Origin of the sequence: Ideonella paludis (assembly GCF_018069865.1) — a bacterium.
Lineage (GTDB): Bacteria > Pseudomonadota > Gammaproteobacteria > Burkholderiales > Burkholderiaceae_C > Ideonella > Ideonella paludis.
Window position 1 is genome coordinate 53102 of sequence record NZ_JAGQDG010000006.1, and the last position, 230686, is coordinate 283787.

173 protein-coding genes, 3 tRNA genes, 1 pseudogene and 1 riboswitch (2 of these 178 cut by a window edge) are annotated in these 230686 nt (G+C 63.5%); of the genes and pseudogenes, 93 read left to right on the plus strand and 84 right to left on the minus strand.

The features are described from left to right. From nuoH to rpsO, 14 genes are all read right to left on the minus strand, one after another. Positions 1–883: the 5' portion of an NADH-quinone oxidoreductase subunit NuoH gene (gene nuoH, locus KAK11_RS15620; RefSeq protein WP_210810158.1), read on the minus strand. It extends 185 nt beyond the left edge of the window; only the first 883 of its 1068 coding nucleotides appear in the window; its start codon is at positions 881–883; its stop codon lies beyond the left edge, outside the window. Between the two features lie 20 nt (positions 884–903). Beyond that, on the minus strand, positions 904–3222 hold the full coding sequence (nuoG, locus tag KAK11_RS15625; protein WP_210810159.1) for an NADH-quinone oxidoreductase subunit NuoG: 2319 nt from the start codon (positions 3220–3222) through the stop codon (positions 904–906). An 18-nt stretch (positions 3223–3240) separates the two neighbouring features. Further along, a complete protein-coding gene (gene nuoF / locus KAK11_RS15630; RefSeq protein WP_210810160.1) occupies positions 3241–4587 on the minus strand; it encodes an NADH-quinone oxidoreductase subunit NuoF in 1347 nt (448 codons plus the stop codon). A gap of 2 nt (positions 4588–4589) precedes the next feature. Continuing rightward, positions 4590–5114, minus strand: coding sequence for an NADH-quinone oxidoreductase subunit NuoE family protein (locus KAK11_RS15635; RefSeq protein WP_210810161.1), 525 nt, complete (start codon positions 5112–5114; stop codon positions 4590–4592). After that, positions 5111–6364 carry an NADH-quinone oxidoreductase subunit D gene (locus tag KAK11_RS15640; RefSeq protein WP_210810162.1) on the minus strand — a complete coding sequence of 418 codons (1254 nt, stop codon included), beginning with the start codon at positions 6362–6364 and terminating at the stop codon, positions 5111–5113. Before KAK11_RS15640 ends, KAK11_RS15635 begins: the two co-directional genes overlap by 4 nt. Before the next feature lie 12 nt (positions 6365–6376). Then, positions 6377–6976 (minus strand): NADH-quinone oxidoreductase subunit C, encoded by a 600-nt coding sequence (locus tag KAK11_RS15645; RefSeq protein WP_210810163.1) that lies wholly within the window; start codon positions 6974–6976, stop codon positions 6377–6379. A 12-nt stretch (positions 6977–6988) separates the two neighbouring features. Continuing rightward, entirely contained in the window at positions 6989–7465 is a 477-nt protein-coding gene (locus KAK11_RS15650) for a NuoB/complex I 20 kDa subunit family protein (RefSeq protein ID WP_210810164.1), read from the minus strand. An 88-nt stretch (positions 7466–7553) separates the two neighbouring features. Continuing rightward, on the minus strand, positions 7554–7913 hold the full coding sequence (locus KAK11_RS15655; protein WP_210810165.1) for an NADH-quinone oxidoreductase subunit A: 360 nt from the start codon (positions 7911–7913) through the stop codon (positions 7554–7556). 160 nt (positions 7914–8073) lie between these two features. Continuing rightward, positions 8074–8158: transfer RNA gene (locus tag KAK11_RS15660), tRNA-Leu, on the minus strand. 141 nt (positions 8159–8299) lie between these two features. Then, entirely contained in the window at positions 8300–8683 is a 384-nt protein-coding gene (gene secG, locus KAK11_RS15665) for a preprotein translocase subunit SecG (RefSeq protein WP_210810166.1), read from the minus strand. A gap of 30 nt (positions 8684–8713) precedes the next feature. After that, complete coding sequence (gene tpiA / locus KAK11_RS15670) at positions 8714–9454, minus strand: triose-phosphate isomerase (protein ID WP_210810167.1); 741 nt, start codon at positions 9452–9454, stop codon at positions 8714–8716. Positions 9455–9480: 26 nt separating this feature from the next. Continuing rightward, positions 9481–10467: an NAD(P)H-quinone oxidoreductase gene (locus tag KAK11_RS15675; RefSeq protein ID WP_210810168.1), complete on the minus strand. Its 987-nt coding sequence runs from the start codon at positions 10465–10467 to the stop codon at positions 9481–9483. Between the two features lie 17 nt (positions 10468–10484). After that, positions 10485–12761, minus strand: a complete 2277-nt coding sequence (pnp, locus tag KAK11_RS15680; protein WP_210810169.1) for a polyribonucleotide nucleotidyltransferase — start codon at positions 12759–12761, stop codon at positions 10485–10487. A 219-nt stretch (positions 12762–12980) separates the two neighbouring features. Further along, positions 12981–13244, minus strand: coding sequence for a 30S ribosomal protein S15 (gene rpsO / locus KAK11_RS15685; protein ID WP_375140695.1), 264 nt, complete (start codon positions 13242–13244; stop codon positions 12981–12983). A gap of 368 nt (positions 13245–13612) precedes the next feature. On the opposite strand from rpsO, the gene KAK11_RS15690 reads away from it, so the two are divergent. After that, complete coding sequence (locus KAK11_RS15690; RefSeq protein ID WP_210810171.1) at positions 13613–14512, plus strand: zinc metalloprotease; 900 nt, start codon at positions 13613–13615, stop codon at positions 14510–14512. Between the two features lie 60 nt (positions 14513–14572). Here the strand turns inward: KAK11_RS15690 and KAK11_RS15695 are convergent, their stop codons facing one another. After that, positions 14573–15862, minus strand: a complete 1290-nt coding sequence (locus KAK11_RS15695; protein WP_210810172.1) for a branched-chain amino acid ABC transporter substrate-binding protein — start codon at positions 15860–15862, stop codon at positions 14573–14575. A 105-nt stretch (positions 15863–15967) separates the two neighbouring features. Beyond that, positions 15968–17014, minus strand: a complete 1047-nt coding sequence (gene tsaD, locus KAK11_RS15700) for a tRNA (adenosine(37)-N6)-threonylcarbamoyltransferase complex transferase subunit TsaD (RefSeq protein WP_210810173.1) — start codon at positions 17012–17014, stop codon at positions 15968–15970. A 175-nt stretch (positions 17015–17189) separates the two neighbouring features. On the opposite strand from tsaD, the gene KAK11_RS15705 reads away from it, so the two are divergent. After that, positions 17190–17465: a hypothetical protein gene (locus KAK11_RS15705; RefSeq protein ID WP_210810174.1), complete on the plus strand. Its 276-nt coding sequence runs from the start codon at positions 17190–17192 to the stop codon at positions 17463–17465. A 19-nt stretch (positions 17466–17484) separates the two neighbouring features. On the opposite strand, the gene fdx is transcribed toward KAK11_RS15705, so the two are convergent. The 8 genes from fdx to uvrB all read right to left on the minus strand — a co-directional run bounded on the left by fdx (position 17485) and on the right by uvrB (position 25182). Further along, a complete protein-coding gene (gene fdx / locus KAK11_RS15710; protein ID WP_210810175.1) occupies positions 17485–17823 on the minus strand; it encodes an ISC system 2Fe-2S type ferredoxin in 339 nt (112 codons plus the stop codon). 13 nt (positions 17824–17836) lie between these two features. Next, complete coding sequence (gene hscA, locus KAK11_RS15715; RefSeq protein WP_210810176.1) at positions 17837–19705, minus strand: Fe-S protein assembly chaperone HscA; 1869 nt, start codon at positions 19703–19705, stop codon at positions 17837–17839. 6 nt (positions 19706–19711) lie between these two features. Next, the gene (hscB, locus tag KAK11_RS15720) at positions 19712–20230 is read right to left on the minus strand and encodes a Fe-S protein assembly co-chaperone HscB (protein ID WP_210810177.1); all 519 of its coding nucleotides are present in this window, start codon (positions 20228–20230) and stop codon (positions 19712–19714) included. 58 nt (positions 20231–20288) lie between these two features. Then, positions 20289–20612, minus strand: a complete 324-nt coding sequence (gene iscA / locus KAK11_RS15725) for an iron-sulfur cluster assembly protein IscA (RefSeq protein ID WP_210810178.1) — start codon at positions 20610–20612, stop codon at positions 20289–20291. A 5-nt stretch (positions 20613–20617) separates the two neighbouring features. After that, entirely contained in the window at positions 20618–21013 is a 396-nt protein-coding gene (iscU, locus tag KAK11_RS15730) for a Fe-S cluster assembly scaffold IscU (RefSeq protein ID WP_210810179.1), read from the minus strand. A 15-nt stretch (positions 21014–21028) separates the two neighbouring features. Then, a complete protein-coding gene (locus KAK11_RS15735; protein WP_210810180.1) occupies positions 21029–22249 on the minus strand; it encodes an IscS subfamily cysteine desulfurase in 1221 nt (406 codons plus the stop codon). A 52-nt stretch (positions 22250–22301) separates the two neighbouring features. Continuing rightward, the gene (gene iscR / locus KAK11_RS15740; protein ID WP_210810181.1) at positions 22302–22835 is read right to left on the minus strand and encodes a Fe-S cluster assembly transcriptional regulator IscR; all 534 of its coding nucleotides are present in this window, start codon (positions 22833–22835) and stop codon (positions 22302–22304) included. 220 nt (positions 22836–23055) lie between these two features. Continuing rightward, a complete protein-coding gene (gene uvrB, locus KAK11_RS15745; protein WP_210810182.1) occupies positions 23056–25182 on the minus strand; it encodes an excinuclease ABC subunit UvrB in 2127 nt (708 codons plus the stop codon). A gap of 135 nt (positions 25183–25317) precedes the next feature. On the opposite strand from uvrB, the gene KAK11_RS15750 reads away from it, so the two are divergent. From KAK11_RS15750 to KAK11_RS15785, 8 genes are all read left to right on the plus strand, one after another. Then, positions 25318–26514 (plus strand): amino acid aminotransferase, encoded by a 1197-nt coding sequence (locus KAK11_RS15750; RefSeq protein ID WP_210810183.1) that lies wholly within the window; start codon positions 25318–25320, stop codon positions 26512–26514. A 266-nt stretch (positions 26515–26780) separates the two neighbouring features. Next, positions 26781–28292 carry a polyhydroxyalkanoate depolymerase gene (locus KAK11_RS15755; protein ID WP_210810184.1) on the plus strand — a complete coding sequence of 504 codons (1512 nt, stop codon included), beginning with the start codon at positions 26781–26783 and terminating at the stop codon, positions 28290–28292. Positions 28293–28349: 57 nt separating this feature from the next. After that, a complete protein-coding gene (gene rsxB / locus KAK11_RS15760; protein ID WP_210810185.1) occupies positions 28350–29051 on the plus strand; it encodes an electron transport complex subunit RsxB in 702 nt (233 codons plus the stop codon). Beyond that, complete coding sequence (gene nth, locus KAK11_RS15765; RefSeq protein ID WP_210810186.1) at positions 29048–29686, plus strand: endonuclease III; 639 nt, start codon at positions 29048–29050, stop codon at positions 29684–29686. Before rsxB ends, nth begins: the two co-directional genes overlap by 4 nt. Positions 29687–29763: 77 nt before the next feature. Continuing rightward, a complete protein-coding gene (locus KAK11_RS15770; protein ID WP_210810187.1) occupies positions 29764–30246 on the plus strand; it encodes a hypothetical protein in 483 nt (160 codons plus the stop codon). Further along, on the plus strand, positions 30218–30616 hold the full coding sequence (locus KAK11_RS15775; protein ID WP_210810188.1) for a hypothetical protein: 399 nt from the start codon (positions 30218–30220) through the stop codon (positions 30614–30616). The genes KAK11_RS15770 and KAK11_RS15775 overlap by 29 nt, the downstream gene beginning before the upstream one ends. A gap of 76 nt (positions 30617–30692) precedes the next feature. Next, positions 30693–31700, plus strand: coding sequence for a D-2-hydroxyacid dehydrogenase family protein (locus tag KAK11_RS15780; protein WP_210810189.1), 1008 nt, complete (start codon positions 30693–30695; stop codon positions 31698–31700). After that, positions 31700–32893, plus strand: coding sequence for an MFS transporter (locus KAK11_RS15785; RefSeq protein WP_210810190.1), 1194 nt, complete (start codon positions 31700–31702; stop codon positions 32891–32893). The genes KAK11_RS15780 and KAK11_RS15785 overlap by 1 nt, the downstream gene beginning before the upstream one ends. Positions 32894–32896: 3 nt before the next feature. On the opposite strand, the gene KAK11_RS15790 is transcribed toward KAK11_RS15785, so the two are convergent. The 4 genes from KAK11_RS15790 to KAK11_RS15805 are packed head-to-tail and all read right to left on the minus strand — an operon-like array spanning position 32897 to position 35478. Continuing rightward, positions 32897–33238 (minus strand): hypothetical protein, encoded by a 342-nt coding sequence (locus tag KAK11_RS15790; RefSeq protein ID WP_210810459.1) that lies wholly within the window; start codon positions 33236–33238, stop codon positions 32897–32899. A gap of 2 nt (positions 33239–33240) precedes the next feature. Beyond that, positions 33241–33882: a uracil phosphoribosyltransferase gene (upp, locus tag KAK11_RS15795; protein WP_210810192.1), complete on the minus strand. Its 642-nt coding sequence runs from the start codon at positions 33880–33882 to the stop codon at positions 33241–33243. A 39-nt stretch (positions 33883–33921) separates the two neighbouring features. Then, the gene (gene rlmB / locus KAK11_RS15800; protein WP_210810193.1) at positions 33922–34668 is read right to left on the minus strand and encodes a 23S rRNA (guanosine(2251)-2'-O)-methyltransferase RlmB; all 747 of its coding nucleotides are present in this window, start codon (positions 34666–34668) and stop codon (positions 33922–33924) included. A 51-nt stretch (positions 34669–34719) separates the two neighbouring features. Further along, a complete protein-coding gene (locus tag KAK11_RS15805) occupies positions 34720–35478 on the minus strand; it encodes a heparan-alpha-glucosaminide N-acetyltransferase (protein WP_375140692.1) in 759 nt (252 codons plus the stop codon). Positions 35479–35541: 63 nt separating this feature from the next. Between KAK11_RS15805 and KAK11_RS15810 the strand changes: the two genes are divergently transcribed. The 5 genes from KAK11_RS15810 (at position 35542) to KAK11_RS15830 (ending at position 40536) form a co-directional block, all read left to right on the plus strand. Next, a complete protein-coding gene (locus tag KAK11_RS15810) occupies positions 35542–36030 on the plus strand; it encodes a thioesterase family protein (protein ID WP_210810195.1) in 489 nt (162 codons plus the stop codon). 152 nt (positions 36031–36182) lie between these two features. After that, entirely contained in the window at positions 36183–36983 is an 801-nt protein-coding gene (locus KAK11_RS15815; RefSeq protein ID WP_210810196.1) for a hypothetical protein, read from the plus strand. A gap of 14 nt (positions 36984–36997) precedes the next feature. After that, positions 36998–37801 carry a hypothetical protein gene (locus tag KAK11_RS15820; RefSeq protein WP_210810198.1) on the plus strand — a complete coding sequence of 268 codons (804 nt, stop codon included), beginning with the start codon at positions 36998–37000 and terminating at the stop codon, positions 37799–37801. 102 nt (positions 37802–37903) lie between these two features. Next, positions 37904–38518 (plus strand): bifunctional phosphoserine phosphatase/homoserine phosphotransferase ThrH, encoded by a 615-nt coding sequence (gene thrH, locus KAK11_RS15825; RefSeq protein WP_210810199.1) that lies wholly within the window; start codon positions 37904–37906, stop codon positions 38516–38518. A 35-nt stretch (positions 38519–38553) separates the two neighbouring features. Next, positions 38554–40536 (plus strand): peptidase U32 family protein, encoded by a 1983-nt coding sequence (locus KAK11_RS15830; protein ID WP_210810200.1) that lies wholly within the window; start codon positions 38554–38556, stop codon positions 40534–40536. Between the two features lie 43 nt (positions 40537–40579). On the opposite strand, the gene KAK11_RS15835 is transcribed toward KAK11_RS15830, so the two are convergent. The 3 genes from KAK11_RS15835 to KAK11_RS15845 form a co-directional block, all read right to left on the minus strand. After that, positions 40580–41854, minus strand: coding sequence for a hypothetical protein (locus tag KAK11_RS15835; protein ID WP_210810201.1), 1275 nt, complete (start codon positions 41852–41854; stop codon positions 40580–40582). Between the two features lie 169 nt (positions 41855–42023). After that, positions 42024–44405: a peptidoglycan-binding domain-containing protein gene (locus KAK11_RS15840; RefSeq protein ID WP_210810202.1), complete on the minus strand. Its 2382-nt coding sequence runs from the start codon at positions 44403–44405 to the stop codon at positions 42024–42026. A gap of 235 nt (positions 44406–44640) precedes the next feature. Continuing rightward, positions 44641–44853, minus strand: a complete 213-nt coding sequence (locus tag KAK11_RS15845; protein ID WP_210810203.1) for a SlyX family protein — start codon at positions 44851–44853, stop codon at positions 44641–44643. A 134-nt stretch (positions 44854–44987) separates the two neighbouring features. On the opposite strand from KAK11_RS15845, the gene KAK11_RS15850 reads away from it, so the two are divergent. Then, entirely contained in the window at positions 44988–47012 is a 2025-nt protein-coding gene (locus KAK11_RS15850; protein WP_210810205.1) for an NADPH-dependent 2,4-dienoyl-CoA reductase, read from the plus strand. A 70-nt stretch (positions 47013–47082) separates the two neighbouring features. Continuing rightward, a complete protein-coding gene (locus KAK11_RS15855) occupies positions 47083–47580 on the plus strand; it encodes a nucleoside 2-deoxyribosyltransferase (protein WP_210810206.1) in 498 nt (165 codons plus the stop codon). 37 nt (positions 47581–47617) lie between these two features. Here the strand turns inward: KAK11_RS15855 and purL are convergent, their stop codons facing one another. After that, positions 47618–51634, minus strand: coding sequence for a phosphoribosylformylglycinamidine synthase (gene purL / locus KAK11_RS15860; RefSeq protein WP_210810207.1), 4017 nt, complete (start codon positions 51632–51634; stop codon positions 47618–47620). A 128-nt stretch (positions 51635–51762) separates the two neighbouring features. Between purL and map the strand changes: the two genes are divergently transcribed. From map to KAK11_RS15885, 5 genes are all read left to right on the plus strand, one after another. Further along, entirely contained in the window at positions 51763–52566 is an 804-nt protein-coding gene (map, locus tag KAK11_RS15865) for a type I methionyl aminopeptidase (RefSeq protein WP_210810208.1), read from the plus strand. A gap of 2 nt (positions 52567–52568) precedes the next feature. Next, the gene (locus tag KAK11_RS15870; RefSeq protein WP_210810209.1) at positions 52569–55175 is read left to right on the plus strand and encodes a [protein-PII] uridylyltransferase; all 2607 of its coding nucleotides are present in this window, start codon (positions 52569–52571) and stop codon (positions 55173–55175) included. Positions 55176–55250: 75 nt separating this feature from the next. Then, on the plus strand, positions 55251–56105 hold the full coding sequence (locus KAK11_RS15875; protein WP_246499043.1) for a DUF2189 domain-containing protein: 855 nt from the start codon (positions 55251–55253) through the stop codon (positions 56103–56105). Beyond that, a complete protein-coding gene (locus KAK11_RS15880) occupies positions 56105–56323 on the plus strand; it encodes a DUF2788 domain-containing protein (RefSeq protein WP_210810210.1) in 219 nt (72 codons plus the stop codon). The genes KAK11_RS15875 and KAK11_RS15880 overlap by 1 nt, the downstream gene beginning before the upstream one ends. Next, positions 56320–56970, plus strand: a complete 651-nt coding sequence (locus tag KAK11_RS15885) for a YitT family protein (RefSeq protein WP_210810211.1) — start codon at positions 56320–56322, stop codon at positions 56968–56970. Before KAK11_RS15880 ends, KAK11_RS15885 begins: the two co-directional genes overlap by 4 nt. Before the next feature lie 125 nt (positions 56971–57095). On the opposite strand, the gene phbB is transcribed toward KAK11_RS15885, so the two are convergent. From phbB to phaC, 3 genes are all read right to left on the minus strand, one after another. After that, entirely contained in the window at positions 57096–57833 is a 738-nt protein-coding gene (gene phbB, locus KAK11_RS15890) for an acetoacetyl-CoA reductase (protein ID WP_210810212.1), read from the minus strand. A 90-nt stretch (positions 57834–57923) separates the two neighbouring features. Then, the gene (locus tag KAK11_RS15895; protein WP_210810214.1) at positions 57924–59102 is read right to left on the minus strand and encodes an acetyl-CoA C-acetyltransferase; all 1179 of its coding nucleotides are present in this window, start codon (positions 59100–59102) and stop codon (positions 57924–57926) included. A gap of 103 nt (positions 59103–59205) precedes the next feature. Beyond that, on the minus strand, positions 59206–60915 hold the full coding sequence (gene phaC, locus KAK11_RS15900) for a class I poly(R)-hydroxyalkanoic acid synthase (RefSeq protein WP_210810215.1): 1710 nt from the start codon (positions 60913–60915) through the stop codon (positions 59206–59208). A 206-nt stretch (positions 60916–61121) separates the two neighbouring features. Here phaC and KAK11_RS15905 point away from each other — a divergent pair, with 206 nt between their 5' ends. Continuing rightward, a complete protein-coding gene (locus KAK11_RS15905) occupies positions 61122–61418 on the plus strand; it encodes a hypothetical protein (RefSeq protein ID WP_210810216.1) in 297 nt (98 codons plus the stop codon). Here KAK11_RS15905 and pgeF read toward each other — a convergent pair. Both pgeF and maiA read right to left on the minus strand, forming a co-directional pair. Next, positions 61350–62147, minus strand: coding sequence for a peptidoglycan editing factor PgeF (pgeF, locus tag KAK11_RS15910; RefSeq protein WP_375140693.1), 798 nt, complete (start codon positions 62145–62147; stop codon positions 61350–61352). The two genes, KAK11_RS15905 and pgeF, sit on opposite strands and share 69 nt — an antisense overlap. Further along, positions 62137–62769, minus strand: a complete 633-nt coding sequence (gene maiA, locus KAK11_RS15915) for a maleylacetoacetate isomerase (RefSeq protein ID WP_210810217.1) — start codon at positions 62767–62769, stop codon at positions 62137–62139. The genes pgeF and maiA overlap by 11 nt, the downstream gene beginning before the upstream one ends. Positions 62770–62909: 140 nt before the next feature. Here maiA and KAK11_RS15920 point away from each other — a divergent pair, with 140 nt between their 5' ends. The 5 genes from KAK11_RS15920 to KAK11_RS21875 all read left to right on the plus strand — a co-directional run bounded on the left by KAK11_RS15920 (position 62910) and on the right by KAK11_RS21875 (position 79101). Next, complete coding sequence (locus tag KAK11_RS15920) at positions 62910–63455, plus strand: NUDIX hydrolase (RefSeq protein ID WP_210810218.1); 546 nt, start codon at positions 62910–62912, stop codon at positions 63453–63455. Positions 63456–63670: 215 nt separating this feature from the next. Beyond that, the gene (locus KAK11_RS15925) at positions 63671–65797 is read left to right on the plus strand and encodes a type I secretion system permease/ATPase (protein WP_210810463.1); all 2127 of its coding nucleotides are present in this window, start codon (positions 63671–63673) and stop codon (positions 65795–65797) included. Positions 65798–66018: 221 nt separating this feature from the next. Beyond that, positions 66019–67326 carry an HlyD family type I secretion periplasmic adaptor subunit gene (locus KAK11_RS15930; RefSeq protein WP_210810464.1) on the plus strand — a complete coding sequence of 436 codons (1308 nt, stop codon included), beginning with the start codon at positions 66019–66021 and terminating at the stop codon, positions 67324–67326. Positions 67327–67574: 248 nt separating this feature from the next. Beyond that, positions 67575–70793 (plus strand): cadherin-like domain-containing protein, encoded by a 3219-nt coding sequence (locus tag KAK11_RS15935; protein WP_210810219.1) that lies wholly within the window; start codon positions 67575–67577, stop codon positions 70791–70793. Then, the gene (locus KAK11_RS21875; RefSeq protein ID WP_310737821.1) at positions 70729–79101 is read left to right on the plus strand and encodes a cadherin-like domain-containing protein; all 8373 of its coding nucleotides are present in this window, start codon (positions 70729–70731) and stop codon (positions 79099–79101) included. Before KAK11_RS15935 ends, KAK11_RS21875 begins: the two co-directional genes overlap by 65 nt. A 76-nt stretch (positions 79102–79177) precedes the next feature. Here KAK11_RS21875 and KAK11_RS15970 read toward each other — a convergent pair whose 3' ends face one another. From KAK11_RS15970 to KAK11_RS15980, 3 genes are all read right to left on the minus strand, one after another. Then, entirely contained in the window at positions 79178–79978 is an 801-nt protein-coding gene (locus KAK11_RS15970) for an O-fucosyltransferase family protein (protein ID WP_210810220.1), read from the minus strand. A 182-nt stretch (positions 79979–80160) separates the two neighbouring features. Then, positions 80161–82080 (minus strand): EAL domain-containing protein, encoded by a 1920-nt coding sequence (locus KAK11_RS15975; protein WP_210810222.1) that lies wholly within the window; start codon positions 82078–82080, stop codon positions 80161–80163. 49 nt (positions 82081–82129) lie between these two features. After that, complete coding sequence (locus KAK11_RS15980; RefSeq protein ID WP_246499047.1) at positions 82130–82837, minus strand: transglutaminase-like cysteine peptidase; 708 nt, start codon at positions 82835–82837, stop codon at positions 82130–82132. 265 nt (positions 82838–83102) lie between these two features. On the opposite strand from KAK11_RS15980, the gene KAK11_RS15985 reads away from it, so the two are divergent. From KAK11_RS15985 to KAK11_RS16015, 7 genes are all read left to right on the plus strand, one after another. After that, positions 83103–84884: a TolC family outer membrane protein gene (locus KAK11_RS15985; protein WP_246499049.1), complete on the plus strand. Its 1782-nt coding sequence runs from the start codon at positions 83103–83105 to the stop codon at positions 84882–84884. Between the two features lie 206 nt (positions 84885–85090). Further along, on the plus strand, positions 85091–86179 hold the full coding sequence (locus KAK11_RS15990; protein ID WP_246499051.1) for a nuclear transport factor 2 family protein: 1089 nt from the start codon (positions 85091–85093) through the stop codon (positions 86177–86179). A gap of 51 nt (positions 86180–86230) precedes the next feature. Continuing rightward, positions 86231–87553 carry a L,D-transpeptidase family protein gene (locus KAK11_RS15995; protein ID WP_210810224.1) on the plus strand — a complete coding sequence of 441 codons (1323 nt, stop codon included), beginning with the start codon at positions 86231–86233 and terminating at the stop codon, positions 87551–87553. A gap of 76 nt (positions 87554–87629) precedes the next feature. Beyond that, positions 87630–88673, plus strand: a complete 1044-nt coding sequence (locus KAK11_RS16000; RefSeq protein ID WP_210810225.1) for a pirin family protein — start codon at positions 87630–87632, stop codon at positions 88671–88673. 283 nt (positions 88674–88956) lie between these two features. Next, positions 88957–89907, plus strand: coding sequence for a TerC family protein (locus KAK11_RS16005; RefSeq protein WP_210810226.1), 951 nt, complete (start codon positions 88957–88959; stop codon positions 89905–89907). Between the two features lie 46 nt (positions 89908–89953). Next, positions 89954–90376, plus strand: a complete 423-nt coding sequence (locus KAK11_RS16010; RefSeq protein WP_210810228.1) for a universal stress protein — start codon at positions 89954–89956, stop codon at positions 90374–90376. A gap of 250 nt (positions 90377–90626) precedes the next feature. Beyond that, positions 90627–91112: a C1 family peptidase gene (locus tag KAK11_RS16015; RefSeq protein WP_210810229.1), complete on the plus strand. Its 486-nt coding sequence runs from the start codon at positions 90627–90629 to the stop codon at positions 91110–91112. Positions 91113–91148: 36 nt separating this feature from the next. Here KAK11_RS16015 and KAK11_RS16020 read toward each other — a convergent pair whose 3' ends face one another. Next, positions 91149–91814: a formylglycine-generating enzyme family protein gene (locus tag KAK11_RS16020; RefSeq protein WP_310737819.1), complete on the minus strand. Its 666-nt coding sequence runs from the start codon at positions 91812–91814 to the stop codon at positions 91149–91151. 229 nt (positions 91815–92043) lie between these two features. On the opposite strand from KAK11_RS16020, the gene KAK11_RS16025 reads away from it, so the two are divergent. Beyond that, the gene (locus KAK11_RS16025) at positions 92044–93102 is read left to right on the plus strand and encodes a histone deacetylase family protein (protein ID WP_210810231.1); all 1059 of its coding nucleotides are present in this window, start codon (positions 92044–92046) and stop codon (positions 93100–93102) included. A gap of 86 nt (positions 93103–93188) precedes the next feature. Here the strand turns inward: KAK11_RS16025 and lpdA are convergent, their stop codons facing one another. The 3 genes from lpdA to aceE are packed head-to-tail and all read right to left on the minus strand — an operon-like array spanning position 93189 to position 99416. Next, positions 93189–95009 (minus strand): dihydrolipoyl dehydrogenase, encoded by a 1821-nt coding sequence (lpdA, locus tag KAK11_RS16030; protein ID WP_210810232.1) that lies wholly within the window; start codon positions 95007–95009, stop codon positions 93189–93191. Between the two features lie 10 nt (positions 95010–95019). Continuing rightward, the gene (aceF, locus tag KAK11_RS16035) at positions 95020–96687 is read right to left on the minus strand and encodes a dihydrolipoyllysine-residue acetyltransferase (RefSeq protein WP_210810234.1); all 1668 of its coding nucleotides are present in this window, start codon (positions 96685–96687) and stop codon (positions 95020–95022) included. Positions 96688–96707: 20 nt separating this feature from the next. Continuing rightward, on the minus strand, positions 96708–99416 hold the full coding sequence (gene aceE, locus KAK11_RS16040; RefSeq protein ID WP_210810235.1) for a pyruvate dehydrogenase (acetyl-transferring), homodimeric type: 2709 nt from the start codon (positions 99414–99416) through the stop codon (positions 96708–96710). Between the two features lie 164 nt (positions 99417–99580). Here aceE and KAK11_RS16045 point away from each other — a divergent pair, with 164 nt between their 5' ends. The 5 genes from KAK11_RS16045 to KAK11_RS16065 all read left to right on the plus strand — a co-directional run bounded on the left by KAK11_RS16045 (position 99581) and on the right by KAK11_RS16065 (position 106401). Continuing rightward, positions 99581–102148 (plus strand): PAS domain-containing sensor histidine kinase, encoded by a 2568-nt coding sequence (locus KAK11_RS16045; RefSeq protein ID WP_210810236.1) that lies wholly within the window; start codon positions 99581–99583, stop codon positions 102146–102148. Next, a complete protein-coding gene (locus tag KAK11_RS16050; RefSeq protein ID WP_210810237.1) occupies positions 102145–102777 on the plus strand; it encodes a response regulator transcription factor in 633 nt (210 codons plus the stop codon). Before KAK11_RS16045 ends, KAK11_RS16050 begins: the two co-directional genes overlap by 4 nt. Positions 102778–102863: 86 nt before the next feature. Then, entirely contained in the window at positions 102864–103718 is an 855-nt protein-coding gene (gene folD, locus KAK11_RS16055) for a bifunctional methylenetetrahydrofolate dehydrogenase/methenyltetrahydrofolate cyclohydrolase FolD (RefSeq protein ID WP_210810238.1), read from the plus strand. Between the two features lie 23 nt (positions 103719–103741). Further along, a complete protein-coding gene (locus KAK11_RS16060) occupies positions 103742–105766 on the plus strand; it encodes a M3 family metallopeptidase (protein ID WP_210810240.1) in 2025 nt (674 codons plus the stop codon). 29 nt (positions 105767–105795) lie between these two features. Then, the gene (locus tag KAK11_RS16065) at positions 105796–106401 is read left to right on the plus strand and encodes a glutaredoxin domain-containing protein (protein ID WP_210810241.1); all 606 of its coding nucleotides are present in this window, start codon (positions 105796–105798) and stop codon (positions 106399–106401) included. Between the two features lie 13 nt (positions 106402–106414). Here the strand turns inward: KAK11_RS16065 and KAK11_RS16070 are convergent, their stop codons facing one another. The 3 genes from KAK11_RS16070 to KAK11_RS16080 form a co-directional block, all read right to left on the minus strand. Further along, positions 106415–107572, minus strand: coding sequence for an MFS transporter (locus KAK11_RS16070; RefSeq protein WP_210810242.1), 1158 nt, complete (start codon positions 107570–107572; stop codon positions 106415–106417). A 26-nt stretch (positions 107573–107598) separates the two neighbouring features. Continuing rightward, positions 107599–108921 carry a DNA recombination protein RmuC gene (locus KAK11_RS16075; protein ID WP_375140694.1) on the minus strand — a complete coding sequence of 441 codons (1323 nt, stop codon included), beginning with the start codon at positions 108919–108921 and terminating at the stop codon, positions 107599–107601. A gap of 95 nt (positions 108922–109016) precedes the next feature. Further along, entirely contained in the window at positions 109017–110021 is a 1005-nt protein-coding gene (locus KAK11_RS16080; RefSeq protein ID WP_210810244.1) for a 2-hydroxyacid dehydrogenase, read from the minus strand. Positions 110022–110221: 200 nt separating this feature from the next. Here KAK11_RS16080 and KAK11_RS16085 point away from each other — a divergent pair, with 200 nt between their 5' ends. Genes KAK11_RS16085 through KAK11_RS16110 form a run of 6 tightly spaced genes read left to right on the plus strand, consistent with a single transcriptional unit; the run spans position 110222 to position 116209 of the window. After that, the gene (locus KAK11_RS16085) at positions 110222–113023 is read left to right on the plus strand and encodes a monovalent cation/H+ antiporter subunit A (protein WP_246499082.1); all 2802 of its coding nucleotides are present in this window, start codon (positions 110222–110224) and stop codon (positions 113021–113023) included. Between the two features lie 2 nt (positions 113024–113025). Then, on the plus strand, positions 113026–113394 hold the full coding sequence (locus KAK11_RS16090) for a Na+/H+ antiporter subunit C (RefSeq protein ID WP_210810469.1): 369 nt from the start codon (positions 113026–113028) through the stop codon (positions 113392–113394). Further along, entirely contained in the window at positions 113391–115022 is a 1632-nt protein-coding gene (locus KAK11_RS16095) for a monovalent cation/H+ antiporter subunit D (protein WP_210810246.1), read from the plus strand. The genes KAK11_RS16090 and KAK11_RS16095 overlap by 4 nt, the downstream gene beginning before the upstream one ends. After that, on the plus strand, positions 115019–115570 hold the full coding sequence (locus tag KAK11_RS16100) for a Na+/H+ antiporter subunit E (protein WP_210810247.1): 552 nt from the start codon (positions 115019–115021) through the stop codon (positions 115568–115570). The genes KAK11_RS16095 and KAK11_RS16100 overlap by 4 nt, the downstream gene beginning before the upstream one ends. Further along, entirely contained in the window at positions 115567–115842 is a 276-nt protein-coding gene (locus KAK11_RS16105) for a K+/H+ antiporter subunit F (protein ID WP_210810249.1), read from the plus strand. Before KAK11_RS16100 ends, KAK11_RS16105 begins: the two co-directional genes overlap by 4 nt. A 19-nt stretch (positions 115843–115861) precedes the next feature. Further along, positions 115862–116209: a Na+/H+ antiporter subunit G gene (locus tag KAK11_RS16110; RefSeq protein ID WP_210810250.1), complete on the plus strand. Its 348-nt coding sequence runs from the start codon at positions 115862–115864 to the stop codon at positions 116207–116209. A gap of 50 nt (positions 116210–116259) precedes the next feature. Here KAK11_RS16110 and KAK11_RS16115 read toward each other — a convergent pair whose 3' ends face one another. From KAK11_RS16115 to KAK11_RS16125, 3 genes are all read right to left on the minus strand, one after another. Beyond that, positions 116260–116982: a nitroreductase gene (locus tag KAK11_RS16115; RefSeq protein WP_210810251.1), complete on the minus strand. Its 723-nt coding sequence runs from the start codon at positions 116980–116982 to the stop codon at positions 116260–116262. Positions 116983–117012: 30 nt separating this feature from the next. Beyond that, entirely contained in the window at positions 117013–117462 is a 450-nt protein-coding gene (locus KAK11_RS16120) for an acyl-CoA thioesterase (RefSeq protein ID WP_246499084.1), read from the minus strand. Positions 117463–117543: 81 nt separating this feature from the next. After that, positions 117544–118473 (minus strand): histone deacetylase family protein, encoded by a 930-nt coding sequence (locus KAK11_RS16125; protein ID WP_210810253.1) that lies wholly within the window; start codon positions 118471–118473, stop codon positions 117544–117546. Positions 118474–118697: 224 nt separating this feature from the next. On the opposite strand from KAK11_RS16125, the gene KAK11_RS16130 reads away from it, so the two are divergent. Continuing rightward, positions 118698–119249 carry a phasin family protein gene (locus tag KAK11_RS16130; protein ID WP_210810255.1) on the plus strand — a complete coding sequence of 184 codons (552 nt, stop codon included), beginning with the start codon at positions 118698–118700 and terminating at the stop codon, positions 119247–119249. A 100-nt stretch (positions 119250–119349) separates the two neighbouring features. Here the strand turns inward: KAK11_RS16130 and KAK11_RS16135 are convergent, their stop codons facing one another. After that, complete coding sequence (locus KAK11_RS16135; RefSeq protein ID WP_210810256.1) at positions 119350–120279, minus strand: patatin-like phospholipase family protein; 930 nt, start codon at positions 120277–120279, stop codon at positions 119350–119352. Between the two features lie 141 nt (positions 120280–120420). Between KAK11_RS16135 and KAK11_RS16140 the strand changes: the two genes are divergently transcribed. The 8 genes from KAK11_RS16140 to KAK11_RS16175 all read left to right on the plus strand — a co-directional run bounded on the left by KAK11_RS16140 (position 120421) and on the right by KAK11_RS16175 (position 127333). After that, positions 120421–122145, plus strand: a complete 1725-nt coding sequence (locus KAK11_RS16140) for a nitrite/sulfite reductase (protein WP_210810257.1) — start codon at positions 120421–120423, stop codon at positions 122143–122145. Between the two features lie 14 nt (positions 122146–122159). Then, positions 122160–122648 (plus strand): DUF934 domain-containing protein, encoded by a 489-nt coding sequence (locus KAK11_RS16145; protein WP_210810258.1) that lies wholly within the window; start codon positions 122160–122162, stop codon positions 122646–122648. Then, on the plus strand, positions 122645–123433 hold the full coding sequence (locus KAK11_RS16150) for a phosphoadenylyl-sulfate reductase (RefSeq protein ID WP_210810259.1): 789 nt from the start codon (positions 122645–122647) through the stop codon (positions 123431–123433). The genes KAK11_RS16145 and KAK11_RS16150 overlap by 4 nt, the downstream gene beginning before the upstream one ends. Further along, on the plus strand, positions 123430–124230 hold the full coding sequence (cobA, locus tag KAK11_RS16155) for a uroporphyrinogen-III C-methyltransferase (protein WP_210810261.1): 801 nt from the start codon (positions 123430–123432) through the stop codon (positions 124228–124230). Before KAK11_RS16150 ends, cobA begins: the two co-directional genes overlap by 4 nt. A 105-nt stretch (positions 124231–124335) precedes the next feature. Continuing rightward, positions 124336–124659, plus strand: coding sequence for a ferredoxin FdxA (gene fdxA, locus KAK11_RS16160; protein WP_210810262.1), 324 nt, complete (start codon positions 124336–124338; stop codon positions 124657–124659). Between the two features lie 96 nt (positions 124660–124755). Beyond that, a riboswitch (TPP riboswitch) is annotated at positions 124756–124864 on the plus strand. Positions 124865–124936: 72 nt separating this feature from the next. Then, positions 124937–127099: a TonB-dependent siderophore receptor gene (locus tag KAK11_RS16165; RefSeq protein WP_210810263.1), complete on the plus strand. Its 2163-nt coding sequence runs from the start codon at positions 124937–124939 to the stop codon at positions 127097–127099. Between the two features lie 50 nt (positions 127100–127149). Next, positions 127150–127225: transfer RNA gene (locus tag KAK11_RS16170), tRNA-Asn, on the plus strand. Between the two features lie 32 nt (positions 127226–127257). Continuing rightward, positions 127258–127333 (plus strand) — tRNA-Asn (locus tag KAK11_RS16175). A gap of 57 nt (positions 127334–127390) precedes the next feature. Here the strand turns inward: KAK11_RS16175 and KAK11_RS16180 are convergent. Next, a complete protein-coding gene (locus tag KAK11_RS16180; RefSeq protein WP_210810265.1) occupies positions 127391–129592 on the minus strand; it encodes a PAS domain-containing sensor histidine kinase in 2202 nt (733 codons plus the stop codon). Between the two features lie 283 nt (positions 129593–129875). Between KAK11_RS16180 and KAK11_RS22230 the strand changes: the two genes are divergently transcribed. Together KAK11_RS22230 and KAK11_RS16190 are read left to right on the plus strand one after the other, a co-directional pair. Continuing rightward, complete coding sequence (locus KAK11_RS22230) at positions 129876–131855, plus strand: GGDEF domain-containing protein (RefSeq protein WP_210810266.1); 1980 nt, start codon at positions 129876–129878, stop codon at positions 131853–131855. Further along, positions 131852–133990, plus strand: coding sequence for a tetratricopeptide repeat-containing diguanylate cyclase (locus KAK11_RS16190; protein ID WP_210810267.1), 2139 nt, complete (start codon positions 131852–131854; stop codon positions 133988–133990). The genes KAK11_RS22230 and KAK11_RS16190 overlap by 4 nt, the downstream gene beginning before the upstream one ends. A 173-nt stretch (positions 133991–134163) precedes the next feature. On the opposite strand, the gene KAK11_RS16200 is transcribed toward KAK11_RS16190, so the two are convergent. Then, positions 134164–135414: a patatin-like phospholipase family protein gene (locus KAK11_RS16200; protein ID WP_210810269.1), complete on the minus strand. Its 1251-nt coding sequence runs from the start codon at positions 135412–135414 to the stop codon at positions 134164–134166. A 98-nt stretch (positions 135415–135512) separates the two neighbouring features. Here KAK11_RS16200 and recC point away from each other — a divergent pair, with 98 nt between their 5' ends. The 5 genes from recC (at position 135513) to KAK11_RS16225 (ending at position 147633) form a co-directional block, all read left to right on the plus strand. Then, the gene (recC, locus tag KAK11_RS16205; RefSeq protein ID WP_210810270.1) at positions 135513–139025 is read left to right on the plus strand and encodes an exodeoxyribonuclease V subunit gamma; all 3513 of its coding nucleotides are present in this window, start codon (positions 135513–135515) and stop codon (positions 139023–139025) included. Beyond that, positions 139022–142732, plus strand: a complete 3711-nt coding sequence (gene recB, locus KAK11_RS16210; RefSeq protein WP_210810271.1) for an exodeoxyribonuclease V subunit beta — start codon at positions 139022–139024, stop codon at positions 142730–142732. Before recC ends, recB begins: the two co-directional genes overlap by 4 nt. After that, a complete protein-coding gene (recD, locus tag KAK11_RS16215; protein WP_210810273.1) occupies positions 142726–144780 on the plus strand; it encodes an exodeoxyribonuclease V subunit alpha in 2055 nt (684 codons plus the stop codon). The genes recB and recD overlap by 7 nt, the downstream gene beginning before the upstream one ends. 104 nt (positions 144781–144884) lie before the next feature. Further along, positions 144885–145373 (plus strand): VOC family protein, encoded by a 489-nt coding sequence (locus KAK11_RS16220; RefSeq protein WP_210810274.1) that lies wholly within the window; start codon positions 144885–144887, stop codon positions 145371–145373. A gap of 328 nt (positions 145374–145701) precedes the next feature. Beyond that, positions 145702–147633 carry an ATP-binding response regulator gene (locus tag KAK11_RS16225; protein WP_210810275.1) on the plus strand — a complete coding sequence of 644 codons (1932 nt, stop codon included), beginning with the start codon at positions 145702–145704 and terminating at the stop codon, positions 147631–147633. A gap of 24 nt (positions 147634–147657) precedes the next feature. On the opposite strand, the gene KAK11_RS22235 is transcribed toward KAK11_RS16225, so the two are convergent. Beyond that, entirely contained in the window at positions 147658–149202 is a 1545-nt protein-coding gene (locus KAK11_RS22235) for a methyl-accepting chemotaxis protein (protein WP_210810276.1), read from the minus strand. A 151-nt stretch (positions 149203–149353) separates the two neighbouring features. Continuing rightward, positions 149354–150379, minus strand: a complete 1026-nt coding sequence (locus KAK11_RS16235) for an RNA methyltransferase (RefSeq protein ID WP_210810278.1) — start codon at positions 150377–150379, stop codon at positions 149354–149356. A gap of 303 nt (positions 150380–150682) precedes the next feature. Here KAK11_RS16235 and KAK11_RS16240 point away from each other — a divergent pair, with 303 nt between their 5' ends. The 5 genes from KAK11_RS16240 (at position 150683) to KAK11_RS16260 (ending at position 165935) form a co-directional block, all read left to right on the plus strand. Beyond that, positions 150683–158248, plus strand: a complete 7566-nt coding sequence (locus KAK11_RS16240; RefSeq protein WP_210810279.1) for a two-partner secretion domain-containing protein — start codon at positions 150683–150685, stop codon at positions 158246–158248. A gap of 148 nt (positions 158249–158396) precedes the next feature. Then, positions 158397–159941, plus strand: coding sequence for a ShlB/FhaC/HecB family hemolysin secretion/activation protein (locus KAK11_RS16245; protein ID WP_210810280.1), 1545 nt, complete (start codon positions 158397–158399; stop codon positions 159939–159941). 178 nt (positions 159942–160119) lie between these two features. Continuing rightward, on the plus strand, positions 160120–162003 hold the full coding sequence (locus KAK11_RS16250) for an O-linked N-acetylglucosamine transferase, SPINDLY family protein (protein WP_210810281.1): 1884 nt from the start codon (positions 160120–160122) through the stop codon (positions 162001–162003). 15 nt (positions 162004–162018) lie between these two features. Further along, positions 162019–164553, plus strand: a complete 2535-nt coding sequence (locus KAK11_RS16255) for a type I secretion system permease/ATPase (protein WP_210810283.1) — start codon at positions 162019–162021, stop codon at positions 164551–164553. Next, complete coding sequence (locus KAK11_RS16260) at positions 164550–165935, plus strand: HlyD family type I secretion periplasmic adaptor subunit (RefSeq protein WP_210810284.1); 1386 nt, start codon at positions 164550–164552, stop codon at positions 165933–165935. Before KAK11_RS16255 ends, KAK11_RS16260 begins: the two co-directional genes overlap by 4 nt. A gap of 53 nt (positions 165936–165988) precedes the next feature. On the opposite strand, the gene KAK11_RS16265 is transcribed toward KAK11_RS16260, so the two are convergent. Continuing rightward, a complete protein-coding gene (locus KAK11_RS16265; RefSeq protein ID WP_210810285.1) occupies positions 165989–166558 on the minus strand; it encodes a transporter in 570 nt (189 codons plus the stop codon). 268 nt (positions 166559–166826) lie between these two features. Here KAK11_RS16265 and KAK11_RS16270 point away from each other — a divergent pair, with 268 nt between their 5' ends. After that, the gene (locus KAK11_RS16270; protein WP_210810286.1) at positions 166827–168215 is read left to right on the plus strand and encodes a TolC family protein; all 1389 of its coding nucleotides are present in this window, start codon (positions 166827–166829) and stop codon (positions 168213–168215) included. 32 nt (positions 168216–168247) lie between these two features. On the opposite strand, the gene KAK11_RS16275 is transcribed toward KAK11_RS16270, so the two are convergent. Then, the gene (locus tag KAK11_RS16275; RefSeq protein ID WP_210810288.1) at positions 168248–169294 is read right to left on the minus strand and encodes a Bug family tripartite tricarboxylate transporter substrate binding protein; all 1047 of its coding nucleotides are present in this window, start codon (positions 169292–169294) and stop codon (positions 168248–168250) included. Between the two features lie 321 nt (positions 169295–169615). Between KAK11_RS16275 and KAK11_RS16280 the strand changes: the two genes are divergently transcribed. Together KAK11_RS16280 and KAK11_RS16285 are read left to right on the plus strand one after the other, a co-directional pair. Next, on the plus strand, positions 169616–171379 hold the full coding sequence (locus tag KAK11_RS16280) for a CocE/NonD family hydrolase (RefSeq protein ID WP_210810289.1): 1764 nt from the start codon (positions 169616–169618) through the stop codon (positions 171377–171379). Between the two features lie 66 nt (positions 171380–171445). After that, entirely contained in the window at positions 171446–172441 is a 996-nt protein-coding gene (locus KAK11_RS16285) for a GGDEF domain-containing protein (protein WP_210810290.1), read from the plus strand. A gap of 30 nt (positions 172442–172471) precedes the next feature. Here the strand turns inward: KAK11_RS16285 and KAK11_RS16290 are convergent, their stop codons facing one another. Together KAK11_RS16290 and KAK11_RS16295 are read right to left on the minus strand one after the other, a co-directional pair. Continuing rightward, entirely contained in the window at positions 172472–173956 is a 1485-nt protein-coding gene (locus tag KAK11_RS16290) for a hypothetical protein (RefSeq protein ID WP_210810291.1), read from the minus strand. Positions 173957–173969: 13 nt separating this feature from the next. Next, the gene (locus KAK11_RS16295; protein ID WP_210810292.1) at positions 173970–174971 is read right to left on the minus strand and encodes a hypothetical protein; all 1002 of its coding nucleotides are present in this window, start codon (positions 174969–174971) and stop codon (positions 173970–173972) included. 671 nt (positions 174972–175642) lie between these two features. Between KAK11_RS16295 and KAK11_RS16300 the strand changes: the two genes are divergently transcribed. From KAK11_RS16300 to KAK11_RS16335, 8 genes are all read left to right on the plus strand, one after another. Further along, entirely contained in the window at positions 175643–175993 is a 351-nt protein-coding gene (locus KAK11_RS16300; protein ID WP_210810293.1) for a hypothetical protein, read from the plus strand. A 94-nt stretch (positions 175994–176087) separates the two neighbouring features. Further along, the gene (locus KAK11_RS16305; RefSeq protein WP_210810294.1) at positions 176088–177665 is read left to right on the plus strand and encodes an OLD family protein; all 1578 of its coding nucleotides are present in this window, start codon (positions 176088–176090) and stop codon (positions 177663–177665) included. A gap of 764 nt (positions 177666–178429) precedes the next feature. Next, entirely contained in the window at positions 178430–179272 is an 843-nt protein-coding gene (locus tag KAK11_RS16310; RefSeq protein ID WP_210810295.1) for a hypothetical protein, read from the plus strand. Beyond that, positions 179259–180053: an FRG domain-containing protein gene (locus tag KAK11_RS16315; RefSeq protein WP_210810296.1), complete on the plus strand. Its 795-nt coding sequence runs from the start codon at positions 179259–179261 to the stop codon at positions 180051–180053. The genes KAK11_RS16310 and KAK11_RS16315 overlap by 14 nt, the downstream gene beginning before the upstream one ends. 186 nt (positions 180054–180239) lie before the next feature. After that, positions 180240–180725, plus strand: coding sequence for a DUF3592 domain-containing protein (locus tag KAK11_RS16320; protein ID WP_210810297.1), 486 nt, complete (start codon positions 180240–180242; stop codon positions 180723–180725). Between the two features lie 16 nt (positions 180726–180741). Beyond that, positions 180742–181122, plus strand: a complete 381-nt coding sequence (locus KAK11_RS16325) for a hypothetical protein (protein WP_210810298.1) — start codon at positions 180742–180744, stop codon at positions 181120–181122. A gap of 9 nt (positions 181123–181131) precedes the next feature. After that, entirely contained in the window at positions 181132–181626 is a 495-nt protein-coding gene (locus tag KAK11_RS16330) for a GNAT family N-acetyltransferase (protein ID WP_210810299.1), read from the plus strand. A 38-nt stretch (positions 181627–181664) separates the two neighbouring features. Beyond that, entirely contained in the window at positions 181665–182102 is a 438-nt protein-coding gene (locus KAK11_RS16335) for a hypothetical protein (RefSeq protein WP_210810300.1), read from the plus strand. Between the two features lie 5 nt (positions 182103–182107). On the opposite strand, the gene KAK11_RS16340 is transcribed toward KAK11_RS16335, so the two are convergent. From KAK11_RS16340 to KAK11_RS16360, 5 genes are all read right to left on the minus strand, one after another. Continuing rightward, positions 182108–182566 (minus strand): GNAT family N-acetyltransferase, encoded by a 459-nt coding sequence (locus KAK11_RS16340; protein WP_210810301.1) that lies wholly within the window; start codon positions 182564–182566, stop codon positions 182108–182110. 127 nt (positions 182567–182693) lie between these two features. Further along, positions 182694–190634, minus strand: coding sequence for a beta strand repeat-containing protein (locus KAK11_RS16345; RefSeq protein ID WP_210810302.1), 7941 nt, complete (start codon positions 190632–190634; stop codon positions 182694–182696). Positions 190635–190927: 293 nt separating this feature from the next. Beyond that, the gene (locus KAK11_RS16350) at positions 190928–201961 is read right to left on the minus strand and encodes a beta strand repeat-containing protein (protein ID WP_210810303.1); all 11034 of its coding nucleotides are present in this window, start codon (positions 201959–201961) and stop codon (positions 190928–190930) included. Positions 201962–202169: 208 nt separating this feature from the next. Further along, on the minus strand, positions 202170–202901 hold the full coding sequence (locus KAK11_RS16355; RefSeq protein ID WP_210810304.1) for a DUF599 domain-containing protein: 732 nt from the start codon (positions 202899–202901) through the stop codon (positions 202170–202172). Between the two features lie 40 nt (positions 202902–202941). Further along, positions 202942–203643, minus strand: a complete 702-nt coding sequence (locus tag KAK11_RS16360) for a pirin family protein (RefSeq protein WP_210810305.1) — start codon at positions 203641–203643, stop codon at positions 202942–202944. Positions 203644–203738: 95 nt separating this feature from the next. On the opposite strand from KAK11_RS16360, the gene KAK11_RS16365 reads away from it, so the two are divergent. The 5 genes and pseudogenes from KAK11_RS16365 to KAK11_RS21910 all read left to right on the plus strand — a co-directional run bounded on the left by KAK11_RS16365 (position 203739) and on the right by KAK11_RS21910 (position 207808). Next, complete coding sequence (locus KAK11_RS16365; protein ID WP_210810306.1) at positions 203739–204770, plus strand: LysR family transcriptional regulator; 1032 nt, start codon at positions 203739–203741, stop codon at positions 204768–204770. Beyond that, positions 204770–205672, plus strand: a complete 903-nt coding sequence (gluQRS, locus tag KAK11_RS16370; RefSeq protein ID WP_210810470.1) for a tRNA glutamyl-Q(34) synthetase GluQRS — start codon at positions 204770–204772, stop codon at positions 205670–205672. The genes KAK11_RS16365 and gluQRS overlap by 1 nt, the downstream gene beginning before the upstream one ends. 57 nt (positions 205673–205729) lie before the next feature. Next, a complete protein-coding gene (locus KAK11_RS16375) occupies positions 205730–207034 on the plus strand; it encodes a mechanosensitive ion channel family protein (RefSeq protein ID WP_210810307.1) in 1305 nt (434 codons plus the stop codon). Positions 207035–207103: 69 nt separating this feature from the next. Next, positions 207104–207451: pseudogene (locus KAK11_RS21905) on the plus strand (FKBP-type peptidyl-prolyl cis-trans isomerase); the annotation flags it as partial. Continuing rightward, a complete protein-coding gene (locus KAK11_RS21910) occupies positions 207446–207808 on the plus strand; it encodes an FKBP-type peptidyl-prolyl cis-trans isomerase (protein WP_375140696.1) in 363 nt (120 codons plus the stop codon). The pseudogene KAK11_RS21905 and the gene KAK11_RS21910, both read left to right, overlap by 6 nt. Here the strand turns inward: KAK11_RS21910 and KAK11_RS16385 are convergent. Genes KAK11_RS16385 through orn form a run of 3 tightly spaced genes read right to left on the minus strand, consistent with a single transcriptional unit; the run spans position 207805 to position 209320 of the window. Beyond that, a complete protein-coding gene (locus KAK11_RS16385; protein WP_246499053.1) occupies positions 207805–208347 on the minus strand; it encodes a hypothetical protein in 543 nt (180 codons plus the stop codon). The genes KAK11_RS21910 and KAK11_RS16385 overlap by 4 nt on opposite strands. Before the next feature lie 16 nt (positions 208348–208363). Next, positions 208364–208702 carry a zinc ribbon domain-containing protein YjdM gene (locus tag KAK11_RS16390; protein ID WP_210810309.1) on the minus strand — a complete coding sequence of 113 codons (339 nt, stop codon included), beginning with the start codon at positions 208700–208702 and terminating at the stop codon, positions 208364–208366. Between the two features lie 51 nt (positions 208703–208753). Further along, positions 208754–209320, minus strand: coding sequence for an oligoribonuclease (orn, locus tag KAK11_RS16395; protein WP_210810472.1), 567 nt, complete (start codon positions 209318–209320; stop codon positions 208754–208756). 56 nt (positions 209321–209376) lie between these two features. Between orn and KAK11_RS16400 the strand changes: the two genes are divergently transcribed. Then, positions 209377–210678 carry a M48 family metallopeptidase gene (locus KAK11_RS16400; RefSeq protein ID WP_210810310.1) on the plus strand — a complete coding sequence of 434 codons (1302 nt, stop codon included), beginning with the start codon at positions 209377–209379 and terminating at the stop codon, positions 210676–210678. After that, positions 210675–211619, plus strand: a complete 945-nt coding sequence (gene rsgA, locus KAK11_RS16405) for a ribosome small subunit-dependent GTPase A (RefSeq protein ID WP_210810311.1) — start codon at positions 210675–210677, stop codon at positions 211617–211619. The genes KAK11_RS16400 and rsgA overlap by 4 nt, the downstream gene beginning before the upstream one ends. A 2-nt stretch (positions 211620–211621) precedes the next feature. Here the strand turns inward: rsgA and KAK11_RS16410 are convergent, their stop codons facing one another. From KAK11_RS16410 to rpsP, 6 genes are all read right to left on the minus strand, one after another. Continuing rightward, entirely contained in the window at positions 211622–212614 is a 993-nt protein-coding gene (locus tag KAK11_RS16410) for a CobD/CbiB family protein (protein ID WP_210810312.1), read from the minus strand. Between the two features lie 84 nt (positions 212615–212698). Beyond that, positions 212699–213424, minus strand: a complete 726-nt coding sequence (locus KAK11_RS16415; RefSeq protein ID WP_210810313.1) for a CoA pyrophosphatase — start codon at positions 213422–213424, stop codon at positions 212699–212701. Between the two features lie 109 nt (positions 213425–213533). Beyond that, positions 213534–213887: a 50S ribosomal protein L19 gene (gene rplS / locus KAK11_RS16420; RefSeq protein WP_157267671.1), complete on the minus strand. Its 354-nt coding sequence runs from the start codon at positions 213885–213887 to the stop codon at positions 213534–213536. Between the two features lie 98 nt (positions 213888–213985). Then, a complete protein-coding gene (gene trmD / locus KAK11_RS16425) occupies positions 213986–214750 on the minus strand; it encodes a tRNA (guanosine(37)-N1)-methyltransferase TrmD (RefSeq protein ID WP_210810314.1) in 765 nt (254 codons plus the stop codon). A 41-nt stretch (positions 214751–214791) separates the two neighbouring features. Continuing rightward, positions 214792–215394: a ribosome maturation factor RimM gene (gene rimM / locus KAK11_RS16430; protein WP_210810315.1), complete on the minus strand. Its 603-nt coding sequence runs from the start codon at positions 215392–215394 to the stop codon at positions 214792–214794. A 49-nt stretch (positions 215395–215443) separates the two neighbouring features. Beyond that, positions 215444–215698, minus strand: coding sequence for a 30S ribosomal protein S16 (gene rpsP / locus KAK11_RS16435; RefSeq protein ID WP_210810316.1), 255 nt, complete (start codon positions 215696–215698; stop codon positions 215444–215446). A gap of 216 nt (positions 215699–215914) precedes the next feature. Here rpsP and KAK11_RS16440 point away from each other — a divergent pair, with 216 nt between their 5' ends. Together KAK11_RS16440 and KAK11_RS16445 are read left to right on the plus strand one after the other, a co-directional pair. Continuing rightward, entirely contained in the window at positions 215915–216457 is a 543-nt protein-coding gene (locus KAK11_RS16440; protein WP_210810318.1) for a GNAT family N-acetyltransferase, read from the plus strand. Next, positions 216454–216912: an NINE protein gene (locus KAK11_RS16445; RefSeq protein ID WP_210810319.1), complete on the plus strand. Its 459-nt coding sequence runs from the start codon at positions 216454–216456 to the stop codon at positions 216910–216912. The genes KAK11_RS16440 and KAK11_RS16445 overlap by 4 nt, the downstream gene beginning before the upstream one ends. Before the next feature lie 100 nt (positions 216913–217012). Here the strand turns inward: KAK11_RS16445 and KAK11_RS16450 are convergent, their stop codons facing one another. The 10 genes from KAK11_RS16450 to murJ form a co-directional block, all read right to left on the minus strand. Further along, positions 217013–218023 carry an inorganic phosphate transporter gene (locus KAK11_RS16450; protein ID WP_210810320.1) on the minus strand — a complete coding sequence of 337 codons (1011 nt, stop codon included), beginning with the start codon at positions 218021–218023 and terminating at the stop codon, positions 217013–217015. Positions 218024–218055: 32 nt separating this feature from the next. Beyond that, positions 218056–218703: a DUF47 domain-containing protein gene (locus KAK11_RS16455; protein ID WP_210810321.1), complete on the minus strand. Its 648-nt coding sequence runs from the start codon at positions 218701–218703 to the stop codon at positions 218056–218058. 171 nt (positions 218704–218874) lie between these two features. Beyond that, positions 218875–219240, minus strand: coding sequence for a DMT family protein (locus KAK11_RS16460; protein WP_210810323.1), 366 nt, complete (start codon positions 219238–219240; stop codon positions 218875–218877). Positions 219241–219253: 13 nt separating this feature from the next. Beyond that, the gene (gene folK, locus KAK11_RS16465; protein ID WP_210810324.1) at positions 219254–219754 is read right to left on the minus strand and encodes a 2-amino-4-hydroxy-6-hydroxymethyldihydropteridine diphosphokinase; all 501 of its coding nucleotides are present in this window, start codon (positions 219752–219754) and stop codon (positions 219254–219256) included. Then, positions 219735–221390 carry a polynucleotide adenylyltransferase PcnB gene (gene pcnB, locus KAK11_RS16470; protein ID WP_210810325.1) on the minus strand — a complete coding sequence of 552 codons (1656 nt, stop codon included), beginning with the start codon at positions 221388–221390 and terminating at the stop codon, positions 219735–219737. The genes folK and pcnB overlap by 20 nt, the downstream gene beginning before the upstream one ends. Next, positions 221387–222064, minus strand: coding sequence for a histidinol-phosphatase (locus tag KAK11_RS16475; protein ID WP_210810326.1), 678 nt, complete (start codon positions 222062–222064; stop codon positions 221387–221389). The genes pcnB and KAK11_RS16475 overlap by 4 nt, the downstream gene beginning before the upstream one ends. Before the next feature lie 2 nt (positions 222065–222066). Continuing rightward, the gene (locus KAK11_RS16480; RefSeq protein ID WP_210810328.1) at positions 222067–222738 is read right to left on the minus strand and encodes an HdaA/DnaA family protein; all 672 of its coding nucleotides are present in this window, start codon (positions 222736–222738) and stop codon (positions 222067–222069) included. Next, positions 222735–223796: an AI-2E family transporter gene (locus KAK11_RS16485; RefSeq protein WP_210810329.1), complete on the minus strand. Its 1062-nt coding sequence runs from the start codon at positions 223794–223796 to the stop codon at positions 222735–222737. The genes KAK11_RS16480 and KAK11_RS16485 overlap by 4 nt, the downstream gene beginning before the upstream one ends. 86 nt (positions 223797–223882) lie before the next feature. Beyond that, a complete protein-coding gene (locus tag KAK11_RS16490) occupies positions 223883–224752 on the minus strand; it encodes a SirB1 family protein (RefSeq protein WP_210810330.1) in 870 nt (289 codons plus the stop codon). A gap of 32 nt (positions 224753–224784) precedes the next feature. Then, a complete protein-coding gene (murJ, locus tag KAK11_RS16495; protein ID WP_210810331.1) occupies positions 224785–226341 on the minus strand; it encodes a murein biosynthesis integral membrane protein MurJ in 1557 nt (518 codons plus the stop codon). Positions 226342–226586: 245 nt separating this feature from the next. Here murJ and rpsT point away from each other — a divergent pair, with 245 nt between their 5' ends. Further along, positions 226587–226883 (plus strand): 30S ribosomal protein S20, encoded by a 297-nt coding sequence (rpsT, locus tag KAK11_RS16500; RefSeq protein WP_210810333.1) that lies wholly within the window; start codon positions 226587–226589, stop codon positions 226881–226883. Positions 226884–226980: 97 nt separating this feature from the next. Here rpsT and KAK11_RS21915 read toward each other — a convergent pair whose 3' ends face one another. Next, the gene (locus KAK11_RS21915; RefSeq protein ID WP_310737820.1) at positions 226981–227298 is read right to left on the minus strand and encodes a DUF3579 domain-containing protein; all 318 of its coding nucleotides are present in this window, start codon (positions 227296–227298) and stop codon (positions 226981–226983) included. Positions 227299–227603: 305 nt separating this feature from the next. On the opposite strand from KAK11_RS21915, the gene KAK11_RS16510 reads away from it, so the two are divergent. The 4 genes from KAK11_RS16510 to KAK11_RS16525 form a co-directional block, all read left to right on the plus strand. Further along, positions 227604–228797, plus strand: a complete 1194-nt coding sequence (locus KAK11_RS16510; protein WP_246499057.1) for an aspartate aminotransferase family protein — start codon at positions 227604–227606, stop codon at positions 228795–228797. Between the two features lie 6 nt (positions 228798–228803). Further along, positions 228804–229766, plus strand: coding sequence for an ornithine carbamoyltransferase (gene argF / locus KAK11_RS16515; protein ID WP_210810334.1), 963 nt, complete (start codon positions 228804–228806; stop codon positions 229764–229766). Positions 229767–229857: 91 nt separating this feature from the next. Then, positions 229858–230601, plus strand: coding sequence for a metallophosphoesterase family protein (locus KAK11_RS16520; protein ID WP_210810336.1), 744 nt, complete (start codon positions 229858–229860; stop codon positions 230599–230601). Next, a protein-coding gene (locus KAK11_RS16525; RefSeq protein WP_210810337.1) for a bifunctional serine/threonine-protein kinase/universal stress protein crosses the window boundary here: on the plus strand, positions 230591–230686 show its beginning. Its footprint extends 1419 nt past the window's final position; only the first 96 of its 1515 coding nucleotides appear in the window; its start codon is at positions 230591–230593; its stop codon lies off the right edge, out of view. Before KAK11_RS16520 ends, KAK11_RS16525 begins: the two co-directional genes overlap by 11 nt.

Sequence of the window (230686 nt, forward strand, 5' to 3'; positions counted from 1 at the left end):
AGCCAGGGATCCAATTGAAGACCGCCGAATCGATAGGAGGCAACCAGCCGCCCAAGAAGAACAACACGGTCAGCATGGACACCAAAATCATGTTGGCGTATTCGGCCAAGAAGAACATGGCAAAGGACATGCCCGAATACTCAATCATGTGGCCGGCCACAATTTCAGACTCACCTTCCACCACGTCAAAGGGGTGACGGTTGGTTTCAGCCAAGCCAGAGATGAAGTAGACGACAAAGATAGGCAACAGAGGCAGCCAGTTCCAGGACAGGAAGTTCAAGCCCATGTCAGCAAACTGGCCCTTGTCCTGCTGCATCACTACATCGATGAGGTTCAGACTGCCCGAAACCATCAGCACGATGACCAGGGCGAAACCCATGGCGATCTCATAGGAGACCATTTGGGCAGAGGCCCGAAGTGCACCCAAGAACGCGTACTTGGAGTTCGAGGCCCAACCGGCAATGATCACACCATAAACCTCCAAGGAGGTGATGGCCATCAGGAACAGCAAGCCCGCATTGACGTTAGCCAGGACCACATCCGGCCCGAAGGGGATGACCGCCCATGCCGCGAGTGCCGGCATGATGGTCATGATGGGGCCGAGGAAGAACAGGCCCTTGTTGGCCGCCGTCGGGCGAATGATTTCCTTGAAGATCAGCTTGACCGCGTCGGCGATCGGCGTCAACAGACCTTTGGGACCGACTCGGTTAGGACCGGGGCGGACCTGCGACCAGGCAATCGCCTTACGCTCCCAGAGCGTCAGATAAGCCACGCAGCCCATCAAGGGCGCGACCACGGCAACGATCTTGATCAGCGACCACACGACGGCCCACAGTGTGGGCCCCATGGTCGAGAGACCGAGTTGATAGAGTTGTTCGATCATGTGTGTTCCCGTCTCGTCTCTCAGGCCGCAGCGACCTTGCTCACCGAGATCTCACCAAACATCGCGCCCAGGGCCGCGGTGTCGGGGTGGCCTGCAGGTACTCGAATGGTGTTGGCCGCCAAGCTGCTGTCCAACACGGCGGGCAAGACCACACTGGCCGAGCCCTGGCTGACGAGCACTCGGGCGCCTTCGGTCAAACCCAAGGCCGCCCAGACAGCCTGCGGCAAACTGGCCTTGGGAGCGCGTGCATCCGCCGTGCGCTGCAGGGCGTCAGCGCGGCGCACCAGCGCATCCGTGCTGTAAATGGGCACGTCAGCCACACGCTGCAGTGCGCCGGCGGCCACAGGCACGCCACCGGCCTTGATCTCGTTGCTCAGTTTTCCGGGCAGGCTGTTGACGTCGCCGAGAGCCTCCGCGCGGACTTCTTCCACCGACTCTTGCTCAAAGCCTTGCAGGCCGAGCAAGTTGCCCAGCACCCGCAAGACCTTCCAGGCGGGACGGGAATCGCCCAGCGCCTTCACGACGCCGTGGAAACTCTGCAAACGGCCTTCGGCATTCACATAGCTGCCTGCAGTCTCGGTGAACGGTGCAATGGGCAGCAAGACGTCGGCGTTGTCGACAGCAGCATCACGGAAGGAGGTCAAAGCAACCACCAAGCCAGTGCCCTTGAGCGCCGCTGTGGCTGCAGCAGCATTGCCTGCGTCCAGAGCCGGCTCAACATTCAGCAAGAGCAAAGCCTTCATGGGTTGGCTCAGCATTTGGCCCGCGTTCAGGCCGGCCTCACGGGGCTGAGCGCCCACCAATTGCGCGCCCACAGCGTTCGCAGCGGCGCCGAAAACACCAACCTTGGCACCCGTCTGCTGGCCAATCCAGTTGGCCAGTGCCAGCAAGGCCGAGGCTTGGGGGTGCTGCTGGGCTGCGTTGCCCAGGAGGATGGCCGACTGTTGGCCCGACATCAAAGCGTCTGCGACAGCCTGCGCGGCCGCGTCAGCCTGCCCGGACACCGGAGAGGCCGCACCCTTGGCTGAAGCCACAGCCGCGGCCACGTTCGCCAAGGTTTGCAGCCATTCGCTGGGCGCGGCGGTCAGGCGACCTGCCAAGCTCATGGCCCAATCGTCATGCACGGCGTTCAAGCTGAACACTTGCGCGCCACGGCGAGTGGCCTGGCGCAGACGCTGTGCGAACAGCGGGTGGTCTTTGCGCAGGAAGGAGCCCACGACCAAGGCACGGTCCAAGGTAGACAGCTCGGCAATAGGCATGCCCAGCCACTGAGCGCCCTGTCCCAACGTGAAGTCGGCATGACGCAGACGGTGGTCGATGTTGTCGCTGCCCAAACCGCGGACCAGCTTCGCAAGCAGGTGGAGCTCTTCCACGGTGCTGTGCGCGGTGCCCAATGCGCCGATACCTTGCGCACCGAACTCACCCTTGACGCGCTTCAGGCCATCGGCGACATAGCCCAGCGCCGTGTTCCAGTCGACGGTGATCCACTCGCCGCCTTGCTTGATCATGGGGGCAGTCAGACGCTGAGCGCTGTTGAGCGCTTCGTAGCTGAAACGGTCACGGTCAGCAATCCAGCATTCATTGACCGCTTCGTTTTCCAGCGGCACCACGCGCATGACCTGATGGTTCTTGACCTGAACAATCAGGTTGGCCCCTGTGGAGTCATGAGGGCTGACGCTCTTGCGACGCGACAGCTCCCAAGTGCGCGCGTTGTAGCGGAAGGGCTTGCTGGTCAGCGCCCCGACCGGGCACAGATCGATCATGTTGCCCGACAGCTCAGAGTCAATGGTCTGGCCGACGAAGGTGGTGATCTCGGAGTGCTCGCCGCGATGCTGCATGCCGAGCTCCATCACGCCAGCCATTTCTTGGCCGAAGCGGACGCAGCGGGTGCAGTGGATACAGCGGCTCATCTCTTCCATGCTGATGAGCGGACCCACGTTCTTGTGGAACACCACGCGCTTCTCTTCTTCGTAGCGTGAGGCTGTGCCGCCGTAGCCCACGGCCAAGTCTTGCAACTGGCACTCGCCGCCTTGGTCGCAGATCGGGCAATCCAGGGGGTGGTTGATCAGCAGAAATTCCATGACCGACTTCTGGGCCTTGAGGGCCTTGTCGGACTTGGTGCGCACGATCATGCCTTGTGTCACGGGCGTGGCACAGGCCGGCATGGGCTTGGGGGCCTTTTCCACATCGACCAAGCACATGCGACAGTTGGCGGCGATGGAAAGCTTTTTGTGATAGCAGAAGTGAGGGATATAGGTGCCTGCGGCATCTGCAGCATGCATCACCATGCTGCCCACAGGGACCGAGACCTTCTTGCCGTCGAGTTCGATTTCAACCATGTTCTTCGTGTCCGCGTTTTAGACGTAGGCAGGGACCACGCAGGTCTTGTGCTCGACGTGATGGACAAATTCGTCGCGGAAGTGCTTGAGCATGCCGCGCACTGGCATGGCCGCCGCATCACCCAGGGCGCAGATGGTGCGGCCCATGATGTTCTCGGCGACGTTGTCCAGCAAGGCCAAATCTTCCATGCGGCCTTCACCGTGTTCGATGCGGCTGACCAGGCGGTGCAGCCAGCCTGTGCCCTCGCGGCACGGTGTGCATTGACCGCAGGATTCGTGGGCATAGAAGTAAGACAAACGCAGCAGGCTCTTGACCATGCAACGCGTCTCATCCATGACGATGACTGCGCCTGAACCCAGCATGGAGCCGGCCTTGGCGATGGAGTCATAGTCCATGGTGCAGTCCATCATCACGGACGCAGGCAACACCGGTGCCGACGAGCCCCCAGGAATGACGGCCTTCAGCTTCTTGCCGCCTTTGACACCACCGGCCAACTCCAACAGTTTGGAGAACGGCGTGCCCATCGGAATCTCGTAGTTGCCGGGACGTTCCACGTCGCCCACCATCGAGAAAATCTTGGTGCCGCCGTTGTTAGGCTTGCCGCACTCCAGATAGGCTTGGCCGCCGTTGCGGATGATCCAAGGCACGGCTGCAAAGGTTTCGGTGTTATTGATGGTCGTCGGCCGGCCATACAAACCAAAGCTCGCAGGGAACGGCGGCTTGAAGCGAGGTTGCCCCTTCTTGCCTTCCAGCGACTCCAGCAAGGCCGTTTCTTCACCGCAGATGTAAGCGCCAAAACCATGATGAGCATGGAGTTGGAAGCTGAAGCTGCTGCCCAGGATGTTGTTGCCCAACAAGCCTGCGGCGCGGGCTTCTTCCAAGGCTGCTTCAAAGCGCTCGTAAGTGCCGAAGATCTCGCCGTGGATGTAGTTGTAGCCCACTGTGATGCCCATCGCGAAAGCCGCAATGGCCATGCCTTCGATCACGCTGTGCGGGTTGTACTGAAGGATGTCGCGGTCTTTGCAGGTGCCCGGCTCGCCTTCGTCCGAATTACAGACGAGGTATTTCTGCCCTGGGAAGGCGCGGGGCATGAAGCTCCACTTCAGGCCTGTCGGGAAACCAGCGCCGCCGCGGCCACGCAAGCCCGAGGCCTTCACTTCCGCAATCACCTGGTCTTGCGTCATCGGCTCAGTGCCATCGACGCCCAAGATTTTGCGCAGCGCTTGGTAGCCACCACGCGCTTGGTAATCCGCCAGATGCCAATTGCTGCCGTTCAGGTCTGCGTAGATCTGGGCACCGATGTGACGACCATGGAAACAAGTGTGATCGCCGGTACTCTGGAAACGTGAGAGATCGAGGGTCATGCTCAGACCGCCTTTCCAGATTCAGAGGCCTTGATCAAGTCGACCATTTCGTCGAGCTTGTCGTTGCTCATGTAGCTCAGCATTTGGCGGTCATTGACCAGCATCACGGGTGCATCGGCACAAGCGCCTAAACATTCGCACTTGGCCACGGTAAACAGGCCGTCGGCGGTGGTGCCACCGTCCTCGACACCGAGCTTCTTGCAGAGATGCTCCAGCGCCTGTTGGCCGTTGCGCAGCTGGCAAGGCAGGTTTGTGCACACGTTCAACTTGTACTTACCCACCGGGTGCTGGTTGTACATGTTGTAGAAGGTGGTGACTTCGTGCACGGCCATCGCTGGCATACCCAAGTACTCAGCGATTTGAGCTTCGGCGTCCGTCGACACCCAACCCTGTTCCTGCTGAACAATGGACAAGCAGGCCATCACAGCGGATTGCGCCTGCTCTTTCGGGTACTTGGCAACCTCTTTGGCAAATCGGGCCAAGGTCGCGTCACTCAGCTTCACAGCGGTGGTTTGAGCTGCAGTCATCGATCAATCTCACCAAACACAATGTCCATGGTCCCGATGACTGCCACGGCGTCGGCAATCATGTGGCCACGGGCCATTTCATCCAGAGCGGCCAAATGGGCGAAGCCTGGGGCGCGGATCTTCAAGCGATAAGGCTTGTTGGCGCCATCGCTCATCAGGTAGATACCAAACTCACCTTTGGGGTGCTCGACGGCGGCATACGCCTCGCCTTCGGGCACGTGGAAGCCTTCGGAAAAGAGCTTGAAGTGATGGATCAGCTCTTCCATCGAGGTCTTCATCTGCACGCGCGACGGCGGAGCGACCTTGTGGTTGTCGGTGATCACGGGGCCGGGGTTCTTGCGCAACCAATCCACGCATTGCTTGATGATGCGGTTGGACTGGCGCATCTCTTCCACGCGAACCAAGTAGCGGTCATAGGTATCGCCACCCACGCCTACCGGCACGTCGAAGTCCATCTTCGCGTACACATCGTAAGGCTGGGTCTTGCGCAGATCCCATTCCACCCCAGAGCCGCGCAACATCGCACCGGTGAAGCCGAGGTTCAGTGCACGCTCAGGCGACACCACGCCAATGCCGACCGTACGCTGCTTCCAGATGCGGTTGTCGGTCAGCAGGGTTTCGTATTCATCGACCAGCTTGGGGAAGCGATTGGTGAAGTCTTCGATGAAGTCCAACAACGAGCCTTGGCGGTTCTCGTTGAGCTGCTTGATCGCGCGCTCATTCTTGATGCGGCTGACCTTGTACTGCGGCATGCTGTCCGGCAGGTCGCGATAGACACCACCTGGGCGGAAGTAGGCCGCATGCATCCGCGCACCCGACACCGCTTCGTACATATCAAAGAGGTCTTCGCGCTCGCGGAAGCAATAGATACAGATATTCATCGCGCCGCAGTCCAGGCCATGACAGCCCAGCCACAGCAAGTGATTCAGCAGACGCGTGATTTCCGAGAACATCACGCGGATGTACTGCGCACGCTCCGGGACTTCGATGCCCAACAGCTTTTCGATGGCCAAGCAATAGGCATGCTCGTTGCACATCATCGAGACGTAATCCAGACGGTCCATGTAGGGCAAGGACTGGATGTAGGTCTTCTGCTCGGCGAGTTTTTCGGTGGCGCGATGCAGCAAGCCGATGTGCGGGTCGGCGCGTTGGATCACTTCACCGTCCAACTCCAGCACCAAACGCAGCACACCGTGGGCTGCCGGGTGCTGAGGACCGAAGTTCAGCGTGTAGTTCTTAATTTCTGCCATGGCTGATAACCTTTAGTGCAGGCCGCCGTAGTTGTCTTCACGGATGACACGCGGGGTGATCTCGCGCGGCTCAATGGACACAGGCTGATAGACCACGCGGCGCTGTTCCGCGTCGTAGCGCATTTCGACATGGCCCGACACCGGGAAGTCCTTGCGCATGGGGTGACCGATAAAGCCATAGTCCGTCAAGATGCGGCGCAAGTCCTGATGGCCTTCAAAAATGATGCCGTAGAAGTCAAAGGCTTCGCGCTCGAACCAGTTGGCGGAATTCCAAATCGGCGTCACGGCAGGCACCACAGGCAGGTCGTCGTTTGGTGCGAACACCTTGAGACGAACGCGCCAGTTCAAGCTCACTGATAGCAAGTGGGAGACCACGCAAAAACGCAGGCCGTCCCACGGTTGATCTTTGTAGCTGGACATGTCCAAGCCGCACAAATCAATCAGTTGTTCAAACTTCAGCTTTGGGTGATCGCGCAGCGTGGTGGCCACATCGATCAGATCAGCAGCCGCCACCGTGATGGTGATCTCGCCGCGCTCGCGCTTGAAATCTCGAATGCGTTCCCCCAGAACCTCGTGCAAGGCCGCCTGGAGTTGGTCAAGTCGTTGGGTCATGAATCTGTTGCCTCAGCGAGCGATGGTGTTTTCGCGCCGGATCTTGGCTTGCAGCTGCAAGATGCCGTAGAGCAAGGCCTCCGCCGTCGGGGGGCAGCCAGGCACATACACGTCCACAGGGACGATGCGATCACAGCCACGAACCACAGAGTAGCTGTAGTGGTAGTAGCCACCACCGTTGGCGCACGACCCCATGGACATCACCCAGCGAGGCTCCGCCATCTGGTCATACACCTTCCGCAGCGCGGGGGCCATCTTGTTGCACAAGGTGCCCGCCACGATCATCAAGTCAGATTGACGAGGGCTGGGGCGAAACAACATGCCAAAGCGGTCAATGTCATATCGCGCCGCGCCGGCATGGATCATCTCCACCGCGCAGCAGGCCAAACCAAAGGTCATAGGCCACAGAGAGCCCGTCTTTGACCAATTGATGAGGGTGTCGACCGAAGTCGTGACAAAACCCTCTTTCAGAACGCCTTCAATACCCATTGCGTATGCCTTCTTTCCTGATGCGCCCAATTCAGCGCGGGACTCGAAAAGCTGATGCCAGGTGACATCCACTCAGACTTTGGAGCCATCACTCCCAGTCCAGTGCGCCCTTCTTCCACTCGTAGGCAAAGCCCACCACCAGAATGGCCAAGAAAACCATCATCGCCCAGAAACCTGACGCCCCGATGTCTTTGAGCGAAACCGCCCAAGGAAACAGGAAAGCAATTTCCAAGTCGAAGAGGATGAACAGAATGGCGACGAGGTAGTAGCGCACATCGAATTTCATGCGCGCGTCTTCAAAGGCCTCGAAGCCGCATTCGTAGGGGGAGTTTTTGGCAGCATCAGGGCGATTGGGCCCCATCAAGAAACCCAAGACCTGAGGCACGACGCCGACACCGACACCGACCAAAATGAAGAGGATCACGGGGAGATAGGCTTGCAGATCCATGGTCAGTGTTCCAGCGATGATCAAAACTCATCCGGCCATAAAAAAAGCGCGCCATTCATAGCCCACTGCTGTGAACCACTGACTTAGCGCGCCCCCTTCGCATCCCTCATGTCTCAGGGCGCTCAGCAAGATGCCGGATAAAGATCTTGCTGATATTGACTGGTGCCGACGGCGAGACTCGAACTCGCACAGCTTTCGCCACTACCCCCTCAAGATAGCGTGTCTACCAATTTCACCACGTCGGCTAAACAGGCCTTGCGCAAACCCAATGGGCTATGGCTCGGTCCGTTAAGCTACTCTCGCTTGCTTGAGGATTTGCTTGCTGAGTAGCCTCAAATTCTAGCCTGAAAAATCACCTTTTCCAGGGTTTCTGTGTAGGAATGTCATCAGCGCGCTGCGCTTGCCGCCGAGGCGCCAGACTCCAAGGCCGGAGCGGGTGCTGCCGAAGGGATCTGCGGCACTGCAGACGCTGCTGGAGCGGCAGGGATGGCACGCTCCAAAACGCTGCCACTGTCAGCCGGGCTGGTGTTGGCTTTGTTGGACAACAGCGCCAAGCCCAATGTGGAGGCGAAAAAGATGGCGGCGCACACGGCTGTGAAGCGCGACAAGAAGTTGGCGCTGCCTGTCGCGCCAAAAAGACTGCCCGAGGCACCGCTGCCGAAGGACGCGCCCATGTCCGCACCCTTGCCGTGCTGAACCAACACCAAACCAATCATGGCAATGGCGGCCAACATCTGGACCACCACCAAGAGACTTGACCAAACTTGCATAGCTTAAAACTCCACTAAATCAGTATTCGCTTATTTGGCGGCGCGGCAGATCGCCACAAAGTCAGCCGCCTTCAAAGCCGCTCCGCCAATCAGGCCGCCATCAATGTCTTTTTGCCCAAACAAGCTGGCTGCGTTATCTGGCTTCACACTGCCGCCGTACAACAGCACCATGGACTCCGCCTTCGGCGTCGCCGCTTGCAATTGAGCCCGCAACAAGGCGTGCACCGCTTGCGCCTGCTCGGGCGTGGCGGTGCGGCCCGTGCCGATGGCCCAAACAGGCTCATACGCCACGATCATTTCGCCCACACAATGGCCCAAGGTGTGAATCACGGCGGACAGTTGCCGCTTCACCACCGCATCGGTCTCACCGGCCTCCCGCTGAGCCAGGGTTTCACCCACGCAGACGATGGGCGTGACACCCCGCGCGAGCGCTGCCTTGGCTTTGTCGGCCACCAACTGATCGCTCTCCGCGTGATAACCGCGGCGCTCCGAATGGCCGACGATCACATAGCGGCAGCCAAACTCGGCCAACATGCCCACCGACACTTCGCCGGTGTAGGCCCCTTGCTCGTGCGCGGAACAATCCTGCGCCCCCCAGCGGAGGTCGCTGGTGGCCAAAGACACAGCCGTGTCCGCCAAATAGGGGTATGGGACGCATACCGCCACATCGCAATCGAAGGGTCGCGCCTGGGTGATGCCTGCCAACAACTCCGCATTCGCTGCGCGGCTGCCATGCATCTTCCAGTTCCCGACCACGAGTTTGCGTCGCATGTTTTCTTCCTCAAATCTCTGTTGTTTCACCACTGCAAAACGATCTTGCCGACGTGCTGGCTGGCTTCCATCAAGGCATGAGCATCGCAGGCCTGCGCCGCCGGAAAAGTCCGCTCAATCACGGGCTTGATGCGCCCGGCCTCGATCAGAGGCCACACCTTTTCACGCAGGGCTGCCGCAATGGACGCTTTGAAACTGACGGGCCGAGGCCGCAGCGTTGAGCCCGTGATCGTCAGACGCCGACGCAGAACTTCACCGGCGTTGAATTCTGAGCGCACGCCACCTTGAACCGCGATGATCACGAGGCGGCCATCGTCGGCCAGGCACGACACTTCGCGCCCGACATAGTCGCCCGCCACCATGTCCAGGATCACATCCGCACCGCGGCCGTCGGTCAACCGCATAACCTCTGCCGCAAAATCGGCCGTCCGGTAATTGATGGCAGCATCGGCCCCCAGCGCCACGCAGGCTTGGCATTTGTCATCCGAGCCTGCTGTCACCAGGACACGAGCGCCCCAGGCCTTGGCCAACTGAATGGCCGTCACACCGATGCCACTGGCGCCACCTTGCACCAACAAGGTTTCACCGGCCTGCAACCCACCTCTGACGAAGACGTTGGACCAGACCGTGAAGAAGGTCTCCGGCAGCGAGGCCGCCTCAACATCCGACAGGCCTCGGGGCACAGGCAGACATTGCGCAATCGGTGCCACGCACAGTTCAGCATAGCCACCGCCCGCCACCAAGGCACAAACGCGGTCCCCCACCGCCAAGCCGGCGGCGGCCATGGCCTCGGCATCGCCCGAGACCACGACGCCCGCGATCTCCAGACCCGGCAAGTCAGACGCACCGGCGGGTGGCGGATACGCGCCCTTGCGCTGCAGCACATCCGGCCGATTGACACCGGAGGCGCAGACGCGCACCAAGACTTCTCCCGCAGCCGCAACAGGATCAGGGCGCCGGCATTCCACCAGAACCTCAGGTCCACCCGGCTGAGAGATAGCAATGGCGCGCATCGGCGGTGACTCCTGGTTTACTGCTGCTGTTGCTGTTGCTGCTCGCCTTGGTCGCCAGCGGTGTCAGCATCCCGAGGAGCTTGCTCGGCACGCTCGCGACGAGGACGATCACCACGGTCGCCGCCACGGCCACCGCGATCACCGCGGTCGCCATAGTCGCGACGTGGACGCTCGCTGCGGGTCTCTTCTTCCATGCCTTCAGGACGATCCAGCAAGGCTTTCAGAGACAGCTTGATACGACCCTTCTCGTCGGTCTCCAACACCTTGACCTTGACGATCTGTCCTTCGGTCAGGAAGTCGGTGACCTTCTCAACGCGCTGGTGGGCGATCTGGCTGATGTGCAGCAGGCCGTCCTTGCCGGGCAGGATGTTGACCAAGGCACCGAAGTCCAAAATCTTGGTGACCGGGCCTTCATAGACCTTGCCGATTTCCGCTTCTGCGGTGATCTCTTCAATGCGCTTTTTGGCGTAAGCCGCCTTTTCGCCATCGGTCGAAGCGATGGTGATGGTGCCGTCTTCCTCGATGTTGATCTGCGTACCGGTTTCTTCGGTCAGCGCACGGATGGTGGCGCCACCCTTACCGATCACGTCACGGATCTTCTCCGGGTTGATCTTCATGGTGTAGAGGCGCGGGGCGAACTGCGAGACTTCCGTCTTGGATTCACCCATGGCTTCGACCATCTTGCCCAAGATGTGCATGCGGGCTTCCTTGGCCTGAGCCAGTGCCACCTGCATGATTTCCTTGGTGATGCCTTGGATCTTGATGTCCATCTGCAGTGCCGTGATACCCGACGTGGTACCGGCCACCTTGAAGTCCATGTCGCCCAAGTGATCTTCGTCGCCCAGGATGTCGGTCAGCACCGCAAAGCGATTGCCATCCTTGATCAAGCCCATGGCGATACCCGCAACGTGCGCCTTCAGGGGCACGCCAGCGTCCATCAAGGCCAGGCAGCCACCGCAGACCGAAGCCATCGAGGACGAGCCGTTCGATTCGGTGATCTCGGAGACCACTCGCATCGAGTAGGGGAAGTCTTCCTTGTTCGGCAACACGGCGACCAAAGCGCGCTTGGCCAAACGGCCGTGACCGATTTCGCGGCGCTTGGGCGAGCCCACGCGGCCGGTTTCACCGGTGGCGAACGGAGGCATGTTGTAGTGCAACATGAAGGCCTCGCTGAACTCACCCGCCAGCGCGTCAATCTTCTGCGCATCACGGTCGGTGCCCAGGGTGGCAGCGACCAAGGCCTGAGTTTCACCGCGGGTGAACAAGGCCGAGCCGTGCACACGTGGCAGCACGCTGTTGCGGATCTCGATGGCACGCACGGTGCGGGTGTCTCGGCCGTCGATGCGGGGCTCACCAGCCAGGATTTGGCTGCGCACGATGCGGGCTTCGATTTCAAACAGCAAACCGTCGACTTCCACGCCATCGAACGAGGCGCCTTCAGCCGTCAAAGCAGCTTTGACGCTGGCGTAGGCCTCGCGGCAAGCTTGCGTGCGAGCTTGCTTGGAGCGAATTTGGTAAGCCGCGCGCAGAGCGGGCTCCGCCAACGCCGTGACCTTGGCGATGAAAGGCTCGTCCTTGGCCGGCGCTTGCCAGTTCCAGGCCGGCTTGCCTGCGTCACGGACCAGCTCATGAATGGCGTTGATGGCGATCTTGCCTTGATCGTGGCCAAAGACCACTGCACCCAACATGACTTCTTCGGACAGTTGGTTGGCTTCAGACTCCACCATCAGCACAGCGGCTTCCGTACCCGCCACGACCAAGTCCATCTGAGAGTCGGCCAACTGGGTCTTGCCCGGGTTCAGCACATACTCGCCGTTGATATAGGCCACGCGGGCTGCGCCAATCGGACCATTGAAGGGGATGCCCGACACCGACAAAGCGGCGCTGGTGGCGATCATGGCGGCGATATCGGCCTGAACTTCAGGGTTCAAACTCAGCACATGCACCACGACCTGCACCTCGTTGAAGAAGCCTTCGGGGAACAGCGGGCGGATGGGACGGTCGATCAAACGGCTGGTCAGGGTTTCCAGCTCGCTGGGGCGGCCTTCGCGCTTGAAGAAGCTGCCCGGGATCTTGCCGGCGGCATAGGTCTTCTCGATGTAGTCGACCGTCAGCGGGAAGAAGTCTTGGCCAGCCTTGGCGTCAGACTTCGCGACCACGGTCGCCAGGACCACAGTGTCTTCGATATTGACCAGCACGGCGCCGGTGGATTGGCGAGCGATTTCGCCCGTTTCCATGGTGACCTGATGGGGGCCCCATTGGAAGGTCTTGGTGACTTTGTTGAACATGCTCATAGATCACTTTCGGTGAAGAAGACGCGCGGTGTCGGCGGCGTCAAAACCGGGATCAGACAGCTGCGGGCGGGATGCCATTCCAGAGGCACATCGTGTGCGATACACCTTTGGAATGACACAGCAATGCCCCGTGGCAATCTGCTCCAAAACGACAAAAGAAAAGACAAAGAGCCTGTACTGGCGAATCCTCCAGACAGGCTCTTTTCCATGTGCGCAGAATTACTTGCGCAGACCCAGCTTTTGAATCAAAGCGGTGTAGCGGTCAGCATCCTTGCCCTTGAGGTAGGACAGCAGGCGCTTGCGCTGGTTAACCATCTTCAGCAGACCGCGACGACCGTGGTGGTCCTTGAGGTGCAGCTTGAAGTGGGGGGTCAGCTCGTTGATGCGAGCGGTCAGCAAAGCCACTTGGACTTCGGGAGAACCCGTGTCAGCAGCGCCGCGGGCGTGGGCCTGAACAATCTCGGCCTTCTTGGTAGCAGCCATGGTCATGGCGATTTCCTTTATAAATGGTCCCCGCCGCCATGTACTTAAAGCGTTGTACTGCGCTGCGGTTTCCTGTTTCGACTTGCGATCACGGGTGAAACCGACCCATGTCGTGCTTGGTTTGCCCCCTTCAAGTCGCCTTGATTTGGACAAAACCACTGGATTCTAACCCAAAGCACCCCTGCACTCCAAAGCACGATCAAGAGGGCATCCACACCCCTAAGCTGCAGACCCCTAGGGTGTGGGTGGTCGGGTAGTTTCCCGCCCCCCCGTCGGGGGAGAGGCGCACTAAAGTCGGCGCTGCCAAATTACGTCGACCTCCTGAAAAGGGGGCGGCCCAGATAAACCTCACATTTTGAGTTCAACCCATGAAACAGTTTTCTAGCAAGCTCTGCACCGTGATGGTGGCCGTCGCCGGCCTCGCCTCTGCTTCAACGGTATTTGCGGCCAAGGACGATATCCTGAGCCACCGCTGCCACACAGTCGCCCCCGAGCCGGCCGAGCGTGCTGCCATTGACGAGCGCCTCAGCGCCTTCCGCAATATGCGCATGGCGCGCGGGGTTGAAGTTCAGCGCGCCGTCGGCAGCGTCACCATCCCGGTGTGGTTTCATGTCATCCGCAAGGGCACCGGCATCGCCAACGGTGATATCCCGCAGTCGCAGATTGACGACCAGATCGCTGTTTTGAACGCCGCCTATTCCAGCACCCCGTTCGTTTTCCAGCTGGTGGGGGTTGATCGGACTACTAACTCGACCTGGTTCAAGATGACGCCCGGCACCAAAGCAGAGAAGGCTGCGAAGACCGCCCTGCGCAAAGGCGGCCCCGAAACCCTGAATCTCTACTCGGCCAATCCTGGTCTCGGCCTGTTGGGTTGGGCCACCTTCCCGAGCAGTTATGCGGGCGCACCGACCCAGGACGGTGTGGTGGTCAAATTCTCCAGCGTCCCTGGCGGCACCGCCGCGCCCTACAACGAAGGCGACACAGGCACCCATGAAGTGGGCCACTGGCTGGGCCTCTATCACACCTTCCAAGGTGGCTGCGCGAATCCCGGTGACTCCGTGACGGACACCGCTGCAGAAAAATCTGCGGCCTATGGTTGCCCAGTCGGCCGTGACACCTGCACCGGCGCGGGTCTGGACCCCATCACCAACTTCATGGACTACACCGACGACAGCTGCATGAACCAGTTCACCGCCGGCCAAGTCACCCGCATGGACCAGATGCATCAGCAGTACCGCACACCGGCACTGCGCCTGAGCAGCCGCTGATCCCTGTCAGGCCTTGGGCCTGAGCCAGCCGCCCCACATCAGTCGGGCGGCTTTTTTCCGTCAGGCTGCGGGCCGCACCATACGGCAAGTGCTGGGCATGCTCAGCTCAGCAGGCTCGAAACGGCGCACGCTGCGGAACCCAAAGCCGGACCCCTCGACATCAAAGGCCACGCCGTCTTTGCCCGCCTTGTCCATCACGCTGACATAAAGCGGTTGCTGCAACTGGTGGTCTTGCATGCGCATCACGCCGGAGTGAATGCCCCCTAAGGCGCGGCCATCGTAGCTCATGCCCTCCAAGGCTCTTGCGACGGCCCCGGCCTCCGTGCTGCGGGCCTTCTCCATGGCTGCGACCACCATCTCCACGGCAGATTGCATGCGCGCATGCAAGTAGTCGTCCTTGGGGTCAGGGAAGCGCTGGCGGAACTGCTTGACGAAGTGATCCGACGCCTTGCCACCCGCATTGGGGTGCCACTCTGCCACCGCCATGACTGAGCCCACACCAGCTTCGCCGATAGCTGCCGGCACACCCAACGCGTTGCCGTAAAAGGTGTAGAACTTCACCGGCAAGCCCAGGTCTCGAACGGCCTTGACCAGCAAGGTCAAATCATTGCCCCAGTTGCCGGTGACCACGGCTTGCGCGCCACTGGCGCGAATTTTGTTGGCATAAGGCAAGAAGTCCTTGACGCGCCCCATCGGGTGCAGCTCTTCGCCGACGATCTCGATATCTGGGCGTTTCGCTGCCAACATGGCCCGCGCCTGCTTCACCACATGCTGACCGAAACTGTAGTCTTGGCCGATCAGATAGACCTTCTGCGTGCGGGTGTCGCTCTTCATCACCTCGGTCAGTGCCGCCAAGCGCATGTCGGCATGGGCATCAAAGCGGAAGTGCCAAAAGCTGCAGCGCTCATTGGTGAGCGCAGGCTCCACCGCGGAGTAGTTCAGGAACAAAGCTCTCCGGCTGGGCTCGCGCTCGTTGTGCTTGTTCAAGGCGTCAATCAGGGCCCCCGCAATCGCCGAACTATTGCCCTGCAGGATGACCGAGATGCGCTGGTCTGTGGCGCCTTTGAGCTGCGCCAAGGCCTCGTCGGTGTTGCCTTTGCTGTCAAACCGAACCAAGTTCAGGGGCCTGTTGCCACCCGGCAGGCGCACGCCACCCCGAGCATTGACGCGCTCGGTCGCCCACAGCAAGTTGCGCCAAACGGCTTCACCCGCGTTGGCGAACGGGCCAGAGAGCCCTTCGATCAATGCAAGGCGGATTGGCTCAGCATTGGCGGAGGCCCAGCCCGGCAGGGCTAAACCTGCGGCGGCCGCAGCCAAACAAGAACGTCGAGAAAATGCAGTGCGGTTCATGTCAAAAGTACCCTCAAAACAAAATGCCGCTGACTCCTCAGCGGCACTCTTGCTGTTCATTTTAAGAGTGAGTCACCGGGACCAGCACGCATCCCCCCACAATGCTCAGGTCTCGGCTCTGAGGGCCTCACTCAGCGGCCAGCGCGGCTTGACATCAAAGCCGTAGTCAGGCTGAGGGGCCGCAAGGCCTGCGTCCAGCCGCATGGCGGCGGCCATCGCAATCATGGCGCCGTTGTCCGTGCAAAGCGCGAGTTCTGGGTAATGCACCTGCCAAGCCCGTTTCTGGGCCGCTGCATTGAGCTGACGACGCAGCTCTGAATTGGCGCCCACGCCACCTGCCACCACCAGGCGGGTCAGGCCAGCGGCCTTCACCGCCCGAACGGCTTTGGTCACCAAGACCTCCACAATGGCGGCTTGAGTGCTGGCGGCCAAGTCCGCGCGCTGCTGCAGCGTGGGGTCATCGCCCAGGCGCTTGAGCGCCGTCATGACCGCTGTCTTCAATCCGGCGAACGAAAAATCCGCATTGCGCTGATGCAGCAGCGGCCTGGGCAGCTCAAACGCCGCCGGGTCGCCTTGAGTCGCCAAGCGCGCCAAGGCCGGCCCGCCAGGGTAGCCCAAGCCGAGCAGTTTGGCCGACTTGTCAAAAGCCTCGCCGGCCGCATCGTCGATGGTTTCGCCCAAGAGACTGTACTGCCCTACCCCGTCGACCCGCATCAGTTGCGTGTGGCCACCGGACACCAGCAAGGCCACAAAGGGAAAGCGGGGGGGATCAGCCGATAAAAACGGCGACAGCAAATGCCCTTCTAAGTGGTGAATACCGATGGTGGGCTTATCCAAGGCTGCCGCGATGGCACACGCAGCCCCAGCCCCCACCAGCAAAGCGCCCGCCAAGCCAGGCCCACGAGTGAACGCCACAACATCCACGTCGGACAGGGTGAACTGCGCCTGCGACAGCGCTTGCCGGGCCAGAGGAATGACCCGCCGAATATGGTCGCGCGAGGCCAACTCAGGCACTACGCCACCATAGGCTTCGTGCATCTTGACTTGGCTGTACAAGGCGTCGCCCAACAGACGCGGCAAGCCATCAGACTGCCGAGCCACCACAGCCACCCCCGTCTCATCACAAGAGGACTCAATGCCCAAAACAATCATGCAGCCTCCCTGTGGCAGTTGGGGCTGCCGCAGCGCCCCCACTTTGGAACAAATGGTCACGATCAAGCAGGTCTTCCCCAAGCGCGATGGAGCCGTTCAGAGGATATGCTCTGCAGGATGAGGTCAGCAACAGAACCTCACGCAGTCACAGAAATACATAGGGATCGTTGGGACCATGAATGAGTTTAAGTTGACCGCCTGGCCAGACCTGCCAGCGGCATTCCGTCAGATTGGCTACCGGCGCATGCTGAGCGACCTCTCGCAGCGTCACATCACGGAGGCCGAGCTCGTGCGTGGCAGCGGCCTGTCGCGCCACGAAGTGCGCTCACTGCTGCATTTTCTCAAAGAGAAGCACCTGCTCGACACCCGGCCCTGCCACCGCACAGAAACCCGCTGGCCGCGCCCAACGCTGGCACGCCTGCGCCAATGGTGGCGGGTGGTGCGCGCCTGACATCCCGCCAGGCCTGCGCTCAGTGGCGCTCTCGGGCGTGGTTGATCGTGTATTTGGGAATCTCGATCAACACATCCGCGTCACTCAAGATGGCCTGACAGGCCAAACGAGAGCTGGGGGTCAGGCCCCAAGCCTTGTCCAACAGGTCTTCTTCGATTTCGTCGATCTCGCCCAGCGAGCTCAGGCCTTGCTTGACCACCACATGGCAGGTCGTGCAGGCGCAACTCATCTCGCAAGCGTGTTCCAGCGCAATGCCGTTCTCGACCAAGGCCTCGCAAATCGAGGTTCCAGCGGGTGCTTCAATTTCGTCGCCCTGGGGGCACAACTCAGCGTGCGGCAATATCTTGATCACTGGCATGGGGTCAACCTTTTCAGAGCGCGTCCAGGCGGCGCCCAGTCAGCGCTGCTTGGATGCCACGGTTCATGCGGGCAGCGGCAAAGGCTTCCGTGCCTTGCGCCAAAGCTTCCACCGCATCGTTAATCTTTTGGGCGCCGTCTAGGCCGCGGGCTTCGGCCGCAGTGCGGCTCAAGGCCTGCAGCAGCGCCTCGATGGACTGGCGTTCTTGCTCGTCCAGCAAGTCACCATCTGCAGCCAGCGCTGCGCGGGTGGCCAAGCTCATGCGCTCCGCCTCCACAGCCGCCTCTCGCAGCCCACGCGCCTGCATGTCTTCTTCAGCGCTGCTGAAGCCGTCTTTCAACATGCGGGCAATGTCATCATCCGCCAAGCCATAGCTCGGCTTCACTTGCACGGCAGCCTCCACGCCTGACGTCAACTCCTTGGCATTGACGCTCAGCAGGCCGTCGGCATCGACTTGGAAGGTCACCCGGATGCGAGCCGCCCCAGCCACCATGGGCGGGATACCGCGCAGCTCAAAGCGCGCCAATGAACGGCAATCGCTGATCAGCTCGCGCTCACCCTGCACCACGTGCACGGCCATCGCCGTTTGGCCGTCTTTGAAGGTCGTAAAGTCTTGGGCCTTCGCGACCGGGATGGTGGTGTTGCGCTCAATCACGCGCTCCACCAAGCCGCCCATGGTCTCCAAGCCCAAAGACAGCGGGATCACATCCAAGAGCAGCAGTTCCCCATTGGTCGCATTGCCCGCCAAGGCATTTGCCTGAATGGCGGCACCAATCGCCACCACCTCATCCGGATTCACATTGGTCAGCGGGGGGCGACCGAAAAACTGGCCCACCGCCGCTTGCACGGCAGACAGCCGAGTCGAGCCGCCGACCATGACGACACCTTGAACCTCGTCGCGCTGCACCTTGGCATCACGCAGCACTTTGCGGACCGCCGACAGCGTGCGATCCACCAAAGGTTTGGTCAGGCCGTCAAAAACCTCTTGGCTCAGGGGCAAAGAGACGGCGCCCGAAGACAGCGTCGCGGTCAATGTGACTGGGTGGCCGAGGCTCAGGGCTTCTTTGGCGGCCCTGGCGGCCACCAGCAATGAGCGCTGATCCTGCGGTGATTGAATGCTCAGGCCGGCGCTGGCCACCGCCCAGTCGGCCAAGGCATGGTCAAAATCATCACCACCCAGCGACGCATCGCCGCCGGTGGCCACCACCTCAAAAACACCTTTGGAGAGGCGCAGCAAAGAGATGTCGAACGTGCCGCCGCCCAGGTCATAGACGGCGTAGAGGCCTTCGCTGCCATTGTCTAGGCCATACGCCACCGCTGCGGCTGTAGGCTCGTTGATCAGGCGAAGCACATTCAACCCGGCCAGTTGCGCGGCATCTTTGGTGGCTTGGCGCTGCGCATCGTCGAAATAGGCTGGCACGGTGATCACCGCGCCATAGAGGTCGTCGTTAAAGGTGTCTTCAGCGCGAAAGCGCAGGGTGGCCAGGATCTCGGCGGACACTTCCACCGGCGTCTTCAAGCCCTGGCGAGTTTGCAGCGCCAACATGCCGGGTTGGTCCACAAAGGCATAGGGCAATTTGTCGCGATGCGCCACATCAGCCACCCGACGGCCCATGAAGCGCTTCACCGAGACGATGGTGTTCTCAGGGTCCTCGGCTTGCGCCGCAGCAGCCTGCCAGCCAATCTGGCGGCCCTGCCCTTCCAGGTAGCGCACAACCGACGGCAGCATCAAGCGCCCTTCCCCATCGGGCAAGCATTCCGCCACACCGTGGCGCAGCGAGGCCACCAAGGAGTTGGTAGTGCCCAAGTCAATGCCCACCGCAATCCGGCGCTGGTGAGGGTCCGGCGCTTGGCCTGGTTCAGAAATCTGCAACAAAGCCATAGGGCATCAAACTTCAAAGGCTTCCAGCCGACGGCCAAGGTCAGCACGGAAGCGGTTCACAAACATCAGGGCGCGCACCTGCTGGGCGGCGGCGGGGGCATCGCCTTCTTCATCCAAGAGCCGGGCCAGATCCGCCAACACCGCGCGCTCAGCCTGGCTCACGGTGTCATCCAGGGCCTCGACTTCGGCTTGGGTGCGGGCCTCCTCCAGCGCCTCACGCCAAGCCATCTGCTGCATCAAGAAGGCACCTGGCATGGCCGTGTTGCTCTCGGCATTCACGGGAGCCCCTCGCAACTCGCAGAGATACTGGGCTCGGCTCTGAGGGTCACGCAGGCGCTGGTAGGCTTCGTTGACACGCACGGCCCATTGCATGGCCACGCGCTGTGCGGCTGCGCCTTGGCTGGCAAACCGGTCTGGATGCACCTGCCCCTGCAGTGCACGCCACTGTTGGTCGAGCAGCGCCCTATCAAGCGCAAACTGCTGGGGCAGGCCCAGCAGTGTGAAGTCGTCGTCTTGGAGGTTCATACCCATCAGGGCCGGGCCAGCCCGCACCTCGCAGGGTGCGGTGGCTCATGCCACAGGCTCATACCCGGAATGATTCGCCGCAACCGCAACGATCTTTCTCACGCGGGTTGTGAAACTTGAAGCCTTCATTCAGGCCTTCACGCACGAAGTCCAGCTCGGTGCCGTCCAAGTAAGGCAGGCTCTTGGGGTCAATCAACACCTTGACACCGTGTCCTTCGAACACCACGTCATCGGGCGTGACATCGTCGGCGTACTCCAGCTTGTAGGCCAAGCCGGAGCAGCCTGTGGTCTTCACACCCAGGCGCACGCCCACGCCCTTGCCACGTCGGGCCAAATAGCGCGTCACATGCCGTGCCGCTGCTTCAGTCAGGGTGACAGCCATGACGATCAGCTCGCTTGCGTGTTGTGGCGCGACTTGTAGTCATCCACAGCCGCCTTGATGGCGTCTTCGGCCAAGATCGAGCAGTGAATCTTGACCGGCGGCAGGGCCAGCTCTTCGGCGATCTGCGTGTTCTTGATCTCAAGCGCTTGATCCAAGGACTTGCCCTTGACCCATTCGGTCACCAAGGAGCTCGATGCAATGGCCGAGCCGCAACCATAGGTCTTGAAGCGTGCGTCTTCGATCAAGCCGGTCGCCGGGTTGACCTTGATCTGCAGCTTCATCACGTCGCCACAGGCTGGTGCACCGACCATGCCAGTGCCTACGTCGTCGTCACCTTTTTCGAAAGCGCCCACATTGCGGGGGTTCTCGTAGTGATCAATCACCTTGTCGCTGTATGCCATGTGTGTTCTCCAGATTCAATGTGCGGCCCATTGGATGGTCGAGAGATCGATGCCATCCTTGTACATATCCCACAGCGGAGACAGCTCACGCAGCTTGGCCACCCGCTCCTTGAGCGTGGCAATGGCGTAGTCAATCTCCTCTTCCGTCGTGAAGCGGCCAATCGTCATGCGCAGCGAGGAGTGCGCGAGTTCATCGCTGCGGCCCAAAGCGCGCAACACGTAGCTGGGCTCCAGGCTGGCGGACGTACAGGCCGAGCCTGAGGACACCGCCAAACCCTTCACGCCCATGATGAGCGACTCGCCTTCCACATAGTTGAACGAGATATTCAGGTTGTGGGGCACCCGACGGGTCAAGTCACCATTGATGAAGGTCTGCTCGATCTCCGACAAGCCCTTGACCAAGCGCTCGTGCAAGGCTTTGATGCGGACATGCTCGGTGGCCATCTCTTCCTTGGCGATGCGGAAAGCCTCGCCCATGCCAATGCACTGGTGAGTGGGCAAGGTGCCCGAACGCAGGCCGCGCTCATGGCCTCCGCCGTGCATCTGCGCCTCCAGGCGCACTCGCGGCTTGCGGCGTACATACAGTGCGCCAATGCCCTTGGGGCCATAGGTCTTGTGCGAGGCCAAGCTCATCAGGTCGATGGGCAAGTTCTTCATGTCGATCTCGACCTTACCCGTCGCCTGTGCGGCATCGACGTGAAAGATCACCCCACGCTCACGGCAGAGTTGCCCCAGCGCGACCACGTCTTGGATGACGCCGATCTCGTTGTTGACAAACATGACCGACGCCAAGATGGTGTCCGGGCGAATGGCCGCCTTGAAGGCGTCGAAGTCCAGCAAACCATCCGCCTGAACATCAAGGTAGGTGACCTCAAAGCCCTGACGCTCCAGCTCACGCATGGTGTCAAGTACGGCTTTGTGCTCGGTCTTCACCGTGATCAGATGCTTGCCCTTGCTGGCATAGAAATTCGCCGCGCCCTTGATGGCCAAGTTGTTGGACTCGGTCGCACCGGAGGTCCACACAATCTCGCGAGGGTCAGCGCCGATCAGGTCCGCGACCTGTTGGCGCGCCTTCTCAACCGCCTCTTCGGCCTCCCAGCCCCACGCGTGGCTGCGGGATGCAGGGTTGCCAAAGTGCTCTCGCAACCACGGCACCATCACGTCAACAACGCGAGGGTCCACCGGCGTGGTGGCACCGTAATCCATGTAGATGGGGAAATGCGGGGTCATGTCCATAGCAAAGCTCGCCACAGCGGGCACGCAAAGAGCCGCGCCGGGCAAAAGGGAGTTACTTAGAAAATGCGTTGCCCAAGGCAAACACAGAATTCGGGGCCGTGATCTTGATGGGCTTGACCACCGGCGCTGAGGAAATGGCACGCTTCAGCGGTGTCTCCTCAATCGACACACCCTTGGCGAGTTGGTCATCCACCAGCTTTCGCAGGGTGATGGAATCCAGGTACTCGATCATCTTGGCGTTCAAGTTGGCCCACAACTCATGGGTCATGCAGCGGCCTGCGTCATCGCCCATGCAGTTTTCCTTGCCACCGCAGCCGGTGGCATCAATGGGCTCGTCCACGGCCACGATGATGTCGGCCACACTGATCTCATCCGCCTTGCGGCCCAGTGAGTAGCCGCCGCCTGGGCCCCGCGTGCTTTCCACCAGTTCATGGCGGCGTAGCTTGCCGAACAATTGTTCGAGGTAAGACAGCGAGATTTGCTGGCGCTGGCTGATGGCCGCCAGAGCCACAGGCCCATTGTTGGAGCGCAAAGCCAGATCAATCATGGCCGTGACCGCAAAGCGGCCTTTGGTCGTCAAACGCATGAAACTCTCCTGTCTAGGGTCAGCACGATGCTGGCCGATGCCGAACTGGCACCTGACGCCAGATCCACGGTGGTGGGCTTCATCACACCGATGCGTCGGCGGGTAGGCCGACATCACCCGGAAAAACCCTTGGGTGATTCCGACTGATTTGCTCGATTATAGGGGAAGCCGAGTCTTTTAGTCGTGTATCCGGCAGAAAAGTTCCCTGCGTTTTGCAGGGTCAACGCGCTGCGTGCCTTTTGTGCACCTCGGACAAGGGGATGACCTGGGCGTCGTGGCCACCACCCGCCCCAAAAGCCTGCTCGCGCAACTGCGCCAATTGGTCGCGAATCCGCGCCGCCTTTTCAAACTCCAAGGCACGCGCGCACTCCAGCATTTGCTTTTCCAGCGTTTTGATGCGTTTGCTGAGGTCTTTTTCGCTCAAGATCTCGATGTCTGCCGCCTGCTGGGCCAAACGCAAGTCGTCTTGGCCGGACTTCTCAGCCACCACGCCGTCAATCAACTCAATCACGCGTTTACGAATGCCCTGCGGCACGATGCCCAATGCCTCGTTATGAGCGATCTGCTTGGCCCGGCGCCGTTCCGTCTCTGAAATGGCCTTTCGCATGGACTCGGTGATGCGGTCCGCATACAGAATGGCGCGTCCATTCACATTGCGCGCTGCACGCCCGATGGTCTGAATCAGGCTGCGCTCCGCGCGCAAGAAGCCTTCTTTGTCGGCGTCCAAGATGGCGACCAGGGCCACCTCCGGGATGTCCAAGCCTTCACGCAGCAGGTTGATGCCCACCAGCACATCGAAATGCCCGAGGCGCAGGTCACGGATGATCTCCACCCGCTCCACCGTATCGATGTCTGAGTGGAGATAGCGCACCTTGACGCCGTTCTCGGTGAGGTAGTCCGTCAACTGCTCGGCCATGCGCTTGGTCAGGGTGGTGATCAACACACGCTCGCCGGCCTCCACCCCCTGGCGGATCTCCTGCAGCACATCGTCCACCTGGTGGGTGGCCGGCCTCACTTCCACAATAGGGTCCAGCAAGCCTGTGGGTCGCACCACCTGCTCGACGACCTGACCCGCGTGGGTCTTCTCGTAATCGGCAGGTGTGGCCGAGACGAAGATGCATTGGCGCATGCGGCGCTCAAACTCTTCGAACTTCAGCGGTCGGTTGTCCATGGCACTGGGCAGACGAAAGCCGTAGTCCACCAAGGTCGATTTGCGCGCGCGGTCGCCGTTATACATGCCACCAAACTGGCCGATGGTCACATGGCTTTCGTCAATGAACATCAGCGCATCGGCCGGCATGTAGTCCACCATGGTCGGCGGCGGGTCGCCCGGCGTGGCGCCCGAAAGATGCCGGGTGTAGTTCTCAATGCCCTTGCAGTGCCCCACTTCTTGCAGCATTTCAATGTCGAAACGGGTGCGCTGCTCAATGCGCTGAGCCTCGACCAACTTACCCTCTTTCACATAGAAGTCCACCCGCTCACGCAACTCCGCCTTGATACCCTCCAGAGCGGCCAATACTCGCTCCCGAGGGGTGACGTAATGGCTGGCCGGGTAGATGGTGAAGCGGGGTACTTTTTGCCGAACTTGGCCGGTGAGTGGGTCGAGCAAGGAGAGTGATTCGACATCGTCATCGAACAGCTCAATGCGCACCGCCAACTCGGAATGCTCCGCCGGGAACACGTCGATGGTGTCACCACGCACCCGGAAGCTGCCCCGGGAGAAGTCGATGTCGTTGCGGCTGTATTGCATGCGTGTGAGTTGCGCAATCACATCGCGCTGGCCGATCTTGTCCCCCACCCGCAAGATGAAGCGCATCTGCGTGTAGTCCTCGGGCTTGCCAATGCCATAGATGGCGCTGACGGAGGCCACCACAATCGTGTCGCGCCGCTCCAGAACGCTCTTGGTGGCAGAGAGCCGCATCTGCTCGATGTGCTCGTTGATGGCCGAGTCTTTCTCGATGAACAGATCCCGCTGCGGCACATAGGCTTCGGGCTGGTAGTAGTCGTAATAACTGACGAAATACTCCACCGCGTTTTTGGGGAAAAACTCGCGGAATTCGGCATACAACTGCGCAGCCAAAGTTTTGTTATGCGCAAAGATGATGGCGGGCCGACCCATGCGAGCGATCACATTGGCCATGGTGAAGGTCTTGCCCGAGCCCGTGACGCCCAGCAAGGTTTGAAAGGCCAACCCGTCGTTCAAGCCTTCGACCAGGCCGGCAATCGCTGCGGGCTGATCGCCTGCGGGTTGATAAGCGCAAAACAGCTGAAACGGTGAATCGGGAAAGCTCACGAACTCGCCCGCGGGATATTCCACATCGGGCACAGCAGCCACAGCATCTGACATCGGGTATTCCCTGAAACTTTGCGTAAAATCGCGCGGCTTGACCCGGCTGGGCCCAAGCGAACCTGACAGCGTAGCGCATCTCCGAGCTGCCTGCGCGCTACTTTCTGCATCTCCCCTGATACACAGGACCCACCCATGTCGCTCTTCGCCGCCGTCGAAATGGCCCCTCGTGACCCGATCCTCGGGCTCAACGAACAATTCAATGCCGACACCAACCCTGCCAAAGTCAACTTGGGCGTGGGTGTGTACACCGACGAAAACGGCAAGCTGCCCTTGCTGGCCTGCGTCAAGGCCGCCGAACAGCAATTGATCGAAGCGGCCCGCGCTCGGGGCTACCTGCCCATCGACGGCATTGCGGCCTACGACAAGGCCGTGCAAGGCCTGGTCTTTGGCGAGAACAGCCCGCTGCTGGCCGCCGGCCGCGTGGCCACCGTTCAAGCCCTGGGCGGCACCGGTGGCCTGAAGGTTGGCGCCGACTTCTTGAAAAAGGTCAACCCCAGCGCCAAGGTGTTGATCAGTGACCCCTCTTGGGAGAACCACCGCGCTTTGTTCACCAATGCGGGTTTCACTGTCGAGACCTACCCCTACTACGACGCCGACAAGCGCGGCGTGAACTTCGAGGCCATGTTGGCCTGCTTGAACAGTGCCGCCGCAGGCACCGTGGTGGTGTTGCACGCTTGCTGCCATAACCCGACGGGCTATGACATCAGCGCCGCCCAGTGGGAGCAAGTGATTGCGGCCGTCAAGGCCCGCAACTTGGTGGCCTTCCTCGACATGGCTTACCAGGGCTTTGGCGATGGCATCGCCGAAGACGGCGCCGTGATCGCCCAGTTCGTGGCCGCAGGCATTGACTTCTTTGTCTCAACCTCGTTCTCCAAGAGCTTCTCGCTCTACGGCGAGCGCGTGGGGGCGTTGAGCGTGGTGTGCTCCTCCAAAGAGGAAACGGCGCGTGTGCTGAGCCAGTTGAAGATCGCCATCCGCACCAACTACTCCAACCCACCCACCCACGGCGCGCAAGTCGTGGCCACGGTGTTGACCACGCCCGCCCTGCGCGCCCAGTGGGAGCAAGAGCTGGCCGGCATGCGCAACCGCATCAAGGCCATGCGCGGCGCTTTGGTGGAGCAGCTCAAAGCGGCCGGCGTGACGGCCGACATGAGCTTCATCACCACCCAGCGCGGCATGTTCAGCTATTCGGGCCTGAACAAGGCCCAAATGGAGCGTCTGCGCAACGAGTTTGGCGTCTATGGCGTCGACTCGGGCCGCATCTGCGTCGCGGCTTTGAATGAAAAGAACATTCGCTACGTGACAGAATCCATCGCCAAGGTGCTTTAAGGGCGCCTAGGCACCGCTCTCTAAGAAAGGCCCTCATCAGGGCCTTTTTTCTTGTCTGACAGTCACTTACCCCTCATTTCAGCCTTTAGGCGGCATGCCGATTACGCATGATGCTGTGGAATGCACTGATGTAGAACTACCATGTTGCAGTGCACAATTCAATGCATAGCCCGTGCAGCGCTGTCTTGTCAGGCTGGCATCAGCCACCCCTTGGCATCATTGCTGTCTGGACTTGATCGTCATCAAGCCAATTTAGGAGCCCCTTCATGCTGTATCAGCTCTATGAGACGCAACGTGCTCTGATGGCACCGTTCTCTGAATTCGCCAGCGCCTCGGCGAAGCTTTACAGCCACCCGCTGTCACCCTTCACCCACACTCCCATGGCGCAGCGCGTCTCGGCGGGTCTGGATCTGATGCACCGCTTGGCCAAGGACTACGAGAAGCCCGAGTTCGGCATCAAGACCGTGAAGGTCAACGGCACCGAGGTGGCCGTTCAAGAACAGGTCGCCATTCACAAGCCCTTTTGCCGCCTGATCCGCTTCAAGCGGTTCACGGACGAGACAGCCGCCCTGGCCACCATGAAGAACCAGCCCAAGGTGCTGTTGGTCGCGCCCTTGTCGGGCCACCACTCCACCTTGTTGCGCGACACCGTGCGCAGCCTGCTGCAGGACCACAAGGTCTACATCACCGACTGGACCGACGCCCGCATGGTGCCCACCGAAGTCGGCCCCTTCCACCTTAACGACTACGTGCGCTATGTGCAGGAATTCATCCGCCACATTGGCCCCGAAGTCAATGTGATCTCGGTGTGCCAGCCTACGGTGCCCGTGCTGGCGGCCATCTCGCTGCTGGCCACGCATGGTGAGTTCACACCCCGCACCATGACCATGATGGGCGGCCCCATTGATGCGCGCAAGTCGCCGACGGCCGTGAACAACTTGGCCATGAACAAGAGCCACAGCTGGTTCGAGAACAACGTCATCTACCGCGTGCCGCCGAACTTCCCCGGCGCCGGTCGTGCCGTTTACCCAGGCTTCTTGCAGCACACCGGCTTCGTGGCCATGAACCCCGACCGCCACCTCAGCTCGCACTACGACTACTTCCTGGACCTGATCCGCGGCGACGACGACAGCGCGGAATCCCACCGCGAGTTCTACGACGAGTACAACGCGGTGCTGGACATGCCCGCCGAGTACTACCTGGAGACCATCAAGGCCGTCTTCCAGGACTTCGCCTTGGTCAATGGGACCTGGGAAGTGGACGGCACCTTCGTGCGCCCGCAAGACATCAAGACCACCGCCCTGCTGACCGTCGAGGGTGAGTTGGACGACATCTCGGGCGCTGGCCAAACCAAGGCGGCGCACGACCTGTGCACGGGCATCCCCTCCGAGCGCCAATTCCACTACGACGTGGCCGGCGCTGGGCACTACGGCATCTTCTCGGGCCGTCGTTGGCGCGAAAAGGTCTATCCGGAAGTGCGCGCCTTTATCGCCGCCAATCACCCCAAGGCTGTTGAACCAACGCCCGCGCCCGCCCCTGCCGCGGAGCCCGTGGCACACATTCCTGCCGTGGCGGCTCCCGCGCCCACGCCTGCAACGAGCGCTGCGCCTAAGGCGCCGGCTGCTGCCCGCAAGCCTGCAGCCAAGGCAGCCACCCCGGCTGCTAAGCCCAAGCAAAAGCCCGCGGTGAAGGCGGCTGCACCGGCCCCGCAGCCGGAGCCCGTCGTCAAGGCGGCAGCACCAGCCCGCAAGGCCGCGCCGCGCAAAACGCGCGGCTGACCCTGGATACGTGAGGGTTCCCCTGCCGAGGCCGACTCGGCAGGGATAATCGGGCGGGTGAACCCCGCCCTTTCTTTTTCTGTCGAGGCATTGGCCCAAGCGCTGGATGCCGCCCTCCCCCAAACCCAGTGCACCCGCTGTGGCTACCCGGACTGCCACAGCTATGCCCTTGCCATGGCGCAGGGCGAGGCCCCCATCAACCAGTGCCCGCCCGGCGGTGCTGAAGGCATCATTCGCCTGGCAGCACTGTGCCGCCAGCCCGTGCAAGCGCTGAACCCCGCGCATGGGCTGGAGAAGCCGCGCGCTGTGGCCATCATCGACGAGAGCTGGTGCATCGGCTGCACGCTGTGCATCAAGGCCTGCCCGGTGGATTGCATCGTCGGCGCCTCCAAACGCATGCACACCGTGGTGGAAAAGGATTGCACGGGGTGCGAGCTGTGTGTGCCCGCCTGCCCGGTGGACTGCATCACCATGCAGCCTGTGACGGGCGAGGCCACCGGCTGGGCGGCGTGGAGCCCAGAGCAGGCCGAGCAGGCCCGCCAGCGCTATGCCTTCCACCAAATGCGGGTAGAGCGAGAGAAGCGCGAGAACGACGAGCGCCTGGCAGCCAAGGCTGCCCACAAGCTCTCGGACCTGGAGAACCAAACCCTGCACACCGACCCGGCGGTGATCGAGCGCAAGCGAGCCGTCATTGAAGCCGCTTTGGCCCGAGCCCGCGCCCAGCGTGCTCCGACTGAGAGTGAGAAAGGCGACTCGTGAACACCCAGCAGATCGAGACCTTTTTTGCCACGCTGCAGGCCGCCAACCCACACCCAGAGACCGAACTCCAGTTCACCAATGTCTTTGAGTTGCTGGCTGCCGTGCTGCTCTCAGCGCAGGCCACAGACGTCAGCGTCAACAAGGCCACGCGCAGCTTGTTTGCCAAGGCACCCACGCCTCAAAAAATGTGGGCGCTGGGCGTGGCGGAGGTCGAGCAGCACATCAAAACCATCGGGCTGTTTCGCACCAAGGCCAAAAATCTGGTCGAAACCAGCCGGATCTTGGTGACCGACCATGGTGGCAAAGTGCCCCACAGCCGCGAAGCCTTGGAGGCCTTGCCCGGCGTGGGCCGCAAGACGGCCAATGTGGTGCTGAACGTCGCCTTCGGCGAGCCGACCATGGCGGTAGACACCCACATTTTCCGGGTGGGCAACCGCACCGGCCTGGCGCCTGGGCGCAACCCGCGTGAGGTCGAAGACGCCCTGCTGGCACGCATCCCTGCGGCCTATAGAGTGGATGCACACCATTGGCTGATCCTGCATGGCCGCTACATCTGCCAGGCTCGCAGCCCACGCTGTGCGGCCTGCCAGGTATCGAGCTGCTGCGATTTCGAGCCCAAGACGACGGCTCGCTAAAAGCCCAAGGGAAACTGGCGGTTCAGGTGTGCGCTTTTCACGGCTTTCGGAAATAAAGGGGCGCCAACAATGAACCCATGTTCAGCACACCGCCTCCACGCCGACACGCCAAGCCCGCCCGCTGGTGGTCCGCATGGTGGCGCAAGCGCCATCCCCGCGACGCTCGCCCCTCGCGCCTAGAGGTCAAGCCGCCCGCACTTTGGGGCCAAGCCGAGCCCGTCTGGCTGGCCCTGTGGCACTGGCTGCGCGAAGACCCTGCCACCGAGCCCATGGAAGTGCCTCGGCTGGAGTTGGCGCGCCAAGACTTTTGCGCCGCGCTGAACGACTTTCGCAGCGAGGACGCTGAGGATTTGCTTTACCGCGCCAAACATGCGCGCTCCTTGCGCGAACTCTGGCACCTGCGCGCAGAGCTCTACCACCTCATCGCCTGCCGCTTCAACCAACACGAGGCGGATCGGCGCATGGCCACCGTCAATCAACACTTTCCCGTCGGCACGCCCGGCGGCAGACCCCTCACCACACGAGACGCCCATGGACACGACCACCTCGCGGAACGCTAAGCCCACCCTCACTTGGGGCCTGCCTCAAGACCGAGCGGCGCAGTTGGCAGCGCGCCAGGCCTTTGTGGCGATGAAGCGCCTGTTCATGGACGCCGTCGCGCCGCTGGGCGACGGCAAGGGCGACTGGCTGCGCCGGCAGGTGCGCCTGGCCAATGAACCCATCGACTTGTGGCTGCTGCGCGGTCCGGTGATTGCCGCGCTGCGCGTCGATGAGCATGGATCCAGAGAGCTTCGCGCCCAGCTCTACCATGGTCTGGACAACGTCTTCCCTGAAGCCTTTGGTCTGGATGGCCCGATGACCCTCCCGCCACAGATGGACTCAACGGCAGCGTGGCAGCCGCCACAAGCCGATCTGCGCGTTGCCGCCTAAGGCTGGCCCTCAAGCGGCTGTCAAGTCGCATTCTTCCTGTCGGATGAAGCTGTGACACAGTGCACAATTGCGCCCTGTGAACATCATCATCCTCGACGACTATCAGGACGCCGTTCGCAAGCTGCCTTGCGCGGCGCGGCTCAATGACCTCAATGCCAAGGTGTTCACCAACACCGTGAAGGGCTTGGGCCAGTTGTCGGTCAGGCTCAAAGACGCTGAGATCCTGGTCACCATCCGCGAACGCACGGCCTTCAATCGCCAGCTCCTCGAAAAGCTCCCTCGGCTCAAGCTGATCTCCCAAACGGGACGCATTGGCAACCACATCGATATCGAGGCCTGTACCCGTCTGGGCATCGCGGTAGCTGAAGGCGGCGGCTCCCCTTATGCGCCGGCCGAGCTGACCTGGGCTTTGATCATGGCGTCCATGCGGCGCCTGCCGCAATACATCGGCAATCTCAAGCACGGTGCATGGCAGCAAGCCGGGCTGAAGGCGGCTTCCATGCCGCCCAACTTTGGCATCGGCATGCAGCTGCGTGGCAAGACCCTGGGCGTCTGGGGCTACGGCAAGATTGGCAGCATCGTGGCGGGCTACGGCAAGGCCTTTGGCATGGACGTCAAGGTCTGGGCCAGCGCCGACAGCCGCCAGCGTGCGCGCCAAGATGGCTATGCCGTCTTCGAGTCTCGCGATGAGCTGTTTGAATGCAGCGATGTACTCACGGTTCACCTGCGCTTGGCCGACAAGACCCGCCATCTCGTCACCCTGCAAGACCTGGGCAAGATGAAGCCCACCTCCTTGTTCGTCAACACCTCGCGGGCCGAGCTGGTCGAGGAAACCGCGCTGGTGGCGGCGCTCAACCGCGGCCGGCCTGGCATGGCCGCTGTCGACGTTTTCGAGAGCGAGCCCATTCTCCAAGGCCACCCGCTGCTGCGCCTTGAGAACGCGGTGTGCACACCGCACATCGGCTACGTCGAGCAGGCCGGCTACGAGCAGTACTTCAGCACCGCCTTTGACAACGTGCTGAATTTCATCGCCGGCACCCCCACCAACATCGTCAACCCGGACGTCCTGAAGGTCCACCGCTGATGGCGCAAGGCTCGCCCCAAGCGGTGAGCCCGTCCGCGCGCTGGGCGCTGCTGTTTGGCAACTTTGCTATCGGCTGTGGCGTGATGGTGGTGGGCGGCTCGCTGAACGACCTGACGCGCTCCCTGCAAGTCAGCGTGGCGGTGGCGGGTCAGCTGATCACGGTGGCCGCCGTGATGATGTGCTTGGGCGCGCCCTTGCTGGCGGCCGCCCTCACCCGCTGGGACCGCCGCAAGCTGCTGGCGCTTGCACTGGCCTGGTATGCCGCAGGGCATGCCCTGTGCGCCCTGATGCCGGACTATGCCGCGCTGATGCCTTTGCGTGCGCTCACAGTGCTGTCAGCGGCCGTGTTCACTCCGCAAGCGGGTGCGGCCATGGGCTGGCTGGCGCCCCCTGAGCAGCGCGGCCGTGCGATCACCTTCGTGTTCTTGGGTTGGTCCGTGGCCTCGGTGGTCGGCATGCCCTTGCACTCCTACATCGGCGAGACCTGGGGCTGGCGCTCGGCCTTCGGCTTGGTGGCCGTGTTGGCGGCGGTGGGCGCGGCCTGGGTGTGGCAGGCCTTGCCAGAGGGCATCCGGCCGCCGCCCATGAATCGGCAGGCTTGGCGCGAGGTGTTTTCCCACCCCAGGCTGATGCGCATCGTGGCCGTCACCGCGCTGGCCGGCGCGGGGCAGTTCACCCTCTTTGCCTACATCGCGCCTTATCTGCGCCAGGGGCTGAAGGCGCAGGCGCCAGAGATCAGCTTGGTCTTTGCCTGCTTTGGCACGCTGGGCCTGATCGGAAACCTCTGGCTCAGCCAACGCGTGGACAAGCTGGGCGCGGCCAGAGCGGTGGGCTGGCTGCTGGCGCTGCAATGCCTCTCCATGGCGCTGTGGCCGCTGGGCGGGTCGGTGGTGGTGCTCTTGGTGGTGGTCGTCCCCTGGGCGCTGTCGGGCTTTGCCTGCACCTCGGCCCAGCAAGCCCGCTTGGCCACGGCGGCACCGGCGCTGGCCCCCGCACTGCTGGCCATGAACACCTCAGCCATCTACCTGGGTCAGGCCCTTGGCGCAGCGGGCGGTGGGCTGATGATGACTGCCAATATGGCCGCTGGCCGCGACACCTTCATGGGCCTGAGCGTGCTCGCCTTGGGCTGGACCTTGCTCGCCCTGTGGCTCAGCCACCGCGTTCGCCAAGAGGGCTTGCGCGCCAAGGGCTGAGGTTCAGTTCGGGTTCTCGAAGAACACGTAGTGGGTGTACTCGCCAATCTCAAAGTACACCCGCTTCTCACCGGCATCGGCTTGGCCGTTCAGGTTTTGGTCCAGCACACCGTAGCCATAGCGATAGGCGCGAGGCAGGTTGTCGCTGGTGCCCAGTGCCGTCGAGAGCTTGTCAATCTTCAAAAAACGCTTCACCACCTTGTCACCTGCGTAGACCTCCAACACGCCGTTGGTGCCAGTCCAGTTTTGGATGTCACGCTTGATTTGGTTTTGCTGCTCTTGGGTGCAAGCTGTCAACAAACCTAGCCCCAGCACTGCGGCGCACACTGCGCCTGCCTTAATCATGCTCACAGAGACCCTTCGTCCTTGGTGCCAAAAATCTTGTCGCCGGCATCACCCAGGCCCGGGATGATGTAGCCCAACTCATTGAGATGGCTGTCGATGGCCGCCGTCCAGCAGCGCACATCCGGGTGCGCTGCCTGCAAGGCCGCCACCCCTTCAGGCGCGGCCACCAAGACCAGCGCCCGCACATCTTTGCAGCCGCGGCGCTTCAGCAAGTCGATGGTGGCAATCATCGAGCCGGCCGTCGCCAACATGGGGTCGATGATGAGGGCGGTGCGCTCCTCCAAGTGGCCCACGAAGCGTTCAAAGTAATGCTCGGGCTGCAGCGTTTCATGGTTGCGTGACAGGCCCACCACACTCACCTTGGCGTTGGGGATCATGTCCAGCACGCCATCCAGCATGCCCAAGCCCGCGCGCAAGATCGGCACGACGGTGACCTTGCGGCCGGCAATCTGCTCCACCTCGGCCGGGCCACTCCAGCAGTTGATGGTGACCGAAGCGAGGGGAAAGTCGGCCGTGGCCTCATAGGCCAACAGACGGGCCAACTCGCCGGTCAACTCGCGAAACTTCTTGGTGGAGATCTCCGCTTCGCGCAACAAGCCCACTTTGTGGCGCACGAGCGGATGGTGAACGGCAATCACTGGCATGGTGGTCTCTTCAAAGTCAAATCAGATCAGGCTGAACGCTCAGCCCTTGCGCTGGCGACGCGCTTCATACAAGCAGATGGCGGCCGCCACCGACACATTCAGGCTCTCTACCGCCCCGGCCATCGGAATAGAGATCAACTGGTCGCAGGTCTTGCGGGTGAGCTGGCGCATGCCGGGGCCTTCCGCCCCCAGCACAATGGCCACCGGCCCGGTGAAGTCCACATCCCAAAGCGTGTGCTGGGCATCATCACTGGTGCCGATGATGCGAATCCCGCGCTCCTTCATTTCATTGAGGCTGCGGGCCAGGTTGGTCACCATCAGGTAGGGCACCGTCTCTGCCGCGCCCGAGGCCACTTTGGCCACTGTCGCGTTCAGGCCCACGGCGTGGTCTTTGGGGGCGATCACCGCATGTGCGCCCGCGCCATCGGCCACGCGCAGGCAGGCGCCCAGGTTGTGTGGGTCTGTCACGCCGTCCAAGGCCAGCACCAGTGGTGGGTCTTGCTGCAAGGCTTCGACGTCCTCCAGCACCTCATCCAAAGAGTGCCGCTGCGCCAAGGGCTTGACCCTAGCCACCACACCCTGATGGCGCGGGCTGCCTGCCAGCTTGCTCAGGCGGCTGTCGTCGCTGTCAATCGCCTTGGCGCCAGCCTCTTCGCAACGCTCCAAAAAGCCCCGCATCCGGGCATCGCGACGTTCGCCGTCGTAATGGACTTCGATGATGGACTCCGGTGCCGTCTTCAGGCGCACGGTGACGGCGTGAAAGCCGAACAAAACTTTGTTGGACATAGAGCACATCGCGCCTGGGCGCGTCAAAAGCATTGGAAAAGTGCAGCGAGCCTAACAGCAAGCCACGGCCAGGGCGATCAAACCGATGAAGATCGGTTGGTGCAGCATGTAAAAACTCAAGGACCAGCGGCCCAGCACGGCCAAAGGATGCGCCCAGCGCGGGATCGGCCCCGCCCAGGCCTGGGGTTGCTGCCGCTGAAGAAAGAGGCCCAGGGCCAAGCCCATAAGCATCACGCCCAACCAAGGGAACACCGGCACATAGTCTTGCGTAACCGGCAATCGGGTCACCAGGCCGGTCCAATTGCCCCAGCGGCCATTCAAGGCCTCCAGAGCCACCCATTGGGGCAAGGCCAGCGCCAACACGCCCAGCCCCAGCAAACCCAACGGCCCCAGCGTGCGCAGCAGGGGCCAGCACACACGCAGCAGCAAGATCATCACCGCCAAGCCGTGCAGCACGCCAAAGTGAATCCAACTCAGAGGAAACATCCAGGCCGACCCTGCCGACACCAGCAGCGCACACCCCGCCACCTGGCCCCAACGCCGCCAAAACCGCGCCCAAGACTGCCCCGCCTGCAAGGCCACGGCCTGGCCCATGCCTGCGCACAGCAAGAACATCGAGACGATGGCGGTGCGCTGCCAGGTCCAAAATGGGTCGCTCAGAAACTGCTGCGGCGGGTTAAGCAAGCCCTTTTGGTTCAGGTCAAAGCAGAAGTGAAATACGGCCATCCAGATCACGGCCGCGCCACGAAGGGCGTCCAGCCGGTCAAAACGCTGCGCGGAAGCCAGCGGAGAAGCGAATGGTTCAGTCAAAGACATGGCCTGGAAGATACCGCATGAATGATCACGGATCTGCAGTGCGGCTATGCTCTGAGCATGACTGCCAGCCCTCCCCCCCGCCGCACCGCCCTTGAGCAAGATCGCTTAGACAGTGCGCTGAAAGACTTGTTCGAGCAGCGCATCACCTTCAATCAGACCTTGGGCCTCACGGTGGAGAGCCTGGCTGCCACCGGGCCCACCGCCCGCATCACCATGCGGCCGGAGTTGGTCGGGCACTTCCTTTATGGGCGCTTGCATGGCGGTGTGATCTCCGCCACCTTGGACGCCATGGGCGGCTTGGCCCTGATGGTGGCGATTGGCGAGAAACACCCCGACGAAAACGCCGAGCAAATCATGCATCGCTTTGCCCGCATGGGCACGATCGATCTGCGGGTGGATTTTTTGCGACAAGGCATCGGCCAGCATTTCATCGCTTCGGCTGAAGTCACCCGGCTCGGCGGCCGGGTTGGCTCCACCCAAATGCGCTTGGTCAATGATGCCGGCCTGCTGATCGCCACCGGCGCCGCCGCCTACATGGTGAGCTGACGGCGACCTGTCGACTTCCTCCTTAGTTCTTGCGATGCGGCTGGCGTGGGCAAGGCCCACCATCGCGGCTGCATGCTCGGGCATGGCTTCAGCAGCGGTCGGGTCTGTATGAGGTTGGGCATGCGCCCCCACCCCCGACGACTGGAGGAAGTATGAAGTCTTTGTTTCTGACCAGCGTGGCCACGGCCGCGATGCTCTGCAGCAGCCCCACCTGGGCGCTGGAGAGCTTTGCCTCATATGACAAGTTCAATGCAGCGCCCATTGACGCGAGCAAGTGGGCCAGCTTTGAGCGCATCCGAAAAATCAAGAGTGGCACGCTCAATCACGTTCAGCGAGACTGGGGCACCACCCAAAGCGATGCAGGCACGCAGGGCGTGAGTTTCGGCACCAGTCTCACCGACCCAAGCCGAGTCACCCAACTCAAGGCGACGGTCAAAGTGGCCAGCATCGAAGCCTCAGGCTGCTCTGCCAACCCGAGCGCCAGCGCTGCACGGGCCCGCTTGATAGGCACCTTCTTCAACACAGGCGCTCCGGTTTCAGGAAGCATGCAAGGGGATGTGCTGGCCCAAGTCTGGGTGGGACGCTTCAGCAACAGTGTCGACGCGCCCGGCACCTTGCAGGTCGGTGGTGGCGTGTTTGTCTGCCAGAACAGTGACTGCAGCCTCACCACGACCATCGGCACCTTCAGCAATCTGGGCACCGCTACATTGGGTCAGAACGTGACCCTCCAGTTGGAATGGGACAAGGCGGCCAAAACCTTCACGGCGGTGCGTGACGGCACGGTCAACAGCAGCGTCAGCTACACCGTCAGCGACAGCATTGCTCCGGGCAACCACTTCAAGCAGGTGGCCACTCGGACAGACACTGCCGCATGCCTCAGTGGGCCCCGGACCACCGCAGCCATCGATGCGACCTTTGACAACGTCGCCGTCAACAAATCTGCCAAGCCTTGAGCCAGGAGTTCGCCATGCGCTTTTTCACCCTTTCTACGCTCATGCTGGCCGCATTGGCCAGCACCCCCAGCATCGCTGCTGAAACTTACGTCACTTATGACGCCTTTAACGCAGCCAGTGGCACCCTCAGCCCCAGCCTGTGGAACCAAATCGAGTTGGGCCGCGAGGTCAAAACCGGCTTTGCCTCCATGCGCCAGCGCAACCTCGGCCAGCAGATCAGCAACAGCGGCACCCTGAACCTCAGCCACAGCCTGCCCTTTGACGAGCCTTGGCGCATCACCCAAATGCGCGCCGAGATCACCGTCACCAGTGCCAGCACCGTGGCCTGCGCCGCCAATACCAGCCCCACTGAAACCAATGCCCGGCTGACGGGCGCCTTCTTCAACAACGGCGTGCCCACACCGGGCAATGCCACTGGCGACGTGGGCGCGCAGATCCGGCTGGTCTTGCGCAGCAACTCCACCGCGCCTGCAGGCACCTTGCAGGTGGAAGGTTTAGCCTACCGCTGCACCAACCCTGACTGCAGCAGCACGGTGCTGGTGGGCGCTGTCCAGAACTTAGGCACGGTGGCCGTGGGCAGCATGGTTCGCGCGCAAGTCGAGTGGGACCAGCCCAACAAGCGCTTCTTGCTGACGCGCGACAGCAACCCGGCTGTGTCCATTGGCTACACCGACAGCGACACCTCCGGCCCCGGCAACCCCAACAAGCTGCTGGGCATTCGCCAACAGTTGGCCAATTGCTTCAGCGGCCCTCGCACCGAAGCCGATTTGGAAGCACGGTTCGACAATGTGGCGGTGAACGCTTCAGGCACGCCATAAGGCACCTGACAGGTCTGACAGCGTCAGCAAAAAGCGGCCGTGTATGGGCTACCATCGCGGCCGTCTTTTCACTCCTCAAGCGCTGCTACCAGCGCCATTGCCATGCAAGTCGTTTGCCTCGATCTCGAAGGTGTGTTGGTCCCAGAGATCTGGATTGAGTTCTCCAAGCGAACCGGCATTGCCGAGTTCTCTCGCACCACCCGGGACGAACCGGACTACGACAAACTGATGCGCTTCCGGATCGACCTGCTGGCCCAGCACGGCCTGAAGCTGGCCGACATCCAGGCCGTCATCGCAGGCATGGCGCCTCTTGAAGGCGCGCGCGAATTCTTGGACAGCCTGCGCTTGAGCTACCAAGTCATCATCTTGTCGGACACCTTTTATGAGTTTGCCGACCCGCTGATGGCCCAACTGGGCCGCCCCACCCTCTTCTGCCACAAGCTGCTGGTCGATGACGAAGGTTTTGTGCGTGACTATCGCCTGCGCCAGCCCGACCAAAAACGCAAGGCCGTGGAGGCGCTCAAGGGCCTGAACTTCCAGGTTATTGCTGCGGGCGACTCTTACAACGACACCGGCATGTTGAGCGCTGCCCACGCTGGCTTCTTCATCCATCCGCCAGCCTCCATCACCCAGCAGTTCCCCCAGTTCGCAGTGCATCACAGCCTGGTGGACTTGCGCGCCTCGATCGACGTGGCCGCCGCACGCTTGCTGGCCTGAACGCTCTGCTTCAGGGCCGCTACCATAGCGGCCCTATGGCCTCATCTCACACGCCTCGCACCCGGCAGCTGGAGCTGCTCTCCCCCGCCCGTGATGCCGACCTCGGCATCGAAGCCATCAACCATGGCGCTGATGCCGTCTACATCGGTGGGCCGGGCTTTGGCGCCCGTGCCTCAGCGGGCAACAGCGTTCAGGACATTGAGCGCCTGACGCGCCATGCCCACCGCTTTGGCGCCAAGATTTTTGTCACGCTCAACACCATCTTGCGTGACGACGAACTGGAAGGCGCGCGGCAAATGGCCTGGGATGTCTACCATGCCGGTGCCGATGCGCTGATCGTCCAGGACATGGGCCTGACCCTGCTGGACCTGCCGCCGCTGCAGCTCCATGCCAGCACCCAGTGCGACATCCGCACGGTCGAGAAGGCTCGCTTTCTGGCCAACGCTGGCTTCTCGCAGATTGTGCTAGCCCGTGAGCTGGACTTGGCCCAGATCCAGGCCGTGGCCCAGGCCTTGCCCGACACCGTCATTGAGTTCTTCATTCATGGTGCGCTGTGCGTGGCCTACAGCGGCCAGTGCTATGTCAGCCATGCGCAGACGGGCCGCAGCGCCAACCGCGGCGATTGCTCACAGGCCTGCCGCCTGCCCTGGACGGTGACTGACACCCAAGGCCGTATCGTGGCTCACGACAAGCATGTGCTGTCCATGAAGGACAACGACCAAAGTGCCAACATCCCGGCCTTGGTCGATGCCGGTGTGCGCAGCTTCAAGATCGAGGGCCGCTACAAGGACATGGGCTATGTGAAGAACATCACCGCCCATTACCGCCAACTGCTCGACGAGGCATTGGCGCAGCGCCCGGACCTGGCCCCAGCCAGCAGCGGCCAGACCCGCTTTGACTTTGCCCCCGACCCGCAGCGCAACTTCAATCGGGGGGCGACCGACTATTTCGTCAATGGGCGCCAAGACGACATCGGCGCCTTCGACAGCCCCAAGCACGCCGGTATGCCGCTGGGCTGGGTCAGCCATGTGGCGGCCGATCACATCGAGGTGCAACTCGACGAGGGCGTGGGCCCCGTCAACAACGGCGACTCCATCACCTGGTTCGATCTACAGCAAGAACTTCAAGGCATTCAGGTCAACACGGCTGAAGCCTTGGACGCTGGGCAGACCCGCTTCAAGCTGGCGCTCAAAGACCTGCCCAAAGCCTGTAAAGACCTGCGCCGCCAGACCGTGCTGCACCGCAACCGCGACATGGCCTGGGACCGCGTGCTGCGCAAAAAGAGCGCAGAGCGCCGCATCCGCGTGGACCTGCATCTGGCCGACACCCCCGAAGGCTTTGTGCTCAGCGCGACCGACGCCGACGGCCACTATGCGCAAGCCACACTCGCCACCGAGCACCTACCGGCGCAAGACGCCGAGCGCAACAGCGCGCACCTGCACAGCCACCTGGCCAAGCTGGGAGCCACGATCTTTGAGGCCGGTGAGATCAGCCTGCACATGAGCCAGCCCTGGTTCCTGCCGCCCAGCCAACTCAACACCCTGCGCCGTGAGGCCATCGCCGCGCTGGAAGCCGAGCGAGAGGCCTGCCGCGAGCGCCTGCCCAAGCAGGCCCCCGTCGAGCCCCCGGCCGTCTACCCCGAAGACACCTTGAGCTACTTGGCCAATGTGTTCAATCACAAAGCCCACGAGTTCTACGTGCGCCACGGCGTGAAGGTGGTGGGCTCAGCCTATGAAAGCCATGAAGAGCTGGGCGACGCCAGCCTGATGATCACCAAGCACTGCGTGCGCTTCTCACTGAGCCTGTGCCCTAAGCAAGCCAAAGGCGTGACCGGCGTGCAAGGCACCGTCCGCGCTGAGCCCTTGACCATCCAACACGGCGACGACCTCTTGACCCTGCGCTTCGACTGCAAACCCTGCGAGATGCATGTGGTGGGCCGCATCAAGAAAAACGTGCTGCAGCAGGCCAAGGCGGAGGCGAAGGTGAGCCCGGTGAAGTTCTACCGAGCGCGGCCATAAGCCGCGCTCCCTGCCACATTGATAGCAGGGTTTCCTCAGCGCCTTAGCGGACTTGCCCCCCGACTGCGTCGCGAGCCAATGCTTTCAAGCGGAGACCTTCAGGGGCCATGGCAGGCTCCTTCTCCTTGGATTGACGCATGAGACTTGTGGCACCTGCTTGCGTCGGTTTGACCGCAGGTCCTGTGTCGATGTAGTGCATCAAGCGTCGAGGCATGGAGAGCAGAATGTGGCCATCAATCTTGGAGGTGATTCGATACTCCTCCATGACCCACTGCGCAGTGCCCACCCGACGCACAGGCTCCCAAGGGCGAGCTCTCGACATGCTGGCCGTTTCTAGGCTGTGGTTGATGTTCAGCCCCGAGAATTGCCAGGTCCAGCCTGCTTGTCGAGTCCAGCCGAAATCGGGACCACCGTAGCTGTACACATCACCGCTGAAGTCGGTGTACATGTTGCGAAAGTATTCCGTGGGAATCAAGCCATGTGCCCAAGAACGCGAGGCAGCCGCCACATCGCCAAAACCGCGACTCGGCCGGTAGGGGCTGACCCACCACGCTGAGGCCCAGGTGAACTGGCTGCCATTGAAATCTCCCATCAGCCACACCTCGGCTCCAGTAGCCTTGTCACGACTGAGGCGGGTGTAGCGGCGTTCACCACCGGGAAGGCTCAAAGCCCACCATCCCTCCGCATTGACGGCCGCTGGCACGGAACGCCCGGACTTCTCGAAGCGCAGCACGCCGCTCGACTGCCACGTGACAACATCAGCGGCCATGGTGCCGGGGAAAAACTCTTGCGGTGTGTATGGGTCTTCGTGCACGCCCGCCCACTTTGTGCCGGGCACGACGTCCGCCATGCTGGGCCGCTCGCTGAGGGCGAGATGGCTGAGCGTCACGCCTGCATCGCTTGGACTACCGAAGGGTGTGACCTGTCCGACATTGCAACCCGCGATCTCCACATCCACACCTGATTGGACCACCGCGGTCTGCCCCTTCTTGGCCGAGCCACTCAAGCGCTTCAGGGTGAGGGTCTGAATGTCTCGGCGCCACGCCTGCTGAACTTGGCAATCCGTCCAATCGCCAAAGACCTCGTAGCTCAAGGGCGTCGTCAAGTTGATGGTTCTTTGGGTGCCACTGTCGGTGTACCGCCCCGATCTTGCTCCCAGGCTCGTGGCCACCTGGGCCGCCTTGGTCTTGGCATTGGTATCCACCAAATACGCTGTACCGACGTTGAAGTAGGCGGTTTGGACCGCATGCGCTTCGAAGGCTGCACTGCTGCCCACGACAAACAGAGTAAACCCCAACGCTCGTATCGCTGTCTTCATGCGACTCTCCTCTTTTTGGAAGCGAAAAGTATGCCCCACGGGTGTGCGGTGGAAACATCGCCCCCCTAAAGGAAAACCCCCTGGGCCGTGGGGCCTCAGGGGGTCGGACAGGTGAATCCACAGCCCCGTCGCCGAGGCCACGGTGCTGCAGATCAAGGCGACATGAGGCTTAGTTCGGCGACACTCCCAGCGACTTCACCGTCTCCAGGTTCAAGAAGCCATCGACCGGCAAGCCTTTGGATTGCTGATACTGGTTGACCGCACGCATGGTTTGCGCACGCAGCACACCGTTGAGGGGCCCGGGCTCAAAGCCGGCAGCCTTCAAGGCGCGTTGGATTTCGGTGATCTTGGTCGGTGTGGCATTGGTCTCGCACAGCACGGCGCGTTGCTCGGTCTTACCTTCGGCCACTTTGACCTGGTAGGTCAGTGTTTCGTACTGGGCTGGGACCTCCACTTCGCGCAATGAGGCGGGCTGGTCAATCACCTGACGGGTGATGGTCTTGGTGATGGCCGGGATGACTTCCTCGCGGAAGCTGGCCGGGGTGTCGATGACACGGCGCTTGACCGTCTCGTAGACCGCAGGCACCGGGATCTTGCGGGTGCTGGCCGGGGTGTCCACGACACGGCGCTCCACCGTCTTGTAGACGGCCGGGATCTTGATCTCACGGGTGCTCGGCGCCTGGTCCACCACTTCGCGCTCCACGGTCTTGTAGACCGCCGGAATCACGATCTCTTCAGTGCGCGCTGGCGTGGCTACCACGCGGGTCTTCACCACCTTGGTGGTGCCGGGCACTTCGATGGTGCGCACACTGGCGGGCTGGTCCACCACCTGGCGGCTCACCGTTTTGTACTCGGCAGGGATCTTGATCTCGCGCACATAGCCTTCGGTGCCCGACTCGGCTCCTGCGCTCTTGGCGCCTGCGCCCATCAGTGCACCGGCGCGCAGCACGCGGTCGCCATTGGGCGCAGCCACGATGTCGCCCTTGTCGTCAAACTTGTAGCCTGCGGCCTTGAGCTTTTCGATATCAATGACTTGACGCGTGATGGTTTGGTAGGTGGCCGGGATCTCCTGCTCGCTGGCCGCTGCTTCTTGATTCATCACCTGGCGGGTCACCGTGCCGTACTCGGCGGGGATGATCTCCTCGCGCACCGTGGCAGGCGTGCGCAGCACTTGGCGGCTGATGGTTTGGTACTGCTCAGGCACTTCCACCAAGCACATCACGTCGTCGTCCAGGCGGGTGTTGTCGGCCGTAGCACCTTGCAGGTCCACGCTGGCCCCATCGACCTTGCCGTCTTTGCCGACGACAAAGCCGCGCAGCGGACGCACATCGATCGCCTTGCCAATCCAGGCGCGGCCGCGCTTCCATTCCTTGGAGGCATCCGCCACCTTGATGCGTTCGGTCACCGTGTCGTAGACCGCAGGGACCTGGATCAGGCGCTTGGACTCGGCCTTGACCACCACTTGCTCGGTGACCGTCTTGACGCTGGAGCGCGAGGCCTGCAGCTTGGCGCTGGCTTCAGAACGCAGCACTTCTTCCTTGATGGTCTTGAGCGGCAAGGCAATCGGCTCGTAACGCAGAGATTCAGCCTTGGCCAAGACTTGCTCGCTCACGGTCTTGTAGGTGGCTGGCACGGTTTCCACACGGGTGGTGGCGGGACGGTCCACCACGGTGTCTTCTTTGTCCGCGTAGGTAGCCGGAATGACCTTCAGCTCCTTGCGCTCGGGGCTGACCATGACTTGCTCGCTCACCCGCTTGAAGGTGCCCGGAATGACTTCGATGCGCTTGCCTTCAGGCTTGACCAAGACCTGCTCGGTCACGGTCTTGTAGGTCGGCGGCACGGGCTCTTCGCGGAAGCTCTCCGGACGCACCAACACTTGTTCGGTGACGGTCTTGTAGGTGGCGGGAATCGGAATCTGCTTGGTGATGGCCGGGCTGATCACCACTTCTTCGCTGACGGTCTTGAAGGTTGCGGCCACCGGCTCAAAGCGCTTGGTGGCAGGCACCTTCAGCACTTGCTCCGTCTTGTTCTCAAACTTGGCGGGCGTCAGCACATTGGCATAGCACTCGCTACTGGCGGCCGCCACCTGGCTGCCAACGGGACGCGGCAGGTCACCCTTGAAGTTGTTGTCGCACTGCTGCATGGTGGCGCGCACCGGTGTGCCCGCAGCGTCGAAGTAGACATTGACGGACATGTTCGGCCCGTAAGGCACGTACTTGCCAATCAACGCACGGCCCACGCCATCGCGGTTGTCGCGGCGGCCTACGCCCAGGTCGCAAGCACCCTTTTCATAGCCGGCCAACTGGCCCAGCTTCATCACCTTGACGTCGACTTCGCCGGCGCGCTTGAGCGGTGGTTGGTGGGTGAAGGGCTCATAGAACTTGGCGTTACCGGCGGCCACCGCGGCGTCGCATTCTGCGGCGGTGTCGTAGCCCACATTGCCGTGGTTGTCTGTCACCATGCCCGCTTGGGCGCTGGCGGCCAGCACCATTGAGGCGCTCCAAACAAGCTGCGCAGCAGCAACAGCAGACGATTTACGCGTGATCTTCATGGCCTTGGGCCTCCTCGTATGGGTGAGGCACGCCGCCAGCCACAACCCCTTTGCGGCTCGCTTCTCCTGACGTGCGGCGCCATATTAGGGAGCGCCTCTGCGCTGTGCCGCTCAGCCAGAAAACCAGCTCAGAACCAAAGGCAAAGGTGTGAACAAATACCCTTTGATGTTTCTGGAGGAAACCAAGCTTGTCGAAGAATCACGGTGCGCCGCGAGAGGCCCTGAAGCTCGTATTTCAGTAATGCGGTGGCAGCTCGTCTCTCAAGCTGCGAAAGCCGGGGCCACCCTCTGGCGCCTGCTCACGCAAACGCCTCACCTCTTTGAGCAGCAACTCAATATGGTCTTGTTGCTGGGTGACCATGGCGTTGAGCGTGTCCACCAGGTCTTCGGTGAAGCTGAGCTTGATCTCCAAATCCGTCAGGCGGCTTTCAATGTCTTGAGGCGTCATGCCTGCATGTTCCCACACCCGCCACCGGAGCCTCCAAAACAAAGGGTTTACCCGAGACCCAGATGGAGACATGCCCCCAGACCGAGCCCCGCGCGCGCCCCCACAATCGGCGCATCTTTTGTCAGCCTGCCGTCATGACCGCCTACCCTCACCTGCTTGCTCCTCTGGACCTGGGCCACACCACGCTGAAGAACCGGGTGCTGATGGGCTCCATGCACACCGGCCTGGAAGAAGGCCGTGACCTGCGCCGCTTGGCCGCCTACTTTGCCGAGCGCGCCCAGGGCGAGGTGGGCCTGATCGTGACCGGCGGCTTTGCGCCCAACATCGAAGGCTGGGCCAAGCCCTTTGCGGGCACCTTGGCCACCCATGGTGCGGCCAAGCGCCACCGGCTGGTGACCGACACCGTGCATGCCGAGGGCGGCAAGGTGGCACTGCAAATCTTGCACACCGGCCGCTATGCCTATCACCCGCTGGCGGTGGCGCCCTCGCGTATCAAGTCCCCGATCTCGCCCTTTACCCCCCGTGCGCTGAGCAGCCGGGGGGTGGAGCGGCAGATCCGCGCCTTTGTGCGCTGTGCCAGCCTGGCCCGCGAGGCGGGCTATGACGGCATCGAGATCATGGGCTCCGAGGGCTACTTCATCAACCAGTTCTTGGCGGCGCACACCAACCAGCGCGACGACGAATGGGGCGGCGACTACAGCCACCGCATGCGCTTGCCGCTGGAGATCATGCAGCGCACGCGCGAGGCCGTGGGCCAAGACTTCATCATCATCTACCGCCTCTCCATGATCGACCTGGTGCCCGGCGGCTCCACCTGGGACGAAGTGGTGCAACTCGCCAAAGGCATTGAGGCGGCGGGGGCCAGCATCATCAACACCGGCATTGGCTGGCACGAGGCGCGCATTCCCACCATCGCCACCAGCGTGCCTAGGGCCGCCTTTGCGTGGCTGACCAAGAAGATGAAGAGCGAGGTGCGCATTCCCCTGGTCACCAGCAACCGCATCAACACGCCCGAGGTGGCCGAGCAAGTGCTGGCCGATGGCGCCGCTGATCTGGTCTCCATGGCCCGCCCCCTGCTCGCCGATGCGCACTTTGTGCGCAAGGCGCGCTTGGGCCAGCCCGAGCGCATCAACACCTGCATTGCCTGCAATCAGGCTTGCCTGGACCATGTGTTTGTCAACAAAACCAGCTCCTGCCTGGTGAACCCTCGGGCCTGCCACGAAACTGAAATCCGCATCCACGCAAGCCCCAGCCGCCGCAAGCTGGCCGTGGTGGGCGCCGGGCCCGCAGGTTTGGCGGCGGCCACCACCTTGGCCGAGCGCGGCCATGAGGTTCACCTGTTTGACGCCAGCTCGCAGATCGGTGGCCAGCTCAACCTGGCCAAGCAGGTGCCGGGTAAAGAAGAGTTCCACGAGACGCTGCGCTACTGGACGCACCGCGTGGCCGACACCGGCGTGCACCTGCACCTGAACCAGCGCGTCAGCGCCACCGACCTGGCCGGTTTTGCCGATGTGGTGCTGGCCAGCGGTGTGACGCCGCGCAACCCGCGCATCCCGGGCCAAGACCACCCCAAAGTCTTGAGCTATTTGCAGGTCTTGCAAGGTGCGCCCGTGGGCGCGCGGGTGGCCATCGTCGGTGCGGGCGGCATTGGCTTTGACGTGGCCGAGTACCTGGCCCACAGCGGCACCTCCACCGCGCTGGACTTGCCCGCGTGGTTGGCCGAATGGGGCGTGGGTGACCCGGCTCAGCACCGTGGCGGCCTGGTGACGGAGATGCCTGCCACGCACGCCCCTGCGCGCCAGATCACCTTGCTGCAGCGCAAAGCCAGCAAGCCCGGAGGTGGACTGGGCAAGACCACCGGCTGGATCCACCGCACCACGCTCAAGCGCCTGGGCGTTCGCATGCTGGGCGGCGTGAACTACGAAGAGATCAGCGACCAAGGCCTGCGCATCAGCGAAGGCGAGCAACGCGAGAACCCGCGCTGGCTGGAGGTGGACCACATCGTGCTGTGCTCCGGCCAAGAACCGCTGCGCGAGCTGCAAGCCCCGCTGGAAGCCGGTGGCGTGCGGGTGCACATCATTGGCGGTGCCAAAGAGGCGGGCGAGCTCGATGCCAAGCGGGCGATTGACCAAGGCGTGCGGCTGGGGGCCACGCTGTAAGCCTTGGCGCCGCTGGCCTGCCAGCAGTTATGCTTGCAGCGTTGGCGTTGTGACAGCTGCGGGAGGCGCGATGGGCTTGAAGATCTACTTGGCAGGTTTCGACGTGTTTCGCCTCGACGCCAAGGCGCACGGAGAGCGTCTGAAAGCCCTGTGCGAGAGCCACGGCCACCAGGGTCTCTATCCGCTGGACAATGACTGCCCCGCCGGCCTCTCAGGCCCAGAGGCCGCGCAGTGGATCTATCGTGCCAACGTCGATTTGATCCGCCAAGCCGATGTGCTGGTGGCTAACCTGAACAACTTTCGAGGCCTGGAGCCAGACTCGGGCACGGCGTTCGAGGTGGGTTATGCGGTGGCCTTGGGCAAGCCCGTGTGGGGCTACTTGGAGGACCACCGCCCCTTGCATCAGCAGGTGCTGTGCACCGAGGCGGCCAAGGGGCACTACGTCGATGCGAAGCAACTCACCGTCGAGAACTTCGGCCTACCGCGCAATCTGATGTTGGCCTGTGCGGTGCAAGGCCTTCACCACAGCTTAGAGCAGTGCTTGGCCAGCATCACGCCAAAGGGCTGAGGCGCTGGCCCGCAGGCCGGGCTAGGCGTGGGCCGATTCAGCCCACCCACTTGCGCGCGTTGCGGAACATGCGCATCCACGGGCTTTGCGCCGAGATGTCGCCGTCCGTCCAGCTCATCAGCACGTTACGGAAGACGCGCTCGGGGTGGGGCATCATCACCGTGAAGCGGCCGTCCGCCGTGGTCACGCTGGTCAGGCCCTCCGGGCTGCCGTTGGGGTTGAGCGGATAGGCTTCGGTGGGCTGGCCGTGGCCATCGACAAAGCGCAAGGCCCGTGCCACTTGGGCGCTGTCCCCGCGCTGGCTGAAGTCGGCAAAGCCTTCACCGTGTGCCACGGCAATGGGCAGGCGGCTGCCGGCCATGCCCTGGAAGAAGATGGACGGGCTCTCCAGCACTTCGACCTGGCTCAAACGGGCCTCGAACTGTTCGCTCTTGTTGCGGGTGAACTTGGGCCAGTGCTGAGCGCCAGGGATCATCGGGCTCAAAGCAGCCATCATCTGGCAGCCGTTGCAGATCCCCAGTGCAAAGGTGTCCTGGCGGCCAAAGAACGCGGCGAATTGTTCGGCCAAGGCCGGGTTGAACAAGATCGAGCGGGCCCAGCCTTCACCAGCGCCCAGGGTGTCGCCATAGCTGAAGCCGCCGCAAGCCACCACGCCATGGAACTGGTCGAGCCGGGCGCGGCCGGCCTGCAGGTCGCTCATGTGCACGTCATAGGCTTCAAAGCCGGCCTGGTCGAACACATAGCTGGTTTCGACATGGCTGTTCACGCCCTGCTCGCGCAGAATGGCGACCTTGGGGCGCGCCTTGCCAATGAACGGGGCGGCGACGTTGTCGGCCGCATCAAAACTCAGGGCTACGTGCAAGCCCGGCTGCTCGGCGCCGGCCAGCGCATGTTCGCTGTCAGCGCAAGCGGGGTTGTCGCGCTGGCGGCTGATGCGCCAGCTGACCTCGTCCCACTGCTTGTGCAGCTCTTCCAGCGGGGCGCTGAACTGGGCCTTGGCATCGCGCCAGACTTCGAGGCTGCGCTTGTCGTTCGCTTTGCCGACCACATGGCTGGCCTTGGCCAGGCCATGGGCGCGCAAGGTGGCGAGCACGGCGTCGCGGTCTGCGGTGCGCACTTGCAGCAAAGCGCCCAGCTCTTCGTTGAACAAGGCCTTGAGGGTCAGCTCCTCGCGGCGACCGCTGGTCTGGCTGGCCCAGTTCTTGGCGTCGCCCATGTCGGCGCGGCTGTCGCTGATGCCGTCGCCTTCGGTGACCAGCATGTCCACGTTCAGGCTGAGGCCGCGCTGCCCGGCAAAGGCCATTTCGCAGGCCGCCGCCCAAAGGCCGCCGTCGGAGCGGTCGTGGTAGGCCAGCAGCTTGCCCTCAGCGCGCAGCGCGTTGACAGCCGCCACCAAGGACTTCAGCAGCTCGGCGTCGTCCAGATCGGGCACTTGGTCGCCAAACTGTTGCAGGGTCTGGGCCAAGATGGAGCCGCCCATGCGGGCTTGACCACGACCCAGGTCCACCAGGATCAAGGTGGTGTCGCCGGGCTGCAATTGCGGCGTCAGCGTGCCGCGCACGTCGTCCAAGGTGACAAAGGCCGAGACGATCAGCGACACCGGGGCCACCACTTGCTTGGTCTGGCCCCCCTCTTGCCAGCGGGTGCGCATGGACAGGCTGTCCTTGCCCACCGGAATGCCAATGCCCAGTTGCGGGCACAGCTCCATGCCGACGGCCTTGACGGTGTCGTACAGCGCCGCGTCTTCGCCGGGCTCACCACAGGCTGCCATCCAGTTGGCGCTGAGCTTGACGCGGCTGAGTTCGATGGGCGCGGCCAGCAGGTTGGTGATGGCTTCGGCCACCGCCATGCGACCGGAGGCCGGGGCATCCAGGCTGGCCAGCGGGGTGCGCTCGCCCATGCTCATGGCCTCGCCGCGGAAGCCGGCATAGTCGGCCAGGGTCACGGCGCAATCGGCCACCGGCACCTGCCAAGGGCCGACCATCTGGTCGCGGTGGTTCATGCCGCCCACGGTGCGGTCGCCAATGCTGATCAAAAAGCGCTTGGAGGCCACAGTGGGGTGGCGCAACACGTTGCGGCAGGCGTCAGCCAGCGCCACGCCGTCGAGCTTCAGGGCAGGCAAGGCACGGGCCACGCGCTTCACGTCGCGGTGCATCTTGGGCGGCTTGCCCAGGAGCACGTCCGTGGGCATGTCGATGATGCGCTCGCCGCCGGGGCCGTCCTCCAAGATCAGCTCTTTGTCATCGGTGGCCACACCGACGATGGCAAAGGGGCAGCGCTCGCGCTCGCACATCTGCTCAAACAGCGGCAGCAAATCCGGGTTGACAGCCAAGGTGTAGCGCTCCTGGCTCTCGTTGCACCAGATCTCCTTGGGCGCCAGGCCGGTTTCTTCCAGGGGCACTTTGCGCAGGTCAAAGCGCGCGCCCTTGCCGGCGCCGTCCACCAGCTCCGGGAAGGCGTTGGAGATGCCACCGGCGCCCACGTCATGGATGGCCATGATGGGGTTGGTATCGCCCAAAGCCCAGCAGTGGTTGATGACCTCTTGCGCCCGGCGCTCGATCTCGGGGTTACCGCGTTGCACGCTGTCAAAGTCCAGCGAGGCGGTGTTGGTACCGGCCGCCATGGAGCTGGCTGCGCCACCGCCCATGCCGATGCGCATGCCGGGGCCACCCAGTTGCACCAGCAAGGTGCCGGCGCCAAAGGGCAGCTTGCGGGTTTGGCTGGCACTGATGCTGCCCAAGCCACCGGCGATCATGATGGGCTTGTGATAGCCACGGCGGATGGCGTTCTGGCGGCCGTCAGCGCCCTCGCCCACGGTTTGCTCGAAGACACGGAAGTAGCCGGCCAGGTTGGATCGGCCGAATTCATTGTTGAAGGCTGCGCCGCCCAGGGGGCCTTCGGTCATGATCTGCAGCGGGCTGGCAATGTGCTCGGGCTTGCCGTAGGGCTGGGTTTCCCAAGGCTCGTTGGTGCCAGGCAGGTTCAGGTTGCTGACGGTGAAGCCGGTCAAGCCGACCTTGGGGCGCGAGCCACGGCCGGTCGCCCCTTCATCACGAATCTCGCCGCCTGCGCCTGTGGACGCACCGGGGAAAGGCGAGATGGCCGTCGGGTGATTGTGGGTTTCCACCTTCATCAGCACATGGGTCAGCTCCTCGCGCGGGCCATAGGCCGGCGCGTTGGTGAAGCCTTGGGGCAGCCAGCGCTGCACCACGCCGCCTTCCATGACCGAGGCGTTGTCGCTGTAGGCCACCACGGTGTGCTGGGGGTTCAGCTTCTCGGTGTTGCGGATCATGCCGAACATGGACAGCGGCTGCTTCTCGCCATCGATGCTGAACTCGGCATTGAAGATCTTGTGGCGGCAGTGCTCGGAGTTGGCCTGCGCAAACATCATCAACTCCACATCGGTGGGGTTGCGCTTCAGGCCGGTGAAGGCCTTTTCCAGGTAGTCGATCTCGTCGTCAGACAGGGCCAGGCCAAACTCAGTGTTCGCCTGCACCAGGGCCTTGCGGCCCAGGCCCAGCACATCGACGTGGGCCATGGGCTCAGCGGTCTTGGCGTCAAACAGATGCACCGCCGCTTCGCGCTCAAAGGCTACGTTTTCGGTCATGCGGTCGTGCAGGGCCAGCGCGCAGGCCTGCAGCTCCTCGGCGCTCAAGGCCTTGCTGGCACCCGTCAGGCCGGCGATCAGGCCGTCTTTCAGGTGCAAGCGGTACTCGGTGACGCGCTCCACGCGGTGCAGGGTCAGGCCGCAGTTGTGGGCGATGTCGGTGGCCTTGGAGGCCCAGGGCGACACCGTGCCCAAGCGAGGCATCACCACCACCAAGGCGCCGTCATGCACTTCGGCCGCATCACCATAGTGCAGCAACTGGCTGAGTTTGGCCTGGTCGTGCTCGCCCAGTGGGGCGTCTGTCCAGACCCAGTGCACATGGCGAGCGCTGACGCCGGTGATGCGCGGGCAGGCGGCTTGCAACACGGGGAGCAGCGCGGCGGCGCGGAAGGCGGACAGGGCGTTGCCGCCCTCAAAGTGCATCAGGTGCTTGGCAGCTGTAGACATGGATTCCCGTCGAGGTGGCGGCGGTGGATGGCGCGCGGGTGGCGCTCAAAGTGTGCGTTTGCCCCCGCGCTGTGCGGGGTGACGCCCGTGAAAACCCGCGATTTTAGCGGCCCGTGGATAATCTCGCCATGACGATCACCATCAAAAATGCTGCCGACATTGAAGGCATGCGCGTTGCCGGAAGGCTGACCTCGGAAGTTCTGGACATGCTCGTCGAGCATGTGAAGCCCGGCGTCACCACGGACCAGCTGGACAAAATTTGCCATGACTACATCGTCTACGAGCAAAAAGCGATTCCGGCGCCGCTGAACTACGCGCCCAATGGCTACAAGCCTTACCCCAAGTCGATTTGCGCCTCCATCAACCATCAGGTCTGTCATGGCATCCCCAATGACCGGCCGCTGAAGAATGGCGACATCGTCAACTTGGACATCACCGTCATCAAGGACGGCTGGCACGGCGACTCGTCGCGCATGTTCATCGTGGGTGAAGGCTCGATTGCCGCCAAGCGCCTGTGCGCCATCACCTATGAGGCCATGTGGAAGGGCATCCAAAAAGTGAAGCCCGGCGCCCGCCTGGGCGACATCGGCCATGCCATTCAGACCTTTGCCGAGAACCAAGGCTTCTCCATCGTGCGCGAATTTTGCGGCCACGGCATTGGGCGCGGCTTCCATGAAGAGCCGCAAGTCATGCACTACGGCCGCCCCGGCACCATGGAAGAGTTGGTGCCCGGCATGGTGTTCACCATTGAGCCCATGATCAATGCGGGCCGCCGCGAGATCAAAGAGCTGGGCGACGGCTGGACCATCGTCACCAAAGACCGTTCGCTCTCGGCCCAGTGGGAGCACACCGTGGCCGTCACCGAGACGGGCTACGAGATCTTGACCACCTCTGCTGGCTGCCCGCCCCCACCGGCCTTCATCACAGCCTGAGCATGCCTCTCGCCGCTGTAAGCCCCCTGCCCCTGGCTGAGCTGCGTCAGCAGTTCAAAGGCGGCAAGCAAGCCCTGCTCGACACCTTCGCAGCGGCCCGCCCCACCGTCAGCAGCGCAGCACGCTTGCTCAAAGCGTTGGCCAAGCATGTGGATGCCACGCTGCTGACCCTGTGGCGACAAAGCGGCCTGCCCGCAGGTGCCGCCTTGGTGGCCGTGGGCGGCTATGGCCGCGGGGAGCTGTTCCCCTATTCCGACGTGGACGTCTTGGTGCTGGTGCCCGAAGCCCTCGAGGGCGACGAGCATGCACCCACGCGCTCGGCGCTCTCAGACTTCATCACCGCCTGCTGGGACATCGGGCTGGAGATCGGCTCCTCCGTGCGGACGGTCGAGGAATGCTTGGCTGAGTCGGCAGGAGACATCACCGTCCAAACGTCCTTGATTGAAGCGCGCTTGATTGGCGGCTCGCGGGCCTTGTTCAGCCGCATGAGCGCGCAGCAGCGGGCGGAAGTCGATGCGGGAGCCTTCATGCGGGCCAAGACGCTGGAGATGCGCCAGCGCCACACCAAGTACGAGGACACGCCCTACTCGCTGGAGCCCAACAGCAAAGAAAGCCCAGGGGGCTTGCGCGACCTGCAGGTGGTGATGTGGGTGGCCAATGCGGCCGGCCTGGGCCGCAGCTGGACCGAGTTGGCGGCCAATGGCTTGATCACACCCTTCGAAGTCAAACAGTTGCAAAAGCACGAAGGCGCCTTGAAGCTGATTCGCGCCCGCCTGCATCTGGTGGCCAAGCGGCGTGAAGATCGCCTGGTGTTCGATCTGCAAACCGCCGTGGCCGAGAGCTTTGGCTATGTGGCCACGCGCAGCGAACGCGCCTCCGAGGCCTTGATGCGCCGCTACTACTGGGCGGCCAAGGCCGTGACCCAGCTCAACCAGATCTTGATGCTCAACATCGAGGAGCGGGTCAGCCATTCTGAGGCCACTCCCATGCGACCCATCAATGCGCGCTTCCTCGACCGCGCCGGCATGCTGGAAGTGGCACGCGACGACCTCTATGAGGACAACCCGCACGCCATCCTCGAGACCTTTCTGATCTACCAGCAGACGCCCGGCATCAAGGGCCTGTCGGCGCGCACGCTGCGCGCGCTCTACAACGCGCGGCATGTGATGAACGGCAAGTTCCGCACCGACCCGCTGAACCGCGAGATGTTCATGGACATCTTGCGCCAGCCCGAAGGCCAGACTCATGCCTTCCGGCTGATGAACCAGACCTCGGTCTTGGGCCGCTATCTGTGGGTGTTCCGCGGCATCGTGGGCCGCATGCAGCACGACCTGTTCCACGTCTACACCGTGGACCAGCACATCCTGATGGTGCTGCGCAATGTGCGGCGTTTCTTCATCCCTGAGCATGCGCACGAGTACCCGTTTTGCAGCCAGTTGGCCGCGAACTGGGACAAGCCTTGGCTGCTCTACGTCGCAGCCCTCTTCCACGATGTGGCCAAAGGTCGTGGCGGCGATCACTCGGAGTTGGGTGCGGAGGAAGTGCGACGCTTTTGCCGAAGCCACGGCTTGAGCCGAGACGACACCGAGTTGGTGGCCTTCTTGGTGGGGCATCACCTGACCATGAGCCGAGTGGCGCAAAAAGAGGATCTCTCAGACCCAGGGGTCATCACTCGCTTTGCCGCGCAGATGAAAGACGCCCGCCATCTGACGGCCTTGTATTTGCTGACGGTCGCGGACATCCGCGGCACCAGCCCCAAGGTCTGGAACGCCTGGAAGGCTCGGCTGCTGGAGGACCTCTACCGCTACACCTTGCGGGTGCTGGGCGGCTCGCCGCCCAACGCCGACGCAGAGATCGAAGCCCGCAAGCAAGAAGCCCAGCAGATTTTGGCCTTGCACGCAGCCCTGCCAGGCACCGAGCAGCCGCTCTGGAAAACACTGGATGTGAGCTACTTCGCGCGGCACGACGCGGCCGAGATCGCCTGGCATGCGCGCGCGCTGTGGCGGCATCTCGAGACCACCAGCCCCGTGGTCAGCGCACGCCCGTCCCCCATCGGTGAAGGCCTGCAAGTGCTGGTGTTTGCGCCCGACCAAGCCGACCTCTTCGCCCGGCTCTGCGGCTACTTTGACGGCGCAGGGTTTTCGATCCAAGGCGCCAAGGTGCACACCACGCGTGCGGGCTATGCTCTGGACACCTTCCAAGTGGTCAGCGCGACGGACCCCGATCAAGGCATCGCCGCCTATCGCGACATGATCTCGCTGGTCGAGACCCAGATGCAGCAGGCCTTGCGGCCAGAGAGCCCGCTGCGAGAGCCCAGCCGAGGCCGGGTCTCCCGCCGCGTGAAGTCCTTCCCGGTCACCCCGCGCGTCTCGCTGAGGCCTGATGAGAAGGCCCAACGCTGGCTCCTGAGCGTCAGTGCAAGCGATCGATCTGGGCTGCTCTACGCCATAGCCCGGGTCCTTGGCTCGCACCAGATCAGCATCCAATTGGCCAAGGTTTCTACCTTGGGTGAGCGGGTGGAGGACACGTTCTTGGTCAGCGGCGACGCCTTGCAGCATGCCAAACATCAACTCCAGGTGGAGTCCGAGTTGCTCGACGCGGTGGCCTGAGTGCGCCCCTCAGCCTTGGCGCCTCCCGGAACACCCTCAGTGTGAAGGGCCAGCGCCTGAGGCATGATCAATCGCATGGCTGGACTTGCTCAATATCAAGTCCATCAACTCAATGTGATGTCAGGATATCGCCCCATGCCCATGAAGATGGCCGAAAAGGCGCTGCAGGAATCTCGCAGCTTTGGTGTTCGCCGTATCCCGGTCTTGCGACCCTTGGGGTGGCTTGCGCGTGGCTGGAAGGATTTGATGACGTCACCGGTGCCGGGCCTGCTGCATGGTTTGGCCTTTGCAGCAGGCGCGGCCCTGGCGATCTACATCGCTGGCAATCGGTTTTGGTTGTTGGTCGGCTTGTTCTCGGCCTTCCTGATCGTGGCGCCCATCTTGGCCACCGGCCTCTACCAAGTCAGCCGTCGCATTGCCCAAGGTGACAAGCCCGGCATTGAAACGTCGATGGCTGCCTGGAAGCCCAGAGACGGCAGACTTGTGGTGTTCGGGGTGCTGCTCGGCTTGACGGGCTTTGGTTGGATGGTCACCTCGGCCTCCCTGATCATTGGGTTTGCAGGCGCGCCCGTGAACACGCCCATGGATTTCTTGAAGGTCGTGGTGTTGGCCCCCACCGGTCATGTTTTTGAAGTTTGGCTGGGCCTGGGCGCTCTTCTGGCCGCCCCGGTGTTTGCATCGACCGTCGTCGCCATCCCCTTGTTGCTCGACCGCCATATCGGCATCTTGGGAGCGATATTCACCAGTTGGCGCGTGGTGATGGAGCACCCTGCCCCCTTGGCCCTGTGGGCTGCATTGCTGCTGGCCATGACCCTGTTGGGCATGGTCACGGTGGTCGGCTTGATTGTGATCGTGCCCTGGTTGGCCCACGCCAGCTGGCATGTCTACCGCGACACGGTAGACACCTCGGGGCTGTCGGAGCGTTCCTGATGTTCGGCTACACCGAAGAACAGATTGCATGGTTTGGCCTGACCTTCGGGGTCACGGCCTTCATGCTCTACATGGTCTTCATCATTTTGCAGTTAGCGCGCGAGTCCCGCGCGGGACGATTCGGCACTTTCATTTTGCTGCTGGGCTTGGGCGTGGGTTTGCTCGGTTTTGCCGCCAAGGGCCTGATCAAATACTTCATGGCTGGCATCGTCGAATGAGCGGCTCTGGGTCGCTCGGGCGCGCCGTCTCGGGCACCATCGGCAAGCTGGTGCCACAGCGGCACTCCCTTTTGGACGATGCCCAAGCCATCGTCACCGGCACGCTGTTTGTGGCGCTGGGCCTGCTGCTCTTCAAGCAAGCCGGCCTGATGACGGGCGGCATTGTGGGCTTGGCCTTTCTCACGCACTACGCAACTGGGTGGACATTCGGTGCGGTGTTCTTCGCGCTCAACTTACCCTTTTACATCCTGGCTTGGCAGCGCATGGGCGCGCGTTTCACGCTCAAAACCATGGCCGCCGTCACCTTGCTGTCTGTGGGCTCACAGGGGCTGCCCCAGGTGCTGACGCTGCAATCGGTCAACCCGGTGTTTGCAGCCATCGCCGGGGGCCTCTTGGTCGGCGCGGGCTTTGTGGTGCTGTTCCGTCACAAAGCCAGCCTCGGCGGCTTGAACGTGCTGGTGATGTGGCTGCAAGAGCGCTTTGGCTGGAGCGCGGGCAAGCTGCAGATGGGCATTGACGCGGTGATCCTCTTGGCCTCGTGGCCACTGATGGACGCCCAGCGCTTGGCGCTCTCCATCTTGGCTGCGGCTGCGATGAACTTTGCACTGGCCGTGAACCACAAGCCGGGCCGCTACGTGGCGTTCTAGCGCGCGGGTGGCGCCATTGAAAAAGGCCGACTGTCGTCGGCCTTTTTTGCGTCCCCTGACTAGAGCCCCCTCTTGGAGGGGGCTGGGGGAGCTCACTGAACCCCGCAGGGTTAAGCGCGCAGCGCTTAACCCATGTGCAGGCCGCCGTTGCAGGAGAAGTCGGCGCCGGTGGTGAAGCCGGAGTCCGGGCCAGCCAGCCAGGCCACGATGGAGCCGATTTCTTCGGGCGTGCCCAAGCGCTTGACGGGGATGGTGGCGACGATCTTTTCCAGCACTTCGGGCTTGATGGCGCGAACCATGTCGGTGCCGATGTAGCCCGGGCTCACGGTGTTGACCGTCACGCCCTTGGAAGCCATTTCTTGGGCCAGCGCCATGGTGAAGCCGTGCATGCCAGCCTTGGCCGCCGAGTAGTTGGTCTGGCCAGCTTGGCCCTTCTCACCGTTGACCGACGAGATCTGGATGATGCGGCCCCAGCCCCGCTCGACCATGTCTGGCACCACTTGCTTGGTGACGTTGAACATGGAGTTCAGGTTGGTGTCGATCACGGCGTGCCAGTCATCGGGGGTCATCTTCAAGAACATGCGGTCCTTGGTGATGCCGGCGTTGTTGACCAACACATCGATGGGGCCGTGCTCTTCCTTGGCCTTGGAGAAGGCCGCGACGGTGGAGTCCCAGTCGCCCACATTGCCCACCGAAGCGTAGAAGGTGAAGCCCAGCGCCTTTTGCTCATCGAGCCACTTGGCGTAGTCGCGGCTGGGGCCACAACCCGCGATGACCTTGAAGCCTTCCTTGTGCAGGCGTTGGCAGATCGCCGTCCCGATGCCACCCATGCCGCCGGTGACGTACGCTACTTTTTGACTCATTACATTGCTCCTGTCTTGATGAAATCGAGAATCGACGGCCTTGATGATGAACCGCCGATTCCCTGTGTTTGTTCAGTGAATACCCGCTGATCAGCGCTCAACGGTCAGCGCCACACCCATGCCACCGCCGATGCACAGCGAGGCAATACCGCGCTTGGCATCGCGGCGCTGCATTTCGTGCAGCAGCGTCACCAAAATGCGGCAGCCCGAGGCGCCGATGGGGTGGCCAATAGCAATCGCGCCGCCATTGACGTTGACCTTGCTGGTGTCCCAGCCCATTTCTTGGTGCACGGCGCAGGCCTGTGCCGCAAAAGCTTCGTTGATTTCCAACAGGTCCAGGTCGGCCGCCTTCCAGCCGGCACGCTCCAGCGCCTTGCGCGCCGCAGGCACCGGGCCCATGCCCATGATGGCAGGGTCCAGGCCCGACGAGGCATAGCTGGCGATACGGGCCAGGGGCTTCAAGCCCAAGGCGGCTGCCTTGGCAGCGCTCATCAGCATCACGCCGGCCGCGCCGTCATTGATGCCCGAGGCATTGCCGGCGGTGACCGAGCCAGCCTTGTCAAAGGCGGGGCGCAGGCCCGCCAGCGCCTCGGCGGTGGACTTGCGGTTCAGGAATTCGTCGGTGTTGAAGACCAGTGCGTCACCCTTCTTCTGGGGGATCAGCACGTCAACGATTTCGTCCTTGAACTTGCCTGCGTCTTGCGCAGCGGCCGCCTTTTGCTGCGAGGCCAGCGCCAGGGCGTCTTGCATCTCGCGGGTGATGCCGTACTTCTTGGCCACGTTCTCGGCGGTGATGCCCATGTGGTACTGGTTGTAGACGTCCCACAGACCGTCATTGATCATGGTGTCGACCAGCTTCCAGTCGCCCATGCGCGCGCCGTTGCGGCTGTTGGGCAGCACGTGGGGCGATGCGCTCATGTTCTCTTGGCCGCCGGCGATGACGATGTCGCTGTCGCCGTCACGAATGGCTTGCGCGCCCAGCATCACGGCCTTCAGGCCAGAGCCACAGACCTTGTTGATGGTCATGGCGGGCACACCATGCGGGAAGCCCGCCTTGATGACCGATTGGCGGGCCGGGTTTTGGCCGCTGCCGGCCGTCAGCACCTGGCCCAGGATGACTTCGCCGATTTGCTCGCCGCTGAGGCCCGAACGTGCCAGCAGGCCCTTGAGCACCGTGGCGCCCAACTCAGGGGCTGGCACACCAGCCAGCGAACCACCAAACTTACCCACCGCAGTACGGGCTGCGGCCACGATGACGATGTCAGTCATATTGTGTCTCCTATCGAATGGACGAACTTTGAATAAGGGACGCAGGCTGCCAAACCAGACCTGCGCCCCACCGAGCCCTGCGCTGGGGGCCCGGGGGAGAAACTCAGGCCTTGGCCTTGACGTAGCGGCCCGGGGCGGGCTCGATGGCCTTGTACTTGCGGCTGCCCGGAGTCTTGGGCGCGGCAATCATCTTGCCGGCATGGCCGCCCAGCCACTCAGCCCAATCGGGCCACCAACTGCCGGCGATGGACTCGGCACCTTCAAACCAGTCATCGGCCTTGGCCGGCAGATTGTCGTTGGACCAGTAGTTGCGCTTGCCTGCCTTGGGTGGGTTGATCACGCCGGCAATGTGGCCGGACGCACCCAGGATGAAGCGCTTCTTGCCCTTAAAGACGCCGGTGGAGGCATAAGCGCCCTGCCACGGCACGATGTGGTCTTCACGCGAGGCGTAGAGATACACCGGGGCCTTGATGGCACCCAGGTCCAGCTTCTCACCACAGACGGTGAGCTTGCCCGGCACCTTGAGATTGTTTTCCAGGTAGGTGTTGCGCAGGTACCAGCAGTACATGGGCCCCGGCAGATTGGTGGAGTCGCCGTTCCAGTAAAGCAGGTCAAACGGCGGTGGGGTCTCACCCTTCAGGTAGTTGCCCACGACGTAGTTCCACACCAAGTCGTTCGGGCGCAGGAAGCTGAAGGTCTGGGCCAGCTCTTGGCCCTTCAGCAGGCCAGGCCCCTTGGGCGACTGCGCGCCGATGGTCATCTCACGCAGCTGCACCGCAGGCTCATCAACAAAGATGTCGAGAATGCCCGTGTCGGAGAAGTCCACAAAGGTGGTCAGCAGGGTGACCGAGGCCGCGGGGTGCTCACCGCGGGCGGCCAACACGGCCAAGGCGGTGGACAAGATAGTGCCGCCCACACAGAACCCCAAGGTGTTGAGCGTGTCTGACCCGGTGATCTCCTTGACCACGTCGATGGCCGCGATGGGGCCCTGCTCGATGTAGTCGTCCCAGGTCAGATGGGCGCAGGACTCGTCGGCATTGCGCCAGCTCACCACGAACACCCGGTGGCCTTGCTCGACGGTGTAGCGGATCACCGAGTTGGCAGGCTGCAGGTCGAGGATGTAGTACTTGTTGATGCAGGGCGGCACGAAGAGCATGGGCTTTTCGTGGATCTTGGCCGTCAGCGGCTTGTATTCGATGAGTTGGAACAACTCATTCTCGAACACGACGGTGCCTTCCGTGGTGGCCACATTGCGGCCCACTTCGAAGACGCTTTCGTCCGTTTGCGAGACATGACCTTGTTGCACGTCGTGCCACAGGTGCTGCAGGCCTTGGCTGATGCTCTCGCCCTTGGTCTCCAGGGCTTTGCGCTGGGCCTCAGGGTTCAGGGCCAAAAAGTTGCTGGGGCTGACGGCATCCACCCACTGCTGCACCGCAAAGCGAACGCGCGCCTTGGTCTTTTCGTCGCCTTGAATCTGCTCGGCCATCTGCATCATGGTGCGGGCATTCAGCAGATACATCTGCGCGGTGTAGGCGGCAGCGGGGTTGTCCGCCCAGTCTTTAGCCGCAAAACGCCGGTCTGCCGGCGGCGTGACTTTCGCACCGCCTTGGCCGGTCACCGCTTGGAGCGACTCATTCCAGAGCTTGGTGGCTTGCTGCAGGTAATCGGACTGCACCGACGACATCGCCTGCGGCGGCAGACTCAGATCGCTCATGGACTTCCAGATCTGGGTCAGCGCGGCGCCAAAGGCCTCTGTGCCGGCCAGCACTTGCGCACCGGCCTCTCCCGAAGACGCTGTCGTCTTTTTGCTCATGCTCATGTCTCCTTGCGACCAAGGCCGCGTTGTCGGTGTGCCGTGGGGCGCACCAGCCTCTAACATTCAGCGCGCCTTGCCTCTTGGCTGAGGAGAGCGCACGCTTGAACATCGCTCATGCGGGCTTTCCACTTTGTACGGCGGCAAGCTTACCTCATGATGACTCTAATTCTCATTAAGTGATATTGCGTATCACCATTTGAAATATGTACATTGTTGCCATCGCCTGGATGTTCGTGGTCGTGCTGATGGCGGCCGCCGAAGCCACGTCTTCACAAGGCTCGGTCTTGGGTGCGCTGATCACTTTCCTGATGTACGGCGCACTGCCCCTGGGCCTGGTCCTCTACATCATGGGAACGCCGATGCGCCGACAAAAGCGGGCCGCGCGCGAAGCACAAGACCAGGCGGCCCTGGCAGCCACGTCAGCCACCCCCTCAACGCCGCCACACAGCAGCCGCATGGCGGCCGGTGACACGGTCCCGCCGGAAGGAAAAGAACCGTGAGGCATCGCTGTAGGTGCACCACGTTCCACCACTGATCTGCTCGACCCCGGCTTGCCGCAATCGACAACGGGCCAACCCCGCCAGGTCTGCCCACCATTTCCCAGGCGCAGCGCCCGGTCGGAAGTAGGCGGCGCCTGCCGCACCAAAGGCCTCGCGCACGTCCTCCCCGACCTCAAATGCATCCGGCCCGATACAGGCCCCGAGCCAAGCCTGGACAGCGCTGGGCTGGGACTGCGTTGCCGCGCACAAGGCCTCCAGGGTGTTCTCCAGAACGCCAGCGGCCAAGCCGCGCCAACCCGCATGGGCCGCTCCCACGCCTGAGCCATCGGCGCAAGAAAACAACACCGGCAAACAGTCAGCGACCAACACCGTGCAGGCCAGCCCGCGCTCTGTGGTGATGCTGGCGTCGGCCTGCTCAAAGCTGCTCTGAGGTGTGAGGCCGCCCTCGCCCCCCAGCCGCACCACTCGGCAGCCATGGACCTGATCCAGATAGACCGGCTTGGCGCCCTCCAGGGCAGCCGCAAATCGGCCTTGGTTCTCAAACACGGCTGCAGGCTCGTCGCAAGCGTCGCCGCGCAAGCCTGGGGGACGCAAGTTCATGCTGTGGAAGGGGCCGGCACTGACGCCCCCTGCCCGTGTTGCCATCAAGCCGCCCACACGTGCCGTCAGGCCTTCAGCCACCAACCACTCCCCGTGGCGGGCGCCCTGCATCATCGCGTCATTGGGCATCAGGGCATTTCTCCGGGCGCGTCGCTTCAAAGGCCTCCAACTTCATGCAGTTGGCAAACACGCGCATGACATTTGGGACATGCTCCGTGCGGCACTCAAAGCGCTGGGCATTGAAAATCTGCGGCACCAGCACACAGTCCGCCAATCCGGGTGTCTCGCCATGGCAATACGTGGTGGGCTGGGCAGCCAACTGGCGCTCTACCGTCTCCAAGCCAGACTCCACCCAGTGTCGGTACCACCGGTTCTTGTCGTCCTCGGACACGCCCAAGCTCTGCGTCAGATAGCGAAGCACTCGCAAATTGTTCAGTGGGTGGATCTCACAGGCGATGTCGAGCGCAAGCGCCCTCACCCTGGCCCGCCCTAGCGCATCGCTGGGGAGCAAGGCAGGTGTGGGGTGGGTTTCGTCCAGGTACTCCAAAATCGCCAGTGATTGGTGCACCAGTTTGTCTTCATCTCTGAGCAAAGGCACCAAACGGGCGACCGAAACGGCCGCAAAGCCTTCGCTCGTTTGCTCGTTTCGGACCAGGTGTACGGGCGTGTAATCGAATGACAGACCTTTAAGGGCCAGGCCAATTCGAACGCGATAGGAGGCCGAGGATCGGAAGTAATTGAACAATTCCATGGACAAGCTCCAACAAGGCAATTTCTAAACGACCGGTACAGCAAGGAATGAGACATCCATGGCAGTAATCTCACACTCCTGACGCGCGCGCGGCCACTGTGGATGATGATGCCACGCCCGGGCGCTACACTCGACCTTCCATGCTGGCACGACGCCCTATCAAATACTGCCGCGAGTGCGGCACAGCGGTTCAATATCTGATCCCAGCAGACGACTCTCGTCCGCGGGCGGTATGCCCCGCTTGCGCCACGATCCATTATGAGAATCCACTCAACGTGGTCGGGACCCTCCCCGTCTGGGGCGAGCAAGTGCTGTTGTGCCGTCGCGCCATTGAGCCGCGTCACGGGCTGTGGACCTTGCCGGCAGGCTTCATGGAATTGAATGAGACCACGGCTCAAGGCGCCCAGCGAGAAACAGATGAGGAAGCGGGTGTTCGTATTGAGCTTCAGGATCTGTTTTCTGTGCTGAATGTCGCGCGGGTGGGCCAAGTCCACTTCTTTTATCGCGCCCGCATGCTCGACACCACTATGAACCCGGGGCCAGAAACACTGGAGGCCCGGCTTTTTTACGAACACGAGATACCTTGGGACGAGCTGGCCTTCCGCACCGTGAAAGAAACCCTGAGCTTCTTCTTTGAAGACCGACGCCAGGGTCAATTCGTGGTGCATTGCGCCGATATCGCCTGAATCGAACTCTTAGACCTAGGGGCCGCAGACGCGGTATTGGCCACTCCATGACAGATCCACGCTCGACGCCACCGTCCGGCAGCCCAGACGCTGCTCCTGTGCCCTCACCGGCCGGCGCCCCCAGCCCCGTGTCTCAAAGCGCCGTGCAGCCCGCTGCGCCAGCCCCAGCCGCCGCGGCACAGGCGGCAGCCCCACGCGTAGCGCCGCAAGATCGTATGCGTGAAGACTTGCTCCGCACCGACCCCTTGCTCGACTGCTTGGTGGAGACCTGCCGCCTGCACGGCCACAGCGCCACGCGGGCGTCTTTGTCGTCGGGCTTGCCGTTGGCAGAGGGCCGCTTGCCCCTGGACATGGCAGAGCGCGCGGCAGCCCGCGCGGGCATGTACACAAAGCTGGAGCGCCGGCCAACCGACGAGATCGACGCCGCCGCTTTGCCGGCGATCTTGGTGCTCAAGAACAACAACGCCTGCGTTTTGTTGGGCTGGGATGGCGACAAAGCCCGTCTGCTGCTGCCTGAAACCGGCCAGGGCACCGTGACCTTGAGCAAAGCGGAGCTCAACGAACGCAGCACAGGCTTGGTGCTCTATGTTCGGCCGCACTTCCGCTTTGATGGGCGCTCGGCCGAAGTGCGCCCGCCCAAAGAGGGCCATTGGTTTTGGGGCTCCTTGCTGTCTCAGCGCTTTGTCTACAAGGACATCCTCTGGGCCGCCGCACTCATCAACCTGTTTGCCATCGCCACCCCTCTGTTCTCGATGAACGTGTATGACCGGGTGGTCCCGAACAACGCCGTTGAGACCCTGTGGGCCTTGGCTGTTGGCGTGTTGTTGATCATGCTGGCGGACTTGGTCATGCGCAAAATGCGCAGCCGATTTGTCGACGAAGCCAGCGCCCGCATCGACGTGCAGATCTCAGCCACCCTGATGGAACGCGTGCTGGGCATGAAGCTGGAAAACCGGCCCGCCTCTGTCGGGTCCTTCGCCAGTAATTTGCGCGGCTTCGAACAGGTGCGCGACCTGATCGCCTCGACCACCGTGACGGCATTGGTCGACTTGCCTTTTGCCCTGTTGTTCTTGCTGGTGATCATTCTGATCTCGCCTTGGCTGGCCCTGCCCACCATTCTGGGCTTCGTGGCCATCTTGGTGGCGGGCTGGATGATTCAGGACAAGCTGCATGCCCTGGCTGAGACCACCTACCGAGCCTCCGCAGCCCGCAACGCCACTTTGATCGAGAGCCTGTCGGGCATCGAGACCATCAAGACCCAGGGTGCCGAGGGTGTGATCCAAGCGCGCTGGGAGCGCGCCAACGTGTTCTTGGCGAACACCAACGTCAAGATGCGCGCCCTGTCCTCCGGCGCCACCTACATGACCAACTTCATCGTGCAGTTGGTGAGCGTGGTCAACGTGGTCGGTGGCGTCTACCTGATCAGTGAACGGATGCTGACCATGGGCGGCTTGATCGCTGTGGGCATGTTGGCGGGCCGGGCTTTGATGCCTGCAGGTCAAATCGTCGGTCTGCTCATGCAGTACCAAGGCGCCCGCACATCTCTGGAAGGGCTGGAGCAAATCATGGCCAAGCCCGTGGAGCGCCCTGACGGCACGGCCTACATCCACCGAGCCAAGCTGAAAGGCGAAATCGAGTTCCGCAATGTCAGCTTCGGCTACCCCGGCCGCAAAGACAGCGCGCTCGACGGTGTGAGCTTCCGCATTCGGCCAGGCGAGCGGGTGGCCCTGATCGGCCGCGTGGGCTCAGGCAAGTCGACCATGCAAAAGCTGATGATGGGGCTCTATCAGCCCAAGTCCGGCTCGGTGCTGCTGGACGGCATTGACATCAATCAGCTGGACCCGGCCGATTTGCGTCGCAATATGGCCTATGTGTCGCAAGACGTGCTGCTGTTTTACGGAAGCCTGCGCGAGAACATCACCTTTGGTCTGCCGTTTGCCGATGACAGCGCCGTGGTGGCTGCAGCAGAAGCCGCGGGTATGGCGGACTTTGTGAACCGCCATCCTGAGGGCTTTGACCTGAATGTGGGCGAGCGCGGAGAACAGCTCTCGGGCGGCCAGCGCCAAAGCGTCGGCTTGGCGCGCGCACTGCTGCACAACTCGCCGATTTTGCTGCTCGACGAGCCCACCAGTGCGATGGACTTCTCCACTGAAGCCGCCATTACCCAGCGCTTGACGGAGTTCAGCCGCGACAAGACCGTGGTGCTGGTCACGCATCGAACATCGTTGCTGTCTATGGTCAGCCGGGTCATCGTCGTTGATGGCGGCAAAGTGGTGGCCGATGGGCCACGCGACCGAATCATGGAAGCCCTGCAGGGCGGCCGCATTGCGAGGGCCGCATGATGACTCAAGCTCCTATGAATGCTCCCAAACCTGACCAAGCGGGCGCGCCCGCTCCGGCCTCGCCCGCGGTGCAAACCAGTCTTGTCGATGCGCCCATCCAAGGCCCGGCAGGCGGCGAGTTGACACCAGCAAGCACACCGCCCGCCGGCGAGAAAGAGCCCTCCGCCTTGAAGCGCAAGCTCAAGCCGCTGACGGACTTCTTCCTTGCGCCGTCGACCGGCATGGATATGCCAGGCATGGCTCAGTTCGAACTGGCTGCCAACGGGGTGATGAGCCGCCAAAGCACGCTGCGTGCGCAGCAAATTGTCCGCATGGCCGTGGCCATGTTGGTCATCCTGCTGATTTGGGCCGGCTTTGCGCACGTCGATGAAGTCACTCGCGGCGAAGGCCGCGTTGTGCCCTCGCGGCAGTTGCAGGTGCTGCAGGCACTTGACGGCGGCGTGGTAGATGAAATCTTGGTGCGAGAAGGCGAAGTCGTCGAGGCAGGCCAGCTTCTGCTGCGCATCGATGAAACCCGCGCCACCTCAGGTGTGCGTGAGAGTGCCGCCCAAGGATTAGCCCTGTCAGCCCGCGAAGCACGTCTGAGAGCCTTGGCTGAGGGCAGCAGCTTCAGGCCGCCTGAACCTTCCAATGATGAAGAAAAGGCTGTGGTTGAAGAAGAGCGTCGCCTTTACGAGTCCAAAGTCACCGAGCTGAGCACCTTGGTTTCTATCAGCCGCCAGCAGCTCTCGCAGCGCCAACAGGAGTTGTCGGAGATGCAGTCACGCCGCGCAGCCGCCCTGCGCGCACTGGACTTGGCCCAGCAAGAGCTCACACAGACTCGCCCCTTGTTGGCAACCGGTGCGGTGTCTTCTGTGGACATCTTGCGCTTGGAGCGCGAGGTCAGCCGCAGCCGAGGTGACGCCGAGCAGGCCGCCGCTCAAATCAGCCGGGTTCAGGCCGCCATCGGCGAGGCCAACCGCAAGATCCAAGAAACGGAATTGAGCTTCCGGAACGAGGCTCGCAAAGAATTGGCTGAAACCAAGGGCAAGATCAACGTGCTGAATGAGGGCGCGGTCGGCCTGGCTGACAAGGTGGACAAGACCCAGGTCAAGTCCCCCGTCCGCGGCCGTGTACAGCGCTTGCTGGCCAAGACCGTCGGTGGCGTGGTCCAACCCGGTAAAGACATTGTTGAGATCGTTCCACTGGATGACACGCTGATGCTGGAGGCCAAGGTCCTGCCCAAGGACATCGCCTTCATTCGCCCCGGCCAAAGTGCCATCGTGAAGTTCACTGCCTACGATTTCTCCATCTACGGTGGCCTGGAAGCCAAGGTCGAGACCATCAGCCCAGACACGGTCATCGATGAAAAGGGTAACGCCTATTACTTGGTACGGGTGCGAACGGACCGCCCTAGCTTGAGCGATAAGCTGCCCGTTATTCCCGGCATGACCGCCGAGGTCGATGTGCTGACCGGCAGCAAGACCGTGCTGTCGTATCTGCTCAAGCCCGTCTTGAAAGCCAAGGCCTATGCCTTGCGCGAGCGCTGACCCCCTCAGGCTCGATACAAATCGCAATTTTTTGATTTCCGGCACTTTTTGTGCCGGAAATCACATTCAGCAAGCCAACTGATCCCACAAGAAGCATGGGCAACATGCCTACTTCCTGTTGTATCTAAGTTTAGTTACACTCCTGCTTTGGGTGAAATCCATCACATCCGACTGGATTGAATCACCCCACAAGGCGCGGCAAGTACTATGCTGGCGCCAACTGTTTGTTCCCCAGTGGAGAGCTTCGTATGTCGTCGTCTAATACGCCCAACCCCCATTCTTCCGTTGCTGCTGTCCAGGGCACCGGAGCCGCTGCGTCGCTGACTGCCGCTGCCAAAGCCGCAGCGGCCAAGGCCGTAGCCAATGATGCAGGCCTGCAAGATGCGATTGCCAAGGGCTACCAGCCGGCTCGAATCCTGGGCGGCAAGGTGGTGGGCGTTTGGGGCGGCGCCCTGCTGCGCACCGCAGATGGCGAGCTGCGCCCGCTGAAAACAGGCGATGTCATCAAGAAGGGTGATGTGGTTCTGACCACCCAGGATGGCATCGTTCAGATTGAAGGCGCCAAGACGACAAACTCCGCCCTGATCGACCGAGTCATTGCTGACATCGGCGCCCCAAAGCCTGAGGAGCCGACTGGGGTTGGTATTCAGGGGCCTGGTGGTGGCGACAATTTCTTGCCTGGCCTGCGCGTTGACCGCGTGGTCGAGGCCGTCACGCCTGCCGGCTTGGGCTTTACCGAAGTCGCCGCCGACACCGAAGAGATCCAATTTGACACGGCAGCCGATGAGCTGGCCGCGGCTGAGCTGGCCGCTTTGCCAGATGTCTTCACGGGTAACGAAGACACACCCATTGTTTTCAACCCCACGACGAATGACACGGCTGGCAATGCAGGTCCGCTCACGGTCACCAGCATTGCAGGTCAACCCATCGCGGTAGGCACCCCCGTCAACCTACCTCAGGGTGTCGTGACGCTGAACCCGAATGGCACGTTGACCTTCACGCCCAACGCCAACTTCAATGGGCAAATCAACTTTCCCTACGTGGCGACAACCCCCAGTGGCTCGACAGTCACCTCGACCGTCACACTGAACGTCACGCCAGTCAATGATGCCCCCGAAGGCACAGACGCGATCCGCCAGACCTACGAGGACGTGCCTTACGTCCTCCAGACCAAAGACTTTGGCTTCAAGGATGTTGACAACGACACCTTGGCAGCCGTGCGCATTGACACCTTGCCGACCAATGGTCGCCTGACCCTGAACGGTCAGCCCGTTGCTGATGATCAGGTCATTTCCGCAGCAGACATCGCAGCAGGCCGCCTGCAGTTTGTGCCGGACGCCGACGAAAACGGCACGCCTTACGGCTCGTTCACGTTCTCGGTGCAAGACTCTGGGGGCGCCTTTGATGCCGCGCCCAACCGCTTCACGCTGAATGTGGACCCCTTGGCAGAAACGCCAGCGGCCAACAACGACGCGATGAAGACCGAAGAGGGCAAGCCTGTCGTGATCGATGTGCTCGCCAACGACAAAACGCCAGTGGGCACCACCCTGACGGTCACCGAGATCAACGGCAAGCCGGTGACGCCCGGAACACCAGTGCCCATCACGGACAGCACGGGCCAGCCCATCGGAAACGTGGTCGTTTCACCTGATGGCAAGGTCACGTTCACGCCTGAACCGAACTACCAAGGCCCGGTCGACTTCACCTACACCGCCACAGATGGCAAGACGCCTGTGGAAGGCAAGGTGCATGTGGATGTCACCCCGGTCAACGACGTCCCTGTGGCCACCGACGACAAAGCCACGATTGAAGCCGGCAAGCCCACCACGCTGGACGTGCTGGGCAACGACACCGACCCGGACAAGGACCCGCTGACCATCTCGGAGATCAACGGCCAGCCGGTGACCCCGGGCACGCCGGTGACCTTGCTCGACCCCGTGACCAAGCAGCCCGTGGGCACGGTCACCGTCACACCGGAAGGCAAGATCACCTTCAACCCGGCGCCGGGCACCGAAGGTCCTGTCACCTTCGAATACACCGTGAAGGACCCGTCGGGTGCCACCGACAAGGCCACCGTGACTCTGGATGTGGGCGGCGTCAATGACGCCCCCGTGGCTCAGGCCGATGTGGGCTCGACCACTGAAGACGCCATCCTGACCGTCTCTGCCGCCAATGGCGTGATCCAGAGCGGTGCTGCGCCTGCAGGCCGTGACTCGGATGTCGATGGCGACAGCTTGGCTGTGTCCGCCGTGTCCTTTGGCAACACCGTGGGCAAGGTGGGCTCGCCCATTGCAGGCGCCTTCGGCACGCTGACGCTGAACGCTGATGGCTCTTACAGCTACGTGCCCAATGCCGCTGCGCAAGCGCTGGACACGGGCGAGAGCGACCGCGACATCTTCACCTACACGGTGACCGACCCCGCTGGCAAGACGGCCACCACCACGCTGACCATCACCGTCACCGGCGTCAATGACGGCCCCGTGGCCATCGACGACAGCGCCCTGACCCCTGTGGGCACCCCCGTCACCATCCCGGTGCTGGGCAATGACACCGACCCCGATGGCGAGCCGCTGACCGTCACCCAGGTAGACGGCAAGCCCATCAGCCCGGGCAACCCCGTCTCGCTGACCGACCCCGTGGGCAATCCCATCGGTACCGTCGCGCTCAACCCCGATGGCACCCTCACCTTCACGCCCGCTCCGGGCTATGAAGGCCCGGTGGACTTCCCTTACACCGTCACTGACGGCACCACCACCGACACCGGCAATGTCCATGTCGTGGTCAGCTCCACCAACCGTCCCCCGGTGGCCGACGACAACTATGTCCAAGGCATCGAAGGCACGCCGGTCACGTTCGACCCGCGCTCTAACGACTACGACCCTGACACCGATCCGATTGCGATCACCCAGATCAATGGAAAGCCCATTGCTGTGGGCTCGCCCATCACGCTGCCTGAAGGCACGGTCGCTCTCAACCCCGATGGCACGCTGACCTTCACCCCGGCCAAGAACTTTGATGGCCCGGTGACGTTTGAGTACACCATTGCTGACGGCCGCAGCGGCACAGACACCGCCAAGGTCGTCATCAATGTGGCGCCGCTGGACAACTCGCCAGCCGCCAATGACGATGTGGCCACCACGCCGGAAGACACCCCGGTGCTGGTCGATGTGCTGGCCAATGACAAGGACTTGGACGGCGAGAAGCTGACCATCACCGAGATCGACGGCCAACCTGCTGTGGTGGGCACGCCGGTCACCATCACCGATGACCAGGGCACCCCGATTGCCACCGTGACGCTGACGCCTGAGGGCAAGCTCAATGTGGTGCCGGAGCTACGTGCCCAATGCCGCTGCGCAAGCGCTGGACACGGGCGAGAGCGACCGCGACATCTTCACCTACACGGTGACCGACCCCGCTGGCAAGACGGCCACCACCACGCTGACCATCACCGTCACCGGCGTCAATGACGGCCCCGTGGCCATCGACGACAGCGCCCTGACCCCCGTGGGCACACCCGTCACCATCCCGGTGCTGGGCAATGACACCGACCCCGATGGCGAGCCGCTGACCGTCACTCAAGTGGACGGCAAGCCCATCAGCCCGGGCAACCCCGTCTCGCTGACCGACCCCGTGGGCAACCCCATCGGGACCGTCGCGCTCAACCCCGACGGCACCCTCACCTTCACGCCCGCTCCGGGCTATGAAGGCCCGGTGGACTTCCCCTACACCGTCACCGACGGCACCACGACCGACACCGCGAATGTTCACATCGTGGTGAGTGACAACAACCGTCCGCCTCAAGCAGGCGACAACGTGGTCGACGGCCAAGAGGACACCCCCGTCACCTTCGATCCGCGCTCGAACGACTTCGACCCGGATACCGACCCTCTGACTATCACCGAAATCAATGGCCAGCCCATTGAGCCGGGCCAATCGGTCGACCTGCCGCAAGGCAAGGTCAGCATGAACCCGGATGGCACGCTGACCTTCACGCCCAAGGACAACTTCACCGGCCCGGTCACCTTTGACTACACCGTTGAGGATGGCCGCGGTGGCTCTGATGTGGCACAAGTCACCATCAATGTCGCCAACACCAATGACTTGCCTGAAGGCACGGACAACACGCGGGGTACTGCGGAAGACACCGCGTATGTCCTGAAGACAGAGGACTTCGGATTCAAGGATGTGGATGGCGACACCTTTGCCGGTGTGCGCATCGACAAAGTGCCGACCGCTGGCACCTTGACACTCAACGGTCAAGCCGTCGCGGCGGGCCAGTTCGTGTCTGCACAAGACATTGCGGATGGCAAGCTCCAGTATGTGCCTGCAGCGAATGAGAATGGGCGCCCGTACGGTAGCTTCGATTTCTCCGTGCAAGACAGCCAGGGCAGCTTTGACGCCAAGCCCAACACCTTCACCCTGAACGTCGGTGAGTTGGACGACAGCCCCTCAGCGGTCAATGACACCGCGACGACGGCTGAGGACACCGCCGTCATCGTGGACGTGCTGAAGAACGACAGCGACCCCGACAAGGAAGACACGCTGTCTATCGTGGCCATTGACGGCCAGCCCGCTGTGGTGGGCCAGCCTGTGAGCATCAGCAAAGACGGCGTGGTCATCGCCACCGTGACGCTGACGGCCGATGGCAAGCTCAGCGTGCTGCCCGCACCGAACTACAACACCGAAGGCAAGGACCCGATCACCTTCGACTACACCATCACCGACGGGCGCACCGAGGTGAAGGCCAAGGTCGAGGTCGTGGTCACGCCGGTGAATGACGGCCCGAACGCGGTGGATGACAAGGCCACCATCGCCGAAGACACCCCACAAGTGGTCAAGCTGGTTGACAACGACAGCGACCCAGACAATGCCAAGGCCGACTTGAAGGTCACCAACATTGCAGGGCAAGACGTCAAGCCCGGCGACACCGTGGAGATCAAGGACCCGAGCGGTAAGTTGCTGGCCACCGTCACGCTGAACCCGAACGGTCAAGATGTGACGGTCGACCCCGTGGCCAACTATGTCGGCCCGGTCGACTTCACCTACACCATCACAGATCCGCAAGGCCTGAAAGACACGGCCAATGTCACCGTCGATGTGGGCGGTGTGAATGACGCTCCGGAAGCCCGCCCCGACGTGGGTAACACCAATGAGGACACCTCCTTGGTGGTGAACGCTGCCAACGGCGTGATCCAAAGCGGCTTGAGCGCGGACGGCAAAGACACGGACATTGATGGCGACAGCCTGAGCGTGTCGGCCGTGGCCTTTGGCAATGTGGTGGGCACCGTCGGACAAGCCCTGCAAGGCAAGTACGGCGCCCTGACGCTGAATGCTGATGGCTCCTACTCTTTTGTGCCCAACAGCACGGCCAACGCCTTGGACGATGGCGAGACCGGTCAAGACGTCTTCACCTACACCGTTACCGACCCAGGCGGCAAGACCTCCACCACGTCGCTGACCATCAACGTCACCGGTCGCAATGATGGTCCCGTGGCCATTGACGACTCGGGCAAGACCGACGAGGACAAGCCGGTCACGCTGAACCTGATCGCCAATGACAAGGATGACGATGGCGAGAAACTGACGATCACCCAGATCAACGGGCAGAACGTCAGCTCGGGCCAAGTCGTCCCTGTCAACGATGGCAAGGGCACCAAGATCGGTGACCTGCTGATCAACGGCGACGGCACAGTCACCTTCACACCAGTTCAGGACTACAACGGCCCCGTCGACTTCAAGTACACCGTCTCCGATGGCACAGCGACCGACGAAGGTGCTGTCCATATTGACGTGGGGGCCGGTAACGACGCTCCTACTGCCCGTGACGACTTGGTCAATGGCCAAGAGGACAAGACCGTCACCTTTGACCCGGTAACGCCCAACGACACCGATCCGGACAAGGACCCGCTGACCATCACCCAAGTGGCCGGCAAGCCCATCTCGGTGGGCAACCCTGTGACGGTGCCCGAAGGCAAGGTCGAACTGAATCCGGACGGCACGTTGTCCTTCACGCCAAACAAGGACTTCAACGGCCCGGTCACCGTCACCTACACCATCAGTGATGGCAATGGCGGGACCAGCACCGCCAATATCAATCTGGACATCAAGGCTGTCAACGACAATCCGGATGCAGTCAATGACACCAAGGCCGTCACCGAAGACACACCGGCCACCGGCAATGTGTTGGACAACGACACTGACGTGGACAAGGACAAGTTGTCGGTCACCGGCTTCACCATTGACACCAATGGCGATGGCACACCTGAGTCGTTCAATCCGGGCCAGAAGGCAAGCTTGGTCAATGCCGCTGGCAAGCCCATCGGCGACCTGACCATCAATGCGGATGGCAGCTTCACGTTCAACCCCGCCAAGGATTACTTCGGCCCTGTACCTGTTGCAACTTACTCCATCACTGATGGCCAGGGAGGCGAGGACTCGGCCACCCTGACCCTGGGCGATGTGAAGCCAGTGGCTGACACTCCTGAAGGCACGGATGCCACCAAGACGACGGCTGAGGACACCGCTTACGGCGTGACCGCCGCCGACTTCGGCTTCAAGGACGTGGACGGCGACACCTTTGCCGCTGTGCGCATTGACACCTTGGCCACTAATGGCGTGCTCAAGTTGAACGGCGTGGACGTCACCCTGGGCCAGGAGATCTCGATTGCCGACATCAACGCCGGCAAGCTGCAGTTCGTCCCGGATGCCAATGAGAACGGTGCTCCTTATGGCTCCTTCACCTTCTCCGTCAAGGACAGCTCGGGTGCCTTCGATTTGGTGCCCAACACCCTGACCTTGAATGTCACCGCCCAGGCCGACACCCCCACGGGCGCCGACATCACCAAGACCACCAATGAAGACACGCCTTACGTCATCGGCAAGGCTGACTTCGGCTTCGCCGATGTCGATGGCGACACCTTCAAGGCAGTCCGCGTGGACACCCTGCCGACCAATGGCACGCTCACCCTCAACGGCGTGCTGGTCACGGCCGGTCAGATCATCACCGTGGCTGACCTCGACGCGGGCAAGCTGCGCTTCGTGCCGGACGCCGACGAGAACGGCACGCCTTACGGCAACTTCACCTTCTCGGTGCAGGACTCGACCAACGCGTTCGACGCAGCGCCCAACACCTTCACGCTGAATGTGACTTCGGTGGCAGACACTCCGGAAGGCGCGGATGCCACCCGCACGACCAAGGAGTCGACACCGTACACCGTCCAAGCCAATGACTTTGGCTTCAGCGATGCAGATGGCGATACCTTTGCCGCTGTGCGCATCGACACCCTGGCCACCAACGGCGTTCTGAAGTTGAACGGCGCGGCCGTCACCCTGGGTCAGGAGATCTCGATTGCCGACATCAATGCCGGTAAGCTGCAGTTCGTCCCCGATGCCAACGAGAATGGCTCGCCCTATGCCAGCTTTACCTTCTCGGTCAAGGACAGCTCCGGCGCGTTCGACCTTGCCCCCAACACCTTGACCTTCAATGTGACGGACGTGGCCAACACACCTGATGGCACCGATGTCACGAAGACCACCACGGAGGACACTTCCTACACCATTGCAAAGGCTGACTTCGGGTTCAAGGACGCGGATGCCGGCGACAGTCTGAAGGCAGTTCGCATTGACACCCTGCCGAACAATGGCTCGCTCACCCTTAACGGTGTGCTCGTCACCGCAGGTCAGATCATCTCTTCGGCCGACATCGAAGCCGGCAAGCTGAAATTTGTGCCGGACGCCAATGAAAACGGGACGCCTTACGGCAGCTTCACCTTCTCGGTGCAAGATTCGTCAGATCTGTTCGACACTGCTCCCAACACCTTCACCCTGAACGTGACCCCGGTCGCGGACACCCCAGAAGGCACGGATGCCACCAAGACTACGGCTGAGGACACCGCTTACGGCGTGACTGCCGCCGACTTCGGCTTCAAGGACGTGGACGGCGACACCTTTGCCGCTGTGCGCATCGACACCTTGGCTACCAATGGCGTGCTCAAGTTGAACGGCGTGGCCGTCACCCTGGGCCAGGAGATCTCGATTGCCGACATCAACGCCGGCAAGCTGCAGTTCGTCCCGGATGCCAATGAGAACGGTGCGCCTTACGGCTCCTTCACCTTCTCGGTCAAGGACAGCTCGGGTGCCTTCGACCTGGTGCCCAACACCCTGACCTTGAATGTCACTGCGGTGCCAGACACCCCCACGGGTGCCGACGTCACCAAGACCACCAATGAAGACACGCCTTACGTCATTGGCAAAGCCGACTTCGGCTTCGCCGATGTGGACGGCGACACCTTCAAGGCCGTCCGTGTCGACACCCTGCCGACCAATGGCACGCTCACCCTCAACGGCGTGCTTGTCACGGCCGGTCAGGTCATCACCGTGGCTGACCTCGACGCGGGCAAGCTGCGCTTCGTGCCGGACGCCGACGAGAACGGCACGCCTTACGGCAGCTTCACCTTCTCGGTGCAGGACTCGACCAACGCGTTCGACGCAGCGCCCAACACCTTCACGCTGAATGTGACTCCGGTCGCGGACACCCCAGAAGGTACGGACGCCACCAAGACCACGGCGGAAGACACCCCGTATGTGGTGACGGCGGCCGACTTCGGCTTCAAGGACGTGGACGGCGACACCTTTGCCGCTGTGCGCATCGACACCTTGGCTACCAATGGCGTGCTCAAGTTGAACGGCGTGGCCGTCACCCTGGGCCAGGAGATCTCGATTGCCGACATCAACGCCGGCAAGCTGCAGTTCGTCCCGGATGCCAATGAGAACGGTGCGCCTTACGGCTCCTTCACCTTCTCGGTCAAGGACAGCTCGGGTGCCTTCGACCTGGTGCCCAACACCCTGACCTTGAATGTCACTGCGGTGCCAGACACCCCCACGGGTGCCGACGTCACCAAGACCACCAATGAAGACACGCCTTACGTCATTGGCAAAGCCGACTTCGGCTTCGCCGATGTGGACGGCGACACCTTCAAGGCCGTCCGTGTCGACACCCTGCCGACCAATGGCACGCTCACCCTCAACGGCGTGCTTGTCACGGCCGGTCAGGTCATCACCGTGGCTGACCTCGACGCGGGCAAGCTGCGCTTCGTGCCGGACGCCGACGAGAACGGCACGCCTTACGGCAGCTTCACCTTCTCGGTGCAGGACTCGACCAACGCGTTCGACGCAGCGCCCAACACCTTCACGCTGAATGTGACTCCGGTCGCGGACACCCCAGAAGGTACGGACGCCACCAAGACCACGGCGGAAGACACCCCGTATGTGGTGACGGCGGCCGACTTCGGCTTCAAGGACGTGGACGGTGACACCTTCGCCGGTGTGCGCATTGACACCTTGGCCACCAATGGCGTGCTCAAGTTGAACGGCGTGGCCGTCACCCTGGGCCAGGAGATCTCGATTGCCGACATCAACGCTGGCAAGCTGCAGTTCGTCCCGGATGCCAATGAGAACGGTGCGCCTTACGGCTCCTTCACCTTCTCGGTCAAGGACAGCTCCGGCGCCTTCGACTTGGTGCCCAACACCCTGACCTTGAATGTCACTGCGGTGCCAGACACCCCCACGGGTGCCGACGTCACCAAGACGACCAATGAAGACACGCCTTACGTCATTGGCAAAGCCGACTTCGGCTTCGCCGATGTGGATGGCGACACCTTCAAGGCCGTCCGTGTCGACACCCTGCCGACCAATGGCACGCTCACCCTCAACGGCGTGCTTGTCACGGCCGGTCAGATCATCACCGTGGCTGACCTCGACGCGGGCAAGCTGCGCTTCGTGCCGGACGCCAACGAGAACGGCACGCCTTACGGCAGCTTCACCTTCTCGGTGCAGGACTCGTCGAATGCGTTTGACTTGGTGCCCAACACCTTCACCTTGAACGTGACGTCTTTGCCCGACACCCCTGACAGCCAGGATGTCACCCGCACCACGAACGAGGACGTCAACTACATCGTCAAGTTGGCTGACTTCGCCTACGCAGATGGTGATGGTGATGCTTTTGCCAGCGTCGTGATTTCGAGTCTGCCGACTAACGGTCAGTTGCTGTTCAATGGCCTAGCGGTCACCGTGGGTCAGACCATCAACACGGCCGACATTACTGCCGGCAAGCTGGTGTTTGCTCCTGACCTGCATGAAAGCGGCACCAACTACGCCACCTTCACCTTCCAAGTGAAGGACAGCACCGGCGCGCTGGATGCCACGCCCAACACCTTCACCATGAACGTGACGGCTGTGCCAGATGCCCCCACACTGGCGGTGGGTGCCAAGAGCTTCTCCATCGCGGAGAACTTCGAGAGCGTGAACCTAGGCGGCACCTACTTCAAGAACATCGACCCCACCACGCTGACCGGTGGCATCTGGCGTACCGACAACAAGGCGGTGGGCACCAATCCCAAATCCGTCGAAATTGCCGAGTTCGCCAACACCACCTGGTATGGCGCCACCAGCAACGGCACCAATGGCACCCGCGCCATTGAGCTGGAACAGAACCCTGGCGATCGCTCGAACCTGTTCACTGAAATCGCCGTTGAGAAGGGTGAAGTGTTCTCGTTCTCCTTTGATGCGGCTGCGCGTCTCAGGAACAATGGGGCGGACATCACCAACAAGACGTCGGTCTTCTATGTGTACTGGGAAGGCCAGTTGGTCTACACCTTCAACTCCTTGAGCGGCACCTTCACCAACTTCCAGATGGACTTGGTTGCCACTCAGACGGGCAATGCACGTCTGGAGTTCATTGCCGGTGACTCCGACTCCTTCGGTGCCATGGTTGACAACATCAAGGTCGATCTGCGCCAGAACACCGGGGTGCAAGGCTACGTCGTCAACGTGCCGGACCTCACCGCTGGTTTGGTGGACAAGGACGGCTCTGAGACCTTGGCTCTGCGGGTTGAAGCGATTCCGGTGGGCGCAGTGCTGACCGACGGCGTCAACTCCTTCACCTCGGCTGCTGGCGCCACCACCGCCACCATCACAGGTTGGGACCTCACCAAGATCTCGCTGCTGCCGCCTGCGGCATTCTCCGGCACCATTGACCTCACTGTGGTCGCGACAGCCACGGAGGCCTCTAACAACACCTCAGTGAGTACCTCCAAGCAGGTGCAGCTGACGGTCTTGGCAGATGCCAACAACCAGTACGGCGCCGCCGCGGATGACACCCTGGCAGGTACTGCCAATGCGGACCGTCTCTGGGGCTTCGAAGGCAATGACCGCCTGTCGGGTGCTGCTGGCAATGACACCGTCATTGGCGGCGCTGGTAACGACACCCTGGCCGGCGACGATGGCAACGACCTCTTGGACGGAAGTGCGGGCACAGACAGCCTGGCCGGTGGCTTGGGCATCGACACCCTGCAAGGTGGCATCGGCAACGACACCTTGACGGGTAATGACGGCAATGACGTCTTCCGTTGGTCGCTGGGCGATGGTGGCACGGCTGGAGCGCCGACCCGAGACGTCATCACTGACTTCTCGACCTCGGCTGTGGGTGGCGACATCCTTGACCTTCGTGACCTGTTGCAGGGTGAAGAGGTCAATGTGACGACTAATCTGCACAACTACATCGACATCGACACCACCTCTGTGGCTGGCCAGACCATCATTCGAATCAGTACCACGGGTGGCTTCACCAACGGTGTCTATGACGCCAGCAAAGAAGATCAGTCCATCACGCTCAGCAACATCAATCTGCGTGCAGCATTGGGTCGGCCGAATGGCACTGACCTCGAGTTGCTGACCGATTTGTTTGCGCGTAAGCAGTTGATCATCGACGGGGTCTGAGGCATCTACCCGCCATAGGCGGGTAGCTCATCCCGCCTAAGCCGTACCCGCTCCTGGAGTTGGTACGGCTTTTTCTTTAGCGGTGCGTCAGCAGGTAGTGCAGACGCCTCGCCCAGCGCTGCCATCCGAGATAGCGCGGCTGTGCCAAAAAGCTTTGCCGAAAGCGCGAAGGGACGCGCGCATCGTCGAGCCAATCCCCTTCAAACAGACGCGCGGCGCGTTGCTGTCCTGCGGTGCTGGTCGCCTCCCATCGAGGAATGAACGCGTCAGGAAAGTACGGCACATCGTAAAAGTACTTGCATGCCGCCACGCGATAGATGGGCAAGGCGGGACGCAAGACTTTCGCAAAGCCAGACAGGGCCGAGGAGCACTTCAGCACCAAGGCACAGCGCGACAGCAATACGCAATCCAGCAGCGCACGGTCAGCTCGATCTTGGTCCTGCACGCCGCTCTTGTGGAAGCTCACAGCCCCGAGGTTTCGCACCTCGCGCTCCGGGAATCGCTGGCGCGCCGCGCTGACAAACCCTGCTTCGTCCGTCGCAATGAACAGCGTCTTGAGATGAGGATGCGCTTTGAACGCCTCGTCGGCGGCAGACAGCATGTCGTCGTAGCTCACCGGATTGGTGTCGTGCAGCGCTTGGTTCTTATCGGTCCCGCGGTAATGCAGGCCCAGCGTGCCCTCAGTCAGAGCAAACTCATCTGCACGCTGCTCGATGCGAGCAGGGACCTTGAAAAAGCGGTGCCACAGCGCATGCAGCCCCGGCCAATCATCGCCGAGCGCACTCAATGCACGTGACCTCAAGGCCAGCAGACTGCGCTCGACCCGCGGGCCTTCAGCAGGGGTGTAGGCCAAGTCAAAGACACCAGGCAGAACCACATGGTCTGGCCCCTGACCGTAGAAACGAGAGCGGATACCCCACTCGGGCCACCGTCCCTCACTCTGAAGTGAGGGAAGAATCTCGAAGACCCAAAGCACGATTTGCCCGAAGAGACCCTCTTCTAGATCGTGGAGTTCAGTGGTGATGGTCCAGTGTTTACAGCCTGTCATTCCAACTCGCGTTAACGAGCGGATGGTAACAAATGCTGGACCACAGGCCCGGTAATGCCGTCGACGCCGCATTCCCAAAGCACCTGCGCGTCCAGGGTATCGATGACGCCCTCGGCAAACACCGACAAGCCAATGCCATGCAGCATGCGGGTCATGCCCTCGATGTGCTGCGCACGCGCACGGTCCGAGGCCAAGCCTTCCGTGGTGCTGGCGTCAAGTTTGATGAAATCAAGCCCTGCTTCAAGCAAGGCTCTCGACTCCGACAGCCGCTCTCCCGCGTGCTCCAGACCGACACGCGCACCGCTGGGCCGCAGGTGCTCCACCAGTTCCCGCACTTCTTCCAAATGGGTCAGTGCGCCAGCCTCAGCGACTTCCAGCCACAAGCCGGGCGCTTGGGAGGGCGCGGCACGAACCAGGTCCCGCAAGCGATAGATGAACGACGAGTCCCTCAATGAGCCGGGACTCAAGTTCACAGCTCTTGCGCGACCATCCATCGCAATGGCCTTGAGGGCCAACTCAACCGCCATTTCGTCGATCCGGGCTGTCATCTCGGTGCGACGCGCCATGGGTAACCACTGTGCAGCGGGCACCAATGGCCCCTCAGGTTCTAGTCGCAAGCGCAGTGGGCACTCTTGATGCACCACGGCGCCCATGGCGTTGACCAAGGCAAACTCCACCAACTCCCCGCGGCGCTCCAGCAACGCTTGCTGAAGATGCTGACGCCATGTGTCCTCACCCAATATCAGGCCTTCGCCGGCATCGTCCATTTCCACAGCAAATGGCCCGCGGGCTTCAGCTTTGGCGAGCGCCTGATCGGCCGCAGCCAACAGCGAAGAGATCGGAGCACCATGCCACCAACGAACCGCCCCGATGACGATGTTGATGTCGCCCTCATGCGTTTTGAGCAAACTGCGCAGGCGAGCAGACACATCGAGCGCAGGGTCGCGCAAAGACTCCACGTCGGGCACCACCATCGCAAAGTCAGACCCGTTGAGTCGCCCGACTTCACCGCCACCGGTGCGTCGCACTGACTCCAAGACTGCGGATGCTGCCTCTTGGAGCAAGCGGTCGGTTGCGGGATGCCCCAAGCGCCGATTCAAGCCCTGCAAATCGACAAAGCGCATCAGAATCAGCGCCCCGGCAGCACTGCCATCCTCGCTGCCCAACAAGACCCTCAAGCGGCCCATGAAATAGGCCCGGTTCGACAAACCCGTGAGTGGGTCGCAGTGGGCTTGCCGACGCAATTGCTCGACCTGAGCTGCTTGCTCGTCAAACATGCTCTTGAGCCGCGCCACCATGGCATTCATGGCGCGGGTGACGTTTCGCAGCTCAGGCACAGACGGCTCAGACACCGTCACGAAGCGGCGCTCGGTGATGGCGTCTGCCTGTTGCACGGCTTGGTCCAGCGGCGCACGGATACGTCGGACGCCCAGCGTCGCGACTGCACCGGCCCCCACAGCCAGCAGCGACAAGACGGCCAAGGTTCGCAACGTGCCTTGCCAGAGTTGATCGTTCACAAAGCTCGACTGGCTACGCACCTCAACGCGGCCAATCTGCTTCCAGCCGTCCGAGACCAGCGCCAGGCCGGCGTTGGGTTCGACACCCAGCCAGCGAACAAACCAGTCTGGCGCAGCGGTGGTCGCTCTTTGCGCACGGCGCTCGACCAAGACAGCGCCTGTGGGCGATCGCAGTGAGATCAGTTCGTAGTTACCGGTATCGAACTGACTGGCGATCATCAGTTCCATGGCCGTCGCGTCGCTTCGCTGCTGCGACAGCGTCAGGGCTAATGACTGTGCGACATCATTATTTTTGAGGCCCAACTGACCTTCGAGGTAGCCCCGAGCCGATTGCACCGTGATACCCAAGGCTCCGACAAATGCCAGAGATAAGGTCAGCACAAGAAGTAGCCACACTTGGCGAATCAATGACATGCGATCTCCTTGGCCGTACTTATACCTTGAGCCTTGAACTTTGTTCAGGCTAATAAAGGCCATCCAAAGCGGCTCTTCGCAGAATATCGCGCCAGCGCGATAGCCGCTCTGAAGGGTTACCGGCCACGTTCACGGCGCTAACCCCCTCCCAAAGCCCCTCGGCATTAAAGCTGAAAACAGGGGTTAAGTCAGGTCGGCGACCGGCAGGACGCACTTCGGTGATCAGATTGTCCAGCACCAAAGGCTCAGCATCCGGTGTCGGATAGTAGGCCAGAACCATATGGGCGACCGACGGCCCGCCCGGCCCCCCCATCACCGCACGGACGTAGACCATTCGTAACTTTTTGTGAGGAACACCCATCGCCGTGAGTGTGAAGTACTTGGCAATCGCATAGTCTTCACAGTCCCCGGCGCCGCGCTGTAACAACTCCAACGGGCTGGTCCAGTAATCGGGCTGGCCCCAGTTGTCTTGGTCTTCTCGGAACAAGACCCGACGGTTGTAGAACTCATTGATCGTATTGACCTGAACCAGCTCTGACTGACCCTGAATGGGCGCCACGACCTGACGCAGCAATCGCACACCCATGAGGGCATTCTCACCATGCCTCGCAGCGGCGGCCTGAACCCGGTCCGCATCCCATGCCAGCCCTAGGTGCAGCGGCACAAAGCAGCACAGCAGCCAGCACAGCGCGAGCACCCCGGGTGATCTCGACACCTTGAACGCTAGGATTCGGCGGTTGACGGGAAGAAACGACATCACCTTGGATGTCGGCAGCAGACTTCAGAAGTTGAACTTCGCACCGATAAAGTGCGCGTTGCTGTCGCCCAAAGACCACAAGGTCCCCGAAAAATCGCGGTGAGGCTCTCCCGCGTCCGCGATACCTTGTTTTCGGGGTTACCAGTTGGTCGTTCTATCTAGTACATTTAGCAACGCTTTTGTGTCCACAACCATGTAGGGACCCGTGACCATGAAGAAAAAACTACTTGGCCTTAGCCTGTTGACTCTGGCCTGCGCTTCGGCAATGGCGCAGAACCAGGCGGTTGTCTCAGCGGCCCAAAGAGCCATTGAGACAAATCCAGAGGTCGCAGCCAAGTTCAACGCATTGCGTGCTTCTATTGCAGAAGTTGACGTGGCGTCTGGCGCATTGCTGCCCCGCGTCGACCTGTCCGGCGACGTTGGCCGTACTCAGGACAACGTCGACAACCGCCGCCCCTCTGAAACCCAATCCTTGAACCGTGCAGGCTTGGCCCTGACGGTCAATCAATTGCTGTGGGATGGCTTAGCCACCAGCAATGAAATCAAGCGTTTGGGCCACTCCAAATTGGCGCGCTATTTCGATTTCATCGACGCCACTGAGCAAACTGCTCTGGAAGCCACTCGCGCATTCCATGACGTCGAGCGCTTCCGTCGCTTGGTGAAATTGGCCGAAGACAATTACGTCCAGCACAAATACGCCGCCGACCAGATTCAGTCGCGTGTGCGTGCCGGTGTGGCTCGTGGCGTCGATCTCGAACAAGCCGGCGCGCGCTTGGCCTTGGCGGAGTCGAATCTCGTCACCGAAAAGGCCAATCTGCATGACGTGACCGAGCGCTATCGTCGCGTGGTTGGCGAACTGCCGCCAGCGTCGCCCGGCGCGGCCCAGCCCCTGGCCCGTCCCCTGCCCGCTTCCGGTGCCGCTGCCTTGGAAGCCACTGCCCTGAACAGCCCCGCCATCGCTGCTGCCGTCGAGAACCTGCGCGCCACTCGTGCCCAGGCTGAAAGCCGCAAAGGGGCCTTCCAGCCCAAGGTGGAAGCCCGCATTCGTGGCGGCGTCGGCAAAAACCTCGATGGCACGCTCGATCAGACCCGTGACATCAACGCCCAGTTGGTGCTGAACTGGAATCTGTTCAACGGCGGGTCGGATCAGGCTCGTGTGCGTCAAAGCACCAACCTGCTGAACCAGGCCATGGACCTGCGGGACAAAGCATGCCGCGACACCCGTCAGACCGCTGCAATTGCCTACAACGACGTCAAGAAACTCAGCGAACAGCTGGCCTACCTTGACCGCAATGTGATCGCCATTGAGAAGGCTCGCGACGCCTATCGCCAGCAGTTCGACATCGGCCAGCGCAGCTTGCTGGACCTGCTGAACGCTGAGAACGAGCTCTACACCGCCAAGCGTGCATACGCTGTGGCCGATGCTGACTTGCAAGTGGCGACCGTGCGCACCCATGCAGCCATGGGTACGTTGGTTTCCGCCCTGGGTCTCGCTCGCGCCGATGCCAAGACCTTGGCACCTGAAGGTGACAACTGGGCCGCCGGTGAAGACGCCGCCACTCGTTGCCCTCTGGCACCGACGGACGTCGCCACCACCAGCAAGGATGAACTCGACGCTCGTGCTCGCGCCATGACCGGCCCAGCCAAGGCTGCGCCGGCACCGGCTGCCCCTGCACCAGCGACGCCTGTGGCGGCCACCAAGAAAACGGTGGAAGAAGGCTTGGCAGAACAGCGCCTGCGCGATTGGGCTGCTGCCTGGATGTCCAAGGACTTGACCCGCTACTACAGCTTCTACAGCCCGAATTTCGGGCCGATCAAGGCTGACAAGTCGAAGTGGCAGTCGGAACGCAAGCGCTTGGTGACGAAGCCGGGTGAAATCAGCGTGGTGCTTGAAAACCTGGTGCCCAAGCAGATTTCTGCTAATCGTGTCGAAACCAGCTTCAAGCAAATCTATAAGTCCTCCAACTTCAATGACACCATGTTGAAGACGTTGACCTGGGAGCGCAGCGGCTCTGAATGGCTCATCGTGAAGGAAAGCAACCGTTGATCTTCGGGTCAAGTCAGTGATGGAGGGCGCGCATGTCGCGCCCTTCGCATTTCTTGCCCGGCTTTGCGGGTTTCAGTTTCATATTCGCTGTGGTTTTTAGATAGACTCCTAGGCAGTCGGTCCTCCGTCAGGCGATAGGCGTGATGTGTTCGTCACCCAACCTTTCACCCAGCGGCCAGTACGTTCAGCATTACTCAAGAGACACCATGCAGGCACATCGAATTGCACCCCCAGCATTTGCGCTCAACCGCTTGGTTGCGGCGGTTTGCTTGGGCTCATTTATGGCCCTGTCAGCCGTTGCTCAAACGACGCAAAACAGTGGAGAAACCGTCGAGATTCAGCGGCTGATCAAAGACGGGCAACATGCCCAAGCACTGAAACTGATTGACGAGTCTTTGGCCAAAAACCCCAAAGACGCTCAAATGCGTTTTCGTCGTGGTGTGGCGCTCTCCATGTTGGATCGGAAAGCCGAAGCCTTGAGCGTTTTCCAAAAGTTGGTCGAAGACCACCCAGAAATGCCGGCGCCGTATAACAACATGGCCGTTATCTATGGGGCTCAGGGCGAGTATGACAAAGCCCGCGGTGCACTCGAGCGTGCGATTCGCACCAACCCGGCCTATGCCACCGCCTATCAGAATTTGGGGGACGTCTACGCCCAACTCGCCAGCCAAGCCTATTCCAAGGCCCTGCAGTTGGATAAGTCGGACACCTCGGTCACGCCAAAGCTGGCGCTGCTGCGGGAATTGACCACTGGCACCGCCGGCAATGCAAGCCCGGCTGCGCCGGCCAAGCGTGACCCCGTCGTGGCGGCAGCCCCGGCCGTGTCGCCTTCACCAGCCCCTGTGCCCGCCCCGGCACCGGCCGTCACCACCACCAAGCCGACGGTGCCCACAGCCACGCCCCCGACGCCGCCCGCATCCGCGCCTGCTGCGGCCAAGCCCGTGGCGACAGCCAACAGCGTGGCGGATGTGGAGTCCGCGGTGAAGAGTTGGGCTGCGGCCTGGAGCAAACGCGATATGCAAGGCTACTTTGCAGCCTATGCCCCCGACTATGTCGGCAAGAGTGGCTCGCGTAAGGCGTGGGAACAGAACCGTCGCGATCGCATTGCCTCTCGGCAGAGCATCAAGGTGGATATCAGCAACCTCCACGTCACCGTCAATGGCGATAAGGCCACTGCGCAATTCCGCCAACGCTATGAGTCCGATGCGCTGAGTAACACCAGCTCCAAGACCCTGCAGTTGGTGAAGTCCTCCAATGGCCGTTGGGTGATTCAGCAAGAATCCGGCGGCGGCTAAGTCGCGTCTGCGAGAATGGGAGGCGCCTCAGGTGAGGCGCCGATTTTGACCATGGAGAAACGTTCTCTGACGCCCCGTCGTGTGACCCTCGCCCTCGGAGCAGCATTGCTGCTTCTGAGTGGCGTCTACGCTGTAAGCAAGAGCGATAGTCCGGATTTCAGCCCCATCGAGGTGGCGACCGCACTGCCCTCGACTGCCCCCACTGTCGCCGCCTTGCGCCTGGCTGATGATGCCTCCTTGGCCACACCCAGTGCAGGCGTGGCCGTGTCTGGCAGCCCAGAAGCCCAACTCATCCAGGTTTACCGACTGATTGCGGACCAACGGATGTCCGAGGCCCTGGTGGCGGCGGAGAACCTGACCCGGCAGTTCCCCACCTTCAAGCTGGCGCAATTGGTTTACGGTGACCTGCTAGCAGCGCGCTTCGCACCGTTGCCCGCTTTTGGCGGCAAGCACACCAAGCAAGCCAGCGCCGGTCAATCGGCGGAACTGGCCGTGCTGCGGGACGAAGCACGACAGCGCATTCGTGCCCTTCAAGAGCGCCCTCCTGAAGGCGCCGTGCCTGATGAGTTCGTTCAGCTGCCCCCCAGCACCCGGTATGCCATTGCCGTTGACACCAGCCGATCGCGTCTCTACTTGTTCGAGAATTTTCCCTCTGGGCTGAAACTCATCAGCGACTACTATGTGTCGGTCGGCAAACAGGGTGTCGACAAGCTCGTAGAGGGCGATCAGCGCACACCTCTGGGGGTCTACTTCATCACCGACCGTATTGATCCCAAAGCCCTGGAAGATCGCTTCGGTGCCGGCGCCCTGCCCCTGAACTATCCCAATGCCTACGATAAGTTTCGTGGCCGCACGGGCAGTGGCATCTTGGTCCACGGCGTTCCTTCGAACACTTACTCACGCCCCCCCTTGGACAGCGATGGCTGCATTGCCTTGTCCAATGAAGATTTGCTGCGTCTCTCCAATCAGCTGCCGCAGCGGGACACGCCCGTGGTGATCACACGCCAGGTACGCTGGGTGAAAGCCAATCAGCCCAGCGAAGGCCGCCAAGCCTTCCTGGACAAAGTGAGGCAATGGCAAGATGCACGCCTGCGTGCAGACCGACAGACCCTGGAGTCACTCTACGCCAGCACTCAGAGCACAAGCTCGACCGCGCTGGATAACAACAAGGCCAAACAGCGCCTGACCCAGCCCATCACCGCCATCGACAACGTCAGCGTGCTGACCTGGCATGATGACAAGAACAAGATGGTGGTCACGTTTCGCGAGTTGGTGGGCAGTGGCAAGCGAGAGCGCGAGCGTGTGATGCGTCAATACTGGAGCCGTGCCGAGGCGGACGAATGGCGCATCTTGGCCGAAGGCCCGGTTCGCTGAGCCCGACCACGGGAACACGGCCCACGCGGTGAGGCCCTGCGTTGTGGCGTGCCCCCTCTGACCAGAAAGGCCCACGATGCCCGACGCAACGCCCATCCTCGCCATCCAGCCCTTGGGCTTCCCTTGGCAGACGCTCGACCCGTTTCTCTTTTGCGTCTACCACCTAGACTCCTACCCGGCGGGCGATGACGCGCAGGGTGTGCCGCGCGCCGCACTTGCTGGTCGTCCCCTGGGCAACGACTTCGAACCCAAAGACGGCTGGCGCATGTATCACGGCCAACACGTGCCCGGCTTTCCGCGCCACCCGCATCGAGGCTTTGAGACGATCACCATCGCGCGGCAAGGATTCATCGATCATGCTGATTCCCTGGGCGCCACGGCCCGATTTGGCCAAGGCGATGTGCAATGGATGACGGCGGGGCGTGGCATCGAGCACAGCGAAATGTTCCCGCTGCGCCAGCCCGCAGCCCCGAACACCACCGAGTTGTTTCAACTCTGGTTGAACCTGCCGGCGCGGAACAAGCTGGTGCAGCCCCACTTTTCCATGTTGTGGGGCCACACCCTTCCCCACCTCCAGATGACCGATGCGCAAGGCCTGGCCACGGAGGTCTGCTTGATCGCTGGTTCACTGGGTGAACACAAGGCCCCCGCGCCGCCGCCGCACAGTTGGGCCGCAGAACCGGACAACCACCTCGCTGTATGGACCCTGCGCATGGCACCGGGGGCGCGCTGGACCTTGCCGGCTGGTGTGGAGGGCGTCAACCGTGCGCTCTACAGCTTTAGCCAAGCCGCCGAGCTGGACATCGCAGGCCACAGGCTCAAGCATCCCGCCTTCCTTCCATTGAGCGCGACGTCAGCGATCGAACTGGAGAATCGCGGGAGTGTCGTCGCCGAGTTCCTTTATCTGCAGGGGCGGCCTATCAGCGAACCCGTCGTGCCCTATGGGCCGTTTGTGATGAACACAGCCGGCGAGATTCAGCAAGCCATGCAGGACTACCGACAAGGCCTGTTTGGGCGCTGGCCCTGGCCCAGCGACGGCCCGGTGCACGCACGGGACCAAGCGCGCTTCGCCATCCATGCAGACGGACGACGGGAAGATCCGCCCTTGGCGACATCCTAGGGCAGCCCGCTGCATGCTGGGCGAATCGAAATTGCCGTAACACTTCGGCTTTTTCTGACCATTTGTCAGATTGTCACAATGCTTCTTCTGACCAGATAATCCGGCCTTCCCTCGAGGGGAGTAGCAAGCTGGGCGTACCCATGGTGCCCTGGCGACAGTGTCCGTCAATACGCGGCCGATATAACAAGTAGCCGCCGGACCTGTCGAGCTCGGTCCTTTGCCCGAGCCATGCAAGACCTTGCGGGTGTTCTTCAACACCTCTCTCTTTTGCAAAGACCTATCCATGGAAACCATAGCACCCCTTTGGCTCTGGCTGGTGTTCGTCGGCTTCGTGCTGGCAGCGCTGTTTGTCGACTTCGTCGCCCTCAACAAGCAAGGCGCCCACGTCGTTGGCGTCAAAGAAGCGCTTCACTGGTCCATCATTTGGATCGCCCTGAGCTTTGTGTTCAATGGCCTGCTGTGGTGGGCGGTCAAAGACACGACCGGTTCAACCGAACTCGCCAATGAAAAGTCATTGGAGTTCCTCACGGGCTACCTGATTGAGAAGAGCCTGGCCGTCGACAACATCTTTGTCTTCCTGCTGATCTTCACCTACTTTGCGGTGCCCCCGGCCTACCAGAAGCGGGTGCTGATGATCGGCATCATCGGCGCCATCGTGCTGCGCACCATCATGATCTTGGTGGGCGGTTGGCTGTTGGCCCAGTTCCACTGGATCCTCTACCTCTTCGGTGCCTTCTTGATCATCACGGGCATCAAGATGTGGTGGGCAGCCGGCAAGGAGTCTGACCTCGAAGACAACCCGGCCCTCAAGCTCCTGCGCCGCATCATGCCCGTCAGCAAAGAGTACGACGGCGAGAAGTTCTGGACGATGGAGAACGGTGCCAAGATTGCGACACCGCTGTTGATGGTCGTGGCCTTGGTGGGTTTGACCGACGTGATCTTCGCCGTGGACTCCATCCCCGCCATCTTCGCCATCACCAAGGACCCGTTCATTGTGCTGACCAGCAATGTGTTCGCGATCCTGGGCTTGCGCGCGATGTTCTTCCTGCTGCAGGCTGCCGCCAGCCGCTTCCACCTGCTGAACTATGGCTTGGCGGTGATCCTGGTCTTCATCGGCACCAAGATGATGCTGATCGATGTCTTCAAGATCCCTGTGGCGGTGTCCTTGGGCGTGGTGCTCAGCATCTTGGCCATCACCATGGTGTGGAGCTCCAAGACCGCTCCCAACACCTGACGTGCAGCCACCGAGCAAACAACACCCTTGAACAAGGAGTCCTGACATGAAGATTTTGTTGGCTGTCGACGGCAGCCCCTTCACCAAAAAGATGTTGGCCTACTTGGCCATTCACGAAGAGATGTTTGGCCCGCAGAACAGCTTTACCGTGTTCACCGCCGTGGCAGCCCTGCCTCCGCGGGCCCGGGCGGCTGTGGGGGCCGACGTTGCACGCGGCTACTACAAGGACGAAGCCGCCAAGGTCGATACGCCAGTGCGCAAGTTCTTGGCTCGGCATGGCATCCAAGCAGAGGTCTGCCACGAAGTCGGCTCGGCCGGCGAGTTGATCGCCAAAGCCGCCGAAAAGGGCAAGTTCGATCTCGTGATCATGGGCTCGCACGGCCACAGTGCCTTGGGCAATTTGGTCATGGGCTCGGTGGCAACACGCGTGCTGGCCCACTGCAAAGTGCCGGTCCTGCTGGTCCGCTGACGCTCGGCGCTCTCTAAACCCTTGGGGCCTTGCTGGCAACGGCAAGGCCCTTTTTCTTGCAGCACCATGGCGCCCCCTCGCATTCACCTCTAAAGATCCATGCCCCCTACCGTGTCGGAGCCACCATGCCCACGTTGTTCCTAGATGCTCGAAGCCGCTGGGGGCCACGGCCGCTCTGCTGGCCCCCCGGCTCTGGGCCTTGGAACCGGCAGCAAGCAAGATTCCCAGTGCCGCAGATCACTCGCCACTCATGTCTGCAGCCAAAGACCAAGGAAGCCGCGACACCTGCGCCGCGTTTCCAACGAATGCCCAACTGGAAGCTGCCATCCGACGGGACCTGGGCCAATCCGTGGTGGTCTCCGAAGAGTTCGCCTTTTATCTGGCCCGGCGCAGCCCATGGAACGGCCCCGATGAATCCATGCCGATTGATCCGTTTGTCGACGGTGCTATAGAGGTCGGCTCGCTGCCAGAGCCTGACAGGCCTTATCGACTCGAGTTGCCGCCAGGATGCACGTCGAGCGCGTCCGTCACACCGAGCGCTCGTGCAGGGATGAAGACCTCCTCAGCCCCGAGGCCTTGCCGAGCGCCTGTGCCACCACATGCTTGGGGACGCACCTGGGGCCGTGAGGGCTTTGGCTGGATCAGCTTTGAGGACATGGACTCCGCCCTGGTGATGGGCTCTGGCTTTGTCACGGCCAGCGACTTGCCCAAGGAGAAGACCTTCGGCTTGGTCTGAGCCTCGGTACCCAGCCGCCCTCATCCCCCGCGCAATTCAGCGCAGGTCCTGGGCGCATCGAAAGCCGATGTACACCGCGTAGAAATCAGCGGCCTTCCACGCAGTCACGTCAGCGCGCATGTGCGGCGCACCGTACCACCACGAGCCCCCCATCGTGCGGCGCTCCGCCCCTTGTGCATCGCTCACCCATTCCCACACATTGGCCCCCATTTCGTGCAAGCCGTTCACACCCGCCGCGGTGGCCCCTGCCGGTGCGGCGCGCGGCCACGCATCGCGCTCGCTGGTGTTGGCACCGGCCGGGCTGTCACCCGTGGGGTAGGTGTAGGTCTTGCCACGCTGCCAAGGAGCTGGTGGAGACGCTCGCTGCTCGGTGTAGGCCGCACTCTGCCACTCGGCCGCGGTGGGCAGCCGCCCGCCCGCCCAGCGGCAGTAGGCGGCAGCCTCGGCGTGGGTCAGGTGCACGGCAGGTAACTGCCCAGATGCAGGCGGCGTGCCCTCAGGCGTGCGCCAAGTCCATCCCGGGCGACGCTGCCAACCACCCACATACTCAAAGCCGCCCCCTGCGCGCTCAGCCTCGGTGAGCAAGCCGGTCTCATGAACAAAGCGCGCGAACTGAGCCACCGTGACCTCGGTGCGGTCGATGGCGAAACCGGGCAGAGCGACGCGGTCAGGGCCGGCGGTGGCCTCGGACTGAACACTCACAGTCAGTCCTGCAAGCAGTGAGAGGGTGAGAAGGACAGAGCGGTGGCAGGTCATGCTGCGCATCATGCGGCAAGCCCACAGCCCCTCACGGCGCTGCGGCCTTTTGCGCTTGTGCTTAAAGTCAGGCGCCACGTCGTCCAATTGGCCAACAATTGCTGTGACCTCAGTCATACGTCACCGATAGCGCCGCCATGAGTACTGGCGCATGCCACGGACCCGAAGGATGCCCATGAAGATCATTCACAACCCTCTGCACGCTCTGCATCAAGGCCGAGAGGAGATGTTCCGTGGCCGCATGGTGGCCTGCCATGAGGTGCCTGCGCGCCAGGACTTTGTGCTGGCAGCGCTGCAGCAGCGCGGCTTCGGACGGCTGGAAGCGCCACACGGTCAAGAGATCGACATCGATGCGGCCATCGCTCGTGTGCACGACCAAGGCTATATCCAGTTTTTGGCAAAGGCTTGGGATGACTGGGTCGCGATGGACCCCGCCAATGCACAACGTGATGCACTACCCTCAGTCTGGCCACTGCCCAGCCGTCACGGCTTCCGAACCGATGGCGCGCTGCTCAACTTTGCAGCCCGCCTAGGCCGGTATAGCTTTGATGCAGGCAGCCCCTTGATGCAAGGGACCTGGGCCGCCACACACATGGGCGCGACTTGCGCTGTCAACGCCGCCCGTGCGGTGCTGGCTGGCGAGCGGGCAGCCTGCGCCCTGACTCGCCCTCCGGGGCACCACGCTGGGCCCGACTTCTTTGGCGGCTATTGCTTCTTGAACAACGGCGCCATCGCCGCACAAGCTCTGCGCGACGGGGGGCACGCCAAAGTCGCCGTCTTGGACATTGACTACCATCACGGCAACGGCACCCAAACCATTTTTTACGATCGTCCCGACGTGTTCACCGTCTCTTTGCACGGCGACCCGGCCACCGAGTACCCCTTCTTCCTGGGCCATGCCGACGAAACGGGCACGGGGCTGGGCCAGGGCTACAACCTGAACCTTCCGCTGCCTCGCGGCACTGCTTTCAATACCTGGCGGCTCGCACTCGATCAAGCCCTGAGCGCCATCACCCACTATGCGCCCACCGCCTTGGTGGTGCCTTTTGGCTTGGACACCTTCAAGGACGATCCCATCTCCGGCTTCACACTGGACAGTGAGGACTACACCACCATTGGGCAGGCACTGGCAGGCTTGGGCTTGCCCACGGTCTTCACCTTTGAAGGCGGCTACGCCGTTGAGGCGGTCGGGACCAATGCGGTCAACCTTTTGGAGGGCTTTGGGGCCCACTGAGTGGCGCCCAGGCTGAATCAGACGAGACAAAAAAAGCCCCGGCGGCGAACCGTCCGGGGCTTCGTTATTGCAGGCACTCAGGCTGCTTACTTCTTGCTCGGCGGCAAATCCGTGCAAGACCCATGCGCCACTTCCGCCGCCATGCCAATGCTCTCACCCAGCGTGGGGTGCGGGTGGATGGTCTTGCCGATGTCCACGGCGTCGGCGCCCATCTCAATGGCCAGGGCGATCTCGCCAATCATGTCGCCGGCATGGGTGCCGACGATGCCGCCGCCCAGGATCTTGCCGTGGCCATGCGCTTCGGGGGAGTCATCGAACAACAGCTTGGTGAAGCCTTCATCGCGGCCGTTGGCGATGGCGCGGCCCGAGGCCGTCCAGGGGAACAAGCCCTTCTTGACCTTGATGCCTTGGGCCTTGGCTTGGTCTTCCGTGAGACCCACCCAAGCCACTTCAGGGTCGGTGTAGGCCACGCTGGGGATCACGCGGGCGTTGAAGGCGGCCGAGGCCAACTCTTTGTTGCCCTGCAACTCACCGGCGATGACTTCCGCCGCCACATGCGCTTCGTGCACGGCCTTGTGCGCCAGCATGGGCTGGCCCACCAGGTCGCCGATGGCGAAGATGTGCGGCACGTTGGTGCGCATCTGGATGTCGACGTTGATGAAGCCACGGTCCGTCACCGCCACCCCAGCCTTGTCGGCGCCAATCTTGCCGCCGTTGGGCGTGCGGCCCACGGCTTGCAACACCAGGTCATAGGTGCCTTCACTCTTGGTGCCATCCAGGCCCTCGAACTGCACAGTGATGCCCTCGGGCTTGGCCACAGCGCCCACCGTCTTGGTCTTCAACATGATCTTGTCGAAGCGGCCCTTGTTCATCTTCTCCCAGACCTTGACCAGGTCGCGGTCCGCGCCTTGCATCAGCCCGTCCATCATCTCCACCACATCCAGGCGAGCGCCCAGGGTGCTGTAGACGGTGCCCATCTCCAGGCCAATGATTCCGCCACCGACGATGAGCATCTTCTTGGGCACGGCCTTGAGCTCCAGTGCGCCGGTGCTGTCCACAATGCGCTCGTCCTTCGGGAAGAAGGGCAGGTGCACGGCTTGGGAGCCTGCGGCAATGATGGCGCTCTTGAACTTCACCACCTTGGTGGTGCCGGTCTTGTCTTGGCCGCCGCCCGTGGTTTCTTCCACCCGCACATGGTGGGGGTCGATGAACTGCCCAAGGCCGCGCACGGTGGTGACCTTGCGCATCTTGGCCATCGCGCCCAGGCCGCCGGTCAGCTTGCCAATGACCTTTTCTTTGTGGGCACGCAGCTTGTCGATATTGACTTGCGGCGCCCCAAACTCCACGCCCAAGGCGCTTAGGTGGCTGACCTCGTCCATCACTGCGGCCACATGCAGCAGCGCCTTGGACGGAATACAGCCCACATTGAGGCACACACCACCCAGGGTGGCATAGCGCTCGACGATCACGACCTTGAGGCCCAAATCAGCCGCGCGGAAGGCCGCCGAATAGCCGCCGGGGCCGGCTCCCAGCACCAGCACGTCGCAGTCCACATCGGCTGCGCCGCTGTAGCTGCCGGCCGGGCCGGCTGCCACCGCTGGCGCAGGCACCGGTGCCGGTGCCTGTGCCGCAGCGACCGCGGGCGCTGGTGTGGGCGCAGGCGCAGCATCGGCCGTTTCCAACACCAAAACCACCGAGCCTTGGTTGACCTTGTCACCCACCGCCACTTTGAGCGCCTTGACCACACCCGCATGCGAGCAGGGAATCTCCATCGAGGCTTTGTCGCTCTCCACGGTGATCAAGCTTTGCTCCACCTTCACGGTGTCGCCCGGCTTGACCAGCACTTCGATCACGCCCACGTCTTTGAAGTCGCCGATGTCCGGCACCACCACATCTATCGTTGCCATGGTGGTCTCCTTACAAAACAATGCGACGGAAGTCCGCCAGCAGAGATGCGAAATAGACGTTGAAGCGCGCGGCTGCGGCACCGTCGATGACGCGATGGTCCCAGCTCAAGGAGAGCGGCAGGATCAAGCGCGGCACAAACTGCTTGCCATCCCAGCGCGGCTCCATACTGCTCTTGCACACCCCCATGATCGCGACCTCAGGCGCATTGATGATGGGCGTGAAATAGCGCCCGCCAATGCCGCCCAAGGACGAGATGCTGAAGCAGCCGCCCGACATGTCGGCGGGACCCAGCTTGCCGTCGCGGGCCTTCTTGGCCAGCTCGCTCATCTCTTGGCTGATCTGGAAGATGCCCTTCTTGTCGGCGTCTTTGATCACCGGCACCACCAGGCCATTGGGCGTATCGGCCGCAAAGCCGATGTGGAAGTAGTTCTTGTAGACGAGTTGATCGCCATCCAAAGAGGCATTGAACTCAGGGAACTTCTTCAGCGCCGCCACAGCCGCCTTGATCATGAAGGCTAGCATTGTGACCTTGATGCCCGACTTCTCGTTCTCTTTGTTGGTTTGAACGCGGAAGGCTTCGAGCTCGGTGATGTCGGCGTCGTCATGGTTGGTGACATGCGGGATCACCACCCAGTTGCGGTGCAGGTTGGCACCACTGATCTTCTTGATGCGCGACAGGTCTTTGCGCTCGACGGGGCCGAACTTGGCAAAGTCCACCTGCGGCCAGGGCAACAAACCTGGGAAGGCACCGCCCGCTGCGGCCGGTGCGGCTGCCGGGGCTTTGGCCTTTTGGGCGGCCGTTTGCAGGCTGCCGGCCATCACGCCCTTGACGAAGTTCTGCACGTCGTCAGCGGTGATGCGGCCCTTGTGGCCCGAGCCCTTGACTTCTGCCAGGGGCACGCCCAGTTCACGCGCAATCTTGCGAATGCTGGGTGAGGCATGGGGCAGGCCTGCTGCGGGCGTGCCGGGTTGGTGCGCAGGCTGCGCAGAAGCCACGGCCACGGCAGGCGCGGCCGCAGCCGCAGCCTGGGCGGGAGACGCCACAGGTGCTGCCGCGGGTGTGGGAGCAGGAGCAGCGGCGGCCACCGCAGCGCCCTCGCCTTCCAAGATCGCCAGCAGCGTGCCTTGGTTGACCTTGTCACCCAGGGCCACCTTCAGCTCCTTGATGACGCCAGCATGCGACGAGGGGATCTCCATCGAGGCCTTGTCGCTCTCCACGGTGATCAGGCTTTGCTCCGCCTTGACGGTATCGCCCACCTTGACCAAGAGCTCGATCACGGCGACGTCTTTGAAGTCACCAATGTCGGGCACCACGACCTCAATGCGGCCCACCGCAGCCGCCACCGGGGCAGCGGGTGCTGGTGCTGCAGCGGCAGGCGCTGCAACAGGTGCGGCGGCTGCAGCCGGCGCAGGCGCCGGGGCTGCCACCGCCGCGGCGCCGGCCACTTCCAGCATCAGCACTACCGTGCCTTCGTTGACCTTGTCACCCAGGCCCACCTTCAGCTCTTTGACCACGCCAGCGTGCGAGCTGGGGATTTCCATCGAGGCCTTGTCGCTCTCGACGGTGATCAGGCTTTGCTCTGCCTTGACGGTGTCGCCCACCTTGACCAGCAGCTCAATGATGGCCACGTCTTTGAAGTCGCCGATGTCGGGGACTTTCACTTCAATCAAACTCATGATGTGTCTCCGTCCCCGTTTTAGGCGTACAGCGGGTTGATCTTGTCGGCCTTGATGCCGTACTTGGCAATGGCTTCCGCCACCTTGGTCGCCGGCACGCTGCCTTCTTCTGCCAGGGCCTTGAGCGCGGCCACCACGATGTAATGGCGGTTGATCTCAAAGTGCTCACGCAGCTTGGAGCGGAAGTCGCTGCGGCCAAAGCCGTCGGTGCCCAGCACCTTGAAGGTGCGGCCCTTGGGCATGAAGGCGCGCACTTGCTCGGCGTAGTTCTTCATGTAGTCGGTCGAGGCAATCACCGGGCCGGGGTGGCCGTCCAATTGCTGAGCGATGAAGGGCACGCGCGGGGCGTCCGTGGGGTGCAGCAAGTTGAAGCGCTCGCAGTCCTGGCCTTCGCGGGCCAGCTCGTTAAAGCTCGGGCAGCTCCACACATTGGCGGCCACGCCCCAATCTTCTTCCAGCAGCAGCTTGGCGGCTTGAGATTCACGCAAGATCGAGCCCGAACCCAGCAGATTGACGCGCGGTGTCTTCTTGGCGCCCTCTTCCAGCAGGTACATGCCCTTGATGATCTGCTCCTCGGTGCCAGGCTTCAGGCCGGGCATCGGGTAGTTTTCATTCAGCAAGGTCAGGTAGTAGAAGACGTTCTCTTGCTTCTCGACCATGCGCTTCAGGCCGTGCTGCATGATCACCGCCACTTCGTGGGCGAAGGTCGGGTCATACGAGATGCAGTTCGGAATGGTGCCGGCCAAGATGTGGCTGTGGCCGTCTTCGTGCTGCAGGCCTTCGCCGTTCAGCGTGGTGCGGCCCGAGGTGCCGCCCAGCAAGAAGCCACGCGCTTGCATGTCACCCGCCGCCCAAGCCAAGTCGCCAATGCGCTGGAAGCCGAACATCGAGTAGTAGACAAAGAACGGGATCATCACCCGGTTGTTGGTGCTGTAGCTGGTGGCGGCCGCAATCCAGCTCGCCATGCCACCCGCTTCATTGATGCCTTCTTGCAGGATCTGCCCGGCCTTGTCTTCGCGGTAGTACATCACCTGGTCTTTGTCGACCGGCGTGTAGAGCTGACCCTTGGGGTTGTAGATGCCGATCTGACGGAACAGGCCTTCCATGCCGAAGGTGCGGGCCTCGTCCACCAGGATGGGCACCACGCGCGGGCCCAAGGCCTGGTCGCGCAGCAGTTGGTTCAAGAAGCGCACATAGGCTTGGGTGGTCGAGATCTCACGGCCTTCGGCCGAAGGCTCCAGCACCGCCTTGAAGGTCTCCAGCGGTGGCACGGTGAAGCTTTCCTCAGCCACAGGCCGGCGCTTGGGCAGGTAGCCGCCCAGCGCCTGGCGGCGCTCTTGCAGGTACTTCATCTCCGGCGTGTCGTCAGCCGGCTTGTAGTAGGGCAAGTTGGGCAGTTCGCTGTCGGGGACCGGGATGTTGAAGCGGTCGCGGATGTAGCGGATGTCTTCGTCCGTCAGCTTCTTGGTCTGGTGCACGGTGTTCTTGCCTTCACCAGCCTTGCCCATGCCGTAGCCCTTGACGGTCTTGACCAGCAGCACCGTGGGCTGGCCTGTCTCGTTGTTGTGCGCCGCATGGAAGGCGGCATAGACCTTCTCGGGCTCATGGCCACCACGGCGCAGCTCAAAGATCTCCTCGTCGCTCATGTGCTCGACGAGCTTGGCAGTCTCGGGGTACTTGCCGAAGAAGTTCTTGCGGATGAAGGCGCCATCGTTGGCCTTCATGGCCTGGTAGTCGCCATCCAGGGTTTCCATCATCAATTGGCGCAGCTTGCCGCTCTTGTCGCGGGCCAGCAGTTCGTCCCAGCCCTTGCCCCAGATCAGCTTGATGACATTCCAGCCGCTGCCCCGGAACTCGCCTTCCAGCTCTTGGATGATCTTGCCGTTGCCGCGCACCGGGCCGTCCAAGCGCTGCAGATTGCAGTTGACAACGAACACCAGGTTATCCAAGCCTTCGCGGGCCGCTAGGCCAATGGCGCCCAGGCTTTCCGGCTCGTCCATCTCGCCGTCGCCCATGAAGGCCCAGACCTTGCGCTTGGCCGTGTCGGCAATGCCGCGCGCATGCAAGTACTTCAAGAAGCGAGCTTGGTAGATGGCCATCAAAGGGCCAAGACCCATGGAGACGGTGGGGAACTGCCAGAACTCCGGCATCAGCTTGGGGTGCGGGTAGCTGGGCAGGCCCTTGCCATCGACTTCTTGGCGGAAGTTGTCGAGCTGGGCTTCAGTCAGGCGGCCTTCCAGGTAGGCGCGGGCGTAGATCCCAGGCGCGCTGTGGCCTTGGATGTAAAGCAAGTCGCCGCCATGGTCGGCGCTCTCGGCATGCCAGAAGTGGTTGAAGCCAGCGCCCAGCATGGACGCCAACGACGCAAAGGAGCCGATGTGGCCGCCCAGATCACCGCCGTCGGCCGGGTTCAGCCGGTTCGCGCGCACCACCATGGCCATGGCGTTCCAGCGCATATAGGCGCGCAGACGCTTCTCGATGGCGATATTGCCGGGGCAGCGGGCCTCTTGCGAGGTCTCAATGGTGTTGACGTAAGCCGTATTGGCGGAGAACGGCAGGTCCACGCTGTGCTGACGAGCTTCCTCGAGCAACTGCTCCAACAAGAAGTGGGCGCGCTCGGGGCCCTCGGCGGTGATGACGGCGGTCAGCGCGTCAAGCCATTCGCGGGTTTCCTGGGCATCCACATCGATGGCGGACGCTCCAAGGCGGGAATCAGGCATGGCGGACATGGTTTGTCTCCTATTGAAAGGCCATGGGTCGTAAGGTGGCCGAGAGTGTGGCACAACTTGGTCTGTATTTCAAATGGCGGCTATTGATTTCGTATTGTGAGAAATACGTACTTCGATGAAACCAAGTTCAGGCAAGGAACGGCCCTTCGCGATAATGGACACCAATGTCTGACCTGCGTGAAGCTCCCAAACCCACCCCTTCCCGACTCAAGCGGCTGGCCGGACGTTGGTGGCGCCAACAATCGCCCTCGCGTCAGGATCGCTTTGCGACCATGGGGCCGCTGGTGTCGGTGCTGCTGTTCCTGGCCGCCATCACCTCGGCGTTTTGGTACCTGCGCAATGAAGAAATTGACCGCGCCACCGAAGCCCTGCACCGGGACACCGAGGTGGCCCAGCAGCAAATCCGCCTGCACCTGATCGAAAACCAGGAGCAATTGGTGCGCATGGCGCGGGAGCTGGTGACCCGCGACATCGACGCCAAAGAGTTCATGGACCAGGCCGCCACCTTCCAGCGCGAGCGGCCCGAAGTGCGTTTGGTGGCCTGGATCAATGCCCAGCGCGAGGTGCGCGCCAGCCAAGCCGTCAGCACTTTTCACCCAGAGACGGCCCCAAATGGCGAGATCCCCGAGCCGGCTCTGCCGGTGGAGAACCAGCGCAGCGAAGCCGAAGCCGCCTTTTTGGCCGCCCGCGACGCCCGCCAGCCGCTCTACTCCAAGCCTTATAACGACGCCCAAGGCGCGCCGGTCTTTCAGCTTCATGTGCCTTTGATCGACCGCCACGGCTTTGCCGGGGCCATCGTGGTGGAGTACTCCATCGAAGCCCTGCTGCGCTACTTTGTGCCGACCGAGGTGACCCGTCGCCACGCGATTGCAGTGCTAGGGCCAGACCAGCGTGTGCTGACCGGGACCGTCAACACCCCGACCCAAACCCAAAGCAACAACACCCTCGCCTACCAAGTGCCCTTGGCGCCGCTGGCCAACGGCATGCAACTGCGGGGTCAAGGTTTCCGCACCTCCATTGGCCTGATCGGCAACACCTTGTTCTGGATGGTGGTGGCCCTGTCCGTGCTGACGGTGTGGATGCTGCTGGGCACTTGGCGCCATATGCGGCGCCGAGGGCAAATTCAAAAGGCCTTGGTGCAAGAGACCAATTTCCGGCGTGCCATGGAGAACTCCATGCTCACGGGCATGCGCGCCATGGACATGAACGGCCAAGTCACCTATGTGAACCCAGCGTTCTGTGCCATGACGGGCTACTCGGAGGCCGAGCTGGTGGATGGCTTTCCGCCCTTTCCCTATTGGCCCGAGGATCGTATTGAAGAGAACATGCGCCTGCTGCAGCAAGAGTTGCAGGGCCGCAGCCCTGCGGGTGGCATCGAGGTCAAGGTCAAGCGCAAGGACGGCTCGGTGTTTGATGCCCGCATGTATGTCTCGCCCCTGATCGACCCCAAGGGTCAGCAAACCGGCTGGATGACCTCGATGACCAACATCACCGAGGCCAAGCGCATCCGCGATCAGTTGTCTGCGTCCCACGAACGCTTTACCACCGTGCTGGAACAGTTGGACGCAGCGGTCTCGGTGCTGTCGGTGCAGCAAGGGGAGTTGCTGTTCACCAATCGCTCGTATCGGCTCTGGTTTGGCGGCGACGCCAAGGGCCACGAAGGCCTGACCAGCGTTGGCATCAGCCCGCCTTTTCAAACCGAGGGCGACGATGAAGTCGACACCCTCTCTGGGCTGCCCACCCAAGAGCTGATGGAGTCCGGCGCCCAGCCCCGCGAGGTGTACATCGAAAGCCTGCAAATGTGGTTTGACGTGCGCAGCCGCTATTTGCAATGGACCGACGGACGCTTGGCGCAGATGTTGATCGCCACCGACATCACCGCGCGCCGTCGCATCGAAGAGCAGGCCCAGCAGCAGGCCGAGCGGGCCGCCGCAACCAGCCGGCTGATCACCATGGGTGAGATGGCCTCCTCGGTGGCGCATGAGCTGAACCAGCCGCTGACCGCCATCACCAACTACTGCAACGGCATCGTCAGCCGTGTGCGGGCTGGCACCATCCAGACCGAGGACATGATCGCCGCCCTGCAAAAGACCGCGCGGCAGGCCGAGCGAGCCGGCCAGGTCATTCACCGTATCCGGGCCTTTGTGAAGCGCAGCGAGCCGCAGCGTCAGGCCTCACAAGCGGTGGACATCGTGGAAGACGCGGTGGAATTGGCCGGCATCGAGCTGCGCCGCCGCAAGGTCAACATCCACACCTATGTGGCCCAACGCCTGCCGCCCTTGATGGTGGACCCGATCCTGATCGAGCAGGTCTTGATGAACCTCCTCAAAAACGCCGCCGAGGCCATCGATAACGCCCAGATGCCGCCGTCACGGCGCCATATCGAGCTGCGGGTGGTGCCCAAGCACAGCGCGGAGGAAGGTGGCGTCATTGAGTTCAGCGTCACCGACACCGGCCCCGGCATGAAAGAAGACGTGCTGGCACGGCTTTACGAGGCCTTCTTCTCGACCAAGGTCGAGGGCATGGGGATCGGACTGTCTTTGTGCCGCTCGATCATTGAGTCGCATCAAGGGCGCATCCGGGCCCAGAACCTCTACAATGGAAGTTCCGTCACAGGCTGTCGCTTCGCAGTGACACTGCCTGTTGACCTGACCCAGAAAGCCGAGGGCCCTTCTGTGCCCGACGTGCCGATGGAAGCCGCAGTCTCCAACCCCAACGCATCGTCCTCATGAGCCTGATCCCTAAGAAAGGTACCGTCTACGTTGTCGATGATGACGAAGCGGTCAGAGATTCCCTGCAGTGGCTCCTTGAAGGCAAAGACTACCGCGTCAAATGCTTCGACTCTGCCGAGTCCTTCCTCTCACGCTTTGACCCGCGTGAAGTGGCCTGCCTGATCGCCGACATCCGCATGGACGGCATGAGCGGCCTGGAATTGCAAGACCGCTTGCTCGAACGCAAGAGCCCCTTGCCCATCGTCTTCATCACCGGCCACGGCGACGTGCCCATGGCGGTGAACACCATGAAGAAGGGCGCGATGGACTTCATCGAAAAGCCCTTCAAGGAAGAAGAGCTGCTGTCGCTGGTGGAGCGCATGCTGGACCAAGCCCGCGTGGCCTTCAGCCAGCACCAAGAGCAAGCCAGCCGCGACGCCCTGCTCTCACGCCTCACGACGCGTGAAGCCCAAGTGCTGGAGCGCATCGTCGCCGGCCGCTTGAACAAACAGATCGCCGACGACCTGGGCATCAGCATCAAGACGGTGGAGGCGCACCGCGCCAACATCATGGAGAAGCTCAACGCCAACACCGTGGCCGATCTTCTCAAGATTGCACTGGGTGCCAACGCGCCCGCAGCCAAGGCCTGAGCGCCCACGCAACCGCACACCACTGACGGGGCCCTTGGGCCCCGTTTGCCATTCCTGACCTCGTCTTCATCTCCTCAAGGACCACCATGACCGCCCGCATCATTGATGGCAATGCCCTCTCCACCCAACTCCGCGCCGAAGTCGCACAGCGCACCGCCGCCTTGACAGCCCAAGGCCGCCAGCCCGGCCTGGCCGTCATCTTGGTCGGTGACGACCCCGCTTCCGCCGTTTATGTGCGCAACAAAGTCAAGGCCTGCGAGACCACTGGCATCCGCTCCATCCTTGAGCAATACCCCGCCAGCATGAGCCAAGCCGAGTTGCTCGCCCGCATCGACGCCCTCAACAACGACCCGACGGTGCACGGCATCTTGGTGCAAATGCCGCTGCCCAAGCACATCGATGCGCAAAAGGTCATCGAGGCCATCTCCACACGCAAGGATGTGGACGGCTACTCGGTGCTGTCGGCTGGCGAGACCATGACAGGCTTGCCCGGCTTTCGCCCCTGCACCCCGTATGGCTGCATGAAGCTGATCGAAAGCACCGGCGAGTCCCTGAAGGGCAAGCACGCCGTGGTGATCGGCCGCAGCAACACCGTGGGCAAGCCGATGGCACTGCTGCTCCTGCAGGCCAACGCCACGGTCACCATCTGCCACAGCGGCACCCCGGACCTCGGCGTCTATACCCGTCAGGCGGACATCGTGGTGGCGGCTGTGGGCCGCCAAAACACCCTGCGCGGTGACATGGTCAAACGTGGGGCTATCGTCATCGACGTGGGCATTAACCGCAATGAACAAGGCAAACTGTGCGGTGACGTTGACTTTGAGAGCGTGGCACCGGTGGCCTCGTGGATCACCCCCGTGCCCGGTGGCGTGGGGCCTATGACCATCACCATGCTCATGGTCAACACCCTGGAGGCAGCCGAACGCACAACGCGAGGCTGAGGCAACACTTAAAAGGACTCGCCATGACCAATCCCCTGCTGAACACCGACGGCCTGATGGCCTATGACGCCATCCGGCCCGAACATGTGGCGCCTGCCGTTGAGGCGCTTCTGGCGCAGTCCGCGTCAGCCCTGGAGCAGGTGGTCAGCGACGAGGTGCCTGCCGAGTTCGACGCCATGGCGCGCGTGTTGTCGGTGGCCACCGAGCGTTTGGGCCGTGCTTGGGGCGCCGTGGGTCACTTGCACCGTGTGGCGAACACGCCTGAGTTGCGCGAGGCCTATGGCGCTGCATTGCCCCGGGTGACCGAGTTCTTCACCCAACTGGGTTCGGACGAGCGTCTCTATGCCAAGTACCAGGCCTTGGCCGCCAGCCCCGCAGGCCAAGGCTTAACGCCCGCACGCCAGCATGCGCTTGGGCAGTGGCTCAGAGATTTCAAGCTGGGCGGCGCAGATTTGCGGGGCGACGCCAAGGCGCGCTATGAGCAGATCCAAGACCGCTCGGCCGAGTTGGAGCAGAACTTCTCCAACCATGTGCTGGACGCCACCGATGCCTTCGCCTACTACGCCAGCGCTGAGGAGATGGCTGGTGTGCCCGCCGATGTGCTGCAAGCCGCGCGTGACGCCGCCGCTGCCGAAGGCAAAGACGGCCACAAGATCACCCTGCACTTCCCCAGCTACTTCCCGGTGCTGCAGTACGCAACAAACCGGCCGCTGCGCGAAAAGCTGTATCGCGCCTACATCACTCGCGCCAGCGAGCTGGATGCCCCCGAGCGCGACAACTCTGCCTTGATGACCGAGTTGCTGCAACTGCGCCAAGAAGAGGCGCAACTGCTGGGCTATGCCAACTATGCTGAGGTCTCGCTGGCCACCAAGATGGCGCGCAGCCCCACGGAAGTGATGCAGTTCTTGCGTGACCTCAGCAGCAAGGCTCGCCCGGCCGCCGAGCGTGACTGGGCTGAGTTGAAAGACTTTGCTCACGCGGCATTGGGTTTGACCGACCTGCAGAGCTGGGACGTCCCCTTTGCCAGCGAGAAGCTCAAAGAAGCCCGCTATGCCTTCAGCGAGCAAGAGGTCAAGGCCTACTTCCCGCTGCCGACCGTGCTCAAGGGACTGTTCGGCATCATCGAGCGCTTGTTCGATGTGGCCATCAGCCCTGCCAGCGCACCGGTGTGGCACGAGGCCGTGCAGTTCTTCCGCATCGAACGCGCGGGGCAATTGGTGGGCGAGTTCTACCTCGACCCCTATGCTCGGCCCGGAAAGTCCCCCGGCGCCTGGATGGACGATGTGCGCTCGCGCTGGGTGCGCGCCGATGTCGGCCGACTGCAAACCCCTGTGGCCAATCTGATCTGCAACTTCGCCGCACCAGTCGGCGAGAAGCCCTCGCTGCTGACCCACGATGATGTCATCACCCTGTTCCACGAGTTCGGCCACGGCCTGCACCACCTGCTGACGCAGGTCGATGATCTGGGCATCTCCGGTATCTCGGGCGTCGAGTGGGATGCCGTGGAGTTGCCCAGCCAGTTCATGGAGAACTTCTGCTGGGAGTGGGAGGTGCTGAACACGCTCACTGCCCATGTGGACAGCGGTGAGCCCATGCCGCGCGCGCTCTTTGACAAGATGCTGGCAGCCAAGAACTTCCAAAGTGGTCTGCAGACCTTGCGACAAGTGGAGTACGCCCTGTTCGACATGCGCCTGCACACCGAACCGGAAGCCGCCACCCGTGTGTTGGCGGTGGCGGAGGAAGTCCGCCAAGAAGTGGCCGTGATCTTCCCACCCGCCTTCGCGCGGGGTGCCCACACCTTCTCGCACATCTTTGCGGGGGGCTACAGCGCCGGTTACTACAGCTATAAATGGGCAGAAGTTCTCTCTGCCGACGCTTGGAGTGCTTTCGAGGAGGCTGGTGTTCTGGACGCACGCACCGGGGAGCGCTATCGTCGAGAAATTCTTGAGGCCGGTGGCAGCCGCCCTGCCCTGGAGAGCTTCAAGGCCTTCCGTGGCCGCGAGCCCCAGATCGACGCGCTGCTGCGGCACCAAGGCATTGCGGCCTGAGGTCGTTGTCTTCACCGTCTGGTTTCGTCATGAACACTCTCCGTCCCTTTCTGGCCAGTTGCGTGGCCCTCTGGGCATCCGCGGTCTGTGCTCAATACAAAGTTGTCGGGCCTGATGGCACGGTCACCTATACCGACCGTCCCCCGCCAGATGCCAAGGCGCAAGCGGTGCCCGTCAGTGGCGTCGGAGGCCGCGTCGATGCGGCCAACCTTCCCTCGTCCTTGCGGCCCATCGTGGGCCGCTATCCGGTCACGCTCTACACCAGCCCAGGCTGTACCCCTTGCGATCAAGGTCGCTCGCTGTTGATGCAGCGAGGCATTCCGTTTGCAGAGAAGCGGGTTGAAACCGACGCCGACACGGCCGCCCTGGCCAAGCTCTCAGGCGACCGCAACCTGCCGGTGCTGACCATCGGCCCTCAGCAACTCAAGGGCTATCAGTCCAATGATTGGCAGGGCTACCTGGACGCTGCGGGCTACCCCAAAACCTCGGCGCTGCCCCCGAGCTACCGCAACCCAGCCCCGACGCCGCTGACCACCCCAGCCCCTGCGCCCAAGCCCATCGAGCAACGTCGGCCTGAGCCCACCGCGCCCGCTGCGCCGCCGGCTGACCCTAACGCGCCGAAGATCCGCTTCTGATGGGCTAGTGGGTTCAGTGCCCCGGCCGAGCCTGAATGCGGCTGGCCGGCACTTGGGCCATGAGCACCAAGGCCGCCATCAGCCACATCGGTGCCCAGGGCACGGTAGCCGCCGCCAGCACCCCAAAGCCCAGGGGCATGACGATGGTGGCCGCGTTGGTCGCGAGCATGCGGACGCCCAGGGCTTCGCCGTGCCGGTCTGAGGGCGTGACCCGGTGCAGCATGGCCAAGATCATGGGCTGCACCGACCCCAAGGCCAAGCCTAAGGCGGCCGATCCCAGCATCATCCCCACAGCGCCCGGCAGATAGGCATAGACCAAGCAGGTGGCCGTGGCCAGGGCCATGGCGGCACGCAGCGCCGCGCGCTCGTCCAGACGGTCTGCAAAACGGCCGATCAACAAGCGAACCACGGTGGCCGCAGCGGCAAAGCTGCCCAAGACCAAGCCAATGGCTGAAGCGCTCATGCCGCGGACATGGCCAATCACCGGCACCGCAAAACTGTGCGCGTCCCAGCAGGACGATAGCGCCAAGTTCACCAAGATCAGCCAGCGCAAAGCGGGCAGGCGCAACAGCGCCAAGGCCCCCCGGCCCACGCTGCCCGAGGCCGGCTCTTTGGCGGCTGCGGGCACGCTGCGCGGCACCCGCATTGCCAGCCACCACGCCAGGAGCGGCAGCACCGCCGCAAACACGAAACCGGCCCGAAAGCCGACATGGTCGATCAACAGCCCGACCACCACCGGCGCCAGAGCGTTGGACAGGGCCGGCCCCAAGGCCACCCAACTGAAGACACGTTTGAGGTCGGACGGATCACGCGCCATCAAGCCCGCTTCACGCTGCACGCCCACCGCCGCCACAGCAATCGCCCCGCCGGTGGCCAGCGCCGCCACAGCCAAGGCGACCGGGTGTTGAGACACCACGGCCACCGCCGCGCCACCGGTGCCCAGCAGCACGCCCACCCCTAAAGGCTTGTGCATGCCGTACTGGTCTGCCAGCCGCCCAGCCCACAGCGACAGCGCAATGGGGGCCACCGCAAACAGAGAGAGCAAAGCGCCCACCATCCATTCCGGGTAGCCCCGGTGCAGCACCAGCAAGCTGGCGGCCACCCGCGTGGCGGCCATGCTGGCATGCACACACACCAGCATGGCGATCACGGCCGGGAAGGCCTGCCTCAAGGCTTGGCTGTGCGCCGCCTCGCCCCTCACCCTTGGGCCTCGTCATCGTCCAGACCTGAGGCGCCTAACACGCCCCCCATTCGCTCCACAGGCATGGCTTCAACGCCCTTGAGCTTGCGGGTCATCGCCCGGGTGCGCACCTCGGCGGCGTCAATGGTGCTGCTGGCCTCTTCCAGCTTTTTCTTGGTCTTGGCCAGCACCTCGCCAAAGCGGCCAAACTCGGTCTTGACCGCCCCGAGCACCTCCCACACCTCGGCACTGCGCTTCTCAATGGCCAGGGTTCTGAAGCCCATCTGCAGGCTGTTGAGCACCGCCAAAAGCGTCGTCGGCCCGGCCACCAAAATGCGCTGCTCGCGCTGCAGGCTCTCCACCAGCCCCGGGCGGCGCAGCGCCTCGGCATAGAGGCCTTCGGTGGGGACGAACAAGATGCCGAAGTCCGTGGTGTGCGGCGGGGCCAAATACTTGTCACGGATCTGCTTGGCCTCGGCGCGCAAGCGCGCCTCAATGGCCTTGGCCGCCAACTCCACGGCAGGGGCGTCCGCCTCGTCTTGGGCCTGCAGCAGGCGCTCATAGTCCTCGCGTGGAAACTTGGCATCAATAGGCAGCCACAGCGGCCCCGTGGCGCCCTGCCCGCCCGGCAACTTCAGCGCGAACTCCACCCGCGCGCCGCTGCCCGGCACGGTTTCCACATTGGCGGCGTAGTGCTCTGGGGTGAAGACCTGCTCCAGCAGCGCGGCCAGTTGCACCTCGCCAAACACGCCTCGGGTCTTGACGTTGCTCAGCACCCGGCCCAGCGAGCCGACCTCGCGCGCCAAACCCTGCATCTCACCCAAGCCTTGGTGCACTTGTTCCAGGCGATCGGCCACCTGCTTGAAGCTCTCGCCCAAGCGCTGCTCCAGCGTGGCATGCAGCTTTTCATCGACGGTGGCGCGCATGGCCTCCAGCTTGCGCTCGTTGCCCTCTTGCAGTTGGGTCAAGCTGTTGGCCATACGCTCGCGCAGCTCGGCCAGTTGGCGCTCCAGCACCTCGGCCAAACGCTCCAACTGGCCCACTTGTTGGCGGCCCAACACATCAGACTGCTGCAGCAGGGTTTGCTGGGTCAAGGCCAGTTGCTGGCCGACCTCGGCGCGCAAGTCGCGTGCGGTGGCCATCACGGCCTCACGCAGTTCGCGCTCTAAGCGCTCCGCATCGCGCTGCTGGCGGCTTTCGGCCTGGGCCATCAGGCTCGCCACATCCGGGCCACTGGCGCGGCGCAAGGCCATCCACAGCAGCACCAAGACATTCAGGATCAGGAGAATCAGCAGGCCCCAGAGCAGGGGCATCTCAGACAGAAGGGGCGCAGCGGGCATGCCCGCATTCTGTCAGGCTTGCGCTCACCCCACTTCTGAGTACCCCCAAGGGCCAGGCTTTGCCCGTCCCGGCCCCCCAAGGGGGCGCAAGAAAACTAGGGGCGGCCCGGCGTTTTCTTGAGCGGCAGGACTTGTGGATTCAGCGCAGTGGGCGGCTGCCCGCCGCTAAAGGCCGCAATGAGGTTGTCTGCCGCCAAATTGCACATGGCCAAGCGCGTGGGCAGGCTGGCACTGGCGATATGCGGCGTCAGCACCGCATTTGGCGCCGCCAGCAGGTCTGGGTGGACCTTGGGCTCACCCTCGAACACATCAATGCCAGCCGCAGCGATCTGGCCCTCGGCCAATGCTTTGGCCAAGGCCGCATCGTCCACCACCCCGCCCCGAGCAATATTGGTCAGTGTGGCGGTGGGCTTCATCAAGGCCAGTTCAGCCGCGCCCACCAGATGGTGGGTTTGAGGCGTGTAGGGCACCACGATGACCACATGGTCGGCACGCTGCAGCAGCTCCGTCTTGCTGACGTACTGAGCCTTCAGAGCAGCTTCTTGCTCAGGCGCCAAGCGACTGCGGTTGTGATAGAGCAGCGACATGCCAAAGCCGTGCACGCCCCGACGCGCTACCGCCTGGCCGATGCGGCCCATGCCCAAGATGCCGAGAGTACGGCCGTGGATGTCGGCACCCGCAAAGAGATCCATGCTCCACTGCGTCCACTGCCCGGCGCGCAAAAAACGCTCGCTTTCCGGCACGCGGCGGGCTGCCGCCATCATCAACGCAAAACCAAAGTCGGCGGTGGTCTCGGTCAGCACATCCGGTGCATTGCTCACCATCACGCCATGCGCCGTGCAAGCCTCGATGTCGATGTTGTTGACACCCACCGCCATGGAGCACACGGCCTTGAGCTGGGGGCAGGCCTGCAGCAAGGACGCGTCGATGCGTTCGGTGGTGGCCACAAACACCGCATCGCAGCCTTGCAGTTGATGCCGCAATTCGGCGGCGCTCAGGGCCGCATCACTGTCATGCCATCGAACATCAAAGTGGCGCCGCAAGCGCGCGACCACCTCCGGAAAAATGCGTCGGGTGATCAGCAGACAAGGAGAGCTCATGAGTCGGAGGCTTTCAAAAACCACAGAAAAGGGGCAGGCGCTGGCTCAAGGCTCCGGGCAGACGCAAGCCGCTGCCCCCTGATTTTCCCTGAGCGCTTGGCATCACCATTTTCAGCTGTCTGCAAAGTTACGCCGCCTAGAATCCCGCCACTCTTTGAAGGACAAGCGTGCTGCTCCTCATTGTTCTCCTTCCACTGTGCATGGGCACGGCACTGACTTTGTGGCTAGGCCGCCGATCTCGGATGGGGTCTGCCCTGGCGGCGGCCACCGTCACTGCGGCCAGCCTCGCCCTGCTCTTGCTCCAGGCGCCTGAGGTGATGTCCGGCCAAGCGCTGAGGCAGAGTTGGTCTTGGGTGCCGGAGATCGGCCTGAACCTGAGCTTCCGCTTGGATGGCCTTTCGCTCTTGTTTGCGGGCCTGATCCTCTGCATCGGCTTGCTGATTGTGCTGTACGCGCACTTCTACTTGAGCCCTCAAGACTCCGCCGGCAAGTTCTTCAGCGAGATGATGCTGTTCATGGCGGCGATGCTGGGAGTGGCCTTGTCGGACAACGTGCTGCTGCTGGTGGTGTTTTGGGAGTTGACCAGCATTTCCTCATTTTTGCTGATCGGCTATTGGAGCCACCGCCCTGAAGCCAGAGCCGGCGCCCGTCAGGCCTTGGCCGTCACCGGCGGTGGCGGCTTGGCCATGCTCGGGGGCATGGTGATGCTGGGGCAGGTGGCCGGCACCTATGAGCTCAGCGGCATGCTGGGCCAGGTAGAGGCCATTCAAGCCTCCCCGCTGTTTGTCCCTGCTTTGATCTTGATCTTGCTGGGCTGCCTGACCAAAAGCGCTCAGTTTCCGTTTCACTTTTGGCTGCCGGACGCCATGGCGGCCCCGACGCCGGTTTCCGCCTATCTGCACTCGGCCACCATGGTCAAGGCCGGGGTGTTCCTCTTGATGCGCCTGTATCCGGTGTTGTCGGGCACGGGCTGGTTTGAAGCCATCGTCAGTGCTGCCGGCCTCACCACCGTGGTGTTTGCGGCCTTTGTCGCGATCTTCAAGCACGACCTCAAGGGCCTGTTGGCCTACTCCACCATCAGCCATTTGGGCTTGATCGTGTTCTTGATCGGCCTGGGCTCGCCATTGGCCGCGGTGGCGGCGGTGTTTCACGTGCTGAACCACGCCACCTTCAAGGCCTCTTTGTTCATGATCGCAGGCATCGTGGACCACGAAACCCATTCGCGCGACATGCGCCAGTTGGGTGGGCTGTGGAAGTTCATGCCCTGGACTGCGACCCTCTCCATGGTGGCTGCGGCCTCCATGGCCGGCGTGCCTCTGACCAATGGCTTCCTCTCGAAGGAGATGTTCTTCACGGAAGCCGTGAACGCCAGCAGCGGCCTGTGGGCCATCGCGGTGCCTGTGCTGGTCACCCTGGCCGGCATTTTCAGCGTGGCCTATTCGCTGCGACTGGTGCATGACACCTACTTCAACGGTGAGCTCGGCGATGTGCCGAACAGCCACCCCCATGAACCACCGCTGGGCATGAAACTGCCGGTCATCGTGCTGGTCACCCTCTGCTTGGCTGTGGGCCTCTTGCCGGCCCTCACCTTCGGCCCCTTGGTGCATGTCGCCACCACCGCCATGGTGGGCCAGCCGCTACCGGCCTATCACCTGGCGATTTGGCACGGCTTCAATCTGCCCCTGCTGATGAGTGCGGTGGCACTGGGTTTGGGCGTGGCACTCTACCTCGCATTAGCCCGTGGCAAGCGGCTGCATGGCCTGAACTCCGAAGACTGGTTTGGGGTGCTGACCGGGCGAGCGATCTTGAGCCGTTTGATGGACGGCCTCTTCGGACTGTCGGGGCGCCTGTCTGCACGGCTTGAAACCGGCTCCTTGCAGCGCTATGTGCTGTGCTTGGTGATCGCAGCCATTGTCTTGGTGGGCTCTCAATTCATGGGTCAAGACATCAGCACAGGCCAGCGGCCCCAAATGCCGGCCAACGGTTTGGCCATTGCCATCTGGGCTTTGCTCGCCGTGACCTGCGTGGCCCTCGTCCTCACCCACCGCCAACGCTTTCAATCCGTGGTCTTGGTGGGTGTGGTCGGGCTGGTCACCTCGCTGTGCTTTGTGAGCCTGTCCGCACCAGACTTGGCGCTGACCCAGCTCTCGGTCGAAGTGGTCTCCACCGTCATGCTGCTGATGGGCCTGGCCCTGCTGCCACAGCAGTCGCCCAAGGAGTCCAGCTCCGCGCGGCGCACTCGCGATGCGCTGATCGCCCTGACCGGCGGCGCGGGCATGGCTTGGGTCGCCTGGTTGTTCATGACACGAGACCTGGAGTCCATCTCCTGGTATTTCTTGGCCCAATCCCTGCCCATGGGCGGCGGCACCAATGTGGTCAACGTCATCTTGGTGGACTTCCGGGGCTACGACACCTTTGGCGAGATCACCGTGTTGGGCATTGCCGCCATCGGCGTGCTGGCACTGATGGATGGCCTGCGTGCGCGGCGCCCTGCAATGGACCCCGAGGGACGACGCTGGACCTTTGCAACCCCGCCGCTCTTGCTCAAGGTCGCGGCCTCGGTGGTGCTGCCGCTGGCCCTGGTGTTTGCGCTCTACATCTTCATGCGCGGCCACAACCTCCCCGGCGGTGGCTTTATCGCGGGCCTGATCACCGCCGTCGCACTGGTCTTGCAGTTCATGGCCATGGGCCAAGACCGCGCAGAAGCCATGATGCAAGCTCATGGGGGCCGCCGATTTGTGCGCTGGATCGGCAGTGGCCTGGCGATCGCTGGCCTGACAGGGGTGGGAGCCTTTGTGTGGGGCCGCCCCTTCATGACCAGTGCGCATGGGCATCCGGCCGTGCCGGTCTTGGGTGAGTTGCCCCTGGCCTCAGCCGCTCTGTTTGACCTGGGTGTGTTTTGCACCGTGGTGGGCGCCACCTTGCTGACCATCTCTGTGCTGGGCGCGGTCAGCCGTGAGCGCGGACCCAAGCCTGTCTCTGATTCGGGAGTCCCCGCATGAGCATGGAGTTTTTGCTGGCCACTGGCATTGGTTTTGTCACCGCCTGTGGCCTTTATCTGATGCTGCGGGGCCGCAGCTTTACGGTGGTTTTGGGCTTGAGCCTTTTCGGTTATGCCGTCAACGTGTTCATCTTTGTCATGGGGCGTTTATGGGTCAACGGTGCGCCCATTTTGGGCGGCACAAGCCCTATGGCAGATCCCCTGCCCCAGGCCTTGGTGCTGACGGCCATCGTCATTGGCTTTGCGACCACGGGCTTTGTGATTGAGCTGGCCTTGCGCAGCCGCCATGAGAGCGGCAGCGACCACGTGGATGGGCATGAGCCAGGTCATGCGGTGGGCTACTCCGCCAGCAGCGAAACGAGCGCCCGATGATGGAATCTCTGTTCCAGTTTTGGGTGTTGCATGGCCCGGTGTTGTCGGTGCTGCTGCCCTCTGCGACAGCCGTGCTGTTGCTCTTGTTGGGCGAACCACAAGGCATGAGCCAGACGGGTGGCGGCCACGATGGCGCCGCTCTGCGCTGGCACAGGCGTCTGAGCATGGGCTCGGTTCTCCTGGGCTGCGCCATGGCGATGGCCTTGGTGTGGCGCGCCATGGACGGCCCCCCCATCACCTATCGCCTGGGCGAATGGCCAGCGCCCTTCGGCATTGTGCTGGTGCTGGATCGCCTCTCCGCCCTGATGGTCCTGCTCACCTACGCGGTGGCGGCCCCGGCGCTCTGGTATGCGCTGGGCGGCTGGGATCGCCGCGGGCCTTACTTTCACGCCATCTTCCAGTTCCAGTTGATGGGGCTGGCCGGTGCGTTCCTGACCGGCGACTTGTTCAACCTCTTTGTCTTCTTTGAGGTTCTGCTCATCTCGTCTTACGTGTTGCTCTTGCATGGGCTGGGCACAGAACGCCTGCGCATGGGCTTGCACTATGTGGTGCTGAACCTGGGAGGCTCGGGCCTGTTCCTGATTGGGCTGGCCATGCTCTACGCCGTCACCGGCACGCTGAACATGGCTGACCTCGGCCAGCGCGTGGCGCAATTGCAGGGGGACAGTGCCAGCCTGGCGCGCGCCTCATCGCTGCTGTTGTTGGTCGTGTTTGGCCTGAAAGCCGCCGTCGTGCCGCTCTACTTCTGGCTGCCTGGCACCTATGCCTCTGCCAGCGCCCCGGTGGCAGCCTTGTTCGCCATCATGACCAAGGTCGGCGTCTACAGCATCATCCGGACCCATTGGGTGATCTTCGGCGACGGCCCGGGCGAAGCCGCCCTGAGCGCTCAAGCCTGGCTGCTCCCTGCGGCCTTGCTGACCAGCGTGCTGGGTGTCTTGGGCGCCTTGGCGTCTCACAGCCTGAGCCGCTTGGTGGGCTACCTGACGGTGTCCTCCGTGGGCACGATCCTGGCTGCAGTCGGCCTCTTCACGCCCGACACCTTGTCGGCGGCGCTCTACTACATGCTGCACAGCACTGTTGTGATCGCGGCTCTGTTCTTGCTGGTGGAGTTAATGGCCGCCCAACGCGGCACCGCGGGCGACGCCCTTCAACCCGCCAATGCCGTCAAAGAGCCTGTGGTGCTGGGCCTGATGATGCTTTTGGGTGCGGCCTCTGTGGCGGGCCTGCCGCCTTTGCCGGGCTTTTTGGGCAAGCTGATGATCTTGCAAAGCAGCGCAGCCCTGCCCACACAAGCCTGGGTGTGGACGGTCGTTTTGTGCGTCGGCTTTGCCACTATTGTGGGTTTGGCAAGGGCGGGGGTGATCATCTTCTGGCATGTCCAACCCACCAGCGGAACGCCCACCGAATCGTCGGGCTCCAGCCCCAAGATGCTGTCAGCGGCTGTGGTGCTGCTGATTCTCTCTGTTGGCTTGGCCGTCAGCGCCTCGCCTCTCAAGCGCTATACCGACGCCACTGCACAGCAATTGGCGGACCGCGACAGTTACTTAAAGTCTGTGTTAGGGGATTCGCCCGGCGGGACAACGCGCCTCTATGACGGGCAGCCCGCACCGACCAAGGAGAAGCCATGAGGCCCCTGCCCCCCGCCTCCAGCGTTGAGGCTGCAGCCCCTTCCGCATCGCCGTGGATGGCACACCCCGTGCTATCGGTGCTGCTGGGGCTGAGTTGGCTCGCGCTGTCGCAAAGTGTGGCGCCTGTGCACCTGCTGTCCGCCACCTTGATCGGCCTGATCGTTCCCCGCTTGGTCCACCCTTTCTTGCCCGCTGCTGGCCCGGTGCATTGGCCCAGTGCTTGTCGCTTGGCCCTGGTGGTGCTCTGGGATATCGTGATCTCCAACATCACTGTGGCGCGCTTGGTGTTGGGGCCCCTGGAGCGCATGTCTCCCCTGTGGCTCAAAGTGCCGCTGGCCAGCCAGCATCCCCGGGTTAACGCCTTGTTTGCCAGCATCATCACCACCACACCGGGCACGGTCTCGGCCGTGGTGGACGAAACGCAAGGCGTGATTTGGGTGCACGCCTTGAATGGCGATGACCCCGCCGCGATGGTGGCCGACATGAAGACTCGCTACGAAGCCCCACTGTTGCGTGTGTTCTACCTGGATGAAGGGAGCCCCTCATGAATGTGCTCGATCTCGCCCTGAACATCGGCTTGGCCTGCGTCACCTTGGCCTTGCTGATGTGCGGCTGGCGGCTGTTCAAGGGGCCGCACGCCACCGATCGCATCTTGGCGCTGGACACCCTTTACATGAACGCCGTGGCCTTGATCGTGCTGCTGGGCATCCGTTGGCGCACGGAGTTGCTGTTCGAAGGTGCCCTGATCGTGGCCATGCTCGGGTTCGCCTCGACCGTGGCGCTGGCGCGCTACCTCAGCCGTGGCGACGTGGTGGAATGAGACTCAAGGACCCCATGCAATGAACCTCGTGCTCGAATGGCTTGCCGCCTTGCTGGTGGTGGTGGCGGCCTTCTTTTTGCTGGTGGGTGCCCTGGGCTTGGTGCGCCTGCCTGACTTCTACATGCGCCTGCATGCGCCCACCAAGTCGTCAACCTTGGGCGTCGGGGGCGTGTTGCTGGCGTCCATCATCGTGGCGGCCAGCCAAGGCCGCTTCGGCTTGGCCGAGTTGCTGATCACGCTGTTTGTCTTTGTGACGGCCCCGGTCTCGGCCAATTTGCTGGCGCAGGCCGCCCTGCACCAAAAGCTGCCTTCTCGGGCCGAAGCCCCCAGCGATTTGCCGCCCCAGGATCCTGAGGCCTCCGCCTGAGCCAGGCACGTGGGCGTGCGGCCCCGCGCCTGCTTGGCCTTGTCAGCGCATCACTCCCAAAACCGGGCAAATCCTGAGACGGGCTCACGCGCGGTCACCAGGCTGTTCTCGATGGCTGCGGGGTCGGCAAAGCCCAAGGCCATGCCGCAGACCACCATCTGCTCAGGGGGCAGCGACAACTCCTCTTCAATCACCCGGTGGAATTGCGTGAAGGCCGCTTGCGGGCAGGTGTCCAGCCCACGCCCGCGCGCGGCGATCATCACGCTCTGCAAGAACATGCCGTAATCCAGCCAACTGCCTTGCTGCATCACGCGGTCGATGGTGAAGATCAACCCCACCGGTGCGTCAAAGAAGCGGTAGTTGCGGGCGTGTTGGGCTTGCATGCGGGCTTTGTCATCTTTGGTGATGCCCAAGAGCGAATACAGATCCCAGCCCACTTTGCGGCGGCGGTCGATGTAGGGGCTGCGCCACTCGGTGGGGTAGTAGGCGTATTCCTCGCTGTGGGTGGCGCGTTGGGCCGGGTCGAGGTAGGCCGCCTCAATGCGTTGGGTCAAGGACTTCAATCGCTCACCCGTCAGCACATGCACCTGCCAGGGCTGGGTGTTGGTGCCGCTGGGTGCGCGCGCAGCCACCGCCAACAACTCCTCCAGGGTTTGACGCGGCACGGGCGTGGGCAAAAAGGCGCGGATCGAGCGGCGCGACTGAAGCGCTGCATCCACAGCGGCGGTCTGGGCAGCATCCACGCTGCGGTCTTGGGGCAAGGAAGTGGTCATCGGTGATGCTTCTGGGTCAAACAAAAAAGGTCAAAGCAAGGGCGTCAACGCCGCCTTCAAGGCCGTGGGCAGCGCTTGGGGGCGGCGCGTCTGGCGGCTCACATACACATGCACAAAGTGGCCGGCCGCTGCACTCCAAGGCGCACCGTGGGCAAACAGCCCAATCTCATAGCGCACGCTGGAGCCGCCCATTCGGGCCACGCGCAAGCCCGCCTCCACGGCTTGCGGAAAGGCCAGTGACTCAAAGTAATTGCATTGCGTCTCCACCACCAGGCCAATGACTTCGCCCTGGTGAATGTCCAAGGCGCCCGCTTCGATCAGATAGGCATTCACGGCCGTGTCGAAGTAGCTGTAGTAGACGACGTTGTTGACATGGCCGTACACATCGTTGTCCATCCACCGGGTTTGGATGGGGCGAAACAGCTTGAAGTCGCTGCGGGGCCGGGCCTGAGGGCGTGGCAAAGTGGGTGCGTCCGACATGGCTGGAAAGTTGTCGCGGAAGGCACCCATTTGAACAGCCTGCAGCCGCTGCTCAGGCTGGGGATGCCCCGAAGGCGAGCCTCAGGACCGCCAAGCCGCCCACGCTTGGGCCGCCAACTCCAGCGTGTGGTGTTGCAGGGCCACCGTGGTGTGGATGTCATGCCCATACCCCCCCGCCATGCTCAAGGCGACGGGGATTCGCCGCTCCCCCAGCCAACTCAGCACGCGGCGGTCCCGCGCCGCCAAGCCCTCGGCGCTCACCTTGAGCCGCCCCAGGCGGTCGCCTTCGTGCGGGTCGGCACCGGCCAGGTAGAAGGCCAAAGCGGGCCGTCCATCCCACCAGCGCTGCTCGATCTGCGCCAAGGCCTGATCCAGCGCGGCCAAGTAGGGGCCATCCTCGCAGCCATCGTCCAAGTCCACATCCAAGCGGCTGGCCACTTTGCGAAAGGGAAAGTTGCGCGCGCCGTGCATGGAAAAAGTGAAGACAGTGTCGTCCTCGGCAAAGATCTCGGCCGTGCCGTTGCCTTGGTGCACATCCAAATCAATCACCAGCACGTTCAAGCCTTGGGCCTGCAGCCGGTGCCACTCCGCCTGCATCTGGCGCGCCGCCACCGCCACATCATTGAAGACGCAAAAGCCCGAGCCCTTGTCAGCGTTGGCATGGTGCGTGCCCCCCGCCAAATTCGCCGCCACGCCCTCCACCAACGCGGCCCGCGCCGCAGCCACCGTGGCCCCCACTGAACGCCGCGCACGCTCGGCCATCCAAGGCGACCACGGAAAGCCGATCTCGCGCTGCTCGGCCGGCGAGAGCAAACCCTGCAGCACAGCCGTCACATAGCGTGGGCTGTGAGCCAAAAGCAGTTCAGCCTCGCTGGCTTCTGGCGCCTCATCCAAGCGGATGTGAGGTGACAGTGCCGCCACGCGTTCGCGCAGCAAGGCGTACTTGCTCATGGGAAAACGATGCCCGGGCGGCAGTGGCAGAACGAATCGGTCCGAGGTGTAGGCCAGCATGAGCCCATTGTGACGAGGGCGGCGCGAGGGCGTTGTCACCACCCCGTCACGGCCTTGGCGTACCGTCGGATTTAGGGGCTCACAACTATTTTGCTGCACTGCAACAAAAAACGCTTGCAATGCGCCAGCGGACCCTTAGAATACGAATCATGTTGCAGCGCACAATGAAAGTTGTTGAGTGAGCTGCCTGTGAGTTCCTAAACCGTTGAACCAGGAGATTTCTCATGCTGACCGCCGAACAAATCGTTGCCGCCCAGAAAGCCAACCTCGAAACTCTGTTTGACCTGACCAACAAGGCCTTCGAAGGCGTTGAGAAGCTGGTTGAGTTGAACCTGCAAGTGGCCAAGGCCTCCATGGGCGAAGCCGCTGAAACCACCAAGGCTGCCCTGGCTGTCAAGGACGCCCAAGAGCTGCTGAGCCTGCAAGCTGGCCTGCTCCAGCCGGCCGCTGAAAAGGCTGCCGCTTACAGCCGTCATCTGTATGACATCGCTGCGGCCACCAACGCCGAAGTGACCAAGGTGGCTGAAGCCCAAGTCGCTGACCTGCAAAAGAGCTTCACCGGCCTGGTCGACACCGCCGTGAAGAACGCTCCTGCTGGCACCGAAAACGCTGTGGCCTTGGTGAAGTCGGCTCTGGCCGCTGCCAACAACGCCTACGACAGCGTGCACAAGGCTGCCAAGCAAGCTGCTGAAGTGGCTGAAGCCAACTTCCAAGCTGTGAGCAACACCGCTGTCAAGGCCAGCCAGCAAGCCACCAAGGCTCGCCGCGCTGCCTAATTCAGACGCTGCGCCTCTGACCGAGGCGCAGGGCTGAAACGCCTGAAGTGCGACTCAGGCTCCGACCCGCCCCACGGCAGACGTGCGGCGGGTTTGTTTTCTAGCGGGTCAGGGCCGCAATCTTCTGCTTGATGGCAGGCAGTGCCGCCAAAGCCGCCTCTCGGCCCGAAGCAATGGCCTTATGGCGCGCCGTGAAGTCGGCACTGGAGACACCGGCGAGCGGCGGACGGATCACCACATCGGCATCCTTCAGCTCCCAGGTATTGATGCTGCGGCCCATGATGGCCACGGTCTGCATCAAGATGTCGATGGGCCCGGCCGTGGGCTTGCCCTCGGGGGGCGATGAGATATCGACCCCAATGACCAGGGTGGCACCCATCTGCCGGGCAAAGCGCACCGGCACCGGCGACACCAAACCGCCGTCCACATACTCACGCTCGGCAATCTTGACCGGCTGAAACACGGCCGGCACCGCACTCGACGCCCGCACCGCCGTGCCCACATCGCCGCGCTGGAACAAGATGGGCTGGCCGTCAGCCAAGTCGGTGGCGACGATGCCCAGCGGCAGCTTCATGCGCTCGATGGGCACGCCACCGGTTTGCGTGCGCATGTACTTGGCCAGGGCCTCGCCCTTGATCAGCCCGCGGCCCGGAAAGGCCCAGTCCGTCAGCGCCGATTCGTCCATGCCATCGGCCATCTTGGCCAATTCAGGGCCGCCGCGGCCGGACGCATAAAGCGCCGCCACCAAGCTGCCGGCCGAGGTGCCTACGACGAGGTCGGGCTTGATGCCATGCTCCTCCAAGACCTGGATCACCCCAATGTGGGCAAAGCCACGAGCCGCACCGCCCCCCAGCGCCAAGCCAATGCGCGGTGGCTTAGGCGGCGGCGGCGGAATGACGGACGGGGGCGGCTGCACAGGCGGCGGCGGCACGGGGGTTTGGCAGCCCACCAAGGCCAGGGCGGCCAGCCCCAAGCACCACTGGCGGCGGCCTGCCGAATGTGGTGCGGCAGAAGGATCAGAGGCATTCATCCGCCCATTCTAGGAAGAACGAAAAGCTTCTATATATCTGCAGAGAATTTATAAACACCAAGAATGTAGTTCTCAAGCATATAGAGAGTCCTTACAGTCGCCCCCAAAGCCCAAGAAGGGCGTCTTGAACACTCTCACTCCATGTACCAGTACACCGCTTTTGACCGCCAAGTCGTCCGCCAACGCGCGGCACAGTTCCGCGATCAGCTCGAACGCAATCTTGCGGGCGAACTGGCCGACGACGACTTCCGCCCCTTGCGCCTGCAAAACGGCTGGTATGTGCAGCGCCACGCCCCCATGCTGCGTGTGGCCGTGCCTTATGGCGAACTCTCCAGCAAACAACTGCGCCAACTGGCTCTGATCGCCCGCCAGTACGACCGCGGCTTTGGCCACTTCACCACCCGCCAAAACCTGCAGTACAACTGGATTCCGCTGCGCCAAGCGGCCGATGTGATGGACAAGCTGGCCGAAGTCGACATGCACGGCATCCAGACCAGCGGCAACTGCATCCGCAACATCACCTCCGATGCCCTGGCCGGCATCGCGCCCGACGAGATCGTTGACCCCCGCCCCTATTGCGAAATCCTGCGCCAGTGGAGCACCTTGCACCCTGAGTTCGCCCATTTGCCGCGCAAGTTCAAGATCGCGGTCAGCGGCGCCCAGGAAGACCGCGCCGCCATCGGCTGGCACGATGTGGGCCTGCAATTGCTGAAGAACGAGGCCGGAGAAGTCGGCTTCAAGGTGCTGGTGGGCGGCGGCATGGGCCGCACCCCCATCATCGGCTCGGTGATCAACGCCTTTGTGCCCTGGCAGCAGATCCTCGTCTACCTGGAAGCCATTGTTCGCGTCTATAACCGCTTTGGCCGCCGCGACAACCTCTACAAGGCCCGCATCAAGATCCTCGTCAAGGCTGAAGGCCAGGCCTTTTTTGACGCCGTCAACGCCGAGTTCGACAAGATCCTGACTCTGGACGCCGGCGGCCGCGAGCACATCATCCCGGTGTCCGAGCTGGAGCGCGTCAGCCGCTCCTTCCAAGACCCGGCGGGCGTGCGCCCCGCCACCAATAACTTCGACCCGCACCGCACCGGCAACCCCCAACCCGCTTTTCTGCGCTGGCTGGAGCGCAATGTGCAGCCGCATCGCGTGCCGGGCTACCGTGCCGTGACCTTGTCGCTCAAGCGCGTGGGCTTGGCCCCGGGTGACGCCACCGCCGATCAGATGGACGCCGCCGCCACCATGGCTGACCGCTACTCTTTGGGCGAGCTGCGCGTGACCCATGAGCAAAACCTGCTGCTGCCCTGGGTGCGCGAGGCGGACTTGGCTGCAGTCTGGCATGCCGCCAAAGAGGCCGGCTTTGCCACGCCCAACATCGGCCTGCTGACCGACATGATCGCCTGCCCCGGCGGCGACTTCTGCGCCTTGGCCAATGCCCGCTCCATCCCCGTGGCTGAAAGCATCACCGAGCGCTTCGACGACCTGGACGAGCTCTACGACCTGGGCCCGATTGACCTGCATATCAGCGGCTGCATGAACTCCTGCGGCCACCATCACACCGGCCACATCGGCATCCTCGGCATCGATAAAGACGGCGACGAGTGGTACCAGGTCTCGGTGGGCGGCTCCGATGGCAGCACGCTGAGCGGCGCCTCCACCCCCGGCAAGGTGATTGGCCCCTCCTTCGCGGCCGATGAAGTGCCCGATGTCATCGAGGCCTTGATCGAGGTCTATCGCCAGCAACGCTTGCCCGGCGAGCGCTTTGTGGACGCCGCCCGCCGCATTGGTGTGCCGCCGCTGCGCGCCGCCGCCGACGCCGTGCGCCGCACCACCGCCCGCACCGAATCCGCCGACCCTGCCCTGTCCATCTGAGCCCGAGCCCCAACATGCAATTCATTCATTCTCAAGACGATGTGTGGCAGCGCGTAGGCGGCGAAGACGGCCCTCAGCCCCACCCCAAGCCCCGGGCCAACGCCTTGCTGAGCTGGGAACAGTGGCACGCCGTGCGCGACACCTGGCCCCAAGGCCTTTCGGTGGGCGTGATCCTGCCGAATACGGTGGATGTGGAAGACCTCAGCGACGACCTGCCCCGCCTCAGCCTGCTGGCCTTGCAGTTCCCCAAGTGGACCGACGGCCGGGCTTACAGCCAAGCCCATGTGTTGCGCGCCCGCCTGCGCTTCAAGGGCGAGGTCCGCGCCGTGGGCGAGGTGCTGGTGGACATGATGCCCCTGCTGCACCGCGCTGGGTTCAATACCGTTCAACTCCGCCCTGACCAACGCGAAGCCAGCGCCCGCCGCGCGCTGAGCCTGGTGACCGAGAATTACCAAGGCGATGTGCACGTCACCCGCCCTGTGTTTGCGAGGACTGCCGCATGACTGCCCCCCACACCACCCCCGACGAGGACTTTGCCCCGTTGAACTTTGGCCCGTCGAGCGCGATTGACCTCTACGCACGCAAGACCGAAGGCTATGAGCAGCGCGTGGCGGACACCCTGGCTTTGCTGCAGCAAGCGGCTGCCGAGCACCCTGAGCAGATCGTGCTGGCCAATAGCCTGGGTGCCGAGGACATGGTGCTCACCGACCTGATCGCACGCCACCAGTTGCCCATCGCCCTGGGCACGCTGCAAACCGGCGCCCTCAACCCTGAAACCACCGCGCTGATCCCGGCTATCGAGCAGCGCTATGGCCTGAAGGTGGAGGTTTATGAGCCGCAGCACGAGGCAGTGGTGCACTTCGTCAAGACCCATGGCGACAAGGCCATGTACCAAAGCCTGGCCTTGCGCAAGAGCTGCTGCCAAGTCCGCAAGATGGAACCGCTGTCGCGCATGTTGGCCCAGCGCACGGCCTGGGTGACCGGCTTGCGCCGCGAGCAATCCGCCAACCGCGGTGCGGTGCCGCACCGTGAAGTCGAAGCCAACGGCCGCACCAAGTTCAACCCGCTGGCCGACTGGACTTGGGCCGACATCTGGCATTACATCGACACCCACAACGTGCCTTACAACGCCCTGCACGACCAGTTCATGCCCAGCATTGGCTGCGCGCCCTGCACCCGCGCGATTGCGGTGGGCGAGCCCTTCCGCGCTGGCCGTTGGTGGTGGGAAGACGAGGCTGCCAAGGAATGCGGCCTGCATGTCAAGGCCGTGAACACGGTGGCGGCATGAGCACGTCAGCCCTGAGCACGGGACCGCAGCCCGGCCATGTCTGCTTCATCGGCGCAGGCCCCGGTGCGGCCGACCTGATCACCTTGCGCGGCGCCAAAGCCTTGGGCCAGGCCACCGTGGTGCTGTTCGACGCCCTGACCGACCCCGGCTTTCAAGCCCTGGCACCGCAGGCGCTGTGGGTGGACGTGGGCAAGCGCGGCTTTTGCGACTCCACGGCCCAGGCCCACATCAATGCCTTGCTGGTGCACTACGGCCGCCAGGGTGAGCGCGTGGCCCGCCTCAAAGGCGGTGACCCCAGCGTCTTTGGCCGCCTCGAAGAAGAGATCGAGGCCTTGGCGGCGGCCGGCCTGAGCTATGTGGTCATCCCCGGCATCACCGCCGCCTTGGCCGCCGCCGCCGCCACCGGCCGCCCGCTGACCCGGCGCGGCTGGGGCCGCAGCGTGGCCCTGTCTACCGCCATGACGCGTGAAGGTGCCTTCACCGCCGGGCAGCGCGCTGACACCGAAGTGTTTTACATGGCGGGCCGCCAGTTGGCCGCCCTCTCGCGCCGCCTGCTGGAGGCCGGCTGGGCGGCGGACACGCCGGTGCTGGTGGTCTCGCGGGCCGGTTGTGCAGACCAGTCTCAGTCGGACCACACCGTGGCCACCCTGGCTGCCGCTGTGGTGCTGCATGCCGGCCGCCCCACCGTGGTGACGGTGGGCGTGGGTGCCCGCGCGCTGAGCCCTCAAGCACCTGCGGCAGGGGCGGATCTCAGCGAGATTGAGGGTCATCACGCCGAGGCGCTCGCCAGCACCTAAAATCCATTGTTTTTCGGCACTTGCTGGCGTGCCGCCTGCCGCCAGACTGCTGCCCACACCATTTCCTAGACCGAGGCTTTGGCCTCATCCAAAAACTTCTCGACCATGACCCACGTCGTCACCGAAGCCTGCATCCGCTGCAAGTACACCGACTGCGTCGACGTTTGCCCCGTCGACTGCTTCCGCGAAGGCCCGAACTTCCTGGCCATTGATCCGGATGAGTGCATCGACTGCGCCGTCTGCATCCCCGAGTGCCCGGTCAACGCCATCCTGCCCGAAGAAGATGTGCCCGGTGACCAACAGGCCTACATCAAGCTCAACGCCGACTTGGCCAAAAAGTGGCCCAGCATCACCAAGCGCAAGGCCGCGCTGCCCGATGCCGACGAGTGGAAAGACCGCAAGAACAAGCTGGATCAACTGATCCGCTGAGCTCCTCCCCACCACGCTTCAAAGCCCGCTGTTCAGCGGGCTTTTTGCTGGGCGGCTTAAAATGTTCGTCTGTTGTGGCTCAGCGCGTCTGGGCCACAGCGTCGCTAGGGGTGTTGTCAGCACAGCTTGCTGTGCTGCCGACTGAGACAGTCCCTTTGAACCTGATTGAGGTAATCCTCGCGCAGGGAAGCCATCGAACCGTTGTGGGCTCCGCTTTTTGCGGCCCCCACTCAAAGTCTCCCGATGTTGCCCACCTGCCATCAACGCATGAGTTGCGATGGCACACACTGCTTTTTCCTCCCGCGCCTGGGGCTTGGCCCTGGCACCCTTGTTCACGCTGAACTTCCCGCTGCATGCGCTGGCCCAAGCCAGTGCTGAGGCCGCCAAGCCTGAGTCGGTCACCGTCACCGGCCGCTACGAGGCGCCGCCTGCGCAGATGGCCGGTTTTGGCGAGGTGCCGCTGGCCCGCACACCGCTGCAGGTCACCAGCATCAACACCACGGCCCTGCGCGATCTCGGCATCGACACCCTGGGCGAGATCACCAAGCTCGATGCGAGCATCAGTGATGCTTACAACGCACCAGGCTATTGGTCGTCGGTACGCGTGCGCGGCTTTCAACTCGATAACCGCAACAACTACCGCCGCGACGGCCTGCCCATCAGCGGCGAAACCTCGCTGATGCTGGACAACAAAGAGCGCCTCGAGGTGCTCAAGGGCATCAGCGGCGCCCAAGCGGGCCTGAGCAGCCCCGCAGGCTTGGCCAATCTGGTCGTGAAGCGCCCGCGCGGTCATGCCACCAGCCTGCTGCTGGGCTGGACCGAAAAAGCCAGCCTGAAAGCTGCCGTGGATGTGGACCGCCAATTGGGCGCCGCGGGCAGCGAAGACAGCCTCGGCCTTCGCGTGAATGCCGCCTACGAGAAACTAGAGCCTCAGCTTCGTAACGCCAAAGGTGAGCGAGGCCTCTTGGCCGCAACCCTGCAAGCCAAACCCAGCCGCGACGATGTGCTGGACGCGGAAGTCGAGTGGAGCCGCCAGTCTCAGCCCAGCGTCCCCGGGTTCAGCCTCTTGGGCACGCGCCTGCCCAGCGCGGATGAGTTTGACCCGCGCTTGAACCTGAATAACCAGTCCTGGAGCCAGCCCGTGGTGTTTGAGGGCCAAACCGCCAGCCTGCGCTGGACGCGGGCCTTGAGCAAAGACTGGCAGTTCACAGCCCATGCCGTCAGCCAACACCTGCACACCGACGACCGCCTGGCCTTCCCCTATGGCTGCAGCGCCGAGAACAACTACGACCGCTATTGCAGCGACGGCAGCTTCGACCTCTATGACTTCCGCAGCGAAGGCGAGCGCCGCCGCACCCAAGCGCTGGCCTTGAATCTTGAAGGCCAGTGGCGCACGGCCCACCTGAAGCACCACCTCTCGACCGGCCTGCAATGGAGCCAGCTCACCGCACGCTTTGGCCGCCAAGCTTATAACTGGGCCGGCGTGGGCCAGGTGGATGGCAGCGTGCAAGTGCCCGCCGCGCCGGATCTGACCGATGAGAACACCCAGCGCGATGAACGCAGCCTGGAATGGCACCTGCGTGACCGCATGGAGCTGGCCCAGGACTGGAGCCTGTGGCTGGGTCTGCGTGCAAGCCAACTCGACCGCAGCAGCGTGCGCACCGACGGCAGCCGCGCCATCCGCTATGAGCAACGCTTTGCGACGCCTTGGCTGGCCGCGACCTGGCAATTGAGCCCGGAGACCATGGCCTATGCCAGTGCGGGTCAAGGGGTGGAGACCGACGTGACCCCAAACCGCTCGCGCTACACCAACCCTGGCGAGCCCCTGCCGGCGCTCAAGAGCACCCAGTATGAACTGGGCCTCAAGCACAACAGCAAGGCGCTGGGCTGGGGGGTGACCCTGTTTGACATCCAGCGTCCCGTGGCCGCTGACTTTGGGGAGTGCGACCTTGAACGCAGTTGTACCCGCCGCATCGATGGCCATGAGCGGCACCGTGGCCTAGAAGCCAACGCCGACTCCCGCTGGGGCGCCTGGAGCTTGCGCGGCAGTGCGCTGTGGCTGCAAGCCCGCCGCGAAGGCAGCGCCACGGCCAGCATCAATGGCTTGGTGCCTACCAACGTGGCCCAGCGCAGCCTGCGCGTGATGGCGGCCCATCAACTGGCCGCCCTGCCCGGCCTGACCCTGCAAGCCCAACTGGCCCACGAAGGACCGCGCTTTGTGCTGCCGGACAACAGCCTGCAAGTCGCGTCGTGGACCACCACCAGCCTATCGGCCCGCTACAGCCTGAAGGCCGCAGGGGCAGAGTGGCTGCTGCGCACGGGCTTGGACAATGTCTTTGACCGCCGTGCTTGGCAAGAAACACCTTATCAGTACGGCCACAGCTACCTCTACCCGCTGGCGCCGCGCACCTGGCGGGCCTCGCTGCAAGTGAATTTGTAAGGCGAGTTCGCGAAGCAGCGAATTTTCTGCCTATAATCTGAGGCTTCACTTCCCCGATAGCTCAGTCGGTAGAGCGCCGGACTGTTAATCCGTAGGTCCCTGGTTCGAGCCCAGGTCGGGGAGCCAAGTGAACCTGATTCGTTAGCGTACCGATCAATTCCTCGATAGCTCAGTCGGTAGAGCGCCGGACTGTTAATCCGTAGGTCCCTGGTTCGAGCCCAGGTCGAGGAGCCAAATCAAAAAGCCGCCCACTGCATGCAGGGGCGGCTTTTTTATGGGCCAGTCCAGGCGCTAGGCCATGGGCAACAAGACCTGAGCTTGCGTGCCCTCACCCAAGGTGCTGTTCAAGACCAGCTGCCCTCGCAGCAGTTCCGCCACCTCTTGGGCCAAGCTCAGCCCCAAGCCGGCGCCGGGCACATGGCCGCTCTTGTCGGCCCGCCAGAAGCGCTCCGTGGCATGGCCCAATTGCTCGGCATCCATGCCGATCCCTTGGTCACACACGCTGATGGACAGCCCGCTGTGCCCTCCCAACGTCGCCGCTGTGCCCAGCCGGATCACCACCGGCGTGGGCGCTGCAGAGTACTTGTAGGCGTTGGAGAGCAGGTTGCGCAGCACTTGCTTCACCTCGGTCGGGTCGGACTGGGCCACCCACGGCCCCGGCCCCGCCTCCAAGAGGGGCGCCAGTCGGTCGGGGGGCACGGGATACTCGCTGATGACCTCAGACACCAGCAGGTGCAGATCGACAGGTTCCAAGTCGAAGGCTTGCCCACCTCGCGCATCGATGCGGGCCATGTCCAGCAGTTCATTGACGATGGTCATCAACACTTCGCACTGGCGATAGATGGTCGCCAGCATCTTTTTCTGCCGCTCGGGCGGCATGTCGTAATTCAGCAGCAGCTCGGTATAGCCATAGACGCTGGCCAGCGGCGTGCGCAGCTCATGGGCTGCCGCCGTCAGGAAGTCCGCCTTGATCTGCTCGGCCTCCAGCTCCACCGTCACATCGCGCACGCGCAGCAAGTGGGTGCCTTCGGTGTCGCTGCCTTCGCTGGCACCACCTGCAGCCGTGACGGCCTGGTGCCATGAGAACTCCACCGTGCGCCCCGGCGAGGCCGTGACACCGGTCTGCACCGAGCCCTCGTGCAAAGTCGCCTCATCCAAGCGCAGATCCGCTTGCGTGCTGAGTTGGCTCAGCGTCTGCAACACGGCCTGCAAGGTCTGGCCCATGGCCGCCTGCACGTCCAAGCCGGTCAGGCGACCGACGGCGTCGCTGGAAAAACGCAGGCGATAGTCCTCGTCAAACGACAAGAAGCCATCCGGGCTGATGGCAGCAATCGCCCCCAACTCTTCTTGGCGGCGTCGGATGTCCGCCTGAATGCGCTTGCTGTCGTCAATGTCGTGCATGGAGCCAGCGATGCGGCTGTGCAGCGCACTGCCATCACGGAACACTTTGCCAAGCAGCTTGAACCAACGATAGGCGCCGCTCTTGGTCTTGAGGCGGCACTCCACGTTCAGGTGCGGCGCATCGTCGAGGGCTCCACCCAGTGCCTCGAAGTAAGAGGCCTGATCGTCTTCATGCACCAGGGTGTCGAACACGGCCAGGTCCGCGGAAATTTCACCCGGGCTGTAACCCAACATGCGATAGAACTGCGGCGACCACCACATGGTTTGGCTGTGCGTGTCCAGCCAGTCCCAGAGCGCTTGGCTGCCGCCTTCCAGGGCCAAGTCCAAGCGCTCTTGGCTGCGCTTCAGGTCATCAATGTCTTGCAGCGAGCCCGCCATGCGCCGGTGCTCGCCGTGTTCGTCGCGCAGCACCTTGGCGCGCGAGCGGAACCAGCGGTAGCCGCCGGCCTTGGTGAGCAGGCGAAACTCCACCCGATACTCCGCGCCGCCTTCCAAGGCCTGCGCGAGCGCCGTGAACGTCGCCTCCTGATCGTCGGGGTGGAGCAGGCTGTCGAAGCTCACCAAGCTGGGCTCGATCTCGCCCGCCTCATAGCCCAACAAGCCCACAAATTCCGGCGACCACCACATGTCTTGGCTGTGCGTGTCCAGCCAGTCCCACAGGCCGTCATTGCCGCCCTCCAAGGCGATCCGCAAGCGATCATTGCTTTCGCTCAGGCGCTCCTGGGCGCCCCGCTGAGCCGTCATGTCTGACGCGACGAACATGATGGGGCCCAGCGCATCAGGCACCACGCGCCAGCAGGACACCTCCATCCACAAAGGTTGGCGCTGCGGGCGCGCAAAGCAGACCAGCCCACAGGCTTGGCTCGCTGCGCCCGATTGGCTCAGCGTCTGCCAAGCAGTTGGGCCTTGCCAAGCACTCACCCAGGCTCTGAGATCGCTGCCCAGAAGGTGCGTCAAGTCGTCTTCGAACGCTTGTGCGAAAGCCGCATTGGCCCAAACCAGGTGACCCTCGGTGTCGGCGGCAAAAGCGGGCAAGTGCCAGTGCTCCATGAACTGAACACCCACGGGCGACGCCGCGAGCACGACTTCCATCGGTGCGCGATCCGTCATCCTGGCCCTCTAGTTGGTTCAGCGTTCATCTGGAGAGGGTTTTCGGCCAATCCATGGGCCTTGTGTAGGACATATGTCAGTGCGCTCCGCAGCGGCCCAAGGCCCAGAATCGCAATGCGAAGGAAACACCCTGTCACCGCTGAAGAATGCGCACGCCGAGAGCCAGCGCGCCGCGCAAGGAATGCGAGTTCAGCGTGCATATTGCTCAAGAGTGCCCCCAACAGACCGATAGGACGTCATGAACTTAGGAGGGTTACGTCACACCGTGCGACACGCCTGCGTCGCAGTCTTGCTGGCGCTGGGCACGTTCGTGCACTCGCGCTCAGAGACGCAGGCCATCGACCAAGAGATCGAGCGCATCGTGGGCCAGCCCAGCACAGAGACGCCGGCCATGCGGGTGGCCTTGCAAAAGCTGCTGCAGACGGCTGCCCCGCAAGACAAACCCAAACTTCTGCTGGCCTTGGGCTTGGTGAGGCCACCCAACACCCCGGTCGGCCCGGAACTGTTTGACGAACTGAAGCGTCTGGACAATGCCGATGCACGGGTGGCCTCTGGGATTCTGCAAGCCACCATGGAGGCGCATGCCGAGGCAGCCAAGCGTTGGCTGCGTGATGCCATGGCGGACATGACACCGGATGTCGACGACATGATTCGCCTGCGCTTGCTGGACCTGCTGAGCGCCGTCGAGGAAGAAACGGGGCATTTTGAAGAGGCGCTGAGGCTGCGCCTGCAATGCCTCGAAGTCACCGAGAGAGTCGGTAATGAACGGCGCATCATCCTCACACGCTCGTCCGTGGCCTTGCTGTACCTGAATTCGCAAGACCTGAAAGCGGCCCGTGCTTTCAACACCAAGGCGCTGGCCCAGGCGCGAGCCTTCGGCCATCCGGAGCTCTTGGCGCAGGTGCTCAACACCCAAGCCTTTGTGGAAGCCGACTCCGGCGATTCCGTCACCGGCCTGCTGTACATGCAAGAAGCGCTGAAGCTGATGGAGCAGCTCGGCAACCCCCACGGATTGGCCCTGTTCTTGGCCAATGCCGCAGACTTCAGCCTGAAGAGCCAAAACGCAAGCCTGGCCACGCAGCAATCAGAGCAGGCCTTGCGCATGGGGCGTGAGCTGGACGACAAATATGTGATGTCAGTCGCCTTGTCCAACTTGGCCATGGCCAAGATCATGCAGGGCCAGTTTGAGACCGCCAAAGCTCGGCTGAACGAGGCGATCCACATCGACGAAGAACTGGGCCAGATCAGCGCGAAGTCCGGGCGGCTATTTGAAGCAGCCGGCTACTTTGAGCGCGCTGGCGACCTCAAGACTGCGCTGAATCTCTACCTTCAGCATCGTCAACTGGCAGACCAATTGTTCAAGGAGAAGCAGCAGCGAGCCATGCTGGAGATGCAGGCCAGCTATGAACGCAAAGAGCGCATGCGAGAGCTGCGATGGCTGCGCGAGGAGTCTGCCCTGCAAGAGGCCAGCCTGGAGGGGGAGCAGCTTCAAGAACGTACTTGGCTGGTCATCGCCATCGTCAGCGCCTTGACGATGGCCCTGCTGGCCCGCCTTTGGCGCCAAACCCAACGCACCAATCAGCAACTCGCACAGGTCAATGCCCAGTTGTTGGTTCAGAGCGAACGCGACCCGCTCACCGGGCTGGCCAACCGCCGCCGAGCCGCGCAGGTGATGGCCGAGCAACAGCGGGATGGCCGCTGGCAGGGCTGCTTGATGCTGATCGACCTGGATCACTTCAAACGCATCAACGACGAGTTCGGCCATGCCGCCGGCGATGCCGTGCTGGTGGGGGTGGCGAGCCGCTTGAGCGCCGCCGTCCGCTCCGACGACTTGGTGGTGCGCTGGGGCGGCGAAGAGTTCCTGATCGCCACCCACATGGCCACGCCGAGCGATGCCGAGCACCTGGCCCAGCGTGTGCTCGACAGCCTCAGCGAAGCGCCTGTGCAGCACGAACGCCGCAGCATCGCCATCACCGCATCCGTGGGTTATGCCTGCTTCCCCATCGGCCCAGGCCAGCTCATGCTGCCGTGGGAACGCGCGGTGGATGTGGTCGACACGGCGCTCTACCTGGCCAAAGCCCACGGGCGCAACCGCGCTTACGGGGTCAAGACCGATCGCATCGCCCATGAAGGCGAGCTCTTGGCGCTGGCCTCTACGCTCGAAGAAGCCTGGCGCAAAGGGGATGTCGACCTGCAGCTCCTAGAAGGCCATGCTGAAGCCCAGACGCGGGGAGTGGCCGCATGAAGTGGGCCGCCTTGCTGTTGCTGGCCTTCGGCATCGCCCCCTGCGCCCAAGCCACCGCCTTGACGGACACGCTGGACAAGCTCGAGCGGCAAGGCCGCGAATCGCCGGAGCCTGCGCTCAAGGCCCTGGAAGCCTTGAAGGTGAGCCGTCCGGACGATGAGTTCCGGCGGCAAGTCACCAAGGGCTTGATCTTGGCCGCCAACGGCCGAGCCAAAGAAGCCAGAGCCCTCGCAGACGCCTTGCGGCAAGCCAACCCGGTGCCCGGTGACAGCGATGGACAGGCCGCTGCCGACATGGTGCTGGCACAGCTCGCGCAAGTTGAGGCACAGCCTGAGGCCACAGCGAGGTTGGCTCAGTCGGGCTTGGCGCGGCTGCAGTCTGCCTGCGCCCAACAAGCCCCAACGTGTGGCTGGCGCCTGCGCTGGCAGCTCGAAATGCTGGCCAGCGGGGCCGCACGCATCCGTGGGCTCGACCATGACGCCCAGCAGTTGGCAGACAGCGCCCTGACCATTGCACAAGCCCACCAAGACCCTTACCGGCAATCCTTGTCAACGCTGTCACTGGCCATCCAAGCCATGCGGGTCGATGAGCTGGACGCCGCCGAGGCACGCCTGCGAGAGGCCCGCCAGTGGGCCGAGCGCTCTCAAGAGCCCGACATGAAGGTGCGTGTCCTGATGTTCACCGCAGAGCTGCATCAGCGTCGCAACGATCTGCCAGGCGTCCAGATGCACCTGCGCGAGGCTTTGGCGCTGGCCCAGTCGGCCCAGTTGACCCGCCAGACCAGCAATCTGTGGATCAATCTCTCAGACTGGGCCTTGAACGCTGGCCGGCCGCAAGAAGCCATCCGAATGCTGAACCAGGCCCACCACGGTGTGCGCGCCCTCAACGACCGCCGGCTGGAAGCAACGCTTCACCACAACCTGGGCATGGCACGGATTGCACTGGGCCAGATCGCTGCCGGCAAGCGTGAGGTCGAAATGGGGCTGGCGTTGTGGGAAGGCTCGGGCGCGCATGATGAGCTGGCCGCCTGCTTGCAGGAGTACAGCGAAGCCCTGGCGCGGGTGGGTGACACCTCGGGCGCACTCTCGGCCTATCACCGCGAGCGCAAGCTCAAACGAGAGGCCATGGCTGCCGACCGCGAGACCGCGCTGGCCAGCCTGCACAACCGCTTTGAGCGCGACGCCCAAAAGCGCGAGATCGAACTCCAAGCGCGTGAGAACGCTGTGCAGCGTGTGCGCCTGGATAACCACCAAGCCAGGCAACGCCTCTGGGTTTGGCTGGCCGTGCTGGCTGGCTTGATCATGGTGGTGCTGGGCCTGCTGGTCAGGCGCATGCGGCAGGCGCAACAGCTCTTGCGGCGCCGCCAAGACGACTTGCGCGTGCAAAGCGAACAAGACAGCCTGACGGGCTTGGCCAACCGACGCTGCCTGCAACGCAGCCTGCAGGCGGCACAGGGCAGCAGGGGCGAGTATTGCGGCGGCTTGTTGTTGATCGACCTCGATCATTTCAAACGCATCAACGACGACTACGGACACAGCGGCGGTGACCTGGTGCTCAAAGAGGTGGCGCGCCGGCTCTCAGGCCTGATGGGCCCGGGCGATGTGCTCGGCCGCTGGGGCGGTGAGGAGTTCGCCATCCACCTGAACCCTGCCCAGCCTGCCCGAGGAGCCCAGATGGCCCAAGCCGTCTTGGCGGCCATCGGCGAGCGGCCGTTTGAGCTGCCTACGGTGTCGCTCACCGTCACCGCGTCGGTGGGATTCGGAGCCTTCCCGCTCTCGCCTGACAGCTTGCTGATCCGGTGGGAGCAAGCCTTGAACCTGGCTGACATGGCGCTCTACCTGGCCAAAACCCAGGGCCGCAATCAAGCCCTGGGCATCCGCGGCTTGCAGGTCGATGGCCCAGAGGCACTGGCCGACATTGAGGCCGATTTTGACGACGCGCGGCGTTCGGGCAAAGTGCAGTTGCAGGCCGTGGCCGGCCCCGCATTGCACAATCCCGCTCATGCCAGCCAGACGCCTTCGCCTCGCCTTGTTGAAGCTGATGGCGCTGTGCGCCCTGAGCGGGCCGCTGTGCCAAGTGAGTGCCCAGAGCCGGGACACCACGGAGCTGAATCTGGCGAATCAAGCCGAGCTTGAGCAGGTCGCGGGCCTTGGGCCGCAGTGGGCTGAGCGATTGCTGCAAGCGCGCAGCCAAGGCCTGTTCGTCGATTGGGCGGATGCCCAGCGTCGCATCAAAGGCCTGGGGCCAGCGAAGGCGAAGCGCTTGTCCGACCACGGCCTGCGCATCAACGGCCAAGCCTGGCCGGCCCCTAAGCCGGCGACATCACCGTGAGTGCAGCGGCCGACGAACCCAGCGCAGGTGCCGACACGGCCGCAGGCTCACGCCAGCCAAAAAAGCTCAGCACTTCTGCTCGCCGCGCCTGGGTGTCGGCCTCGCCCAAGGCCATCAGCTCGCGGGTGTAGTCCGACTCAAAGAGCAAGTAGCTGGCCAAAGCGGCCCCACGTGCGGTCTGGCCTTGCCCATTCACCCCCACGCCGCGCAGCAGCGCCCGGATGGGCGTGGGCAAGGCGTTGAGATGGCGGGCTGCGATATCGTCCAAGCGCTGGGTGGGCGCAATCACCAGCACATCGATGGGCCGCAAATGCGTGTGGGCCCGCGCCTCGGGCGGCAAGAGCCGCAGCGTCGCATTGATGCGCTGCAGGCGCTCCACATCCACGGCCAAGGCATCCAAAAAAATGTTGGAGAGCGCATGGCCGGCGATCTGCGCCATGTTCGGGTAATCGGTGCTGCCCACGCGCCGCCCCGGCGGCTCATGCATGCGGCCGGCCCCCACCACCAACACGCGCTCGGCCCCCAAGTGCACAGCGGGTGAAATGGGTGCAGCCTGGCGCATGGAGCCATCGCCAAACCACTCTTGCTCGCCCAAGAGCGGCAAGCGGGTGGCCGGAAACACAAACGGGATGGCCGCAGACGCCAGCAAGTGCTCGACACTGATGCGGCTGTGTACCGCCATGCGCTGCGAGCGCACCCAATGGTCGGCGGGCTCGGCCGCGTCATAAAACGTCACATGCTGACCACTGCTGTAGCTCGACGCACTCACGGCCAAGGCCTTTAAGTGCCCTTGGGCTATCAGTTGCGGCACGCGCTCCACCGCCACCATCTGGCTCAGCAGGCTGGCCAGCGGGCTGTTGTCCAAGAGCGAGCGGGGCTTGAGCTTGCGCCAGCGGGCAATCACCCAGCCAATCGACATCATGGTCAACCAGCTCGCGCCGCTGCGGATCACACCGATCGAATCGGCACGGTAGACCTGGTCTGCATGAAACTGCGCCCACACCTCGACCAGCTTCGTCACTGCGAGGTCAAAGTCATCGGCACAACCCGCCAGTGCGGCGGCGTTGATGGCGCCAGCCGAGGTACCGGCAATCACCGGGAAGGGGTTGCCCGGCTCTGCGGCGCAGCCTTGGCGAATGTCTCTCAGCGCTTTCAACACGCCCACTTGGTAGGCCGCACGCGCACCGCCCCCCGTGAGGATCAGGCCGGTTTGCGGAAGGTAGGTCATGATCGATCCAGTCTAAGGGCCTGGGGGCGCCGCCAGGGGCTCAAAAAGGCGGGGCATCACCGGGCATCTTGAATGCCAGACGTTAAAGTCAATCTCTCATGGTCGCGCCCGCCTCTTCCTCCTTACACCCTCCCGGCCTCTTGGTGCTGCACGGCAACCGCCTGGAATGGCTGGCCGACGCCGTCGCCCAGTGGCTGGCCGCCCACCCCCTGCCGCCGCTGGAGCCAGAGATCATGCTGGTACCCTCCAACGGCATGGCCGAGTGGCTGAAGATGAACCTGGCCCAGCGCTGGGGCGTGTGCGCGGCCTCGCAGGTGGAATTGCCGGCTCGCTTCATCTGGCGCCTCTACCGACAGGTGCTGGGGGCGCACACCGTGCCCTTTGAGTCGGCACTGGACAAAGCCCCGCTGACCTGGCGCTTGATGCAAGGCCTGGCCACCTGGGCCCAAGAAGACGCCTTGGTGCCCCTGCGCGCTTACCTGGGCCACGGCGAGCAAGCGGCCACCCGCCGCTGGCAACTGGCCCAAACCCTGGCCGACCTGTTCGACCAGTACCAGATGTACCGCGCCGACTGGCTGGACGATTGGGCCGTCCAGCATGATGTGCTGCGAGCCCCAAGCGGCGGCAGCGCCCCGCTGCCCGCCGACCAAGCCTGGCAGGCCGCGCTGTGGCGCAAGGTGCTGGCCACCGTGACCGACGAGGCCGACCAGCGCGGCCTGCGCCCCGAGGTGCACAGCCGGGCCATCGCCGCTCTGCGCGGCGGCGAGCCCACGGCCCAGCCCCTGCCCGGCCGCGTGCTGCTGTTTGGCACCACGCACTTGCCGGCCACCACGCTCGATCTCCTGGCGGCACTCGCCACCCGCATCCCGGTGATGCTGGCCCTGCCCAACCCTTGCAGCGTCTATTGGGGCGACATCATCGACGGCCGCGAGCTGCTGCGCGCCGCCAGCAAGCGGCAGACGTCGCGCGGCGCAGACTTGAGCCTCGTGCCCCTGGAGCAGATGCACGCCCATGCCCACCCGCTGCTGGCGGCCTGGGGCCGGCAGGCCCGCGACTTGGTGCGACAACTCGACGCTTTCGATGAGTCCCAGCGCCTGCAGGCCGCATTGGATGTGCCCCGCATCGACCTGTTCGACGACAGCCCGGCCGACACCCTGCCCTGGCTGGGCCAGGTCCAAGCCCATATCCGCGACCTGCGCCCGCTGCATGAGCACCCGCGCCTGGTCTTGGCAGATGAGGACCAAAGCATCGTCTTTCGCCGCTGCCACAGCCTAGTGCGCGAGCTGGAGGTGCTGCAAGACCATTTGCTGAGCCTGATGGCGGAGGGTGGGGGTGAGCCGCTGCACCCACGCGACATGGTGGTGATGGTGCCCGACATCGCCGCCGCCGCCCCGGCCATCCACGCGGTTTTTGGCGCCATGCCGCGCCACGACCCCCGCTTCATTCCTTTTGACATCGCCGACCTCTCCAGCCGCGACACCAGCCCTTTGCTGGCCGCGCTGGACTGGCTGCTGCGCCTGCCTCAGCAGCGCTGCACTCTGTCTGAGCTGCGCGACTTGCTGGACGTGCCGGCGCTGCGCCAGCGCTTTGGCCTGCCCGAAGACGGCCTGCCCCGCCTGACCGCTTGGATGGAAGGCGCCGCCTGGCGTTGGGGCCTGGACGCCAACCACCGCGACAGCCTGGGCCTGGGCGCCAGCGGCGAGACGACCTCGGGCCTCTGGGCCCTGCGGCGCATGCTGCTGGGCTTTATGAACGGCCCACGGGGCGACGGCGAGTTTGCGGGCATCGCCCCTTACACCGAAGTCGGCGGCCTGGAGGCCGAGCTGGCCGGCAGCCTGGCACTTTTGCTGGAGCGCCTGCTGCACTGGGCGCAGCAGCTTTCCAAGCCCGCCACGCCCACGCACTGGGCCGAGCGCTTCCGCGCACTGCTGGCTGACCTGCTGCTGGCCAAAACCGACGACGAGCGCCAAACCTTGGCCGCGCTGGACAACGCCCTGGGCACCTGGCTGGCGCACTGCGCCGAGGCGCAGTTCAGCACCGAGCTGCCGCTGGAGGTGGCCCGCGAGGCTTGGCTGAACGCGGTGGACGAGCCCTCCATCAACAAGCGCTTCAAGGCCGGTGGCCTGACCTTCTGCACGCTCATGCCCATGCGTGCTATTCCCTTTGAAGTGGTGGCTTTGCTGGGCATGAACGAAGGTGACTACCCGCGCCGCAGCCCGCGCAATGACTTCGACCTGCTGGCCCTGCCGGGCATGGCGCGCCCGGGCGACCGCTCGCGCCGCGACGACGACCGCCAACTGATGCTCGACGCCCTGCTGGCCGCGCGCCGCGTGCTCTATCTCAGTTGGGCTGGTTTCAGCCCACGCAATAACAGCGAGCAACCGCCCTCGGTGCTGGTGGCCCAACTGCGCGACTACCTGGCCAGCGGCTGGGGCGAGGCCGCTGTGCAGGCCCGCACCGTGGACCACCCGCTGCAGCCCTTCAGCCGCCGCTACTTTGAGCAAGGCAGCGCCCTGCACACCTGGGCGGCCGAGTGGCGTGGCGCGCATGACAGCCCCAGCGACGTCCCACAGCATCAAAGCAGCGCGCCGACGGATGGCCCGCAGCCCGTCACGCTCAAAGCGCTGGCCCGCTGGCTCAAGAACCCGGTGGCCGACTACCTGCAGCGCCAGTTACAGGTGGTGTTGCGCGACCCCGAAGAAGGCGCTGGCGACGACGAAGTGTTTGCCCTGGATGGCCTCTCGCATTGGCAACTGGGTGACGCGGCCTTGCAAGGCCTGCAAGCCCCGCTGCTGGCCCTGTGCCAAGACGGCGACACCAGAGCCGCACAAGCGCAAGTGCCGGCCCTGATGGACGCGATGGTGCAGCGCTGGGCCCGCGCGGGCCAACTGCCCCTGGGCGCGCCCGGCGAGCAAGGCCTGGCCCGCTTGCGCGCCACCTGGCAGCACAGCTTGCAAGCGTGGCTGCAGGCACTGCAAGCCTGGCCCCAGGCCTTGGGCCCGGTGGCCCTGCACTGGCCCCATGAGCAAGCGCCGCTGGACGACTGGTGCCCAGGCTTGCGCGGCCAACCCAAGAGCCCCGGAGCCTTTCAGTGGGTGGAGGTCTCGGCCAGCAAAGTGGCGATCCGCGCCACCCGCCAGAAGCAGGCGGACCGCGTCCGCCCCGACAAGCTGCTGGCGGCTTGGGTCGGCTTGACGGCACTGGCCGCACAGGGGCAACTCGCCGGGCTGACCTTGATCGGTGCGGATGCGACCGTGCGCTTGGAAGCGCCAGACGCCGACAGCGCCGGTGAGGTGCTCAACCAACTGTTGAGCACCTGGGCTCAGGGCCAAACCCGGCCCTTGCCGCTCACCTTGAGGGCCGGCTTGGCCCACGCCCTGGACCAAGACGTGGCCCAGGCCTTTGAGGGGGACGAACGCCAAGTCGGCGACGTGGATCACCCCGCCGTGGCCAGGCTCTTCCCCGACGCCGAAAGCCTGTTGGCCAGTGGCGAGTTTGAAGATCTGGCCGAGGCGGTCTATGAGCCGCTCGCCGCCTGGGCCACCAACGCGCAGATCGAATGGCATGCCGAGGCCGGCGACGAGCCGGATGCGGAGGGCCGCGACGAATGATGAGCACCGACGACACCGTGCAAGACCTGGCCCCCTTGCGCTTTCCGCTCTGGGGCAGCCGCCTCATTGAGGCCAGTGCGGGCACCGGCAAAACCTGGACCATGGCCGCGCTCTACGTGCGCTTGGTGCTGGGGCATGGCGGCGAGGCGGCCTACCCGCAGGCGCTGCGGCCCGACCAGATCCTGGTGATGACCTTCACCCGCGCCGCAACGCGCGAGTTGAGCGACCGCATTCGGGCCCGCTTGGTGCAAGCGGCACAGGCCTTCCGGGGCAGCCTCTCGGCCCAAGACGAGGACGGCTTTCTCAAGGCCCTGAAAACGGATTGGCCTGAAAGCCAGTGGCCGCAAGCGGCTTGGCGGCTAGAGCAAGCGGCCAGCAGCATGGACGACGCGGCCATCCACACCATCGACGCCTGGTGCCAGCGCATGCTGCGCGAACACGCGCTGGACAGCGGCAGCCTGTTCGACGAAACCCTGCAGCCCGACGAGCAAGCCCTGCGCCAACAAGCCCTGCAGGACGTCTGGCGCCAACAGGCCTACCCGCTGAGCCCAACGCAGATGGCGGCCTTGGCCAGCGTCTGGCCCAGCCTGGATGCGATGGAAGCCGACCTCAAAGACCTGCTGCCCCACACCCTGCCCGACTCACCCCATGCCAACTTGGCGCAGGCGCTGGATGACGTGGGCGGTGAGCGACTGCGCCGGGTGCAGGCCGCACGCCAGGGCTGGGCTGAGCGGATAGTGGCAATGAGCCAATGGTTCGAAGTGCAACTGGCTAGCAAGGACTGGAATGGCAACAAGCTGAGATCGACCAGCGTCCAGAAGTGGCTGGACGCGCTGGCGTCCTGGGCCCAGCAAGAGGGCGCAGAATCACTGGACCTCAAGGCACTTGGGGCTGGCGCAGAGAAGCTGAGGCCCGAGGGGCTGCTCGGCTGCCGCGCCAAGCATGCAGCGGATCCTGTCTTGCCGCCCCTGTTTGCCGAGTTTGCGCAACTGATGGACGAGCTCGCCACCCTCCCCGAGCTCGCCCCCGCCCTGCGCTGCGTCGCCACCCATGCCGTGCAGCGCCGCCTGCGCGCCCTGCAACAAGCCCGGCGGGAATTGGGCTTTGGTGAGGTGCAAGAGCGTCTGGCCAAAGCCCTGGCTGGGCCGCAAGGCGCACGGCTGCGCGAGCGCATCGTGGCGCAAACGCCGGTGGCCTTGATCGATGAGTTTCAGGACACCTCAGCCCTGCAGTACCGCATCTTTGACGCGCTGTTCCACACGGCCGCCAACGACCCGGCCACTGCCCTGCTGCTGATTGGCGACCCCAAGCAGTCCATCTACCGCTTCCGGGGGGCCGACATTGCCAGCTACCTGCAAGCGCGCCGCGCAACGAAGGGGCGGCACTACCGCCTGGGCACCAACTTCCGCTCCAGCACGGCCGTGGTGCAGGCGGTCAACGCGCTGTTTGAGCAGGCCGAAAGGCGCGACGCCAACCGCGGCGCCTTTGCCTACCGCGAGGCTGATGGCCGCAACCCCCTGCCCTTCACGCCGGTGCAGGCCCAAGGCCGCCGCGAGCGCTGGGTGGTCGGTGGCGTGGATCAAGCCGCGCTGACGGTGTGCTGGGACGGCGAGCTGCTGAACGGCGACGCCTACCGCGCGCGCATGGCCGCCCTGGCCGCCGAGCGCATCTGCACCTGGCTGATGGACGAGGGCGCAGGCTTTGACAGCCAGACCCCGAATCAGGGCTTTGTGCGCCTGCGCCCCGCCGATATCGCCGTGCTGGTGCCTGGCCGCCGCGAGGCCCAAGCCATGAGACGAGCACTGCGCGCCCGCGCCCTGCCCTCGGTCTATCTGAGTGACCGTGAGTCCGTGTTCGACTCCCAAGAGGCCTTGGACATGCTGCGCTGGCTGCAAGCCGTGGCCCAGCCTGGCGACCTGGGCCTGGTGCGCGCCGCCTGGGCCAGCAGTACCTGGGCGCTGAGCCTTCCTGAACTGCAGCGCATGGCCCAAGACGATGCGTTGCTCGACGAGCGCTGCGAGCTGATGCGCAGCCTGCAACACATCTGGCGCAGCCAGGGCGTGCTGCCCATGTGGCGCCAGACCTTGCATCGGCTGGGGCTGCCGCAAAGGTGGCTAGCCCAGCTTGGTGGCGAGCGCCGCCTCTCCAACGTGCTGCACCTGGCCGAGCTGATGCAGCAAGCCTCGCAAGACGCACTGGCTGTGCCGGGCGAAGCGGGGCTGATCCGCTGGCTGACCCAGCATGTGCTGGAGGCCCGCGCCGGGCGCAGCCAGGCGGAAGACCAGATCGTGCGGCTGGAGAGCGACGCGGACCTGGTCAAGATTGTCACCATCCACCAAAGCAAGGGCCTGGAGTACCCGCTGGTGCTGATGCCCTTTGCGGGCCATTTCCGCCCCCTTCAAAAGTCGGGGGTCAAAGCGGTGCAGCGCGCCCTGCCGGACAGTGCTGACAAGCAATGGGACCTGAACCCCAGCGACGAGACCAAGGCCGCAGAAGACCATGAGCGCCTGCGCGAAGAGCTGCGCCTGCTGTACGTGGGCCTGACCCGCGCCCGCCATGCGCTGTGGCTGGGCTTTGCGCCCCTGAGGCATCAGAACAGCAAGTTACCCCAAGGTCACCGCAGCGCCTTGGGCCGGTTGTTGCTAGGGCCTGAGGAGGTCGACGTCCGAGCCCTTGAAGCGGCCGTAGACGACTGGCCGGGCCGCCGCACGCTGGGCGCTGCGCTGCGCATCGAGCCCGCCCAAGACCCAGCCCCGCTGACCCGCTGGGCGGCCGCCGAGGCCCCGCCTGCGTTGGCGCCCTCCCGCCCCTATGCCGGTGGCTTTGACACCCGCTGGGGCGTGGCGAGCTTTTCATCGCTGGTGCGGGCCATGGGGACGCACAGCGCCGCGCTGACGCCCCTGCCCCGCCAGGCCGCAGAGGATGAAGCCCTGGCCGACGCGCCCGACGTGCCGCCTCCACCCACGCCCGTCGCTTTAGCACCCTGGCACCGCTTTGAGCGCGGCGCGCTGGCGGGTAACTTTCTACATGAGCAACTGGAGTGGCTGGCCCATCATCACTTTGCCTGGGGTCCAGGCACCGACGTGGCGCTGCGCCAGCGCTTTGAGCGCGCAGGGCGCAGCGCCCAAGCCGACGACGGCGTCGCCTGGTTGCAAGCCCTGCTGGCCGCCCCACTGTGCGATGAAGCAGCGCAAGGCCCCGGCGTGCCCGCCCCAGCACTGCAACGGGTGATGGCCGAGATGGAGTTTTGGCTGCCCGCAGCCCAGTTAGATGCGCCCGAGGTGCACCGGCTCTGCCAAACCCAGCTTTGGCCCGATCTGCCCCGGCCCGCCCTGCCCCAGCGCCAACTGCACGGCCTGGTGATGGGTTTTGCCGACCTGGTGGTCGAGCACGAAGGCCGCTTCTGGGTGTTGGATTACAAGAGCAACCACCTGGGCTCGCAGGACGCCGCCTACACGCCCGAGCGCATGGCGCAAGCCTTTGTCGAAGCCCGCTACGACGTGCAGGCTGTCCTCTATCTGCTGGCCCTGCACCGCCTGCTGCGCAGCCGCTTGGGCGCCGCTTACCAGCCTGAGCAGCACTTGGGCGGCGCGCTCTATTGGTTCATCCGCGGCGTGGCCGCCCCCAGCCATGGGGTGCTGACGGTGCCCACGCCCTGGCCGCTGCTGCACGCGCTGGACGCCATGCTGGAGGGCCAGCCATGCTGAGCACCAACCTCACCCGCTCCTTGTTTGACGAGCCCGACGCCCCAACGCCGGCGGCCGCCACGCTCAGCGCACCGGAGCTGCTGGCCACGCTGCGCCTGTGGGCCGAGCAAGGCTGGCTGAGGCGGCTGGATGCCGCGCTGGCCGCGCTGGTGCACGAGCTGCACCCCGCGAGCCCCCCAGCACTGCTGCTGGGCGTCGCCCTGCTCTCCCACCTGGAAGGCCAAGGCCACACCTGCATGCCGCTGCAAGCCCTGCACACCCAGCGCAGCACCTGGCTGCCCTGGCCGCCGGCAGGCCAAGCGGCGCTCGACGCGCTCTGGCCCTTGCTGCCCACCCAAGAGGCGCAGTGGCTCAGCGTGTTGGCGGGCCAACCCACGGTGCGTGAGCCGCAGCAGCCGGACCATGGCCAGCCCCTGGTGCTGGCGCAGCACCCGCTGCGGCTCTACCTGCGCCGCCACCATGCCGACGAGCAGGTGGTGGCTCAGCACCTGAGCCTGCGCAGCCAAGCGGCGCAGGATGCGCCGGCGCCCAGCCTGCTGCGCCCGGTCTTGGACCAACTCTTTGGCGCGGCTGAGGGGCGGCCATTGGACTGGCAGCGCCAGGCCTGCGCCCTGGCCGTGCGCGCCCGGCTGGGTGTGATCACCGGCGGCCCCGGCACCGGCAAGACCTACACCGCCGCGCGCTTGCTGGCCACGGTGCTGGCCACCACGACCGAGCCCAGCCGCTTGCGCATTGCGCTGGCCGCGCCCACCGGCAAGGCCGCCGCACGGCTCAAGCTCAGCATTGCCGACGCGCTGCTGACCTTGCCCCAAGTGACCTCGCCCACCACGGGCGAGACGCTGCACATGCCTGCGCTGGTCAACCGCCTGGAGACCGCCCGCACCCTGCACGCCTGGCTGGGCGCCCGCCCCGACACCCGGCAGTTCGCCCGCCATGCCGGCGACCCGCTGGCGGTGGATGTGATGATCGTGGACGAGGCCAGCATGATCCACCTGGAGATGATGGCCGCCCTGCTGGACGCCCTGCCAACCCAGGCCCGCTTGGTGCTGCTGGGCGACAAAGACCAGCTCGCCTCGGTGGAGGCCGGCGCCGTGTTGGGCGACCTCTGCCAAGGCGCTGAGCGGGGAGGCTACAGCCCCGACACCGCCGCCTGGCTGCAGCAAGCCACCGGCCAGGCCTTGCCCGCCGAGATGCTGGCCACGAGCGCGCCTAAGCCCCTGGCCCAGCTCACCGTGATGCTGCGCGAAAGCCGCCGCTTCAGCGGGCCCATTGGCCAATTGGCGCTGGCCGCCAACCGGGGAGACGCCGCTGCAGCCACCCAGGCGCTGACGCAGGCCGGGCCAGAGCTGGCCGCTGACTTTTCAGGCCGAAGCGACCGCCTGACCCACCTGGCCTTGCATGGCCGCCCAGAAGCCCCTGAACCCGGTGGTTACGCCCGCTGCCTGGCCGCATTGGCCGAGCGCCCTGCCGCCAGTGAAGAGGCGCACCAGCGCTGGGTGGCAGCGCTGCTGCAGGGCTTTGAGCGCTTCCGCCTGCTGTGCGCCACGCGCGAAGGGCCCTGGGGCGTGAGCGGGATCAACGCCGCGATTCAACACGCTCTGGCGCACGAGGGCCTGCTGCGCCCGGACGGCCTGTGGTGGCCCGGCCGCCCTGTCATGGTGACCCGCAACGAGCCTGCCTTGGGCGTGTTCAACGGCGACATCGGCCTGACGCTGCCGGCCTGGGCGGCGCCCGGCCAGGCCCCAACGCTTAAGGTGTGGTTCGCCCAAGGCGACACCCTGCGCGCCATCAGCCCCATGCGCCTGCCGCACACCGACACCGCCTTTGCGATGACGGTGCACAAGTCCCAAGGCTCCGAGTTTGGCCACACCGTCCTCGTCTTGCCAGACCAAGGCGGCCAGTTGCTGAGCCGCGAGCTGGTCTACACCGGCATCACCCGCGCCCGGCTGGCCTTCACCTTGGTGTGCCCACAGCGTCAGATTTGGGGGCAGGCGCTGGAGAAGCTCACGCAGCGGGCGAGTGGTTTGGCTTTTGGCATGGACGCATGAAGGCTGAGTCCCCGACCCTGCTGCGACGCCGCCCACACCGAGACCCGCTACAGCCCCTTCACTGACATCATCACGCCCTGACACAAGCCACGAGGAGCCTGCACATGTCCCCCATCGCCAAGAACACCATTTGCATTTGGTATGACAAAGACGCTGAAGAAGCTGCTCGCTTCTATGCGGCCACGTTTCCAAATTCTTCAGTGGACGGCGTGCTGCACGCGCCGGGGGACTACCCATCGGGCCAGCAAGGCCAGGTGCTGACGGTGAACTTCACGGTCTTGGGCATCCCGTGCATGGGCCTCAATGGGGGCCCGGCCTTCAAACAGACGGAGTCGTTCTCCTTCCAGGTCGCCACCGAGGACCAGGAAGAAACGGACCGTTATTGGGACGCCCTCATCGGGCACGGCGGCCAAGCCAGCGCTTGCGGGTGGTGCAAAGACCAATGGGGCGTGTCATGGCAGATCACGCCCAGGGTCTTGATGCAGGCGCTTCACGACCCGAACCCGGCCGTGGCCAAACGCGTCTTTGACGCGATGATGACCATGGGCAAGATCGATGTGGCTGCGATTGAAGCAGCCCAACGAGGATCTTGAGCGACGAATTCGTTGCTGCACGCCTGGGCAGGCGCCGAGGCGCAGGCCAGGAATGCTGCCCCCCGGGCAAATCATCTACCCGACTTGCGAGACAACTGCGACGATATCGGGCATGAAGCAGTTGAGTTGTGGATCCAGTGCGGGACGAGGCGCAACAGATGTCGCGCTGGTCGATGGGGGCCAGCCAGTGCGCCTAGACAGGGTCGAGGAGCCTGCCCGAGGTACAGCCCGACATCAGGGAGTGGCCGCGACGCAGACGGGCGGCGTGCAAGCCCATCAGACCACAGGCTTTTAGCCGACTGAGCACACCTTTTCGGCCTGATGACCCATGCTCAAAACATTCATTCCTCCAAAATTTGAAGCCGCGCTGGAGCATGAGTTCCGCTTGAGTTTTGATGAAAGCTGGAAGCCTGTCCGAAAAGTCGCCACGCTCGGCTGCATGCTGCTCTGGATATGCCTGATCCCCTGGGACTTCTACCTGGCCCATCAGGACACTCAATTCAAGGCCATCGTCTACGCCCTGGTTCCCATGCGACTGGCCATGTTCGTGTGGTTTTCGATCTTCTATTACATCGCCTTCAAGACCGATTTACCCAAAACCAGAATCTCAACCCTCAACGTCATCATCATTGCATCCTTGGTATTGACGGAGGCCTGCCTGTTTTACTGGGCATTGACCGTTCCACCCAACTACGTCCCTGTCTATTTTCCGAATGGGATTTTGGTGGTGATCTCAGCGGCCTACTGCTGCTTTGGTTTGCATTTCAGACCTGCCGTGCTGTCGTTTCCTGCGGTGGTCGCCAGCATTTACCTGTGCGCCACCCTGACGCATCAGTCGAACGCCAACCTGGGACAAGTATCAGCCGACACCACCTCCGTGGTCTTGCTGCTCATTCTCGGCCTGCTCTGGGGCTGTCTCGTGGCGTGGGTGATTGAAACCGAGGCCAGACGAGGCTTTATGGCCCGGAAGCGACTGGCCAAAGCCAATGAGGAGATTCGCATCGCTCATGCTGAGTCAGAGCATGACCGGTTGCGACTGTTGGAGTTGCAAGACCAAATCAGCCGCGACATCAAGCTCAAAGAGATTGAGCAAGCCAGATTCTTGGGAAGTGCCGTTCACGACTTACGCCAACCTATACAGGCCCTTGAGGCGTTCAATATCTCGCTCTCCCGAGCCATCCATGCGCAGGACGATGCACGCGCGCATGAGTTATCTGAGTTCTGCAGCAAGGCCATCAGCGTCATCAAGGATCAGCTCGCCTCCATTCTGGAGTACACGAAAATTCAATCCGAGGCGATCAGCATACAAACACAAGCGGTCAGTGTGTCAAAGCTGCTGCAGAACATTCAATTCGTTTGGCAACCTCACGCCCAAGCCGCGGATGTCGATCTCATCATTCAGACGGATGCCCAGTACCACATCCAAAGTGATTTTCAGGTCCTGCTGCGCATCATCGGAAATCTGATCAGCAACAGCATCAAGTATCGAAGCCGACACTTGGATTCTGTGCGCTACGTGTCTATCACGTTGGAGGCCACGGACTCCAATGTGACCGTGCATGTGGCTGACAACGGCGTTGGCATACCCGCAGAGGCCATTGAGTCCGGCGAGATATGGCGCCCCTTCATGCAGATTCAAAAAAGCGCCTTCTCTATCGATCGGGGCGTTGGGCTGGGTTTGGCCATCGTGGCACGACTCATCGCTCTCTTGCCAGGGCATCAACTGCGCATCCACTCTGAGGTCGGCCGCGGCACCACGGTGAGTGTGACCCTGCCCCGAATGGCAGAAGCCAGTTCCGCCTCCCTTGCCCGGGGCTTCGAGGTCGAATCAGCCTCGATGTCACGCCCTGATGTTGATTTGCTGCGGGGACGCTATGTGCTGGTGATTGAAGATGATCCGCTGGTTCGCCTCTCCTTGTGCACATTGCTCCAGGACTACGGCGCGCGGCTGGAGAGCTACTCGGATTACCTCTCGGCGGTCAATGGCATACAAAGCCTGGAGCGGCAACCCGATGCAGTGATCAGCGACTTCAGCCTGCCCGATGGCGCAACGGCCATCGATGTCATGACGGAGCTGAATGCCTCATGGCCCGGCACGCCCATGATGATCCTCAGCGGAGAGTCTGACAATCTGAGTGACAAGCCCGGCTTGGAGCATGTCCTGTGCATCACCAAGCCGGCCGATTCCGCTCATCTATTGGCGTCTTTGTGCATGACCATGCAACGCGCCAAGCTCAACCCGGTGCCACAAGGTGCTTGAGCAGTGCCGGGCCACGCCGTGGGATCAAGCCAACTGAAACTGCTGCACCGCAGCCTGCAATTTGACGGCCTGGTGGCTCAGGCTTTCAGCGGCTGCCGCGCTTTGTTCCACCAAGGCGGCATTCTGTTGAGTGACGTGGTCGAGTTGGCCGACCGCGTCACTCACCTGACCGATGCCGGTGGTTTGCTCGGACGAGGCATGACTGATCTCACCAATCAAGTCCGCCACGCGGCGCACATGGGAGACGATCTCAGTCATGGTGGTGCCGGCATCGCCCACCAGGCGTGAGCCGGCCTCGACCTTCTCGACGCTACCGCTGATGAGCGTGCGGATTTCTTTGGAGGCCTCCGCACTGCGTTGCGCGAGGCTGCGCACCTCGCTGGCCACCACGGCAAAGCCACGGCCTTGCTCGCCCGCGCGGGCGGCTTCGACGGCGGCGTTCAAGGCCAAGATATTGGTCTGGAAGGCAATGCCATCAATGGTGGCGATGATCTCGCCGATCTTCTTCGAGCTGGCACTGATTTCGCCCATCGTGCTGACCACCTGGTCCACCACGGCGCCCCCGCGCATGGCGACCTCGCTGGCGGACACTGCCAGTTGATTGGCTTGTTGGGCGGTGTCGGCATTGTGTTTGACGGTAGAGCTGAGCTGCTCCATGGCAGCGGCCGTTTGCTCCAGGTTGGCCGCCTGCTCTTCAGTGCGCTGGCTCAGGTCCGCGTTACCCGCGGCAATCTGTGCGGCCCCCGTCGCGATACTGTCTGCGCTGTGGCGCACATCGCCCACCACGGTGGCCAAGCCACGCGTCATGTCGGAGAGTGCCTGCAGCATTTGGGCGGATTCATCCCGGCCCTGTGCGGCGACTCTGACGTTCAAATCGCCCGAGGCCACCGCCCGCGCCACATCCACAGCCTCGGCCATCGGGCCTGTGATGGAGCGCGTCACCAGCACCGCTGCCGTGGCGCCAAACAGCACAGCCACCAAGAGCATGGCGCTGACGCGCCACATGGCGGTGGTGAACACCTCTTGGCCATGCTCGAAGTCCAGTTTGGCGTCCTTGAGCTGAAACTCCACCAGCTTGCTGACGGCATCGCTGACCGGGTCGATGGCCGGATACAGCGCCGTGGCCGCAAACTGGGCCAAGGCGACGCGGTCGTCGGCCTTCATCAGGCGAATCTCTTCTTCGGTGGTTTTGTCGGCCGTCTGGATCAGCGCCGCCGCAGCGTTGGCCAGCGCCACTTCGTCGCCCTCTTTGGGCAGCTGCGCGTAGGCCGTCCAAGCGCTGTTGATGTCCTTGCGGGCCTGCTCGATGGCGGCAATCGCTTTGTCGGAGGGCATGGCGCCATCGCGCACCTTGTGAGCGGCGTCCACGATGGCCACGGCATAGCTGTCTGCCACGACCTTGAGCTGAGTCAAGGGCACCACCCGTCCGCTGTACAGCGAGGCCATGTCTTGGTTCAGGCTGCTCATGCGCCACAGGGAAGTGCCTGCCACCACGAGCATCATGCTCAACAAAATGCCGATCAGCACCGTCAGGCGCGCCCCAATGGATACCTTTCTCAACGACTGCATCTTGACCTTTCAGCTGCGCGAGCAAAACCACTTGCCCCGGCGCGGATGGCTTCTGAGAACTGGCCATCTCCCTTCGGTATCGGCAGATTACCCGCAGGCGTAAATCGTGATCGGTCTTGGCAGCGTCAAAAAACAGTGCTTTTGCGCCAGCTCAAAGCACCCTGATGGGTATCACGCCAGCACTCGGCAACTGCCGTGCCCGCAATTGGCCGCAACCACCGTCCACATCCTGCCCCGCCGAGTGACGCAGCTTGGTCAAGATGCCGCGCTGGTGCAGGGTGCGGGCCATCGCCGCGGCCTTCTCCCAGGCTGGGCGGCGGTAAGGCAGCTCTGGCACGCTGTTGTAGGGAATCAGGTTGAGCACCGCATAGCGGCCACTGAGCAGCCGGGTGATGCCTTCCACCTCTTCGGGCGTGTCATTGACGCCGTCAATCAGCGTCCATTGCACCTGCACGGGGTAGCCCGTGGCGCGGCCGTAGTCATCGGCCCGCTCCACCAGCTCTTCTGGGCTGAGGCGCGGGGCACGGGGCAGCAGCTCGGCCCGCAAATCAGCCCGGCTGGTGTGCAGCGAGAGCGCCAGGGCCGGCTTGACGATGCCCAGCGGCAGGCGCTCAAAAGCACGCTCATCGCCCACCGTTGAGAACACCAAATTCTTGTGGCCGATATTGCCCAGCGTGCCCAAGAACTCAATGGCCTCCAGCACATTGTCCAGGTTGTGAGCGGGCTCGCCCATGCCCATGAAAACCACCTTGCTGACCGCCCGGCGGCGGCGGGCCAGCACCACTTGGGCCACGATCTCGGCGCTGCCCACCTGTGCGATCAGGCCGTCTTTGCCCGTCATGCAAAAGCGGCAGCCCACCGCGCAGCCGACTTGGGTGGACACGCACAAGCCGCCGCGCGGCAGCAGCACGCTCTCCACCGTTTGGCCAGAGGCCAGCGCCACCAGCAGGCGCTCGCCATCTTCACCGGGGTGGACAGAGTGCAAGCGCGCCAAGCCCTCCCACTCGGCCAGCAAGCCAGGCAGGGCTTGGAACACCGCCTTGGGCAAAAAGGTCTGCAAGGGCTTCTTGGCCGATTCCATCGGCAAGGCCTGCACCCAGGGGCGCAGCAAACGCTGTTCGTGCACAGGGGCAGCGCCCAGGTCGGCCAGTCGGCGGCGGATATCGGCGAGTCGCATGGTGGCGGGCAATGTGCGGACGGTGTGTCGCGCGTTTGGAGGACGGCGCCGGGCCGCCGTGGTGCTCATCGAGCAGCAGTCGAAACGTGAATTATCCCCTGCGTCACGGCTTTTGAGCGGCGTAAGCCCGCCCGCGCCTTGGCATGCACTCAACTCGGCGGCGGGCCCTACCGAAGATAGCGATACCCCGGACTAAGGTCGACTCTCTGGCCTCGGTGCTGGGCTTGGCGCTGGCTTCAACCATGGCACCGCAATGACCTTGCTTGCAATGCAAACCTGTTGCCGGGACAGGAAACCGTACACATGAATGTCAAGTGCTTTAAGAAGGTGTTTTCTCGCCGAACCGGGTGCTGGGTGGCGGTCGCAGAACACGTCATTGGGATCGCTGGTTCACAGGCGTCGGGGCAGTCCGCTGCGCCCAGCAGCGCGCAGCGGTGCGCGTCTTTTGTGGGCGCCTTGACGGCGGCTTGCCTGTGCTGCCAGATCGCCTGGGCTCAAGGCCTGCCCACCGGCGCGTCGGTCCAGCATGGGCAGGTCGTGGTCGGCCAGAGCAGCCCCACGCGGCTGAATATCGTGCAGGGCAGCGACAAAGCCATCGTGAACTGGCAGAGTTTCAACATTGCTGCAGGCTCGCGCGTAGAGGTTCAGCAGCCTTCGACCACCTCCGTCCTGCTCAACCGCGTGGTCGGCGCTGAGGCCAGCACCATCTTGGGGCAACTCCAGGCCAATGGCCGGGTGGTGCTGGTCAATCCCAACGGCGTGTTCTTTGGCAAAGACGGCAGTGTCAGCGCCACCGGCTTTACGGCCAGCACCTTGGGCCTCACGGACGCCAGCTTTCTCTCCGGTGAGATGCGCTTTGAGCAACAGGGCAAGCCCGCTGAACTGCGCAACCAAGGCCTGATCAAGACCCAGGGCGGCTATGTGGCCTTGCTGGGGGCCAGCGTCAGCAATGAGGGGCGCATTGAGACCCAGGGAGGGGCCGCACTCCTGGCTGCCGCGCAGGCGATTCACCTGCCCTTGAGCCACAGCGGCCGCATCAAGCTGGCCATTACCCCAGCGCAGCTCCAGGCACAGGTGGCCAACAGCCCCACGGGCACCATCGTCACGCAAGGCGGGCAGGTGTATATGCAGGCGGCTGCCCTTCAAAATGCGGTGGCCCGCATTGTGCAAAGCGGCGGTATCGACACCTCGGCGGCACAAGCCGGGGCGGTGCATTTGCTGGCCGACAGCGGGGAGATTCGGGTCGATGGCCACATCAGGGCCGTCAGTGCAAGGGGCGACTCGACCCGCACAGCCCCCGCCGGGGGAGACATCTACATCGGGCGCGACAAGGAGACCCAGGTCCTGGCCGCTCACACCGATGTCAGCGGCGCCCACCTGGCCAGCCCCGGCGGCTTGGTCGAAACCTCAGGGCGCCACCTCATCACGGGCCAGACCCAGGTGAACGCGGGCACGTGGTTGCTTGACCCGGACAACATCGACATCACCAACGCCGCAACGCCCACGACTGGCTACTCCAAAGTCTCAGCGACAGACGTATCCAACGCTCTGAATGCCGGGGCCAACGTGGTGATCCACACCACCAACGGCGTCAGCACCTCTGCCAGCAGCGTCCCCTACACCGCCGCCAACCCGGGCGAAGGCAATATCTTGGTGTCCTCAGCCATCACCAAAACCAGCGGCAGCGATGCCAGCCTGAGCCTCACCGCCGACAACGGCCTGACGGTCAATGCCAACATCACAGCCACCGGGGGCTCCACCGGCACGCTCAACATCAACCTGACCGCGAATGGACAGACCTACGGCAAGCCCGTGGGCACCATGAGCGCCGCCGAGCGGGCCTTGAGCCGAGGCCTGTTCATCAACGGTGCCACGCTGTCTGCGAAGGGCGGAGACATCGTCTTGAGTGGCACCACCTATGCCAGCACCAGCGGCAATGCCAATGCTGGCCCCACTAACGCGGTGGGCAAGGGCATCCAAATCCACAACGCGGCCACGCTGACCGCCCGCGACATCCTGATCACCGGTGTGGCCGAAAACCAAGCTGGTGAGAGCAGCACGCCGCTGCTGATCCAGCGCTACCCCTCGGTCTCCACCTTCACCGCCAGCCGCGACATCACGCTGACCGGCACGCTCAAGGGCGCAGGCAGCGGGCCAGCGATCAGCTTGGCTGAGAGCGGCTGGGGGTCTCAGGCGGTCAGCATGACAGCGGGCAGAAACCTCACCCTGCGGGGCAACAGCCGAGCTTCCAGCAGCAACACCTCCAACACCATTTACGTGGGCTCAGGCTTGCAAGCCCGCGCGGTGGGCCATGTGGTCGTGCAGGCTGAAGCCCTCAACCCCAGCGTCACCGCCATTTACTTCTACTCCAACCCCACCACCATGAACGGTGGGCTCAATGGCAATGTCAGCCTGCGCTCCATCGACGGGACTGGTGCGGCCAGTGCTGACGTGCTGGTCCAGGCCAACCGCGGTGGCATCCATTTCAACAACCTGTATCCAGGCACCCTCTCCAAGGCCGTCACCGGGCGCAACATCACCCTCGACAACACCGGCGCGGGCATGGCCATCGGCGCGGGGACGGCCGTCATTGGCAGTGGTGGCACAAGCGGTGCCTCCATCGCCAACGGCGGCAGCATTGACCCAGGGACAGGCGCCATCACCAAGGGCAACGGGGCCGCGCAAGGCACCACAGGCATCAACCTGGCCGACAGCCGAGGCTTCACCGCCAGCGGCTATTTGCACGTTCTGGGCGTGACGGCATCCCCCTCCAATTCACCAACGGGCTGGATGGGTGCAAGCCTCTCCGGCCTGATCCAGGCTGGCAATTTCAGCCTCCAAGGTGAAGCCGCGCCCACCGGCTGGAACAACTCGGCCACCGGCCTGCGCTTGGTCAACGGCACCCAGATTGCAGGCACCAGTGCCTCAGGCAGCAACTTGCTCAAAGGAAGTTACGCGCCCACGCAATATGGCTCCAGCAGTGCCCTGCTGGTCGGCGAGAACAGCTCCGCCACCGTCACCCTCGGCAGCGCGAGCACACTGCGCATCGAAGGTGACAGCAGTGCCTATAGCGCCTATGTCAACAGCGGGCAAGTGGCCCGCGGCATCTTGACCCAGGGCACGGTCAACACCTCGGGCACAGTCAACTGGGTGGGCAGCTCCCGCTCCAGCGACGGCATCCTCAGCAGCGCCACCCTCCATCACAGCGGCGGTGCGCTCAGCTTCAGCGGCAGTACCTCCCCGTTGGGCATTGCCACCGGGTTCACCTCCAGCGGCATCACGCTGAATGGCGCACTGAACGTCGCCGATGGCAGCTCGGTCAGCATGGAGGGCAGCTATACCGGGCGGGCGACGAACGCCGGGGCGGCCCACGGCCTGAAGCTCGTTGGCGCCATCACCAGCAGCGCGGGCAGCCCAGGCACGCTGTCCTTGACCGGCACAGCAGCAGCCATTGCCAACAGTGCCACCAATGAGGTGGGCCTGTCCGTCGGCGCTTTGTCGGGCTGGGGTGACACCCGGCTGTTGGCGCAAAACCCCATGGGCTCAAGCGGCGCGGCCTTGATCACCACCGGCGCGATTGATGTGGGCAGCCGTGGGCTTCAAGTACTCGCCAATGGAGGTCAGATTCTCCAAAACGGCGGCACCACCTGGACGGCAGGTCAAGTCACGGTTGACAACAGCGGCGCAGGGCGCACCAGCTTGATCGCCGACGCCAGCAGCAGCTCCGCGCCGATCAGCCTGGGTCAGGCCTATGGCGGCAGCCTTGCGGCGGGCCAGGCCATTGCCTTGGGCTCGGGGCTCAGCTTGGGCAACGGCGTGGTCTTGGCCGGCACGGTGGCCGCATCTGGCACGGTCGATGTGGCGGGCGCCTCTGCGTCCGGCAGTGCAGCCAGCAATGGGCTCTATGCCTCGGGCACGCTCAGCAGCAGTGGCGGTGACATCCGACTCACCGGCCATAACCAAGTCGGCGCAGGCGTCACGCTGCAAGGCCAGGTGACAGCCAGCAACAGCATCAGCATCAATGGCTCCTCCCACAGTGCGATCAGCACGTCCCAGGGCGTCGTCATTCAAGGCGCAGTGCAAGCCCTGACGGGCGACCTCAGCCTCGTGGGCAGCACCAACAGTGCGGTACAACGGGCGGTGGCCATCACCAACAATGGCGCGGTCAACGGGTCACTGGCGCTAGCAGGCAACGCGCGCCATCTGCTGATCCAGGCCGACACCCTGTTCATCAACAACGGCGCCAGCGTCAATGCAGGCGCGAGCGGCACCGTGAGCCTGGAGACCCTCAGCGGCAATGCGGTCGAGCTGGGCAGCGCAGACACCTTGAGCGCCAATCCCGCCTCCCGGGTGCTGGGCTTGGATCAAAGCGAGTTGAACCGCATCACGGCCGCGCAACTGGTCGTGGGTCAGGCCAGTGGCGGCCCCATCAAAGTGGCCAGCGCCGTGGCCAGCGCTGACAGCTCCGGGCACTTGACCCTGCGTTCTGGCGGCGCCATTGAGGTGGCGAGCGACCTCACCGTGGGAAGCACCGGCGGCAAGCACCTCAGCTTGGAGTCCCTGGCCGGGGCCGGCAGCATCAGTGCAGCGGGTGTGATTCGGGCCGATCAACTGAGACTGATCGCCACGGACGCCACGGCCGCCCTCGCTTCGACCCCTCACCTGGTCAACACCTTGTCCGCCCAAGTCAAGTCACTGGACTTCCGCAACGGCCAAGCCCTCACGGTCGGCACAGCCCTGGGGGCTGAGGGCATCACCGCCCGTGACGGCGTCAAGGTGGTGACCACCTCGGGGGACTTGTTCCTCGACAAGGCCGTCACCAATATCTTGAGCGGGCAGGTCGTACTGGGCGCGGGGGTCGCATCGGCGGCTGGCGATGGCAGCGGCGGCGACATCAAGACGCAGGCGGGCGCCGCGGTCAGCAATGGTGGCAGGGCGGTGCGGCTCTACACCGGCTCCACCGTCGGCACGGGCAACCTGGGGATGGTGAGCTCGGCGCTTGACACTCTGTTCTACGCTGGCAGCAGCCAAGCGCACAACGCCGCTTTCCTGCGAAGCGAAGGGGACAGCATCGCTTCAGGGCCGCCCATCCAGGTGCTGTTTCGTCAGGCAAATGCGCCGACGGTCACGGGGGCGCTGAACGGCGTGGCCCTCGAGCGCCCCTACAACGGATTGACGCTGCAAGCCAACGCCGATCTGAGCACGCTGCATGCCGCGCTGAAGGCGGCGCCAGGCAATAGCGGCCATTTCTCTGTCGCCGTGGGGGCCAATGACTTCGGCATCGCCAAGGCCGACGTGATTGATCAGTTGGCCTTGGACGCCTCGACGCAGGCCCTGAGAAACGTGAAGCGCGGTGGCCAACAAGCGCCAGAAGCGTATGCGCTGGGCTGGGACACCAGCCTCCTGCCCGCACTGGGTTTCGCCTTCACGGCCCAGGGCGCGCCCAGCAGCACCCTGATGCTGACGCCCAAGGCGGCCAGCATCACCGGCATAGCCACCACACTGACCTACAACGGGCAGAGCCAGTCTCAGCAGCCCGCGCAGTTGTCCGGCTTCTTGCAGGCCGATCTGAATGCCGGCACCGTCGCCGCCACAGGCTTGGCCACCGGCCGCAATGCGGGCAGCTACAGCTCTAACTTGGCGGTCACCGGCGCCGATGCTCAAAACTACGCTGTCACGGTCCACAACGCCGATTTGGTGATCGCCAAAAAAGCCGCCAGCATCACCGGTGTGGCCACCACGCTCACCTACAACGGCCAGAGCCAAACCCAAAGTGAAGCCGTGCTCTCCGGCTTTGTGGCCGCGGATGTGAACGCCGGCACCGTCGCCGCCACGGGCTTGGCCAGCGGCCGCAACGCGGGCAGCTACAGCTCTAACCTGGCGGTCACCGGCGCCGATGCCCAGAACTACGCTGTAACGGTCAATAACGCCGATTTGGTGATCGCCAAAAAGGCCGCCACCATCACCGGTGTGGCCACCACGCTGACCTACAACGGCCAGAGCCAAACCCAAAGTGAAGCCGTGCTCTCGGGTTTTGTGGCCGCGGATGTGAATGCCGGCACCGTCGCCGCCACGGGCTTGGCCAGCGGCCGCAATGCCGGCAGCTACAGCTCCAACTTGGGCGCCACCGGCGCCGATGCCCAGAACTACGCCGTCACGGTGAACAACGCCGATTTGGTGATCGCCAAAAAGGCCGCCAGCATCACCGGTGTGGCCACCACGCTGACCTACAACGGCCAGACCCAAACCCAAAGTGAAGCCCTGCTCTCGGGCTTTGTGGCTGCGGATGTGAACGCCGGCACCGTCGCCGCCACGGGCCTGGCCAGCGGCCGCAATGCCGGCAGCTACAGCTCCAGCTTGAGCGCCACTGGCGCCGATGCCCAGAACTACAGCGTCACGGTGAACAACGCCGATTTGGTGATCGCCAAAAAGGCCGCCAGCATCACAGGCGTTGCCACCACGCTCACCTACAACGGCCAGAGCCAAACCCAAAGTGAAGCCCTGCTCTCGGGCTTTGTGGCTGCGGATGTGAACGCCGGCACCGTCGCCGCCACGGGCTTGGCCAGCGGCCGCAATGCCGGCAGCTACAGCTCCAACTTGAGCGCCACTGGCGCCGATGCCCAGAACTACGCCGTCACGGTGAACAACGCCGATTTGGTGATCGCCAAAAAGGCCGCCAGCATCACCGGTGTGGCCACCACGCTCACCTACAACGGCCAGAGCCAAACCCAAAGTGAAGCCGTGCTCTCGGGCTTTGTGGCCGCGGATGTGAACGCCGGCACCGTCGCCGCCACGGGCTTGGCCAGCGGCCGCAATGCCGGCAGCTACAGCTCCAACTTGAGCGCCACTGGCGCCGATGCCCAGAACTACACCGTCACGGTGAACAACGCCGATTTGGTGATCGCCAAAAAGGCCGCCAGCGTCACCGGTGTGGCCACCACGCTGACCTACAACGGCCAGAGCCAAACCCAAAGTGAAGCCGTGCTCTCGGGCTTTGTGGCTGCGGATGTGAACGCCGGCACCGTCGCTGCCACGGGCCTGGCCAGCGGCCGCAATGCGGGCAGCTACAGCTCTAACTTGGCGGTCACCGGCGCCGATGCTCAAAACTACGCTGTCACGGTCAATAACGCCGATTTGGTGATCGCCAAAAAGGCCGCCAGCATCACCGGTGTGGCCACCACGCTCACTTACAACGGCCAGAGCCAAACCCAAAGTGAAGCCGTGCTCTCGGGCTTTGTGGCCGCGGATGTGAATGCCGGCACCGTCGCTGCCACTGGCTTGGCCAGCGGCCGCAATGCCGGCAGCTACAGCTCCAACCTTGTGGCCACTGGCGCCGATGCCCAGAACTACGCCGTCACGGTCCACAACGCCGATTTGGTGATTGCGCCCAAGCCCCTCAGCGTCACCGGAACAGTGCTGGCGGACAAGCCCTTTGACGGCTCCACCACGGCTTTGGTCTCGCAAGTGGGCCTTTTGCAGGGCGTGGTGGACGGAGAAACATTGACCCTATCGGCGCAAGCGAGATTTGCCGATACACAGGCAGGCATGGGCAAGCCGGTGACCGTCAACTTCAGCATCGCTGACGGTCCCAGCGGCATGGCCAGCAACTATGTTGTCAACCCCAGCTCCACTGTGATGCAGGCCACGATCATTCCTAGCGCCAAAAAGACCGATCCCACACCGGCATCGCGCATGAGCACCGGTGGAGGAACACGGGTTTGCATTGCCGGCGTTCCGCGCGGCGACAACGGCAAGCCAGGGGCAGCCAGCGAAGGCGATGGACAGTCCACGTCTTGCAAAGGCGGCCCAGAGTCGGTGAGCCAATCCACGCCCCCGTCAGGCCCATCGCTCCATGCGCAGGCCTCTTAACACCTCTCAGCTGAGGCCCGCAAAAGCCCTGGACGTGCCCCGCGTCGCGTGGAGGATCTGCGCCCTATCTGCAGCCCTGGCGGCCGCCCCTGCCCTGGCTCAATCTACCGTCGGTGACGTCCGCAGAGCCATTGAGGACAGCACGTCCTTGAGCCGCGCGCAGGGCACCGCCCAACACAGCAGGGCTGAACATCGCTCTGGCGTGGTCATCGTCAATCTGGCTGAGCTGGAGATTGAAGGCCACACCGTATTGGCCCAGTCCGCCCAAAGATACTGGCAGAAATTCCTTGGCAAACCCGTCCATCAAGAGGATCTGCAACAGTTCAGGTGGTGGCTGACGGAAGAAAGCAAACGAGAAGGGATGCTGGTGTTCGCGCAGGCCGCCAGCAAATTGACTCAAGATGGCAGGGAGGTCCTGATTTTGAACCTCACCACCCCGACCATTCATGCCGTCCATATTGAAGCGAACAATGACTCGCTCGATCAAGACGATCTCAAGGCCCTTGGCGATATTTTGTCCAAACAACTCTTGGTAGGCAGCCCCCTCGATGTTGGCAGCCTGGATCAACATTTAGATCGAGCCAGCTTTTATCTACCCCTCAATATAGAAGCCACTGTCAAGCCGGTGGGGCCAGAGTTGGTGGATGTCGTGATACACGTGAACGCTGTAGAGCGTCAATGGGGCGAGGTGCAGAATGTGCTGCTGCAAATCAACAATCACGGACTGAGGCAATTTGGAAAACCCCAAATCCTGGGGCGAGTATCCCTGGGTGGGTGGACCCCGCACGCCTCGGCACAACTCACAGCCTTGCTGTCGCAAGGTATTTCACACCTCTCTGCGGATTATGAATTTTTAACACCATTCTTGAGGGGTAGAGCACGTGTGTTCAGTGCCTACTCCGGCAGCCGCAGCATCCAGGGAGGCGATGCCTCCACCCAAGGCCGCACTCGGGAGCTGGGCTTGGGTCTCAGCCGCCAAGAGGCCCAGTGGCGGGACCTCACCATGCTCAGCAACACCGAGTTTGCCACCCGGCACAGCATGAACAGTTTGGTGGCCTCCAACGCGACCACGGGCGACATACGGGAAGACCAATGGCGATGGAGCCTCGCGCTGAGTAATGAACGCGTCCAACGCTTCCCGGTGGCCGCCAACGTCCAATTCGCCTCCGGACACCTCAGGGCTTTTGCGGGCGAGCCGCTGATCGAAGGCAGATACTACAAGGTGCAGGCGGGATTCAATATCAAGCATCCGCTGTCGGCCGACGGCCACTGGTACGGCCAATTGAAAGCTCAAGCGCAGCGAATCAGCCGAAGTGTGGACAGCTACAACAAGTTTTCCATCGGCGGACAGCAAGGGGTTCGAGCCTATACGAGCGCAGACGGGGTGGGCGACGAGGGTGCGGTCGGCTCCGTTGAACTCCATCACAAACTCGGCGACGGTTTGATCGCCGGCCTGTTTTATGACGCTGGCCGGATACGCCCCAGCAAGAATCAGTCATCCGCCTCATTTGAACAACCATACTCGCTCAAGGCGATGGGCGTTCAATGGATCAGCGCCTGGAAGTCTTGGCGTCTGACGGGGTATATCGCCAAAGGTCTGGGCACTTATAAAATGACCGAGGCACAAGCCTCTACTGCAGAATCAAAACCTGGCGCGCTGAGGGTTTCATTCGCCTTGTCCCTGCAGCTTTGATGGCGCCCAGCGTCATTTAACAATTCATCACCTCACCGGATTTGCAAGCAGTATTTGCAAATCCCTAAAGGCAACGCTGTGCCTGTGTGAGTGACTGAATTTGGGGACATTTGGGACGCTTTTCTGCGCATCATCCAAGGGGCGCTTGCCTAGCATCTGGGGAAAGCGAATTCTCCCCATGAGCACCACATCCACCCTTCCCGCCCCCGCCAGCACCCCTGCCAGCCCGGCCGCGCCGGACGCCCTGCAAGCGGCAGCGCTGCAGCGCGCCCGCGCCGGGCAGATGCCCCTCAATGAGCTGCTGGACTTGGCTCAGACCTGGCAGACCCAAGGTCAGGCGACCCAGGCCGTGCTGCTCTATGGCGAATGGCTGGCCCACAACGATGCGCCCTTGCGCCATGTGGCCTGCTTCAACCAAGGCACGCTGCTGGCGGCCTTGCAGCGCGACGATGAGGCGGAAACCGCTTACCGGCAAGCCCTGGCGCTCTACCCGAACTTTCAGCAGGCGCGCCTGAACCTGGGCCATGCGCTGGAGCGCAAAGGCCAGCCCGAAGAGGCCTTGGCGCAGTGGCAAGCTGTGGTGGACACCACGGCCGACACCCACCACGACGCCCTCACCCTGCGCCTGCATGCCTTGAACAATATGGCGCGGCTCACCGAGACCTTGCGCCGCTTTGACCACTCAGAAGCGCTGATGGTCAAGAGCCTGGGCCTCAAGGCCGCGCAGTTCGACGTGCTGCAGCATTACGTCCACATCCGCCAAAAGCAGTGTGAGTGGCCGGTGTGGCAGCCAGTGGCCCAAGTCACGCGCAACCAGTTGCTCTTGGGCACCTCGCCCTTGGCCATGCTGGGCGCCAGCGATGACCCGGCCTTGCAATTGCTGGCCGCACAGCGCTTTGTGCACGACCGCCTGCCCGCCCCGCCTGCCGTGCCCCTGCACAGCCTGGGGCCCAAGCGCGAGGGCAAGATCAAGATCGGCTACCTCAGCGGCGACCTCTGCCTGCATGCCGTCGGCCTGCTCACCCCTGAGCTGCTGGAGCTGCACGACCGCGAGCGCTTTGAGGTCTATGGTTTTTGCTGGAGCAAGGACGATGGCACGCCGCAGCGCGCGCGCCTGGTCAAAGCCTTAGATCACCATGTGCGCATTGGCCACCTCGACGACACCAGTGCCGCGCGGCTGATCACCAGCCTCGGCGTGGACATCCTCATCGACCTGCAAGGCCTGACCAACGGCGCGCGCCCCGGCATCTTGGTGCAGCGCCCAGCGCCTGTGCAGGTCAGCTACCTGGGCTTCCCCGGCACCTGCGGCATCCCCGGTGTGGACTACATCTTGTCCGACCGCTTTGTGCTGCCGCCCGAGCTGGAGCCCTTCCACACCGAGCGGCCCTTGCATGTGCCGCACTGCTATCAGGTCAGCGACCGGCAGCGCGAGATTGCCCCCCCACCCACGCGCGCCCAATATGGCCTGCCTGAGGACGCATTTGTCTACTGCTCCTTCAACAACACCTTTAAGTTCACCGAGGAGGTGTTCAACAGTTGGATGCGGGTGCTCAAGGCCGTGCCCAACAGTGTGCTGTGGCTGCTGGCGGACAACGACTGGGCTCGCGACAACATGCTGGCCTGCGCGCTGAGCCATGGCGTGACGGCCGAGCGCCTGATCTTTGCGCCGCGTGTCTCTCCCCCGGAGTATCTGGCCCGCTTTGCGCTGGCTGACTTGATGCTGGACACCTTCCCCTACAACGCCGGCACCACCGCCAGCGATGCGCTGTGGATGGGCCTGCCGATCTTGACGCTCTCCGGCCGCAGCTACATCTCGCGCATGGCCGGCAGCTTGCTCACCGCCGCCGGCCTGCCCGACCTGATCACGCACACCTTGGCGCACTACGAGCGCAGCGCCATTCGCCTGGGGCAAAACCCGGGCCGCATCACCTCGCTCAAGCGCTATCTGGCCGAGCATGGGCGCAGCTCAGCGCTGTTCGACATGCCCGCCCGCGTGCGCGACATCGAAGACGCCCTGCTGCCCCTGGCCCAAGCCGCCCGGCAAGCTGCCTCCCCGGTTTAATCAGGACGAGCAGTAGTGCAAGACTGGGACATCCCTGACCTGTCGGACCCTGGCGACGCCGACGGCGGCGCGCCGGGCGCGGCCGAGCCCCTGGGCGCAGCGCCCCCGAGGGCGCCTGCTGCGGCACCCGCGGTGTCAGCCCCCGTGGCGGCTGCCCCGGCGCGGCCCGTGCCCACCCTGCCGCCAGAGGACGCGCTGCCCCCAGCCGCGGCCGCCCCTGCTCGCAGCGCAGCGCCGGCCACCGCCGCCGCCGCGCCGCGGGTCGCACCACCCCAGCAAGCCACGCCACCGCCGCCTGAGCCGCCGGCCCCACCGGCCTCCAGCGTGCCGCTGTGGCAGCCTGCCGCCGACATGCCCGATGGCCCCGAGGCCGACGCGCTGCTGCAAGCCTGCCTCTGGATGACCCGCCACCATGGCCGCGAGCGCTCCGCCGCGTCCTTGCTGGCGGGCGTGCCGCTGCGGGGCGGCCTGCAACCCGACCAAGCGGTGCGCGTGCTGCAAGAAGCGGGCTATCACGCCCAGTTGCTGGCGCGGCCCTTGCAAGACCTCTCCAACCTGCTGCTGCCCGTCATCGCCTTGTTGCGCGATGGAGACGCATGCGTCATCACCCGCCGCATCTTCTCGCCCGATGGCGGCGACACCCATTACGAAATCGTCCTGGCCGGGGCCAGCGGCGCCACTTGCGTGGTGCCCGAGGCCGAGTTGCTGGACGAATACCTTGGCCATGTGCTGGCCGCCGCCCCGCGCCTGAGCCAACAAGCCCGGCGCGACCAGCCCGATGCCCTGATCGAGCCCGGCAGCCATTGGCTCTGGGGCACGCTGCGCCGCTTTGGGCCTTACTACCGCTCCGCCATGCTGGCCGCCCTGGTCAGCAATGTGATGATGATGGTGGGCGGCCTGGTGACCTCGGTGGTGTTTGACAAGGTCATCCCCCACCAAGCCTTTGTCACGCTGTGGACGCTGGCCGCCGGTGCCGCCTTGGCTTTGCTGCTGGACCTGGCCGCCAAGCAGATCCGCGCCCACTTGATCGACCTCTCAGGCCGCAAGGCCGACCTCATCATCGGCTCGCTGCTGTTCCGCCAGACCCTGGGCGTGCGCATGGAGCACCGGCCGCAATCGTCCGGCGGCTATGCCCACCACCTGGCGCAGATTGAGACAGTGCGCGACTTCTTCACCTCGGCCACGCTGGCCACGCTGTCCGACCTGCCCTTCATCGCCCTCTTTGTGGCCATGACCTTCATGATCGGCGGGCCGCTGGGCTGGGTGCTGCTGCTGTCCATCCCGGTCATCCTCATCATCGTGGCCGTCATCCAAGGCTCGCTGCGCCGCTCCATGCGGGCCAACCTCAACCACCAGACCGACCTGCAAGCCGTGCTGGTGGAAACGGTGGAAGGCCTGGAAGACCTCAAGGCCAGTGGTGCCCAAGGCCGCTTCCTGCACCGCTATGAAACTGCTACAGCCCAGGCCGCGGCGTCTTCGCTGCAGGCCCGCTCCATCTCCAGTTGGAGCAACAACCTCAGCAGCGCGGCCCAGCAGGCCGTGACCCTGATCATGCTGGTCTGGGGGGTGTACCTCATCCGCGACGGCATCATCACCGCCGGTGCCTTGATCGGCGCCGTGATGTTCGCCGGTCGCGCCATCGCGCCGCTGGGCAGTGTGGTCTCGCTGGCCGTGCGCTACCAAGGCGCCAAGGCGGCGATGCAGGCGCTCGACCGGCTGATGCAAATGCCAGTGGAGCGCGACGAGCAGCGTGCCTATGTGGCCCGCCCGCGCCTCAAAGGCGGCCTGGCCCTGCGCCATGCCAGCTTTGCCTACCCCCCCACCGGGCACGACTTGGCCCCCACGGTGCTGCAAGACATCGAGCTGACCATCAACCCCGGCGACCGCGTCGCCATCTTGGGCCGCATCGGCAGTGGCAAATCGACCCTGCTGCGCCTGTTGGCCGGGCTGTATCAGCCCACCCAAGGCCGGGTGGAGGTGGACGGCATTGACCTGCGCCAGATCGACCCCGCCGACTTCCGCGCCAAGGTCGGCTTTGTCACCCAAGAGCCGCGCCTCTTTGGCGGCAGCTTGCGCGAGAACGTGCTGCTAGACCGCAGCGCCGCCGAGGCCCACCACCTGCCCACCGTGGCCCAGCTCACCGGCCTGGACCGCTTGGTGGCCAGCCACCCCATGGGCTGGGACTTGCCCGTGGGTGAACGCGGCGCCCTGCTCTCGGGCGGCCAGCGGCAACTGGTGGCGCTGGCGCGCTGCCTCATCACCTCGCCGCAGATCTTGCTGATGGACGAGCCCACCAGCTCCATGGACGCGCAAACCGAGATCGCCTTCCTCTCGCGCCTCAAGAGCGTGGTCGGCCAACGCACGCTGGTGGCCGTGACCCACCGCCCCGCTGTGCTAGAGCTGGTCACACGGCTGATCGTGGTGGACAACGGCCGCATCCTGATGGACGGGCCTAAGGCCCAGGTCTTAGCGGCGCTCTCGGGCCAGGCCCCGCACCCGGCCGCTGCGGCAAAGGCGCAGGCGGCCCAGGCCGCAGGAGCCGGCGCATGAGCAAAGAAAAGCGTTGGCGTGCCGTGCTGTCGGGCCGGGCCGACGGCGTGGTGGGCGGCGGCGGTGCCATGGCGCCGCCCAGCAGCCGCCCCCTGCATGTCGCCTCCTCTGCCGCGCCGCCCAAGGCGCGTTGGCGCTTCTGGCCGTTGGGCAGCTCAAGCGGCGCCCGCCGCCACCGCCCGGTGCGGGAAGAAGACCTGAAGTTTCTGGATGCCGTCAAAGCCGCGCAGCAAGTGCATGCGCGCCCCGGCGCCAATGCCGCGCTTTACCTGATCGTGGTGGGCGTGGCCGCCATCACGCTGTGGGCGGCGATGACCCAGGTCGAGCAGATCACCCGCACCGAAGCCCGCGTGGTGCCGGAAGGGCGTGAGCAAGTCATCTCCAGCCTGGAGGGCGGCATCCTGCGCGAGCTGATGGTGCGTGAAGGCGCCCAGGTCACCGCGGGCCAGCCTTTGGCGCGGCTGGACCCGACGCGCTTTGAATCGCAGCAGAGCGAGGGGGCGTCACGCGTGCTGTCTCTCAAAGCGACGTTAGCAAGGCTGCGGGCCGAGGCAGATGGCCGCGCTTTAAGCTTCCCTGCCGACGTGGCCCGCGAGGCCAAGCTGGTGGCCGCCGAAACGGACGCCTACACCGCCCGCCGCCGCTTGCTGGCCGAAGCCATCGGCGCCAACCAAACCAGCATTGCCCTGGTGCAGCGCGAGCTGAACGTGGCCCAGCACATGAGCGAGCGCGGCCTGATGTCAGATGTGGAAGTGATGCGCCTGAAGCGCCAGATCAATGACATGCGCCAGCAGTCGCTGGAGCGCGCCAACCGCTTTCGCCAAGAGGCCAGCACCGAGCTGCTCAAGGTGCAGGCGGAGCTGGCGCAGTTGGAAGAACAAATGGTGGCCCGTGAAGACGTGGTCAAGCGCACGGTGCTCAACTCGCCCGTGGATGGCCTGGTCAAGAACATCCGCGCCAACACCTTGGGCGGCGTGGTGGGGCCGGGCGCGCCCATCATGGAGATCGTGCCCAAAACCGCGCGCTTGCTGGTCGAGGCCAAGGTCAAGCCTGCAGACATCGGCTTTGTGCGGGTGGGCCAAACCGCCACCATGAAGCTCTCGGCCTATGAGTTCAACCTCTATGGCGGCCTGACCGGCACCGTCGAGTCCATCAGCCCTGACGCTCTGGGCGAGCCCGACAAACCCGGCGGCGGGCCCGATGCCACCTGGTTCCGCGCCCTGGTCAGCATCGACACCTCCACCCTGCGAGCCCAAGGTAAGGAGCTGCCGGTGATCCCCGGCATGACCGGCACGGTGGAGATCAACACCGGCCAGCGCAGCGTGCTGGACTTTGTGCTGCGGCCGCTGCTCAAGGCCAAAGAGGCCTTCAGAGAACGCTGAGGCCACAAAAAAGGCTCCCGAAGGAGCCTTTCGCAAGCCTGGGCGGGGGCCGCTCAGAAGTAGTAGTTCAGGCCCACCGAGAAGTGGGTGCCGTCGATGGACTGGCTGCCCAAGGTGTAGCTCTCGTTGGTCCAACGCAGGCTCACACCCACCTTGCCAAACAAGTACTCGCCATCAACGATCAGGCCCTTCTTGCCCTTGGGGCTGAATTCACCGACCTGTGACGCTGCGCCGCTGGACGACACATTGGCCGCAAAAGGCACCCGCACCCCAAAGCCAATGCGAGCCTTCGGGTTCAGGTTGTACTTGGCCATGAGCTCCACCGGAAAGCGCTGGAAAGTGACCCGGCCGTTCTTGGCATTGGTGGTGTAGAGGTGGTAGCCCAGGCTGCCCACGACCGACCAGTCTTCATCCACGCGGTAGTCCAGGCCACCCTTGAACTGCACGCCGTCACCGGCCTTCATGTCTTGGGTAGAGCCATCGGTGTAGCGGATATTGGCCAGGGTGTCACCACCGCTGCCCAAGTCCAAACCCACAAAACCGCGCACCTGGCCCGGTTCGGCCGCCAGAGCGGCGCCACTCAGGGCGGCCAAGGCCACAGCGGCCAGCGTTGTCTTGAACATGTTGTGATCCTTTTTGTGCGACATGAAAGGCCTCCTCTCGAGGCGGTGCGCAATTCTAGGAGCCGCCAGCAGCCGCCCCACCCCAGGGGCTGCGCCGGAGTTGGCAATCCGCCACGCCTTTCAAAAGCGCTGGCCGCAGGCCTGCAGCGCTGGCCGTGGCGCAGAAACACGGGGCTCAGCGGGCGCTCATTCGCGCTTTAGGCCCCTCAAGTTGGCGGTCTACTGAGGCCAGCAACTCTGACCGGGGGCTTTGCTGCCCTTGCATGCCATGGACACCTTGAACCACCGCACCGCCCGTCACCGTGCCCGCGCACCCCGCCCTGCCCTGCCGGGCAAACCCACGGCCATTGCCGCTGTGGTGATTGCCGTGTTGGCGGCGGCGCTGATGAGCACCCGGGCTGAAGCCGCTTCGGCCTGCTCAGAGCCTGCGAATAACGGCAAGAACGAGGTCACCGACCCCGCCGCCGCGCGCTTGCAACTGGTGAGCCTGGTGGCCGCTGCGCAAAAGCGCAGCCAGTCGGTGGGGGCATCCAAGCTGCTGGCCGAGGCAGCCGCCTTCGATGTGGAAGAAATGCGAGCCGCAGGCAAGCCTCAGCTCAGCTTCAACACCAGCCTGGGCCCCGCCGGCAGCAAGCCCGAAGGCGGCGAGCACAAAGCCAGCCTGCAATGGCGCACCGGCGTGAACTTCTCTTGGGCGCTGTATGACCACGGCCGCGTCGAGCACCTGACCCGCTGGCGCGCCAGCCTGGCCGACGCTGCCCAACAAGGCCAAATCAGCTTGTCTGAACAAGTGGCCCTGCAAACCGTGAACCTGGCCATGGAGCGCAGCCGCCACCGGCTGCACACCCAAGTCTGGGGCCAATATGCGGCCAAGGTTTGCAAGCTGGTGGACTCGCTTGAACAAATCGTCGCGGCTGACAAAGGCCGGGGCAGCGAGCTGGTGCAGGCCCGCAAAACGCTGCAGCAAGTGCAGCTCTCGCAAGCCCAAGCCCGCACCCAACTGGCGGTGACCGAAACCCGCCTGAAGCGCCTGGTGGGCGAAGAGCTCCCCGAGCCGGCCAGCCTCTCGGCGCTGCTGCCTGGGGTGCCAGCGCTGGCTGACCTGCAAGACCGCGCCGTGCGCTCGGCCGACATCGTGGCACTCGACGCCCAGGCCAAGGCTGCCGCCAACCTGGCTGACGCCACAGTGGCTTCGCAAAAGTTTCAGGCGGGTGTGGCCGTCAGTGTCAGCACTGCCCTGGGCAAAGAAAAATCCGGCGCCTGGAATGCGGGCGTCAGCCTCAGCATGCCCATCTTGAACCCCGGCGCCGACCCCGCCGCGCAAGCCGCCCGGCTGCGCGCCAACGCCGCCAAGCTGCAACGCGATGATGCGCTGGAGTCCCTGCGCAGCCGCTTGGCCGAAGTGCACCAACAAGCCGAGGCCTCCAGCACACGGGCCCGCGAAGTGGTGGGCGTGCTGCGCAACAGCGAGCGCGTGCGCGAGGACACCCTGGCGCAATGGCAGCAGTTGGGCCGCCGCTCTTTGTTTGATGTGATGTCCGCCGAGGGCGACCACTTCAACCTGCGCTTGGCCTATGTCGACGCCCTGCACGACAGCCAGCAATCGATGGCTTTGCTGTGGTCGCTGGCCGGTGGCATCAGCCAGCCCCTGAACTGAGCCTACAGCCCCCAGGCCGCGCCACAGCCACCTCAGGCCTTGAGCTTCAAGATCATGGCAATGGCTTCGGCCATGGCCTGCTCAATGGTCAGCGAGTCGGCAAAGTCTTTGCCGATCAAGGTGGCCACGTTCCAGTTCTTGTCAGCCACCGTCTGACGCCATTGCGGCGTCTCGGTGGCGCGCGTGATGATGCGGCGCAGATTGGCCTGTTGCTCCTCGCTGATCTTGCCGGCCGCAAACACACCGCGCCAATTGGCCAAGTCGGTTTGAATGCCGCCTTCAGACAGCGAGGGAATGCCGTAGAGCTTGCGGCGTGACGAGACCGCCAGCGGCGTCAACACCTTGGCCTCGATGTCGCCCTTGAACTCGCTATAGCCCGAGATGGCCACCGTGGCTTTGCCGCTGGTGATCATGGCCACCGCCTCTTTGCCGCCGGGGTTGGGCTCGTACTTGAGCTTGGAGACATCCAGGCGCAACTGGCGCGCCATCATCGCGGCCAGCATGTGGTCCACCCCACCGGCCGAGCCGCCCGTGAACACCACGCTGGAGAGGTCACGCTTCATCTCATCGGCCAGGTCTTTCAAGTCCCTGATCTTGGACGTTGCGCCGCTGACCAGCACCATGTAGTCGCTGGTCAAGCGTGCCAAGGGTGTGACCTGGGCCAGCGTGATCTTGGGGCGGCTGGCCGCAATGGCGCCCACCATCACCATGCCGCCCACCAACAAGGCCGCCGGGTCGCTGGAAAAGCGCTCCACAAAATCGGCCAAGCCGATGGTGCCGCCCTTGCCGCCTTTGTTCTCGTACTCCACCTTCTGCGCCAGGCCCGCAGCCTGGATGGCCGCCCCCAGGGCGCGGCCGGTTTGGTCCCAGCCGCCGCCGGCGCTGCCAGGGATGTAGATGCGCATCAGCGGCAGCGCCACAGGCGCCGGGCCGGCGGGCTGGGGGGTCGGCGCGGGGCGATTGGGCGCCGGTGCTCGGGGTGCCGCGGGAGTGGCCACGGCCTGTGCGTGAGCCCCTTGGCCCAGCGCTGACAACAGAGTGCCTGCCGCACCCGCCAAAACCCAAGAACGACGGTCCATGACTACCCTTCAACAAACGAGTGGCCGGGAGTGTCGCTCATCTACAGCCCGGATTGAGGCTTGCTCGCACGCTGGCATGGGGATGGCAGGGCTTTGTGCACGGCAGCGGGCAGGCCCGGCTGGGCAGCCCGCCGGCTCGCCAACGCGCCGCGCGTGCAGATGCCCGCCAAAGGTGCGGTTCCGCGCGAATAAGGCACGGATTCGCGTTTTGAAACACTTTTATGGGCTGTTCGCCACAGAAGCGGGTATCTACCTGTACTCCTCTGCAAGCTTCTTCTCCAAAATTAAAACGAACGGTCGTTCTATTTAAGGAGACAAGCGATGACCCTGCCCCGTCCTTCCGCTTTGACATCAGGCCGCGCCTGGTGCCGCCTGCTGGCCGTGGCCACGGCCAGCCTGAGCCTGTGGGCCAGCCCCGCCGCCCAAGCCGGCGTGAACTGCCGCCCCGCCACGCCGCTGGAAGCCGCCACCTGGGTGAGCCCCGTGGCCAAGCCCGGTGTGATCTCGCCGTATGACGGCACCTGCTTTGCCACCGGCTACACCGTGGTGGGCACCGACGGCGTGCGCATGACGGCCAATGTCTTCTTGCCCCGGGGCGCGAACGAGCCTGGCCGCAAGTTCCCCGGCGTGGTGTTCATCTCGTCTTGGGCCGCAGCCGACTTTTTTGAGTACATCGGCCAGCAACAGCGCCTGGCCCAAGACGGCTACATCGCCATGGCCTACACGGCCCGCGGCTTTTACCTGTCTGAGGGCACCGTGGGGGTGGCCGGTCCACAGGATGTGTCGGACGTGTCCTCGGCCATCAACTGGATGCTGACCAACACCCCCGCCGATGTGCAAAACATCGGGGCCAGCGGCATCTCCTATGGCGCCGGGCTCTCGCTCTTGGCAGCGGCCGCCGACACCCGCATCAAAGCCGTCACCGCCCTCTCGGGCTGGGGCACGCTGATGGACCAGCTCTATGGCCAAGACGCCGCAAACCCCACCTGGGCCAACATCCTCTTCCTCTCTGGCGCCGTGACCGGCCGGCTGGACCCCATCGTCGCGGAGTACAGCGCTGCTATCCAAAACCCCGACACGCCCAAGAGCAAGATTGACGAGATCCGCGCCTGGGGCGCCGAGCGCTCGCCCTCCACCTTTGTGGCCGCGCTGAACCAGCGCAAGGTGCCGATCTTCATCTCCAAGAACATGCAAGACGACATGTTCCAGTCGGCGTCCAGCCTGAGCCTGTTCAGCCAGCTGACCGGGCCTAAGAAGTTCTTGCTCAACCCAGGCATTCATGCCATGACCGAGCTGCCGGGCGCCACCTTGGGGCTGGACAACTACCCCATGGACCAAGCCCATCGCTGGCTCAACCGCTTCTTGAAGGGCGAGCAAAACGGCATCGACCAAGGCCCCAAGCTCGACTGGCAAGTCAAGTTCAGCACCCGCCGCGAGACGCTCTCCAACTGGCCCGCGCCTGAGCTGAAAAACACCACCTACCACCTCAGCCCGCGCGGCGCCTTTTATTGGGACATCTGGTGCTTCTGCTTCCGCGGCCACAACGGCGGCCTCTCCACCACCAAGAACACCAAGGCCGGCAGTGACGCGATGAGCAACCTGCTGGACACCACGGCCACCACCGGCCTGATTCCGATCTTGTCGACCACGGGCGAGAGCATTGGCCTGCCGGTGCTGAACTACCTGCCCAGCGTGGCCTGGAACCACGGCATCCGCTATGAAGGCCCGGCGCTCAGCCAGCCGCTGCAGATCCGGGGCATCCCACAGCTCAAGCTGCGTGTCACGCCCAGCCAAAGCCGGGGCATGGTGGTGGCTTATCTCTACGATGTCGGGCCGCTGGGCTTTGCCACCTTGATCACCCACGGCGCCCGCGCGGTGCACTGGGCCACACCGCGCAAGACCATCGACTTCCCCATCGACCTGGCGACCACGGCCTATGACCTGCCCGCCGGCCACCACCTTGGCATCGTGCTGGACACGGCCGACAGCCTGTACGGCTCGCCCGTGCGCTTTGGCGAGGCCTTCAGCATGAACATCGAGTTCTCCTCCAGCACCAGCTCCACCTTGCTGCTGCCCACCCGCTGAAGCGGCCCGCGCTGAGGGGGCCGCGCGCACCCTCAGCTTCTGGCGCATCCGGCCGATACAAAGGGCATGGATGCGTTACCGGCCCAGCCCTCGTCGCGCACGGATGTCTTGCTGAGCATCCGTGGGCGCATCACTGCGCGCACCGGGCTGGTGGCGGCGGGGCTGATCTTGCCCTTCAGCGCCTTTCATCTGAGCCAAGGCCGCTATGCGCTGGCGCTCTTAGACCTCTTGGCCGCCCTGATCTTTGGCGGCAATGCCTGGGCGCTCATCGTGCGCGACAGGCCCCTGATGCCCTACCCCGCCCTGGTGGCCGCGCTGGCTTTGGCGGTGTTGGGCTCGGTGCACTTTGTGGGCGGCGTGGCCTTGCATTGGGCCTTTCCGGCCACCATGTTTTTTTACCTGGTGCTGCCGCGCCGCCAGGCGCATGTGGCCTGTGCGCTGCTGCTGCTCAGCGGCAGTGGCCTGTCCTACTATCACCTGGGCTTGGCCAACTGCGTGCGCTTTGTGGTGACCGCCGGGCTGACGCTGCTGCTGATGAATGTGGTGTTGGGCTTGGTGGGCGAGCTGCAACAGCGCCTGATCACCCAAAGCCTGACCGACCCGCTCACTGGCGCCCTGAACCGCCGCGGGCTGGATGAAGCCCTGGCCCAAGCCTGCGCGCAGGCCGCCGGCGGTGAACAAGCTGCGCTGGTGTCGTTTGATGTGGACCACTTTAAGTCCATCAACGACCGGCTGGGCCATGCCGGCGGCGATGTGGTGCTGCGCGAGGTGGTGAGGGCCGCCCAAGCACGGCTGCGCGCCGGGGACCGCCTCTACCGCTTGGGCGGTGAAGAGTTTTTGGTGCTGCTGCAAGCCAGCAGCACCGCCGAGGCGGCCGACCTGGCCGAAGACCTGCGCCACTGCATTGCCAAAGCCGAGGCGCTGCAGGCCAACCCGGTGACGGTGAGCGTGGGCGTCAGCGCCTGGCGCCCTGGCTTGACGCCGGACTCCTGGCTGGGGGCGGTGGACACCGCCATGTACCGCGCCAAGGGCCTGGGCCGCAACCGGGTGGTGGTGACCTGAGGCCTGAGGCGCGGTGCCTCCGGTGCGCTTTTAAGAGGCTGCTAGGCCAAAGTCAGCCCGCACCGCGCGGGCTTTTTGCCGCTCGGCCAGGCTGGTGGGCTGCTTGGCCAGCACCACGCGGGCACTGGCCGCAGCTTGCGCGGAAGCCAGCGGAAAGCCCTCGGCGTCTTGCCAGCCCACATGGCGCACCTGCAAGCGGTGCTCAAAGCTGCCGCTGCCCCAAAAGCTGTCGGTCCAGGGCGCCAGCGCTTCTTGCAAAGCTTCTTCGGGCGTGCGGCCAGAGGCCTGAGGCACCTGCCAGCGCAGCACCACCAAGCCCTCTTCGGCCAGCAGGCGCGCGGCAGCGCCCAGCGCAGCGGCGTGGTCGGGGCGGCCCGGGCGCCACACACCTAAGTCCACCACACTCAAGCTGCCCAGGCGGGCCTCCCAGGTGGTGGGCAAGGCGGCGCCCAGGTCCAGCACCTCGTCGCAATCGGGGGCTTGCAAGCCCTGCGGGGCACGCACATGCCACCAGCCGGGCCAGCGGGCCTCGTTGGCGCCCAGCAGGCGCAGGCGGTCCAGCACGGGGGCTGCTTGGCGCGCGCTGCTGCTGGCGGCCCAGGTGGCCTCGGCCAAGGCCAGCGCGGCGGCAATGCCGGCATGCGGGCCTGCTTGCCACTGGGCCAAGGCTTGCTCGGCTTGGGCCACAAAGCCTTCGCTCATGGCGCCACCAGCCAAGGCTTGGGTCAAAGACTGCGGCGTGGGCTCGAACCACTGTACGCCAGCCATCAAGGCCGGCGGCAAGCTGATTTGTGCGTTATTGGGCCGCTCAGCCAGCACGGGCGTGCCGTGGCGCAGTGCCAAGGCCATGCCCAGCGCATCCACCGGCGCGTCGTCTTCGCGCAGCAGCATCAGCATGGCTCGGGCTTGGCCGCACAAGGCCTGGCGCTCGGGGCCGGCCAGGCTGTGGCTCCAGCGCTCGACGCCAATGCCCATCTGCGCCATACCGGCCAAGAGCGCGCCTTGGCGGGCCGTGGCCTCGCCCGGCATCAGCAGGCCCAAAGGCCGCTGGGCCAGGGGTGTGGTGGTGTTGGGCACAGCCTGCAGCGGGCCGGGCAGCCAGTGCGCCACCGCAGGCTCGCCGGGCTGGCCGCTGCGGTAGCAGGCCTCGGAGCCGGGCTGGGTCTCTAGCACCGGCCAGCGCTTCAGCAAGCGCAGCGCCGCTGGGGGCATCTCCAGGCTGCCGGGCTTGAGCGGCACGGTGTTGACCAGCACGCAGGCTTGGCCGGCCGCTGCCGCCGCATCAAAGCCGTATTGCACGCCAAACACAAAGTTAACGGCGTCGGGCCGCAACTGCTGGCGGGCGAGCGTCACGCTCAGGCCTGCGGCTTGCAGCTCTGCGCGCAGCGCCAAGGCGGCGTCTAAGGTTTCAAGCGCTTGCGTGTCTCCCCAAGGGTGCACCACGCAGATGTGGGCTTGAAAGGGGGTGGGCGCAGCGGCTGCGGCGGTGCCAGAGGCGGTGTGAGGTTGGCTCATCAAAGGGTGCTCCTTAGGCGGCCAGGCGCTGCCGTGCGCGCTGGGCAATTTGTGCCTCTAGCGTGGCCAGGCAGGTGTAGCTCTCTTGCAAAAAGGCTTGGCGGTGGTCTTCAATCCACTGCCGGTAGGCGGCAAAGCCTTCGGCCATGCGGGCGTGGTCCACCATGGCCTCGCCAATGCGGGCCAGCACCTGGGGCACGCACAGGGTGTGGCGCTCGTCAAACTTGTAGTCGGGGCCAATGGGCACGTCTACCTCGTTGCCCGCGCTGCCTTGGGTGTTGGTGATCACCACGCAGCCGCACAAAGCGGCCTCACGCGGGATGCGGTCTCGCCCGGGGTGCGGGCCGAAATCGACATACACCTTAGAGCGGCCCAGCAACTGCGCCACCTCGGCCGGGCTCATGTTTTCAATCGGCACCCACTGGATCTCGGCCGGCGAGGCCGCCATCAGTTTCTGCGTGAACTCCAGCCCCTTCTTGGGGTTGTAGGCCACGATGTTCTGCTTCTCGCCACCGCGCAGCGCGCGCGCGCGCTCCACAATCTCGTCGCGCACATAGTCCGTCAGCATCAGAGCCTCGGCCCCCTGGCGCGCCACAAACTGCCGCGCATATTCAGACTGTGCAAAGTGGACCACGCCAAAGCGTGGGTCAAACACAAAGTCCAGCGGGCCACGCTGCCCGGCCGGCATCTTCTGCGCCTGGCGCATGGCCTCGTTGCGCACCGCAAAGTGCTCCACGCTCAGCCACCACAGCGCCCGCGTGGCGTGCCGCAGCTCTAGCAATTGCAGCGTGCCCGTCTCTGGCACCACCACCACGCTGTCTGGTGCATCCACGATGTCGCGCACCACCCGCGGCCGGTACATCTTGAACACCGCCGGTGTGGGGTCTGGGTCGTCCTCCGGCAAATACACCATGGCCATGTCGTAGCCCAGGCGCTGCCCGGCGTCGACAAACTGGTGCAGGGCCTCCGGCCCCCCGGTGACAGATGAAGCTGGGCACAAGACATGGACTTTCATGCCTTGAGTCTAGGCAGGCGGGGCGGAATGCAACGGTGAGAAAAAGGGGGTGGTTGGGGGGTGAGCTTGGGGGTTGGGGTGGGGACTGCGTAACGTATGGATTAGGGAAATCGAGGGCAAATTACGCACAGAGAGGGCCTCTTTCAGTGCCGAAAGTCGATAAAGTGACCAATATCCGCTCTGCCAAAGTGTCGACTTGTCAATGCTGCTTCAACGTCCGTCTCAACATGAAAATCATCATTACTGACAAGAACTTAGTGGCCAAGCACTCGAACCTGCCGAATGCGGCAGGTTTTTCGGGCGATCAACGTTTTGGCTAAACAAAGAATTAGGCCTCACTAGGACAATGGTTAATATGGCGACTTCCAAATCAGAAACTATGCGCAGCGGGCATCGCCAGCGCCTCAACTTGACCACTATGGATCTAGGCATTGAACTCACGCCTAGAGCCAGACAGTGTGCACTTGAAAGGATTCGAGCCGCTTCGCTGCAGTCCCTGAACTGTCATTCCGAGGCTGAGCTCTACGAAAATATGAATAAGATAGTTCGGAGGGCGACGGAAATTACTGCAGATAGGCGGTCCGCTCCGAGTGGTCCCAAACAACTGACTTCTTATGACCTCCAGAATTCACTGAAGTCCCTTTGTCCCATTTGGCCCTTCTGTTGAAATCATGGACGAGCAAACAAAAACTGCCTTGAGCTACGCCACTGAAGTGGTTAAGCATCTTCTGACATTGTCAACGGGCGTTATTGCGCTCACAATTATCTTCACAAAAGATTTCAACGCGAAACCCACAAATGCGCAAGTGTGGTCAATGAAATCATCTTGGGGACTGCTTCTGGCGTCGATCGTGTTTGGTCTTGCCACTATGATGGCGCTAGCGGGGACCATAGCAAAAAACCCCCCTCTTTCGGCATCGAGTATTTATGAGAATAATGTGAAGATCCCGATGACGCTCCAACTTCTAACCTTTGTGCTAAGTATGGCCGCCACAATTTTATATGGCTGGTCTGCGGTGTGAACCTACGCTTACTCATTGGACATAAGTTGAAACATCACAAACATGCAGGTTAAACCGATTCGTTCGGTTGCAAATATTTAATATTGGAGATGAAGTGAATATCAAAAACTCTAATCCCGAAGTTGATTTCGGTGAGCTTATAAAGGACGATTATCTCAAATTAATCGAGTCTTCATTAAATTCGATTGCGCAATTCGATTTTGATGAACTGTTAAATAGAATGATTTTGTTATTCATTGAAAAACCCGACGAGGCCGATAAAGTCCTATTGATTACAGATAAGTTTTACATATATAAGGAAATATGGAAAGCAATCCTGGAAAAACTTTACAATGAGTTTTTGCCGCACTATCACTTTGAATTTGATTGGGAAATTGAAATATCCCCCTACACTCTTACTCTGTGCGAGATAACAAAAAGCAGAAGATGCGAGAATGAATTTGACATAATAAGGAGATTGCTAAAAATTTCAGATCCGCAATTTGATACTGATTATCATGAGATTTTGAGAAAACTTGGCCTTGATTCGTTAGGACTCCCCGATGGAGTGATCGGAAAAATCCCTGCGCAGCTAGTTCCAGAGACAAGAATTGATCAATTAAACTTGTTATTTCGCTTAATGACTTTCCCCCCTCTTGATGGACTTGCAGTTTTTTATGTGAGATACGGCAGTTATACCAAACAGAAAATTGAAAGCTTATCATTTTTCTCACCTGGAAATAACCTTTCCAAAACAGTAGACTTCAAATTGCAGGGACCGTTGGCTGATTCATTTTTTGACATATCACATAAAATTTTTCAAAAATACGGACTAGACAATATAGAGTCCAACGAACAATTTTCCACGTATAGAGATGAGTTTGCATCCATAAGGAAAGCCGCCAAAGAATTTAAGGCGCAGCTCAAGGATAAATTTATATGCTCATGTTGTGGAGAAGAGCAGGAAATTAACCTGCCTGAAGAGGTAGCACAATTTAAGTTTCTGATCGAAAGCAGAAAATTATCCAGGGAAATTGGACTATTATATATAGACGATTACATTTTGGATTACAAAGAAAGAATAGCAAATATGCTATCGAAGCTTACAGAGCACATCAATGCAGCAGAGCACCCAAAATGTTTGATATTGGTCGAGGGCGAGAGTGAGGAAGTCTTTATTCCAATAATTGCTCTGCGATGCGGCTTTAATTTATATTCACACGAAGTAAAAGTTTATAATTCAAAATCAAAACAGAAGCTTGAATCCGATTTCATGAGCTTCAAATCAAAGTATCCAAAACTAAAAATGATCTGCATGTTAGATTCTGACGCCACAAGAGAAAGAGATGGGCTTAATCGAATTATAAAAAATAATCGTGAAAAATACCATCTGACTTATATTTCGAAGGGCTGCTTTGAAGATCTATTCAATTTAGAAGATTCTATTCACATTTTGAACGAATTATATCCAGAAGGCGAACTAATATCTATTGCCGACTTCGAGAAAGGAAAAGATTTCATGGCCAACGTGAAAAAAATATTGCATCTTAAAAAGAATGCTCAATTTGATAAAGTGAAATTCGCTCGGAAAATGGCATTTCTGATTAAGGCAACAAACATACCTAAAGAAATAGGAGAAGTACTTAAGGCGGCAGAAAAATTCACAGCAAAGAAGATCTTTATCGCAAGCTAAGCAATAATTACGTACACCAAAAGAAATATAGACTGGGTAGCACGCAGCGATATAAATCCGTAACCTGAGTCGTTTGTTGGATAAGCCCGGCCAGGATGAATTGAGGCTATTGCCGCTGTAGAATGATCCGAAATCGGATATAAGGTCGGCGGCGCTGGGCGCAGGGGACCGGGTCGCTGCTGATCCGCTGAGGGCGGTGACGCGGGATAGGTTGAAGCTGTCTGAATATCTTCGAATTTGAACGATCGCCGCCTCGATTGACTCGATGCGTAGTTTGGCCGAAACCCAGCCATTGAGGGGTGGCCGTTGCAGCGGTCGTGCTGGCAGTAAGTTTTGACCACCGAGAGGTGAATTTGTCAGTTTGGAGATCCTGGTGGCGTGCCACAGCCCCGCACTGCCGACGCTTGCTTCATCCGTCTGGGGCGCACAATCACCATGGGCTGCTCACAGGCGCAGCGCCAGACCGGGCGTGATCCGGCCTGGAGGGGGCCTGAATCAGCTGCATCAGCGTACACCGCGTGTCGTGGTGCCTGAAACGATACGCGGTAAACCCGGCAGGCAAACTCGAGCATGGGTGAAATTCTTCGTCAAAAACATGGCTCACTTCCCACACATTCAATGCATGCGACCATACCTTGCGAGGTCAACAGCGTCCGGGCCGTCCCTATCCGGAGCGGCTTCGTCCAACCGGCCAGTCGAGCCGAATGATTTTCAGCCAGTCCCTTACTTTTGGCTAGACAGCATAAAATACAGGATCTCTATCAATGCAGACAGTTGAATACAGTCTTTTTAGAGTCAAGTTTATTAAGCCAGCTCAAGGATCACTCTTCAATCAGAAGGCGAACCCACAAGATCTTCTAATCGCCGCTGTAATGCAGAAGCCTTCTGGTGAGTTAAGGGCTGGATATTACTGGCATATTGGAAATGTGCAATTATTTAACAATGCAAGAGGATACTTTGCAATTGGGAGAACCACAACCTCCTCGATAGAGAAATTCGACGAAGCCAGCGGAAACTTCATCGAAGAAGAAACAGAAGAAAGCCCTTACACTCATTGTGTTTTTGATGCATCAATTGGCTTCATTGGGATTGCAAAAAAATCAAACCTTTCCCAAACAACGAAGGGTATTGCGAACAGGCTGGAGGAGCTTCTTTCCTTAACTGATGGCGTCATCGAAAATAGCATATCAGTTGAAGTAAGGCCAATCCCAGACCCAGATGGATTCCTCAAAGCAATCACAGAAGCATACAAAGTCTACAGTTACACAGCAACCTTCCGGGGGCCTAACCCTTTTGATGCAGATGAGCACTTCCAGAAGCCGCTTGCTGTATATTTGTCCGCAGCTAACGGCCAAAAGGGAAAGGCAACAATTAACGGCGATGATTTAAATCGAGAAGTTCTCACTGAGGTCACAAGAAGTACGGCGGCAACAGGGAATGAAGCAGCGGCGCGGGTTCAGAAGAGCAAGAAACAAAAGGCAATTACCATCAACCTACGTGGAGACCCAATTAAGCGTAGACACGACGAAAATGAGCATAACCCAGAGATTGTGCTCAATGACTTGATGAATCAATACATGAGGGTCCGTCGCAATGAAGCTGATTAGAGTTTTATCGGTGGGAGAACTTATCGAACGTATCAACAGCTTACCAAATCACTACATCTACAGAGGTCAGGCCAATTCAAATTGGCGCTTAGAATCATCACTGGAAAGAGTCGTCGGGGCCAATTGGAACTCGAAATCAGCTCAAATTTTTGAAGACTTCTCGCTTGAGTGCTTTCAATCAAAGTTTCACCTTTATGACACCGAGAACTGCTCGCCCAACTCAAAGCTGGCTTGGCTCGCGGCTATGCAGCATTATGGAGCCCCGACGCGATTAGTAGATTTCTCCGAAAGCCCGTATGTCGCCCTATATTTCGCCTTAGAAGCTATTAATCAGGCCACCAAAGCCGACTTTTCACTTTTCATGATTGACTATCGAGCAATATTGGAGAAGTCGATAGAGCATATCAAGTCTGTGGATCGAGACTTCAAAGAAACAAGGCAATCCATTCAAGGAAAGCAAGACGAAGTTTTCGAGCGGATCGTTGATCGTTTCTCTTATGACATCGCGTGGATTACTGAGCCAAAGATTCTCAATGCTCGAATTGATCGTCAGTCAGGTTCATTTCTTCTATCCGGGAACAGAGGAAAGAGAATTGAGGAGGTACTGTCTTCGGATCTTTACAAAGACGTCGATATGCAGAAGCTAGAAATCCCAAGCGAGTTAGCTTCCGGAGTTTACGCATTACTTCGTAAAATGAACGTGACAGGCAAGAGTTTATATGGTGATCTTGATGGTCTTGCCAAGTCCATTCGAATGGAGATGCAGGTATATTCGGTCTAGCATCGCGACCAATCGGATGCCCAAAATCCCAAGGCTTCGCCATTTTCATGGGCTTTTTGGCGTGCTCTACTCGCTACGTTCCTTCAGGTCCCGCTTACCTTGGGCGTAGCAACGGGTGTCATAAGTCAGCTTCTTATATTAAAATAATTCTATGGATATCAAGAATTTTGACGCGCTCCACTTCCCATGCAAAGCCACTCGCTATCATCCACCATCAGGGTGCTTTTCGCTGCTGCGGTGGCCTTGTATGCACTCCATACACTGTTAAATTTATCTATGGTCGCGTTCAAGGCCAAGCGATCGGAATCATGGCCTCGCGTAGAGGGCAGAATCATCAACTCAGCGGCGAAAATTGGGTGTGGCAAACAGGGTAATAAGTTCTATCCTGATATCAAATATGAATACATCGTCAACAGCGGCGGAACCTATACCAGCAATAATGTGGTATTTGGGTATGACCCCTGTGGCTCACAGCAAGAGGCTGCGCAGTTTGCTCAAAAATTTCCGCTTGGAGCAACGATTCCAGTCAGCGTCAACCCCAGAGATTTATCCGAAGCAGTGCTGATGCCTGGCACGATGCGATACATTCCGTGGGAGGTCATCGTTGCTCTTTCAATCATCTCTTTCGCCGGTTGCATAACCATCATCAATTACGTGCGTAAAGAGTCATGAAATTTCTCTTGCACACATGAATAGCAAAATAATTCTCATTGTTTTGTTTCTGACCTTGGGCCTTTCCGGGGCGTGTAGCGGCTACTATGAAAGCCATCATCGGGCAACGCCCAAAGCCTTTGACATCCTCTTCTTGGCGGTGAGCACGGTGCTGGTGTACCGCTGGTATTACCTTGATGCGGCCGCTCGGGCATACCGCCGCACAGCGCTGTTGGGAGGGGCCGTCATCATGTTGCCGCTGCTGGCCCTTCCGTATTACCTTTTCCGCAGCCGGCCCACTGGCCAAAAGATGCGCGCCTTGTTGGGGTACTTCGGGCTGTTGGTGTTGGCCATCGTCACCATCGTGCTGGGCGGCTTGCCCTTTGCCCTGGCGGATGTGGCGACCACTCCCCGATAGCAAGCCATCATGCAGGCTGATTCATCCTCACTCCACTTTCGCGCGCTCACCCCCGCCGACCAGCCCGCCCTCTGGCACTGGCTGCACATCGCCCTGTGGGACCCGCCCCCTGCCCCGCTGCGGCCGCTGGAGGTGCTGCAACACCCTGGGGTGCGGGTCTATGCCGAAGACTGGGGCCGCGCCTCTGATGTGGGCGTGGTGGCCGTGGTGGCGGGGCAAGACGCGGGGGCGTGTTGGATGCGCCTGTTGCCTTCGCAGGTGGGCTTGGCCTACGTGGACGAAGCGACGCCTCAGTTGGGCATTGCGCTGGAGCCTCCGTTCCAGCGGCGGGGCGTGGGCAAGCCTTTGATGCTGAAGGCCCTACAGGAGGCGGCTGAGGCGGGCTATAAGCAGGTGGCTTTGACGGTGCACCCGCAGAATGGCGCGCGGTTCATGTACGCGCAATGCGGCTTTGCGTTTGTGGAGCTGCGCAACACCTACCACCTGATGGTTGCAAGGCTGTAGCCACTGCCCATCGCCGCCCCCTTCCTACCTCCACGCCCATGCCCACCCCTCCCCCCTGGCTTGAACTACCCGCCCTGTTGGTCGTTGTAGGCGTCGGCCTTTACTTGCTGGGCCTGGGCTTGGCCGCGCTGCTGGCCCCTCGCCTGGCATCGCGCTTTTTGCTGGGCTTTACCAGTTCTGCGCGGGCGCACTATGCCGAGTTGTTCACCAGGGTCTTGGTGGGCGGCTCCCTGATGGCGGCGGCGCCGCGCTTGGCGGCTTCTGGCGTTTGGGCGGTATTTGGTGGGGTCTTGGTGGCCACGTCGCTGGTGATGCTGTGCCTGCCCTGGCGCTGGCACCAGCGTTTTGCCCAGCGCAGCGTGCCTGCAGCGCTGCGCCATGCGGCATGGGTCGGTGTGGGCGCTTTGGCTGCGGGTGCGGGGCTGTTGGGTGCGCTGGCGGTGGGCGCTGAAGCCCAGGGGCTCAGCGCTGGGTAGACCTTTCAGCCCCCTGCCCGCCACTCCAGCACTTCGTCACCGTGCCCGTCCACCTCGCCCGTGCTGCGCCAGCCCAGGTGGCGGTAAAAGCCGTATGAGCGCACCTGTGGGTCGGCCGAGCAGGCCAAGAACAAGCGCTGGTGCCCCTGCGCTTGCAGCAGCGCCATCACTTGGCGCAGTAGCGCCTGGCCTATGCCCTGCCCTTCAAAGCCCGGCAGCAGGGCCAGCACCACCACTTCGCCGCTCTCCAGGCTGCCAAAGCCATAGCCCACCATCTGGCCGTCGCACTCGGCCATCACGCCCTGCAGCACCCCGGCGCGGATATCTGCCGCCCAGCTCTCCGCAGTGATGCCCAAGGCCGCCAAGCGGGCCGGGCTGATGGCGTTCTCGCGGGTTTGGCCACGCAGGCGGATGTAGTCCTCTGCGCGCTCTGGCGGGGCGGGGGCGTAGCGGAGGGTGTTCATGGGGCGGGCCTCTGTGGCCCGGAGTGTAGAGGCCAGCCCCCAAGGAAAAAAGCCGCCAGCTTGCGCGGCGGCTTTCGTGGGGCGTGCCTGCGCAGCCGTGCTGGCGACGCACAGACCCCGTGGAGGCTTAGATCAACACCTGTCGGCGCAGCGCCTCGTCGTCCAGCAAGCTGGCCAGGCTGGGCGCTGCCAGGGCCGCAGCCGGCGCGGCTTGGGCCACGCTGGCGGCTTGGGCGCTGTCTTGCAGCAGGCCTTCGGCCGGGGCGGCCAGCAGCTCGCCCAAAGCGGGTGCTGGGGCTTGCTCACCCTTGGCAAACCACACGTCGGCCATGGCGTGGGTGCTGCCGTCGGCGGTGGTGTAGTCGGACACCAAGCCCAGCAGGTTGCCGTTGTTCACCTCGGTGCCGGCCGCAGCCTGCAGGTTCAGGCTGGTGATGCCCAGCTCGGTCAAAGACTTCAGCTCGCCAGCGTCCGTCACGCCGTTGCTATTGCCGTCCACCCACACTTGCAGTTGGTTCCAGTTGGCGTCAGCGCTGCTGAGCATGTGGTCGCCGTTGCTGTCTTCCCAGCGCATGGCTTCATAGCCGTCGCCCGCGCGTTGGCCTTGGGCGTTGTGCGTGCCGATGCCAAACAGCTCGCGGCCGTCGTTGATCAGCCCGTCGCCGTTGCGGTCCATCACCAGCAGGCCGTCGTTCGCGCCCACCCAGCCGGTTTGGCGGGCGGTGCCGGTGGCCATCACGTCAAAGCTCACGCCCTCCGCCGCGGCCAAGGTTTGGATGCCGTTGCCGTCCAGGTCCAGCACGATGGGCGTCGCCAGCATGTAGGTGTTGAGCTGGGCCGTGTTCATGGCCGCCACGTCTTCGCCCTCAAAGGCGCCGATCTGCGTGGTGGTCATGGCCGCAATGTCGGCGGTCTCCAGGCCGGCGATCTGGTCGGTGGTCAGGGAGACGATCTGCTCGGTGGTCAGGGCGCGCGCCTGGGCGGTGCTCAGGGCCGCGATCTGGCTGGTTTGCAGGGCCTGGAACTGGTCGGTGCTCAGTGCCGCAATCTGGGCTGTGCTCAGGTTGGCCACTTGCCCGCCTTGCAGGGCTTGGATGTCGTCTGTGGCCAAGGCGGCGATCTGCGCCGTGCTCAGCGCGCGCAGCGCCACCGTGCTCAGGCTTTGCACTTGGTCGGTGCTCAGGGCGACGATCTGGTCGGTGGTCAAGGCGGCCATGCTGGCTGTGCCCAGGGCTCGCAGGTCGGCCGTCTCCAGGGCGCCGATTTGGTCGGTGGTCAGGCCCGCGATCTGCGCCGTGGTCAGCGCAGCGGCTTGTGCGGTGCTCAGGGCTTGGATGCCGTCGGTGCTCAGGGCGGCCAGCGCCTCGGTGGTGAGGGCCCGAATGGACGCCGCACCCAGGGCCGAGAGATCCGCCGTGCCCAGCGTGGCCAGGTGGTCCGAGGTCAGGGCCGCGACTTGGGTGGTGGTCAGGGCCGCAAACTGCGCCGTGCCCAGGGCGTCCAGTTGGTCGGTGGACAAGGCGGCAATCGCTGCCGTCGTCAAGGCCCGCAGGTTGACCGTGCCCAGCGCGGCTATGTCGGCCGTCTCCAGCGCCGAGACTTGCTCGGTGGACAAGGCAGCCACTTGCGCGGTGGTCATGGCCGCCACTTGGGCGGTGCTCAGGGCCGCCACGCCATCACTGGTCAGCGCGGCCACTTGGGCCGTGCTCAGGGCCTTGATGTTGGCCGAGCCCAGGGCGGCGATGTCGGCGGTGTCCAGGCCGGCAATCTGCGCCGTGGTCAGGGCCACGGCTTGGGCCGTGGTGAGGGCGGCCATCTGGGTGCTGGTCAAGGCGCCCAGTTGGTCGGTGCTCAGCGAGGCCACTTGGCTGGTGGTCAGCGCCGCCACTTGGGCCGTGCCCAGCGCAGCCATTTGGTCCGTGCCCAGGGCTGCCAGTTGCGCGGTGCTCAGTGCCTTCACGTGGGTCACGCCCAGCGCGGCCAGGTCGGCGGTTTCCAACGCGGCCACTTGGGCCGTGGTCAGGGCCGAGGCTTGGGCGGTGGTCAGCGCGGCAAACTGAGCCGTGGTCAGGGCATTGAGCTGCGCGGTGTCCAGCGCGGCCACTTGGGCCGTGGAGAGCTGGGCCACTTGCGTGGTGCTCAGGGCGGTGACCTGGCCCGTGCCCAGGGCATTGAGCTGGGCCGAGCCCAGGCTTTGGAGCTGGGCCACCGTCAGGGCCCGCAGGTCAGCGGTCTCGATGGCAGCCACTTGGTCGGTGCTCAAGGCCGCAACCTGTGTGGTGCTCAGCGCTGCCACTTGAGCGGTGGTCAGGGCTTGCACATCGGCGGTGGTCAGGGCCACCAGTTGCTCGGTGCTCAGCACTCGCAATTGCGTGATGCTCAGGGCTGCGGCTTGTGCGGTGGTCAGCGCGGCCATTTGTTCAGAGCTCAGCGCAGCGACTTGCGCCGTGCTCATGATCTTGAGGTCGGCGGTCTCGATGGCGGCCACTTGGTCGGTGCTCAGCGCTGCCACGCCAGCAGTGGTCAGGGCCAGCACTTGGGTGGAGCTCAGAGCCGCCACTTGGCTGGAGCTCAGGCCCGCCAAGGCGTCGGTTTGCAGCGCAGCGATGGCGGCGGTGCCCAAGCGAGCCAGGTCGCCCGTCTCGAAGGCCGCCACCTGGTCGCTGGCCAGGGCCGCCGCCTGGGTGCTGGTGAGCACCGCGGCTTGGGCGCTGGTCAGCGCCGCGATCTGGTCGCTGGTCAGCGCGGCCACAGCGGCCGTGCCCAGGGCCTTGACGGCTGCAGTGCTCAGCACCGCAAAGTCCGCCGTCTCCAAGGCCGCGATTTGCGCGGTGGTCAGGCTGGCCGCTTGCGCGGTGGTCAGCACCGCAGCTTGGGCGGTGGTCAGGGCGTTGAGGTTGTCGGTGCTGAGGGCCGAGACTTGGGCCGTGCTCAGGGCCGCCACTTGCGCATTGGTCAGTGCGCTCATTTGCGAGGTCAGCAAGGCATTGAGCTGCTGCGAGCCCAGTGCCGCCATTTGCGCCGTGCTCAGCACGCGCAGGTCCTGAGTTTCCAGGGCCGGCATTTGGTCGCTGGCCAAGGCACCCACTTGTGCGGTGCTCAAGCCGGCCACTTGGCCCGTGGTCAGCGCCGCCACCGCATCGGTGCTCAGCGCGGCCACTTGGGCCGAGCTCAGGCCTTTGAGGCCCAAGGTGCTGATGGCGGCGACGTCCTCAGAGGTCAACTCCGCCACTTGCTCGGTGGTCAACGCAGCCAATTGCGCCGAGCCCAGCAGCGCGAATTGCGCGGTGCTCAGGGCGTTCAGGCTGTCGGTGCTGAGGCCGGCCATTTGCGCCGTGGTCAAGGCCGTGACTTGGCTGCTGGAGAGCGCGGCAATCTGGGCCGTGCCCAGCGCATTGAGTTGGTCCGAAGCCAGCGCGCGGATCTGGGCGGTGCTCAGGGCGCGCAAGTCTGCGGTTTCGAGCACGGCCATTTGGTCGGTGCTCAGCGCCGCCACTTGGGCGGTGGTCAGGCCAGCGGCCTGGGCGGTGGTGAGCGCGGCAATCGCGCTGGTGGACAGCGCCGCCACCTGCTCGGTGCCCAGCGCCTTGAGCGTGTTGACAGCCCAGGCGGCCAGGTCGGTGGAGACCAAGGCTGCCGCTTGCTCGGTGGTCAGCGCCGCAGCCTGGGCCGAGGTCAGCGCGGCCATTTGGCCAGTGCCCAGGGCATTGAGCGCGTCGGTGCTCAAGGCGGCCACTTGCGCGGTGGTCAGGGCCACGATCTGGCCGGTCGAGAGCGCGGCCAGTTGCGTGCTGGTCAAGGCATTGAGCTGGTCAGAGCCCAGCGCCGCCACTTGGGCGGAGGTCAGCGCGCGCAAGTCAGCGGTCTCGATGGCGGGCATCTGGCTGGTGCTCAGCGCGGCCACTTGGGCGGTGGTCAGCGCGGCGACTTGCAGCGTGGTCAAGGCGGCCATCGCATCGGTGCTCAGCGCCGCCACTTGCTCGGTGCTCAAGCCCTTGATGCCGGCCACGCTGATGGCGGCCACATCGTCGGACGTCAGCGCCGCGACTTGGCCCGTGGTCAGCGCCGCCAACTGGGCCGAGCTGAGCTGGCTGAACTGCTGGGTGCTCAGCGCGTTCAGGTTATCGGTGCTCAGGCTGGCCATTTGCGTGGTGCTGAGCGTGTTGATCTGCGTGCTGCTCAGCGCCCCCATTTGCGCCGTGCCCAGCGCATTGAGCTGCTCTGAGGCCAAGGCGCGGATCTGCGCACTGGTCAGTGCGCGCAGGTCGGCCGTCTCCATCGCAGGCATTTGCGTGCTGCTGAGCGCCGCAATCTGGGCGGTGGTCAGGCCGGCCGCTTGCGCGGTGGTCAGCGCGGCCACGGCGCCTGTGGACAAGGCCGCCACTTGTGCCGTGCCCAAGGCTTTGAGGGTGTTGACCGACAAGGCGGCCAGGTCGGCCGCTTCCATGCCGGCCGCTTGTTCGGTGGTCAGGGCAGCGGCTTGAGCCGTGGTCAGCGCAGCCATCTGGCTGGTGTTCAGTGCGTTCAGCGCAGCGGTGGTCAAGGCCGCCACTTGCGCGGTGGTCAGGGCGATGACTTGGCCGGTGGTGAAGGCCGCCATCTGGGTGCTGGTCAGGGCGTTGAGCTGGTCTGAGCCCAAGGCAGCCACTTGCGTGGCCAGCAGCGCGCGCAGGTCGCCCGTCTCAATGGCTTGCACCTGGGCGGTGGTCAGCGCGGCCACCTGGGCGGTGTTCAGGCCGGCCACCTGGGTGCTGGTCAGCGCGGCAATCACCTGGGTGGAAAGCGCCGCCATCTGGGCCGTGCCCATGACGTTGAGCGTGCTGACGGCCAAGGCCGCCACGTCGCCAGGCTCCAGCGCGGCCATTTGGTCGCTGCTGAGGGCCTGCCACTGCGCACTGGTGAAGACGCCCATCTGCGTCGGGCTCAAGGCCTGGACTTGGGCGGTGGTCAGGCCCGCCACCTGGTCGGTGGTCAGGGCGCTGACTTGCTGGGTGGCCAAGGCCGCCACTTGCGCGCTGTCCAAGGCGCCCAACTGATCCGTGCTCAAGGCCCGCAAAGCGGCGCTGCCCAAGGCCCGCAGGTCCAGGGTTTCCATGGCCGCCAGTTGCGTGGTGGTGAGGGCCGCCACTTGCTCGGTGCTCAGCGCCGCCACCTGGGCCGACGAGAGCGCCACGAATTGCGCCGTGCTCAGCTCGGCCACGGCTGCCGTGCTCAAGGCCCGCAGCGCAGCGGTGCCCAGCACGGCCAGGTCGGCGGTCTCCAAGCCGGCGACTTGGCTGCTGGTCAAGGCGGCCCATTGCTCAGTGCCCAGGCCTGCCGCTTGGGCCGTCGTCAACGCGGCCACCTGGGCCGTGGTCAAGGCGGCGATCTGGCCGCTGCTCAGGGCCCGCAGCGTGGCCGTGCTCAGCGCGGCCAGGTCGGCGGTTTCCAGGGCCGCCACTTGGTCGGTGGTCAGCGCGGCGGCTTGGCTGCTGCGCAGGGCCGCAAAGTGGGCGGTGCCCAGGGCATTCAAGTCTTCGGTGACCATGCCGGCCAACTGGGCCGTGCTCAGGCCCGCAGCTTGTGCCGTGGTCAGGGCGCCAAACTGGGCAGTGCTCAAGGCATTCAGCGCCTCGGTGCCCAAGGCACCCAGTTGCGCCGTGCTGAGCACGGCCAAGTCAGCCGTTTCCAGCGCAGCGACTTGGTCGCTGGAGAGCGCGGCGACTTGCGCCGTGGTCAAGGCACGGGCCTGGGCGGTGGTCAGCGCGGCAACTTGGGCCGTGGTCAGCTCGGCAATTTGCTCGGTGCGCAGTGCAGCGAGCTGCACCGTGCCCAGCGCCGCGACTTGGGCGGTGCTCAAGGCCGAGACCTGGTCCGTGGTCAGGGCCTGAATCTGGCGTGTAGAGAGGGCTAGCAGGTCGGCGGTTTCCAGCGCTTGGACCTGGGTGGTGGTCAGCGCTGCCATGTGGTCGGTGCGCAAGGCGGCGGCCTGGGCCGTGCTCAACACGCCAATTTGCGTGGTGCTGAGCGCGGCCACAGCGTCCGTCTGCAGCGCCGCGATGTGCGCGGTGCTCAACACCGCCAAGTCGGCGGTTTCTAGGCCCGCCACTTGGTCGCTGGTGAGTGCGGCGGCATGCACCGTGGTCAGCGTGGACCATTGGCCGGTGGTCAAGGCGGCAATGGCGTCGCTGCTGAGCGCCGCGAACTGCGGGCCGCTCAGCGCACGCACCACCGTGGCGCCCAGGGCGGCCACATCGGCAGTCTGCAGCGCGGCCAACTGCTCGGTGGTCAAGGCGGCAGCTTGGGCGCTGGTCAGCGCAGCAAACTGGCTGGTGCTGAGGGCATTCAGCGCATCGCTGCTGAGGCCGGCCACCTGCTCGGTGCCCAGCGCGTTGACTTGGCTGGTGGCCAGGGCCGCGACTTGGTCCGTGCCCAGTGCATTGAGCTGGGCAGTGGAGAGGGCCCGCAACTGGGCGGTGGTCAGCGCCCGCAAGTCGGCGCTTTCAATGGCGGCGACTTGGTCGGTGGTCAGCGCGGCCACTTGGGCCGTGGTGAGGTTGGCAAACTGCGCGGTGGAGAGCGCCCGCAGATCGTCCGTCTCCATCGCAGCCATCTGGCCGGTGGTCAACGCGCGCACTTGGGCGGTGGTCAGCGCGGCAGCTTGGGCGGTGCCCAGGGCGGCCACGTCGTCGGTGCTCAGGGCCGCCACTTGGGCCGTGGTCAGCGCGGCCACTTGCTGGGTGCGCAGGGCCGCCACATTGGCGGTGCCCAAGGCGGCCAAAGATTCGGTGCTGATGGCGCGCACGGCCGCTGTGCTCAGCGCGGCCACAAAGCTGGTGTCCAGCGCCGGGGCTTGGGTCGAGTTCAGGGCTGCGGCATGGGCCGTGGTCATGGCCGCCACTTGGGCCGTGGTCATGGCATTGAGCTGGGCTGTGTCCAAGCCCGCCACTTGGGCCGAGGTCAAGCCCAGCACCTGGGCGGTGCTCAGGGCCGCCACGCCAGCGGTGGTCAGGGCATTGAGCTGGTCGGTGCTCAGGCTGGCCAAGGCGCGCGTGCTCATGGCGCGCAGGTCGGCGGTCTCAATGGCCGCCATCTGGTCGGTGGTCAGCGCCGCAGCCTTGGTGTTGGTCAGCGCGACGAACTGCGCGGTGGTCAAGGCCTGCAGGTCGTCCGTCGTCAGGCCCGCCACTTGGGTGGTGCTGAGGGCATTGATCTGGGTGGTGCTCAAGCCGGCAATCTGGCTGCTGTCCAGCGCGGCCAGTTGGTCGCTGGAGAGGGCTTGCAGCGCTGCGGTCTTGAGCGCGTTGAGCTGCGCGGTGCTGAGCGCCGCCATTTGGTCCGTGGTGAGCGCCGCAGCCTGGGCCGAGGACAGCGCTTGCACCTGCGCCGTGCTGAGGGCGGCCACCGCCTCGCTCGACAAGGCCGCCACTTGCGCGCTGCCCAGGGCCATCAAAGCGGCCGTGCTGAGCACGCGGACATCCGCCGTCTCCAGGGCATTGACCTGGGCCGTGGTCAGGCTGGCGACTTGCGCCGTGGTCAGGCCAAACACCTGAGCAGTGGTCAGGGCTTGCACCCCGTCCGTGGAGAGGGCCGCAATCGAGGCCGTGCTCAGATTGCGCAAGGTATTGACCTGCAGAGCGGCCACATCAGCCGTCTCCAGGGCCGCCAGTTGAGCGGTGGTCAGGGCGGCAGCTTGGGTGGAGCTGAGCACCGCAAACTGCGCGGTGCTCATGGCGTTGAGGCTGTCGGTGGTCAGCGCGGACAACTGGGCCGTAGTGAACTTGCTGACCTGGGTGTTGTTGAAGGCAGCGATCTGCGCGCTGTCCAGCGCGTTGAGCTGCTCGGTGGTCAGCGCCGCAATGCCCGCCGTGGTGATGGCGCGCAAGTCAGCCGTTTCCATGGCCGCGATCTGCGTGGTGCTCAGCAAGGCCAGGTTTTGCGCGGGGATCACAGCGACCTGAGCCGTGGTCAGGGCGGCAATCTGTGCCGTGGAGAACGCAGCCCAGTCTTCGGTGGTGAGGCGGCTGATCACCAGCGTGGACAGGGACGCAATCTGCGCGGTACTCAGATTGGGAATGATGGTCGCCATGGGCGCAGCTCCAAAATAGGTGCGGCTCCGCCCAACACGGGGGAGCCTCTGGGCCAGCGTTCAGGGCAGCGGCGTGCGCAGGCGGCAGGCCTCGGCCCTGAATCTGGTCCGTCCCAAGGAACTTCGGCGGTAGAGCGCCAGACTTGAGGACAGACTGCCGCGTCTGGCGCGCCAAGTTGTGCCTCAATGTGTGGCCGCATCACGCGCACAAGCGCAGCGCTGCCGCACGCCCGCTTGGGCGCGCGCACCCGCCACCACCGGGTGGCCCCGGCGGTGGCTTGGCTTGTCTCGGCTTAGATCAGCACTTGGCGGCGCAGGGCTTCGTCGTCCAGCAGGCTGGCCAGGTTGGGCGCAGCCAGGGCAGCCGGCGCGGCGGGGGCCACGACGGCGGCGGCTTGGGCCGTGTCTTGCAACAGGCCCTCTGCGGGCGCAGCCAGGAGCTCAGACAAGGCTGGTGCTGGGGCTGCGCCTTGGGTGAACCACACGTCGGCCATGGCATGGGTGCTGCCATCGGCGGTGGTGTAGTTGGAGACCAATCCCAGCAGGTTGCCGTTGTCGACCTCGGTGCCGACTTGCGCTTGCAGGTTGAGGCTGGTGATGCCCAGCTCGGTCAGCGACTTCAGCTCGCCGGCATCGGTGACACCGTCGCTGTTGCCATCCACCCAGACTTGCAGCTTGCTCCAGTTGGCATCGGCCGCGTCGAGCATGTGATCGCCATTGCTGTCTTCCCAGCTCATGGCCACATAGCCGTTGCCGGCGCGTTGGCCCTGGGCGTTTTGAGTGCCGGCCCCGAACAGCTCACGGCCGTCGTTGATCAGGCCGTCGCCATTGCGGTCCATCACCAGCAAGCCGTCGTTGCCGCCCACCCAGCCGGTCTGGCGCAAGGTGCCCGTGGCAGCCACGTCAAAGGCCACACCGTTGTCGACCGACAGTGTCTCGATGCCGTTGCCGTCCAGGTCCAACACCATGGGGGTGATGGCGAAGTAGGCGTCCAGTTGGCTGGCGTTCATCGCGGCCACGTCTTCCGCTTCGAAGGCGGCTTGTTGGTCGCTGCTCAAGGCGGCAATGTCGGCCGTCTCCAGGCCGGCGATCTGGCCGGTGGTCAGCGCCACGATTTGCTCGGTGGTCAGCGCCCGGGCCTGGGCCGTGGTGAGCGCGGCGATCTGCGCGGTGCCCAAGGCCTGGAACTGGTCCGTGGTCAGCGCCGCCACCTGCGCGGTGGTGAGGTTGGCGATATGCCCGCCTTGCAGGGCTTGCACATCGTCGGTGGCCATCGCAGCGATCTGGCTGGTGCTCAGGGCGCGCAGGGCTGTGCTGCTGAGGCTGTGGACTTGCTCGGTGGTCAGGGCCACGATCTGGTCGGTGGTCAGGGCCGCGAAGGCCGCTGTGCCCAAGGCCCGCAGATCCGCAGTCTCCAAGGCCGCCACCTGGGTGCTGGTCAGGCCCGCAATCTGGGTGGTGGTCAGCGCGGCCACTTGCAAGGTGCTCAGCGAGGCGATGTCATCCGTGCCCAGCGCGCTGAAGGCTTCGGTGCCAATGGCGCGAATCGAGGCGGTGCCCAGCGCAGCCAAGTCGGCGGTGCTGATCGTGGCCAAGTGCTCAGAGGTCAGGGCCGCGATCTGCGCCGTGCTCATGGCGGCGAACTGCGTCGTGCTCAAGGCATCAACCTGCGCGGTGGACAGCGCTGCAATCGCATCGGTGCTCAGAGCGCGCAGGTTCACCGTGCCCAAGGCGGCCATGTCAGCCGTCTCCAGCGCAGCCACTTGCTCGGTGGACAGCGCCGCGACTTGCGCGGTGGTCAGCGCCGCCACTTGCGCGGTGCTCAGGGCGCCCACAGCGGTGCTGGTGAGGGCGGCGATTTGAGCGGTGCTGAAGGCCTTCACATTGGCCGCGCCCAGGGCGGCCAGGTCGGCGGTGTCAAAGCCGGCAATCTGGTCGGTGGTCAGGGCCACGGCCTGCGCGGTGGTCAATGCAGCCACTTGGGTGCTGCTCATGGCCACCAGTTGGTCGGTGCTCAAGGCCGCCACTTGCGTGCTGGTCAACGAGGCCACTTGCGCGGTGCCCAGCGCGGCCACCTCGTCGGTGCTCAAGGCGGCCAGTTGGGCCGTGCTCAAGGCACGCAAGGCCAAGGTGTTCATCGCGGCCAGGTCAGCCGTCTCCAAGGCGGCCAACTGCGCCGTGGTCAGGGCCATGGCTTGCGCCGTGGTCAAGGCGGCGAACTGGCTTGTGGTCAGGGCGTTGACTTGGGCTGTATCCAGTGCGGCCACCTGGGCGGTGGACAGCGACGCCACTTGCGTGGTGCTCAGCGCCGCCACTTGGGCCGAGCCCAGGGCGTTGAGCTGCGTCGAGGTCAGGCTCTGCAATTGCGAGGCCGACAAGGCCAGCAGGTCGGCGGTTTCCAGGGCCGCCACTTGGTCGGTGCTCAGTGCAGCCACATGGGTGGTGCTGAGCGACGCGACTTGGGTGGTGGTCAGGGCCTGCACATCGGCCGTGCTCAGGGCCACCAGTTGCTCGGTGGACAAAGCGCGCAATTGCTGGGTCGCCAAGGCGGCGGCTTGGGCGGCGGTCAGCGAGGCCACCTGGTCGGTGGTCAGAGCCGCAATCTGGCCGGTGCCCATGGCCTTGAGGTCGGCAGTTTCAATGGCGCGGATCTGGTCGGTGCTCAGCGCGGCCACGGCGGTCGTGGTCAGGGCGGAGAGCTGGGTCGAGGTCATGGCCGCGACTTGGGTGGAGCTGAGGCCCGCCAGCGCGCCCGTCTGCAGCGCCGCAATGGCGGCGGTGGTCAACAGCGCCAAATCGTTGGTTTCAAGCGCGGCCACTTGGTCGCTGGACAGTGCTGCGGCCTGGGTGTTGGACAAAGCCGCCGCGTGCGCAGTGGTCAGTGCGGCCACTTCTGCCGTGGTGAGCGCAGCCACAGCGGCCGTGCCCAAGGCGCGCACCGCAGCGGTGCTCAGCGCCGCCAGGTCCGCCGTCTCCAGCGCGGCGATCTGCTCGGTGCTCAGGCCAGCGGCCTGGGCGGTGGTCATCACCGCAAACTGGGCGGTGGTCAGGGCATTGAGCTTGTCGGTGGTCAGGCCGGCCAATTGCGCCGTGCTCAGCGCGGCCACTTGCACCGTGGTCAGCGCCGCCATCTGGACGGTGCCCATGGCATTCAACTGCTCGGTGGACAGCGCCCGCAGCGCGGCCGTGCCAATGGCACGCAAGTCTGCGGTTTCGAGGGCCGGCATTTGGTCGCTGGTCAGCGCGCCAATCTGGGCCGAGCTCAGGCTCGCCACCTGCGCCGTGCTCAGGGCTTGCAGCGCATCGGTGGACAAGGCGGCCACACGGTCGGTGCCCAAGGCCACCACGGCGGCGGTGGTCAAGGCGGCCACATCACCGCTCTCCATCGCGGCCACTTGCTCCGTGGTCAGCGCAGCAGCATGCGCAGCCGTCAAGGCGCGGATCTGGTCGGTGGCCAAGGCGTTCAGGTTGTCGGTGCTCAGGCCCGCGACCTGGGCGGTGCTGAGGCTGGCCACCTGGGTGGTGCTCAGCGCCGCCATCTGGGCGGTGCCCAAGGCGTTGAGCTGCTCGGTGGCCAGCGCACGGATCTGGGCCGTGCTGAGGACGCGCAGGTCCGCTGTCGCCAAGGCGCTCATCTGGTCGGTGCTGATCGCCGCCACTTGCGCTGTGGTCAGGCCAGCGGCCTGCGCCGTGGTCAGCGCTGCGATGGCATCGGTGGACAAAGCGGCCACCTGGGCGGTGCCCAGCGCCTTGACCGTGTTGACGGCCATGGCGGCCAGGTCGGCCGTCTCCAGCGCGGCGGCTTGCTCGGTGGTCAGCGCAGCGCCTTGGGCGGTGGTCAGCGCGGCCATTTGGCCGGTGCTCAGGGCGTTCAGGGCGTCGGTGCTCAGCGCAGCGATCTGGGCCGTGGTCAAAGCCGCGACCTGGCTGTTGGAGAAGGCCGCCATCTGGGCGCTGGACAAGGCGTTGAGCTGCTCGGAACCCAGCGCGGCGACTTGCGCCGTGCCCAGGGCTCGCAGGTCAGCCGTCTCCAGAGCTGGCATTTGGTCGGTGCTCAGGGCCGCCGCTTGGGCGGTGCTCAGTGCAGCGGCTTGAACCGTGGTCAGCGCGACGATGGCGTCGGTGCTGAGGGCGGCCATGTGCTCGGTGCTCAGGCCTTTGAGGCCGTTGACGCTGATGGCTGCCACATCATCGGTGGCCAGTGCGGCCACTTGGTCGGTGCTCAGCGCGGCGAGCTGCGCCGAGCTGAGCAGGCCGAACTGCGCCGTGCTCAAGGCGTTCAGGTTGTCGGTGCTCAGGCCCGCCATTTGCGTGGTGGTGAGCGCGGCGACCTGGGTGTTGGTCAGCGCGGCCATTTGCGCGGTGCCCAGGGCGTTGATCTGCTCGGTGCCCAGCACCGCCAGTTGGGCGGCGGTCAGGGCGCGCAGGTCGGCGGTCTCCAGGGCCGCCACTTGGTCGCTGGTCAGCGCGGCGACTTGCGCCGTCGACAAGGCTTGCACATGCACGGTGCTGAGTGCCGCAATGTCGTCGGTCTCCAAGGCGGCGACTTGGTCGGTGCTGAGCTTGTTGACTTGGGCACTGCTCAGGGCTGCCACCTGCGCGGTGGTCAGGGCCGCCACTTGGGCCGTGGTCAGCGCTTGGACTTGGGTGCTGGTCAGGTTGCGCAGGTCGGCCGTCTCCAGGGCTTGGATCTGGTCGGTGGTCAACGCGGCCACTTGGGCCGTGGTCAAGCTCATGGCTTGGGTCGAGGACAGCGCGGCAATTTGATCGGTGGCCAAGGCGGCCAATGTCTCGGTGGTCAAGGCGGCCAGCGCGGCCGTGGTCAGAGAGGCCACGTCGGCCGTCTCCAAGCCGGCCACTTGGTCGCTGGTCAGTGCTGCCGCTTGCGTCGAGGTGAGCTGGGCCACTTGGGCCGCCCGCAGGGCCGTGATCTGCTCGGTGGTCAGCGCGGCCACAGCGTCGGTGGTCAAGCCACGGATGGCGGCAGAGCCCAAGGCCGCCACATCGGCCGACTCCATGGCCGCCACTTGGGCCGAGCTCAGGGCACCGGCTTGAGCGCCGGTCAGCACTGCCATTTGGGCCGTGGTCAGCGCGTTGAGTTGGTCGGTGCTGAGGCCCGCGATTTGGCCGGTGGTCAGGGCCGCCACCTGGGCATTGGTCAGGGCCACCATTTGCTCGGTGCCCAGCGCATTGATTTGCGCGGTTTGCAGCGCGGCAATCTGTGCCGTGCTCAAGGCCCGTAGGTCGGCGGTTTCAATGGCCGCGACTTGGTCGGTCGTCAGGGCCGCCAGTTGGGCGGTGGACATCGCCACGAAATGCGCCGTGGTCAAGGCCTGCAGGTCGGCAGTCTCCAGCGCAGCGGCTTGGTCGGTGCTCAGAGCTTGAACCTGGGTGTTGGTCAGGGCGGCAGCCTGGCCCGCCGTCAGCGCAGCGACTTGCTCAGTCGTCAGCGCACGGATGGAGGCCGAGCCCAACTGGCGCAGGTCGGCGGTTTCGAGGGCTTGGATCTGGTCGGTGGTCAAGCTGGCCACTTGGGCCGTGGTCAGGCTGGCCGCTTGGGTGCCGGTGAGGGCTGCGACTTGCTGGGTCTCCAGCGCCGCCAGCGTGGCCGTGGTCAGGGCAGCCAGCGAGGCCGTGTTCAGCGCGGCGACTTGGGCGGTGCCCAGGCCCACAATCTGGTCACTGGTCAGTGCGGCGGCTTGGCTGCTGCTCAGCGCACCCGCTTGGGCCGAGGTCAGCGCGGCCAGCGACTCGGTGGTCATTGCGGCCACGGCCTCGGTGGTCAGGCTGCGCACCGCATTGGTGGACAGGGCTGCTACGTCGGCGGTCTCCAGCGCGGCGACTTGCGCGGTGCTGAGCGCGGCGGCCTGCGCCGTGGTCAGCGCCGCAAACTGCGCGGTGCCCAGGGCATTGAGGTTGTCGGTCGACAAGCCGGCCACCTGGGCGGTGGTCAGCGCCGCCACTTGCGGTGCACGCAGCGCAGCCATCTGATCGGTGGACAGCGCATTGAGCTGGGCGGTCGACAAGGCTTGAAGCTGAGCATTCGTCAGGGTGGCCAGGTCCGCCGTCTCCAGCGCAGCGGCCTGGTCGGTGGTCAGCGCTGCCACCTGCTCGGTGCCCAGCGCCATCACTTGGGTGGTGCTCAGTGCGCGCAGGTCGTCGGTCTCCAGCGCAGCGATCTGGGCGGTGGTCAGCGCCCGCAATTGCTGGGTGGTCAGGGCCACCATTTGGGCCGTGGTCAAGGCTTCGACTTGGCCGGTGGTCAGGGCCGCCACGGCGGCTGTGCCCAACTGGCGCAAGTCAGCCGTCTCAATGGCTTGAATCTGGTCGGTGGTCAGGGCCGCCACCTGGGCGGTGGTCAGGCCTGCGACTTGTGCGCCGGTGAGGCCCGCAATTTGCGCGCTGTCCAAGGCCGCCAAGGCGGCGGTGGTCATCGCGGCCACCGAGGTCACGCCCATGGCCGCCAGGTCTGCGGTTTGCAGGCCGGCCACTTGGTCGCTGGTGAGCGCAGCGGCATGGGTGGTGTTGATGCTCGCGGCCTGCGCCGTGGTCAGTGCGGCAATGGCTTCCGTGGTCAGCGCGGTGAACTGGTCGGTGCTGAAGTTACGCAGGGCTGCGGTGGTCAGGGCGGCCACATCGGCCGTTTCCATGGCCGCGACTTGGGTGGTCGTGAGCGCAGCGGCTTGCGCCGTGGTCAAGGCCGCCACTTGCGCCGTGGTCAGGGCATTGAACTTGTCGGTTGTCAGGCCAGCAATCTGCTGGGTGTTCAAGGCCGCGACTTGGGCGGTGGTCAGGGCACCGATCTGGTCCGAGAGCAGCGCATTGAGCTGGTCGGTGGACAGCGCCCGCAGCGCTGCCGCGCCCAGGCTGCGCAGGTCTGCGCTTTCGATCACGGCGACTTGGTCGGTGGTCAGCGCGGCCACTTGGGCCGTGGTCAGGCCAGCCACTTGGGCGGTGGTCAGGGCCACCACATTGGCGGTGCTCAAAGCCGCCACTTGCTCGGTGGCCAAGCTGGCCAGTTGCGCGGTGGTGATGGCGGCGGCTTGGGTCACCGTCAAGGCGCCGATCTGGTCGGAGTCGAGCGCACGCAGTTGGGTGCTGCTCAGGACCCGCAGGTCAGCCGTCTCCAGCGCCGCCACTTGGTCAGTGGTCAGCGCCGCGATTTGCGCCGTGGTCAGGGCCACCGATTGCGCAGTGGTCAGGGCCACGGTTTGCGCCGTGGACAAGGCGGCCACGGTGTCAGTGGCCAAGGCGGCCAGGGCCGAGGTGGTCAAGGCGGCCAAGTTGGCAGTGGTCAGGCCAGGGATCTGCTCGCTGGAGAGCACCGCGGTTTGGGTGGAGGTCAATGCCGCGGCTTGCGCCGTGGTCAAGGAGGCCAGGTCGGCGGTAGTCAGCGCGGCAATGGAGGCCGTGCCCAGGGAACGGATACCGGCGGTGCCCAAGGACGAAATGGAGACATTGCCCAGCGCCAGAAGTTGGTCGGGCGTCAGCGCAGCAATCTGGGTCGCCGTCAAGGCGGCCACTTGCGCCGTCGTCAGCGCGGCCAGGTTGTCGGTCGACAGGGTCGAGACTTGGCCGGTGGTCAATGCGGCGATCTGGGTGTTGGTCAGCGCAGCCACTTGGCCGGTCCCCAGCGCATTGAGCTGCGCAGAGCTGAGCTGCACCAATTGCGCGGTGGAGAGGTTGATCAGGTCGGCGGTTTCCAGCGCCGGCATTTGCTCGGTGGTCAGCGCGGCCACTTGAGCGGTGGTGAGCTGGGACACCTGTGCGGTGGTCAACGCCGCCACGGCCGCCGTGGACAGGGCCGCAATCTGATCGGTGCTCAGGGCACGCAAGGCGCTGGTGCGCAAGGCGGCCACGTCGGCGGTTTCAAGGGCAGCGACTTGGTCGGTGGCCAAGCCGGCCAATTGCGCGCCGCTCAGCGCCTCAAACTGGGCCGTGGTCAGGGCCACCAAGGCGTCGGTGTCCATGGCCGCCACTTGGGCCGAGCTGAGCGAAGCCACTTGGCCGGTGCTGAGCGCTGCGGCCTGGGCGGTGGTCAAGGCATTGACCTGCTCGGTGCTGAGCTGGGCCAGCTGAGCCGTGCTCAGCGCGCGCAGGTCGGCGGTTTCCAGGGCGGCGACTTGGTCGGTGCCCAAAGCCTGCAGTTGCGACCCGGTCAAGGCGCCCATTTGCGTGGTGCTCAGCGCTTGGACCTGGGCGGTGCTCAGGCCCGCTACTTGGTCGGTGGTCAGCGCATTGACTTGGTTGGTGGCCAGGGCAGCGATCTGTGTGCTGTCCAAGGCACCCAATTGCGCCGTGCTCAAGGCACGCAAGGCCGCGGTGCCGAGCGCGCGCAAGTCGGCTGTCTCCATCGCCGCCATCTGGGTGGTCGTCAGGGCCGCCACTTGGTCGGTGGTCATGGCCGCAAACTGGGCCGTGGAGAGCGCGACCAACTGCGTGGTGCTCAGCTCCGCCACAGCGGCGGTGCTCAAGGCCCGAATGGCGGCGGTGCCCAGGGCGGCCAGGTCAGCGGTCTCCAAGCCACTGACTTGGGCGCTGGAGAGTGCGGCCAGTTGCTCGGTGGTGAGCGCGGCGGACTGCGCGGCAGTCAGGGCGGCCACCTGGGCGGTGGTCAGGGCCGCGATCTGCGCCGTGGTCATGGCGCGAATGGCGGCGGTGTTGAGGGCGGCCAGATCGGCTGTCTCCAGGGCGGCCACCTGATCCGTCGTCAGCGCAGCGGCCTGAGCGCCCCTCAGGGCCGCAAAGTGGGCGGTCCCCAGCGCATTCAGATCCTCGGTGACCAGACCGGCGACTTGCTCGGTGGTCAAGCCGGCGACTTGGTTGTTGGTCATGGCCGCAAACTGGGCCGTGCTCAAGGCATTGAGCTGATCGGTGTCCAGGGCGCCAAGTTGGGCGGTGCTGAGCGCGGCCAGGTCTGCCGTCTCCAGGGCGGCGACTTGGTCGCTCGACAGCGCGGCCACTTGCGCGGTGGTCAGGGCCGCCGATTGCGCGGTCGTCAGGGCTCGGATCTGGTCGGTGCTGAGGGCAGCCACCTGCTCCGTGCGCAAGGTCGTCAGTTGGGCTGTGGCCAGGGCCGCCGTTTGCGCGGTGGTCAGCGCAGGGACTTGGTCCGTGGTCAGCGCCCGCAGCTGAGTGCTGGACAGCGCCCGCAAGTCCATGGTTTCGATGGCTTGGATTTGCGTGGTGGTCAAGGCCGCGACCTGGGCTGTACCCAGTGCTGCAGTTTGGTTGGTGCTGAGCGCCGCGATCTGGGCCGTGCCCAAGGCCGCCAAGGTGCCGGTTTGCAAGGCAGCGATGTTGGCGGTGTTCATCACCGCCAAGTCCGCGGTTTGCAGGCCGGCCACTTGGTCAGTGGTGAGCGCAGCGGCCTGCACCGTGGTCAGCATGGCCCACTGGCCGGTGGTCAGCGCACTGATGGCGTCGGTGGTCAGGGCCGCAAACTGCGGGCCACTCATGGCCCGCAAGGCCAAGGTGCTCATCGCGGCCACATCGGCGGTCTCCAGCGCGGCGATCTGCGCGGTGGTCAGTGCGGCAGCTTGGGCTGCGGTGAGCGATGCAAACTGCGCCGTGCTCAGGGCGTTGAGCGTCTCGGTGGTGAGGCCAGCAATTTGATCGGTGCCCAAGGCGGTGACTTGGGTGTTGGTCAGCGCCGCGACTTGAGTGCTACCCAGCGCATTGAGCTGATCCGTGGACAGCGCACGCACTTGGCCCGTGGTCAAAGCGCGCAAGTCGGTGGTCTCCAACGCGGCCATCTGGCCGGTGGTCAAGGCTGCGACTTGGGTGGTGGTCAGGTTGGCAAACTGCGCGGTGGTGAGCGCCTGCAAGTCGGCCGTCTCCATGGCCGCCAGTTGCGCGGTGGTCATGCCCCGCAGTTGAGCGGTGGTCAAGGCGGCCGCCTGAGCCGTGCTCAAGGCCACCACCTCCTCGGTGTTCAAGGCAGCCACTTGAGCGGTGCTCAGCGCCGCCACTTGGCCGGTGCGCAGCGCTGCAATGCCGGCGGTGCCCATGGCGGTCAGGGCCTCGGTGCTGATGGCGCGCAGTGCGGCGGTGCCCAGGGCTGCAATGGAGGCGGTGTCCAGGGTCGAGGTTTGGGCCGAGCCCAAAGCCGCCGCTTGGGCGGTGGTCAGCGCCGCGACTTGGGCGGTGCTCAGGGCGTTCAGCCGGGTGCTGTCCAGGCCGGCCACTTGGGCCGTGCTCAGGCCTTGAACCTGGGCGGTGGTCAGTGCGGCCACGCCGTCGGTGGTCAAGGCATTCAGTTGGGCGGTGCTCAGGCCGGACAGCGCGCGCGTGGTCATGGCGCGCAAGTCGGCGGTCTCCAGGGCGGCCATTTGCGCGGTGGTCAATGCCGCCGCCTTGGTGTTGGTCAGCGAGGAGAACTGCGCCGTGGTGAGGGCCTGCAGGTCTTCAGTGGTCAGCGCCGCCATCTGAGCTGTGCTCAGGGCGTTGATCTGGGCGGTGGTCAGGCCAGCAATCTGGGTGCTGTCCAAGGCCGCCAACTGGGCCGAGGACAAGGCCGCGATGGCCGAAGTCTTGAGCGCGTTGAGTTGAGCGGTGCTGAGCGCGCCCATTTGGTCGGTGGTCAACGCAGCGGCCTGAGCCGAGGTCAGGGATTGGGTCTGAGCCACGCTCAAGGCGGCCACAGCAGCGGTGGACAGCGCCGCGACTTGGCCTGTTCCCAAAGACGCCAACGCGCCAGTGCTCAGCGCGCGCACATCGGCCGTCTCCAAGGCATTGACCTGGGCCGTGGTCAGGCCGGCCAATTGGGCAGTGCTGAGGTTGGCGACTTGGCCGGTGGTCAGGGCTTGAACGCTGGCGGTCGACAGGGCGGCAATCGACGCGCTGCTCATGGCTCGCAAGCTGGTGACCTGCAAGGCGGCGACGTCGGCGGTCTCCAGCGCAGCCACCTGGGCGGTGGTCAAGGCGGCCGCTTGTGCAGAGCTGAGCACCGCAAACTGCGCGGTGCTCATGGCGTTGAGGCTGTCTGTGGTCAGCGCCGAGAGCTGGGCGGTGGTGAACTTGCTGACCTGGGTGTTGTTGAAGGCTGCGATCTGCGTGCTGTCCAGCGCATTGAGCTGCGCAGAGGTCAGCGCGGCAATGCCGGCGGTGGTGATGGCCCGCAGGTCCGCCGTTTCCATGGCGGCGATTTGCGTGGTCGTCAGGCCAGCCAGGTTTTGCGCGGGGATGGCCGCCACCTGAGCGGTGGTCAGCGCGGCGATCTGCGCCGTCGAGAACGCTGCCCAGTCCTCTGTGGTGAGGCGTGCAATCGTGGCCGTGGAGAGGGCCGCGATTTGGGCAGTGGTCAGGCTGGTAATGATGGTCGCCATGCGCGAAGCTCCGAGAATCTGGTGTGCCCCATCCAACATGGATGGAGGCTCTAGACCGGAGATCGACACAGTGGCAAGCCTCATGGGCTCACCACGGCCCCTTTACCCGGTCCGTCGTACGGGACTTCGGCGGGGCGGCTTGAGACTTGAGAATGAAATTCGAATTGGCTGCCTAAACGGGCTTGTTCGTGACATGCGTCCCGAACATTCAGGAAGAGCTCTCTGTGGGGCCAGGACGCTGCTCCAACAGGCTTAAAACATCGGAATGGAACTCCCGGCGATAAAGAATCCACACCACAGACGCGGTGGCGACCATACAAGCCCAAGGTGAGAAGAACCAAGCGATGGCGGGAAAGGACATGTAGCAGGCGCGCAGGCCGTCGTTGAAAGTTTCTGCCGCCAAGCCCATCACGCCACCGGCCCGGTCGGCAAAGGCTTGCCGAGCTGCATCGTCCCACGCTTCAGAATGTTGAGGCGCCGCGCCCAGCAAGAGCGCTCCGAAGGTGTACTGGCGCATGCTCCAGGTGAAGCGGAAGAAGGCAAACACAAAAATGCCCGTCAGCAGCACCAGCTTGAGCTCGAACACCAAAGCCGTGGTGCGGGCCGCAAAGGGCAGGTCTTGCACCAAGGTGACGGTTTTGTCGCCCGAGCCCAAAGCGGCCAGCAAAGCGCCCAAGATCAGAATCGAGGTCGAGGCAAAGAACGAGGGGCTGGTGGAGAGGTTTTGCACCACCACGCCATCGAGCACCCGGTTGTCGCGGAAGGTGGCGCGCCACATCCAGAGATGGCGCTCACGGTTGGTGGCCACCAAGATGGACGGGTGGGTCGCGGCGCGGCGCCGTGCAAACCAGACATAGCCGCCCCAGCCCGCGAAAAAGCCGATCAGCGCCAACCAGTCCAGCAGAGGCAAGGCGCTCAGAACTTGAATACTCAGTGTCATGCCTGGGACTGTAGCGGCTTCTGTCGGCCCTGCCGGCCGTTCAGCGGGCCAGGTCGAAGACCAAGACCTCGGCGCCCTGCCCTTGGCCGAGGCGCAGTTGCGTCTCGCCGTCCAAGGTGGCCGCATCGCCAGCCAGCAAGCGGTGGCCGTTGACCTCCAGCTGACCGCGCACCAAAAAGACGTAGCTCAGCCGCGTGGGGTCCAGCGGCACAGTGGCGGCCTCGGCGCCGTCAAAGCGACCCAGGCTCAGGCGTGCATCGGCGTTGAGCGTGATCGCGCCGTCAGCACCGCTGGGCTGCGCCACCACTTGGAGGCGGCCCTGCTGGCCAGCGGGGTCAAAGGCCTTTTGCTCATAGCCCGGTGTCAGGCCCTCGGCACGGGGCAGCAGCCAGATCTGCAAGAAGTGGGTGTGCCCGTTCTGGCTGTGGTTGAACTCGCTGTGGCGAACACCGGTGCCCGCTGTCATGCGCTGCACTTCGCCCGGGCGGATGACGGTGCCGTTGCCCATGCTGTCGCGGTGGGCCAGCTCGCCCGAGAGCACCACGCTGACGATCTCCATGTCGCGGTGCCCATGAGTGCCAAAGCCGGTGCCCGGCGCGATGCGGTCTTCATTGATGACACGCAGATTGCCCACGCCCATGTGAGCGGGGTCGTAGTACTCGGCAAAGGAAAAGCTGTGCTGGCTGTGCAGCCAGCCATGGTCGGCCAAGCCTCGGTCTTCGGAGCGGCGCAGGGTGATCATGGTGGAGTGCTCTCGGGTCAAAGAAGTGATGTGTCACTGTAGGAGCAAGCCGGCGCGCCAGGGGCTGAGCCTCTTGAAGCCTTAATTCAAATAACATGAAGCATCGCCGCTTCTCAGCACACGCCGTGGACCAACGCAACGCCCTGACCCCTGACGCTCTGACCATGATGGACACCATCGCCCGGACCGGCAGCTTTGCCGCCGCCGCCCGCGAGCTGGGCAAGGTGCCCTCGGCCTTGACCTACAGCGTGCGTCAACTGGAAGACGCCCTGGATGTGCTGCTCTTCGACCGCCGCTCTCGGCAGGCCAAGCTGACGGCCGCCGGCGAAGAGCTGGTCAGCGAAGGCCGCCGGCTATTGGCCGAAATGGATGCCGTGGCCAACCGAGTGCGGCGGGTGTCGACCGGCTGGGAGGCACAGCTCACGATTGCCATCGACGGCGTGATCAACCGCCCCACCGTGCTGGAGCTGTGCGAAGCCTTTTACGCCCTGCGCCCGCCCGGCCATGAAGCCAGCGGCCCCGGCACTCGCTTGCGCCTGCGCACCGAGGTGTTGGCCGGCACATGGGAGGCCTTGATTTCGGGCCAGGCCGACCTGGCCGTGGGCGTGCCCTTTGAAACCGCCCCGGCCACCGGCATTGAGTGCCAGCCCTTGGGCGAGCTGAACTTTGTGTTTGCGATGGCGCCGCACCACCCGCTGGCCGCCCTGCCCGGTCCCTTGAGCGACGCCGACATCGTGCACCACCGGGCGGTGGCGGTGGCCGACTCGGCGCAGCGCTTGTCGCCCATGACGGTGAACCTGTTGCCGGGCCAAGACGTGCTGACCGTGCCCACCATGCAGGCCAAGATCGAGGCCCAGTTGCGCGGCTTGGGCTGCGGCTTTTTGCCTGAGCCCCTGGTGTGCGACCTGGTACGCGCCGGCCGCTTGGTGGTGCAAAGCGTGCAGCGGCCCCGCCGCAATGCCAAGCTGGGCTATGCCTGGCGCACGGCCTCGGTGAGCGCGCCGCGCAAAGCCCCCCAAGGCCTGGCCCTGCAATGGTGGCTGAGCCAGTTGCAAAGCCCCGCCACGCGCCGCGCCCTGCTGCAACGCGCCAGCGGCATGCAAGGCCTGCACACGGACGTGGAATGATGAAGCCTCGGGGTCGCTTTGCGCCCTCACCCACCGGCCCGCTGCACGAGGGCTCGCTGGTGGCGGCCCTGGCCAGTTGGCTGGATGCCCGCGCGCAGGGCGGCCAATGGCTGGTGCGCATCGAAGACGTGGACACGCCCCGCTGCGTGCCCGGCGCGGCCGAGCACATCTTGCAGCAGTTGGCGCGCTGTGGCCTGCACCCGGATGAGCCGCCGCTGTGGCAGTCGACCCGGCATGAGGCCTATGCACAAGCCTTGGCGCAGTTGGTGCAGTCTGGCCTGGCCTATCCCTGCAGTTGCAGCCGCCAAGACATTGCCCGCGCTTTGGCCGCGATGGGGCTGGAGCACCAACGGCATGGTGAGCGGGTCTATCCGGGCACCTGCCGCCAGGGCTTGCACGGCGGCGAGGCGCGCGCGTGGCGGCTGCGCACCGACTTGCACCCGGCACTGGCCAAGCCGCTGACCTGGCATGACCGCCGGCTTGGGGCCCAAACCCAATGCGTCAGCACGGCCGTGGGTGACTTTGTGCTGAAGCGCGCCGATGGCCTGTGGGCCTATCAATTAGCGGTGGTGGTGGACGATGCGGCGCAAGGCATCACCCATGTGGTGCGCGGTGAAGACTTGGCCGACAACACGGCTCGGCAGATGGGCTTGCAGCAGTGCTTGGGTCTGCCCACACCGCGGTATTTGCACACGCCCTTGGTATTGGCGGCAGACGGGCATAAGCTTTCCAAGCAGAACGGCGCCGCGGAGTTGGACCTGGCTGACCCCTTGGCCGCTTTGCAGCGCGCAGGCGCGGCTTTGGGTCTGCCACCACACCCAAGCACGGCGGGTGCCGACTCCTTGGCAGATTGGCTGGCCTGGGCCGTCAGGGCTTGGGCCAATCTTTATGTTCGCCCCTGAGAATACGGGCGTGTGCGCCGTACACCCTGCCCCGTAGCCCCTGGCGTTGAGTGACAGATGTTTGATTTCAATGCGTTTTTCGCCTTCACGCCCGAGTGGGATGGGCAGGGCTTCTTCCGCTCAGCCTTCTTTGGGGCGTGGGCCAGCCTGTCGCCCCTCAGCTTCGGGCTGCAGCTCCTGACCGGGCTCGGCACCTTGGCGGCGGGCATTGCGTTGATTCGCGCTTACCGGGCCAAGCGCTTGCCCATGCCTGGCGTCAGCCGCATTGAGGCCTCCTTCTTGCGGCACTTGGCGGGCTGGTACTTGGTGACCGGCGCCCTTTGGCTAGAGACTTGGCTGGCGGCAGACCTTTTGGGGCAAGCCGCCGATGCGTCCGTGCTGCTGTGCTTGGCCAATGGCGGCTTGATGCTGTGCGTCATCAAGTCGGGGAGCTGGATCTTTCGCAAGGTGATGCAGCCCCAAGACTTGCTGAAGTTTTCGCTGTGGTGCATTGAGTGGTTCTTGGTGGCCTCGGTGGTCTTGTCCTTCTTGGGCCTTTACTCACCCTTGGTGGGTTTGGTGCAAGCCGTTCACTTCAAGGTGGGCGACCAAGTCTTCAAGGGCCAGAACATTGTCGAAGGCATTTTGATGGCGGCGGTCGCCTTCACCTTTGCTGCACAACTGGCCCGCTTGTTGGAGCTTTGGCTGAACCGCTATGCCGCGCGCAAGGGCCTGCATCACAACGACGCGCTGTTCCTGAGCCGCATCTTCGGCACCTTGCTGTTTGTGGGCACCACCATCGGGGTGCTGACCCAATCGGGCATTGAAGGCGGCACGCTGGCTGCCTTTGCCAGTGCGCTGGGCATTGGCTTGGGCTTTGGTTTGCAGCAGGTGGTGATCAACTTCTTCAGCGGCCTGAACATCTTGATGGAGCGCACCATCAAGCTCGGGGACTTTGTCACCATCGACAAGGTCACGGGCCGAGTGATTGACCTGAACCGCCAGTCCATCGTGATCCGCGATGGCGACGGCACCGAAAGCCTGATCCCCAACTCCGCCATCTCGCGCGGCACGCTGCAAAACCACACCCTGAGCAACCCCGACTTTCGGGTGTCGTTCACGCTGGAGTTGGCCAGCATCGAGCACTTCAACCAAGCCCGCAGCATCATTTTGAGTGTGCTGGACATCCACCCCCGGGTCTTGGCCAGCCAGCCGCGCAATGTGCTGATCACCAGCCTCAAAGAAGACTGCGTGACCTTGGAAGTCAGCCTCTGGATCAACGACCTCGACCGAGGCCGCAAGCCGCTGATCTCGGAGTTGCTGTTTGGCATCGGCATGGGGCTGCGCGAGGCCAACATCCGCCTCAATGACACGGACGACTGAGAAGGCCGCTCGGACGGTGGCATGATGCCGGGCTTTCGCCCTTCATTCCCCACCTGAACAGGACTCCTCATGAGCACCCCCAGCACGGGCCTGCAGATCGACGACACGGTCGTCGGCAGCGGCCCCACCGCCCAAGCGGGCCAGACCGTCACTGTCCACTACACCGGCTGGCTGCATGATGCCGCCGCCCCCAACCAGCGCGGCCGCAAATTCGACTCCAGCAAGGACCACGGCGAGCCCTTCGAGTTTGATCTCGGCGCCGGCATGGTCATCCCGGGCTGGGACGAAGGCGTGCAAGGCATGAAGGTCGGCGGCACCCGCGTGCTGACCATCTCCCCCGAGCTGGCCTATGGCGCCCAAGGCGCCGGTGGCGTCATCCCCCCGAACGCCACCCTGGTGTTTGAAGTCGAACTGCTGCCCACACCCGAGCGGCCCCAGTTGCAGATCACCGATGTGGTGGAAGGCTCTGGCGCCGTGGCCCGCGAAGGCCACTCGGTGACCGTGCACTACACCGGCTGGCTGTTTGATGAGAACGCGCCGCAGCAACGCGGGCGCAAGTTCGACTCCAGCAAAGACCGCAACCGCCCCTTCGAGTTCGACCTGGGCGCCGGCATGGTCATCCGCGGCTGGGACGACGGCGTGCAAGGCATGAAGGTGGGCGGCACTCGCGTGCTGGTCATCCCGGCCCATCTGGGCTATGGCGCACGAGGCGCGGGCGGCGTGATTCCACCCAACGCCACCCTGGTGTTTGAAGTCGAACTGCTGGGCGTTTAAAGCGGGGCTGCTGGGGGCTTGCAGCCCAGCACCTGCCCCTGGCCCTTCAAGAAGCCGCGGCGCACAGCGCCCGCGGCAATCGCCGCCGCCACCTTGGCGGTTTGGCGCTCTGCCCCACTGAGCTTGCGCAGCCAGCCCCTGAAGGGAATGGCGCCTTCCACCGCGCCCTTCACAGCGCCGGTGGCAGCATTGCCCACGGCACTCGCGCCACGCTCCAGTGCGCTGGGGTTTTGCGGGTTATGGGGCACGTCCAGATCCGGCCCCAGTGCCTCATTCAGTGCGTTGATTTCAACCAGCAAGCTGTCGCAAGACAGCGCCGGCTGCAGGGCGTAGGGCGCACGCACCGCGTCTTGCAGCACAGCGGGGATCTCCACCTTCACCACATTCAAGTCGCTCAGCGGCGTGGTCGCAATCTGCGCCACTTTGTCTGAGCCCGTCGGCGGTGTGCTGCTGGGTGTGCTGGTTTGGCAGCCTGCCAAGCCCCAGGCCAAGCCCAGGCAGCACAGCAGCGGATATGCGGGACGAATGCGTGGGGTCATGGTGGCCTGTCTGCCCTTAGGCTTTTTTCACAAACTCGGTCTTGAGTTGCATGGCGCCAATGCCATCGATCTTGCAGTCGATGTCATGGTCACCGTCGATCAAACGAATATTGCGCACTTTGGTGCCCACCTTGATGACCGTGGACGAGCCCTTGAGCTTCAAGTCCTTGATCAGGGTCACGCTGTCGCCGTCGACCAGCACATTGCCATGGGCGTCGCGCCAAACGCGAGCGGCTTCATCGGCCACTGCGGCAGCTTGCTGCGGCCATTCGTGGGCGCACTCGGGGCAGACAAACATCGCCCCATCTTCGTAGGTGTATTCAGAGCCGCATTTCGGGCAAGCAGGCAAGGACATGGACAGCACCAAAGTCAAAAGGCCATTCTCGCCGCTCGACCGCGGCGGGCCTCAGACATTGAGCAAATGCGTGCGGTAATGGATCAACTCGTCGATGGACTCGTTGATGTCGGCCAGCGCCGTATGGGCTTGGGCCTTCTTGAATCCCTCGGTGGCTGCAGGCTTCCAGCGCTTGGCCAACTCTTTGAGGGTGCTGACGTCGAGGTTGCGGTAGTGGAAATAGGCTTCCAGGCCGCGCATATAGTTCGCTAGGAAACGGCGATCTTGGCAAATGCTGTTGCCACACATGGGGCTCTTGCCCTTGGGCACGTACTCGGCCAAGAACTCAATGACGCTGGCCTCCGCATCAGCCTCGGTCACTTCCGAGGCCTTGACGCGGTCAATCAGCCCGCTTTTGCCATGCGTGCCTTTGTTCCAGTTGTCCATGCCATCGAGCACCGCGTCGGTTTGGTGGATGGCGAACACCGGCCCCTCGACACGCACCGTGAGATGGGGGTCCGTCACCACCACCGCAATCTCGATGATGCGGTCTGATTCGGGCTTCAAGCCCGTCATCTCCAAATCAATCCAGATCAGATTGTGTTCGCTCTTGGTCAGAACGGGGGCGGTGGTGCTCATGGGCGCGCTCTCATCAACGGTCATGGGCCCATTCTCCACCAACTACACTTGAGCCCATGCCATCTTCGTTTGTGACCTGGGCCTTTTGTGCCGCTGTGCTGGCCTCTTTGGCCACCAAATTCTGGCTGGCCTCGCGCCAAATGCGGCATGTCCATGCCCACCGCGACACCGTCCCGCCCGCCTTCGCAGGCCAGATCAGCTTGGCAGCCCACCAAAAGGCCGCCGACTACACCGTGGTGCGCAGCCAGTTCGGGCTGCTCACAGAAGCCTTTGGAGCGGCGGTGCTGCTGGGTTGGACCTTGCTGGGGGGCCTGGATGCCCTGAACACCTGGGTCTATGGCCTGGTGCAGCCGGCCTGGGGGGATATGGCCTATCAACTGGCCTTGTTCGGCCTGTTCGGCGTGATCGGCGGTGCGCTGGATCTGCCCTTCTCGCTGTGGCAGGTGTTCCGCATTGAGCAGCGCTTTGGCTTCAATCGCATGACGCTGAAACTGTTCATGGCCGACATGATCAAGGGCAGCGTCGTCGGTGTGCTGATCGGCGTGCCCCTGCTGAGCGCCGTGCTGTGGCTGATGAATGCAGCGGGCAGCTTGTGGTGGCTGTGGGCCTGGGGGCTGTGGGCCGGCTTCATTCTGTTGATGCAACTGATCTACCCAACGCTGATCGCGCCCTTGTTCAACCGCTTTGCGCCGCTGGAAGACCCGGCATTGACCAGCCGCGTACAAGCCTTGATGCAGCGTTGCGGCTTCAAGGCCCAAGGCTTTTTCGTGATGGACGGCAGCCGTCGCTCCGCCCATGGCAATGCCTATTTCACGGGCCTGGGCCGCAGCAAGCGCGTGGTGTTTTACGACACCTTGCTGGCGCGCCTGCAGCCCACCGAGGTGGAGGCTGTGCTGGCCCATGAGTTGGGCCACTTTCACCACAAGCATGTGCTCGTGAACCTCTTCACCATGCTGGGGGTGAGCCTGGCCGGCTTGGCCTTGCTAGGCTGGCTGAGCGGCCAGATGAGCTTCTACACCGGCTTGGGCGTCAGCCCCAACGTGGCCTCACCCTCCCATGCCCTCGCCTTGATCCTGTTTGGCATGGTGCTGCCGCCGTTCATGTTTTTTGTGTCGCCGCTGATGGCGCTGCGCTCACGCAAGGCCGAGTTTGAAGCCGACGCCTACGCCAGCCAACATGCCGACGGCCAAGCTTTGAGCCAAGCCCTGCTCAAGCTCTATGAAGACAATGCCAACACCCTGACACCGGACCCGCTCTACGTGCGCTTCTATTACTCGCACCCTGCCGCATCGGAGCGCTTGGCCGCATTGGCCGCGCTGGGGGCGCGCCGCCCGGCAGAGCCAGGGCTGGCCGCATGAGCAAACACGCGCATTTGCAGGTCGCCCTGGTGGTGGGCGCGCACGGCCGCCATGCCGTGATTGAAACCCCTGAGGGCCAGCGCTTGATGGCCCACCCGCGTGGCAAGAAAAGCGCCTGCGTGGTGGGCGACCGCGTGCGCTGGGCCGTGGCGGGCGACGAGGCGGTGGTGGAGGCCGTTGAGCCCCGCCGCAACCTGCTCATGCGCCAAGACGAGTGGCGCACCAAATCATTTGCCGCCAATTTGGACCATCTCTTGTTCATGGTGGCGGGCGAGCCCATGTTCAGCGAGGCGCAACTGACCCGCGCCTTGATTGCCGCCGAAGACGCCCGCATTCCCACCACGCTGTTGCTGAACAAGGCCGACCTGCCCACCGCCGACGCGGCGCGGGAGCGCTTGGCGCCCTATAAGGCGATGGGGCTGACGGTGCTGGAGACCTCGCTCAAGCGCGACTTGGACGGTGCACGGGCCTTGCTGGCTCCCTGTTTGGCCGGCCGCACCACCTTGATCCTGGGCGCCAGTGGCATGGGCAAGAGCACCTTGATCAACCTGATGGTGCCCGCTGCTTCAGCCCAGGTGGGCGAGATTTCCCAGGCCTTGAACTCGGGCAAGCACACCACCACCACCTCGACCTGGTTCTGGCTAGATGGCCTCAGCGGCAGTGACACGCCGCAAGACCCACACGGCCAGCGAGCTGCCTTGATTGACTCACCGGGCTTTCAAGAGTTTGGGCTGATGCACATCACCCCGCAGCAATTGCCAGAGCTGATGCCGGATTTCCGCGCGCACTTGGGGGATTGCCGGTTCTACAACTGCACGCACCGCCATGAACCGGGGTGTGGCGTGCGCGCGGCTGCCCAGCGCGGTGAGATCAGCCCTTCTCGCGTCCGCCTCTACGAAGGCCTCTGGGAAGAGCTGGAAGCGGGCCAGCGCAAGGGCTGAGTTCAGCCCAGCAAGTTGGCCAGGGTCAGCAAGGCCAGCAGCAGCATCCACAAGACCACCGAGCGCCACACCAGACCCACGACAGCGCCCAGGTGCGCCAGCTGAGGCGGCAGCCCTGGTGTCGAGCCTGAGGCTTCGCCGTCGGCGGCATCGACCCCGACGGTGAAGGACTTGGAGCGATCCGGTGTGACGCCTGGGGCGCTGGCGCCCCCCAACTGCACCCCGACCGCCCCTGCCGCAGCGGCCAGGATGATGCCTTCGTTGGCATGCTTCCAGAGCTCAGCATCGCGCCGCCAACCGGCCACAGCTTCTTCAAAATTGCCCACCACGGCAAAGCCGAATGCAGTCAGGCGGGCCGGCACATGGTCGATCAGCGCAAAGGCCTTTTGAGACAAATCGCGCAGGCCTTCATTCACCGCCACCCCCAAGCTCAGACTCTTGAAGGCCCAGTAGCGGCTGGCGAATTCGGCCATGCGGTAGAGCACCGCGCCGGCCGGCCCGAGGCCCAGGCCAGACAACACCACAAACCAGAAGAAAACGCCGAACACGTGGCGGTGTGCGGCCAGCAGCGAGTGCTCGATGACATGGCGAAGCAGCTCAGTGCGCGGCAACTCAGAGGTGTCCAGATGCCGCCACTCGGCCAAGAGGCTGCGGGCTTGGTCTTCATCACCACGCTCCAGCGCATCCCGGATGTCGGTGAAGTAGTGGCTGAACTGGCGAAAACCCAGTGTCAGATAGAGCACCGCCACATCGAAAGCCAAGGCCAAGAAGAAGCTGACGTACTGCGACAGTGCAAAGTGAATGGCCCACGCGATGAGGGCAGGCACCAGGGCCGTGACGGCCCAAACGATGCGCGCATGTTTGGGCTGGCCCGCGTCGAAGTTGCGCCCTGTCCATCGCACCCATGCCGTCAGGGAATCGTGCACCCAATTGTCGCGAGGCAGGGGTTTCACCTGCTCCACGATCAGCGCAAAAAGTACGGCAAAGAAGCTCATCGCCCAGGATGATAACGAGGGATTCGTCTTGTCTTCATCCCGCGCTTGCAAGCGTCAGGGCATTGGCGCATAGAGGCCACAATTTCAAGCCGGCTGCGCGTCTGCCAGCAGGTGATAGAAGTTGCGCAGCATGGACGCGGTGGCGCCCCAAATGAAGTAGCGCTGGTCTGCCGCATCGTGCCAAGGCATGGAGAGGTACTGGCGCTTGTGGCCCTGCCATTCATGCTCATGCCACTGGTGATGGGACGGGTTCATCAGGTGACTGAGTGGCACTTCAAACACCTCAGCCACCTCGCCAGGGTCGGGCTGCCACGGCAAGTCGGGCGGCAGCAAGGCCACCACCGGCGTGATGACGAAGCCCGTCACCGTTTTGTAGGCGGGCATGGTGCCCAGCACGTCCACCTGCTGCGGCATCAAGCCGACCTCTTCTTTGGCCTCACGCAAGGCGGTGGCGATGGATGAGGCGTCATCCGGCTCACGCTTGCCACCCGGGAAGCTGATCTGCCCCGCATGGTGCTTGAGATGAGAGGTGCGGCGCGTCAGCACCACGCTGCTGACCTGACCGTCTCTCACGACCAAGGGCAGCAGCACGGCCGCTTGGGCCGGTGGCCGCTCAGGTTTCAGGTCGAGCCGAGCGGCATCGCCTTGGATCACCGGTCGCCATTGCGCCGCCGACTGAATCCGCTGCCGCACCCACGCGGCCTGGAGAGCTCCAGCGGACAGCGGCTGAAGATGATCATCGCGCCGAACGACCGTGGTCTTTTCAGGGTCGAAGCCAGGGATGCCGCGACCAGCGGGAACAGTACTCATAGCGGCAGAGCATAAGGCAAGGCAGAAATGCAACAAAGCCGCTTCACCGTGAGATGAAGCGGCTTTGGCAGAAAAACTGGCATCGCGACAGCGATGCACTGGGCCTGGATCAGGCCAGCTTTTCTTTGATTCGAGCCGACTTGCCCGAACGCTGACGCAGGTAGTACAGCTTGGCGCGGCGGACATCGCCACGACGCTTGACTTCGATCGACGAGATCAGCGGGCTGTACAGTTGGAACGTACGCTCCACGCCTTCGCCGCTGGAGATCTTGCGCACGATGAAGCTGCTGTTCAGGCCGCGGTTGCGCTTGGCAATCACGACGCCTTCGTAAGCCTGCACGCGCTTGCGGGTGCCTTCAACGACGTTCACGCTGACGATCACGGTGTCGCCAGGAGCGAAAGCCGGGATGGTCTTGTTCAGACGAGCAATTTCTTCTTGCTCAAGGGTTTGGATCAGGTCCACAGGGTTCTCCAAAAAGATCGTGCCGACGCGGGTTTGAAATGGATGAGCCATGCTCGTTGAGCTTGACTCTGCCCGGCAGAGGATCGAAAAGCTGATGATTATAGCGCGAGAGTCGCCAAATAGCGCTCATCGGCTTTTGAAAGCCGCCCGGCCGCCCGCGCGGCGGCGATCAGGTCGGGCCGCCGCTGCGCGGTCAGGCTCAGCGAGCGCTCGCGGCGCCAGCGGGCAATGTCGGCATGATGGCCGGACAGCAGCACGGGCGGCACCGGCTGATCGCCTTCAGGCAAGGCCAGCACCTCCGGGCGGCTGTAATGCGGGCAGTCCAGCAGGCCGTCTTCGAAGCTGTCTTGCTCATGGGAGCGCGCATCACTGAGCACCCCCTCTTGCAGCCGGGCAATGCCATCCAACAGGGCCAGCGCCGGCAACTCGCCGCCCGACAGCACAAAGTCGCCCAAGCTCAGCTCCAAGTCGACCTCGCGGTCCAAGACGCGCTGATCAATCCCTTCATAGCGGCCGCACAGCAGCGTCGCGCCGGGGCCTTGAGCCAGTTCACGAAGCAGGGCCTGGTTGATGGGCCGCCCGGTGGGGCTGAAATGGATGACGGGGCCGGCTGTGGCTCCCGCCTCGGAGCGAGCGTTGCGCACTGCGCCCAAGGCCTTGAGCAAAGGCTCGGCCAGCATCACCATGCCCGGCCCGCCGCCATAGGGGCGGTCATCGACACGGCGGTAGTTGTCGCTGGCGAAGTCGCGCAGCGGCCAGAGGCGGACATCGACTTGCCCCGACTCAAACGCACGCCGCGTGACACCCACCGTCATGAAGGGCGCAAACAACTCAGGAAACAGGGTGATCACGTCAAAGCGCATGGCACCCTCCAGGGCGTGCGCGCGGCCGAGTATGGCAGCGCTCAGTAATCCAGACCCCAGTCGACGATGATGCGCTTGTGCTCCATCTCGACCTTGTCCACAAAGGCGGCCACAAAGGGGATCAGGCGCTCCGCCTCGTCGGGCTTGGCATCGGGAGCGGCATCAGGCTTGCGGATGCGCAGCACGCTGTGCGGGCCGGTGTCGAGCAGGTCGACGACCTCACCAAGCAGGTCGCCTTCGCGATTGAACACACTCAGACCGATCAGATCGACCCAATAAAACTCATCGGCGCTCGCCGTGGGAAAGCTTTGGCGGGAGATGAACACCCGCACGCCCTTGAGGCTTTCCGCCGCGTTGCGGTCTGGAATCTCTTGGGCCGTGGCCACAATCACGTCACCCTGCTCGCGCGCGCTGGTGATCTTCAACAGCGGGGGCAGTGGCACGGACGCTTTGGCGGGCTTGGCCACCAAGGCAGGCTTGTGGGCCTGAGGCAGCGCTGGCTGCAGGAACCAACGCCGCGAAGAAAACAGGGCCTGAGGGTCGGCGGAAAAGGCTTGCACCTTGAACCCGCCCTTGATGCCCCAGGCGTCGATGATGCGGCCAACTTCGACCGCGTCATCCGGCCATGCGAGAGCGTCTGTCACAAGAAGGAGTCCTCTTGAAGGGGCGCACCCAGCACGGCCTTAAAGACCATCAGGCAGCAGCCTTGGCCTTGGCTTCACCGATCAAACGCTTGACGGTGTCAGAGACTTGGGCGCCAACGCCAATCCAGTGGGTCACGCGGTCTTGGGCCACGCGCAGACCTTCAACGCCTTCCTTGGCCATGGGGTTGTAGAAACCCAGGCGCTCGATGAAGCGGCCATCACGGCGCTCGCGGGAGTCAGCCACAACGATGTTGTAGAAAGGGCGCTTCTTGGAGCCGCCACGAGCCAAACGAATCACGACCATTTTGTCGTCCTTGAAATCATGGATTCGACCGCTGAACCGAGGAGACACCGCAAGGTCAGCCAGCCTGAAACCGGCTGCACCACATGCAAACCGGCATGATCCAGCCCCGTAGATACGCCGCTGACGCTCAAGCATCTTTGAAAGACGCCCCTGCCCTCAGTGACCGTGGCCGAAACATGAGATTATAGACGGTTGTTTGCACACCATCTAGCGCCCATGTCCGAAACAGCTTTGTTGATCCGCCCCAGCACGGATGCCGACCTTGCCGCCATCACCGCCATCTATGCCGACAACGTCCTGCACGGCACCGGCACGTTTGAGCTGGAGCCGCCCGACGAGGCTGAAATGGCCCGCCGCCGAGCCGATGTGCTGAGCAAAGGCCTGCCCTGGCTGGTGGCCGAGCGTGCGGGCCAAGTGCTGGGCTATGCCTATGCCAACCATTTCCGGCCGCGCTTGGCTTATCGCTTTTGTGTGGAAGACTCGATCTACCTCGGGCCGCAGGCCAAGGGCCAGGGCGTGGGCACCTTGCTGCTGGCAGAGTTGATTGCTCGCTGCACAGCGGCCGGTGCCCGCCAGATGGTGGCGGTGATTGGTGACAGCGCCAACTTGGGCTCTGTGGGTGTGCACCGCCGGCTGGGCTTTGAAGATGCCGGGGTGTTGAAGAGCGCTGGCTGGAAGTTCGATGCCTGGCGCGATGTGGTGCTGATGCAGCGGCCACTGGGCCTGGGTGACAGCCAAGCCGCCAAGGACGTCGCATGAGCACGCCGACGCCAAAATCCAAAACCCTGGCGACCTGGCTGGCCGTTCTGGGCGGCACCCTGGGTGCCCACCGCTTCTATCTGCATGGCCTCAAAGATCCCATCGCCTGGTTGCACCCCTTGCCGACCTTGGTGGGTTTGGCGGGCGTCATTCGGATGCGCAATCTGGGTCAAGACGACACCGTGTCCTGGCTGCTGATCCCCATTTTGGGCGCGATGATCTCGGTGGCCATGTTCAGTGCCATCCTGATTGGGCTGACCAATGACGAGCGCTGGGCCGAGCGCCACGGCGCAGGCCATGGCCCGCAAGCCACTGGCTGGGGGCCGGTCCTGGGCGTGGTGGTGGCCTTGTTCCTGGGTGCCGGCGTCTTGATGGGCAGCATTGCCTTCGGCGGCCAGAAGTACTTTGAGTGGCAAAAAGAAAAGGCCGCTGTGGCGACAGCGGCCTTGGACTAAAGCCCTTTAAAGCCCCCCAAGGGCCGGGCATTGCCCTTCCCTGCCCCCACGCGGGCGCAAGAAAACTGGGAGCGGCCCAGCGTTTTCTTGAGGGCTGGACTCAGAACAACAAGGTGCTGAGCCAGTAGAACATCCCCGCCACGAAGGCCGAGGCCGGGATGGTGAAGATCCAGGCCCAGACAATATTGCTGGCCAAGCCCCAACGCACCGCTGATGCGTTACGGACTGAGCCCACACCCACAATCGCGCCGGTGATGGTGTGTGTGGTGGAAACCGGGATGCCCAGGCCGGTGGCCAGGAACAAGGTGATGGCACCACCTGTTTCAGCGCAGAAGCCCCCCACAGGCTTGAGCTTGGTCAGCCGCTGGCCCATGGTCTTAACGATGCGCCAGCCGCCAAACATGGTGCCCAGGCCAATCGCCAAGTAGCAACTCCAGATGACCCAGTTCGGTGGCGCCTTGGCGTCTACCGCCATATAGCCCGCCGCGACCAAGAGCATCCAAATGATGCCGATGGTCTTCTGCGCATCGTTGCCGCCATGCCCCAGGGAATACAAGCCCGCCGAGACCAGCTGCATGCGGCGGAACCAGCGGTCCACCCGGATCGGCGAAGTGCGCCGGAAAACCCAGGCCACCAGCACCATCATCAAGGAACCCAGCACAAAGCCCAGGAAGGGTGACACAAAGATGAAGACCACGGTCTTCAAGATGCCCGCGCCGATAAGCTTGCCAATGCCGGCTTTGGCCATGACCGCGCCAATGATGCCGCCGATCAGCGCATGTGAGCTGGACGAAGGGATGCCGTACCACCAAGTGATGACGTTCCAGGTGATGGCCCCGATTAAGGCACCGAACACCACGTGGTGGTCCACCACGCCGGGCTCGACGATGCCCTTGCCGATCATGCTGGCCACCTTCAACTGAAAGATGGCAATCGCAAGCACGTTAAAGAAAGCTGCAAACAACACCGCTTGCTGCGGCTTGAGCACGCCGGTGGACACCACCGTTGCAATGGAGTTGGCTGCGTCGTGAAAACCGTTCATGAAGTCGAATGCCAGGGCCAAAACCACCAGCATTGCCACGACCCAGAACGCAATGGAACCTGCTTCCATGGGAGATCAACCTTTGGGTGTTGATCGTGAGATCAGGAGTTTTCGAGGACGATGCCCTCGATCAGGTTCGCCACGTCTTCGCAGCGGTCGGAGATGGACTCCAGGTGCTCATAAATGGCTTTGAGCTTGATCAGCTCACGCGTGTCTTGCTCTTCGCGGAACAGACGCGACATGGCCGAGCGCATCACGCGGTCGGCATCGGACTCCAAGCGATCAATCTCTTCGCAGGTCTTGAGCGCGGACTCCGCCACTTCCGCGTCGTTCAGACGAGGCAACAGAGCCACCGCACTTTGAACGCGCTCACAGCATTTGACGGAAATCTCCGTCAGGCGCTGCACGTCGTCGGTCATACGTTGCACGTCATACAACGCCATCACTTCGGAAGAGTCCTGGAGCAAATCCAGGATGTCGTCCATGGCGTTGATCAGGCTGTGGATTTGCTCGCGGTCGATAGGGGTGATGAAGGTGCGATGCAGCAGGCGGTTGACCTCCGCCGTGATGCGATCGGCATTGCGCTCGGCCGCATCGACCTCGCTGGCGTACTTCTCGCGCAGGTCCGGGGCGTTGTAGTACTGCACCATCGACAAAAAGGCGCGCGAGCCTTCGACGATGTAGTTGCCGTGCTCGTTGAACAACTGAAAGAAATTGCCATCTTTGGGCAACAGCTTGCCGAAAATCATCTGAAACTCCTCTTAGGGCGCTGATCGGTCGCGCAGCGTCGACAGCTGGCTTGGCTCGTTACCCAACGTGACCAAGCCGTAAAGCGCGGGGATTATGGTTTTGTCACAAAACCTTCATCACGTTGTCATCTCCGCATTGTATAGGCGCGACCTCAGCACGCCTGTGGACCCTCAGGCCCGGAAGATGAAGTACACCGCGCCGATCAGGCACAAGCCCGCCCACAGGTAGTCCAGCTTCAAGGGCTGCCCCATGTAGAACACGGCAAAGGGCACGAAGACCGCCAGCGTAATGACTTCTTGAGCAATCTTGAGTTGGGCCAGGCTGTAGCCGCCGCTGTAGCCAATCCGATTGGCTGGCACTTGCAGCAGATATTCAAACAGCGCAATGCCCCAACTCACCAAGGCAGCCACCAACCAAGGCTTAGCAGCCTGATGCTTGAGGTGGCCGTACCAAGCAAAGGTCATGAATAGATTGGACAAGACCAACAAACCGAAGGTCTGCACACTCAGTGGCAGGCTGCTGAAAAAAGCACTCATCAAAGGGCTCCGCTCACGTCAATCGGGCCATCGCTTGCCCTGAGGTGCTGCTCACCCAGGCCCCGACAGCCCCCGTGGGCACCACGCCGGGGATGTGCACATCAGGCAGCAGGTCTTGCAGCGGCTGCAAGACAAAGGCCCGCAGGTGCATGCGCGGATGAGGCAGTGTCAGCCGCGGCGTGTTCATCTGAAGCTCGCCCATCATCAGCAGATCCAGATCCAAGGTGCGCGGCGCATTGGGATACGGGCGCTCCCGCCCATGCTGCAATTCCAGGGCTTGCAAGGCCTCCAGCAGCTCCAAGGGCTGCAGGCCCGTTTGCAGCCAGGCGACCGCATTGATGAAGTCAGGGCCTTCGGCCTGCCAGGGCGCGCTGCGGTAGAGCGGCGAGCAGGCCAACAGCCGCGTCTTGGGCAAGTGCCCCAAGGCCTGGGCAGCGCTGCGAACCGCGCCCACGGCGTCCCCCAAATTGGCCCCCAGGCCAATCAGGGCATGGTCAGGCGCCAGCGCCACCATCGCCGCCCTGCCCGCTCGGCGCTGCCGCAGAACCACGCGCGCCAGAGGGCTTGCGGCGACGACGGCGGCGCTTGCGCGGCGCATCTGTGCTGCCGGCCTCTGCACCACCTTCGTCAGCCGCATCCTCGCCCTCGGGCTGAGCAGAGGCGTCAGGGTTCGATGGAGATGGACGCGGGGCAGCGCGCGGCGCCCCGCCCTCGGGCTTAGGCGATTGGCGCTTGCCACGCGAGCCAGGCGAGCGGCTGCTCTCGCGGGCAGCCTCCACCAAGGCTTCACGGTCAGCGTCACTGCCCAGGGAGAAGTCTTCCCACCACTCAGCCAGTTCGGGGGAGGCCTCGCCCACATCCGCCCGCAAGCGCAGGAAATCAAAGCCCGCACGGAAGCGGGGCTGCTCCACCAAGGAGTAGGCCGATGAGCCCGTGCGGCGGTCAAAGCGCGGCTGCATCATCCAGATCTCGCGCATGTCCGCCGCCAACTTGCCGCGGCCAGAGATGTCGCCGATGCGGGCGTCAAACACGCTGTCAATGGCTTGCTGCAAGGCGGGCGTCGGGTGTTCGCCTTTGGCCTTCAGGTCGGCCCAAGCGTTTTGCACGTCATGCCAGAGCATGCAGGCCAGCATGAAGCTGGGCGCCACAGGCTTGCCCTCGCCCACCCGGCGGTCGGTGTCATTGAGCGCCAACTCAATGAACTTCTGGCGCGGGCCCCCTTCTTCGGTGCGGCTGAAGACGGAATCCAGCACCGGGAAGATGCCGCGCTCCAAGCCCTGTGCTTTGAGCTGCGCCAAGCTGGCCAAGGCATGGCCGGTTTGCAGCAGCTTCATCATCTCGTCAAACAGGCGCGAGGCCGGCACGTTGGCCAGCAGCGCTGCCGTCTCACGCAAGGGCTTTTGCGTTTTGGGCTCAATGGCGAAGCCCAGCTTGGCGGCGAAACGCACCACGCGCAAGATGCGCACCGGGTCTTCGCGATAGCGGGTCAGCGGGTCACCAATCATGCGCAGCAGCTTGGCTTTGGCGTCCTTCAAGCCGCCGTGATAGTCAACCACGGTTTGAGTGCGCGGGTCGTAGTACATCGCGTTGACCGTGAAGTCGCGGCGCGCGGCATCTTCAATCTGCGGCCCCCAGACGTTGTCACGCAGCACGCGTCCGCTGGCGTCCACCACATGGCTCTTGTCGGCAATGGCCGCCTTGGAGGTCTTCTCGTTGCCTGCCACCTGCTCGGCCGCACTGGCATCCAGATAGGCCCGGAACGTGGAGACTTCAATGACCTCGTGATCTCGGCCGCGGCCGTGAATCACGTGAACAATGCGAAAGCGCCGACCGATGATGAAGGCGCGACGGAACAAGCCTTTGACCTGCTCCGGCGTGGCATTGGTCGCCACATCAAAATCTTTGGGGCGGCGATGCACCAGCAGGTCGCGCACCGCGCCCCCCACCACATAGGCCTCGTAGCCGGCATCTTGCAAGGTGGTGACCACGCGCACCGCCCGCTCATCGAGCAAGCTGGGGTCGATGCCGTGCTCTGCCGGCCCAAACTCGACGCGCTTGCCCAGGGGGATGCGGGCGGCTTTGCTGCTCTTGGGCTCTGCGACGTCGCCGTCAGATTTGCCCAGCAGCTTGCTGATGAATTTGCGGATCATGTGTGAAAGAGGTTCAGGATGCGCCAGCCGCGTTCGCGGGCAATGGCTGCCAGTGCTGGGGTGGGGTTGGTGGCGATGGGCGTGCGCACACGCTCCAGCAGAGGCAGGTCGTTGGTGGAGTCACTGTAGAACACCACGTCGTCAAAGCTATCAAGGCTCAAGCCTTGCTCGGCCAGCCAAGCTTCCACGCGGTCAATCTTGCCCGCCTGATAGGTGGGCACGCCCTCAATGGCGCCGGTGACTCGGCCTTGATCATCACGCTTCAGGTTAACGGCCAGAATGTGGGGAAGCTCAAAGGCGGCCGCGATCGGCCGCGTGACGAATTCATTGGTGGCCGTCACCATCGCGCAGAGGTGGCCCGCCTGCAGGTGCTGGCGCACAAGCTGGCGCGCGCTGTCGTGCATCATGGGCTCAATGACTTCACGCATATAGCGCGCATGCGCCGCCGCAGCCTCTTCGGGCGAGCGGTCACGCCACACCGAGGTGGCAAAGTCGATGTACTCGGCCAGATCCAGCCGCCCGGCTTGGTACTGGGCGTAGAACTCGTCGTTGCGCCGCTGCCAAAGGTCAGCATCGGCCCAACCCAAGGTCACCATGAAAGCGCCGAAGGCGTGATCGGAATCGCCCGGCAGCAAGGTGCCGTCCAAGTCAAAAAGGGCCAAGGTTCGGCTCATGCTCAGCAACTTCCTTCTTCAGCAACCATTTTTTTCAGCAGTGGCACGGTGACGACACGCTTTTCAGCCAGAGAAAAGTGATCCAAGCGGTGCAGCAAAGCCATTTGAGAGGACAGGTCGCGCGAGAAACGCGTCATCAAATGTTCCATCACTTCGTCGGACAACCACAGCCCTCGGCGATCGGCTTCACGACGCAAGGCAGAGCGTGTGGCGGCCTCGTCCAAGGGCTGCAGCGCATAGACCGGCCCCCAGCCAAAGCGCGAGCGCAGGTCTTCGCGCACCGGCAAATCCACCGGTGGCAGGCTGCCCGAGCAGGCCATTTGAATGCCGTGGGTGGCAGCCTCCACAAACAGCGTGAAGGCGGCGTGCTGACGCGCGGCGTCCAGTTGCTCTGCGCCTTCGATGACGATCAGGGTCCAGCCTTCATCGAAGGCCCACGGCAGAGGATCTTGCGCCTTGAACCACCCACAGCGCCCACCCAAGCTGCGCACCTGAGCGGCCAAGGCCGACAGCAGATGCGTCTTACCCGAGCCCTCGGGGCCATGCAGATACAAAGGTGCCGAAGGGGTCGACCATTGGCGCAGCGCAGCCAGAGCCATCGCGTTATGGCCCGGCACAAAGGTCTCAAAGCTGGGCTCTGCACCCAAACCCATATCCAGCGGTAGTTGTTTCATCCGCGGTACAACTCGCTGTTCAGATACGTCACCTTGACGCGGCGCAGGGCCACCAGCAGCACGGCCGACACGGGCAAAGCGATCAGCACACCGACAAAGCCGAACAGGTGGCCAAAGGCCAGCAGCGCAAAAATCACAGCCAAGGGGCTGAGGCCAATGCGCTCGCCCACCAAGCGCGGCGTCAACACAAAGCTCTCCAGCACTTGGCCCAGGCCGTAAACAAGGGCCACCGCGCCCACGCCCCACCACCCGGTGAACTGCAACAAGCCGGCCAACAAGGCCAACACGGCCCCCAGGCCAAAACCCAAATACGGAATGAAGATGGCCAACCCGGTGAAGATCCCCACCGGCAAGGCCAACTCAAAGCCCGCTAACTTCAAAGCCACGGTGTAGTACAGAGCCAGCGCCAGCATCACCGCCAACTGACCGCGCAGGTATTGGCCCAGCACGTCGTCGCACTCGGCCAAGAAAGCGTCGGTGCGGGCCTGAAAGCGCGGGGGCACAAAGCGGCGCACCCGCTCCACAGACGGCGACCAATCCAGCAACAGGTAAAACAGCACCATAGGCACCAGCACCAAGTTGCCCAGCAGCGACAACACCACGCTGCCGCCGATGCGTGCCGAACTGAGCAAGGTGGCGAGGCCATCTTCCAAGTTGCCATCAAAGAACTTCAACGCCATGGCCTTGATGCCCGCCACGTCCAGCTGCACTTGGACACCGTACTGCGCTAGCAGCGGCGTGAGGTGTTGATTCAGCCGCTCCGCCAAGAGTGGAATCTGCGCCTTGAGCAGCGGAATCTCTTTGGAGAGGATGGGGATGATGAGCAGCAGCAGCGACAACACACCCAGCAGCGCCAGCAAGACCACCATCGTCACCGACAAGGTGCGCGGCACACGGCGGGCCACCAAAGCCTCTACCGCCGGGTGTAGGGCATAAGCCAGCACCGCCGCCACGATGAAAGGCGTCAACACCGGCGCCAACAGCCACACCACGCCCATGAGCGTGGCTGCAATCAGCAGCCAGCGGAACATTTGGCGCTGGTCAGGGGTAGGTGTCATGCAATCGGTAGGCGCCTCAAGGGGCGATGAAAAGGGTTTCAGGAACGCTGAGATTGTAGGTGCTGACCCTAGGGGCCTTGGGCGCCCTAATGCAGCAGAGGCCGTGGACTGCTTCGCAATGCGTCCACACGGGCACGCAGCAAAGGTGCGTCGGCCGCATCGGGCCTTTGCGCCAAATAAGCGCTCAAGTCCGACTCCGCGGGCTCATCCAGGCCCAGCTCGGCCAGCACCAAGCCCCGGTCGCGCCGCTCCTCCCAGGCCTCGGGCAGGAGTGCCACCAGACGCTCTTGAATGGCCAACAAGCGCGGCCAGTCTTGACGTTCTCGATACAGCGCTTTGAGGTTGCCCAGCAAGCGCGCCAGGATGTAGCGCGGCTCCGTGGACTGCAAAAACAGGCCCAGCGGCGCTTCGAAGTCTCCCACCAGGCCTTGGCGTTGGCGGAAGGGCTCCAGCCGCTCCTCCAGGGCTTCACGGCTCAGCGAGCGGCCCGTGAAGGGGTCCATCACCACCTCACCCGCCGGCAGACGCAGCTTGACCAAGAAATGCCCCGGAAAGGACACGCCGTGGGCCTTCAGCCCAATGTGCTGGGCCATTTCCATGTAGAGGAGTGCGAGCGAAATGGGAATGCCGCGCCGCGTGCTCAACACACGATGGATCAGGCTGTTCTCAGCGGCGTAATAGTCGTTGACATTGCCCGAGAAGCCCAATTCCTTGAAGAAATAGCGGTTCAAGGCTCGCAAGCGCTGCACCGCCCCCGCATCTTGGGGCAGGCGCTGCTTCAAGCGTTCGGCCAGGGCCTCGACTTCTGCCAGCACGGCTTCTACGTCGAGCACCGGGTCGTCGTCCAAGCCGACGGCCGCAGCGGCTTCGAGCAGCGGAAAGTGATCGTCCTCCGCCACCAAGGCAGCAAAGTACTCAAAGGCACTGGTCGACGCGGGAGCCCAACGCGAAGTCATGGCTGCAAGTGTAGAGGCCTCTGCAGAAGCTTTCAGCCCCGGCGGACAAAACTGCGCAGATTCAAGCCCGTCAAGCGCAGGACCGCAAAGTAGGCCGCAATGGCGGTCACGATGATCAGCGCCAGCCAACCCGCGCGCGCCAGGCGGTCAGCCTGCAGGGCAATCCAGTCAAACTGGGCCACCGCCCACCACAGGCCCGCCCCCATCAGCCCATTGGCGAGCAACAAGCGCAGACCAAACACCCCCCACCCCGGCAGCGGGGCATACAAGCCCTGGCGGCGCAACCCCATGAACAGCCAGACGGCATTCAAGGTCGCGCCCAAGCCAATGGACAAGGCCAAGCCCGCATGACCCAGCCAGGGCACAAACGCAATATTCATCAACTGCGTCGCCACCAGCACCACTATCGCAATGCGCACCGGCGTGCGCATGTCTTGCTTGGCAAAAAAGCCCGGCGCCAAGACCTTGACGCCCACAATCCCCATCAAGCCGACGCCGTAGGACTGCAGGGCCAGCGCCGACATGGTCACGGCTTCGGCACTGAATTTGCCGTTGTGGAACAAGACCGCGATCAGCGGTTGGGCCATCAGCAACAAAGCCACCGCGCAAGGCAGCGCCAGCAGGGCCACCATGCGCAGACCCCAATCAAGATGGGCTGAATACCCTTCTCGGTCACCCTTGGCCTGCAGCGCCGAGAGGCCTGGGATCAGCACCACGCCCAAGGCCACGCCCAAAATCGCGGTGGGCAATTCCATCAAGCGGTCGGCATAGAACAACCACGAGACGGCCCCCTCGCCCAGATGCGAGGCAATTTGGGTGTTGATGAGCAATGAGATCTGCGCCACCGACACCCCCAGCAACGCCGGCCCCATCTGCGACAGCACTCGACGAACCCCGGGGTGGTGCCAAGCCGCACGGATGGCCCGCCCACTCAGCCCAATGCGGGGCAGGCAGCCAATGCGATGCAAGGCCGGGATCTGAATGCCCAACTGCAATGCGCCGCCAATCAACACGCCCGCCGACAAAGCATGGATGGGGGCAATGCCATGGCTCTTGAGCAAAGGTGCAATCCAGAGCGAAGCGCCGATCATGGCGACATTCAGCAACACTGGGGTCGCCGCAGGCACTGCGAATTTCTTCCAGGTGTTCAAGACACCCGCCGAGAGCGCCACCAAGGACATGAAACCGATGTAGGGGAACATCCAGCGGGTCATCAACACCGCCAAGTCCATCTCCTTCAGGCCCGCACCAAACATCCACACGATGATGGGTGCACCCGCCACACCCAACACGCACGTGGCCAACAAGCACCAAAAGAGGACGGTGGCCACGGCATCGATCAAGCTACGGGTGACTTCGTCGCCTTCACTCGCCCGCGTGGCGGCCAGCAGTGGCACAAAGGCCGCCGAAAAAGCGCCTTCGCCAAACAAGCGTCGCAGCAGATTCGGAATCCGAAACGCCACGTTGAAGGCATCGGTCAGCGCTGTAGCGCCAAAAGCGGCTGCAATGAGCTGGTCGCGCACCAAGCCCGTGATGCGGGACAGCATGGTCCACAGTGAAACAGTCGATGCGGCCTTGAGAAGATTCATAAAGCGGCCGCGCGGCAGCGCACAGCAAAACGGAAGCAGGGCAAATAGTGCGCGCGAAGGGCTGCGCGCCGGGGAGCGGCAGATTATAGAAAGCGTTGCAGGAGGACAGGCCTTTGGGCAGCGGCCGACAGTTTCCCCATCCCGGCCGCACCCTAAATCTAGAGCATCGGCTCGGGCATAGATTGCCAAGTTATTGAAATAACTGCTATACTCGACAGTCTTTACCACCTGGACAACCATACAGCATGGCCACCTCTTCCAAAGCCAAGAAGCGCACAGTGCGCCTGGCCTCGGGCCGCAAGCGCGCCCGCCAGGACGTCAAGTTGAACGAAGCGAACTCTTCGCTGCGCTCCAAGTTCCGTACCTCCATCAAGAACGTGCTCAAGGCAGTCGCCAAGGGTGACAAGTCCGCTGCGACTGAAATGTTCAAGACAGCCCAAAGCGTGATCGACTCGATCGCTGATAAGGGCATCTTCCACAAGAACAAGGCAGCACGCCACAAGAGCCGCCTGTCGGCCAAAGTCAAGGCGCTCGCCGCCTAAACGAAACCCCCAGGTGGAAAGAGTAAGGCCCCGCAATGCGGGGCCTTTTCATTGCTGAGTCGCCAAGTGCTGCACTCAGCGAGCCGGGAGGCTCCACTCAAGAACCGGGCTGTTCCGGCAAATAGCAGGCTTCCACCACCTGCAGGCCGTTGTCCCGGGCGAAATTCATCACAAAATCCCAGGCCATGGGCTCAATGCCCTTGAGGGCCTCGTTGACGATGACGCACTTCACGCCATTGATGACACGCGGCACACAGTACGGTGAGTAGCCAATATAGGCGCCGATGCCGCCCTGCACGCCGCCTGGGCGAAAACAGGACATGGCACCCGCCAAGCGCTCCGCCCAGTCACTGGGGCGGAAGGTTCGGCCATCCAGGGTGATTCCCTGGATAAAGAGTTCGCTGGGCTTGGACACTGACTTGTGGTTCGAGTTGGCAGGCACGGGCGCGGATGGTACCGACAAAAGCTGGCATGGCGCTGTCGCCTGATGCGCATGGGTGGCGCCGGGTGACGGTGGCGCTATTGTGCCTTGGAGTTGTTGCACCGCAGCAAGCATGGTGATCATTCAGCGTGACCGAAGTTCATCTCTTCGGCCTCTTGGGACGCGGCTTTAGAATCAAAGCGTGGGCTGGTGCGACTTTCGGCCTGTTCGGCTGGAGTCAACGCACCCGCCCATTGCTTTTTGGCCCACCCTCATTTCTCATTTTTTGGAGATCCTTAATGTCTACCGACATGTCCCACGTGATGAACACTTATGGTCGCCTCCCCATTGCGCTGTCGCATGGTGTGGGCTGCCGAGTGTGGGACACCGAGGGCCGACGTTACTTGGACGCCTTGGGCGGCATTGCCGTCAACACCTTGGGCCATGCGCACCCCAAATTGGTCGCCGCCTTGCAAGCGCAGGTGGGGCAGATGATCCACTGCTCCAACTACTACCAAAGCCCGCTGCAAGAGCAATTGGCCGCCAAGCTCTGCGAACTGTCTGGCTTGGACGCCGTGTTCTTCTGCAACTCTGGCCTGGAAGCCAATGAGGCGGCGCTGAAGATCGCTCGCAAGGTTGGACATGACCGCGGCATTGATCGCCCAGAAGTGATGGTGTTTGAGAAGGCTTTCCATGGCCGCTCCATCGCCACCTTGTCCGCCACCGCCAACCCCAAAGTCCAAGCCGGCTTTGGCCCCTTGGTGGAGGGCTTTGTGCGCGTGCCACTGAACGATTTGGAGGCCGTGCGCCAAGCCATTGCCAGCCACCCCCAACTGACCGCCATTTTCTTGGAGACCATCCAAGGTGAAGGCGGCGTGGTGCCGGCCCGCATCGAGTTCTTGCAAGGCCTGCGCGCCCTGTGTGACGAGCACAACTTGCTGCTGATGCTCGACGAAGTGCAGTGCGGTATTGGTCGTACCGGCAAGTGGTTTGCCCACCAGTGGGCCGGCATCCAGCCGGACGTGATGCCGCTGGCCAAGGGTCTGGGCTCGGGCGTCCCCATTGGCGCGGTGGTCGTCGGGCCGAAGGCCAAAACCATCCTCGGCCCCGGCAACCACGGCACCACCTTTGGCGGCAATGCGCTGGCCATGCGTGCGGGCATCACCACGCTCGAAGTCATGCAAGCCGAGGGTTTGATGGCCCACGCAGCGGAGGTCGGCGGCCATCTCAGCGCCAGCTTGGCGCGCGAGTTGGCCGGTGTGGCCGGCGTGAAGGAGATTCGCGGACAGGGCCTGATGCTGGGCATTGAGCTGGACCGCCCTTGCGGCGTGATCCTGACCCGTGCCATGGAAGCCGGTTTGCTGGCGTCGGTGACGGCCGACACCGTGGTGCGCATGGTGCCGCCACTGATTCTGAGCCGCGACGAAGCCGACGAGATCGTCAGCCTGCTGGTCCCCATCATCAAGACCTTTCTTGCCGAGCCTCGGGCCTGAGAACCCATGAAACCGGGAATGAGCCTCATGAAACACTACCTGCAATTCAAGGATCTCCGGGCCGAAGAGTATGCCTACCTCTTCGAGCGGGCCCGGGTCATCAAGCAGCGCTTCAAGAACTACGAGAAGTACCAGCCGCTGGTGGACCGCACCCTAGCCATGATCTTCGAGAAGGCCTCGACCCGCACCCGCGTCAGCTTTGAAGCCGGCATGTACCAAATGGGCGGCTCGGTGGTGCACCTGACCACCGGCGACAGCCAGTTGGGCAGAGCCGAGCCGATTGAAGACAGCGCACGCGTGATCAGCCGCATGGTTGACATCGTGATGATCCGCACTTTTGAGCAGACCAAGATCGAGCGCTTTGCCGCGCACTCGCGCGTGCCGGTCATCAATGGCCTGACCAATGAGTTCCACCCTTGCCAGATCCTGGCCGACCTCTTCACCTACCTGGAACACCGTGCGCCCTTGAACGCCAAGGGCTATGACCTGGACTGCCTCAAGGGCAAGGTCGTGGCCTGGGTGGGCGATGGCAACAACATGGCCAACACCTGGCTGCAGGCGGCGGAGATCTTGGGCTTCACGGTCCATGTCAGCACGCCGGGCGGCTACGAGGTGGACGCCAGCGTCGCGGGCATCAGCAACAGCAACTGCTACAAAGTCTTCAAAGACCCTGTCGAAGCCTGCCGTGGTGCTCACCTGGTGACCACCGACGTTTGGACCAGCATGGGTTACGAGGCCGAGAACGAAGCCCGCCTCAAGGCCTTTGCCGACTGGTGCGTGGACGCCGAGATGATGGCCCAGGCCCAGCCCGACGCACTGTTCATGCACTGCCTACCCGCGCACCGTGGCGAGGAAGTCACTGCCGACGTCATCGACGGCCCCCAATCCGTCGTCTGGGACGAAGCAGAGAACAGAATGCACGTGCAAAAGGCACTCATGGAGTACCTTTCGCTCGGCCGGATCGGCTAAAAAGCCGAGACGGCGGCCCGTCAGGGCCTGCAGACTGTTCGATCACGAAAGACAGACGGTCGCCTCAGAGCGGCCGCAGGAGACAGACACCATGAAGTTGGCGGTGATCACCGACCTGCACGCCAACCGCGAAGCGGTGGAAGCTGTGCTGAACCACGCCCATGCGCAGGGCGCCGAACGCTTTGCTTTCTTGGGCGACTATGTCGGCTACGGGGCCGACCCCGGCTGGGTGGTGGACACGGTGCGGCGCTACATCGCCGATGGAGCGATTGCCGTCGGAGGCAACCACGACGCCGGTGTGGCGGAGGCCCCCTCGCCCAATATGCGGCCGGAGGCCCGCGTGGTGCTGGAATGGACGCGCGCCCAGCTTGATGCGGATCAACTCGCCTGGCTTCAAGGCCTGCCACTCTCTAAGACTGACGGTGACATGCTGTTTGTGCATGCCAACGCCTTTGCGCCGGCTGAGTGGGAGTACATCCAGGGCCGCATCGAGGCGGTGCGCAGCCTGCATGCCACGACCTGCCACTACACCTTCTGCGGTCACATGCACGAGCCCAAGCTCTTCCACCTCTCAGGCACCGGCAAGGCCGGCGACTTTGTGCCCACACCGGGCATTGAGATCCCCATTCCGTCCCTGCGCCAATGGCTGATCGTGCCGGGCTCGGCGGGCCAGCCGCGTGACGGCAACCCGGCCGCTTGCTATGCCCTCTTCGACACCGACGAGCAAACGCTGACCTTCCAGCGCGTGCCCTACGACTTCGAACTGGCAGGTGCCAAGATCCGCGAGGCGGGGCTTCCTGTGCGATTGGCGGAGCGTCTCGCGCATGGACAGTAACAGCTTCACCGGCTTTGCCAGCGACGCGGCAGAAGTCGGACTGAACCCGCTCGAAGCGGGCCAGGAGATCGACGGTTTCAAGCTC

What these genes read in the sequence shown, in the direction of transcription:
- nuoG (WP_210810159.1), bottom strand. Translation starts at nt 3,222, where the DNA reads ATGGTTGAAATCGAACTCGACGGCAAGAAGGTCTCGGTCCCTGTGGGC.
- nuoF (WP_210810160.1), bottom strand. Translation starts at nt 4,587, where the DNA reads ATGACCCTCGATCTCTCACGTTTCCAGAGTACCGGCGATCACACTTGT.
- KAK11_RS15635 (WP_210810161.1), bottom strand. Translation starts at nt 5,114, where the DNA reads ATGACTGCAGCTCAAACCACCGCTGTGAAGCTGAGTGACGCGACCTTG.
- KAK11_RS15640 (WP_210810162.1), bottom strand. Translation starts at nt 6,364, where the DNA reads ATGGCAGAAATTAAGAACTACACGCTGAACTTCGGTCCTCAGCACCCG.
- KAK11_RS15645 (WP_210810163.1), bottom strand. Translation starts at nt 6,976, where the DNA reads ATGACCCAACGACTTGACCAACTCCAGGCGGCCTTGCACGAGGTTCTG.
- KAK11_RS15650 (WP_210810164.1), bottom strand. Translation starts at nt 7,465, where the DNA reads ATGGGTATTGAAGGCGTTCTGAAAGAGGGTTTTGTCACGACTTCGGTC.
- KAK11_RS15655 (WP_210810165.1), bottom strand. Translation starts at nt 7,913, where the DNA reads ATGGATCTGCAAGCCTATCTCCCCGTGATCCTCTTCATTTTGGTCGGT.
- secG (WP_210810166.1), bottom strand. Translation starts at nt 8,683, where the DNA reads ATGCAAGTTTGGTCAAGTCTCTTGGTGGTGGTCCAGATGTTGGCCGCC.
- tpiA (WP_210810167.1), bottom strand. Translation starts at nt 9,454, where the DNA reads ATGCGACGCAAACTCGTGGTCGGGAACTGGAAGATGCATGGCAGCCGC.
- KAK11_RS15675 (WP_210810168.1), bottom strand. Translation starts at nt 10,467, where the DNA reads ATGCGCGCCATTGCTATCTCTCAGCCGGGTGGACCTGAGGTTCTGGTG.
- pnp (WP_210810169.1), bottom strand. Translation starts at nt 12,761, where the DNA reads ATGAGCATGTTCAACAAAGTCACCAAGACCTTCCAATGGGGCCCCCAT.
- rpsO (WP_375140695.1), bottom strand. Translation starts at nt 13,244, where the DNA reads ATGGCTGCTACCAAGAAGGCCGAGATTGTTCAGGCCCACGCCCGCGGC.
- KAK11_RS15690 (WP_210810171.1), top strand. Translation starts at nt 13,613, where the DNA reads ATGAAACAGTTTTCTAGCAAGCTCTGCACCGTGATGGTGGCCGTCGCC.
- KAK11_RS15695 (WP_210810172.1), bottom strand. Translation starts at nt 15,862, where the DNA reads ATGAACCGCACTGCATTTTCTCGACGTTCTTGTTTGGCTGCGGCCGCC.
- tsaD (WP_210810173.1), bottom strand. Translation starts at nt 17,014, where the DNA reads ATGATTGTTTTGGGCATTGAGTCCTCTTGTGATGAGACGGGGGTGGCT.
- KAK11_RS15705 (WP_210810174.1), top strand. Translation starts at nt 17,190, where the DNA reads ATGAATGAGTTTAAGTTGACCGCCTGGCCAGACCTGCCAGCGGCATTC.
- fdx (WP_210810175.1), bottom strand. Translation starts at nt 17,823, where the DNA reads ATGCCAGTGATCAAGATATTGCCGCACGCTGAGTTGTGCCCCCAGGGC.
- hscA (WP_210810176.1), bottom strand. Translation starts at nt 19,705, where the DNA reads ATGGCTTTGTTGCAGATTTCTGAACCAGGCCAAGCGCCGGACCCTCAC.
- hscB (WP_210810177.1), bottom strand. Translation starts at nt 20,230, where the DNA reads ATGAACCTCCAAGACGACGACTTCACACTGCTGGGCCTGCCCCAGCAG.
- iscA (WP_210810178.1), bottom strand. Translation starts at nt 20,612, where the DNA reads ATGGCTGTCACCCTGACTGAAGCAGCGGCACGGCATGTGACGCGCTAT.
- iscU (WP_210810179.1), bottom strand. Translation starts at nt 21,013, where the DNA reads ATGGCATACAGCGACAAGGTGATTGATCACTACGAGAACCCCCGCAAT.
- KAK11_RS15735 (WP_210810180.1), bottom strand. Translation starts at nt 22,249, where the DNA reads ATGGACATGACCCCGCATTTCCCCATCTACATGGATTACGGTGCCACC.
- iscR (WP_210810181.1), bottom strand. Translation starts at nt 22,835, where the DNA reads ATGCGTTTGACGACCAAAGGCCGCTTTGCGGTCACGGCCATGATTGAT.
- uvrB (WP_210810182.1), bottom strand. Translation starts at nt 25,182, where the DNA reads ATGTCAGATGCTGTGGCTGCTGTGCCCGATGTGGAATATCCCGCGGGC.
- KAK11_RS15750 (WP_210810183.1), top strand. Translation starts at nt 25,318, where the DNA reads ATGTCGCTCTTCGCCGCCGTCGAAATGGCCCCTCGTGACCCGATCCTC.
- KAK11_RS15755 (WP_210810184.1), top strand. Translation starts at nt 26,781, where the DNA reads ATGCTGTATCAGCTCTATGAGACGCAACGTGCTCTGATGGCACCGTTC.
- KAK11_RS15770 (WP_210810187.1), top strand. Translation starts at nt 29,764, where the DNA reads ATGTTCAGCACACCGCCTCCACGCCGACACGCCAAGCCCGCCCGCTGG.
- KAK11_RS15775 (WP_210810188.1), top strand. Translation starts at nt 30,218, where the DNA reads ATGGACACGACCACCTCGCGGAACGCTAAGCCCACCCTCACTTGGGGC.
- KAK11_RS15785 (WP_210810190.1), top strand. Translation starts at nt 31,700, where the DNA reads ATGGCGCAAGGCTCGCCCCAAGCGGTGAGCCCGTCCGCGCGCTGGGCG.
- KAK11_RS15790 (WP_210810459.1), bottom strand. Translation starts at nt 33,238, where the DNA reads ATGATTAAGGCAGGCGCAGTGTGCGCCGCAGTGCTGGGGCTAGGTTTG.
- upp (WP_210810192.1), bottom strand. Translation starts at nt 33,882, where the DNA reads ATGCCAGTGATTGCCGTTCACCATCCGCTCGTGCGCCACAAAGTGGGC.
- rlmB (WP_210810193.1), bottom strand. Translation starts at nt 34,668, where the DNA reads ATGTCCAACAAAGTTTTGTTCGGCTTTCACGCCGTCACCGTGCGCCTG.
- KAK11_RS15810 (WP_210810195.1), top strand. Translation starts at nt 35,542, where the DNA reads ATGACTGCCAGCCCTCCCCCCCGCCGCACCGCCCTTGAGCAAGATCGC.
- KAK11_RS15815 (WP_210810196.1), top strand. Translation starts at nt 36,183, where the DNA reads ATGAAGTCTTTGTTTCTGACCAGCGTGGCCACGGCCGCGATGCTCTGC.
- KAK11_RS15820 (WP_210810198.1), top strand. Translation starts at nt 36,998, where the DNA reads ATGCGCTTTTTCACCCTTTCTACGCTCATGCTGGCCGCATTGGCCAGC.
- thrH (WP_210810199.1), top strand. Translation starts at nt 37,904, where the DNA reads ATGCAAGTCGTTTGCCTCGATCTCGAAGGTGTGTTGGTCCCAGAGATC.
- KAK11_RS15830 (WP_210810200.1), top strand. Translation starts at nt 38,554, where the DNA reads ATGGCCTCATCTCACACGCCTCGCACCCGGCAGCTGGAGCTGCTCTCC.
- KAK11_RS15835 (WP_210810201.1), bottom strand. Translation starts at nt 41,854, where the DNA reads ATGAAGACAGCGATACGAGCGTTGGGGTTTACTCTGTTTGTCGTGGGC.
- KAK11_RS15840 (WP_210810202.1), bottom strand. Translation starts at nt 44,405, where the DNA reads ATGAAGATCACGCGTAAATCGTCTGCTGTTGCTGCTGCGCAGCTTGTT.
- KAK11_RS15845 (WP_210810203.1), bottom strand. Translation starts at nt 44,853, where the DNA reads ATGACGCCTCAAGACATTGAAAGCCGCCTGACGGATTTGGAGATCAAG.
- KAK11_RS15850 (WP_210810205.1), top strand. Translation starts at nt 44,988, where the DNA reads ATGACCGCCTACCCTCACCTGCTTGCTCCTCTGGACCTGGGCCACACC.
- KAK11_RS15855 (WP_210810206.1), top strand. Translation starts at nt 47,083, where the DNA reads ATGGGCTTGAAGATCTACTTGGCAGGTTTCGACGTGTTTCGCCTCGAC.
- purL (WP_210810207.1), bottom strand. Translation starts at nt 51,634, where the DNA reads ATGTCTACAGCTGCCAAGCACCTGATGCACTTTGAGGGCGGCAACGCC.
- map (WP_210810208.1), top strand. Translation starts at nt 51,763, where the DNA reads ATGACGATCACCATCAAAAATGCTGCCGACATTGAAGGCATGCGCGTT.
- KAK11_RS15870 (WP_210810209.1), top strand. Translation starts at nt 52,569, where the DNA reads ATGCCTCTCGCCGCTGTAAGCCCCCTGCCCCTGGCTGAGCTGCGTCAG.
- KAK11_RS15875 (WP_246499043.1), top strand. Translation starts at nt 55,251, where the DNA reads ATGGCTGGACTTGCTCAATATCAAGTCCATCAACTCAATGTGATGTCA.
- KAK11_RS15880 (WP_210810210.1), top strand. Translation starts at nt 56,105, where the DNA reads ATGTTCGGCTACACCGAAGAACAGATTGCATGGTTTGGCCTGACCTTC.
- KAK11_RS15885 (WP_210810211.1), top strand. Translation starts at nt 56,320, where the DNA reads ATGAGCGGCTCTGGGTCGCTCGGGCGCGCCGTCTCGGGCACCATCGGC.
- phbB (WP_210810212.1), bottom strand. Translation starts at nt 57,833, where the DNA reads ATGAGTCAAAAAGTAGCGTACGTCACCGGCGGCATGGGTGGCATCGGG.
- KAK11_RS15895 (WP_210810214.1), bottom strand. Translation starts at nt 59,102, where the DNA reads ATGACTGACATCGTCATCGTGGCCGCAGCCCGTACTGCGGTGGGTAAG.
- phaC (WP_210810215.1), bottom strand. Translation starts at nt 60,915, where the DNA reads ATGAGCAAAAAGACGACAGCGTCTTCGGGAGAGGCCGGTGCGCAAGTG.
- KAK11_RS15905 (WP_210810216.1), top strand. Translation starts at nt 61,122, where the DNA reads ATGTACATTGTTGCCATCGCCTGGATGTTCGTGGTCGTGCTGATGGCG.
- pgeF (WP_375140693.1), bottom strand. Translation starts at nt 62,147, where the DNA reads ATGCCCAATGACGCGATGATGCAGGGCGCCCGCCACGGGGAGTGGTTG.
- maiA (WP_210810217.1), bottom strand. Translation starts at nt 62,769, where the DNA reads ATGGAATTGTTCAATTACTTCCGATCCTCGGCCTCCTATCGCGTTCGA.
- KAK11_RS15920 (WP_210810218.1), top strand. Translation starts at nt 62,910, where the DNA reads ATGCTGGCACGACGCCCTATCAAATACTGCCGCGAGTGCGGCACAGCG.
- KAK11_RS15925 (WP_210810463.1), top strand. Translation starts at nt 63,671, where the DNA reads ATGCGTGAAGACTTGCTCCGCACCGACCCCTTGCTCGACTGCTTGGTG.
- KAK11_RS15930 (WP_210810464.1), top strand. Translation starts at nt 66,019, where the DNA reads ATGGATATGCCAGGCATGGCTCAGTTCGAACTGGCTGCCAACGGGGTG.
- KAK11_RS15935 (WP_210810219.1), top strand. Translation starts at nt 67,575, where the DNA reads ATGTCGTCGTCTAATACGCCCAACCCCCATTCTTCCGTTGCTGCTGTC.
- KAK11_RS15975 (WP_210810222.1), bottom strand. Translation starts at nt 82,080, where the DNA reads ATGTCATTGATTCGCCAAGTGTGGCTACTTCTTGTGCTGACCTTATCT.
- KAK11_RS15980 (WP_246499047.1), bottom strand. Translation starts at nt 82,837, where the DNA reads ATGTCGTTTCTTCCCGTCAACCGCCGAATCCTAGCGTTCAAGGTGTCG.
- KAK11_RS15985 (WP_246499049.1), top strand. Translation starts at nt 83,103, where the DNA reads ATGGCGCAGAACCAGGCGGTTGTCTCAGCGGCCCAAAGAGCCATTGAG.
- KAK11_RS15990 (WP_246499051.1), top strand. Translation starts at nt 85,091, where the DNA reads ATGCAGGCACATCGAATTGCACCCCCAGCATTTGCGCTCAACCGCTTG.
- KAK11_RS15995 (WP_210810224.1), top strand. Translation starts at nt 86,231, where the DNA reads ATGGAGAAACGTTCTCTGACGCCCCGTCGTGTGACCCTCGCCCTCGGA.
- KAK11_RS16000 (WP_210810225.1), top strand. Translation starts at nt 87,630, where the DNA reads ATGCCCGACGCAACGCCCATCCTCGCCATCCAGCCCTTGGGCTTCCCT.
- KAK11_RS16005 (WP_210810226.1), top strand. Translation starts at nt 88,957, where the DNA reads ATGGAAACCATAGCACCCCTTTGGCTCTGGCTGGTGTTCGTCGGCTTC.
- KAK11_RS16010 (WP_210810228.1), top strand. Translation starts at nt 89,954, where the DNA reads ATGAAGATTTTGTTGGCTGTCGACGGCAGCCCCTTCACCAAAAAGATG.
- KAK11_RS16015 (WP_210810229.1), top strand. Translation starts at nt 90,627, where the DNA reads ATGTCTGCAGCCAAAGACCAAGGAAGCCGCGACACCTGCGCCGCGTTT.
- KAK11_RS16025 (WP_210810231.1), top strand. Translation starts at nt 92,044, where the DNA reads ATGAAGATCATTCACAACCCTCTGCACGCTCTGCATCAAGGCCGAGAG.
- lpdA (WP_210810232.1), bottom strand. Translation starts at nt 95,009, where the DNA reads ATGGCAACGATAGATGTGGTGGTGCCGGACATCGGCGACTTCAAAGAC.
- aceF (WP_210810234.1), bottom strand. Translation starts at nt 96,687, where the DNA reads ATGAGTTTGATTGAAGTGAAAGTCCCCGACATCGGCGACTTCAAAGAC.
- aceE (WP_210810235.1), bottom strand. Translation starts at nt 99,416, where the DNA reads ATGTCCGCCATGCCTGATTCCCGCCTTGGAGCGTCCGCCATCGATGTG.
- KAK11_RS16045 (WP_210810236.1), top strand. Translation starts at nt 99,581, where the DNA reads ATGTCTGACCTGCGTGAAGCTCCCAAACCCACCCCTTCCCGACTCAAG.
- KAK11_RS16050 (WP_210810237.1), top strand. Translation starts at nt 102,145, where the DNA reads ATGAGCCTGATCCCTAAGAAAGGTACCGTCTACGTTGTCGATGATGAC.
- folD (WP_210810238.1), top strand. Translation starts at nt 102,864, where the DNA reads ATGACCGCCCGCATCATTGATGGCAATGCCCTCTCCACCCAACTCCGC.
- KAK11_RS16060 (WP_210810240.1), top strand. Translation starts at nt 103,742, where the DNA reads ATGACCAATCCCCTGCTGAACACCGACGGCCTGATGGCCTATGACGCC.
- KAK11_RS16065 (WP_210810241.1), top strand. Translation starts at nt 105,796, where the DNA reads ATGAACACTCTCCGTCCCTTTCTGGCCAGTTGCGTGGCCCTCTGGGCA.
- KAK11_RS16075 (WP_375140694.1), bottom strand. Translation starts at nt 108,921, where the DNA reads ATGCCCGCTGCGCCCCTTCTGTCTGAGATGCCCCTGCTCTGGGGCCTG.
- KAK11_RS16080 (WP_210810244.1), bottom strand. Translation starts at nt 110,021, where the DNA reads ATGAGCTCTCCTTGTCTGCTGATCACCCGACGCATTTTTCCGGAGGTG.
- KAK11_RS16085 (WP_246499082.1), top strand. Translation starts at nt 110,222, where the DNA reads ATGGGCACGGCACTGACTTTGTGGCTAGGCCGCCGATCTCGGATGGGG.
- KAK11_RS16090 (WP_210810469.1), top strand. Translation starts at nt 113,026, where the DNA reads ATGGAGTTTTTGCTGGCCACTGGCATTGGTTTTGTCACCGCCTGTGGC.
- KAK11_RS16095 (WP_210810246.1), top strand. Translation starts at nt 113,391, where the DNA reads ATGATGGAATCTCTGTTCCAGTTTTGGGTGTTGCATGGCCCGGTGTTG.
- KAK11_RS16100 (WP_210810247.1), top strand. Translation starts at nt 115,019, where the DNA reads ATGAGGCCCCTGCCCCCCGCCTCCAGCGTTGAGGCTGCAGCCCCTTCC.
- KAK11_RS16105 (WP_210810249.1), top strand. Translation starts at nt 115,567, where the DNA reads ATGAATGTGCTCGATCTCGCCCTGAACATCGGCTTGGCCTGCGTCACC.
- KAK11_RS16110 (WP_210810250.1), top strand. Translation starts at nt 115,862, where the DNA reads ATGAACCTCGTGCTCGAATGGCTTGCCGCCTTGCTGGTGGTGGTGGCG.
- KAK11_RS16115 (WP_210810251.1), bottom strand. Translation starts at nt 116,982, where the DNA reads ATGACCACTTCCTTGCCCCAAGACCGCAGCGTGGATGCTGCCCAGACC.
- KAK11_RS16120 (WP_246499084.1), bottom strand. Translation starts at nt 117,462, where the DNA reads ATGTCGGACGCACCCACTTTGCCACGCCCTCAGGCCCGGCCCCGCAGC.
- KAK11_RS16125 (WP_210810253.1), bottom strand. Translation starts at nt 118,473, where the DNA reads ATGCTGGCCTACACCTCGGACCGATTCGTTCTGCCACTGCCGCCCGGG.
- KAK11_RS16130 (WP_210810255.1), top strand. Translation starts at nt 118,698, where the DNA reads ATGCTGACCGCCGAACAAATCGTTGCCGCCCAGAAAGCCAACCTCGAA.
- KAK11_RS16135 (WP_210810256.1), bottom strand. Translation starts at nt 120,279, where the DNA reads ATGAATGCCTCTGATCCTTCTGCCGCACCACATTCGGCAGGCCGCCGC.
- KAK11_RS16140 (WP_210810257.1), top strand. Translation starts at nt 120,421, where the DNA reads ATGTACCAGTACACCGCTTTTGACCGCCAAGTCGTCCGCCAACGCGCG.
- KAK11_RS16145 (WP_210810258.1), top strand. Translation starts at nt 122,160, where the DNA reads ATGCAATTCATTCATTCTCAAGACGATGTGTGGCAGCGCGTAGGCGGC.
- KAK11_RS16150 (WP_210810259.1), top strand. Translation starts at nt 122,645, where the DNA reads ATGACTGCCCCCCACACCACCCCCGACGAGGACTTTGCCCCGTTGAAC.
- cobA (WP_210810261.1), top strand. Translation starts at nt 123,430, where the DNA reads ATGAGCACGTCAGCCCTGAGCACGGGACCGCAGCCCGGCCATGTCTGC.
- fdxA (WP_210810262.1), top strand. Translation starts at nt 124,336, where the DNA reads ATGACCCACGTCGTCACCGAAGCCTGCATCCGCTGCAAGTACACCGAC.
- KAK11_RS16165 (WP_210810263.1), top strand. Translation starts at nt 124,937, where the DNA reads ATGGCACACACTGCTTTTTCCTCCCGCGCCTGGGGCTTGGCCCTGGCA.
- KAK11_RS16180 (WP_210810265.1), bottom strand. Translation starts at nt 129,592, where the DNA reads ATGGAAGTCGTGCTCGCGGCGTCGCCCGTGGGTGTTCAGTTCATGGAG.
- KAK11_RS16190 (WP_210810267.1), top strand. Translation starts at nt 131,852, where the DNA reads ATGAAGTGGGCCGCCTTGCTGTTGCTGGCCTTCGGCATCGCCCCCTGC.
- KAK11_RS16200 (WP_210810269.1), bottom strand. Translation starts at nt 135,414, where the DNA reads ATGACCTACCTTCCGCAAACCGGCCTGATCCTCACGGGGGGCGGTGCG.
- recC (WP_210810270.1), top strand. Translation starts at nt 135,513, where the DNA reads ATGGTCGCGCCCGCCTCTTCCTCCTTACACCCTCCCGGCCTCTTGGTG.
- recB (WP_210810271.1), top strand. Translation starts at nt 139,022, where the DNA reads ATGATGAGCACCGACGACACCGTGCAAGACCTGGCCCCCTTGCGCTTT.
- recD (WP_210810273.1), top strand. Translation starts at nt 142,726, where the DNA reads ATGCTGAGCACCAACCTCACCCGCTCCTTGTTTGACGAGCCCGACGCC.
- KAK11_RS16220 (WP_210810274.1), top strand. Translation starts at nt 144,885, where the DNA reads ATGTCCCCCATCGCCAAGAACACCATTTGCATTTGGTATGACAAAGAC.
- KAK11_RS16225 (WP_210810275.1), top strand. Translation starts at nt 145,702, where the DNA reads ATGCTCAAAACATTCATTCCTCCAAAATTTGAAGCCGCGCTGGAGCAT.
- KAK11_RS22235 (WP_210810276.1), bottom strand. Translation starts at nt 149,202, where the DNA reads ATGCAGTCGTTGAGAAAGGTATCCATTGGGGCGCGCCTGACGGTGCTG.
- KAK11_RS16235 (WP_210810278.1), bottom strand. Translation starts at nt 150,379, where the DNA reads ATGCGACTCGCCGATATCCGCCGCCGACTGGCCGACCTGGGCGCTGCC.
- KAK11_RS16240 (WP_210810279.1), top strand. Translation starts at nt 150,683, where the DNA reads ATGAATGTCAAGTGCTTTAAGAAGGTGTTTTCTCGCCGAACCGGGTGC.
- KAK11_RS16250 (WP_210810281.1), top strand. Translation starts at nt 160,120, where the DNA reads ATGAGCACCACATCCACCCTTCCCGCCCCCGCCAGCACCCCTGCCAGC.
- KAK11_RS16260 (WP_210810284.1), top strand. Translation starts at nt 164,550, where the DNA reads ATGAGCAAAGAAAAGCGTTGGCGTGCCGTGCTGTCGGGCCGGGCCGAC.
- KAK11_RS16265 (WP_210810285.1), bottom strand. Translation starts at nt 166,558, where the DNA reads ATGTTCAAGACAACGCTGGCCGCTGTGGCCTTGGCCGCCCTGAGTGGC.
- KAK11_RS16270 (WP_210810286.1), top strand. Translation starts at nt 166,827, where the DNA reads ATGGACACCTTGAACCACCGCACCGCCCGTCACCGTGCCCGCGCACCC.
- KAK11_RS16275 (WP_210810288.1), bottom strand. Translation starts at nt 169,294, where the DNA reads ATGGACCGTCGTTCTTGGGTTTTGGCGGGTGCGGCAGGCACTCTGTTG.
- KAK11_RS16280 (WP_210810289.1), top strand. Translation starts at nt 169,616, where the DNA reads ATGACCCTGCCCCGTCCTTCCGCTTTGACATCAGGCCGCGCCTGGTGC.
- KAK11_RS16285 (WP_210810290.1), top strand. Translation starts at nt 171,446, where the DNA reads ATGGATGCGTTACCGGCCCAGCCCTCGTCGCGCACGGATGTCTTGCTG.
- KAK11_RS16290 (WP_210810291.1), bottom strand. Translation starts at nt 173,956, where the DNA reads ATGAGCCAACCTCACACCGCCTCTGGCACCGCCGCAGCCGCTGCGCCC.
- KAK11_RS16295 (WP_210810292.1), bottom strand. Translation starts at nt 174,971, where the DNA reads ATGAAAGTCCATGTCTTGTGCCCAGCTTCATCTGTCACCGGGGGGCCG.
- KAK11_RS16300 (WP_210810293.1), top strand. Translation starts at nt 175,643, where the DNA reads ATGGACGAGCAAACAAAAACTGCCTTGAGCTACGCCACTGAAGTGGTT.
- KAK11_RS16310 (WP_210810295.1), top strand. Translation starts at nt 178,430, where the DNA reads ATGCAGACAGTTGAATACAGTCTTTTTAGAGTCAAGTTTATTAAGCCA.
- KAK11_RS16315 (WP_210810296.1), top strand. Translation starts at nt 179,259, where the DNA reads ATGAAGCTGATTAGAGTTTTATCGGTGGGAGAACTTATCGAACGTATC.
- KAK11_RS16320 (WP_210810297.1), top strand. Translation starts at nt 180,240, where the DNA reads ATGCAAAGCCACTCGCTATCATCCACCATCAGGGTGCTTTTCGCTGCT.
- KAK11_RS16325 (WP_210810298.1), top strand. Translation starts at nt 180,742, where the DNA reads ATGAATAGCAAAATAATTCTCATTGTTTTGTTTCTGACCTTGGGCCTT.
- KAK11_RS16330 (WP_210810299.1), top strand. Translation starts at nt 181,132, where the DNA reads ATGCAGGCTGATTCATCCTCACTCCACTTTCGCGCGCTCACCCCCGCC.
- KAK11_RS16335 (WP_210810300.1), top strand. Translation starts at nt 181,665, where the DNA reads ATGCCCACCCCTCCCCCCTGGCTTGAACTACCCGCCCTGTTGGTCGTT.
- KAK11_RS16340 (WP_210810301.1), bottom strand. Translation starts at nt 182,566, where the DNA reads ATGAACACCCTCCGCTACGCCCCCGCCCCGCCAGAGCGCGCAGAGGAC.
- KAK11_RS16345 (WP_210810302.1), bottom strand. Translation starts at nt 190,634, where the DNA reads ATGGCGACCATCATTCCCAATCTGAGTACCGCGCAGATTGCGTCCCTG.
- KAK11_RS16350 (WP_210810303.1), bottom strand. Translation starts at nt 201,961, where the DNA reads ATGGCGACCATCATTACCAGCCTGACCACTGCCCAAATCGCGGCCCTC.
- KAK11_RS16355 (WP_210810304.1), bottom strand. Translation starts at nt 202,901, where the DNA reads ATGACACTGAGTATTCAAGTTCTGAGCGCCTTGCCTCTGCTGGACTGG.
- KAK11_RS16360 (WP_210810305.1), bottom strand. Translation starts at nt 203,643, where the DNA reads ATGATCACCCTGCGCCGCTCCGAAGACCGAGGCTTGGCCGACCATGGC.
- KAK11_RS16365 (WP_210810306.1), top strand. Translation starts at nt 203,739, where the DNA reads ATGAAGCATCGCCGCTTCTCAGCACACGCCGTGGACCAACGCAACGCC.
- gluQRS (WP_210810470.1), top strand. Translation starts at nt 204,770, where the DNA reads ATGAAGCCTCGGGGTCGCTTTGCGCCCTCACCCACCGGCCCGCTGCAC.
- KAK11_RS16375 (WP_210810307.1), top strand. Translation starts at nt 205,730, where the DNA reads ATGTTTGATTTCAATGCGTTTTTCGCCTTCACGCCCGAGTGGGATGGG.
- KAK11_RS16385 (WP_246499053.1), bottom strand. Translation starts at nt 208,347, where the DNA reads ATGACCCCACGCATTCGTCCCGCATATCCGCTGCTGTGCTGCCTGGGC.
- KAK11_RS16390 (WP_210810309.1), bottom strand. Translation starts at nt 208,702, where the DNA reads ATGTCCTTGCCTGCTTGCCCGAAATGCGGCTCTGAATACACCTACGAA.
- orn (WP_210810472.1), bottom strand. Translation starts at nt 209,320, where the DNA reads ATGAGCACCACCGCCCCCGTTCTGACCAAGAGCGAACACAATCTGATC.
- KAK11_RS16400 (WP_210810310.1), top strand. Translation starts at nt 209,377, where the DNA reads ATGCCATCTTCGTTTGTGACCTGGGCCTTTTGTGCCGCTGTGCTGGCC.
- rsgA (WP_210810311.1), top strand. Translation starts at nt 210,675, where the DNA reads ATGAGCAAACACGCGCATTTGCAGGTCGCCCTGGTGGTGGGCGCGCAC.
- KAK11_RS16410 (WP_210810312.1), bottom strand. Translation starts at nt 212,614, where the DNA reads ATGAGCTTCTTTGCCGTACTTTTTGCGCTGATCGTGGAGCAGGTGAAA.
- KAK11_RS16415 (WP_210810313.1), bottom strand. Translation starts at nt 213,424, where the DNA reads ATGAGTACTGTTCCCGCTGGTCGCGGCATCCCTGGCTTCGACCCTGAA.
- trmD (WP_210810314.1), bottom strand. Translation starts at nt 214,750, where the DNA reads ATGCGCTTTGACGTGATCACCCTGTTTCCTGAGTTGTTTGCGCCCTTC.
- rpsP (WP_210810316.1), bottom strand. Translation starts at nt 215,698, where the DNA reads ATGGTCGTGATTCGTTTGGCTCGTGGCGGCTCCAAGAAGCGCCCTTTC.
- KAK11_RS16440 (WP_210810318.1), top strand. Translation starts at nt 215,915, where the DNA reads ATGTCCGAAACAGCTTTGTTGATCCGCCCCAGCACGGATGCCGACCTT.
- KAK11_RS16445 (WP_210810319.1), top strand. Translation starts at nt 216,454, where the DNA reads ATGAGCACGCCGACGCCAAAATCCAAAACCCTGGCGACCTGGCTGGCC.
- KAK11_RS16450 (WP_210810320.1), bottom strand. Translation starts at nt 218,023, where the DNA reads ATGGAAGCAGGTTCCATTGCGTTCTGGGTCGTGGCAATGCTGGTGGTT.
- KAK11_RS16455 (WP_210810321.1), bottom strand. Translation starts at nt 218,703, where the DNA reads ATGATTTTCGGCAAGCTGTTGCCCAAAGATGGCAATTTCTTTCAGTTG.
- KAK11_RS16460 (WP_210810323.1), bottom strand. Translation starts at nt 219,240, where the DNA reads ATGAGTGCTTTTTTCAGCAGCCTGCCACTGAGTGTGCAGACCTTCGGT.
- folK (WP_210810324.1), bottom strand. Translation starts at nt 219,754, where the DNA reads ATGGTGGCGCTGGCGCCTGACCATGCCCTGATTGGCCTGGGGGCCAAT.
- pcnB (WP_210810325.1), bottom strand. Translation starts at nt 221,390, where the DNA reads ATGATCCGCAAATTCATCAGCAAGCTGCTGGGCAAATCTGACGGCGAC.
- KAK11_RS16475 (WP_210810326.1), bottom strand. Translation starts at nt 222,064, where the DNA reads ATGAGCCGAACCTTGGCCCTTTTTGACTTGGACGGCACCTTGCTGCCG.
- KAK11_RS16480 (WP_210810328.1), bottom strand. Translation starts at nt 222,738, where the DNA reads ATGAAACAACTACCGCTGGATATGGGTTTGGGTGCAGAGCCCAGCTTT.
- KAK11_RS16485 (WP_210810329.1), bottom strand. Translation starts at nt 223,796, where the DNA reads ATGACACCTACCCCTGACCAGCGCCAAATGTTCCGCTGGCTGCTGATT.
- KAK11_RS16490 (WP_210810330.1), bottom strand. Translation starts at nt 224,752, where the DNA reads ATGACTTCGCGTTGGGCTCCCGCGTCGACCAGTGCCTTTGAGTACTTT.
- murJ (WP_210810331.1), bottom strand. Translation starts at nt 226,341, where the DNA reads ATGAATCTTCTCAAGGCCGCATCGACTGTTTCACTGTGGACCATGCTG.
- rpsT (WP_210810333.1), top strand. Translation starts at nt 226,587, where the DNA reads ATGGCCACCTCTTCCAAAGCCAAGAAGCGCACAGTGCGCCTGGCCTCG.
- KAK11_RS16510 (WP_246499057.1), top strand. Translation starts at nt 227,604, where the DNA reads ATGTCTACCGACATGTCCCACGTGATGAACACTTATGGTCGCCTCCCC.
- argF (WP_210810334.1), top strand. Translation starts at nt 228,804, where the DNA reads ATGAAACCGGGAATGAGCCTCATGAAACACTACCTGCAATTCAAGGAT.
- KAK11_RS16520 (WP_210810336.1), top strand. Translation starts at nt 229,858, where the DNA reads ATGAAGTTGGCGGTGATCACCGACCTGCACGCCAACCGCGAAGCGGTG.